The following is a 230,686-nucleotide window of genomic DNA, read 5'->3' as shown; positions in this document are numbered from 1 at the left end:
GAGCAGTAGCCCAGCTCCCGGATCATCTCCAGGTCAAACTCGGTGCGCTCCTTGATGCGTTTGGCTTCGTTGTCGCGGCCTTCTTTCAGGAAGTACTCGTGCTGGGCCACCATATCGAACTGAATTTCGTTGATGGCTTGGTTCAGCGTGTCTTTGCCCGTCACGAAGAGGTTAGCCGGAAACAGGGAAATTCCTTCCTCATCGGCGATCTTCTTTCCACTCTGCGGATCAATGCGCTGGATGGACTCAATCTCATCTCCCCAGAAATAGATGCGATAGGCAAAATCGGCGTACGCCGGGAAAATGTCCACGGTATCGCCTTTCACCCGAAAGGTTCCACGTGTGAACTCCACCTCGGTGCGGCTGTAGAGAATGGACACGAACTGGTACAGCAGGTTGTTGCGGCTCACCTTCATGCCCGGCGCCAGCGGAATCACGTTCTTCCCGAACTCCTCGGGGTTGCCTATACCGTAGATGCAACTCACGGAGGCTACCACAATCACATCGCGGCGGCCCGAAAGCAAGGCCGAGGTACAGTGCAGCCGTAGTTTTTCGATCTCCTCGTTGATGGCCAGGTCCTTTTCAATGAACACGTCAGACGAAGCGATGTAGGCTTCGGGCTGGTAGTAGTCATAGTACGAGATGAAATACTCTACCGCGTTGTTGGGGAAAAACTGCTTGAACTCGCCGTACAGCTGCGCGGCCAGGGTTTTGTTATGGCAAAGCACCAGCGTAGGTTTGTGCACCTCTTGTATCACGTTGGCGACTGTAAAGGTTTTACCGGTACCGGTGGCTCCCAGCAGCACCTGGGCGTGCTCACCCGTGCGGATGCCGCGCACCAACTCCTTGATGGCTTTGGGCTGGTCGCCGGTAGGCTGGAATTCTGATGTTAATTGAAAATCCATAGAGGAAGTAAATACGATCAAAGGTAACGTATTATAACACCAAGCCGCGCAAGAGAGTTTACCTTCTTGCTAAATATACTAGTGTTTTGCGGCTGCTTTACTAAAAAGACGCAAAAAACGCCGCTTCAGGCAAAGCGGCGTTTCTGTTTATAGGATTGAAGAAGTACCTTCTATAGTTAGTTGCAAGGCGACTCACTCACAGTGAGCACCTTTATGTGCGGATAGATGATAGGGATAAAGCCGGGGCAACTGGGCGCCTCGTTCTGCGGGACTGATTGGATGGTGATGTACAGCCTTTTGCCGGGTACCTGGTAAATGGGGTGCAGGTTAAAGGTGTTCACATACACAGAATCATTACTAGGCTTGGCATCCACTATCTGGGCCGCGGCTGTATCTAGGATGGCTAATACCGTACCACAGCCCTGGTCTAAGACCACCGCCTCAAAACAATCGCTGGTTACCTCTTCATCTTCGCAGCTAGCGAACGTTAACAAACCAGCAAGCCCTAAAAAAGCTACTCCTTTTAAACGCATTTATCTCAAAAACCTTAATTTTTCCTGAAGACCAAATTTAATTATAAAGATATTATTTTTGGTTATAAAATATTCAATATTTGATTGCTAATCAAGGCAGAACCAAGGTATTTTGTTTTACCTTCTTGTCTGCCACCGCCTTCTGTACCTGACGTTTCATGGCGGCAATAATGTTCTGTTCTTTTTCGGTTACAACATCCTTGATTTCTTCTTTGAGCCACAGAACGGAGGTCCCGATGTACAAGGGTACAGAAAACAACAATGCCCAGTTTCTTACTACTTTGGGGAGAGAGCAAGTCTTGTTCATAATGGTAAAGGAACTTGGTAAGCGTATGCCTGGATAGAGGAGACCACTAAAGGAAGGCATACCCCTACTGCTGTTGGTAAAAATAAAATAAAACTACTTGGCAAGGCGCCATCTGCCGCCAATGCTAACCCCAAGCTGGTACGTATTGGCCTGCTTCTGTGACTCCCGCAGCATGGGGCTGAGAGAGTAGGTGAACTCAGGCGCTAACAGTACACTCATTTTCTTGGTTACGTCGTAGCCCACTCCTATTGACGTGGTAGTTGCCCACTGCACCGTCCGGAAGGGAGAATCTTTGTCATTAAGCCCATATTTCACCCCAGTTATCTGGTTTGTCTCTGGCATGATGGTGTTCTGCACCAACAGGTTCATGTTAAGCCCGCCAGAGAAAAGCGCGTACAACTTCTTCATGTTCAGCCGGTACGCCAACCTAACCGGCAGACCTACCTGCTGATACCGGTACCTGGTGTTGTAGCGGTCAGTGCGGTCTACGGTGATCGCCCTTGCCGCCACATCATTGTTGAAAGCACTGGTCACCAAAGGCGTGCTCTTGCCCGCCGAATTCCCTAGGTCAAAGCCTGCCGGGCTAACCGCCAAGCCCCCCTGGTACACCAGGTAAGACTGGGTAGTGGTTGCCTCATTCTGCGTGTACAAAACCCCAGTTTCTAGTTGCCATTTGTCATTGATCTGATAACTGGCCCCCACCAGAGCGGCATAAGAGTAGGTAGGCGTATAGCTGTGGTTATACTCTTCCACCGCTTCGCGGTACTGCGCATATAATGATGAGTTCTGGCCTACGGCAGGGGCGTTCATAACAGAATTATCGCTCAATTTCACCGGTGCGTAAGCGTACTGCGGGCTATATGCCATGGTCACACTCCACTTGTAAACGTCACTTTCTTCCGCTTCATTGCCTTTTTTAGCCGCAGGGGTCTGGGCCAGCGTTGTTATCGGGGCTTCCTTCTGAACCAGAATACTTCTCTCAGGCGCTGCTTTAGCTGAATCTGAGCCGGCGGGCAGTCCTCTGGAAAAGGCCAGATTATTTGCCGCGGACCAAGGAAAAGGCTTGTCTTCTGCCCCCTTAGCTAGGATGGTTCTGTCTGTTACCGGTCTTTCGGCATCCATTATGGCAATCCTTTCCGATTCAGGTTTGGCTTCTGCCAGCGCCTCAGGAGCAGCAGGATTTTCTTTGGTGCTTTGCGGCGCTTTTCCTGTGCTTGGCGCCGTCCGGGGCTCATTTAGAGGATAGGTTCCCGTATTGGGAGCGCCCTTCACGACAGCTTCGTTTTGGGCTTGTTTTCCTGAAAATGCCCTTGAAACGGAGGCTAGCACCTCAGGTGTGATTTGGCTTTCTGAAGCTTCTGTTTCTGTACCTTCTGTAACGTCTTTCATCTCCGAAACCGAGCTTTCCTGGAGGTTTACATCGGCCGCCGGGCCGTGGGGAGCTGAGGCTGCAGGAGCTTTCTGGTTCTTTTGCCCCGCCGCGGAAGCAAGGGTACCCTCCTGTTGCCCAACCATAGGAGTGGATTCCTGCTGCTGCCAAACGATGATGCCTGCCGAGAGGAGGAGCAACAGGAGAGCTGCCGCCATGGAACGGTACCATTTCGCCTGCTGCCGGTAACGGTGCAGTTCCTTGTTTTCCATTTCTCGGTGCACGTTTTCCCAAATTCTAGGTGGTGGAGCACTTTCAGCTTCAGAAAAGCCATTCCGGAAGATGTCCTCCACAGACTGGCCTTTCTCTTTATCAGCCGGTGACTTTTTCATGGTATTGCTGTTTTAGCCGCAGCAACGCCTGCCGTAAGCTGGCGCGGGCGCGGGAATATTGTGACTTGGAGGTGCTCTCGGTGATGTCCAGCATCTCTCCTATTTCTTTGTGCGAGAAGCCTTCAATGGCGTACAGGTTGAAAACCGCTTGGTAGCGCGGCGGCAGGCCCCGCACCAGCTCCAGCAGCTCCTCGTAGGCAAACTGGCTGTCTATGTTATCGTGCTCAGAGACATCGTCCCATTCCTCTTCCTGGTCAGTGACCATGAGGTGCCGGTTCGTGCGCTGGTGTTTCAGGGCGGTATTGATCACGATGCGCTTTACCCAGAACTCCAGCGGGCAGTCGCCTTTGAAATCCTGCAGATACCGGAAGACCTTGATGAATGAATCCTGCAGGATATCCTCGGCCTCAAAATCCGTACGGGCATACCGCTTACTCACGGCCAGCATCTTACCCGCGTACCGCTGGTACAGCAGATGCTGGGCATCCCGTTTGCCGGCTACCGCCCGCTTGATGAGGTCTGCCTCTGAAGGATCTTTGGGTTTAAATATCTTCAACGGAGGGTCATTAAAATGATCTTCTACAGGTAAGAGCCCTTCGAGCCCACAATGGTTGCATGGCCTAAGCAGTCAAAGAAAATTATTTTAAATCTATAACCAAATTTCGCTGCCCACAGGTAAGATACCCAGAAATCGGAGCATATCACAGCCTCGAGCATAGCGTTGCTCTCCCTGTTTTAGGGCTGTTTTAAAGAAAAGAAGTTGCAAATGGGATTAGCTTTGCCAGATCTGCCACGCAACTTCGGCCTGGAGACAGAGCATTTCGTAGCCATTGATGGTCTTGGCGCCCATCTCCTTGCCGCGTTTCATGAACAGGGTCTCAGCGGGGTTGTACACCAGGTCATATAGGTAATGGTGCGAAGACAGCAGCTCATAGGGAATAGTCGGGGCCTCGTCTACTTTGGGGAAAGTGCCTACCGGTGTGGTATTGATGATAAGGGACACCGAGGCCATGACGCCGGGCGTGAGCTCCCCGTAGGTAAGCAGACCCGGTTTTTTCTCTCTGGAAACTACTTTGTAGGAAATGTTTAGATATTCCAACGCCGCCATCACTGCCTTGGCTGCTCCCCCGGTGCCCAGCACCAGCGCCTGCGACAGAGGAAAGCACGGATGAAAATTCTGTAGCGATTGCATGAAGCCCTGATAGTCTGAGTTGTGGCCAACCAGTCGGCCGTTCTCAAAATTGACGACGTTCACCGCCCCAATGCGAGCCGCGGCTGGGTCCAACCCATCAAGAAAAGGAATGACCGCTTCTTTGTACGGAATGGTCACGTTCAAGCCTTTCAGATTAGGATACTTCTGCAACAACCCGGGAAACTCAGCGATACTGTCCAACTCAAAAAGGTGGTAAACGCTATCGTTGATTCCCTCTGAGAGGAATTTCTCTGTGAAGTATTTTTGGGAGAAAGAGTGGCCAAGCCTGTAGCCCACCAGCCCGTAAACATTTTCCATATCCGGTAATCTGCGAGTTGGCTTAGTGTGAGGGCTACTGCTGCCGTGGGCTCATTTTCTGCTTCACAATTTCAATGATGGGCGGAATGATTGAGATAAGAATAATCCCGAAAATCACGAAGGAGAAATTCTTCTTCACCGCCGGAATGTTCCCGAATACGAAGCCAGCCACCGTGAAGCCCACTACCCACAGGAAACCACCTATGATGTTGTACGAAAGAAACTTGCTGTATTTCATGGTCCCTACGCCAGCCACAAAGGGGGCAAACGTACGGATGATGGGAATGAAACGGGCGAAAATGATGGTCTTGCCACCGTGTTTCTCATAGAAAGCTTGGGTTTTGAGCAGGTACTCCCGCTTCAGGAACCGGTAGTCTCGCTTGAACACCTTAGGCCCAAAGTAATCCCCGATGAGGTAGTTTAGGGTATCTCCTAGAAAAGCAGCCACAAAAAGCAAAACCAGTAACACCCAAATGTTCAGAACACCGGTGGCGGCAAACGCACCAGCGGCAAACAAGAGCGAATCGCCGGGCAGAAAAGGCATAACCACCACCCCGGTTTCCACGAAAATGATCAGGAAAAGGATAGCGTAGGTCCAGGTACCATAGTCAGAGATAATCTGGCTTAGGTGCTGGTCCAGGTGCAGAAACAAATCAATGAACTGACGGAGTAACTCCATAGGGCTGTAGTAGGGTGCTTAGACAAGTTTATCTAACATTCCTTTGTCAAGGAAATGCGTGAAAGTATCGCCTCTGAGGCCTAACCGGATGGTTTCCAGCGGCACGATCTCGTTTGGCGCAATGTTGCCCAGGTTCACGTTGGCCCCCAGCAATTTGATAAAGAATACCTGCTGCGCTTTTTGCGGTGCCTCCCAAATGATTTTCTCAAAAGGGATTTTAGTAAGGATCTCCTCCACCAAGCCGCTTCTCACCTCTCCGGTAGAGCGGAAAAGCCCCACGTTACCGCTTTCCCTGGCTTCACCAATTACCTTCCAGGCCCCGGCATCCAGTTCGGCCTGCATCAGGCTGATCCATTTATAGGGAGGGATGATCTTCTGGTCGTCTTTAGATCCAACCTCTGAAAGAACCGTGGTCTGCTCGGCCAATGTGCGGATGTATTTGCATTTGAGCTCATGGTCCATTTCAATGGAACCGTCTGAGATCTCGGCAAATTGAAGTTTATATTTATCCAGCAAACGACGGTAATCCTCAAACTGCCCCCGCACGATGAAGGCCTCAAACAAGGTACCGCCAAAGTACACGGGAATTCCGGCAGCCCGGTAGATATCCAGCTTCTGGTCCAGGTTAGGCGTCACGAAAGAGGTAGCCCAGCCCAACTTCACAATGTCTACGTACTCACTGGCTACTTCTACAAAATTCTCGGTTTCCCGTAAGCTAAGGCCTTTGTCCATGGCCATGGTAAAACCGCTGTCTCTTGGTTTAGAAGTGCGTTGAGGGAGGTGGGTAAGTTCGTAGTTCATGTAAGCGTTATTTGCGATACTGGTCTATCAAGCGGGCAAGGGCCCGCTGGGACTCCAGTTCAGGAAAGAAATCGAAGAGAAGCCTATGCTTATCGAAGTCCAAAATTAAGGCATTTTCTAAATAATTATATGCCTGTTTATACTTTCCTGCCGCCAGGCTATAGGCACAAAGACGATATTGAAGCTCGGCTTCATCGGGCTGCAACTCTAAGGCATTCAGGAGGAGGTCGATAGCCCCCTCATAGTTGCCTTGCTCGTACAGGATGATGGACCAGTTCAGCCAGATATCTTTATTCTCGGGGGCTAGGGTGCTGGCCTGCTCGTAGGCTTCTACGCTGGAGATGATGTTACCCAATTGGTACTCGGCCGCGGCCAAAGCCAGCCAATAATCTGAGTTCTCGGCGTAAAAGGAGATGGCTTTCTTATAGAAATGAACGGCTTCCATCCATTTGCCCTGCAGGTCAAGAATCACCCCAATCCCAAACCAAGCCTCGTCCATTTCTGGAGAGAGGTCAATGGCTTTCTGGTAGTATTTGTGCGAAAGGTCCCACTGCGAAAGTTTCTCATAGCACTCACCTATGTTGCACAGGATATCGGCGTTTGGCTCCGTATGCTCTAAAGCGCTCTGGAAAGCCTCAATGGCTTTGGTGAACTCGCCCATGTACACGTAGTTATTAGCCAGGTTCACGTACGCAGGAGCCAAATCCGGCTGAATAAGCGTCGCGTACTCATAAGCCCCTACGGCCTTTTCATGGTTTCCCAATCTGCTCTGCGCCAAACCTAAGTTAAACCAAGCCATGGCAGAATACGGGTCCTCATCCACGAACCCTTGGAAGAAGTTGATGACATCATCACCTTCGCCGGTAATCTCCAGGCAATACAGCAGTTCCTGCAACGCCAATTCATTCTCCATGTTCAGGAGCAGGCTCTTCTTGTAGTACTTCATGGCGGCCTTGAACTTGCCCCAACTCTGGTACGAAAGCCCTATATTGAAATAGATGTCATCCTTTACCTCAGATTGGTCCACCGCCTGCTTGAAACAGTCAATCGCCAGCGCGAAATCTCCTTTTTGGTTAAAAATAATGCCTTTGGTCAAAGGGATATCTTCATTGTCAGGCTCCATCTGCGCCACCTCCTCCACAAGGTTCAATGCCTCGTCAAACGCCCCCAGCATAGCCAGCACTTGCGCCTTGTCTATGAGCAATTCTGTGGAAAAAGGATATTGCGTGATACCCACATCACAAGCCTTTAAAGCTTGGCTGTAGTTAAAGCTATTGGCATAATAATCTATGATACTCTCATAATCTGAGAGATCAAAGAAAACAGTAGTATTAGACTCCAGCATGTTTTCGAACCTTCTTACAAGGTCCAGGTCTTCGCTGGAGAAATCTTCAAAATTATCGTTCATCTACAAGTAAATCTCAACATGGGCCATGGTCATGGCCCTTCTCAATACAACACCTCTACCCTATTTAAGTGCGCTGGATGGTTCCTGCTTTCGCAAGCTCTTCACAACTCCAACGCAGGGTATCTTGCAACGGACAGAAAGTAATCCCAGTTGCTGCCTTTACTTTTGAATTGGAATAAAAGTGCTCCTCTTTTGCCATCCGGGCAGTTTCCTTGGTAATCAGCGGTTTGGTTCCTGTCAATTTTCCCCGAACACTCTCTAAACGCCATACTATCTCTGCCACCCAAGAAGGCACTTTCACGTTAGGAGCCTTTTTATTCATCAAAGATGCCACGGCCTGGAAGAAATCATGGTAGGAGGCCTGGTGTCCGTTAATGATAAAACGTTCGCCCCAGTGGTTTCCGTTCATTAACCGCCACATGCACTCTACCACATCCCGCACATCTACGAAGTTAGCATACCCTTGGGTATAGAAGGCACGCTCATCGGAAATATATTTGAAAAGTTGGGTACTGCTTCGCTCTAAATCACCAGGCCCTAGGATGACTGACGGATTTACAATCACCGCCTGCAGACCTTCGGAGATCCCTCGCCATACCTCCATCTCCGCATAATGCTTGGAGAACGCATACACCGACCTCTCTACTGCCGGATCCCACTTAACGTCTTCCTGAATGAGTTTCTCGCCCTTTTTCCGGTTAATGGCCGCAATAGAACTGACATGGCAGAGCTTCACCCCCGGAGTTGCCAGACAGGCATCTACTACATTGGTCGTACCGTCTACATTTATTTGCTGCAGCAGCCCGGCATCTTGCGGGGCATAGGAGACAAAGCCTGCGCAATGGTAGACTTCCTCCACCCCCTGCACCAAAGACCGCAGCAATAAAGGGTCTAGTATATCTCCCGCAACCCACTTTAAGTTAGGATGCTTTATTTTCGACTCAGTTTTCCTAATAATAGCCGTAACCACATAGCCTTCCTCCAGCAGACGCTGTAAAAGAAAATGGCCTAAAAGGCCACTGCCACCGGTAACCAGGACATGTTTCAAAAGGAGATTGGAATTAAGTTACAGCGTGGTATTTAGGAGGGGTAATTTAATCGCTTCCTGAAACAAAGGTTCATGTACTACCCGTTCCAAGACCTTTATATGCTTCATCGAGTGTGTATCCGTCCCTAAAAACTCAACGGCTTTTCTTTTTATGAGCTGGCGGGCTACCTCTTTGGCCTGTTTAGAATAATAACCAGTCAAGGAGTTAGTGTTAATCTGAAACAGCACCCCCGTCTCCCTTAAAGATAATAGGTTCTCCATTCTTCCATAAAAGTAGGTGTATCTTTCTGGGTGTGCTAAAACAGGGGCATAACCCGCAGCCTGAGTCGCAAAAATCACCTGCCGCAGATGCGATGGCTCGTTCATATAGGAGGTCTCAATCAGCAGAAACTTACGGTCTCCCCCAAAAGTCAGGAGTTCCTCTCCTTTTTCCAGCTTGGCGGAAAACCATTCATCTAGGTAATACTCTGCCGCACAGGAAAGCGCTACCCCAAAGCCTCTTGCATTCGCCGCCTCTTGGAGTTCCTGTAGCTTAGCCTTGATAGATTCTGGGGTGTTTTTATAAAAATCGCCCATAATATGGGGCGTCATGCAAAGCTTCTTGAAGCCCAACGCGGATAGGCCTTCAAGAAGCTGCATAGAATCTTCCAAGGTTGCAGCTCCGTCATCTAACCCCGGGAGTAGATGCGAGTGCATATCGGCAAATAGATCAGCAAAAGAAGAGGCAGCAGTCTCACTCTTACCCCAGAGTTTACGAAGACTACCCCACATATATCTATTTGAAAATAGACTTCAATTTGCTTCCAAAAGTAGGTTTTACTTCCTCATCGTAGTACCCCTGCCCGTACCCATAACCATATCCGTACCCATAGCCATAACCATAACCGTACATATTGGCCCCGCTCACATCATTTAAGATGGCCGCCATGTTAGAAAGGTGGTTTGTCCGCACCACTTTATCAATACCTTTCAAGAAAGCTTTTTTAGAGTAATTAGCCCGTATAATGTAAAGTGGAATATCTGCTTTACGCATAATTAACACTCCGTCTGTTACCAAACCAACTGGAGGGCTATCAATTAAGATTATATCATAGAGCTGATACAATTCCTCTAAAACAGCATCAAAACGGCTGCTCATAATCAACTCAGACGGATTTGGGGGCATAGGTCCTGCAGATATAAAATCGAGGTCAATTATGGAAGTCTTTTGCACACTTTCAAAGACGGTATGTTTGTCTATGAGAATCGTGCTCATTCCTTTGCTATTATCTCCATCTAAGGCAATATGCACCTTAGGTTTGCGCATATCTAAGTCAAGGACAACTACTTTCAACCCAGACATTGAAATTATTCCTCCTAAATTAACTGCTACAAAAGTTTTTCCCTCTCCACTAATTGTGGAGGTAACAGAAATAATCCTTTTCTTCTTGGAAGCACTCATAAACTCTAGGTTCGTCCTTATAGAACGAATAGACTCACTTAATGCAGACTTAGGGTTATGGTTCACCACCAGCTTAGAAAATGGCATCTTCTGCTTGTCATAAGAGGGCACAACCCCAAGTACCGGAACAGATATATTGCGTTCCAATTCACGAACATTGGTGACAGTATCATGCATCAGATACCGGGTGGCAATCAAACCCACACCTAAGAATAACCCTCCAGCAATACCTATAGCATAGATGATAAGCCTGTTAGGAGAAATAGGGCTAGACTCATCAGGAAGGTTGGCAGGAGATAAGATCTGGAAATCTGGGGTAGTGCCTGCCATGGCGATTCCATACTCCACTCTTTTATTCAGGATTTGCGTAAAGAAGCTTTCATAAAGTCCAAATATACGCTCTAGCCTCGCCCGCTCCGTTTCCTGAGAAGGTGCCTGTAAGATTTTGCCAGTAAGCTCTGACTGGTTTCTGTCAATGTTCTGGATCTTTGTTTGGACCAGCGCTCTGCTACTATTTAGGATTCCAGCAATCCTATTTTGGGAAAACGCTAGTTTTTCTTCTAAAGCATTATCCGCAGTGGTATTTCCTCTGCTGGTCAACCTAACAGTTCTTAGGCGAGCCTGCAGATCGCTCAATTCTGTTAATTGTTCGGCTAGTTCAGGATCTTGATTTCCCTGTCCTTGGAGACCGGAAACTACCATCCCTAAATCTTCATTCCTCTGAACCTTTGCCTGAATGGTGTTCAGAAGCGATAATTGGAACCGGAGCTCCAGCTTTTCTTTTTCTAGTTCTTGAACTTGGCCAAGTGCTTCCTGCAAATTAGACTTGATATCATAAGACTTGGTCTGTCTTACAAACCTTTCAATATCGTTCTCAGCCTTTCGAAGACTGTCTTCTGTTTCCTTCAACTGATCATTTAAGAAACTAAGGGTTTGTCTACTAGCCTGGTTGCTTCGCTCAATCTTGTGCTGCAAATAAACAGCGTCAATATTGTTAACGATATCGTGTGCTTTGTACCGGTTAAAGTCTTTAAATGAAATCTGAATAGTTTTAGACTCCGGATTTAATATAGCTGTGGTTAGGTTATTGTCTATGTATCCTTTCAGGGCCTGATTACTATGAACTATAAAGTAATAGGTTTCTCCAACATTAGAAGTAGTGAAGGAAGAGGAAGGATTGACAGTAAGGGTACTACCGGAAAATTTAAACGGAACACCAACAATATGCGAAGTATGGCTTCCTTCTTCACCTACATAAACGTCGAATTTGCTAGGGGATTCAAACTTTACGTATATTTTTTGATCATATACATCAAAGTTTGTAGAGTCGTAACTTACTTCAAACGGACTGTCTTTATACAATTCAGCATCTAGCACCCGTGCCTCCACATGGTAACTCACCTGCAGAGGCATTGTTTTCTTCAGTCTTTCATATACAATATTAGACTTAATCAGGTCAACTTCTCCTTGGAGTTTTCCAACACCAGACTCTACTGTAAGACCATTATTCTCCAGTCCAAGCACACCCGCCTCAGACTGCTCATCTAACTTGATAGTGGAGGAAGACTCATATACTTTTTTGGTATATCTTAAATAAAGATAAGAGGCTGAGCCTCCTAACAAAACAAGCAGTAACACCCAAGGAATGCTGCGCCGTACTACATGCAGAAGGGTAACAAAATCTATGCTTGTCCCTCCGTCATCCTCTTCATCTTCCACACCTCCCAAACGATGATCCAGTTCATCCAGATCATTGACTGTTTTTACGCTCATGAAATTACTTTGACCTTAATTGATTATATTCCGGATAACGATATAAGAGGTAAGCACATTTGAAAGAGCCCCCACCACTGTTAAAACATCCCGCAAGGATTCATTAAATACCCGTCGCACTGGTTCCACGTAAATGACATCATTAGGCTGAACTTTGAGACTTGCCCGCTGCAAACCCGCTATAGTGGAAAGATCTATGACATGCACAATAGGTCTCCCTGAAGCAACATCCCGTATCAATCTTATATTTTGAGCTTTTCCGTTTTCTGGGATACCACCAGCCAGAGCCAAAACCTCCACCACGTTGATATTTTCATTTGAAAGGGGAACCACTCTTCCCCCTGTGGCACCAAGCACTACTACCCTTCTACTGATTACTTGTGAATAAACATAGGTGTCTCTGTAATAAGTTTCAAATCTGCTTTGGAATAGGCTATCGGCTTGAGAAACAGTTAGCCCCTGCACCGGCACAAAACCAATCATAGGAACCTTCACTTCACCATTGGGCAAAACCGTGTATTCCTGTTGCTCTTTTTGATTGTTCTGTTGGGATGAAACACTCCGTCCTCCGCTATTTCCCGTCTGAGTTAATTCCTGCCGCAAGAAGTTGTTAGGGTCTACCAAAATCTCACCTTTGTTCGTATAAATCCGAATATTCAGGACGTCGTTGGGCTGGATTTTATAATTTCTTCCAGCTTCAGCTGTAGAGGCACGGAGCAGGTCAGCGTTCACGTCTCCTTCCGTTCTGAACATTACGTTCTGACGATAGACATTACAGGAACTGAGTTGCGAAATCCCGATCAAAAGAAGGAGATAGAAAATTGGTTTGCGGAAAGCAAAAAGCATACCTATACAGGAAGGGTCTAAAATTTAAATTAAACATCTGCACCTTACTTAAGTTAGGCACAGACAAATCCAACTACAAAGTAAGGCAAAAGTAATGGCTACGCCAAAATCCTGGATAAAGGAATAGGTCTACTTCAAAAACACTTTATCAACTAAACAGCCTTTTTTCAGCAAAAAAGTTTATATAAAAATTGCAGGCACCCTAAACTTAAGATGGAAAACTGCTTATACAACCCCTTCAATCTTAAGGATTGACATTTCCCACAGTTAAAAACCAGAAACACTAACATACGTTAGGTAGGATAGAGTTTTTATGTTACTTTTATAAAAACAAGACTAAAAAGATAACATATACCCAAATGCAACTTATCTACAACGAGAACCAGCAAATGATTTCTGATATGATCCGTGATTTTGGCGTAAGGTCCATCAAACCTGACATGATGAAGTGGGATGAATCGCAGGAGTTCCCAATCCAGGTTTTCAAGCAGTTGGGCGAATTAGGACTCATGGGCGTGTTGGTACCACAGGAATACGGCGGATCTGGCTTCGGGTACCTGGAGTATGTGACTGCCATTGCAGAATTATCAAAGATTGACGGGTCCATTGGTCTTTCCATGGCTGCCCATAACTCTTTGTGCACTGGGCACATCCTTCAGTTTGGAAATGAGGAGCAGAAACGGAAATGGCTTCCCAAACTTGCTACCGCCGAGTGGATTGGCGCGTGGGGACTTACGGAACCCAATACCGGATCAGATGCTGGAAACATGCGCACAGTTGCGGTAAGAGACGGCGACCATTGGGTTTTAAATGGCGCGAAGAACTTTATCACCCACGGTAAATCCAGCAACATTGCCGTAGTTATTGCCAGAACTGGCGAAGTGGGTGATTCTCATGGGATGACTGCTTTCGTTATAGAAAAACCAACCGAAGGTTTCTCAGCGGGTCGCAAAGAGGATAAACTGGGCATGCGCGCCTCAGAAACCACGGAGTTAATCTTTGAAGACTGCCGCGTACCGCACGAAAATATCTTGGGCGAAGTAGGCGAAGGGTTTATCCAGTCCATGAAAGTACTGGACGGCGGCCGCATCTCCATTGCGGCTCTGAGCTTGGGAATTGCCCAAGGAGCTTATGAGGCGGCGTTAGCCTATGCAAAAGAACGCCAGCAATTCAACAAACCCATTGCGCAGTTCCAAGGTATCGCTTTTAAAATAGCCGATATGGCCACTGAGATAGAGGCAGCGTCCCTGCTGACCTATAGAGCGGCTGATATGAAAAACCGGGGCGAAAACGTGAACAAGGAATCTGCTATGGCGAAGCTTTATGCCTCAGAGGTAAGCGTAAGGGTGGCAAATGAAGCAGTGCAGATTTTCGGTGGGTATGGCTATACAAAGGATTATCCGGCGGAGAAATACTACCGTGATGCCAAACTTTGCACCATTGGGGAGGGTACCTCAGAAATCCAGAAACTTGTTATCTCAAGATCAGTATTAAAATAATTAGGGAATAGGTATTGACTGTCAATAGATTTGTCAATATCTTTGCACTCCTTAAAACAATTGACTTTAAAATCAATCTATTATATGATCATCATCAACGTAAAGGATAACGAGTCTGTAGACAAAGCCTTAAAGAGATTCAAAAAGAAATTTGAAAGAACTGGCGTACTGAAGCAACTGCGTGCCAGAACTTTCTTCCAGAAGCCTTCTGTTGCTAAAAGAAAGCAGAAAGAAAGAGCTATCTATAAGCAACAGTTGTTCGCTAACGACAACTACTAGGCTTTATCCTTAGAATTTACGTGGTAATTCCATAAATTAGTGCGTACCGCCTACCAGCGGCTACTTACTGATTTATGGAATTATTTTTTAAGTACCTCCAGTACGAGAAGCGCTTCAGCCCGCATACCATCACCTCGTACCAGACAGATCTTCAGCAGTTCAAAGAGTACCTGCAGGAGGTATATGACCTGGAGGACATTCAGGCGGCAGACCACGCTATCATCAGGTCCTGGGTGGTGACCTTGGTCCAGAAGGAACTGGACAGCCGCACCATTCACCGTAAAGTTGCCTCTCTGCGCTCCTTTTTCAGGTTCCTGGTACAACGCGGAGTACTTGAGGTGAATCCAACGGTTCGCATCAAAGCCCCTAAATTGGCCAAAAAGCTCCCGGCCTTCATTCCCGAGGATGCCTTTACCCAATTGCTGGACCACAGCGAATTCTCAACTGATTTTAAAGGCCAGCGGGAAAAACTCATCCTGGAATTGCTCTATGGCACGGGCATGCGCCTGGCCGAACTTACCAACCTGAAGCTAGAGGATATCAATCTCTCTTCCAGCACGTTGAAGGTATTAGGCAAAGGAAACAAGGAACGCATCTTGCCCCTGAACCCTTCTCTGGTCCAAGCCCTCACCGTTTATTTGCAGGAACGGAAGGCTACTTTTCCCAAAAACAATTCTCCTTTTCTCTTCGTTACGGATAAAGAGGCACCTCTCTACCCCAAGTATGTATACCGGGTGGTGAAAAAGTACATGAGTTCTGTGTCAACTGCCATTAAAAACAGTCCGCACGTACTCCGTCACTCTTTTGCTACCCATCTACTCAACCGAGGGGCAGATCTGGGCGCCATCAAAGACTTGCTGGGACACGCCAGCCTGGCGGCCACGCAGGTCTACACCCATAATTCAATTGAGAAGCTCAAAGCCGTCTTTGAGAAAGCTCACCCCAAAGCTTGATTCGTAACACCCTAAAGAAGTAAACTATGAAACTGCAAATCCGATCTGTACACTTCACCGCAGACCAAAGTCTGTTAGATTTCCTTCAGAGAAAACTTGACAAGTTAGATACCTTTTTTGACAGAATAGTAAGTGGCGAAGTTGCTCTGCGTGTGCAGAAGCCAGAGTCACATGACAATAAATTAGTGGAGGTGAAAATCTTCGTTCCGGGCGCTACGCTATACTGCTCAGAGGAAGCGGGTACTTTTGAGACTGCCACAGACAAAGCCGTAGAAGATCTCAAAAAGCAGCTCATCAGGTACAAAGACAAATTGGCCACTCATTAAGAAGAGACATCCTATAAATAAAAAGAGCCCCGTTTTGGGGCTCTTTTCGTTAAAACAGGTGCTAAACGCAATCTTATAGATTGAAGGCAGCTTTGATTTTATCAACGTAGTCTAATTTTTCCCAGGTAAAGGTCTCGAACTCTCTCGTCTCGGCTTTGCCGTTTACCTGGTAGGTAACGCTCTTCACGCCAGATTCACGGCCCATGTGTCCGTAAGCAGCAGTTTCTGAGAAGATTGGGTTCTGCAGCCCGAAACGCTGTACGATGTCATAAGGACGCATCTCAAACAACTCGTTCACCTTGTTGGCGATCTCCCCGTCGGTCATTACCTCGCCGTTGGCGCCTTTCACTTTGGTGGTTCCGTAAGTGGTCACGTATAAGCCAACTGGCTCGGCTACGCCGATAGCGTAGGCAACCTGCACCAATACTTGGTCTGCCACTCCGGCGGCTACCAGGTTCTTAGCAATGTGGCGGGCGGCATAGGCCGCGGAACGGTCTACTTTGGAAGAGTCTTTTCCTGAGAACGCTCCTCCGCCGTGAGCGCCTTTGCCTCCGTAGGTATCTACAATGATCTTACGGCCCGTTAAGCCGGTATCACCGTGCGGACCACCGATTACGAATTTACCGGTTGGATTGATGTGGTAGGTAATGTCATCGGTGAACAGGTCTGCCGTGCGCTGTGGCAAATGGCTTTTTACCCTTGGCAGCAGAATGTTCAGCACATCTTCTTTGATTTTAGCCACCATCTTCTCCTCGGCCTGTTTAGAGGCAGCTCGGTCATTGGCATCTGAGCTTTCAAACTCATCATGCTGGGTAGAGATCACCACGGTGTCAATCTTCTCCGGCACGTGGTTGTCTGAGTAACGGATGGTCACCTGAGACTTGGCATCGGGGCGCAGGTAGGTCATTTCTTTGCCTTCCTTCCGCACAGCAGCCAGTTCTTTCAAGAGCAGGTGAGAGATCTCAAGGGCCAACGGCATGTAGCTGTCGGTTTCGCTGGTAGCGTACCCGAACATCATGCCCTGATCACCAGCGCCCTGATCCTCTGGGTTCTCGCGCTCCACGCCCTGGTTGATATCGCCGGATTGCTCATGGATGGTAGAGATCACCCCGCAGGCCTCGGCATCAAACTTATACTCTGACTTGGTATACCCAATGCGACGGATCACCTCGCGGGCTACCTTCTGCACGTCAACGTATGCGTCTGATTTCACCTCGCCGCTAAGCACCACCAGACCGGTAGTTACCAAGGTTTCGCAGGCTACTTTGGACTGTGGATCTTGTTTCAGGAACTCGTCTAACAGAGCGTCAGAGATTTGATCGGCTACTTTATCCGGATGTCCTTCCGATACCGACTCAGATGTAAAAAGATAAGGCATTCTATAAGGTATAGTTTCTAAGATAAGACAGACCCGTACCAAATGTAATCAAAGTACATCCGGTACTTGGTCCGCAAGAGGCAAATTTAGCTTAATTGGCGAAGATGCAAAAACCTTGCTTCGTAAATGCGGCGTTCTACCTCCATTTTCTTTTTTCCTCTTCAAGTTTCTGCTTTTGCCCTGGTTTAAAGAAAACAGCCCGAAAACGGAGTTCCCCAACTTTAGATGTCTTGGTTTCCGCCACAGAAACCTTTTAAACCTCCTCTCGTTTCAGAAACATCTTATAATCCAAACCACTCCATCGTCCTCTACTATGAAAAGGAACCTGTTTACTCTTATCATAAGCATTTTCACGTTCACCCAGACCTTTGCCCAATCAGAATCACCTTACAAAACCTCTTTCAAGGTAGATGCCCCCGTTACTGTAGCAGGTATGGGTTTAAGCGGATTAGGCCTGTACCTGATGCAACAGAAAGAGCCGTTCACCCAGGCAGAAGCTGAAAATTTAAATAAGGCAGACGTTAACAGCTTTGACCGTTTCGCGGCGGGTAATCATAGCGCCAGCGCCAAGAAGGTAAGTGACGTGATGCTCTACGGTTCTCTGGCGGCCCCAGCCCTATTGCTTTTTGATCCCGAGATAAGTGGTAACGCGGGACAGTTGGCGGCATTGTACGTTGAAACCATGGCTGTTACCGGCACCATTTTCACCATGGCCTCCGCCGCTTTTCCAAGGGCACGGCCATTGACCTATAGTAAAAACAGGGTTGATGTACCGATAGGAGAATTAACCCGAGCCAACTCCCAGAATTCGTTCTTTGCCGGCCATACGGCGGCGGTTTCCACCATCTCTTTCTTCACCGCTAAGGTATTCCATGACTATAACCCAGACTCACCGGCTCGTCCGTTTGTGTGGGCCGGAGCGGCCATCGTGCCTGCCGCAGTGGGCTACCTGCGCCTAGAAGCCGGCAAGCACTTCCTCAGCGACAACCTGGTAGGCTACGGCGTGGGTGCCGCCGTAGGCATTCTGGTACCGCAACTGCATAAGAAGAACAGCGGGCTCTCCATCTCACCCAGCGTGATTCCGGTACTTGGGCAGAACCTGGACGGAGTAAGCCTTCAATATAAATTCTGATGAACCAGCTGCTTCTTCCATACCGGTACCTGTTGGTACTTGTGGCGCTGCTGCAGTTTGCTGCAGGCCCGGTGCAGGCCCAGAGCCAGGAACGCCTATACCACACAGACCTGCTCCGCGACGGGCTCATCACCGCCGGCGGCGTGACCATGTCGGTGACCGGCTCTCTCCTGCTCAGCAACAAAAGACAGCTCACCCAAGAAGACCTGAGGAACATCGACAAAAGCCAGGTGAACAAGTTTGACCGATGGGCCGCGGGAAATTTCAGCCAGAAAGCCAAAGACGCCAGTGATGTCTTCTTCTATACCTCCTACTTTGTGCCGTTGCTTTTCCTGGCAGATAAAGAAGCAGCCCCGCAGGCCAAAGACATCTTCTTTCTCTACGCCGAGACCGTTTCATTGGCCGGAGGAGTGTACGCGCTGACGGCCGGACTCACCAACCGGAAGAGGCCCAACGTCTACGCGACGGATGCCCCGCTGGAGGAACGTCTGCACAAGTACGCCGAGAACTCGTTTTTTGCGGGGCACACGGCAGCTACTGCCAGCGTGGCTTTTTTCACTGCCAAGGTCTTCCATGACCTGCACCCAGATTCTCCATGGAGGCCAGTAGTATGGGGAGTGGCAGCGGCTTATCCGGCTACGGTGGGCTATCTGCGGCTGAAAGCCGGCAAGCATTTCCTAAGCGACAATTTGGTGGGCTACGCCGTTGGGGCGGGCATTGGTATTCTGGTACCGGAACTCCATAAAAGAAGCCGCGAAACTAGTTGGCGATTAGTCCCAGCCACCGAGCGACTTCTAGGCGAGTCCATGCAAGGAGTAGCCTTTACTAAACGTTTTTAGGCTATTTTCTATAAAACGCCTGTAAAACAGGAAAGCCAGTCTCTAAGGAGGCTGGCTTTCCTGTTTTAAGAGCAGATACTATTTAGGGGCCGATGGGTTCAAATTGGTTTCAAACAGCTTCAGGATACGTTTGTATTCATCCGTCCAGCTGCTGGGTTCTACGAAACCGTGGTCTTCAATCGGGTAGACGGCTAATTCCCAGTTCTCTTTCTTCAGTTCAATCAGGCGCTGCGACAACCGCACGATGTCCTGAAAATGCACGTTGGTGTCTACCATGCCGTGACACATAAGCAGGGCACCTTTCAAGCCTTCGGCGAAGTAGATGGGTGAACTACGCACATAGGCCAGGCTGTCATTCTGCGGCTCGTTAAGAATGTTAGAAGTATAGCCGTGGTTGTAGTGCGCCCAGTCTGTCACGGACCGCAGGGCGGCGCCAGCGGCAAAAACATCGGGCTGGGTGAACATGGCCATGAGCGTGATGAAACCACCGTAAGAACCGCCGTAGATCCCAATGCGCTTAGGGTCCACTTTGTATTTCTCTACCAGCATTTTGGCACCATCGACGTGGTCGCTGAGGTCTTTCCCGCCCATGTGCCGGTAGATGCCGGTCCGCCAATCACGGCCGTAGCCTGCGCTGCCACGGTAGTCAATGTCCAGCACGGTATAGCCTTTGTCCACCAAAAGGTTGTGGAACATGTATTCTCTGAAGTAAGTGCTCCACCACTTGTGGGCATTCTGCAGGTATCCTGCGCCGTGCACAAAAATCACTGCCGGACCACTTGCCCTCGCGTTCTCTGGCTTATACACCCGGGCATGTACATCGGCTCCGTCCGCAGCTTTGAAGGTGATCACCTCCGGCTCGCGCCAAGGATAGGCGTTGAACTCCGCCGTAGTTGATTTGGTGATCTGCACCGGCTTGGCGCCGGGCTTGTTCTCCATGAGGTACAGTTCCCAGGGCTTGTTGGAATAGGAATAGCGGATGGCCAGGTTCTTCTCGTCCGGAGACATGGTCACCTCGTGCCCACCCGTCATGCGAGTGATCTGCTCCATCTTGCCACCTTTCAGAGGCATACGGTAGAAATGCTGCTCTCCCGGGTGTACCTGGTTTGTGGTGAGGTACCAATACTTCTTATCCTGGGACATCTGCAGGTTGAGCACCTCAAACTTACCGCTGGTCAAGGCCGTTTTCTTATTCGTGGTGGTGTTGACGGTGTACAGGTGGGCGTAACCGCTTTCTTCAGACACAAACCACACGTTCTCGCTGTCAGGCATCCAGCCAATCTCGCCGGAGCCGTAGCCGTTGATCCAAGCCTCGTCATGCAGTCGGTCCAGCACTTTTAGTGCGCGAGTAGTCGGGTCGAAGGCCATGATCCAGCGGTCTTTGTTGTCGTGGGATCTGGCCACCAGCACCGATTTCTTACCATCCGGGGAATAATATGGCCCGAACATCATGACTTTTCTAACCTCGGCAGCAGCCCGCGCAGAATCAGCTTTGGATTGCTTCTGGTCTTTGAGGTACCCGGGTTTGTCCTGGATGCCGGGCAAGGATTTGAAAGAGACCAGGTAGGTCGTATCCAGCCGAGTGTCATAGAGCCCCAGTTCATACGTGGCCTGGTCATCGCCTACCTTGGAACGGGTGGGAATCTCCTCGGTGTAGCCCGAGGATGTCACGTAGTTGGGCACCTGCGCAATCTTCCCGTTGGCCGGTCTGGTCACCAAGCGGTAAGAGATGAACCGCTCATCGGGGCTGAGGATGATATTGTCCACCGATTTATCCTCGATGTAGATTTCCTTAGGCCGATTCCTAGCCGTTTCCTTCTGCGCGAGGCGTTGTTGCCGGCGCTCTTCTTCCCGCTTCTGGATGATCTGCAATAACTCCACTTGCTGCGCCTGCAGAAAACGGTCCTGCTTGTCTTTCACCAGTTCGGGATCCACGGGCTTTCTGCCTTTCCTGAAGTCGGTGAGTTGCCGGGTCTGGCCGCTGGCCAGGTTCCAAGCGTAGAGATTGCCGTCCTTTACGTAGGTGATTTCCTGCTCATCAAAGGCAAACGCCGGTGATGATTCGCGCTCCACAGTCTTGGTGAGTTGCCGCAGCTTACCGTCCTTGACGTTCATCAAGAAGAGGTCGCCGCCGCGCTCGTACAACCGCATCGTGCGTTTCTGGTTAAAGACGCCTCCCGGAGTGAACAGCTTCTTCCGGTCCGTCGCCGACACTTTGCTCACTTTCTCGCTGCCCGCCTGCACCGTGTACAGCGAGTCGCGCCGGGCTTTCTCGGGGTTCCACTGGAAGTAGACCTGCTTTCCGTTGTCTGACCAGTAGATATTGCTGGGCGAGGTCCCGATCCATTGGGCCGGATCCTGCATGATTTTATCCACAGTGAGCATAGGCCTGGTCTGGGCCTGGCTCTGCAGAAAAGAGAATAAAGTTAGGGTCCCTACTACAAGGGATCTGGTGAATGTGTGCATTTTCAGCTTGTTTTCTGGAAAATGAATTACAATTGAAGTTTTTACTGGGGGCATAAAACCTCCCAAAATCAGAAACTATCCTCAGGCTGTTTCTGCTACCTTTTTCACAAAACAGAGCGAAAACAGCCGGAGGCATCTTAGTAAACTTGGTTCCGGATTTCTTTAAAGAGCGATGGAAGGATGCTTCTTGTGGAAATCTGTTTTATCCTGATATGCTTTCACAAAGGCCAGCAGCTCTGCCTCGCCAAAAAGTTTCCCGATGAACGTGATGGTGGTTGGCCGGTTTTGGTTTGTGAAACCGTTAGGGATCACCACGCAAGGATGGCCCGTGAGGTTGGTTACCACTAGGTTGCTTCCGCCGAGGGACGGAGACACGTACACGTCTACTTTCTGCATGAGCTTGTCCATCTCTTGGATTAGTTGGTAGCGTACCCGTTGCGCCTGCAGGTACTCCACCGCCGGGATAAACCGAGCACTCCGAAATGTGTTGGGCCAGGCGTTTCGGTCTTGGTTCACCATCTGGTCTACTTTCCCGTTAAGGGTAATCTGCTCAAAAGCGGCGGCGCCTTCCACCGAGATGGTCATGACCAAGTCATTCACCGGCAGTTTAGGCAGTTCCATAGGGATCAGTTCGTGACCGGCTTTCCTTAAAGCCTCTAACGTGGCCTGGTCCTGGGTTTTGAACCCGTAGTCTCTGTCGAAGTCGCTCTTGAGGTAGCCGATGCGCAATTTTTTCACATTGATGCTGGGAGAATAATTGAACGGCGTCTCATACACCGATTGGTCTTTGCCGTCTGGCCCGTAGATGGCATTGAACACGATGGCGCAATCCTCCACCGATCTGGCAATAGGCCCGATCTTATCCATGGACCAGCTCAACGCCATAGCGCCGTGGCGGCTCACCCGTCCGTAAGTGGGCCTCAGACCTGTGGTACCGCAAGCCGTAGACGGAGACACAATAGAACCCAACGTCTCGGTGCCGATGGCGAACGGAAGCAGACCCGCCGCTACCGCAGACGCCGATCCCGCGGAGGATCCGCTCGAGCCGCGGTTAAGGTCCCAGGGAGTTCTGGTCTTGCCGCCGTACCACACATCGCCCATGGCCAGTTCGCCTAAAGTAGTCTTGGCCACCAACACAGCCCCGGCTTCGCGTAGTTTCTGCACTACGGTAGCGTCTTCGTCTATGACTTGGTCTTTGTAGGGCACCGAACCCCACGTGGTTTTATAGCCTTTGGTGCTCAGCAGATCTTTCACGCCGTACGGAATGCCGTGCAGCAATCCTTTGTACTTGCCGGCCTTAATTTCGGCATCGGCTTGCTGAGCCTGCTGCAAGGCCAGTTCCTCGGTGAGTGAGGTGACGCAGTGCAGTTTGGTGTCATATTTCTTTAATCGGGCTAAAAAGAACCTGGTCAGTTCCACTGAGGAAATTTTCTTCGTGCGCACCAGCTCAGCCAACTCCCGCACCGTATAGAAAGCCAGCTCCTCTTGATTAGCCGGCAAACTCACTTTACCAGCATCCGAGGCCTTAAAAGTCTTTGACTCTTTCTCAAATTTGAACCCCACAGGCAAAGGGTTGAACATAAGGGCCGGTGGCACGCTGTTGTCCAATTTGGCTTCCCTCAACCGGCCGTAGCTTTTCCGGAGATCAGTTAACTCGGCCAGGGCAGTATCCAGTTGCGCGGGCTTGAAGTTGAGGCCGAGCAGTTGCTGGGCGCTCTGCACCATGGGAACCGTAATCTTCTCCATTTGGGCCTGTTTCCCAAAAAACGCCCCCGAAACGAAAAGGACTCCCCCAAAGGCAGACAGCGTTAAAATTCTATTCAGATTCCTGATCATGCTTATTTCTGGTTGTACTCTATTTTGCAATGACAATTTAGGTCAAAGATTATTACTTTCTAGGTTTTCAGAAGAGTATCAGGCTTCCCTGTAACAAAAAAACAGCGGCCTTAGTTGGGCAGCTAGGTCTATGAATTTTTGTCAGCTTACAAAGCCTTGGATGTAGTAACGGAACAATCGTTAGGGTTTAGAATAGTTTACCAATGCCGAACTACCATTGCGCGGTTATCTAAACTAACTAAGGCGAGAATAACCGCTATTATGCTCCACTCTGGTATAGGGTAAAAAAAGAAGGCTACCCAATTGGGTAGCCTTCTTTTTAAATTCTATTCACGAACCTTATTGCTGTTGCGCTACGGTTGGTTGATAAATAGAAACGTAGAATGTATCATAATTTGGTGAAGCTTTTAAAGCCTCGTTACCAGTTAAGTGCAGAATGATACGTCTTGTAGTTCCTGGTGCGCTTCCTCCTGCAATTGGTCTGATCAAGATATAACCTTGTGACTTGTTCGCAGGAATTACCACTCTCCCATTTGCATTGCTAGGGTCCAACGTATAGTCAGTTCCCTGAACTGCAGTACTGGTAGGCAGCACCTCAAAATTAAGAACTGTTTCGGTGCTGCTTTGAGGACCAACTAACTGAACCAGTACACTGTCAACTGCTCTGGCACTGAAAGTAGTTCTAGTTCCAGCCGCACTAGTAAAAGCGTAGGCTGTAGGAGTGATAAATCTGGAAGTGTCAGTCTGAACGTTTGCTGCCGGAACAGTTAACACTCCTTCTCCACGTAAAACAGAAGTCAGTTTTCCTAGGGTCTGGTTTTTAAACTCAACCACTGAAGGTCCTTGGTACTTCAAAGCCTCTTCACCCTCTTCTGGCAAGCAACCGGCCAGAAGAAAAGTCCCAGCTATAAGTAAGAATGCGTATCTAAATATTTTTCTCATTGTTAATGTCTGTTGAATTAATAACCTGGGTTTTGAGGAAGACTTGGGTTCAAAGTCACTTCGCCGGTTGGGATTGGTGCTAAGATTCTGTAATCTTCTGGTGCTATCAAGCCTACCGCAGTAGCTGCCGGTTTACTGATACCTTCACCCCAACGCTTCAGGTCAAACCATCTGTGCCCCTCAAAGAACAACTCTCTTCTTCTCTCGTCTTTGATATACTGAAACAAATCACCCTGAGTAGCAGGAATAAGGGCTTCTGAGTTTCTGCTGGTTTTCAAAGTTGTTAACAATGCAACTGCATCTGCCAATTTACCCTGCATCACATGAGCTTCTGCTAACATTAAAAGAACATCTGCATATCTGATGATCTTTATGTTATCTGTATAGGATCCATTGGCAGCACTATACTTGTTTGTCCAAGTATAGGTCACGTTACCAGATGTGGAAGAGGCACTTCTGAAGAACCAGTTCTTTCTTACATCAACAACAGTAGCCTGATTAGAAAGGGTAGGATCTAAACCAAATAGAGCCAGTAGTTCTGCAGCCGGAGTTTGACCACCATAAGTAGACACGTTAGCCGTTCCAGAAAGAGGTGTGTTTCTTCCGTTTGGTTGGGTGTAAGTAAAAGGGCTGTCATTCACCCCTAATACCCCTGCTACTTCTGTCGCCTGAACGAAATTCAATTCAAACAAAGACTCTGGGTTAGGAACGGTGTTAAAAGCAGCTACGATATTTGGAGCAAGGGTAGCGTTGGTATTAGCTAAAGCAAGTTTCAACTGCTCCTCTGCTTCTGCATATTTCTCCCAGTACAGATAGACCTTTCCTAGTAAGGCATGGGCAGCTCCTTTGTTCATGTTATACCTAGCACCAGATGTTTCAGCGGCATTCAAAACTGGAATGGCAGCTTTCAGGTCGGTTTCTATTTGGGTATAAACTTCTGTCACCGTAGACCGCGGAGTCATGGTTGCCTCTGCGGGTGTATTGGTAGGCACTAACCTTAAGACTACGCTTTTGTCAAAGCCTGCCCCAGTACCAGACGCTGGAATGTTGTTTGGTTCGTACCCATAGATACGCGCCAAGTCAAAGTACACCATAGCTCTTAATGCTAAAGCCTGTGCTTTTACTTGAGCCTTACCGGGTTCTTCAGAAGAACCAACGCTTAGGTTATCAATATTTGCAATGATGGTATTCAAATCATTGATGGTACCGTAAGCAGTTCCCCAGATTCCAAAATGAGAGCTTCTGGTGTTTCTGTTTACTCCGGTGTAGCGACCACTGGCTTGTGATGTTTCTGTAAAGATGTTATCTGACAGTGCATCACCTAATAAGGCCATGTCTCTACCCCAATAGGTAAAGGACTGGATTCTATCGTAGGCAGAGGTTAATACAGCTCTGTAGCTTCCCAGAGTAGACAGGGCGGTAGAAGTGGCCAAAGAGGTCTCTGGCTCCACCTCCACTATATCCTCACACGCTTGAAAAGATAAGCCTGCAAGTATAGAAAGTGCGATTATTTTCTTCTTCATGATGAATTAGCGATTAAAATTCTAAGGTGATACCGCCTGTGATTGTTCTTGGATTTGGATAGGCATTCAAGTTGTTTCCAGTGTTTTCTGGATCATCACCTCTGTAATTAGTGAAAGTTGCCAGGTTAAGTGCTTGAACAAATACACTTGCTCCACTGAATTTAGCTCTCTGGATAAGAACTGTAGGCAACTTGTAGTTTAAAGTAATTTGCTTTAAACGGATGTAGGCAGCATCTTCTACAAATCTTGAAGAAAGGTTTGTGAAATCATATCCACCTGGCTCTTCACCACCATCAAATGGACGAGGAACACTGGTTATCTGACCTGGTGTAGTCCATCTTTGCAATTGGCTTCTCACTTGGTTATCTGTTCCTGAACCGGCCCACTCTAACACCTGTGCAGCTTGCAAATAAGACTCATTTCCATACTGATATTGGAAAAGCACGTCCAAGGAAAGGCCTTTGTAAGAGAAGTTGTTAGAGAAACCACCAAAGAAAGCTGGGTTTTGATCACCAACTACTCTTCTGTCATCGGTCTTAGGTGAATAAGTGATGTTACCATTCTTATCATAATACATTGGTCTACCATCTGCTGGGTTTACGCCAGCCCACTGGTAGGTATAGATAAGGTTAAGTGCTCTACCAACTTCATATTGATTGGTGTTCAAGGTAGTTCTGCCTTCATTCAAGGCGAGCAACTCAGTTCTTAAGAAACTGATGTTAAAACCAGTTGACCAAGTGAAACCACCTTTGTCAACGTTGATGGTGTTCAATTGAAGTTCAACTCCTTCTGATTGGGCAGATCCTGCATTCTCAAGAATAGATCCATAACCAGAGTCAGTAGGAAGCTGTCTTGACAAGATCAAGTTGGTGTTCTTTTTACGGAACACATCTACGGCTCCTGTGAATCTGTTACGGAACATGGCAAAGTCTAAGCCCAAGTTGATTTGAGCAGACTCCTCCCATTTCAAGTTAGGATTCTCTAACTGGATAGGTCTTAAACCAGGATTGTTTGCGTATTGTCCACCGTTACCAAATAGGCCAAGTGCTCCAAAGTTGTCTTGTGGCTGCACCCCTACTACACCATAGCTAGCTCTCAGTTTAAGATCATCCAAGAAAGTAACACCTTGCATGAATTCCTCACCAGTTACTCTCCATCCTCCAGATACACCATAGAACAGACCATATTTGTTGCTGGCACCAAATCTAGATGAACCATCATAACGCACGGTAACGCTACCTAAATATTTGGTTTTGTAATCGTACTTGAAGTTCCCGAAGAAACCAGCTTGCTTATAGCCGGTAAAAGAAGACGCCGCAGTAGTTGGAGTTGCAGCACTACCTACTAGCTTAAGCAATGGGCTGGCAAAACCTTGGCCAGCGGCAGAGATAGTAGTGTTATCAACTGAACGGTATTCAAAACCTACCAAAGCGCCAATATTGTGGACTTCAGCAAATTTCTTATTGTAGTTTACAGTAGCTTGAGTTGTCCAGTTGATGTTTCTTCTGAAGATTTCAGAAGCCGAACCTCCAACACTTGCTCCTACAGGGATATCGCCCGGGCGATAGTTACGGTCTTTCACATCAGAAAAATCTATACCACCCAAAACTCTGGCCCGTAGACCAGGTAAGATGTCATAGTTGAACGCCATGTTACTTACAGACTGCACGATGTCTCCCTGACGGTCTTCACGAACAATATTTTGCACGATGTTCAAAGAAGTACCTACCAATGAGGTATTGAATGTTCCATCTTCATTATAGATAGGGTTCAAAGGAGCGGTAAATAAACCACCGGTGAAAGCACCGTTTGTAAAGAAGCCCGCGTTTGTAGACGGTCCCACAGCCTGTGAAGCAGTTAAGCCAATAGTAGACTCAAGAGAAAACTTGTTGTTCAACTTATGGTCTAAGTTTGCTCTTACCGTTCCTCTGGTGAATGAAGAGTTTAGAACAGTTCCTTCGGTCTTATTGAATGAGCCAGAAACGAAAAAGCGGGTTCTGTCATCTCCACCGTTTAAGGATAAGTTATACTCCTGGAGCTTACCTCTCTGCTGGATAGCTTCAACCCAGTTGTAAGAAGGAAATTGACCTGGAAGTGGAAGAGTTCCGGCATAGTACTCATCAATGGCTGCGGTAACACCATCAGCGTAGTTACCGCCAACACGTTGCTCATAGTTTCCAAATGCTTCTGCTCTAAGCATGAACCACTCTTCTGCATTTAAGATTTCATAAGGGTTATAAGCCTCTGAAACACCATACTGAGCAGATACCTTAACTCTTGTTGCGCCAGATTTACCACGTTTGGTGGTAACTATCACAACCCCGTTACCAGCTTGTGACCCGTAGATAGAAGCTGCAGCAGCATCTTTCAAGATCTCAATTGATTCAATGTCAGAAGGGTTTATGGATGACAGTACGTTTGCCGATGTCTGACCAGACAATCCGCCTGGACTAACCTGCACCCCGTCAATGATGTACAATGGCTGAGTACTTCCGTTAATAGTAGCCGTACCCCTGATATTAACAGTGATACCACCCCCTGGTTGACCACCACTAGATACTACCTGTACACCTGCTGCACGTCCTTGTAAGGCTTTATCAAAAGTTTGAGTTGGCAAACTTTCAATCTCAGAACCTTTTACCGTAGCAATAGCACCGGTGATCTCACGCTTGTCTTGCACCGCTCCATAACCAGTTACCACAACCTCTGATAGTTGCCGCGAGTCAAGTCCTAACCTTACATTGATAGTTGTTTGGGTTCCAATTACGCTTTCCTGGTTTGTGTAACCAATGAAAGAAAATACTAGAGTACCTCCTTCATCAGGCACATTCAGTACATAAGCCCCGTTCAGATCCGTTGGGGCAGCGGTAGTTGATCCTTTGAGTTGTACTGTCACGCCAGGCATTCCCTCACCTGTCTTTGCGTCAGTCACTCGTCCTTTTACAGTCCTGGTTTGAGCCCATGCTTGAGTCACAAGCATCAGCAACAAAGCAAAACTGAATAGTAAAGCTTTCTTCATGTGTTTTTTGGTTTGTTTGTAGAGATAAAATTTTGTTCGATAATCAAATATATGCTTAAAAGGTACTTTAACAAATTCTTAACATTCTATTTTTCATTAGTTTTCACTCAACTAACTGCCCCAATAATCTCTTTTAAAGCTTGTATCAAGATGATTATTTTTGATTTTATAAAATCTGTTTATCAACATAAAAAAATTTAAGATATTATTAAACAGAGCTAGTCTTTCTTTGAAAATATTTCAATTTTTATTTTCCTGAGTTGCTATAAATAATTTTCAATTTATTTTCTTGGAGCGTCATAAACAAAACTTCAAAAAACCACGCCATAATAAAATTCTTCAAACACACAAACAAATCTTATTTCTCTTGAAGTGGCTTATGACATACCCTATTTCATATATATAAAATATTACCTAAAAAGACTCTCAAGCAACTTTAAGGATAAACACTCAAACCATCCTTTTCTGAGCCACTTCCAACCACAGCACTACCAAAGCATCACCACTTATTACAATGACAGATAAGGTCCTACTAAAATAGCAGGACCTATAAACATGGAGTAAGCCTTTCTTAAATTTCACCTTTAGATTGGCTGTTTTCGGTCCATTTTGCATAAAAAAGGCGAAAAGATTAAATGTCTGGGAAAGGCGATTATAGAAGACTCCACTATCATGATTGGAGTAAGGGTTAGCTTTGAAACAATGAATCACCTCAGAATTCCTGGAAGCCTCTCTAATCGACACCTTGGGGCCTCTCCATTCATTGCTGTAACAATACTGCCGATTTAGAACAGTTCTGTCTCAGCGGAAGGCAGGTCATTATAGAAACTAAATGGTTGGCAAAAGTTAAAGGATAAGTATTATCCTATTCACCAACTCTCTATTCTAAACTGGTGATAAGGGGCAAAATGAGTATTATAATTGGATGTGTCCTTAAAAAAATAGAGCACCTTGGAGCATTCTGAAATCCAGAGACGATAATATTTTGTATTTGACCTGAATTGTAAAAAACACCAAAAAATATAATTAATTAGTTCTGAACAGAATATAGATTTTTTTTGGTTGGTTTAGTAACAGTAATACTTTAAAATTTTGTTTCTAGTTGATCTACTAAATAAACTCTTCAAGTGTAATATATGATTTAGGAAGCTTACTGATCGAAAAGCCGTTTGATATATATATATATATATATATATATATATAATCTTCAGCATTGTACCCTCTGAGCAATATTTGAATTTCTGGCAGATAAAAGCTTAGATCATTTAACAAAATACTTAAGGAGTAATGATTTTATCTTTTTAGAAAGTGAACGCAAATAAGAGCATAAGCAAGATTGCACCCAAATAAATTACTAATTGCTAATTCTAACAACTTTGCAATATTATATGCGAAGTATGTTAATCAATTTAGCATTTGCTCTACAAATTTTAGTACCAAGCAGTCTTACACTAGATTCCCTAATTTAGAATAAAAACCAATTATGAATTAACAAAAAGGGCCATTCTTTTACAGAATGACCCTTTTTGTTGAAATAAAAAGTAAGTTAAACTCTTATTGAATAGAATTCCAACTTATTGATCTATTGGTTAAGTACAGGATTATTAATCACTTCAGCTTGTGGTATAGGGAAAGTTAATTCATCCGAATCCCAAGCAAAAGACTTACCAGCATCATACACGTGATTAGAACCCCTGGTTATAGTTCTCTTGTTTCGCTTCATGGCTAAATAGGCTTTGCCTTCTCCCCACAACTCAATCCGGGTCTGTAAGTAAATTTCATCCTCTAAAGCTTTGCCAGTAAGAAGATCAACATATGCATAATCAGCAGCTGTAACCATTCTTTTAGCTAACAATGCCTTCAACTTATCTTTAGCAGGAGCTTCTTGATTTAATCTAGCATTTGCCTCAGCATTTAACAGATACATCTCTTCTATACGCATGTAGACATAATCTGTCTCAATCGTTCTTTGTCCACCAATTACTCTAGCAGGAGCATAGAATTTGTTGATTGGCATTAAATTATACGTGGCATTCGTAGTAAACTGTGCTTTCCTGGTATCTGTTACTGGAATAGCATCATAAAGGCCTTTATCAATTCTCTTCTTATCACCAGCCCATGCATAGCTATAAGTGAACAAATCAATCTGTCCCCACCAAGAAATAAGATCAAGTCCGTTAGCAATAGTAAGGTCTACTCCCCACATCCAACTATTGTTAGATACGTTATTGAAACCTGCAGCAGGATCACGCACCCCAGTTGCTGGATTGACTGTACCAGTAGCAGCTGATGCATTCATAATCGTATGACCAGAAGTTGATATAACCTCATCAGTAAGCGTAACAACTTTTTGAAGATCTTCTTGAGTTCCTCTAGCTGCATAAGCATACGCTAAGAGCCCTTTGGCTACATTCTTGTTAACTTGGTCTTTAGAAGATCTATTGAAGTCTTCTAACAACACAACAGCCTCAGTTAGGTCATCAATGATAAGCTTATAGACTTCTGCAGCCGTGCTTTTAGGCTGATTAGGCATAGTAGCATCAGTATAGATTGGCAAAATCTTTTCTGTGCCATCACCATAACCAGTGGAATAGAATTGAGCTAAGTAAAAGTAAGCATAAGCACGCATTGCCTTCGCTTGCCCCATTGTATGACGTCTTGATGGATCAGTTAACTCTGCATCTTGACCGCCTAAGGCATCCATTACCGTGTTAGCACCTAAAATAATGCGGTAGTAGTAACGCCAAGGCTGATATGCATTGTTCTGAGTGTTATTTGTTGTGGCCTGGTATCTTACAATTGGAGAATACCAACCATATGTCACACCACCTAAAACCATATCAGAAACGAGCATATCACTAAAGATATCAAATCCTTTCTGCCCGAAATCATCATGGCCAGTAGTACCACCTGATCCTGCGGTATACATAGTAGCATACAAGCCGTTGATACTACCAGTAAGCAAAGAGGGGTCCTTATCAGATGCGCGTGAAATTTGTTCAGGAGAAAACTGCTGGTTTGGCTCCTTCTCTAAAAAATCGTCCTTACAGCTACTAGCAAATACAGTAAAAAATGCAGCAGCTATTATATAAAAATTCTTTTTCATAACTAATAATTAAATCTTGATTCTTACGCCAGCTGTTACAGTTGATAAAGGAGAATATCTGTATGTATCCGACCCTCCTGCTTCAGCAGTTGAAGGGTTAAAACCTTCACGCGCAGTATTTAGCCAAAGGTTATCACCAGATACCCATATTGAAATTCCACCTACCCCAAATCTGCTAGTCATAGCTTTAGGAATAGTATATCCTAAGCGAATATTGTTTAAGGATAAATAGTTGGCCTTTGTAAGAAAACGAGTTGACTGGGAATTTACGTTCTGATCAAATCCATTAGATAGTCTTGGAACATCCGTAATATCGCCTTCTTTCTGCCATCTGTTTGTGATGTCTTCATGCCAGTTGTTACTTCCAACCACAGCACTATGCATTAAGCCAGCATATGCCCCATCGTATGCATAACCGCCAAAGCTGTAAAGCATTTGAACACTTAGTTCAATACCTTTGAATCCACCGGACAAATTAATACCACCTCTTACATCAGGAATAGCAGATTTACCAACATATTTCTGAGTTGCTTGAGAATACGTTTTAGTAGTAGTTGTTTTTAAACTACCCTCGCTTACTGTAGGATTATCAAAAAGGAACTTGTTAAGATCAGTAATACCTTCGCCAGCATCTACAACGTTATTATTATTAGCGTCATTGTAAACTCTGTTCCACATACCTCTACCATCTGTAGGATCTACACCAGCCCACTCTCTCATATAGAAATCATAAACAGAGCGTCCTACAGACCAACCAAATGGTGCTTGGATATCAATAGGTTTTTGCACGCCTAATACCGGATCTAAAGGCATTTGTGTGATTTCATTTCTAAATATTTCTCCATTCAAGCTAAGATCTAAGAAGTAGTTAGAGTTCTTTAAGATATGACCAGTAAGATCAAACTCAAAGCCTCTATTCCGTACTTTTCCATCATTTACTTGCAAAATGGCATAACCGGCAGAAGGTCCTACTCTTCTCTGGAAGAGCAAATCCTCAGTATTTTTGTTATAGTAATCTAATGATCCAGATAAGTAGTTTCCAATTCCAAACTCAACTCCAGTTTGGAACATTTTAGATGTCTCCCAAGTTAAATCTGGGTTACCTTTTGTAGAGAAAGCAAATGCTGGAGCATCATTCAGGTTATTTACATCAAATAAATCATACCCAGAATAGAAGCCAACACCACCTTGATCACCAATCAATCCATAGCTAGCCTTAAGTTTTAAAGAACTCAAGATTGATTGAGAAGACATGAAATCCTCATTTGAGATAAGCCATGCAGCACCAACCGATCCGAAAGTACCCCACTTATCTTTACGGAACCTTGAAGAGCCATCTCTTCTGATTGTACCAGACAAAAAGTATTTTTTATTGAAGTCGTAATTTACTTGGCCAAAAAAACTTTCTAATGAATACTCATTGGTATACCCGCCATTAGGGTTAGAAACTACAGCGTTTCCTAGAGTCAACTCATCTGGATCAACCAAACTATAGCCTGAAGCAGTAGTCACTGCTTGGCTCCAGTCTGTAGCTTCATGAGCTACCATAGCTTCAACTCCATGTTGTCCAAAAGCCTTGTTATATCTTACCAGATTCAACAAGTTAAAAGAGGTTAATTCAGTTCCTTGGTGAAAGATGCTTCCATTCTGTGAGGCAGAACCACCATAATACTTATTCCCTCTATTTATAAATTTGTTATTATAGTATTGAGCACCAATTCTGTTTTCTAAAGTTAAGCCTTCCAGAAGAGTAATGTTAATACTAGCATTACCGTTTAATTCATTACGATTGCTTCTATTTACATCATAAGTTGCATCAGCAATAGAGTTGGTTAATCCTCCAAATCCACGTGCGCTTTCAGTTCCATAGTCAAACTGGTTTCCACCGAAAATAGGATCCGTCACGAATTTGCCCTCTGCATCGCGCATGAACAAAGGATAAATAGAAGGTATATTATCTACAAACCAGAAAATGCTACCAGAATCAGACGACTGTCCATTATTGTTGGTCTCTGTTCTAGCGTAATTAAGATTTAATGTTGTATTTAACCATTTGGTTATTTCTTGACTCACATTTAATCGTGCTGACAAACGATCAAAATTAGAGTTAATCAAATATCCTTGATCATCTAAGTATCCAAACGAAGAGAAGTAATTAGTTCCTCCATTTGAGCCACCAAACTTCAAATTCACTTCTTTACGGGAAGAACTCTGGAAACCATAATCTTCCCAATTTTCAGGATCATATTTTCTAGTTACACCTGCTCTTACCATTCTAGTTGCTGGATCAATAAGGTCTGCAGCATCTGCATTCCACAAGTTATACCCAGGATCGATACCGTAATCGGAATCAAACAGATAGGTATTTGCCCACTCTACACCATCTTCACCATTTGCTACACCCTCATTGAATGCCGATTCCCAGGCCAAACCAATATATTGTTCAGGAGACTTAATGGTTTTGTAACGAGGCAAATAAGACAAGTTCGTCCCAAAGTTAGCATCGGCTTCAACATAAGACTTTTTGCCTCTTCCGGTTTTAGTAGTAATTACAATTACCCCGTTAGCACCTCTTGAACCGTAGATAGCCGTAGCTGCTGCATCCTTCAATACGGTAGTAGACTCAATGTCTGCAGGATTAATTGAATTAAGCCCTCCGTTGAATGGCACACCGTCTACTACATATAAAGGATCTCTATTTCCTGTTACAGAACCTAGACCACGGATACGAATAGTGGCAACTGATCCAGGTTGACCGCTGGTATTGATTACTCTTACACCAGCAACTTCTCCGGCAAGTGCTTGGGACACGTTTGAGACGTTCTTTCTGTCTAAAGCCTCACCACTTACTACCTTTGCCGTACCTGTAAATGATTGTTGGGTAGTTGTTCCATAACCAACAACAACAACCTCTTGCAAGGTCTCTGCATCTGTAACCAATCTTACATCAATTTGTGATTGGTTGCCAACAACAATCTCTTGGTTTGTAAATCCAATAAAGGAGAACACAAGTGTTCCTCCTGAATTAGGCAAAGCAATTGAATAGGCACCATTTACATCCGTTGGTGCTGCCGTTGTACTTCCTTTAAGTTGCACTGTCACTCCAGGCATTCCCTCCCCTGTTTTCGCGTCAGTCACTCGCCCTGTTACAGTCCTGGTCTGAGCCCATGCTTGGGTTACAAGCATTAGCATCAAAGCAAAACTGAGTAGTAAAGCTTTCTTCATGTGATTTTAATTTGTTTGTAAAATTTTATTGTTAGAAATCAAATTTAGGTTTAAAAGGTATATTAACAAACCCTTAGCATGATTTTTCCTTAAAACTTGAAACCTTACCAACGAAGAAACGTTTAACTGCACCTTTTAAAATTTATGTAGCATTAAATAGCTATACTATCCTTATAAAGAAGTTTTGCTTCCGCCCGCCTTTTGAAATTCACACGATTAAGCTTTTACATAGCTAAAAAAAACCGCTTCAGAATAGTCTTGATAGGGTTTACATGAATAAACAACTATCACCCATCCCCCACTTAAAAGTTGACTACCAGATAATTAAGAATATAAAGACACATTACTTACTATTGCTACAAGATTAAATTAAGAATATTTAGTTATATTTGTTTTAAAATAGTTAATACGACATTAAATTGTATTTTATCAACTTAATATAAAAGAGAAGCAAACATGGTATTTGTTTTCTCAATATATGAGACAAAATATCTAGCACTTAAAAATTCACAACAAACTGTCTTTCTAGTATTTGCGCTCTCTTTTACTGCGCTCGATTAATAAACCGCTGATTATGCCCTCTTTTGCTAAAATCGAGCTTAAAACAAATTCATAGTTTGACACCTTCTGCTTAAGGCAGTTTTACAAAGGTTTAATCCTCATCCGAGCTCAAATCCAGAATCTCTGATAAATAAGAAGGCCCTCGCCAGAAACTGACGAAGGCCTTTCAATGAGGGTATTAAATTAGCTACTTAATTAAACCCAATTCCTATACCAGCAGTAGCGGTGGGGTACTTTGCCAGGGTGTACTCTCCATAAAGCGAGAAGACCAGCAGTTTCAGGCGAAGTCCGCCGGTTAGGCCCCACTGGCTATCTTTCATATTCAGGAGTACTGGATCTGTAATGTCTTCCACGTACTTATTAAAAGGTGCGTTGGTGCGGTAACCTAATACGGGAAACTTGCCTTCCACATTCAAATCAGTCTCTACGTTGCTGTAACGAACGCCGGCGTATCCGGTGAGCACGCTGAAGGTTTTGGACGCCACCAAACTGGCGGTCCAGGCTTTGGTATTTAGGGTGAGGGCTTGGCCGGTATAATAATTTGCATCCCGCTGCTGGGCCGTGGCATACGGCCGGTCTTCTTCCGACAGGGGCACATCTATTCCCGAGTAAGAACTTTTCAGATTAGTGTATCCCCCGAAAACGGTGATGTCAAACCCAGGGATCATGCTGATGACCGGGATATACTGTTTAATGCCATGTTTTACCCCAAACCCCAAGAGTTGTCCCTCAAAATCATCGTACTTCACTTTAGGTGAGTATCTCACGGCTATCTCCGTGTCTTGGATCAAGCCCAGACTCACCTGCGCCATGGGTACGGGCAAGAATTTGTAACCAGATCCCTGTGGCGCGTTGATGGAGCCAATTCGTTCGTCTACGCCATTCGCTTTGGCATAAAGTGAAATCTCAGGACCTTCCTCATCTTCCCCGAAAATAGTAGGAGTGATAACTGGTTTATTGGGATCGAACCTATTCCCGTTGGCATCCCTGACCATGGTCAGGCCCAACTTGGCTATATCAAACGTTCTGTCTTCCTCGGGAGAAAAGGCGGCAGTGGCGAACACGCGCACATCAAAGCGGCCCAACTTCATGGCTTTGCCAGAATTGAACCATCCCCCGTTCAGGCCATGGCCGAACGCTTTGGAAGCAGGCTCGGCGTAAGCCCGCACCAGTTTGTTTGCATCCTCTTTCCCCGCTCTAATAAATTCACCTACTTCATCCTGGGCTTGAGCCGGACTAGCGGCCAAAAACAAGCCCAGCACGGGCATGGCCCAAAAAGAAAGTTTGAATAGGTTATTTCTCATTTCACTCTATTTTTTTGATGGCGTCAGTTACGGTTAGTACTATCCTCTTCAGTTTGCGAACTTCATTAATTAACAGCAACTTTCAAATAGGACAATCTTATAATACTTAGTTTTAAGTAAGCGTTTTAGAGCCGGTTTTAAGAAAACGAACTCCAAACGCATTTACTTGAACGTGTCATAGGCAAACTTCAGGATGATGCCAGACACCACCACCAGGAATAGCTTCCTGACAAAGCCGGAGCCCTTGACCAGCGCAATGCGGGTACCCACCATTGAGCCGATTACACTACTAATGGCCATGGGAATACCTATATGATACAGGATGTAGCCTTTGTACCCAAAATACAACAACGCCGAGAGATTGGTGGCCACGTTCACCACTTTGGCCGAAGCCGAGGACGTTAAGAAGTTGAAGCCAAAAACGCCCACGAAGATGAACATGAGAAAGGAACCGGTACCCGGCCCGAAGAACCCGTCATAGAACCCTATCACCATGCCTACGCCTATGCCGTACCACATCTCTTTGGAGGGAGCCAACCGAGGAGCATGGATCGCGCCGAAGTCCTTCTTAAAGAAAGTGTAGATGGCCACCGAGATCAGGAGCACCAAGATCAAGGGGCGCAGCAGATCGGCATTGAAGTGGCTGAGGGCGCGGGCACCCAGAAACGAGAACACAAAAGCAGTCATGGCTGCTGGCAGCAGCGCGTGCCAGTTGATCTCCACGTTCTTGGCGTAGCGCCACATCGAGACCGAGGTACCCGCAATACTAGACAACTTGCCGGTGCCAAACACGGTGGGGATGGCCACGTGGGGCAGAAACACAAACAGCGCCGGCAACTGGATAAGCCCCCCACCACCCACTACAGAATCAATCAAGCCTGCCAGAAAAGCAAACAGGCACAGGTAAACAATATCCAACGTTGCAGAATTAAGTCCGCCAGGCGGCAAATGAAACCACAAATATTCTGAAAATGTGCGGCTTAATCAAAAACAGATTCTTGGCCCAATGGCATTTAGGCCTATTTACTGGAAAACAAACTAAAAACGCCCGCCCACCACGGCTGTCTCTTTCAAAACCTCCTTCTGCCCCTGCAGGTTGAACAGCTCCACCAGCACCACATAATACCCGATGGCCGCTTTGGAACCGGCATCGGTGAGGCCGTCCCACTGCAGCACACTTTCCGCTCCCAGCAAAGTATTGGCCGAGAGTTTCCGGATGAAGCGGCCGTGGGCGTCAAAGATGGTTACCGAGGCCACAAACCCCGCCTGCGGCAACTTGAACTGCAACAACAAGGCGTCATCTATCCCGTCGCCGTCTGGCGTGATGGTTTTGGGCTGCAGGGTCAGCTTCCCGGCAGCCCCCATCTTTTCGCGGGATTGGGAATTCTCATAACCCGGCGTGGCTTTCACTTGGGTAGCCGCCGAGTGAAAGTTCTCCGGCAATGAAGGCCCAGCCAGGGAGATGCGCTCCAGGGAAATCCCTTCTGGGTCCCGAATAAGTTTGAAATGCTGGCTGCTTTGATACCGCACCTCGTCCATGATGGTCTCATCAGGTAAGAGCAAGACCACACTGCCTGCCTCATCGGGATACGAGGGCATAGCGGCCATCTCCTTGAACCGGTCTGCGTGGCCAGTCGGGTATTCCCGGAACAGGGTGGCAGAATCAGGAGTCAGGACCAGGTACCCGCCCGGTGCTAAAAGGAAGTTTTGCGGCGTGAGGACGCGAGCACCTGCGAGGGCACCATCAGAGGACCTGTTAGCTAGTTTCCAGTTCTGCAGGTTCAGGTACTTGGTAGACCGGTTCACGATCTCCACAAAGTCAACGCCGCCGGGCCTGGGGTTGAACAGAATCTCATTGATAACCACCTCCCCTTTCTGCGGCGTGGCCGGAAGCAACACCGTTTGCCCCTGCGGAGCCAATTTATTCCCGGCGCAATCAGTCAAATTCTGCACCGTGACGGTATAACGCATGTTTTCCTGCAAAGAGGCAGAAAGGACTAATTCCACCTCTCTGTAATCCGGAGCCAGGACCCGAACCTGCTGCACGGAAATACCAGAAGAAACCGTAAAATGGGTTACCTGCGCAGCCTGCATACTATCCAGCGGCTCATTGAAGGTTAGCAGAATCTTATCCGGGCTTATGGCCACTGTTTGCCGCAAAGTTGGAGGCATCTGGTCTACTTCCCGCACCGAGTTCACCTGACCGGGCGTACCACCTCTCCTATCCACGGAAGCTGTCCACTGCGAGGCCCCGGCACAACTGCTGTTCACATCTTTCAGCTCCAGACTCCAGCCGCCGTTTTTCTTTTCTGCCTCTCCGTACCAACTCGCGTTGTACCGCACAAAGTCTATCAATTGACCCGTGGCATTGAAAATCTCCACGTCATCGCCGCTGTCGTTGAGCGAAGGAAAAGTGGCCAATCCTATCACGGGGCCAATAGGCCGATAAAGTGCCGTGTCTGCAGCAGCGCACACAATTACATAGGCACCCGGTTTCAAAAGATAATCCGGGAAGGTGCCCGATGCAGCGGTTGCGTCTGAAGATCGCCAGCCTTTCAGGTTGAAGGTCTTGTCGCTGCGGTTGTAAAGCTCAATGAACTCGGCAGCCGGTAAATCTACCAAAGGGTTGAGGTCAGCGTATATTTCCGTGACCCGGACATCGCCCGGCTGGGCCGAGGGAGAATAGGAGAACGCTCCGGTCAGTTTCTCGGTGATAGTTCCTTGGGTGTTGGTGATTTTCAGGACCTCGATCTGGTTGGTGCCAGTCTCAAACTCCTGATCGAACTGAAGTTTTACCGATTGGGGCGTAGCGGCTTGCCAATCTGCTTTCATGGGCGCCTCCTTTCCGTTGAGCCGGTAGTTAGCCGCGTTTATAGCCTCCTTTTCCAAAATGGGCCCGGAAAAAGTCAGTTCAAGGACTCTTGGCCCGATGGCCACGGCGCTGACCAAGCTGATTCCTCCCAGGTCTTTGATGGTGAAATCATCGAAATAGAAGCGCTCGGCATTGGCCTGCGAATACTTGAAAAGCACTCCAGCGTAGGCCGAGGTGGTGTAACGCGCATCCTGCACTGTGCCTTGCACCTCGTAGCTTTGCCGGGTTCCGGTTCTGTCCAGTTCAAGGGTCCAGTCATGGGTGGTGGTGCGGGTGACTTTCACCCACACTTTATGGTCTGAGGTGGCAAGAGCCTTATCGGGGCCGTTGATGATCTTGGTGACGGTGCTGCCGTCTTTGCGGTAGAGGCTCACCTCGTCCTCGGTGTCCCCCAGGCGCACAAAGTACCCTTGCAGGTTGCCTTTGAGATCGGGCGTGTCAGAGACTAGGTACACCTCCGCCAGGTTACCTGAGGAGGTAGCGAAACCCAGTTGCACATAGAACTCCCATTGCGTGGCCACGGCCAATCCGTTACCCGTAGCCAAATGCAACACGGTGCCCGTTACCGCCAGCCCTTGGCTTTGCAACTGCCCAGCGGCATTCACCCGGAAAAATCCGGTGTCTCCCTGCCAAATCGGGTTCTGGATGTGGTCTCCGTCTGAGAAAGATTCCTGTATTTGCGCGTGCAGGGCAGGTAAAACTGCCCAGTATAAAAGAAAAGCAAGAAAGAATTGCCTCATAATAAGCCTGTACTTTATTATCCGTTAAAAGTTGGCTTACTTTGCAGCTGGCCTGTGCGCTTTCTGCCTGATTCTCAGAAAACAAGCTTAAAACACCCAGTCCGTTGTTTCCGGAGAAAGCTACCCCACCCGTTCTTCTCCGGTGATTGTTCAAATATTTTTTTACAAACCTTTACATGAAAGTAGCTGTAGTAGGCGCCACCGGCCTAGTGGGTGGCGAAATGCTGAAGGTCCTGGCGGAGCGTAACTTCCCGGTTGACGAATTGTTGTTGGTAGCCTCTGAGAAATCAGTGGGCCAGAAGATGAATTTCAAAGGCAAGGAATACACCGTGATCGGGATGGAGGAAGCCATTGCGCTGAAACCTGAGATCGCCATTTTCTCGGCAGGCGGAAGCGTGAGCAAGGAGATGGCCCCTAAGTTTGCCGCGGCCGGCACCACGGTGGTGGATAACTCCTCGGCCTGGCGCATGGACCCTACCAAGAAACTGGTGGTGCCTGAGATCAACGCCAATGAACTCACCCCCGAAGATAAGATTATTGCCAACCCTAACTGCTCTACCATCCAAATGGTGGTGGCGTTGAATCACTTGCACAAAAACCTCAAGGCCAAGCGCATTGTGGTGAGCACCTACCAATCTGTGACCGGAACCGGCAAGAAAGCGGTAGACCAGCTCATGAACGAGCGCGCCGGCAAAGAAGGCGAGAAAGCCTACGCCTACCCTATCGACCTGAACGTGATTCCGCACATTGACGTGTTTGAGGCCAATGGGTACACCAAAGAGGAAATGAAGATGGTGAACGAGACCAAAAAAATCATGGGCGATGACTCCATCAGGGTAACGGCTACCACCGTGCGCATCCCTGTAATGGGCGGCCACTCAGAATCAGTGAACGTGGAGTTTGAAAATGATTTCACCCTGGACGAGGTGTACCAATTGCTGCAGGAAACGCCGGGCGTAGTGGTGGTGGATGACGTAGCCAACCTAAAGTACCCCATGCCGATGGATGCCCACGGCAAAGACGAGGTACTGGTAGGCCGTATCCGCCGCGATGAGACCCAAGACAGAACCATCAATATGTGGATTGTGGCCGATAACCTGAGAAAAGGAGCCGCCACCAATGCCGTACAGATTGCCGAGTACCTGGTGGAGAACAAACTGGTGTAGCACCAACAGCACTAAATATAAAAAGAAAGGCCACCTCTGCAGGTGGCCTTTCTTTTTATATTTAGAGAGAATAAGAAGTCAGCCTTATTTCCCATTCTTCCAGACTATCTTCAGGTTTTTTACTTCTTTGGAGAAATCCGGGCAGGTTTCATCTCCGCCGTAGCATAGCAGGTTGCCGTCGCAGTCATACACCGAACTGATGGAGTTGATAAGCGGGTCACAATTGCCTAACACAAAAACGGTTCTGCCTTTCCAGTGGCCGCTCTGCACAAACTGGCAGTACTGAGACTTCTCCAGTTCCTGTACCTTCACCCGCAGCCATTCTAGTTCTTGGGTGGGGTTTGCCACCACACAGGTCTTATACATCGGCTCCTCCTCGCAGGAAGTAAGCGCAAACACACACAGCAAACAGAAAGCGTACAGAGTTCTCATAGAAAGGGCTTTACAAGGAAGATACCTGAATGCCTTGAAAGGTTGCATCACTCTCTTCCTTTTCTTTCCATCTCAACACCTCATTTTCACTTAGAATCAGAGCGAGCTGCCTAACGATCGCTATTTCAGAAACATACCTTTCAGGTTTTTGATGTAATTACATAAAATGTTGAAAAATATTTTAGTAACATTTTCTTAACATTTAGTCAATCAAACTACCCTGCACCTTATAAGTTTTGTTAAAATTCTATTTTCAATATATAAAACTTTCAAACTAGCCGGTTTTATTGTTTTTCAAGCACATAGCAGCATAGCGCCTTGCCAGTTCCGCATCTTGGTTGGTGATTCTTTACAATTATATTTAAGGATCAAACCTAATTCCAAACTAACTAACAACCACATGATGAAATCTTTACTATTTAGCTTCGTGCTGATGCTGACGCTTGCCGGGCAGGTGTGGGCACAAGAACGAACGGTGACAGGGCGGGTGACTGACGCTGCCACTGGCGAGACAATGCCTGGTGTGACAGTTCAGGTCAAAGGAACCACTATTGCCACGCCCACGGATGTGAATGGGGCCTATTCTATCAACGTGCCTTCAGGAGGCGCAACCCTTGTCTTTACTTTTGTTGGCTATGCCAACCAGGAGGTAGCAGTAAGCACTCAATCTTCTATTAACGTTCGCTTGGCTTTGGACTCACGGCAACTGAGCGAGGTTGTGGTAACGGCCATGGGAATCCAGCGGGAAAAGAAAGACCTGGGCTACTCAGTAGGAACGGTAGACGCAGCGGCATTAACCATTGGTAGACCAACCAACGTGGTAAATGCCCTATCCGGCAAAGTGGCTGGGGTAAGCGTAGCAAGTTCCAGCGGGATGGTGGGTGCCTCTTCGGGTATCTTCATCAGGGGGAACACCACCTTTACGGGCAGCAACCAGCCACTCTTTGTGATTGACGGTGTTCCAATTGACAACGGCGGTGGTGGAAATGCCCTCCAGAATGGGGTTGCCAACTCTAACCGTGCCATTGACTTGAACCAAGATGACATTGAGTCTATCAACATCCTAAAAGGACCAGCCGCAGCAGCCCTTTATGGGTCACGGGCAGCTTCCGGAGCGGTGATCATCACCACCAAAAAAGGGAAAGCCGGCCAGAAGACCAGTGTAGAGTTTAACTCTTCTTATAACATGGTAGAGGTTAACCGCTTCCCTGAATGGCAAAATGAGTACGCCCAAGGCACCGGTGGCAATTTCATTCCTACCAGTAACGTCTCTTGGGGTCCACGCATTACCGGCCAAACCGTTACTAACTTCAGAGGTGAACAAGAGACGTTGACGGCTTACCCAGATAACATCAAAGACATCTTCAAGAAGGGAAGCAACTTCCAGAACACCGTTGCCCTAAGCGGCGGAGGTGAAAGCGCCAGTTACCGCTTGTCTTATGGTAACACCAAAGAATCTGGTGTATTGGAGAACAACAAGCTGCAAAGACACAACTTCACTTTCAATGGCTCCGCCGATATTACCCCTAAACTTACTTCTGGGGTAAGTGTGCAGTACATCAACTCAGAATCAAAGCGTACCCAACAGGGAAACCAGTTATCCAACCCATTCTTCAGAGGTTGGTTTATTCCGCGTAACATCAACTTGTCAGGCATGCCGTACGAAGATGCTGCCGGAAACCAGATCTATTTTGATGCCGTGGACAACCCTTACTGGACTATTGCCAACAACACCTATGATGATGAGATTAACCGGGTAATTGGCAACGTGAATCTAAGCTACAAACTTACTCCTTGGCTAGACGCGAATTATAGATTGGGTGTGGATACCTACACTCAGGTAGAGCAGGGATATGACCAGATTGGCGCGCGTGGAGCGGCTAACACTTCTGCCGGGGGTACCGGTGGTATCTATGACAGAAGCTACACCAACACCAACATCAACTCTAACTTTATCTTATCAGGCCGCAAGGACATCACTCCTGATTTTGACCTGACTTTCAACGTTGGTAACGAAATCATTTCCAACAGCACCAATGACGTGAATACCATTGGTAAAACTTTGGGCATTAGAAACCTTAAAAACATCTCTAACGCATCTGTGCAGACGGGCTTAAACTCAAAATCACAGAGAAGACTGGTAGGTGTGTTCGCCGATGTCACCTTTGGCTACAGAGACTTCGTGACGTTGAACGTAACCGGCAGAAACGACTTCTCCTCTACGTTTGGTGAGGCAGAGAACTCTTATTTCTATCCATCAGCGGCGCTTAGCTTTGTCTTAACCGAAGCTTTCCCGGTGTTAAAGAACAATGTAATAGAGTTCGCCAAAGTAAAAGCCAACTATGCTAAGGTAGGAAAAGAGGCTCCGGCCTATTCTACCAACACCTACTTTGTGGCCGCCGGCGCGTCTGATGGGTTTGGTCCTTCTATTGTATTTCCTTACAACGGTTTGGGCGGCAGAACCTACAGCAACGCCTCTGGTGATCCTAACCTGAGACCAGAATTCACCACTTCTAAGGAAGTTGGCCTAGAAATGCAGTTCTTCAAAAACCGCTTAGGGTTTGAAGCCAACTACTACGTGACCAACTCTACTGACCTGATTTTCTCTGTACCAGTTTCCTCTTCTTCTGGGTTCACTTCACAAACCAGAAACGCTGGTTCTTTGAGAAACAAAGGGATTGAGTTCTTGTTGAACGTAACACCTTTAAAAACCAGCAACTTCACCTGGGACCTCAGCTTCAATTTCAACAGAAACAGATCTGAGGTAATTGAACTGGCACAGGGTGTTCCAAACATTATCCTGGCTGGTTTTACCACTCCTAACGTGCGTCTGGAAGCTGGTCAGCCATATGGCGTCATGTATGGTTCTGTGTTCCGCAGAAACGACCAGGGCCAATTGATAATTGGAGCCAACGGAGAGCCATCGCTTGATCCTTTGTCTAAGAAGATTGGTGACACCAACCCAGATTGGACCGGTGGTATCACCAACAACCTTAACTATAAAGGCATCAACCTGAGCTTCTTGATTGATATCAGAAAAGGTGGCGATGTTTACTCCCGTAACTTAGGTGACTTAAGAAGAAGTGGTGTTTTGGCAGAGGCCGCCGAGTTTGACCGTTTCACTTCAGATGGAAAACTTGCCACTCCTTACGTGTATGAAGGCGTGAAAGCCGATGGCTCTGTGAACACCACCCCTATTACCACCGAGCGTTATTTCACTTCTCTGTTCACCGCCGGTGAAAGCTACGTGTATGATGCCACTGCGGTACGTTTAAGAGAGGCTTCCCTTTCATACGCTATCCCTACTGGCCTCTTACAGAAAACGCCATTTGGCAGATTAGAAGTTGGCTTGAACGGCAGAAACCTGCTGTTATGGGCTCCTAACTTCCCGCACCTGGATCCAGAGAACAACACTCTTGGGGTGAGCAATGCGCAAGGTTTTGAATTCAACGGCTTGCCAAACACCAGATCTTACGGAGCATTTTTAAGACTTACGCTTTAATCGAAATCGAAATGAAGAAATTAAAATATATATCTGCCGGGGTACTGGCGGCATTTATGCTGTCCTTTAGCTCTTGTGATGAATTCCTGGACGTAAACGAAAACCCGAACAGCCCAACTGAGGCTCCCATTGCTCAGGTATTGACCAACGCCACGGTTAACACCGGGTTCAGAAACGGAAGTGACCTGCACCGTTTCACGTCCCTAATTATGCAGCAATTCTCTGGCCAGGCCGGTCCTACCATCCAGACCCGCGAATACCAGCGGTACCTGATCCAGCCCTCTGACCTGAATAACCTGTACAATGCATTCTATGCGACGGCTTTGCCAGACATTGAATATGTCATTAATAACAGTGAAGGCAGCCCGCGCTATACTGGCATTGGCCGAATCCTGAAGGCGTACACGTACTCTCAGGCCGTAGATGTATGGGGCGACGTTCCCTTTACAGAAGCCCTGCAGGGGGTTGCGAACCTCTCGCCAAAGGTTGACGATGATGCTGCCATTTACCCTGAACTCTTCAAATTAATAGACCAGGGAATCGCAGATATCAAAACCCCGGCTAAAGCGTCACTTTTGCTGCCTGGTGCCAATGAAACCATTTACCGCGGTGACAGTTTGAAATGGCTGAAGTTTGGCAACACGCTTAAGCTTCGTTTATTTCTGAAGTACAGCGAGAAAGATCCGGCATTTGCCAAATCGCAAATGGATGCTCTGATTGCCACGGGCGGACCATTCATGACGTCCAACGCCGATAATTTCGAGATGGCGTTTGTAGACGCGACCGCCTCCCAAAACCCAATCCATCAATTTGAGGTAAGCCGTTTAAACTACACTTTCCCGAACAAATATTTGGTGGATTTTATGAACGAGAAAGTGGACCCACGCAGAGCTTCTTACTTCACTGACTTCCCGTACGGGTCTGGCCAATACAAAGGAGCCGCTGCCGGTGACCCAGAGTCTACAAACTATTCGCGCCTGCACACCTACCTTAGAGGCGCTCTGAAAGGCACCATCACGCCAAGAGCCGATGGTGGTATCAACGCCAATGCCGCGTACAACAATGCCTATACTGGCAGTGCCCCTATCCGGATGCTGACGTTTGCGGAGTACAACTTCATCAGAGCTGAGCATGCCCTGCGTTTTGGCGGCGGATTAGCCGAAGCCACTCCTTTCTACCAGGCAGGTATAAGAGCTTCTATGACAGCTGCTGGTGTAGCTACGGCTGCCCAAGATGCCTATATTTTGGCCAACCCGTTGTTAGCAGTTAATCCATTGCAGCAGATCATCCAGGAGAAGTACATCGCCAACTATGGTGTTGCTTTGGAACCATGGAACGATTGGAGAAGAACTGGTTATCCAGCCATTACTCCGGTTTCTTCTACCATTGCCGCCACAGATTACATTCCAAGATCTCTCTATTACCCAGAGGCAGAAACCAACTCCAACACAAACTTCGTTCAGAAGCCAGACATGAATGTTCGCGTTTTCTGGGATACCAGACAATAAGCCGTCAGAAACCAAGCCAAACAGAAAAGCCTTCCCAAATGGGAAGGCTTTTCTGTTTGGCTTGGTACCTTAAATGCCATTGGCTTTAATAAATCTTTCACCAACTGCTGCAACTAAAAAGACGCAAGCCAAAGCAGAAGAATCTGTGGATTATAGCAAAATGAAAGGCTGTGACTTACTTCATAAACTTTCATTAATCTGAAATCACCTTTTAACCAAAATAAAAAGAGGTGCCGTTATGGCACCTCTTTTTATTTTGGCTCTGTTTCTTTGAAAACAGGTCTAAAACACTGGTTATCCAATTATTGATACTGAATATACATCGGTTTAGGAGTAAGCGCCAGTACTTCTTTAGGCGTATACAGCTTGGAGCCTTTCTTCTTGGTATCGTTGTAGTAGAAGATTTTGAAACCGGTATACTGAACGGGCTCCTTCTTGATGTACGCCAGGTAAGTGCTCTTCTTTAGGACGCGGTCGCCCCAACCGTCCATGTGCATGACAAACTGCACGTTGGGCCGCAGCTTGATGTTCTTGTAATTGGTCACCATGCGCTGGGTGAAACGATGCACCACCAGAATCTTTGGCGGCAAGTTATACTTCACAGCGATATCGTTCAGGAATTGGGTGGCATAGTTGATTTCACTTGCATCCAGGGCACCTATTTTACGGCCTGGGATGGCGCCGTTCTTCATCGCGAATTCCGGGTCAATGCCTAAATGCACCTGGGGCAATTTGAGCCATTGTTCCAGGCGCGGCAATTCAGCCTCCACGGTGCTGCGTCCGATCTGGATGTCAAGGAACACAATGGCGTTTCTTTTGGCAGCCCAGGCAATCACGGTATCAGCCAGGTGATCGCTCATGCGCATACGGTAGGTACCGCTTTTTCCGGGAGCGCCCTGGGCGGTCACAAACACCAGGTGAAGTGCCGGCTGTACCGGAATACTGGGGTCTGCCGCTTGCCAAGCTTTTACTTCGCCGTCAAGTCTGGCCAGCATTTGTTCCCGAGGAATCTCGCCCAAGATCCCCATCCGTTTAGAGAGCGGATTTCCATAATAAGCCACAATCCGTTTATGAGGCAGAATGGCACCGGGGTTGTCGGCCGCTTCGTCATTGACTACAAAAGCAGGGGCCGCCGGAGCGGCAGTAGAATCACCCACAGCGGTAGTGTCTTTCAAGGCAGTAGCCGTGGCTTTCGCTTTTTGGGTGGAGTCTGGGGTAGCGACCGCGTCTTGGTGGGTAGCGGCTTGGGCTCCGTTCGCTTCCTTTTGCCCGCCAGTATTACAAGCGGTAAGCAAACCTATGCCAAAGGCACACAGCAGTTGTAGACTGTTTCCTCTTTTTATCGGGTTAAAATTCATGTGAGACTAAGTGGATAAATCAAATTTGCGGTTTACGCCTTTATGGTCTTGAAGATAGGCTTTTTCAACAGCTTCTCCTCAGAAAAAAACAACGGGGTTAAATCCGCCTGTACAAAGCTTTGATTGCCAAACCCTTATCACAAATACCTCCTACCTTCTTCCTTCACCCAAAATCCTTTCCCTATCTTGGTTTCAATTCACTGGAAGGCATCATAGGCGGATGCTGGTTTGCCTAGGTTTATATTCTTTCTTACCCGGCTCCTTATTTTGCGTATACTGTACCTTTACCGGAAACAAAACGCTCCACCCATGGAAAGAATCAACCGGATCTTGTTAATTGACGACGACGATATCACCAACTATATGAACAAACGCGTTCTCAACAAAGCCGAGATCGCGCAGCACATTGACGTGGTTACCGATGGCCAGGCAGCCCTCACGTACCTAAGCAGCCCCGAACACCTGGAGTCTGATTTTCCCCTGGATTTGATTCTGGTGGATATAAAAATGTCGGTGATGGATGGGTTTGACTTCCTGGAGCGATACCAGCACCTGTCCCCGGAACGGAAAGCGAAGAAACTGTTCGCCTTGTCTTCCTCGGCCAGTTTCTATGACCTGCACCGCCTCAAAGAGTTTCCCGATGTGGATGGCCACTTGTCCAAGCCGCTCACCCAAGCCGATGCCCTCCACCTGATCAAAGAGCATTTCGGGTCTGAAAGCTCCAGCACTGACACTTTCGCCAGTAACTGATTCCCAGCATAGTGGCTCAAAGCACGTACGTGATCCGCCTAAAAAGAAGAACTTCCGTTTCTGCCCTGCTTTCTGTGAAACAGGACAAAAACGGAAGTTCTTCTTTTTAGACAGGTCCAGCCCTATTCTCTTCCCCGGCGCTCAGGCGCTTTCAACGTGAATTCCTGCGAGGTCTTGTTCCCGTTGGCTTCAACTTCCACCACGTATTTCCCCGGACGCAGGTACAGCTGCTCATTGGCAGATTTGGTTACCTTCACCGGATCACCACCTTTGCGGCCTTCGTTCAGCGCTTGCTCGTAGGCAGCCGTGTTCGCTGTTTCCAAGGTTAAGTCATACGCCACGTAGTTCAGGCCGCGCTCGCTTTGGTCTTTCAGTTCTTTCAGCACCTGTCCTTTGTCGGTTTTCACGCGCACGGTGGCGGTACCAGCTGCATTCACGAAGTAAGGGATGGTCAAAGAAGGCGTCATCGGCTCATTCCAGGCCCCGAACTTCTGGCCCCAACGCTCTGAGTACTGCGGCGGAGTAATCTGGAACACATGCACGCCTTTCTGCTGCACGGCTGGCGTGAGTTGCTGCAAATGCGCCACGTTACCGATGTAGATGGAGCGGCCATGCGTGCCCACTATCAAATCATTCTCGCGCGGATGGATGGCCAAATCATGTACCGCCACTGCTGGCAACACATCGCCGCCCATCGCCTGGAAGGTTTGGCCTTTGTCAAAGGACACGTACAAGCCGTTATCCGATCCCACGTATAGCACGTTGGTATTCTTAGGATCTTCCCGCACTACGTTTAGCGGCTCTTTTGGCAAATCTTTGCCTATTTGCTTCCAGGTCTTTCCGTAGTCTTGAGACACAAACAGGTAAGGGTTGAAATCATCCCAACGGTAGCCGTTCAGGGTGGCATAAACAGTGCCTTCGTTTTCCGCCGAAGCCACCAATCCGCTGATCCACATGTCCTGCGGAAGTTTGTCAGAGATCTTCGTCCAGGTGTAGCCTCCGTCTCGGCTCACATGAATCAATCCATCGTCGGAGCCGGTGTATAGCAAACCGAACTTCTTAGGCGATTCTTCAATAGTAGTCAGGGTGCCGTAGCCCACATCGCCTTTGCGGCCACCTTTGGTCAAATCACCAGAGAGAGCTTCCATGTTTTCGCCTTTGTTCAGGGAACGGTGGAATTTATTAGACCCGAAGTACAGCACATCCTGGTTGTGGCGTGAGAGAAGAATCGGGCTTTCCCAGTTGAAGCGCAATGGACGCTCACCCAATTGATGCTTAGGTTGGATGGACAAACGCTGTCCGGTGGCTTTGTTCAGGCGGTAGTACGCGCCGTACTGCGAGCCGGTGTACACGGTGTTGTTGTCGCGGTAGTCTACCTGCACCATCATGCCGTCACCGCCGCCGAGGCGCTGGTACGGATAACGGCCGTTGTCGGTCCAGGCGGAGCTGGCCGCGTACGTACTTGGGCCGCCCCACACGCCGTTGTCCTGCAAGCCGCCGTACACGTTGTAAGGCTGGGCCATGTCTACAGTCACAGAGTAGAACTGCCCTACCGCCGGCGAGTTGGCCTTGAACCAGGTTTTTCCATCGTCATAGGTGATGTTGATACCGCCGTCGTTGCCGTTAACCAAATGGCCCGGACGCGTAGGGCTTACCCATAAATCCTGGTGGTCTGAGTGCACGTTATCGCCGCCGATCTCTTTCCAAGTTTTGCCCGCATCCTCTGATTTCAGCAACGGCACGCCCAGAATGTACACGTGGTTCGCGTTCAACGGCGACACCCGGATTACCCCAAAATAATAGCCGTAGGTGTAGTACAGGTCATCTATGTAGCCCTCGTGCGTTTTCTTCCAGGTCTTGCCGGCATCGTCTGAGCGGTACACCTGCGCACCCGTCACCGGGGTTTCAATCATCATGGAGTTGGCATCTACCAAGAAATCTGACAGCGCCACCGGCCTGATTTTATCAGAACTCACCATCTCTTTCACGGTTTTGGCCGTGTACTGGCGCGGGAAGTTGTTTTCCTCCAGGAAGCTGTTGATGGAAGCATCGTCCATCTTTAGGAGATCCTCCTTGGTGAAGTCTTTGAATTGCTCTTTGCGCAGCTTGTTGCCGGTAGCCACGGCCGGTTTCACATCTTGGCGCAGGTCTTGGTTGTCTACGCTGGCGTAGATGATGTTGGGGTTCTGCGGGAAAATGCTCAAACCAATCCGCCCGATGCCTTCCGTAGCCGGAAAGCCGCTGTTGCCGCCCGTGATACGCTGCCAGGCGTTTCCGCCATCGGTGCTTTTGAACACGCCCGAGGTGCTGCCGCCTTCCACAAAGTTCCAAGCGCGGCGCTCGCGGTGCCACATGCTGGTGTATAGGACATTGGGATTGGAAGGGTCAATGACCAAGTCCACGGCTCCGGTGTTGTCGTCGCCGCCTTTCAGGACGTGCTTCCAGGTGTTGCCGCCATCAGTGGTTTTATAGACGCCGCGCTCGGTGTTAGGCGAATACAGGTGACCCAAAGCCGCTACCCAAGCCGTGTTGGGATCTGTAGGGTGCTGGATGATACGCCCAATGTGGTGACTCTCCGGCAGGCCTTTGTACTGCCAGGTTTTGCCGCCATCGGTGCTTTTATAAATACCCACGCCTGAGTAAGAAGAGCGACTGGAGTTGGCCTCGCCGGTTCCCAGGTAAATGGTATTGGTCTTCCAGTCAACGCTGATGTCCCCTATGGTGATGACCGTTTCGTTGCTGAAAAGTGGCTCAAAGGAGATACCGTTGTTGGTGGTGTGCCACAATCCGCCGGAGGCGTAGGCCACGTAAAAATTGGTGGGGTCTGCTGGGTTTACGTCTACGTCTACCACGCGCCCGCTCATCACAGTCGGTCCCACGTTACGGAACGGCAGGTTGCTTACCAGAGAGTTTTTCTGCAGTTGCAACCGTTGCTGATACCCTTCCATCCGGGATTTGGCGGAAGTGGCCGCAGGTTGCTTTTCTTTTTTCTGGGCCACCGCTGGAAGGCTCAGAAGCCCCATCAGCATGAGTGGGTACAAGGGTTTGCGTAGCATAAAAGGCAAGGGAAGTAGATTTGTTCGCGTTAGGAGTAGGTTTTAAAATCTGAAAATAGCGTAAAAACGGGAGTTACGGAAACGCCCTGTTGGTTTTGTCTCTCCCTTACCTTGAAAACTGTGTGCCACCGAAACAGAAGCGCCGTTTAGAGGCTGCTTTCTTAAAAACAACCTCTAAACGGCGCTGAAAAGCAGTTAGCTTCTTCTTGGAATTAAAAAGAATTAGCCGCTCTGTATTTTTGGGCATCAGCGGGGTACAGGGTCTCGGCGAACTTGAGCAAAGCCTGCCGCGTGAGGGCGGTATTCTCAAACATGCCCATGTGGCCCACGTGTCCCAAAAAGTAGGTCATGCTGTTCTCGGGCAAATGGCACTGCTGCAAAGTAGCTTCTACCGGAACCGCCGGGTCTTCTTTGCCTGCGATGAAGAACACCGGAATTGCGGTGGTTCTCAGCACCTCCGTTCTGTCTGGGCGGTCGCGCATGGCTTGCAGGCAGCCCAAAACAGTTTCTTGAGGAGTGGCTTTGCCGATGGCCTGCATCTTCTCGATGGCGTCTGTACAAGAAACCCGGTTGCTTTCGGCGAACAGAGGAGCTACAAACGTGTCCATGAACTTGTCAATGCCGTGTTTCTGCACAAAGTCGGCGGTTTTGTTGCGGGTTTCTTTCTTCTCCTCAGAATCAGGCAAGGCACTGGAGTGGAACAGGCAAAGGCCGTAGAGCAACTCAGGGAATAACTCAGCCATGGCCATGCCCACGTAACCGCCCATGGAGTGGCCCACCAGCAGGCATTTCTCTACCTGCAACGTCTGTAAGGTTTCCTGCACTTGTTGGGCTTGGTTTTCCATGGAGAAATCTTGGGTGGCAGGGCTTTCGCCGTGGCCAGGCAGGTCTACTGTGATAATCCGGAACTGGTGCTGCAGCGGCTTGGTGAAATCGGTCCAGAGTTCTTTGCTTTCGCAGAAGCCGTGCAGGAAGACAATGGCGGGGCCGGAGCCGATTTCAGTATAGGCAAGGGTGGTATTGGTCATGGCGCAAGAGGGATTTTGGCCTGTTTTACGGAAAGGATGGCAAAAGAAGTATCCTTTTAGTGAATACAGCCAATGTACATCTCTGTTTTTACTACGAAGGCTCCACCCGCAGCGCTTTTCAGCACCTGCAGGGCAGAATCTGCGCTGGTTTTCTTCTCATAGATCCCGGAGACCAAGGCAATGGTTTTCTTTCCGGCTTTCTTCTGATACAAATCCAGGTACTCCAAGCTTAGGTGCACGTCCGGACCTCGTCTAGGAAAGTAATCCCCGGCAAACAAATCATCCTCGTCATTCTCAGGCAAAACAATCAGGCTTTTCTTAGTGTCATAATACCGCCCCATGGTATCAATTGGTAATGGCAAGGCTTGGGACAGTGCCATCATCTTTTCCCGAAGCGGGTAATAAGACATTCCGGTATCTGCAATGGTGACGTAGTAGGTGGCATATTCTTCATAATCACCGTTTTCTCCTTCTACAAATTCACTTTCCGCCTCTGGTGCGCTCTTGTTGTCTTTAACGGCAGAAGTAGCTATCACTGGTGCACTTACCTCAGCAACCGAGGCTTCTGCGGTGTTCTCCTGAACCACTATCGGGGCGTCTTGCACGGCTTTAGGCTCACAAGAAAATAAGCAAAGACAAAAAGAGAGAAAGACCAAATTTTTCATAGACAGAGCGTTCTGCAGGGAAGATAGCAAATCTAGATAAATAACCTCCCTTTTGGTTTTCTCCAAAGAGGACATATTGGTTGAAGAGAGATTTGACGGTGGATTCCTCGCCATGTAAAAGCTTTCAATGTGCGGCTAGAGCCTTGGTCTTTTTCTCAATCCTGCTCATGGACATAAGCCAGGTGATCAGGACTATAAAAGGCGCTTTCTTGGGCAGCTGTAAATGAGCTATTAGTTCTGAAAAGGCAAAATCATGCCCAGCTATCATCTTTTTGATGGGCACATACAGGTCAATCACCATGTAGATTACCAGCACCAGCAGGAAGGAAGTAAGATAGATTTTGGTTTTCTCCTTTGGGGACAAAGCAGGTGCAGCCATGAGCAAAAAGATCTTTGGCTTAAAGGTAAGGATTTGTTTTTAACGGGTCAGAACGAGTTGACTAAGTCGGTTGGAGGCCGTTTTCATAAAATCAGCCCGGAAACAAAAAGACCTCACCGGTTCCGGAAACCGGTGAGGTCTAATCTTATAGTCTTAAGAGTTATTACACCCGAACGGTTACGTCCATCAGTTCTCTTACGGTGCGCTCAATGCCGTCTGGGTCGAAGCCGCAGAGGCGGTGCAGTTCCATCTGTGAGCCGTGCTCCACAATCGTATCCGGGATGCCGAGGCGTTTTACCTGGGCTTGGTAGCCATGATCGGCCATGAACTCTAGGACGGCACTCCCGAAACCGCCTTGCAGGCAGCCATCTTCTACGGTCACTACTTTGTCGTACTTCCGGAAAATCTGGTGCAGCATTTTCTCGTCCAATGGCTTGGCGAAACGCATATCGTAGTGGCCCGGACGCAGACCGTCCATTCTCAGGTTCTTGCAAACGTCCACCACGTAATTACCAATGTGTCCGATAGTCAGAATTGCTACTTCCTCACCTTCCTGAATGACGCGGCCTTTGCCCACTTCAATCAGTTCCAACGGGGTGCGCCACTCGGGCATCACACCTTCGCCGCGCGGGTACCGGATGGTGAAAGGTCCCATGCCGTCTTGGCTAGCGGTGTACATAAGGTTGCGCAGTTCCTGCTCGTTCATGGGCGATGACACCACCATGTTAGGGATGCAGCGCATGTAGGCAATGTCATAGGAACCGTGGTGGGTCTGACCATCGGCCCCGGCGAAACCGGCGCGGTCCAGACAGAATACCACGTGCAGGTTCTGAAGGCAGACATCATGCACCACTTGGTCATACGCCCGCTGCATGAAGCTGGAGTAAATATTACAGAACGGCACCAGGCCTTGCGTGGCCAAACCAGCGGAGAACGTCACGGCGTGCTGCTCAGCGATTCCCACGTCCAGTGCGCGGTCTGGCATGGCGGCCATCATGATGTTCATGGAAGAACCGCTCGGCATGGCCGGGGTCACGCCCATGATCCTCTCATTCTTTTGGGCCATTTCTAGCAACGTATGCCCGAAAACATCCTGGTATTTGGGCGGCTGCGGCGTGGTATGGTGTACTTTGTAGATCTCGCCGGTGACTTTGTCAAACAGACCGGGAGCGTGCCACTTGGTTTGTTCTTTCTCGGCTAAGGCAAAGCCCTTCCCTTTCACCGTCACGCAATGCAGGATTTTAGGTCCCGGAATTTTCTTGAGATCTTTCAGCACCGATGCCATGTGGTTCACATCATGGCCATCAATAGGACCGAAATAGCGGAAGTTCAGGCTCTCAAACAGGTTGCTCTGCTTCAGGAGCGTGGCTTTGATGCCGCTTTCCACTTTGGCCACGATCTGCTGGGCGTTGGGCCCGAACTTGCTAATCTTACCCAGGATGTTCCAGATCTCGTCGCGCACTTTGTTGTAGGTGCGGGAAGTGGTGATATCGGTGAGGTATTCTTTGAGCGCGCCCACGTTAGGGTCAATGCTCATGCAGTTGTCGTTGAGCACCACCAGCAGATCGGCGTCTGAGGCGCCGCCGTGGTTCAGGGCCTCAAAGGCCATGCCCGCGGTCATAGAGCCATCGCCAATCACGGCAATGTGGTGACGGTCAAATTCCTTTTTGTACTGCGAAGCCACCGCCATGCCCAAGGCCGCCGAGATAGACGTGCTGGAATGGCCCACCCCGAAGGCATCGTACTCGCTTTCTTTTCTTTTAGGGAAACCCGAGATACCGTTGAGTTTGCGGTTGGTGTGGAAGTTATCTCTGCGGCCGGTGAGAATTTTGTGTCCGTAGGCTTGGTGCCCTACGTCCCAGACTAGTTGGTCATACGGCGTGTTGAATACATAATGCAAGGCTACCGTCATCTCCACCACACCTAGACTCGCCCCGAAGTGCCCTCCGTAAATAGACACGTTGTCAATGATGAATTGCCTTAATTCCTGGCAGACCTGTTGCAGCTGATCTTCAGGAAGTTGGCGCAAATCTGCAGGCGAGTTAATATGGGCCAGCAGTTCTCCGGGTTCAATTATCATAGGGGTGCACTTGGGTGGATATTGATGCAACAGCGTAAGACTCTGAAAGTTTTCACATATACGTAGCCGCACCCAGTAGAAGGCAAAATTAAGAATTATTTCTCAGAGGACCTTTCCTGCGCCCGTCAAGGCAAGCGCATTTTTAGCCTTATTCCTGAAAAGTAGCCTTAAAACAGCATATCTCCAATTAAAGGCCTGAACTTTCCTTTGGGGCTTACGCTTGGGAAAACAGTCTGTTAAACGCTGTGTAGGCCTGCAAATTACCTGCCAATGCTTTGTTTAGGGCCTAAATTTCAGAAAACAGCTCAAAAACAGGTTCTTCTGGCGTAAACGCTGGCACATGGCAATACTTATACGTAATTTTGCAAGTACACCATTGCCGTATCGCCACACGTGAGTTTCGAAATAAAGCTGTCGCTCTTTGAGGGCCCGTTTGACCTGTTGCTCTTCTTCATTGAGCGCGATGAGTTGGACATCCATGATATTCCCATCTTCAAGATCACCAATGATTTTGTGGGCTACATCCGGCAGCTGGAAACCATGAACATGGAGGTAGCCAGCGAGTTTATTCTCACGGCCGCCACGCTCATGCGCATCAAGGCCAAGATGCTGCTGCCCCGCTTTGAGAAAGACGAGCAGGGCAACGAGATTGACCCGCGCCAAGAGTTGGTACAGCACCTGCTGGAGTACAAGCGGTTCAAAGAAGTTTTGGGTGACCTGAGTTTGCTGGAAGACGTGCGCCTGCAGCAGGAGGAACGCGGCAACACCGATGAGGAAAACAGCAAGATTGCCGCCAAGCACCAGCTGGAGTACGAGCTCAAAGACCTCAATCTCTACCACCTCATGCAGTCGTTCCACAAGGCCATGCAGCGGTACGAGGACGAGCAGAACCGGCCCAAGCACACCGTCTACACCTACCCTTACACCATTGAGCAGCAGCGCAACTACATCAAGCACCGGGTGAGCGCCCAGGGCACGGTGCAGTTCATGGACCTGGTAGAGGCTTTCCCAGATAAAATCGGTTTGATTTTCAACTTCCTGGCCATCCTGGATCTGCTCCAGCTCAACGAAATTGGCTTGGAGATTGCGGAAGGGTTTAATAATTTCCGTATAGTGCCTTATTCTGAACACCAGCACCTGACCCTCACTGACCATGGATCTGAATCGTAAGAAACTGCTCTCGTACTTCACGCCGCAACGCATTCTCATTCCAGTGGTGATTGGGCTGGGCGTCATCGGGTACATGTTCTATAGAGACAGCGCCCAGATGGACTTCTCGCCGCTCTACAATGCCAAGCCGTTCTGGCTCTTCATGACCTTTGCGGTGCTGGTGGTGCGCGACTTCGGGTACATTTACCGCATCAGGTACGTGACGGAGAAGTTCCTGAGCTGGAAAAAGAGCGTTGAGGTGATCATGCTGTGGGAGTTCGCCTCCTGCGTGATGCCCTCGGTGGTGGGCGGCTCCACGGTGGCGGCCTTTATTTTGAACAAAGAAGGCCTGAGCCTTGGAAAATCCCTGGCCTACGTGATGGTCACGGCCATGATGGACAACCTGTACTTCATCATTGCCGTGCCTTTGGTTTTCCTGATTACGGCTGGCGCTATCTTCCCTGAGGTTTCTGCCATGGAATTCTCGGTGACGCAGAGTCTGGAGATCGCTTTTGCGGTTAGTTACATTCTTATTGCTTTCTACGCTTTCTTGATGGCCTACGGCCTCCTGATTAACCCTACTGCGGTAAAACGAATCTTCTTGCGGGCCACTTCTTTCAAGTTAACACGCCGCTGGCGGGCTGCCGCGTACAAGAACGGAAACGAGCTGGTGTGGGCTTCGCAGCAACTGAAAGGCAGCACCTTCGGGTATTGGGCCAACGCCGCCCTGAGCACCGCCTTCGTCTGGACCGCCCGCTATTTTGTGATCAACTGCCTAATCGCCGCCTTCACAGACATCAGCTTTCATGACCACGTGCTCATTTTCTCCCGCAACATGGTCTACAAGATTGTGCTGCTGGTGGCGGTGACGCCCGGCGGGGCTGGTATCGCCGAGGTGGCTTTCCCCACGTTCTTCGGGCAGTTCCTGGGCCGTTTCACTACGGTGATCATTCTGCTGTACCGCGTGGTGACGTATTACCTGTACCTCATTCTGGGCTCTTTCTTCCTGCCCCGCTGGGTGCTGCGCGTCTTCGGTGAGCATCCCGAGGATGAGGAGGAAGAAGGGCAATTGCGTTTAAAGCCTGTTTCTGAGGAAAGAGAGCGAAAAACGGGAAGTCTCTAAAGGCGTGGAATTACCTACAGAACAGCTTTTCTCTCCCCTATTTATATTCCATCTTACTATTCCCAAATGAAATTCTCAAAGCTTACGGTAGGCCTTGCGATGGCTTTATTGCCATTTTCTAACCTGGCTGCTGCCCCCGGCGTTCCGGCACCTTTTCGCATAATGGAGGAAAAACCATGGGTGCTGAGTACTTTCCAAGGTCTTTCCGTTTCCACGCCAGCGGCTTTGGAGAAAATGGATTTTGCCCTACCCGCCGAGCAGAAAGCGCTTTTCCATGGGGTGGAGTCTTACATGGGCAAGACGGATCAGGTGATTATCTACGGCATGTTTATGCATATCAAAAATGGCGCGGGCAATGTTCAGGGCAGCTTACAGGGAGCTATTCAGAATGCGGTAGTGCAACTGCAAGGCACGGATTTCCAGATAGATTTCCTGGAGCAGAATAACCAGAAAAGCACTTACCTGGCTACCGGAACCTTCACCAGAGGCACCGAAAAGATGATGGTGAAAGGCTACGCCTATTCTGATCAAAAAGGAAAGATCTATGTCCTGTCCATCTTCGGGATGGATGATTTGAAAACCGATAACGCTATCAATCGAGTCCTGACTAGCGTGAAGGTCCAATAGCCTTTCAGTTTTTCTTCTTACTAGCCTTTTTACTGTCTCCAAAACTTAGGGCCGGTTTCTTTCTTATTTATGAAAAATCCAGTAGGGTAAAGAATATCTATAGGCTGTCGGCACACCATTTATTGTTCCGGGTTTCCAACGAGGCATCTTGTTTACTACTCTTATCATTTCAGCATCTAAACTAGGAGAAAGAGATTTTATGATCTTTATATCTCCTACTTCACCACTAGGTGAGATTACAAATGACACTTCTATTGTTCCTTTGAAACTTCCTTCTTTCCGCACGTCTCGTGGCATCTTATATTTCTTTGAAATAAATTTAAGCACACCGGCTATTCCCCCGGGAAACTCTGGCCCAACTGGAATCGCACTTTCTTTACCTCTCTCCTCAGCTTTCTCATAGTTCTTCACGCCTGCCTCAATGCGCACGGGCAATTTATTTTCTTTGGGCGGGATGGGACAGGAATAGCCATCGCCGTAGGCGCAGTACGGGTTGTAGGCTTTGTTGAAATCCAGCGCCACGCTGTCGGTGCCCATGGGGATGGTGAAGTCAAGGTAGCGGCCGGTGGCATAGGTTTCCTGGCCCGTGGTGGCATCGGTGAAGGGGATGAACAGGTAGGTCAGGTACTTGGGCTGCTTTTTTAGTTCCTGGTTCTGGTACACGCTCAGTTTGAGGTTCTGGCCCTGCAGCCTGAAATGCAACTCGCCATATTTCACGTACTCTGGGGTGCGGGTGCCGGTGGTAGGCATAACGAACACCGTTTCCTGTGTGTTTCTGATAAACTTTGCCCTAACGCGGTAGGCTTCGTTCACGGGGAAATACTCTAAGCCCTTGAAATCCGCCTTTGCCTCGGCTTTCAGCGGAGAGTGTTCATCGAACTTAAAAATGCTGTCTTCATGGGCACGGTGTCTGGCGATCTCTTCCCTGTAATCCGGCGGGGATACTTGCTGCCCAAGGCTTAGCATGGGAAGTAAGAGCAACAGCAAAAAACCGGGGGCAAATGACTTCAGGAACATATGGGTTTATTTTCAATTACTTTAATTGGTTTATCAGTTCCCAAATCTGATGCTGTAAGGAACAGTATAGGTGTAGGGCACTGGTTTACCGTTGAGCATGGCAGGTTTCCACCTGGGCATCAACCTAATGACTCTTACCGCTTCCGCATCAAGCCCAATTGATAGGGATTTGATTACTTTGGGATCAGACACTGATCCATCTACTTCCACCACAAATGAGACAACCACAGTACCAGACACTCTGCTTCTTGCATCAATAGGGGATATTCTAAAATTGGTACCCATAAATCTGAACATAGCTTCTTGCCCGCCTGGAAACTCAGGTCCTTTTTCAATCTTAATGCTGCCTGCTTGCTTAAGTGAATCTAAGGGCAACAGATGTTCTTTCCTTAAAATATACTGCAATGCCCTTTCTTTACCGTCAAATATATCTGGGTCAAATCTCAGCTGTTCCATGTCTTGCAGGGAGATCAGGAAAGGCCAGAGTTCATCTTCCTGAAGCAATTTGGCATCCGCTACTCCACCGTTACTGGGGTTATACAACTTCCTCTTCTTGACAATCCCGTTTTCATACTCTTTTACCAGAACTTTCTTTCCGTCTGGCTTCAGGAACTGCCATTGGCCGGTCCTCACCCCGTCTTTCCATTGCCCGTTCAGCAGCAAGTCAAAGTAGGTAAGCCCTACCCTGATTCGGCTGGTGGTTTCCCAAGCACCGGTCCCGTCTTTGATCATTTGCTGGCCTAGAAAGTTGTAGAACTCCAGCACTTTATAATCTCGGTTGGGCAGAAACTCCACGGTCTGCAGCGGCTTGCCATCGGGATAGTAGAACTTCCATTTGCCAACCGGTTGGTTCGCTTTAAAAAACCCGTCCCGGTCTAACTTCTTGTTCGGGTGAAGCAACTGGTAAATCCCTTCTTTGCCATCCTCACCATAGGTAAACTGCTGAAAAGCCTGCCCGTTGGCAAAATAGTCGGTGACCTTTCCTTTGAACTTGAGGGAAACTGTATCAAAAGACGCCACGCGTATGATAGCGGCATTCTGCTTGATAGTAACCACTCTGTTTAGATCGTAGAAAATAGTGACGGATACCACCTGCGCTGCAGCCTTCTCAAGCTGGATAACGAACAGGATAAAAGACAAGAGAACACTGTAGCGCATAGGAGCCATGCAGGATAGTTGATGGATAGATTATTGTATTTAATTTTTGATATATATTTTGAATACAAGGCTTAAAACTACTGTAAAAAGTACGAAAAACGGAGTCTACTTTCTTTAGAATTCTAAGTATATATAAGCTGAATGTATGAATTAAGGGTGTTTTCAGGAAAGTAGCCTGTAAACAGTTAGTGCTATTTCTTGGATAAGACAGGTTGGTTTCTCTAGGAATTGAAACTGAGAAGTGTTGCAGGAAAAAACTTCAGTAAACATTCGGCAAGGATGGTGGTTACAAAAACATACCTCCGCAGAAGATGGCTTTCCAACATGCCCTGTTGATGAAACACAACTCTTCCCGTATAAAATAATGCCCATCGTCCTTTTTCAATCCTCAGAAAAAGCGCCCGTTCAAATCCTCTGGTAATTGCAATCCCTACTTTAAGAATGGAATCAAATGGCAACAAATTCAGCCCAACGCATCGGTATTTATTATGGCACCTTCTCCGCCGTTGCGATGATCATCTATTACCTGTTTATTAACTTCGTTGGCTTACAAAACAGCGAAGTCATTCGTTTTGGCAGCAATATCTTCATTCTAATAGCCGTGATGCTGGCCATCAACACCTTCAGAAAAAACTATGACGCCCTGCATAGACATCCCCCTTACCTGCCCGGGTTGTCCATTGGTTTTCTGGTGGGCTTAGTGGGGGCCGGGCTCTACGCAGCCTTTATTCTCTTCCATGCGATCTTCCTTAATCCTGGGTACGCCGGGGTCCTGCAAAACCAGGATTACTTTGGTTTCCGGTTGCCGCTGTTAATGGTGCTGGGCTCGGTGGTGATTCTGGGAACTGCCGTGGGCGCCATGACAAGCTACATTCTCATGATGGCGTTTGACAATTCCGGAGGGCAAGCTGGTCAGGCAGAATACTAGTCTACTTGGCTTGGGATAGGCACTAAGCATCTAGGCCTGCTTTTAGCCCATTTCAAGTAAACAAGGCCTAAAACACCATACCAATAAAAAACGCCTGGCTGTAAAGTCAGGCGTTTTTTATGCAAAGCTCTTCTATTAAGAACTTGATTACAACGGCTTTATACAATATAAGTAACAATCAAGGACAGTAAAATTGACGTTAATCATTAACTAGCGAATTACAATTCTGTACGGCACAGTACATCTTACATTTACAGGTTTACCATTTAGAATACCGGGTATCCAAAGAGGCATATTGGCAACAACTCTCATGCCCTCCTCATCAATACTTGGAAACAAGGGCTTCACAATTTCTATATCTTTCGTCGTTCCATCTGGCCTGACCACAAACGAAATCACCACTTCGCCATCAACGCCAACTTTCTTGACGTCTTCAGGAATTCTAAATTTGTCACCTAAATATTTAAACATTGCACGGGTGCCTCCTGGAAACTCCGGCCGTTTATCTAAACTATCTTTTTCAGTATAGACAATTGTTGAGGTATCTGGAGTACCTAAATGCTCTTTACGTAGAATATACCGTAGAGCCCTTGCTTTTGTACCCAAGGTTTGGCTTACATCCATCTTCTCCCGGTATTCCCCTATTTCAAAAAAAGGAAACGATTCTGCTTTCTGAACGCTATACTCTCCAACTATTTTCTCCCCTTGATTATCATAAGATTCACCTCTCTTGAACTCACCTTTTTCAAAATGTTCTACTAAATACCTTCTGTTATTTCCTCTTGACACTTCCCAATGACCATCCTTTAACCCATTCTTCCATTGGCTTTTGACAATTACTGTGTTGAAATAGACGCCCCACTTGGCAAGCATCGTAGTATTCCACTCTCCAGTTCCATCTTTCAGTAATTGTTGGCCATTTTCGTCAAAATATTGTTTCACACTAAACTTCTTGTTTGGATGAAACTCTATGACCTGCTTTAATTTTCCGTCTGGATAATAATACCTCCATAACCCGTTTGGCTGATTAGCAACATATTGTCCTTGGATTTCTAATTGCTTTTTAGGGTAGAACTGCTGAAACACTCCATTCTTTCCATTCGCGTTGTAAGTGACTCGCATTGCTGGACTACCATCCTTGTAATCATCTTTCACTTCACCTACTAAAGTATTACTCACCGTATCTAAAGAGGCCTTCCTTATGATAAATGCCTTCTCTTTGGTTGTGACTTTTGAATCTGTATCATAGAATATCGTAACTGGCATCACATGACTTTGTAGCTCTGGGACTAGAAAAATGTTAGCACTACACACAAGTACGAAGAACAGGAGCGTGGAAAAGAGCAAGGGTAGGGTTAGCTTCATGGTTAAGGTATTTAGTTCAACATACTCTAAATTAAACCTTTATCATTATCAACTGACTAGTTTCAGGATAAAACTCCTCCAAAAGCTCACAAAAAAAAACGCCTGACTTTGCAGCCAGGCGTTTTGGGTATGTTTTCTCTAAAAGAGCTTAGAAACGCTCGTCAGCGCCAAAGAAGAAGTCACCTTCAATCTGGGCGTTCTCGTCAGAGTCAGAACCGTGAACGGCGTTAGCCTCCACAGACTTGGCGTAAATCTTCCGGATGGTTCCTTCCTCAGCCTGGGCTGGGTTGGTAGCACCAATAAGGGTACGGAAATCAAGCACGGCGTTGTCTTTCTCCAGAATCATGGCCACAATGGGTCCAGAGCTCATGTATTTCACCAGGTCGCCGTAGAAAGGACGCTCCTTGTGCACTTCGTAGAACTGACCGGCACGCTCCTCAGTAAGGCGGGTCTTTTTCAGGGCCACTACTCTAAAGCCAGCCTCTTCCATCATTTTGGTGATACCGCCGATGTGGTTATCCTTCACGGCATCTGGTTTAATCATGGTGAACGTTACGTTTCCAGCCATTTTTCTTCTTTCGTTATCGGTTTAAATAGAAATTGCCCGGCAAAATTAATACAGTTTGGGCCAAAACCCATTCTGTACGGCAAAAATACTGGGCCGTTGGGCAGTTGATTGATTTTATTTGGTTTGTACTTTAATTCTTTAGAATTTTGCAGCTTGTATCCGCTATTTTTTCAAAGCGGACTGTGAGTATACAATGCAGCAAATCAACGCGCTAAAGGAGCTATTAGAGTCTCCTAAGAAGATCATGATCACCACGCACCATAAACCGGATGCGGATGCTTTGGGGTCTTCACTGGGATTGGCTGGCTACCTTAAGAAAAAAGGGCACCAGGTACAAGTCATCACTCCGTCTGACTACCCTTCATTCCTGAACTGGATGAGCGGCAACGAAGACGTGTTGGTGTACAGCCCCAAGACCGATGCCCAGGCCCAAGCCATCATCAAAGAGGCCGAAGCCATCTTCTGTCTGGATTTCAGTGCCCTCAGCCGCATCAACGAGCTGGGCAACTACATTCAGCAGGCCACGGGCACCAAAGTGCTCATTGACCACCACCTTCAGCCCGAAGACTTTGCTGACATCATGTTCTCTGACACCAACGCCGCCGCTACCGCGGAGATCGTGTATGAGGTGATCAGGGAGATGGGCGATGAGGCGCTGGTGGATGTGGCCATTGGCGAGTGCCTCTACGCCGGCATCATGACCGACACGGGCTCTTTCCGGCACTCCAGCACCACCCGCAACGTGCACATGATCATTGCAGACCTGCTCCACAACGGCATTGACATCTGCAAGGTGCACCGCAACATCTATGACAGCTATTCAGAGTCGCGGCTGCGGTTCCTGGGCTACGTGCTCAAAGACAAGCTCACGGTGGTACGCGAATTCAACACCGCTTTCATTGCCGTGACCGCCGAGGAATTGAAGCAATACAACTCCCAGACCGGTGACACCGAGGGATTGGTGAACTTCGCCCTCTCTATTGAAGGCGTACGCTTTGCCGCCCTGTTCATTGAACGCCAAGAGGCCGTGAAAATCTCCTTCCGCTCGGTGGGCGACATCTCGGTGAATGAGTTTGCACGGGCGCACTTCAACGGCGGCGGACACAAGAACGCCGCGGGCGGCATCTCCCCGCTGCCCCTGAACGAAACTGTGCAAAAATTTGTGAGTCTATTACCGCAGTATGCGGAACAACTGGTAAACTAAACCCTTAAAAGACGCTTAATAACCTAAAACCGATGTTCAAAAAATCATTGTACCTGCTGCCCGCCGTGGCAGTGACCCTTTTCTCTTATTCTTGCAAAAACCTGGGCAAGGATGAGTTTGTGAAAGCTCCTTCCGGATTGGAATATAAACTCTATTCCCAGAACAAAGAAGGTGAATATGAGATCAAAGACGCCTCTAAAACTGACTCTGCCGCCTACAAAGCCAAGCTTGACAAAGTAATGAGCTTTGAGATGGAGTACCGCAACGCCAAAGATTCTTTGCTGTTCAGCACCAAAGACAACGCTATGCCTATCCAGATCAAAATGGTAGCGTCTCCAAACAAAGGCAGCATTGAAGAAGCGTTCCTGATGCTGGACAAAGGCGATAGCGCCGTGTTCAGAATCAACGCCGATACTTTGTTCGCCAAGACTTTCAGAAGCCCGCTTCCTCCCTTCATTGAGAAAGGCAGCTTCCTTACGTTCTTCGTGAAAGCCATCAACCTGCAAACCGAGCAAGAGGCCATGGCCGACTATCCGAAGATGATGGAGCGTCAGCAGAAAGAGATGGAAGCCCGCGCTGCCAAACAAGCTCCTATTGATGACAAACTCATCCAGGAGTACGTGAAGAAAAACAACCTGCAAGTGCAGAAAACCGCTTCCGGCGTGTACTACGTGATTACCCAACCAGGTGCTGGCCCTAACGCCACCGATGGTAAGGTAGTAGCCGTAAAATACAAAGGCACCCTGCTAAACGGGAAAGAGTTTGACTCTTCTGACAAATCTAACGGCGGTAACCCAATTGAATTCCCGCTGGGTCAGAACCAAGTGATCAAAGGCTGGGAAGAAGGCATCAAGCAATTCAACAAAGGCAGCAAAGGCACCTTGTTGATTCCTTCTCCTCAGGGATACGGCTCTATGGCACGCGGTGCCGAGTTACCAGCTAACTCTATCCTGCGTTTTGATGTGGAACTGGTAGACATTAAAGATGCTCCGGCAGCCCCTGCTGGCCCAACTGGTCCGGGTGGTCCTGCCGGTCCGGGCGCAGGTTTATAATCTAAACTCTTATGCAACAATTTCTGAGAAGAAACGCTTGGCAGTGGCTCCTAGCCATTGGGGTACTTTTCGTCTTCAACGGCTGCAATGACAAGGATCCGTATGATCCGTATGCAAACTTTGACCATGCGGCCCAGGCGGCACTGGAAGATGCGTTGATCCAGAAGTATCTCACGGATAACAACATCACCGATTTCACCAAGACGGCCTCGGGGCTGTATTACGTGAAAAAGGAAGCGGGCACCGGAGACAAACCTGCCGTTAACAGCACGGTAGAGGTAAACTACATCGGTCGTTTTCTTCAGAATGGACAGAAGTTTGACTCGTCTTATGACCGCGCGCAAACCTTCAAGTTTGTTTTGGGTCAAAGGAAAGTGATTTCCGGCTGGGACGAGGGCGTAGCCATGATGCAAAAAGGCGAGAAAGCCTTATTGCTCATTCCTTCCCGTCTGGCTTACGGTCTTTATGGACAGTCCAGCATTCCGCCTAACACCCCGCTCATGTTTGAGATTCACTTGATCAACTTCTAATTGTTGTCAGCACAAAAAAGAAGGGCCTCCTGAACAGGAGGCCCTTCTTTTTTGCCTTGTTTTCTGAAAAGAGCCGCTAAACCCGGCTGAGTTGTTTACTCACTCAGTACTTCAGACAACACCGGTAATGACTTGATCTCACCCAATTGGTCTACGTGCAGTTGAAAATAGCGCACCAACAGCTGCAGCAGTTCGCGGCGCACTTTCCCGTTGGGGAGTTTGGCGCCTTCGGCGTCTTTGATCACTTCCGTCAGGTAAGGCTCCAGTTGCTGCAATTGCATGAGGCTGTTGCCCAAACCAGAAGAACCGCCCATCTCAAAAGCTATCTGCGTGATCACCTCATCAGCAGAAGGCACCCCGAAGCCCAGGTAGTTGGCTAGTTGGATGAGGAAAGCCAAGTGGAAATTCTCAAAGCCAGTCTCCATCTGGTCGAAGAGCAGAATAGCGTTGTGCAGAAACCCAAACAGCGGCCGGTTCTCCTCTTCTTCCCGCACCGTTCTGGACACCATCTCAGACAAGAACAGCAGAATACTGCTCTTCCGGATGTCATAAGGCACGGTCATGAACGGGTGGCTGCATTTGTATTCAGAGATACGCGTGAGGCCTCCTTTGCCCGGGTACACCACCATGTCCAAGAGCGTGAAGGGCTGGAACAAGGCAATGCGCGAGGCACTCCCCTTCTTCCGGACGCTGTTCACAATGTAGCTCTGCAGACCCAGCTCCTCGGTGTAGATGCGTACAATAATGGACGACTCTTTGAATTTGATGAAGTTCAGGACAATGCCCCGGGTTTTTACCAGCATAAATGGATTCTGATTTCTGTTTACCCATACGTAGGCGCGTGGGTCATGGTAAGACAAGGGGGCAGTTCCCCGGAAATAGGACAGGACTAGCCTCTATTGAATAGCAATCTTGGTCATGCAGGTCTGCGAGCCATCTTGGGACGAGGCCATGACCACGTACACGCCAGGCTTGGCTTTGCGGCCGTTGTAATCTCTTCCGTGCCAGGCAAAGGTGCCACCGGCGGCCTTGCCCTCAAATACTAGGAAACCGGCCACATCGGTGATCTTCACCCAGCCGTTCTCGGGCACCCCAGAGATCCCGATGTTACCCGTGAAACCAGTCCTCACGGGATTAGGAAAGACCTGCAGGCAGTTCTTGTTCACGGCCTCCGTTCGGGTGGCGCTGCCTCTGAAAACCGCAATACCACCCTCGGTACCGATGAGCACCTCGCCGGTAGATGGGTCCACAGAAATATCTCTGATCTTATCTGAGGGCAAAGGACTGTTCTTGGTGGTGAAGTTATGGATCATCTTCTCCCCGGTTTCATTGAAGAGCCAAAGCCCCGTATCCGTGCCAATCCACTTGCGGTTACCACCATCCACAGCGATGCTCCTGATCACCTGTCCCTGCAACAGCGGCCGACGCTCATAAATGGGCAGATAAGCCCCGCTGTAAGCCGAGGTGAAAATATCGGGCGTACTGGAGAACACGGCCACTCCGTTGTTCGTGCCGGCCCAAACTTCGCCCTGTTGGTCTACCGCCAGCGCGAAAACCTGTTTACCTGGCAAACCACCCTGTCCGGCTCCGCCGATGTAGGCGTACTGCCCGGTAAGGTCATCATAAACAATCATGCCGGCATCGGTGCCGTTGGTACTGATGGTGACCCACTTGTAGCCGCTTTCATCTACCACCACCTTGTCAAGACCGCTGCCCAAGCCATAGCCGTTAAAAGGGTGCGATTTCCAGGTACCGTCCAGTTTCAGCTCAAAAAGCGCCGGCGAGTTAGCAAACTGGTTCCGGTTGGTGACCCACACGCTTCCGGCCGCATCAATGGCAATACCTGGTACCCTGATGTAGTTGCGGTCATTGGCGTCTATGGCGCTCAGCAGCGGGCTGTTGGTATTATTGTACAGTTTCACGTTGTCCAGGCCCTCCCACTCCAGCAAACCGGCACCGTAACTAGCAATGTAGAGCTTGCCGTTCACCGGGTTCCGGCGCGCCATCACCAAATCTCGGGCGTTCTGAGGAAACTGCCCCCCGCTAGCGAAATTGTAACTCGTCCATTGGCCGTTCTGTAACTGGTAAAACCCAGCCCCGGAAGAACGCTGGAGATAGCCTTGGCTGTAGCCGCCGCCCAGCACCGTGAACAAACCGGGCTCGGCGTACACGCCAAACACATCCACAAAGGCAGGTCCGTTGGGCACGAAGCTCTCGGCGCCGGAGATGGAAGCCCGTACCAGTCCTTTCTCATAGCTGGCTGCCCACACGCCCCCATCTCTGGCCGGAATAGCCATGCGGAGGTCCACCAACAGCGGATGGGTCAAACGTGTCATTTGTCCGGCCACGGTGACTTCCAGAACTTCTTGGCTTCCTGCTATCTCCAGCCTTCTGCCATTCGTTTCTATGGACTTATATTGATTGTCTGCCGTGGAGAAAGCCGCCTTGCTCCAGGAACTTCCGTCGAATCTATACAGCCCCGTGCCGTTGATCCCCGCGTAGACGCCACCCTCAAAAGCGGAGATGGTTCTGAAAGCATCGGAGGCACTGCCGAAGGGAATCCCCTCGGCAGTGCCGAAGCGGCGCCAACTCCGGAAATCAAGCAGGTTGGCGTTGTTGAGGTTGGCGGCCATGAGTCCGCCCGAAGAAGCGATGTAGAGGCTGTCTTTCCATACCGCCGAGGCGTAGACCTGCACCGCCTCCCCTTGTGCGCCCAGGTTACTGTAGGTGTCTTTGATCTCCAGCTTTACCAGGTCCACCACCACCAGCCCGAAGGAAGTAGAGACGTAAGCCTTCTTGTTGTGGGTAGCCAAGTGGTGAATGATCTTGGCGCCGGTCATGGACTTGCGCAGCAGCTCCGTGAGGTTCTGCACCTTTCCGTCCTTCAACAAGTCAAGGTTGGTGTTTTCATAGGCCACTACCAGCGTAGCCGAGGCCGAGTCATAACTAAGGGCGCCAAGGTTCACATCGCTGAAGCCATCGGTACGGGAGAGTCTCTGGAGGGTGTTCTCTTCTTTGATGTACCGGAAGAAGCCGTCTTCGGTGGCGCAGTAAACCGAGGAAGGAGTCTCGGCGATGGATTTGGCGCGGTGGTTAGGCACGTGTACCTGCCAACCGCCCAGCGGTAACTGGCTCGTTTGGGCATCTGTGGCCAGGCTCCAGACCAGAGCGCTCAGAAACGTAACCCACCTAAATAAACCTGAAGGCGTCATATCCAAAGTTACACAGAATCAAGGTTGTTTTAGGCCTGGTTTGCCAAAAACAGAGTTAAAACGCATCGGTCAGTTTTAAATTTCAACTATAGCGCCGGACCTACCGCAGCACCATCATGGAACAGATGCCGGCTAGCATGATCACTTTGCAGAGCCAGCTCAACTGGGCGTATTCCTTCTTCCGGTCAGCGTGGAAAATCTGCCTCAGGAGCAAGAAAGTAGGCAATATCACGCCTAAGAAAAGGTAGGCCACAAAAAGCGGTTCGTGCCACCGGTGCGCCATGATAAAGCCGGTATACAACAGGAAAAACCCCACCAGCAGGTACAAAATCCACTTGGTTTGAGGGAGTCCCAGCACAATGGGCAGGGTACGGCATCGAAAAGAGGCATCACCTTGCACGTCTTCCATATCTTTGATGATCTCCCGCACCAGGGAGATGAGAAAGGCAAACACGCCATAGGCCCAGGCGGCCAGGGAGGGCTGTCCGGCCTGCAGCGGCACCACCAGGACCATCACCGCCGAGAGCAGCGCGATGGTGAAATTCCCCACAAAAGGCCGCTTCTTGAACTGCGCCGAGTACCCCCACAACAGCAAGGCCACGCCCAGCAACACCCCGCCAATGCGCCAGCCCAACAGAAGCCCCAGCAGCACACCTGCCGCAGATAGATACAGGTGGATCATCATGGCCCGGCGGCGGGTGAAGAACTTGCCTACCACTACCCTCTCTGGCTTGTTGATGCGGTCTATCTTGATGTCATAGTAGTCATTGATGATGTAGCCCGCCGCGGCAATGCAGATGGTGGCCACCATGAGAATGGCGAAAGGCCAGGAAAGTGCATCCTGGAAGGAACGCTCCGGGAAAACCAGGAACTTCCGCACCATCAGCTGCGCCAGCAGCATAATAAGGAGGTTAGGAAACCGAATAAGGGCCAGAAATTGCTTCACAGGTGCTGGATAGGAAAACGGAAGTTACGGCATAAAATCCAGCTATGAAAAAAGCCCCTGGACCAGGGGCTTTTTGATGAGAATGCAAAATGAGTATGAAGCGTAGAAGTGTTAGATTTTCTTCACGTTAACCGCGTTGATGCCTTTCTTACCTTCTTTGGTGTCGAACTCTACTTTGTCGTGCTGTTGGATTTGGATACCGTTGAGGCCTGTAATGTGAACAAAGAAATCCTCGTTAGTAGCTTCCTCTGTAATGAAACCGTAGCCTTTGGATTCGTTGAAAAATTTAACAGTTCCTGTTTTCATAAAAATTTAAAAATTGAAATAATGAATGATTCTGTAAATATATGATTATTATACAAAAACCAAACTTTATTTATAAAAATTTGAAAACCAAGTAAAAACAGGTACGTATAGCTACCATTTTTTCTGCAGCTTCATCACCATCTCTATGAGTTCGCGCACCGCGCCCTTGCCTCCCTCGGCGGTAGCCACGTACTGCGAGATGTCACAGATGTCGATGGCGGCATCGGCCGGGCAGGCCGAGATGCCGCAGTGCTGCATCACTTCCAGGTCTGGCATGTCATCGCCCATAAACACCACGGTTTCAGGGTCAATGCCATAGTAGTAGACGTAGTTCTGAAAGGTGTCCAGTTTGTTCTCTGAGCCCAGGTAAATATCCTTCACATCCAGCGACTCCAGCCGCTTGCGCACCCCGGGTTCATTTCGGCCCGAGATGATGGCCACGCGGTAGCCTTTCTTCAGGGCGTGCCTGATGGCGTACCCGTCTTTGATGTTGAACGCCCGCGCCTGCTCTCCGGTGGAGAAACACAGCAGGGTGCCGTCTGTCAAAACGCCATCCACATCAAAAATGAAGGTGGTGATACTCTTGAAATCAGGGAGTGCTTGCATGGTTAGGACATCAGGGATAGGAACTGCAATTTACGTTTAGGGCCTGTTTCCACGAAAACAAGGCCGAAACGGAGAAAGGCTATTGGTTATCGCGCCACTCGTACACCCACTTGGCCTGGATCTGCTCCAGGTGGCCTTCGGTGGCCTGCTCGCGGGTGCCTTCAAAGTTAGGAAGACTCAGAACCCAATCCAGCAAATCGGTGAACCGGATGCGGTAGATCTTGTTCTCGGAGAAGTCATCGCCAAATTTCTCGTAGAGGGCCATGGCAATGTCTTCATGGTCGCTCCACTTCATAGGTGGCTCATACAGATTACTCATATCTTTATCTAGTTGATAGTGTTTAGTTGATGGTTGCTAGTTTTCTGGGATTTGCCGGGGATTGAAGCAGGGCATCAAACCTTGCATAAGGCTTGTTACGGTGGGTTTACACCTGCCCTAATCACTAAAGACAAATCACTGATAACTAATTAGTGCCCCAGGAAATCTTGCTTGGGTATGGTGATCACCAGGTCCTGACCGCCCTGTACCACGCACTGGCAGGCCAACCGCGAGTTGATGCGGGGATTCACCGCGCGGTCAATGTAATCCTCCTCTTTGTCGGTGATTTCGGGCAGGTCATCCATGCCGGTCTCTACGTAAACATGGCACGTGCTGCAACCACAAACACCACCGCAGTTGTGCTGCAGCTGAATCCCGTTGTTGAGGGCAACGTCCAGAACAGACTCTCCTTCGGCACCCAAATGGGTTTCGTCGGGCTTTCCGTCCATGAACTTATAGGTAATATTAACGACTTTCATTCCTATGGATTAATAAAGGTGCAAAGGTAGGCATACAGCCGCCCTAATCAAAACCAATGCCGCTTGGCGCGGTTACCGAGAAGACACCAGTGGGTTTTACGCCTGTTTTCCAAAAAACGGCTCATTTTCTGCCACCCTTTGGATACTTTCTGTCAGCACCTGGTACAAATGCTGGTAGGGAGGCTGGGTCTGCAGTAGCTGCAAGTGCGCTTGCAGGGTGTTGGTGTCACCGCGGCGGGCCGGGCCAGTCTGCACCGTGAACGGCGGAAATTGAAAGGCTTTCTGCACGGTTTCCAGCACCAGCGGCTCCAGAAGGTTCACCGGAAGCTCTGCTTTCTGCAACAGTTCCTGCGCCACGCCCCACAAATGATTGGTAAAGTTACAGGCAAACACCGCCGCCACGTGCAACTGCTTTCTTGCCCGGCCATTCATCAAAACCACTTGCTCGCTGAGCACCTTCCCCAGCGTCAAGAGGGCTTCTTCGGCCTTTGGAGAAGCACCTTCCACACAGATGGGAATCCTGCTCCAGTCCAGTTCCTTTTCCTTGCTGAACGTCTGCACCGGGTAGAAGACACCGGTCTCCACCACAGCCAAAGAAGCCAACAGTTCCATCGGCTGCGCCCCCGACGTATGGGCCACCACAGCACCGGCTGGAAAAACAGCGTTCTCCACCAACTTCGGCAACGCTCCGTCTGGAATGGCCAAAAGATACACTTGGGCTGTCGGCAATATCCGGAAGTCTGTGGTGTCTGTGGCTTGCGCACCCGGAACCTGCCCCGCTAAAATCTGCGCCGAGGCCGGTGTGCGGCTGTAAACCAGAGGGATGTCTATGCCCGCTTCCCGGAGGCCCTTCACCAGGTGTGTGGCTACGTTACCGGCCCCAATAATTGCTACCTTCATGTCTTTCACCTATTTGTGGAGGGCTAAGTTAGCAGCTTTCCGCTTTCCCTTTTCTGTAAGTCGGTTGCTCTTTGGCCGAAGCGTTTACAGGCTGATTTTCTCTAAACAGCCCTTAAACAAGAAAGCCGCGGAAGAAAATGAATCCTCCCGCGGCTTTCTAGATAGTTCTGGCGTTTAGGCCATCTGCTTTTTGCGTTTCACGGCTTCTTTACCGGCCGGGCCTTTCGGCGAAGTGGCATTACCGCCTTTGCCGTCATTGTAGTGGCGCACAATGGCCATCACAAAGCCCAAGCTCATGATCAAGGTACCTATCCAGAGAATGCTGATGAAAGGTTTCTCCATCGCTTTCAGGATGATGTAGTCTTTCTGGGTAGTGTTGATACCAATGGTGAACTCGCCTTTGTCTGGGTCAATGTTCATGAGCATAATCCGGAGGCCCAGGTCTTCAATCTCTTCCGGTACGCGGCCTACCATGCGGTCTCTGATGGCATAGATTGGGTGTGCGTGGTAGGTGCGGCGCTCGCCTAGAACCTGCATATCAGCTTGCACAGCTACATCGCCTGGTTTCAGGTTCAGCATCAGGGTGTCTTTGGCCGGCTCAATACCGTGCAGCACCGCCACGTAGTCATTGAGGTAGAGCGTATCCCCGATTTTCACCTGGTACTCCTTCAACTCGCCCCATTCTTTCTCTTCGTTCGGGTCTGGAATAGTGGAAACGTGCGTGTACAGGTCTTTGGTACCGAACATCTTGATATCTGGAGAGGCCAGCAATCCCATTTGTGGGTTCACCTGCGCTCTTGGGTACAAGGTGAAGACCTCGCCAGACTCGCGGTTCTTGAACTCTACCTCGTAGTAGGTATTCTCTGGGTAGATGTCTACGGTATCACCGGCTTTGTACTTAATCTGGTCACCGTCTTTCAGCGGTCCACGGGCAACGGCTCTGAACTCATCCTCCAAACGGAAAAGCTGCTGCTTGTTCACGTAATCCGGCAGGTCTTTCACTTCCAGGTACTGGCCTTTGTACGTCACCTTGTAAGGCCCCATGTCAGTACCGGCGTTGCGCCACAGCAGCACGTTGTCGCGGTTGATGTCATCCCCGAACTCACGGGCGTACACCATTCCAGACATGTTCTTGGAGATGATGTTAGAATACCCGGAGGAGAACAGAATCCCGATCAGCATCAAGGCCACCCCAATGTGGGCCACGGCGCCTCCGGCAATGGAGGCTTTCTTCCTGATGAGGCTAAACACAATGCCCAGGTTACTGAACACCGCGTACAGAGACGCCAACAGTAACAGAATGTACACCGGATTATCAATGCGCTCAATATAACCCATTTTGCTTACCAGCAGGATAAGGGCGGCAAACAAAGCCGTGAGCATGAGCGGCACCATGAACAACTCAGAGAACTTGTTGCCTTCACTGTTTTTGCGCCACCACAACAACTGACCGGTACCGGTGAGCAAAGCAATGGCAATCCCCATCCACATCTGGAACTTGGTGTAGTGCGCAATTTGGTCAGCAGGCAAGGCCACGTTGGTTTTCACGCCAATGAAGCCCATGAAGGCGTTATACACCGGAATAGAAGTGGTCACCAGCACCTGGAAAGCACCCAAGCACAACACAGCCGCACCAATGAAAACCCAGAACTCACCAGAGTAAGTGGCAATCTCCTTGGCCGTAGCCGGAATGTGTTTCCACCGATACACCAGCAAACCAATGGCCAACACCACAAATGCTGCCAGGTACGTGAACAACTGACCAGACAGGCCAAGGTCGGTGAAAGAGTGCACGGAAGCGTTACCCAGAATACCGCTTCGGGTTAAGAAGGTAGCGTACAGCACCAGCAGGAATGAGGTGATGAACAGGATGAACGTAGCGCGCAGAGCGGTCTTGCTTTTCCGGAAGGCAAGTAACGTATGGATAGCACCCACCAGCACCAGCCACGGAATGTACACGGCATTCTCTACCGGGTCCCAGTTCCAGTACCCCCCAAAGTTCAGGGTTTCATACGCCCAATAGGCACCCATCATGATTCCCACACCCAATACCACGGCAGCGAACAAGCCCCAAGGCAAAGCAGGCTTGGTCCAGGCAGAGAAGTCTTTTTTCCAGAGGCCGGCAATAGCAAAGGCAAACGGCACCAAGGTAGTGGCGAAGCCCAGGAACAGCACCGGCGGGTGTATCACCATCCAGTAGTTCTGCAAGAGCGGGTTCAAGCCGGTTCCGTCCTTCGGTACGAAGTTGGGGTCCATCTGGAACACCGGGGCATCGGTCATGAAATCACGCATCAGGATGAACGGCGAAGAACCGATCTTCAGGTCACCGATCACCACCCCTAAGATCATGGAGGTTAGGAACAGCTGCACGAAGGAGAAAACCGACATCACCGGGCTTTCCCACTTCTTACCCGCAAACTTGATCAGCACCAGACCCAGCAGCGCGTGCCAGAAAATCCAGAGCAGGAAAGACCCTTCCTGGCCTTCCCAGAAACAGGAAATCATGTAATGCACCGGCAGGTGGTTACTTGAGTGGCTCCAGGCGTAGTGGTACTCGTAGCGGTGCGCGTAGATGATGTTGAAGAGACAGAAGATAATGCCGAAAACCGCCGCTACGTGCACAAAGAAGGCACCTCGGGCCAGTTTTTTCCAATCCTGCTGCTCAGAAGAGAGCTCCTTGGCATTAGCAGAAAATGCAAAGGCGACTGATGACACCAGCGCCGTCACAAACGCGATAATGACACTGTAGTGACCTAAATCACCAATTAAAGTATTAACCATTTCAAATAGTTATGAGTCTTGGGTTCTGAGTTCTGGGTCAAAAGCCCAAAACAACACCTCTAAAACTCTTATAAATGATAAAGACTAAAGGAGAATTGGCTTTGCCTCAAATGATTTCACTTAAGACTCAGAACGCAAGACTCAGAACTAATTTATAGGCTTGCCGTTTCTACCTTCACCTCGTTTTCGGTGTACTTAGAAGGGCATTTGAGCAAAATCTTATCGGCCACGAAGACATTCTCTTTCATGTTGCCGGTAATCACCACCTGCTCAGAGCGGTCAAAATCCTGGGGTTTGGGGCTGTAGTACACTACCTGCTGCTCCACACGATTGGTATCCACCAGCACGAAGGAGAAGTAGTTAGGGTCCAGCGTGGGGTCATACTTCATGCCTACAATGTGGCCTTTGGCGTCTTTCTTCAGACGGCCCACCACGTGCACTTTGGTGTCATCACCGTCCTTGGCACGGGCCTGCGCCTCGGAGAACGGCACGTAAACACTGGCGTCTGAGGCCGTTGACATGATGATCATGATGGCCACCGCAATCACTAAAATCCCGATGATGTGTATTCTTTTCATGGTTATTCAAGAATAGGCGAGTTCTGCCCGCCTCTTTAACAACACTTATTTAAAATTAAATCCGTCTCAAGCGCTTTTCTGCATGGAACGAACACGTTGCGTTTAGGGCCTGCTTTAGGTAAAACACCCTCTAAACGGTTTTATTGCCGAAGCTCGCGCTCCAGTTTGGTGATCTTTTTGTCCAAACCAATGAGGTACAGCAGAATGCCCAGCAACACGCTCACCAGCACCGCCACCACAATGTAGATCTTGCCGTCACGGCGCATGACATCGGCCATCTCGGGGTCAGATGCCGTTTTGTCCTGGGACGTGTACTCTATGGTAGAACCTCCCTCATTTGCGTTTTGCGCCATAGCAGGCATTGAGAAACCAGCCGCCCACGTCAGGAGCAGCACCAGGAGCCATTTATGCATTTTCATAGAATCGTTGCTTTAAAACTTCTAAACGGGTGCGCAGGTGCACCACCCACACTCCCAGCAGGGTCCAGCCAATGACCGCCGGATAAAACACAGCCCTTAAGCGGCTGTCCAGGTCATAGGAGTTGAAACCAGGGTTTCCGCCGTTGCCCGGGTGCAGAGAATCTGTGAGGCGCGGCAGGATGAACAAAAGCGGAATAAGCGCCGCAAACGCGAAGATGTTGTACACGGCGCTGATGCGCGCGCGCTGCTGATGATCCTGAAAAGAACCCCGCAGAATAAGATAGGCGAAGTAAATTAGCAGCCCAATGGCCGAGGCGTTCTGCTTGGGATCGTTGCTCCAGAATTCGCCCCACGTGAAACGTGCCCACTCCATGCCTGTGACAATGCCCAGCACCCCGAACAGGATGCCCACCTTCGCCGATTCATAAGCAATGATATCATTCCGGGAAAGCGGATTTCTGAGGTACTTAATGGAATACACCACCGATACCAGCAGAATCAGGATCATCCCGAACCACATGGGCACGTGGAAGTACAGGTTCCGGATGGTTTCATTGAGAATAGCCAGACGGGGCACCTCGCTCAGCATACCCATTACCACTGTGTACAGCAGCAAGGCGATCGTCAGCCATTTCCACCAGGTTAGTTTCATTCGTTTTTGACTTTGTTTTTTATTTACGGGCCTTAACTGCGCCACAGGTACGGGAACAGGATGTAAGACACGGTTACCACAATCATATTAATCGCCAGCAATACCAGCGCCTCGTCCAGACTCACCGACGGGTCCAGCCCGTCAATGGCGTTTTTGGACATCTTCATGAGCATGAGCAGCATGGGCACCATCACCGGGAAACTCAGCACCGCCATCAGCGTTCCCGTGTTCGCCGCCTTGGCCGCGATGCCCGAGATCATGGTCAGCGACGAGGCAAACCCAATCGCTCCTAAGACAATCGTCACCAGGAACATCCCCACGTCCTGCACCGGATTCCCAATCACGATGGCGTAGAACCCGAAACACAGCAGCGACAGCACCAACATGAGCGCCGCGTTGTAGATCATCTTCGCCAGAATCACACCCTGCGGACTCACCACACTATAATAATAGAGTAGCCGTCCGCGGCTTTCCTGGGCAAAACCCTTGGCAATGGCATTCACCGCGGTGAACAGCAGAATAATCCAGTACAAGGCATTCCAGACCGGCACCTCCAGCCCTCCGAAGCGCAAGCTGAAACTGAGGTAGCAAATGAAAACCGTGCTTCCCACGTACAGCAGCATGCCGTTGAACGCATACTTTTGCCGCCATTCCAGCACAAAATCCTTTTGCATCAGGTAAATAACCTCTTTCAGCAGCACTTCTTCTTAACTTTTCCACAAAGGTACAACACAAATGAATGCTGACGGATGATTTCCGTCATTATTCACGTGCGCAGCGGGTGGTTTTGGAGTTACTTTCAGGAAATCAGACCTGAAACGCAAACGGTTACCTCCTTCCCCAGAACGAGGCCTACGCTCCGATCCGTTGCCTTCGCTTTGCCTCGCCTGATCCTTTTTCTGAACCGAGGAATCTGCACCGGTCCAGAACCTTTGGGCGCCGCCAATACCCAGCGCTTTTATAGCGGCAGGCTTTTGCGTTTCGCCTTTGTTTTTCAGAAAAGAGGCCTAAAACGGCTAATCTGCACTTGCAGAACTGTTCAGGAACCAGAAAAGCAGGTTCGTTAACCTCGGCTTAACATTCACTATTCCAACTTAACGATAGGGTAATATCGGGATAATCATGGGGTAAAGTGGTCGCTCTACTTTTGCAGTGAGACTAATACTAACCAAATGAGATCGTTTTTACTCACCCTCTCTTTTATCTGCACGGCCCTCGCAGGCTTTGCGCAAACAGGAACCCTCACCGGAAAAGTAAAAGACAAGAAAACCGGCGAAGCCATTATCGGCGCTACGGTTTCGGCTACTACTTCCAACGTAGCCGCCACTGACCTGGAGGGCAACTATTCCCTTTCGTTGGCCCCGGGCACCTATAAAGTCACCATTACCTATGTTTCTTATAAACCGCTGACGCTGGAGAGCGTGACCATAGAAGCGGGCAAGACCACCACCCTCAACTCCTCCCTGGAAGACGATGCCCACAGCCTGGGCGAAGTCACCGTGGTAGCCGAGCGCCAGGTGAACAATGACATCTCCCTCATCAAAGACATCAAGCAGAGCAACATTGTGGTGAGCGGCATGTCTAATGAGCAGATTGTGAAGGCTCAGGACCGTGATGCCGCTGAGGCCGTACGCAGAATCCCCGGTGTTACTATCCAGGATAACCGTTTCATTATTGTGCGGGGCTTGAGCGAGCGTTACAACTCTGTGATGCTGAACAACGTGCTCACCCCCAGCTCTGAGGTAGACGTGCGCGCCTTTTCTTTTGATGTCCTGCCCACCAGCGTTATAGACCGCATCTTGATCTATAAGTCACCGGCCCCCGAACTACCCGGAGATTTCGCTGGTGGGGCCATCAAAGTAACCACCAGAAACGCTGTGACTGAGAACAGCGCGTCGTTCAGCATTGGCACTGGCTACCGCACCGGCACCACTTTCAGCGACAGTTATTACACTTACAAAGGCAGCAAGACCGATTTCCTGGGTTTTGACAGCGGCACCCGCCAATTGCCTGGCAACTTTCCTTCCACGGCCAGGTTCCAGAGCCTAAGCTACGCCGAGCGTGCCCAGTACGGCCAGAACATGGACCTACCCAACACCTGGAGACCAGAGAAAGCCACGGCCGCCCCAGACATGCGCATGAATTTCGGGCTGAACCGCGTGTTTGACGTAGCCGGCAACCGGGTTTCCAGCATCACCGCTGTGACCTACAGCAACTCACGTCTGCGCCAAAACACCATCCGGAATGATTACCAGCAGCAACAGGGCAACGGCGACGTGGACACCAACTGGAGCTACACAGACCAACTGTCTGGCAACACGGTGCGGGTGGGTTTACTGCAGAACTTCTCGCTTCGCCTAAATGAGAACAACAAGATAGAATTCCGGAACCTCTTCAACCAGATCGGGATTTCCCAAACCACCGTACGCCAAGGTTTCAATTATGAGAGCGGCACCGTGAAAGAAGAGCAGAACTACGCCCTGCGCTACGAGAGCCGCAGCATCTACACCGGCCAGTTGCAAGGCACCCACTCCACCCCAGACCAGAAGAACACCTTCACCTGGTCCGCGGGCTACAACTTCATCAACCGCCAGGAACCAGATTTAAGAAGAGTACGCACCCAACGCGATGCCGGGTCTGAGGGTCCCTTCCAGGTACAGGTTTCCACCTTGTCTACGCCTTACGATGCCGCTCGCTTCTTCTCTGACCTGAATGAGACCACCTACATCGCCGAAGGCCAGTGGCAGCACCTCTTCAACGCCGCTGATTCCGCTGATGCGGAGAATGCCCCAAAACTGAACATCGGGTTCTACGCCGAGCGGAAAGACCGTGACTTCAAAGCCCGTACCCTCAACTATAAGCGGAACGCCGGCATTGGCGGAGGCAGAACCGATGAATCTATCCTGAACCAGCCGTTGGAGCAGATCTTCGCCCCGGGCAACATCTCCTTCCCTAACGGATTGATCTTTGACGAAGGAACCACCATTGCTGACAGATACGATGCTTCCAACACGCTGGGCGCTGGTTATGTTGGCATCTCCAAGCAGTTCTTCAACAAGGTTAACTTCTACGGTGGGGTTCGTGCCGAGTACAACTGGCGCCAGGTAACCACCGCTGACCAGTCTGGCACTTACGAGGTTGACGACAAAAAGCTTTACCTGCTGCCATCGGTGAACGTGGCCTACAACTTCAGCACCCGTTCCCTGTTGCGCCTAGCCTACGGCATGACCGTGAACCGCCCAGAGTTCAGAGAGCAAGCCCGTTTCAGCTTCTATGACTTCAACGAGAACGCATCGGTACGCGGTAACAATGAACTGAAGACCGCCACCATCCACAACGTGGACATGCGCTATGAATTCTACCCATCCTCCGCAGAACTGCTCTCACTGGGAGTTTTCTACAAACGGTTCATCAACCCCATTGAAACCAAACTGGAGGCTGGCAGCGGCACCAACTACACCTTCGTGAATGGGAAATATGCCAACAGCGTAGGCATTGAGGCCGAGGCCCGTAAATCGTTCAGAGAACTGGCTGGAAGTAAGTTCCTCCAGAACCACTCGCTGGTCCTGAATGCCTCCCTCATCCACAGCCGGGTTACCCTGGGAGACCAAGCCTCTGGAGAGGCAACTGACAGACCTATGATGGGACAGTCACCCTTCATCGTGAACACGGGCCTTTACTACCAAGACGAAGAAACCGGTTGGCAATACTCTGTCATGTACAATGTACTGGGCACCAGAATCTACCGCGTAGGTGATGAACTGAACCCTACTATCTATGAACTGCCCCGCCACGTGGTGGATGTGACCCTCACCAAGAACTTTAAGAACAGAATGCAGGTGAAAGCAGGTGTGACCGACTTGTTCAACCAGAAATTCCGCTTCAAGGAAGACACCAACCAAGATGGCGAGATTGGCTCTGCAGACCTTCCTATCTATCTCTTCAACAGAGGCATGTACAGCACTGTGACCTTAGGGTACACCTTCTAATCAACAACTTACCTTTCAATAACTCCAATCAAACACTTTTCAGAAAACAAGTATGAAAGACTTAGGTAAATTATCATTAATGCTTTTGGCCGGTTTGGCATTGGGTTTCACCTCTTGCTCTGACAGCGAGGACGATGACACTCCCACCCCTACCGTGAAAGGCAACGCAAACTTGCAAGGCACCATCTCCGCGAACAGAACCCTGGATGCCGATACCGTTTACACCTTGAAAGGCTTTGTGTATGTAGACAACAACGCTACCTTAACCATAGAACCAGGTACCATCATCAAAGGCGAGAAAGCCACCCAAGGAACGCTCTTGATCCAGCGGGGCGCCAAGATCATGGCCCAGGGTACCGTTGAGAAACCAATTGTGTTTACTTCAAACCAAGCCAAAGGAAGCCGCGGAGCTGGTGACTGGGGCGGAGTGGTAATCTTGGGGAAAGCCAAGCACAACCAAGCGCAGGATCCAGTGGTAGAAGGCGGTCCGGTGGCTTACTACGGTGGCACTGAAGATGCTGACAACTCAGGGGTTTTCAGTTACGTGCGCATTGAGTTCGCCGGTTATCCGCTGCAGCCTAACAGAGAATTGAACGGCCTCACCATGGGCTCGGTAGGTTCAGGCACCAAGATTGACCACGTACAAGTTTCTTTTGGCGGTGACGATGCTTTTGAGTGGTTCGGCGGCACGGTGAATGCTACACACCTGGTGGCTTACAGAAACACCGATGACATGTTTGACACTGACTTTGGGTACAGCGGCAGAGTGCAGTATGCCTTAGGCATCAGTGACCCCAACATGTGGGACGTTGCCACCGGTGGTGCTTCTAATGGTTTTGAGTCTGACAATGACGGTAACGGTTCAACCAGAACTCCATTGACCACCGCCACTTTCTCTAACGTGACCATTGCAGGCCCAGGCAGCAACATCGCAGCCAACGCTCAGTTTGGCCAAGGCGCACACCTGAAAAAAGGAACCAGCCTTTCTATCCGTAACTCTATCATCAGCAACTATGCCAAAGGCATCACCTTAGATGGCTCTGTGGTAGAAGGCTACGCCCAGAACGGCGGCCTCAAGATCATGAACACCGTAGTAGCGGGTGCCGGCGAGAACACCGCCATCAACAAGGCCTCTTCTTCTACGTCAGAATTCAACGCCACCACCTGGTTTAACACCACCACCAACGGCAACAGCATCAAAGCCCTGAACCAACTTGGTTTAGCTACTACTGCTCCTTACCTGCCACAGACTGGTTCTATGGTGCTGACTGGCGCATCTTTTGCCGGAATCAACGGCTTTGAGACCACGAACTACATCGGAGCCTTCGGTACCACTGACTGGACTGCCGGCTGGACCAACTGGGACCCACAAAACACAGATTATTAATCAAGATTTTTAAGACAAGATTGGCCATCAATATGGGTGAGAAATAGAGGTGGTACAATCACTTTGCGCGTGGCTTAGTCTCCCAGGCGCAGGGGGCCCGCCAGAGATGGCGGGCTTTATCTTTCATGAGAGAAAGAACAGAAACAGAACGGGCCTCCACTGGAGGCCCGTTCTGTTTCTGTTTGTTAATGAAGCGCGGGGCAATAATTAATAAAGGGTTAGGTAAAGGTTTAGTTTCTTTTGGCAGCGCCTTTGTATTTGTAAACGAGGTATCTCTTCTGCTGTACCGGCGTAAGGTGCTGCAGTACGGCCTCTTCATAGCGGCTATTGATCTCGGCATTCAACGTCTCCAACCGGGTACCCGACGTGATGTGCTGCACTTCTATCATTTCCCGTAGCCTCTCCTTCTCCAGGCTCTTGAGTTTTACAAACTGTGTCTCGCTTAATTTGAGCTTGGTGTGCAGCGCACGCATTCCTGTTTTAAGCCCGTTTTTCTTTTTAGTAAAGGAATCTGCCGAGGAGATGGCCGAGAATGATAAAATAAGGGCGAAGATGAGGACTAAGGTTTTCACTGGTAAAAGACTGCTGTTCGTTTTTCTGACGCAAAAGTAGCAGTCATCCCTAGATGGATTTTCCAAATTAGGCCAACCTCCTAAAACCAAAGTTTAAGCTACTCATTCTGCCGACCAGCCGGCCCCCTCATTTCTAAAAATCAGCAAAACACAGGTTGAACACCCTCTTTACCCCGATAAATAGATTCAGGGCTGTTTTATAGCCGGTTTCATGAAAACAGGCCCGAAACAGAAAAGGCAATCTTCTCAGACTGCCTTCCTTTATTCATGAATAACTTAGTTCTTAACTGATGGGCACCTTGCGCAGAATAGCCTCCACAAAATCCTTCGTCTGCACATTATCGGCCTCGGCCTCATAATTCAGGATCACGCGGTGACTCAGCACGTCTGAAGCGATTTCTTTGATGTCTTCAGGGAGTACATAGTCGCGCTCGTCAAAGAAAGCCACGGCTTTTGCGGCCAAGTTCAGTGCGATGCTGGCCCGCGGCGAAACCCCGAACTGCAGGTACTGGGCAAAATCGGTAAGATCATAATCGCCCGGACGGCGGGTGGCGAAGACCAGCTCGATGATGTAGCGCTCCAGGGTCTCGGAGATCTGCACCTGGTTGATCTCGTTCCGGATGTCGAAGATGTCCTGCTTTGTGAGGATGGTGTTGACCGTGCTGCTGTAGGACAAATTAGACATGCGGCGCATCACCTCCAGTTCATCGGCTTTGGAGAGGTAGTCCACGTAGACTTTCATCATGAAACGGTCTACCTGGGCCTCGGGCAGCGGATAGGTTCCCTCCTGCTCTACCGGGTTTTGAGTGGCCAGCACCAGGAAGGGCAAATCCAGCCGATACGTCTTCTCGCCGATGGTCACCTGCTTTTCCTGCATGGCCTCCAGCAACGCTGACTGCACCTTGGCAGGCGAGCGGTTCACCTCATCTGCCAGGATCAGGTTAGCGAAGATAGGTCCTTTCTTTACCTCAAACGCCGAAGAGCTTTGGTTATAGATCATGGTGCCCACCAAATCTGAGGGCAGTAAGTCTGGGGTAAACTGAATGCGCTGAAAATTGAGGTGCAGCACCTTGGCCAGCGTATTGATAGTCAACGTCTTGGCCAGACCCGGCACGCCTTCCAGCAAGATGTGCCCGTTCGTGAACAGGCCAATGAGTAGTCGGTTCACCATGTATTGCTGGCCCACCACCACCTTGCTCATCTCCCTGAACACCTGCTTTATCTTCAGCTGGTGTTCGCGAATCTTTTCCTGATATGAGAGTTCTTCGGTCTGCATCTACACTTTTAATTACTAATCGGCTAAGGTAACCATTCTGTGGGACACTCTTGGTCTACCATTTCTTAAAGACAAAGAAAACCGCCAGTACCAACAGGGCAAATCCCACCAAATGGTTCCACGCCAGCTTCTCTGATTTAAACACATACACCGTCACCAGCGTGAAAACAGACAGGGAAATAACCTCTTGCAGGGTCTTGAGCTCAAAGAGGGAGAAAGGCCCGCCGTTCTCACGGTACCCCAGCTTGTTGGCCGGTACCTGAAATATGTACTCAAAGAACGCCAATCCCCAACTGATGAGTATAACGCTCACCAAACCCAGTTTCTGCAGCGCCGTGAATCTTTTAAAGTATAAGTGCCCATACCAGGCAAAGGTCATAAAGAGATTAGACAAACACAGCAGGAAGATGGTATAGAAGGCTTTCATATGGTTTTACTTAAAACGGCTTTAAAACGGCAGGATTAAAAGAAGTAACTCCAGGAATAACCAGTAGACGGCTGCCTAAAGCTTTTCCAGCCGCCATGCTCACAATAAACGGTTTAATGCCTGTTTTCTAAAAACGCCCCCGAAACAAAAATTTCAACTATCCCTTCTGAAGTACTACACATCTGCCTGGAGGTTCTTATTAACTATTTGCTTAAACACGCCTTAGTTTAATAAAAAACAATATCTAATTAAAACAATTTACTTTACTAAATATACAATTAAATAAATTATAGCACAACCTTATTTATTTATCATTATTCCAATTATAATAAAATACTACAAGCAAACTATTTCTTAAATTAGAAATTATTTGGCAGCAAAGACCAACAAAATAGGCAAATTTAACTACCCAAAAACAGCCTTTAAACTACGTTTAAGCCATTCATAACTAGTTACAGGTCAGTTCATCGACAAAAAAAGGTATTTTATCGAATACAGAAACAGGCTGGATAAAATTGCATAATTTTGAAGCGTGATTATAAAAGAGAAAAACATAGCCTTAAGACAATATTGGTTTTATTAAGTTTTAAATAGTCCTTCAGACAAAAAAAGCCCTTAGATTATCCAAATTAAGTCCCCCTTTATGGCACAAACTTTACGCCTCCTGGTTTTTGCTTTTATCATCCTTCCTTTTACCCTGTTTGCCGAAGGATCAAAGCAGCTTACCCCCAACAAATCATCTTCCGCCCTTACCAGTCCCCTTAATGACAAGGTCGGCTACTTAGCGCATGATGCCAACTTACCCAGCGCCTCAGGCGTGGCCATCACCTCGCTCAGCTTCCTGAAACCGGCTGGGTTCAGCCGCAACGGCGCTACTTACTCCAAAGACCACCGGCTGTACATAAGAGTGAAAGCCGGCGAAACGCTTTATTATGGGGTGCACCGCGCCATACATGACCAAACCTCGGCCAACCAGACAGACTTAACTATTACTTTGCGCCGCACCAACGCGATCACTGGCGTTGATGACGCAAGTTATTCTTCGTCTTCTGTTTTAAGGGCAAATACCAGTTCTACCAGAGATATGCTCTTGGTGGCAAACCAGAGCGGGGTCATAGACAATGCCACTGAAGCGGAGAATGGCCCTAACAGACCCGCCCTTGGGGGAAAACCGGCTGTCACCAATGGTTACTCGCCTTTGTCTATCACTAACAGCACCACAGAAGATTATGACTACTATGTAGAATTCACCCAGGCAGGGGAAACTTCCTGGACCGATGACGGACGGCGTTTTTCGGTGTATGACCTTTGGGATTTCACAGTGATAGACGCTACCGGTACCGAAAGACAAGGCCGGATGCGTAGCAAACTGTGGTCTTTCTCGGCGGGCGGCACCGCCAACGTTTTCTCTAAGGATTTTAACTTATTTCCCCTAATCCCGAGCGAAGACCAAAGCGGAAAATTCTTCGTGAAAAAGATTGAACTGGCTGGCATTGCGCCTCAGAACTTCTTCCGTTTCGTAACCAACAGCTTCGGGTCCAACACCACGGCTGGAGCCTCCGCCAGCGAGAGACGGAAAAGCCAGACGAGCCAAACCGATTACCCAGAGTACTTCAACTTTGTAAACGACCCAGACCCTACCATCTGGCCCAGCGCCACCGCTCCTACCTTCTCTGTGAGCCTGGCCTCTAGCTGTAATACCACCACTGGCGGCGGCAAGACCTTGTTCAACCTCAACACCACAGAGCGCAGTACTTTCCTCGTCCTCATCAACCTGGACGGCACCCCCGGTTACCAAACCAACGGCACCGACGTGCTACTGGAATCTTCCGGCGCCAGGGGAGCTCGGTCTGTGGAATGGAATGGCTTAAATGGCCAGGGGCAGCCTGTGGCCAAAAACACCACCCTTAACTATTTCTTCAGGAACGGTAGCATGCCGGTGAACTTCCCGGTATGGGACGCGGAATGGAATGATGGCTTCAGGGTGATGGATGTACGGCCGCTCGCTCCCGGCACCACTGCCGGTGATTATTCACTGCTTTTCTGGGATGACAGCAACCTCCCGACAACCTCCTTCCCTTCCCGCTCAGAGCTCTTCGGGGCTGTTTCCAGCACCGGCGTACACACCTGGGGTTCTGCCACCACCACGGCCGGAGACTTGAAAACCGTGAACACCTGGACTTACGGCTACACGTCTTCCAGCCAGCAGTCCACCACCTTTACCTATGACTGCAGCGCAGATGTAGCGGTTACCAACACGACTTCTCCTGCACCCTTTGGTGTGGGAAAAGAATTCACCTACACCGTTACAGCAACTAACAATGGTCCGCTGCCAGCTACCAACGTGATCGTGACAGATAAACTGGACGCTTCGCTCCTTCAGTTCATCAGCGCGTCAGATGCGGCTTACAACAGCAGCACCGGCGCCTGGAACGTAGGAACTTTGGCGGTTGGCGCCTCCAAGACTCTTACCATTACGGTTAAACCCTTGGCGGCAGGCACCATTTCTACCACTGCTTCCCAAACCCATACCGAAGCCGACAACGTCTCTTCTAACAACAGCGCCACGGCCACTATTCAGGTACAGCCTTCTGCGGACATCCAAGTGCTGAATTCCTCAGACAAATCAACCTATAGCAATGGCGAGATTGTCACCTATACCATGACCGCCAAGAACCTGGGTCCTAATGCAGCCACCGGGGTAGCGGTCTCCACGAACCTGCCCGAGGGCTTTGTACCGCTGAATACCGCAGCATCTGCTGGTTTTGATGCCTCTACCGGTATCTGGACGGTGGGGAATTTAGCCTTGAATGAAACCAAAACCATCACGCTTCAGGCGCAGGTTACCAAAATCGGCACCTATACTAGTACTGCCACCCTGGGTAGCCGCACCGGTTACGAACTTGACACCAACGGCAGCAATAACACCTCTTCCAATACCATCACGGTAGCGCCGGCGGCAGATATTGCGGTAACCAGCGTGGTATCCAATCTTACTCCTGCCCAGGGCGAAACGGTTACGTACACCATCCAGGCGGTGAACAAAGGTCCAAACAACGCCACTAACGTTTCGGTAGCGAACCAATTACCAGCCGGATTGACCATCATTGGATCTTCTGCAAGTTCCGGCACTTTTAATGCGGCTTCTGGCACCTGGTCGGTGGGAACCATCGTTACGAACGGCTCTCAGACGCTGACACTCACGGCAAAACCTGCAGCCATAGGTGCCTTAACCGTTACCTCCACCCAGTCGCACACAGAATATGACGGGCAGAGCAGCAACAACACGGCCAGCAGCACCATCACTGTTAGGGCAACCGCAGATGTGGCGGTGACCAACGTGATTACCTCGCCCACCAAGCAAACCTACACCAACGGCGATGAAGTATCCTACACCGTTACGGTGAGCAACAACGGACCAAGCGCCGCCACCAATGTAGTAGTGACAGACAAGCTTCCCGCTACCCTGACGTTTGTGAGCGCCACCAACTCCAGCGGCACCGGAACCTATGATGCCTCAGCAGGCACCTGGTCGGTGGGTACTTTAGCCAACGGAGCCTCTGCCACGCTTACGTTAGTAGCCAAGGTAAACCAAAGCGCGATCATCACGACCACCGCTACTCAAACCCATACCGAGTACGACAACACCAACGGCAACAACAGCGCCTCTAACTCCATCACCTCGGGTACTGGAACCATTACAGCCGACATCAAAGTAACCACCGGCATGTCTGCAGGGCCCTATTACACAGGTAAACAACTTACATTAGGCGTACGGGTAGACAACACCGGTCCTGATGCTGCTACAGGAGTTTCCATCGACGCATTAGTGCCCGCTGGTTTCACCTTATTAAGCGCCGCTCCTAAGGCCGGCACCTATGACGCAGCTACCGGCATCTGGAATTTGGACAACCTCGCCGCGGGCAGTTTCACCGGCATGAACCTGGTGGTAGTGCCCAACGTGGACAATTCCACAACTGCCAGCAAAGCCTACACCTTCACCGCTGTCAAACGGACCGAGAACGAATACGACGGTAACCCAGACAACAACTCTGCCTCTAGCACCTTTACGGTACAAAAGGCAGCCGATGCCTCCGTAAGCATAACTGTTACAGGAGATGTGAATGGCGTTTACTACAAAGGCGTGACGGAGGCTACCTTCACCTTAACAGTGACAAACAACGGCCCAGACAGAATCACCAACCTAAAAGGCCTTGACACCCGTTCAGGCACCATCAATATCACCTATGCCGAGCCAGGCAAAGGCTACAACCCGGCCACTGGCGATTGGATCATTGATGCCTTGGAGCCTGGCCAATCTATGACACTAGTTGTGAAAGGCATTCCTAACACCACAGGCCGTCTGAACCTGGGCGGGGAAATTGTTTCTGCAGACCAGAAAGACCTGAACCTAGAAAACAACAAAGCAGTAGCTCTGATCAACGTAGTACCCGTAGCTGACTTACAGGTAACCAATACCGCTGCTGCAGGCCCTTACTACAATGGGCAAAACACCACCTTTACGGTAGCAGTGAAGAACAACAGCACAGATGCCGCTACCGGCGTAAAGATTGAAGATGTGCTTCCTTCAGGCCTAACTTTTGTAAGCGCAACCCCATCTGTAGGTATTTATGATGCCACTTCAGGTATCTGGACATTGGGCACAGACCTCTTGGCGGGCTCTACCCAGACCTTAGAATTAACCGTGAAACTAACCTCTGGCAGCACCTATACCACTACAGCCTCGGTGAAAGCAGTGAATGAGTATGAAAGCAATTCATCTAACAATACCGCTACCGCCCAAATAACGGTTGAAAAGACTGCCGATGTTGTTCTGGGAAGTTCCATTGCAGCTGGCCCATACTATGTGGGAGGACAATACCAAGTCACCATTACTGCTACCAACGCAGGACCTGACCCTGCTACAGGCGTAGCGGTTTCCGCAAGTGGGGGAGCCGGCTTAAGACCGGTAGCAGGCAGCGGGAAAGCAGACATTGGCACAATGTACGCCCAAGGTGTTTGGACCGTGGGAGAACTGAGAGCTGGTGAAACAAAGACGTTTACCTTCCTGGTGGAGCCTCTTACCACGGGTACCCTCAATAGTTTGGGTTACAAATCAGCCCAAAATGAATTTGACCCTATTGGTGGCACAACTCCTAACGGCAACAACAGTACCGTGGTAAGCTTTACCGTAGAAGACCGGCCAGCGACTGCAAAGGTGGTTAACACAGACAAGCACATGTTCCTGTTTCAAACCGGTGACCATATCATTGAGCTCACAGACCCAGATGGCCTGATTGAAAACGCCAGGATCGTGAACGGCACCTTACCGGCCGGAACACGCCTGGAGCATGACGGAACCCTGGAAGTAGACTATAGATTTCATCTGGTACCAGGCTCCTATACCCTCACCATTGAGACCTCCGACGCACAAGGTAATATCTCATTGAACACTGTTACCTACAAGATTTCCGGTGACTGGGATAAAGACGGGATAGACGATATCTACGACCTGGACGATAACAATGATGGGGTGATCATGGAACCAGGCGCGGTGAACCCCACCGGGGATGCCGATAACGACGGAAACTACAATTACCTAGACAGGGACTTTGCGCACCCAGTGTATGGCGCCTTCCAGGACAAAAACCATGACGATATCAATGATGCCTTTGACCTGGATCTGGATGGTTTAATCAGAGGATTCGACATTGACATTGATGGAGACGGTATCACCAATGCCATTGAGGCAAACGGCGGCACAGCACCAGCTGGCTACAATTCATTGACCGGGACCTTTACTGGTGTGGTAAATGCACAGGGTATTCCGCTGGCTATCTTAGACGCCAATGGCAAGAACATCCTGCCCAACCCAGATACTGACAAAGACGGCTTCGCCGACTTCCAGGATATAGATTCTGATGATGACGGCATTCTGGATGTGTACGAAGCTCAGGCGACGCTTACTTTTGTGAACGGCCTAGGCACCGACAGTGATTTTGACGGCATGAAAGATGGCTATGATGCTACCACTGGCGGAAAAGCCATTGCCCCGGTAGACACTGACAAAGACAGCAAGCCCGATTACCTTGATAGAGACAGCGACGGTGATTTCACCCCAGACTATGTAGAGGCCTTTGATGACAATAATGACGGTGTAGCGATGGATGATTTACTGGAGCGAGCCCGGATCTTTGAAGAAGTGAACCAGAAAGGTTGGTACGTGAATTCAGACAAAGATTCTTCAGGCACTCCAAAATGGATGGCCTCTACCAACGGCTCTCCGGCTTACCTCACCAAGGGTAGCGCGTATCACCATGATACAGACCAGGACGGCTTGGTGGACCTATTTGACACAGAGACCGGCGGACGCGCTGCTTCCTTGCAAACCACCAACGGGGAATACTCTTACCGCTCAGCCTCTGTGATAACGCCACTGCCTGTAACTTTGACCAGCTTCACGGCCAAGGCGCAGAAAGAGGGCGTGCTGCTGAACTGGACGACGGCGGCCGAGAAAGACAATGACTTCTTCCAGGTGGAGCGCAGCATGGATGGCAGAAACTTCAGCGCCATCGGGCAGGTGAAAGGGAACGGCAACAGCAACGTGCGCGTGGACTACAGCTTCCTGGACGGCAAGTTCCTAAATGGCACCGCCTACTACCGCCTCAAGCAGGTAGATTATGACGGCAAGTTCGAGTACAGCAAAACCGTAGCGGTGCAGACCAAAGCAGTAGCCGCCACCCAGGTGATGGTGAAGGCCTACCCGAACCCAACCACGGATATGGCCCATCTGGACCTGACCTCGTTGTCAAGTTCTACAGTAATCATTCGTGTATATGCCTTAGATAGTCGCCTGCTGAAAACCCAGGAAGTGCAAGGTGGCTCGGTACAAACACTTGACCTGACAAAGTTTGCAGCGGGCACTTACCTCCTCAAAATAAAGGGAGCAGAGATAGACACTGTCACTAGAGTAGTGAAACAATAAGCAGATTTCTTTAACCATAGATTTAAAGAAGCGGCTCCTTAGGGGCCGCTTCTTTTATTTGATAGACTCTCTATCTGATTGTCTATTGCCTTTTAAGGCCATTTCCCAAAAACGAGGCAAAAAAGGGAACTGTGAAGGATGCTTCCCATTCTTAGGTTTCTATCAGTTCTTATTCTTCCAATTTACAGTCTCTTACTCATCCTTCCCGGGTCCCTGGGAATCTACAAGGCGTCCAGGTAGCACTTGTTTTAGTAGCTACTCCGATTTACTTTTTCAGCCGCCAGAGATTCAACATACATAGACGCAGTTGATTGGGGTTGCCCCTATCCTTCTAAGAGACACCCACCTACTAAGTATTTTACTGAAGACATCTTAGAAGAAATTACAGCTTAGCACCTCTCTTAAGCTTGACTAACTCCACCTTCAACATCCTCATTTTAAGCATTTTATACTAACTATAATCATCTAAAAAGCAATTATTTACAATAAAACACATTCATTGCACTTTGTTAAGTATATTTTGATTTATTTATATATATTATCTTAAAAAATATTAGGATAAGTAAAAACAACGTTTTATGTTTGCTTATAATTACTTAAAAGTCATAAATATTAGCAATATCATTCAATATTAAACAACCTCTGATCCCCCAAGGAGGCGACCTCAATAACTTTATATCAAATTCTTATTAACAAATTCATATTATCAGGAAAAGGTATGGGACGAACTCTACACTTTAGCAAAAGCCTTTTGCTAACCACTCTCTTGTTTTTGGTAGCTTTTTATGCTGAAGCACAAACTATTAATGAAGTCATAGTTGGATCTCAAACTGGCGTTGCAACCTATGGCACTACCAGTAATGTTACTTATGTGGTATCAGTATCATTGAGTGGAAACAAAAACAACAACTATCCAGTCTCGTTAAGCGTTACAAATTTACCGCCTAATGTAAGTGCTACTTTCAATCCTTCCCCATTGATGATTCAACCTGACAACAATGGTAATGCTAAAATCCAAAGCACCACTCTTACTCTAACTATACCTGATAATGCCAACCTTGTTCTAAGTCCTCACACCTTTACTGTTACAGCAACGGCAAATACCAGCTCAAAATTTAACACTGGCAGTTTGAGCATCAACAAAAAGACCATAACTGGATCATTTACAGTCAACGATAAGGTTTATGACGGAGGGGTGAATGCTGCAATAGCATCTAGAACTCTTACTGGTGTAATTGGAACTGATGACGTGAGTCTGTCCGGGGGAACGGCAACATTTGCAACATCAGCAACAGGTTCTAACAAAATTGTTACAGCCACAGGCTTGACACTCACAGGTTCTACAGCAGGGAAATACACTCTTTCTAGTACTTCCGCCACTACTACTGCAAGTATTACTCCAAAACCAATAAGCTCAACCATAACAGTAAGCAACAAGGTTTATGATGGGGGTTTTACGGCCACAATCTTAACAAGATCGTTGACAGGAGTAATACAGGCAGATATTTTAAACGTGAGCCTAACAGGCGGTACAGCCTCTTTTAATGACAAAAATGTAGGCGTTGGAAAGACAGTTACAGCCACAGGTCTTGGCTTGACAGGAACTGCTAGTGGCAACTATAGCTTATCCTCCACTACAGCTTCCACAACAGCCAACATTACTCACCAAACAATTACTATAACAGGGGTTTCTGCAGTAAGTAGGCCTTACAATGGCACATTAACTACTATATTAACCGGTACTCCAATTTTGAATGGAAAAATAACAGGTGATGCAGTAACAGCTAATGGGTCTGCTGCAATTGCAACTTTCGCTTCTAAAACGGCAGGGCCTAATAAACCTGTTACTGTAACTGGATATACGCTCATTGGAGGAGACGCTAATAACTATAGCCTAAGCCAACCGGCCAACCTTACCGCCGCCATTTCAGCTTTACCAATTGAAGGGTATATCACAGTCGAAGACAAACAGTATGATGGTAATACCTCGGCAACCATTACCAGCCGTAATCTCACAGGAATTCTCAGCCCAGATGACGTGTCATACGTTGGAGGTACAGCCACCTTCAACGACAAAAATGTGGGTACGGGCAAGACGGTAACCGCCACCGGGCTCAGCCTTACCGGAGGTGACGCTGTCAACTACATCGTCAATACTACTGCCACTGCTACTGCCAGCATCACTGCCCGAGCGCTCACTGTAACAGCCACGGCTCAGAGCAAGGAATACGATGGAAACACTTCTGCCACTGTAGCCTTGGCTTCCAACAAACTAAGCGGTGATCAGTTGACGCTTTCATCTGCATCAGCAGTGTTTGCTGATAAGAATGTAGGCACAGGGAAAACGGTAACTGTAGATGGCATCACCTTCGGCGGAACGGATGCGGCAAATTACTCATTATCAAATACCACTACCACCACTACCGCCAATATTACCGCCAAGGCACTTACTTTAACTGGAGTTTCAGTGGGAGACAAGGTGTATGATGCTACTACTATTGCTACTCTCTCAGGCACACCTTCCTTAGAGGGTATAGTTGGCAATGATGAAGTAAGCGTTGACCCAGCCTCCACTGCAAATGCTTCTTTCATTACGAAAGCAGTAGGCAACAACAAACCTGTGGCACCTGGCTATACCCTTACCGGAGCAGATGCTGGCAATTACACCATTACATCAAACCTGACTGCCAATATCACACCTCTAGCGATTACAGGCTCTATCAAAGCCGCAGATAAGGTATATGATGGCAATGCCACTGCTTCTATTACTGAGCGTAACTTAGCTGGCGTTTTGAGTGAGGACAAGGTAACATACACGGGCGGCACAGGCACCTTCAGTGACAAAAACGTAGGCACTGACAAAACCGTAACTTCCACTGGGCTTAGCCTTACAGGAGTTGATGCGGGCAACTACACCGTCAACAGCACCGCTACCACGCTAGCCAGTATCACAGGTCGGTCACTAACTGTAACAGCTAGTGCTCAGAACAAGGAATATGATGGAAACACAACCGCCACTGTTACTTTGTCATCTAATAAGCTAGGTAGTGACATTGTAACAACGGCATTCACCTCTGCTACTTTCGCAGACAAAAACATCGGCACAAAAGCTGTAACTGTAGCCGGCATCACCATTGAGGGGCTGGATGCCGGTAACTATACCTTGGTAAATACCACAGCTACCACCACCGCCACGATCACTGCTAAAGCTCTTACCATTGCCAATGCTGTAGCAGGTAACAAAGTCTATGACAAAACCACTACCGCTTCTATTTCTGGAACATTGAATGGAGTAGTAGGAACAGAAGATGTTTCACTAAACCTAAGCGGAACCTTTGCAACCTCAGATGTGGGGACTGGAATAGCCGTTACCTCCACCAGCACCATTGGAGGTAATGACAGAGGCAACTACACCCTTACCCAACCCTCAGGACTGAAGGCAAATATTACAGCCATAGAACTGACGGTAGCGGATGCCAGAGCAAACAATAAAGTATATGATGGATCAAGCGACGCAACCATTACCGGCACTCTAGTTGGTGTTCTCCTTGGTGACAATGTTACCTTAACTAGAAGTGGCACCTTTGCATCTCGTGACGTAGGCACCCACGAAGTCACCTCCACTAGTGTTCTAGCTGGAACTGACAAAGGCAACTACACGCTGACCAATCCAACTGGTTTGACCGCCACCATTACTGCTAAAGCACTAACCATCGCAAATGCCATTGCTAGCAACAAAGAATACGATGGAACTGATGTTGCCACTATCACAGGCACATTGACCGGGGTAGTCTCTTCAGACATAAACAAGGTTACACTTACAAGAACCGGCACGTTTGCTACTAAAGATGTTGGAATTAATATCGCCGTGACCTCTACCGGTACGTTAAGCGGTACAGAAGCCCATAATTATTCCCTGACTCAACCCACAGGACTCAAGGCAAACATCACAGCAAGAGCATTGACGCTTAACAACATTGTCGCAAACGATAAAGTATACGACGGAACAACTGCTGCTACTATCAGCGGCACATTGACTGGTATCCTTCCTGGAGAAACAGTTACTTGGTTAGGCACTGGTACTTTTGCGTCAGCATTGGTAAATCGGCAAAATAGGAATTCTCCAGTTCAAGCAACTATTGTAACTTACAATACCGGTACCTTAGCAGGAGCAAATGCGAACAACTACTCCCTTGCCTCATTCACACCAGGTACCCTTTCCGCTAAAATCACTCCTAAAGTATTGGAACCTGTTGTTACTACTGCAGAGAAAGTATACGACGGAACCACTCTATTCACATCTACAGCGGAGAATCTAATAGGAGTGATTCCTCCTGATCACGTATCGCTTTACATTAATTCACAGACTAGTGTAGTTACTGACGGAACGCAAACTCTTAATTTGTCAATAGGATCTAGCGATCAAAACAACTATGATCTTTTCCCAACCTCAATTACAATTGTTGTAAAAATTACCCCTAGACCGTTAACCATTACAGCATCAGGCTCAACCAAGGTGTACGATGGTAATGACAATGCCTCTGTGACCTTGTTGGATAATAGAATAACCGGTGACGTATTAACCATAGCACATACCTCAGCCAAATTCGACAACAAAAATGTAGGAACTGGCAAACAGATTACAATAAATGGTCTTTCTATCACTGGTACAAAAGCCGCAAACTATACTTTATCTAACACTGCAGCACAAACTACTGGCAGCATCACCCCTAGACCTTTAACCATCAACGGAATTACGGCAAATTCGAAAGAGTATGATGGCACAACAGATGTATTTGGTTTCTCTGGAACCGCTACACTAAGCAACCAAATCCAAGGAGATGACATTACGTTCACCGGTGCGCCAGTTGGAACCTTCGCTAGCAAGAATGCTGGTGTGAGAGCCGTAAATGTGACAGGATTTACCAAAGGCGGAAACGATGCAGGCAATTACAACTTCTCTCAACCGACTGGCTTGTCTGCTGAAATCACAAGAAGAGTTGTAACCGGTACTTTTAGAGCAGACAACAAAGTATATGACGGTACAAACAGTGCAACCGTAACTACTAATAGCCGAGGATTAGACAGAAAAATTGCCGGAGACTTGGTTTCTTTAGATGGAGGAACAGCCACTTTTAATGATGCAACACCAGATGTGGACAAGGTTGTAACCTTAACTGGTGCGACTTTGGTAGGCGATGACCGAGGCAACTACAACTTAACTTCTGTGGCTACCGCGTTAGCAACCATTGAGCCTACTCCACTCCCAGTAACCCTGATTAGCTTCACGGCCAAGGCCCAGAAAGAGGGCGTGCTGCTGAACTGGACCACAGCCACCGAGAAGGACAACGATTTCTTCCAAGTGGAGCGCAGCGCTGATGGCAAGAACTTCAGCGCCATCGGGCAGGTGAAGGGGAACGGTACCAGCAACGTGCGGGTGGACTACAACTTCCTGGACGGCAAGGCACTCAGCGGCACCGCCTACTACCGCCTCAAGCAGGTGGACTATGACGGCAAGTTCGAGTACAGCAAGACTCTAGCGGTGCAGACCAAAGCAGTAGCCGCCACTCAGGTGATGGTGAAGGCCTATCCGAACCCAACTCCTGACGCGGTGAACCTGGACCTGACCCAAGCAGCCTCCTCTGAAGTGAAAGTGGGTGTATTTGCCCTGGACGGCCGATTGGTGAAAACCTTGACCCTCACAGGCGGCAAAGTGCAGCGCCTTGATCTGACCGACGTAGCCGTAGGCACGTACCTGGTGAAACTTGCCGGGGATGACGTTGAGACTGTCATCAGAGTGGTGAGACAATAATCTAAAGAACTCAGCAAGCTAAAGAAAGGGCGCCCATGTGGCGCCTTTCCTTTTTAGGGCCGTTTTCTGCAAACTAGCCCAAAACAAAATCCACCGCTTCAGCAAAACATCTTACTTATGTTCAGAGTGCTGTGCACCTTTCTCGTCTAACACAAAAGCGGAGGCTCCTACTTATAGGAGCCTCCGCTTTTCATAAGGCAGCAATCGTGTGGCGATGGGGTTTACTCCTCGTCATCCAGGTAGTAATCGCCTGCGTGGCCCTCCGCTGATTCATCGCTGAAGCGGGTGATGTCTTTCATGAAGTTGTCGTGGATCTGCTTGATCTTGGGTGACTCGCCCACGTGCTTCTTCAGGATCTTGGCAATGTTGCTGGCCTCCTCCAGGTAGAACATATCATCCGTGGCAGTGCCTAGTTTGTCAGCATCCACCTGCAGCAACTCGGTCTGGAGGTCCATCAGCTTAGGGTCGTCCTCGCCGTACATGATGAGTGTCCCGTGCAGTTTGCTCAGCATCTCGTTGAAAAGCTCCCCCTCGTACGGAAGGTTCACCTCCTCATCATCATCTGCGCCAAAGCCGCCCCTGCCCCCTAAAACGTCATCTTCATCGTCGTCAAAGGAGAACTCATCATCAAAATGGCTGTTGTTTAAATCATCGTCATCGTAGCCATACTCGTCATCGTAACTGCCGCGTGGTGCCATATTAGTCTATTTTAAAGCTGTCAAAAATTGTTGTTTGCTAATTTCAGGTTGGTCTCCTTTTTACGAGTGCGTTTTAAAAAGTGTCCGCCAATTAGGTAAAACTTTCTTTATAATTTATGCTTTGGAGCCGTTTCCGCAAAAATAGTCTGAAAACGTATTTATACCATTCTTTACGCCCAGCCCAAGGCTGCCACCGGAAAATTATTTTCAATTCACGCACCGCTTTCAGCCATTTTAGAGGGAGGCGAGTATATGCAGGAGAATTCTCAAGGACTTAAGACTATGACTTCGCCACAGGAACTGGAGACACTGGTGCAACGCCAGAAGGAATTTTTCAACACCGGGCAAACCCGTCCGATCGCCTTCCGGTTGAAGATGCTCCGCCGGCTGCAGAAAGTCATTCAGCAAGAAGAAGAAGCCATCATCGCGTCGCTTTCCGCCGATTTCAAAAAGCCACCCTTTGAGACGTTCGCCACGGAGATCGCCATTCTGGAGGCCGAGATCAAGTTCCTGCTCAAGCACCTGCGCCGCTGGATCGAGCCGTATCGGGTGAAGTCCAGCTTCCTGAATTTTCCGTCCAAAGACTACATTTACCCCGAGCCCTACGGCGTTTCGCTGGTCATTGGCGCCTGGAACTATCCGTTCCAACTCACGCTGTCGCCGGTGCTGGGCGCCATTGCGGCGGGCTGCTGCGCCATCCTGAAGCCCTCTGAACTCACCTCTGCCACGAGCCAGCTCACGGCCCGCCTGATCCAAGACCATTTCCCGCCCGAGTACCTGACCGTAGTGCAAGGCGGCCCCGAGGTAAGCCAAGTGCTGCTGGAACAGCCTTTTGACAAGATCTTTTTCACCGGCAGTGTACCGGTGGGCAAGGTTGTGGCGCAGGCTGCCGCCAAACAGCTGATTCCGGTCACCTTGGAATTGGGCGGAAAGAGCCCCTGCCTTATTGACGAGACCGCCGACCTGGCCGTGGCGGCCAAGCGCATTGTCTGGGGCAAATTCATCAACGCGGGCCAAACCTGCGTGGCGCCAGACTACCTTTTGGTACATGAGAAAGTAAAAGAACCGCTGCTGAAAGAACTGACTTCTACCATCCAGGAATTTTACGGCACCAACCCAGCCCAAAGCCCAGACTTCGCCCGCATCATCAACGAACGCCATTTTCAGCGGCTGAAAAATCTGCTGGACAGCTCTCCCGTTTACGCCGGCGGCCAAACCGATGCTAGTTCCCTGTACATCGCTCCTACCCTGCTCGCTGATGTTTCCTGGGACCAACCCGTCATGCAGGAAGAGATTTTCGGGCCGCTGCTGCCGGTGTTGACTTATAAGACAATGCCCGAAGCCATCCGGGAGGTGAACGCGCGCCCTAAGCCGCTGGCGCTCTACTTATTTTCCAGGGACAAGAAAGCCAAGGAGATGGTCTTGACGCAGACTTCCTCGGGTGGGGCTTGCATCAATGACACCGTCTCGCATCTGGCCAATCCGTTCCTGCCCTTCGGCGGGGTGGGTACCAGCGGTCAAGGCAATTACCACGGCAAAGCCAGCTTTGAGGCGTTCTCGCACCAGAAAAGCGTTCTTATGAAACCCTCCAAACCCGATCTGCCCCTCAGATATCCGCCGTACCAAAACAAGTTCAGTTGGATGCGGAAAGCGTTCAAATGGCTCTAGCGGTTTGCGTTGGTGGCAAGCTTTACCAGCCGACGCCTACTGTTTTAAGACGATTTTCCGGAAAACAGGGCCAAAACAAGAAAGGCAAGCAGAAACAGACTAGAGTTTACCTGACGGACCTAAAAAACCGAAAGCCGTTTCGGGGCTACTTTCATGAAAGTAGCCCCGAAACGGCTTTCTCTTGAAACACGCTGAACTGCTTAGGTTACAGCAGGCTTTATCATTTTGATGTGGTCAATGCCGTCTTCGTCATAGACCTCGCTGGACTGCTCAAACCCGAATCGCTCATAGAATTTCTTCGCGTACAGCTGCGCCCCAATCTTAATGGGTCCCTTGCCGAAGAGCCGGTACGTTTCTTCAATGGCTTTCTGCACCAACTGTTGACCCACCCCTGAACCGCGTACGGAGGCGCTGGTGATGATCCGGCCAATAGAAAGCTCTGGGTAAGAGACGCCGGCCGGCAGCAAGCGGGCGTACGCTTCCAGCGTGGTGCCGCGGTAGAAAAGCAGGTGGTGGCATTGGTCATCCAACCCGTCGGGGTCCAGGAAAACGCAGTTCTGCTCTACCACAAACACGGCACTCCGCAGTTGCAGCAAATCGTACAGTTCTTTAGGCGACAGGTCTTCAAAGGCCTTGGTGACAGTAGTAAACTCCATAATGCTGCGAAACTACCCTTTCCTGCCAAAACCGCCAATTATTCTTCGCTTTCACCAAAATTCAACGTGAGCCCAAGACAAAACCTCTTTTTTATGCCAACGTTTGCATAAAAGTCTATATATTTAATTTGCGAACAAGAATCTTAATCGATAATTTAAATGTTAATTTTACACTTATTATCCTTCAAGACCTTGTTGGCCTCTTGAACGCTCATTCAAGAACCAATCATTTACGTGCAACAGACTATTATTTGATATGCAAACAGAAGAAAAAGAGACATTACAGCTAGAGGAGCTGGAGCAGGTTGCCAAGCAGGTGCGCCGCGATATTGTGAGAATGGTACACGGTTGTCAATCGGGGCACCCGGGCGGATCTTTGGGCTGCACCGATTTCCTGGTGGCCCTCTATTTCAAGGTCATGACCCACTCCCCTGAGTTCAACATGAACGGCGAAGGCGAAGACCTGTTCTTCCTCTCCAACGGCCACATCTCGCCGGTTTGGTACAGCGTGCTGGCCAGAGCCGGTTACTTTGACGTGAGCGAGCTGAAGACTTTCCGCAAGCTGGATTCGCGTCTGCAGGGGCACCCTACCACCCATGAGGAACTGCCGGGCGTGCGCATCGCCTCTGGTTCTTTGGGCCAGGGCTTGTCAGTAGCCATCGGGGCGGCCTTGACAAAGAAATTGAACAACGATCCCGGCCTGGTGTTCACGCTGCACGGCGACGGCGAGCTGCAGGAAGGACAGATCTGGGAAGCGGCCCTGTTCGCGCCGCACAACAAAGTAGATAACCTCATCTCCACCATTGACGTGAATGGCCAGCAAATTGACGGCCCCACCAATAAAGTCCTGGATTTAGGAAATCTGCGCGCCAAATGGGAAGCCTTCGGCTGGGATGTCATGGAAATGAATGGCAATGACCTGGGCAACGTGATCCAGACCCTGGAATTGGCCAAAGCCAAAGCCTACAAAGGCAAGCCGATTATGATTTTGATGCAGACCAACATGGGCCACGGCGTGGATTTCATGATGGGCTCGCACAAATGGCACGGCGTGGCACCCAATGATGAGCAGCTTTCCCTTGCCCTGGGTCAGTTGACCAGCAACATGCAGGATTACTAGAGAGCGGCCGCAAGTCTCCGGGCTTGCCACTTCTAGTTTAATCCATTTGAACGCTTGTTTGTTTAGGAGCTGATTTTGAGAAAACAGGCTTCAAACGCAGGCAGAAATCCATAACCGTTGAGAATCATTCAAATGAAAAAATATACTTATACAGAATCAAAAGACACCCGCTCTGGTTTCGGGGCGGGGCTGGTAGAGGCTGGCAGAAAAAACAAAGACGTAGTGGCGCTGTGCGCTGACCTGGTGGGCTCATTGAAGATGGGCGATTTCATCAAGGAATTTCCTGAGCGCTTTGTGCAGGTGGGCATTGCCGAGGCCAACATGATGGGCATTGCGGCGGGGATGACCATTGGCGGCAAGATTCCGTTCACCGGCACGTTCGCTAACTTCTCCACCGGCCGCGTGTATGACCAGATCCGTCAGTCCATCGCTTACTCAGACAAAAACGTGAAGATCTGCGCTTCGCACGCGGGTCTGACGTTGGGTGAGGACGGGGCCACACACCAGATTCTGGAAGACATCGGCATGATGAAAATGCTGCCCGGCATGACCGTCATCAACCCGTGCGACTACAACCAGACCAAAGCCGCCACCATGGCTATTGCTGAGTACGAAGGTCCGGTGTACCTGCGCTTCGGACGCCCAGTGATTCCGGTGTTCACGCCGGCAGATCAGGAATTCGTGATCGGAAAAGCCTGGATGGTGAACGAAGGCACTGACGTGAGCATCTTCGCGACGGGTCATTTGGTGTGGGAAGCCATCAAAGCCGGCGAGAAACTAGCTGAAATGGGCATCTCCGCTGAGATCATCAACATCCACACCATCAAACCACTGGACGCAGAAGCCGTGCTGAAATCAGTAGCCAAAACCGGCTGCGTGGTGAGCGCTGAGGAGCACAACCGCCTGGGCGGCCTGGGCGACAGCATCGCTCAGTTGCTGGCGCAGAACACGCCGCTGCCTATGGAGTACGTGGCCGTAAACGACTCCTTCGGGGAGAGCGGTACGCCGGAGCAGCTCATGAAGAAATACGGTCTGGACGATGCCCACATTGTGGCTGCCGTGCAGAAAGTACTGGAGCGCAAAAAGGCCCTGGCCAAATAAATGATGTAGATCGGCTTTGCCGACAGAAGAAAATAAATAGGATATAGGGAAAGGCGGGCTCTTCTGGAGCCCGTTTTTTTGTTTTCCCCGTATGCCCTTACGTATCTCTTAACCTTACGCGTACATGAATACCCCCAAATACAAAGCCTTCCTGTTTGACATGAACGGCACCATGATTGACGACATGGATTACCACACTACCGCGTGGCAGAAGGTTCTGAAGGAAGAGCTGCAGACGTCGCTTTCCTGGGACGAGGTGAAGGCCCAGATGTACGGCAAGAACAGCGAGGTGCTGGCCCGGTTCTTCGGGGAAGACCGCTTCACCCAGGAAGAAGCCGACCGGCTCTCCGTTGAAAAAGAGAAAATCTACCAGAAGGAATACATCTCGCACCTGCGGCTCATCAACGGTTTAGACGGTTTTCTGCAAAAAGCCGCCGAAAACGACATTAAGATGGCCATCGCCACCGCCGCCATCATGTTCAACATTGATTTTGTGGTGGACAACCTGGACCTGAGGCACTATTTCCAGGCCCTGATCTCCGCGGATGAAGTATCCAAAAGCAAACCCCACCCCGAGACTTTCCTGAAATCTGCCGAAGAACTGGGCGTAAACCCCAAAGATTGCCTGGTGCTGGAAGACGCACCCAAAGGCGTGGAGGCCGCCCAGAACGCCGGCATGGATTGCCTGGTCATCACCACCATGCACGGCCACGAAGAGTTCTCCCAGTACAAAAACGTCATCGGGTTTGTGAAGGACTACACAGATCCCATGCTACAGCAGCTTTTCACCGGACAGAAGTAAAACCAGTTTTGGGCCTAGTTTTAGCAAATTAGGCTGGAAGCGGCGTCTCCTCCTTTCTGTCATCTTGGAAAGATCTTGTGGGCAAATGGTAGTATCGGTTACTAAAGGCCACTACCGTTCGCTCCCAAGATCCTTTCAGGATGACAAAAAGAGGATGAAGTTCTCCATCAGGAATGCGTGCGGACACGAGCGGGACGCTCGCGCCAGCGAAAAGACTGCCAAACAACCATCCCCTATTTCAAGCCTGCTTTTATAAAATCAGGTCCAAAACAGGGGATGTCTTTTTACCCGAACAGGTTATTGGTGAACTGCACTTTGATGCCTAGTTGGAAGTCGCTGATGGTTTTGAAAATTTCCTTGAGGGTGACCTGCTCTATTTTGGTGAGGCTTTGGATATCCAGGTAATTGTCTGGCTCGCTTTTGTCATGCATGATCTGGCTGGCCTGTTTGCGTAGCCTGAGGCCCATGAGGTAATAGTAAGACTGCAACAACTCCTGGGTCTGGGTTTCGGAGAACACCCCGGCCTCACGCAAGGCCTCTATCCGCTCGCCGGTATTGGTTTTGAAGATGCGGTTCTTGAGGGCGTACACTCGCACTAGGTCTACAATGGGTGTCATGGCTTTCTTGATGTCAAACACCTGCTGCGACCCCACGGTGAACGTTCTGATGTTCTTGAAAAATGTGAGCGGCGGCTCGTACTGCAGGGCATTGTTGGCCATGTGGTAAAACAACCGAGGCATGGGTTTCTGTAGCTCCTCGTCCAGGAAAGAAACCAGCTCTTTCATGATGGCACCATCGCCGTAGATGTAGCGGCAGTCAAAGAAGGTGGAGAACTGAATGGCGGTCTCGGGCACAATCTCCTGCATCCACTCGTGGTAATTGCGTTTCCAGTGCGAGAGCGAGTGCGTCCATTTGGGGTTCTTGGCCATGTAGCCGCCGGTGCAGTAACTGAACCCAATGTAGTCCAGTTTCTCCGAAACCATGTCGGCGAACTTGAGGAAATACGCGCGCACCAGTTCGCGCTGCTCGTTGGCTTTGTCTTCGTAGACAATGGCGTTGTCCTGGTCGGTCTTCAGGGTCTGTTCTTTGCGGCCCTCGCTGCCCAATACCATGAACACGAACTTGGCCGGCGCCGGACCGCAGATGGCAATTACCTCCTCTATCACTTTCTGGGCAATGGTGTCGGCCACAGTGGTAATCACCTGGTTGATGATCTCAGACTTGGCGCCGCGCAAGAGCAACTGCATCACAATCTCGGGTACCCGCTGCCATTTGTCCCGCAACTCATTCCCGGAGCGGGCCAGTTTCACCGATTGGATGAACACGAACGGCGACTGGGCCTGGTCGCTGAGCAGCTTGCTCCGGCTGATCATGCCAATATACTCGCCGTCGTCCTCGATGAGCAGGTAACGCGTCTTGGTCCGGAACATGAGCAGGATGGCCTCATACACGTACGCGTCCTTCCGGATGGAGACAATGGGGTTATCCATGATTTCCTTCGCCTGCCCGCGCACGTCTTCCTGGGCCGCTACCACGTTGTCACGCAGGGTAATATCGGTGATGTAGCCGGCAATCTGCCCCACTTCGTTCTTCACGAAAAGACAGCTGGTCTTATGCTCGGCCATGATGCGGGCCGCCGTGTAGATGGGCGTACTGCTGCTGCAGGTGACAATATCCCGGTACTCCACGCTCTCAATGCGGCGCGAATAAAGCTGGTCGGTGGCGATGTAGTTTTCCTCAAACGAGGTGGGCCGCTTCACAAAATGGGCGAACTCCTCGTTGAGCATCCGCATGCCAAACTCCTGCGAGAAGTAGTGCAGAAGCCCCTCGTTGGCTTTGGCCAGCGCTCTAAAGTGCCTGCGGTGCAGAAAGTACACCACCGTCCCTTTCTTGGCGATGACCGTGCGCAGTGATTTCTTGCGGTTGAGCAGCATGGAAATACCGCCGTAGCAATAGCCGGGCTGATGGCGTTCCAGCACCCGTTTGTTTTGGGCCGAATCATAGAAAAACGACTCATATTCGCCAGCGGCGATGAGGTCCACGCCCCGAAGTTTGGTGGCTTCCTGGTGGTAGATGAGCGTGTCTTTGGAATAAGAAACTTTCTCCAGCAGGTCAATCACCTCTAACAGCACATCATCTCCTAACAGATGGAACGGCTTTACGCTTTTCAAGAATTGCAGACGGTCGTTCATAGCCAAAAGATAAGTAAGAAGATTAAAAATAAAGCGCCCAGCGCCAGCAAAAGCCAGGCAGGCAAAGGCAGGCGCGTAGACTTTTGTTGCGGTCGCTTTTGCGTGTTATACCTGGTTTCCTGCTGCCGGGATATGGAGCCGTCTGTGATTATCCGGCGCTTGCGCAATTCAAAGTAGCTCTGGGCCGCGGCCCGGGCATCTACCACGGCATTGTGCTGGTTCTCCAAAGATTGGTGGAACAGGTGGCTGTAGAGTTCGCCCAGGCGCAGGTATTTCTTCCGCGGCAGGTGCGTGAGCCCTGAGGAAGCGATCATGGTGCAGAAAACCGGCAGGTTGTCAAACGGACTGGGCAGCCCCTCGCGGTAGAAATCCGCACTGAGCACATGGAAATCGAACTGCATGAAATGCCCGATGACCATGGGCTCGTAGCGCTGGAGATCTTCCTGCAAGTGCAGCAGCACCTCGCGGCGGCCTTCGCCGTTGGCGTGCAGAAACTCGGGGGTGAGCCGGTGGACTTCTATGGAAGAGGGACTCACCTCAAACCCCTCGGGGCGGATGTAGTGGTTCGCGGCTTTGACCTCCTGCCCCGCTTTGGTATAGACAAACCAAGCCACCTGCACGGTATGCGGCCAATTGGCATCCTCAGAATACGGCACGTCCCATTGCAGGGGCAACCCCGAGGCTTCTATGTCTATGAACAGCAGGTGGTCTTTCACTGGGTTACGTATACTTTGGTAAAGGCGGGTCTGTTACGCCTGGCGTTTAAGGGCTGTTTTCAGAGAATCGGCCTTGAAACGAGAAACGGGTAACTACCAGAACTCCAGGCAGACAGCATTCTGAATCAAGAGCAAAGCAAAAGAGGACAGAAAACCCCTGCCTTAACGCTTCTGCTTCAGCCTTGAAAAGGTACTGCAATGCGCGGTAAAAACATAAAAGCGGACGTTTTAGGCCCGCTTTTATGTTTCATGAGGTTTTATTTTGTACTACCAGAACCGCACGTACAGGGCTGTTACCAGTAACATCGTCAATACAATCAGGGCCAAAGTGGAGTTTGACACTTTGAACATGGTGGTGTCCAGCTCAAACGCTTTGGGGTTCACTTTTGGTCCGGCCAAGCTCAACAGGATCATCACAATCATGGTGAACATGAAGGCCAATCCCATACAGATCAGGAACGGAATCTCAAAGCCGCCTTTGCCGTTAGGGTACGCGGTGTACAGGAAAGTCTCGTTCCCAAACCAGGTTGGCGCGTAGTTGTTGAACACTACAGACAAGATGAAACCGGTGAAAAGACCTGCAATAGCAGCGGTACCAGTGGTGCGCTTCCAGAACATGCCCAGGAAGAACATGGCAAACACACCCGGGCTAATGAAACCGGTGTATTTCTGGATGAAGGTAAATCCACCTTCGCCGCCAATGCCTAATAAGTCATCCCAGGTAAGGAAGATAGAGAACAACATGGCCGCCACAATGGTGATTTTACCCACCCAGATAAGCTTCTTCTCATCGGCACCTTTGTTGATGTATTTCTGATAGATGTCCAGGGTGAAGATGGTGGAGATACTGTTGGCTTTACCGGCCAAAGAAGCCACAATAGCCGCGGTCAAAGCCGCCAAAGACAAACCTTTCATCCCGGTAGGCAAGAAGCCCAGAATTGCGGAGTACGCGTTATCCGCGTTGAAGTGTCCGCCCGGAGCCATTTCTTCCTGTAACGCACCGTTCTTGTACAGCACGTAGGCGGCAATACCCGGCAGCATTACAATGATAGGCATCATCAACTTAAGGATACCCGCAAACAAGATACCCGTACGGGCTGTGTGCAAATCGGCACCCAAGGCACGCTGGGTAATGTACTGGTTACAGCCCCAGTAGTTCAGGTTCACAATCCACATACCGCCAAAATACATGGCAATGCCTGGCACCATGAGGTATTTGTTTATTTCCTGCTGGGTTGCGCCCGGACCCGGCTTGTCAAAGATCAAGTGGAAGTGGTCTGGTGAATCTTGCAGCAGTTTGTTGAAACCGGCAATCATGTCATTGCCCAGACCAAAGTGGTTACTCACCAAGGTTAAAGCAGTATACGTCGTAGCCAAACCACCCAGAATCAACACCGTTACCTGAATCACATCGGTAAACCCGATTACCTTCATCCCGCCCAGGGTAATGATAACCGCGAAGATCGCCAGCAGCACCATAATCAGGTGGAAGTTCTCGCCCCCGGCCAGGTTACTGATGGCCAAGGCTCCCAGAAATAAGATAGACGTCAGGTTCACGAACACGTACAGGAACAGCCAGAAAATAGCCATGATTAAGGCGGTGGTCTCGTTGTACCTGTTCTGCAGGAACTGTGGCATGGTGAAAATCTTGTTCTTCAGGTATACCGGAATAAACCAAACGGCCACAATGATCAAGGCAACGGCGGCAATCCACTCATACGCGGCTACGGCCACCCCTACCACAAAGCCGTTCCCGCTCATGCCTATGAACTGCTCGGCGGAGATGTTGGAGGCGATAAGCGAGGCCCCGATAGCCCACCAGGTAAGGGACCCTTCGGCGAGGAAGTAATCTTTACTGTCTGACTCTACGGTTTTCTTTTTGCGGTAAATCCAGTATCCGTATCCAGATACAATGATGAAGTAGACTATAAAGATGGTATAGTCAATGGTGGTAAATTTGTTCATGGAAAGGGGTTAACCTGAAGTGAAAAGTTTGGTGGTTTGGTAAAGAAAAAGCCTCTATGCCAACGATAGCATAGAGGCCCTTAAATTTAGCAATTCTTCTGATAATACATCTCACTCCAGCGAAGTTCGTTTTTCAGCTGTCTCAGTTTGGTGTCACGGCCAATCACCACGCACTCAATGCCGGCCATCTCGGCAAAGTCCTGCAGTTGCTCTGCGCTAATGTTCTGGCTGTAGCAGGTATGGTGGGCGCCACCGGCTAGAATCCAGGCGGCACAGCCTGTTTTCATGTCTGGAAGCGGTTTCCATAGCACGCGGGCTACAGGCAGGTTAGGCAGTTCGTTCTGCGGCTCCACGGCTTCCACTTCGTTCACGATAAGTCTGAAGCGATTGCCCATGTCCACCACCGAGGCGTTCAGGGCCGGACCAGACCCAGCGTTGAATACCAAACGTACCGGATCGGCTTTGCCGCCAATGCCCAACGGATGGATCTCGCAAGAAGGTTTGTCAATGGCCAGGGCCTCGTCTACCTCCAGCATGTGCGAACCCAACACCAACGCGTTGTTCGGGTCAAAGTGGTAGGTGTAGTCTTCCATGAAGGCATTGGCGCCCGGCAGACCGCTGCCCATCACTTTCATAGCGCGCACCAAAGCGGCGGTTTTCCAGTCACCTTCGCCAGCGAAGCCGTACCCGTCTGCCATGAGGCGCTGCACCGCAATACCAGGCAGCTGCACCATGCCGTGCAGGTCTTCAAATGTATCTGAGAAGCCTTTATAGCCTCCTTTTTCTAAAAACGTGCGTAAACCGATCTCAATTTTAGCGGCCTCTCTGAGGGAAGCACGTTGCGCCCCGCCTTCGCGCAGGCCTTCGGCTACGTTGTACTTGGTTTCGTACTCCTGTACTAGTTCGTCAATAGCCTGCTCAGATACTTCGTTGATCACCGCTACCAGGTCCCCGATGCCGTGGGTATTCACCGCGAAACCGAATTTCAGCTCGGCCTCTACTTTGTCACCTTCGGTTACGGCTACGTAGCGCATGTTGTCCCCGAAGCGCACGAACTTGGCGCCTTGCCAATCATACCAACCGGCGGCCACGCGGCACCAGTTGTTGATCTCCTGGATTACCTCTGGGTCTTGCCAGTGGCCTACCACCACCTTGCGCTCAATGCGCATGCGAGACACCATAAACCCGAACTCACGGTCACCGTGGGCACTCTGGTTCAGGTTCATGAAATCCATGTCAATGGAGTTCCACGGAATGTCGCGGTTGAACTGGGTGTGCAGGTGCAGCAACGGTTTCTGCAATACCTTCAGTCCTCTGATCCACATTTTAGCGGGCGAGAACGTGTGCATCCAGGTAATCACGCCAATACAGTTCTCGGCAACGTTGGCTTCCTGGCAAACCTTGAAGATCTCTTCGGTGGTTTTCACGGTAGGCTTGAACACAATGCGCACCGGAATCTGGTCGGCACCGTCTAAGCCTTTTACAATTTCCTGGGAGTGGGCGGCCACTTGGTTCAGGGTCTCTTCGCCGTATAGGTGCTGGCTACCAGTGAGGAACCAAACTTCAAATTGTTTTAAATCAATCATGGGTGTGAGGGTTATAGACGAACCGGCTGGTGCCCCAGCCAAGTCCTTTGCGGTTTGCTACTAGTTATCTGCTATTGGCCGTAATAAGAATCCGGTCCGTGCTTTCTTTCAAAGTGTTTCTTGATAAGCGAATCCTGGAGACGCGGAACCTGCGGCCTGATCTGCTCCGTAAGGAACGCCATGCGCGCAATCTCTTCCACCACGGCGCTGTTGTACACCGCTTTCTTGGCGTCTTTGCCCCAAGTGAACGGCGCGTGGTTGCCTACCAGCACCATTTCCACTTCCTGGTAGCTCATGCCTTTCTCCTGCAGGTAATTCATGATCTGGAAACCGGTCTCGTACTCGTAGTTCCCCTGGATCATGGCATCGTCCATGGGCGGGGCGCAGGGTACATCGGTGGTGAGGTGGTCGGCGTGGGTGGTACCGTAGATGGGAATATCGCGCTGGGCCTGGGCCCAGGCAGTGGCGTAGGTAGAGTGCGTGTGCACAATGCCCCCGATGTTCTCCCAATGCTTGTACAGCACCGCATGGGTTTTGGTATCTGACGATGGCCGCAGAGAACCCTCCACGGTGTTGCCGTCAAAGTCCACGATCACCATCTTCTCCGGCGAGAGGTCCTCGTAAGGCACGCCGCTGGGTTTGATGGCGAAAACGCCTTGTGACCGATCCACGGCGCTCACGTTCCCGAAGGTGAATAATACCAGCCCTAATTTGGGCAATTGCATATTGGCCTGGTAGGCCTCTTCTTTGATGTGTTGAAAAGAACTCATGGATGCTTATCTGGTAAGGCCTTGCAGCTCCGTCTGCGCTGAAGTGATGGGTCTGGTTTGGCCTTCCTGGGCTGGGCTACCGGTTTCAGGTAAGTCAGACAAAACCGTAAGTTTAGCCGGGGCGCTGTGGATTTCCAGGAAACCGCCCAGCTCGGTGTATTTCTGGTAGCGCTTGGCGTACAGACCTACCCGCTCCTGGTTAGGGAAATACTCCAGGTCAAACCCTTGACCCATGGCTTCCATGGCATCTTCTACCCTATTGTAAAGACCAGCCGCAGTGGCCGCGAACATAGCGGCTCCAATGGCGCAGGTCTGCTCTGATTTATGAATCCTGATGGGCATATTCATGACATCGGCCATCATCTGCATGATGAACGGTGATTTTCTAGCTACGCCGCCCAAACCAATCAGGCCTTTCACCGGCACGCCCTGCTCATTGAAACGGTCCACAATTTTCTTCGCCCCGAAGCAGGTGGCTTCTACCAAGGCCCGGAACACGCGCGGGGCATCGCTGCCCAAGCCTAATCCGGAGATGGCGCCTTTCAATACCTGGTTCGCATCTGGCGTGCGGCGACCGTTGAACCAGTCAATGGCGAACTCGTTATTTTCTGATAATAGAATTTGGTCTGCGGCAATGCTCAGTTCCGGGATGATTCTGTTGGACACCTCCTCTACCAGCGCCTCGGCGGTAGCGGCATCAATGACTTGTGAGTTGGCCAGCAGGTTCTGCAACGGCCACAGCAAGATTCTCTTGAACCAGGCATACGTATCGCCGAAGGCGGATTGACCAGCCTCTAGGCCCATCATGCCCGGGATGATGGAACCAGGCACCTGGCCGCAGATTCCGTTTACCAGCGTGTCACCAATTTCATCAATAGGGGCCACCAGCATATCGCAGGTAGAGGTACCCATAACTTTGCTCAAATGATACGGCTCAATCTGACCACCCACGGCGCCCATGTGGCAGTCAAAAGCACCTACGCCCACCACTACATCGGTTGACAAGCCCAGACGCTCCGCCCACTCGGCACTTAACTGGCCAGCGGCTTGGTCTGAGGTGTAGGTATCTTGGAACAGGCGGGAAGTGAAGCCGTCCAGCACTGGGTCCAGGGAAGCAAAGAAGTCATTGGGAGGCAGTCCGCCGAACTCAGCGGCCCACAGCGATTTATGGCCTGCCGAGCAGACGCTGCGTTTCATTTGGTCTACGTTGTTACCGCCGGTGAGCAGGAACGGAATCCAGTCGCAGTGCTCTACCCAGGAGTAGGTGGCTTCGCGCACTTGGGCGTCTTCGCGCAGCACGTGAAGCAACTTGGCCCAGAACCACTCAGAAGAGTAGATCCCGCCCACAAACTGCAGGTAATTTGTCTCGAATTTGGTGGCATGCTCGTTGATCTCGGCGGCTTCCTGCACGCCGGTGTGGTCTTTCCAGAGCACGAACATGGCATTAGGGTTTTCCGCGAACTCAGGCAACAAGGCCAAAGGTGTGCCCTGCTGGTTCACCGCCACCGGCGTAGAACCGGTCGTGTCTACGGAGATACCTTTCACCGCGCCCGCAATGGCCGCGCCGCCCGCTTTCTCCAGACAGTCTTTGATGGTTTTCTCCAAACCCTCCACGTAATCCAGAGGGTGCTGGCGGAACTGGTTTTCCGCTGGCACGCAGAAAGCGCCTTTGTTCCAGCGGGGATAGTTGAAAACAGAAGAAGCTACTTCCTCACCGTTTAAGGCATTTACCAGGACAGACCGCACAGAGTCAGAGCCATAGTCTACGCCAATCACATATACATCTTGTGCCATAGTCGACTTATTGTTGTCAAATTAACGTTTATTCCCACTATCACCAAAATTTGGCCTTCAACTTTTACGGATTTAAAAATTAAAGCTTCGTCTTAGCGTATTCTATTACAAGTATAGCAATAAGTTTCTTTAAATTGTTGTTTTGACACTTAATTTAATTTTCGAGCATCATCTTCCTTCCTCGCACCACTGGAGCAGCGTCTGCTCAGCCAAACCTACAGCATACTTGAAAGAAAAATGAGCTTCCGTTTCAAGGCTAGTTTTGTTAAAACAGCCTTGAAACGGAAGCTCATTTTATTGCTCCTCAAAAGCGCAGTAGCCGAATCACTTAGGACCAACTACTCAATGCACGCTGGGGTTTACACTAGGAACTTCTCGGGCTTAGGGATGAACTTGAGGAAAGCCTCAAAGTTGTCATAGTACTTCTCTTTGTCCAGCTTGAAGTAGAAGGCACCTTTGCGGGAACTCTCTTTATCTTTCTCCTCCTGGCGCACTAATAGGCCCGTAGAAAGAACCTTGCGGCTGAAGTTCCGCTTGTCAAAGGTGGTGTCGTAGAGTTTCTCGTAGAGGGTCTGGAGTTTGGGCAGGGTGAATTTCTCAGGCAGCAGCTCAAACAAGATGGGGTGCAGCGCGGCCTTGTAGCGCAGGCGCATCTTGGCCATCTCCACCATCTCCTCGTGGTCAAAGATCAGGCTGGGCATCTCGCTCAGCAGAAACCACTCAGCGTGGTACTCAGAGCTCAGTTGGGCCTCGTATTTCTGGATATCGATGAGAGCGAAGTACGGCACCGCGATGGTGCGTTCCACTGGGTCACGGGTAGGTTCACTAAACGCCGGAATCTGCTCCAGGTACACGCCCTCCAAGCCGGTGAGCTGTTTCAGAACCCGCTGGGCGCCCGCTTCCAGGCTCTCCTGAGGCTGCACGAAACCACCCATGAGGCTCCACTTCTGCTTCTGGGGCGCAAAACCCCGCTGAATCAACAGCAGCTTGAAGTTCTCTCCGTCAAAACCAAATATGATACAATCCACCGCAACAAGAATCCTTGTCTGGCCCGAATACTTCATCATTCCGCTGATATATTTAATAGCCCTGCTGCCAACGATGGCCTGACAGAACCAAAATTAGTTTGAGTGCACAAGCGCTTTCTTGTCTTTTGCTTTGACCCACCTTTAAGCAAATGGATTAAACAGGTCCTGAGAAAAATTTTAGACTTGTCTAAAGACAAAGCAAATAAAGGAATACAAATTGATTTTAGAGCAATTGGCCCGCAGGGCGTCAGGAAAATATTTGAAGGCAAAGCAATGCCTTCTCCATGTTTAGAACCTGATTTAGCCAAAACAGCCCTTAAACGCCTCTCGCGGGAAAAAAGAATCCCCGGAAACCGATCTTGTCAAACGTTTCCGAGGATACTATAATCCGAAGCAGCATATGCCTACTTCGCTGAGAATTTATGCACGGTGGTGGTGTTGTAGGTCTGGCCGGGCTTTAACACCGTAGACGGGAAAGCCGATTGGTTAGGAGAGTCAGGGAAGTGCTGCGTCTCTAAACAGAAAGCCGTTCTGAACTCATCTTTGCCTACTTTAAGTCCGTGGGCTCCTTCCATGAAGTTGCCGCTGTAAAACTGGATGCCGGGCTCCTGGGTCCGGATTTCCATGGTGATGCCGCTCTTATCTCCGGTGACCGTGGCCGCCAGTTTCATTTCCTTGCCAGCGTTCCCGCCAGTCAGCACGTAGTTGTGGTCATAACCGTTGCCGTACTGTAACTGTTGGTTCTGGTCTTTGATTCTGGCTCCGATGGCGGTTGCCTGCTGAAAATCGAACGGAGTACCTTTCACCGGCTCAATGCCCGTCGGGATCAGGGTGGAATCTACCGGGTTGTAACGATCCGCGTTGATTTGCAAGGTGTGCCCCAGGATGTCACCGCTGCCTTCCCCGTTCAGGTTGAAGAAGGTGTGGTTGGTGAGGTTCACGATGGTGGTTTTATCCGTGGTGGCCTGGTAATTCACCGTCAATTCATTCTCATCGGTGAGGGTATAGGTCACCTTGGTGGTCAGGGTACCGGGGTAGCCTTCTTCCATGTCTTTGGCCACGTAGGTCAGCTCCAGGGTTTTGTCGTCTACCTGTTTGGCATCCCACACCACGCGCGAGAAGCCTTTGTTTCCACCGTGCAGGTGGTTGGCGCCGTTGTTCGTAGCCAGGGTATATTCCTTGCCTTCCAACTTGAACTTCCCTTTGGCGATGCGGTTTCCGTACCGGCCGATGGTGGCTCCGAAGAACGTATCAGCGCCCTCGGTGTAGTCTTCCACATTGTCAAACCCGATGGAAATATCGGTCAGTTTCCCGGTTTTGTCCGGCACCAACAGACTCACCACACGGCCACCGTAATTGGTGATGGCGGCCTGAACATTGTTCTTGTTTTTGAGCACGAACAGATCGGTCTGTTTGCCGTCTATGTTTTTCTGGAAATTAGCGCGGGCGGGTAGTTTCACTTCGTTGGCCGTGGTTGTGGTTTGGGTTTCTGTCTCAGTTGTTTCCTGCTTGCCGGCGTTCTGATTACAGGCGCTCACCAGGAGCATAGAACCTACCAGTAACGTGGAAACAGGTCTTAGTACGTATTTCATAGACGAGTTATAGGGTTATACAGATTATTTTTTGAATGTAAGACTTTTCAGACAATTTCTGCTGCTGCCGCCTTTTGGTTTTACAACTGCGCCACCGCTACCACCGGCCACTGGTCTTTGTCCCAGGTAAGTTTCTCCACCCTGAGCTTAGGCCGGCCGTTTTGGGCGGCGTCGTACCCATGGAAGATAATGTAATCCGTTTTGTCAAAGGTATAGACTGAGTTGTGCCCTACCCCATTCCACTTCTCGTTTCCTTCCAGCAAGACAGTACCTCCACCGGCATCCATGGCTACGCCGTTTTTATCCAGATATGGTCCCTGCACATTCTTGGACCGGCCCACAATCATCTTGTAGTCACTCTTGGCCCCTTTACAGCAATAGTCAATGGAAGCGAACAGGTAATAATAGCCGTTTTTCTTGAAAACAAAAGGCGCTTCAATGGCATTTCCGCCGGCCTCGGCGGGGTTGCCCGGCAAAGGAGCCGGATTCGTCTGTAGCGTCAACCCTTTTCTGCGACTGGCAATGGTCGGTATTTTGGAAACGTCCTCGGCCACGCTCAGGCGGTCTTTGTTCATTTTCACCAGCTTGAGACCGCCCCAAAAAGACCCGAAGGTCATCCACGGGGTTCCTTTTTTATCGGTCACGATGTTGGGGTCGATGGCGTTCCAGTTGGTTTGGCCCGGGATTGACTCAATGATTTTGCCGTGGTCCACCCACTTGAAGTTCTTGTCCTGCGGGTCTAAGGTGGTGTTGGTGGCCAAGCCAATGGCCGAGGTGTTTTTGCCGAAGGCTGAGATAGAGTAGTACAGGTAATACTTGCCGTTGTAAAAGCTGATGTCCGGGGCCCAGATGTGGTTGTCTTTGAAACCAGCCACCGCCTTGGTGGCCCACTCCGGCGCCGTAGCGAAAATGGGGGCTTCCTTTTTCCAGTTCTGCATATCCGTGGAAGACCACACCGAGATGCCATGCCCCGTGCTGAACAGGTAGTACGTATCGCCCTGCTTGGTCATGACCGGATCATGCACGGTCATGTTATCCGTAGGGCGCACCTCCCCTACCTGTTGCCCCTGCGGTTGCTGCGCCTGCGCAGAACCAATGCCCGTGAGCAAGAGTATACCTAAGATGAAGCTTCTTACCATCATATCAATCTTTGTTGTCTTTCGTTTTGTAGCCGTTTTGGCCAAAATGAACCAGAAACAGGCCGGGTTGCCCAACGCCTAGAACCTGGCTTAATGGGGTTTAGAACACCATCACAAACCCGCCGTTGGGTTTCAGCTCCACCGTGGTCGTGCCGCCTTTGACCGGGTCAATGGTCTGTTGCTGCATTCCGGCGGCATCGGTGCCATCGGTGATGAGGGAGCCTTTTTTGCCGTCCAGGAAGGAAAGGTCCAGCTGCAGGGTTTTGGCGGTTTTCTCGCCGTTGATGCCGGCCACGTACCATTTGCCGTTCGCCTTACGGGCCATCACCACTTCTTTGCCCGGGTAGCCGTGAACGAACTTAGCGTCTTCCCACACGCTGGGCACCCCGCGCAAAAACTCCTGCACGTACGCCGGCATCTTGGCCATGCCCGAAGGAATCTCCACGTAATGTTGCACGCCCGAAGTAAACAGCACCGACAACGCCAATTCAAAACCCGGGGTGGTTCTGCGGGTGATTCTGGGGATTGTGGTCAGGTTCACGGGCGTGAAATCCATGGGGTCAAAGACATTGCGGGTAAACGGAATCACCGTGGCGTGGGCTGGCTCCTCATCGGCGTTCTGCTGCTCAAAGGTGATGAACTCAAACCCCTTGATAGACTCCATGGTCATGAGATTAGGATAGGTCCGTTGCCAGCCGCGCGGCAAAGTACAGCCATGGAAGTTCACCAGCAGTTGGTGCTCGGCGGCGTCTTTCAGGATGTCATTGTAGTACTGCATCACGCTCTGGCCATCGCCCCCGAAAAAGTCGATCTTCACGCCTTTGATGCCCATGTCCTGCAGGCGCTTGAACTCCTGCGTGCGGCTCTCGTGCGTGAGCATTTTGTCTCTGGGCGTGTACGGCGCGGTATTCCAAGGACCGGCCGAGTTGTACCACAGCAGCAGCCCAACGTTCTTGGTTTTGGCGTAGTCTGCCAGTTCCTTCACTTTCTCGTACCCGATCTTTTTGTCCCAGTCGGCGTCAATGAGGGTGTAGCTCCATTTCATGCGAGAAGCGTAGTCAATGAAACGCTTCTGCACATCGTACACCGTGGAATCGTCTTTGAGAATGGCCCAGCTCCACGCCGATTTACCCGGCTTGATGAAATCCTTGTTCATGCTCATGGCAGGCTTGGCCAGGTCAATACCCAGCGTTGACTCCGCGATGGTCTTGAGAGAACCCACGGCCACCAGGCGCCAAGGCGAATAAAAGGGTAATTCGGAGGTTGGGTTCACCCCACCGCCGGCCATTTTCTCCACGGCCTCCGGAAACGCGAGGCTGTATTCTCCGCCCGGCGAGTTCTGGCCCAGACGCGAACCGCAGTACTCTCCGTAAGAAGCGGTTTCCGAGAGCAAAACCCAGTTGTCACCAGCCGTCTGGAACAAAGCCGGGAAAACCCAGCCCGCTTTGATGGGCGAAGGCGTACCCACCGGGATGCCTTTCTGGTAATATTCTTCATACGAAGGGTTGGTGCTCTCCCATCCGGTTTTGGCATCAGACATGGGCTGCAGCCAACCTTTGGTACCCTCGGGCAATTTAAACGAAGTCACTTCCCTAGTAACGGTTTTCCTGCCGGATGCCTGTCCCGGGAAATAGTACCGGAAAGCCACCCCGTCATTAGACACCTGGAAAATAACGTCCAGCTGCCGACCCTCGGCATTCTTCAGGTGGAAGGTGCGCTTGTTCGCGCGATAGGAGTTCTCCTTGCGCTTGGCCGTCAGGATCTCGTAGTTGTCTTTCACAGACTCCACGCCGGAGACAGACGCCAATGTCAAACCTTGGGAAAGGTCCGCATCTTCCATGACTACGCCCAGGCGGGAATCCTGCAGTACGGTGGCACCGCCGCGGGAAACCGTGTACGTGGCGCTTTGCCCCGGCGTGAGGCTGAACCGCACCTTAATGCTTTGATCAGGGCTTTCTATGGTGTACTCCTTTTCCATAGCAGAACTGCTGACGTTGGTTTTCTGAGCACAGGCGCCCAAACTCAAGACTCCTACCAGAAGGATGAGGGACCGGTAAATTCCAGTCCGCAAGTTGTTTTGTTTTGATTGTAAAGGCATGTTGGTTAGTTAGCGAATTTCTGCGGCTTGCGCTTATGGGCTGTTTTCAGGAAAACGGCTTTTAAACGCGGGTCGCAGAAGTTGTATGACATTGATTGAGACCGAGAATCAGCTTGGGATGGCCAGACCAGGCAATTTTTCAGAAAGGCAAACCAGGAAAAGAACTACCGCACCAACCAACGCTTTCTTCCTGGAAGAGCTAATTCCCGGAGGAAAAAGCTAGATCGTTTCGGGACTGATTCTGTAAAAACAGCCCCGAAACGATCTAACCCTTACTATCCTCTCTTATTTTCCAGTGTTGGCAGCGTACTTGGCCACCACCGACCCCAGAGAGGAAGCCTTCACCTTGATGATGTTCACCGAGTAAGGCTCCAGGGACAATTTCACCCGGTTGTTTTTCACCGAGATTGACTGCTGCACCGGGGTAAGGGCCATCGGCTCTTTGAAGGAGTTCATCTGCTCCAGGTTGCTGCTTCTCATTTTCTGCAGGGTGCCTTTGCCTTGCACGCTTTTCACGCCTTCCAGCACAAACTCGCCGTCCTGCGCCTTGCCTGAGGTATTCACTACTTTCAGGATCAGTTCGTTTGTTTTCTGGTTGATGCTGGCCGAGGCGAACAGGTTGTCCTGCCCGGTCACGTTGGCGTTGTTGCGCTGGATGGGCACCAGGTGCGTTCCTACGTTCGTGGAGAACAGTTTCTGCACGTAGTAGTTAGGTGTCCCGAAAGACTGCAGGTTGTTTACCCAGATCATGTCTGGGGTCCACTGCCAGCCTTCCTCGTGGGCGAACAGCGGTGCGTAAGAAGCCATGGCCACTACATCGGCGTTGCGCTCCAGACCGGTCATGAAAGCGGCCTCGGCAAGCGCGCCTTTCCAGTTGTTCTTGTTGTCTGGGCTGGCGATGGCTACCGTCTGGGAGGCATACTCACCGGCGAAGATCTTAGGTCCTTTGCGGTCATAGTTATCGTAACGAGTGGCGTTCTCCTGGAACCACTCCGGCGCGCGGTAGTAGTGCTCGTCAATAATATCGGCATTGAGGCTGCGCATGGTTTTGTTCAGGTAATCGAACTCAGGGCCATCGGGGAATGGACCGGTGGTGGTGATCAGTTTCAGGTCTGGGTATTTGCTGCGCAGCGCTTTCTCAAAGATCTTGTAGCGCTCCACGTACTGCTCGCCCCACTGCTCGTTGCCCACGCCCAAATATTTGAGGTTGAACGGTGCCGGGTGGCCCATCTCTGCCCTGATTTTTCCCCACTCAGAAGTAACCGGACCGTTGGCGAACTCCACCAGGTCCAAGGCATCCTGGATGTAGGGGTCCAGCTGATCCAAAGGCACCACCTCGCCGGTGTTGAACTGGCAGGCCATGCCGCAGTTTAAGATAGGAAGCGGCGCAGCCCCAATGTCCTCGGCCAATTGGAAGTACTCAAAGAAGCCCAACCCGAACGTCTGGAAATAATCTGGTGTATGGCGATGCTTGAACTCGGTGTTCCAACGGTTCACCAAAGTAGCCCGGTTCTCCACCGCCCCAATGGTTTTCTTCCACTGGAAACGCTCATCCAGGGTACGCCCCTCCACAATACAGCCGCCCGGAAAACGCAGGAAACCCGGCTTCATATCGGCGAGCAACTGTACCATATCGGCACGTAGTCCGTTGGGACGCTGCTTCCAGGTGTTTTTCGGGAACAGCGATACCATGTCCAGGTCTACGGCGCCTTTGCCTTGGGCTAACACCCGCAGGCGCGCTTTGGGATCAGTATCAGTGGCGGTGAGGCTTACCTCGTACTTTTTCCATTCCTGACCAGCCGGGGTAAACGTAGCTGAACCCAGTTTCTCGCCTTTGGCAGTTACCAGTTCCACTACCAGCGGCATGGAACTGCCTGCTCCCTGACGGGCCAATACGGAGAAGTTGTACTGCTCTCCTTTCTTGATGCCCATGCCCCGGAAGCCCTCGTTGAGCAAACCATAGCCCGCGTCTGCTTTGGAGGTGAGGCGCAGGTACCGGCGGTTGGGGCTGCTTACCACGCTAGATTGGTTTATCACCAGCAGGCTGCCTTGGTCATTGTTCTGCTTTTGCTCTACCCAGCCCATCATGGGCGTGTCAAACTCAAAAGAGCGGTTTTTCACCAATTCGGCGTAAATACCGCCATCGGCGCCCAGGTTGATGTCTTCAAAGAAGACCCCGTACATGGTGGGGGCAATCTCGCCGTAAATTTTATCGGCTTTTACCGTAAAGGTGTTGCCCGAGGCGGCTGTCTGCCCAGATACGTTCCAGGACAGGAGGCATCCGGCAACCAACGCAGCAAAGGAAAAGGGTTTGTGTGTCATGGGTCTACAAAAAATCTGGTACTACGAATAATTATCTCAAAGCCGGATTGGTGCGCCGGCCTATTGTTCTTCTACTTCAGGAGCCGCACGTGATAGATGCCCGCCGTGGAGGAGTTCTCCAACGCGGTGAAGGTAAGTTTCAGGGTGTCGCCTTTGGCTTTCTCCAGCACCGCGGCCGGGATTTCATAATCTACCTCCACGAATTGATCTCCCAGGCTGCCGTCCAGTCGCACGGTCTGCAGCACGGTGCCGTTCACGGAGATGGTGAAGTTCCGGTCCCGGTCGGCGCCGAAATAGGTGAGGCGCAGTTTACGCGGGCCTTGCCCTTTGTTTTTGAGGGTATAGCTGAACCAGCCGCGGGCTAGTCGCCAGTGCCGGTCTCTGTGCACGCCGGACTCGGTCTTCTCGCCCGCAAAACCGTGGTCAGATTCTGGTTGCTGTTCGCCGGGCGCTACCTGGTCTACCGTCTGGGCTTCTAAGGCCAGTTTTGCTCTTTCCTTTTCCTTGAGGGCCGCATTTCTCGCCTCCAGTCCTTCAGGCGTAGTGACAGGCCAATAAACCATGTAGCGCGCATCGTGGATCTGGTAAAAAGGCACGAGCTTTACTCCCTTGTATTTCTGTGGCTGGATCAAACCCGAGGCCGTAAAGGTGAAAGGTTTGCCGGGCACCGGTTGAAGGCCGCTCACCACGTCTTTGCTGTTTGACACCAACACCGGCGCTTCTTCCAAAGAATACAAAGACCCATTGGCGACATGACCCATCCGGCTGCCATCGGCCTGGAGGCCGGTGAGGTCCGTGGAGTCTGTTACGGCGGCCAGCACAATCGGTCCCCGCACAAAAGAAACCCAGGGTGAGCCATCGGGCAGGGCCTCGGCTTTGGTGGTCATGGGCAGCGACACAGTCACGACATCCCCTGATTTCCATTTCCGGTCAATGCCCGCGTAGCCATTGGCCACAGTGGTTTCCACCTCTTTGCCGTTCACTTGCACGGTAAACTTGCCTTGCTGCACCCACGCTGGCTGCCGGATGTAGAGGGTGAATTTTTGCGCTTTTTTCAATTTCAGGCTTAAAGCGGAGGCTTCCTCAGAAGGGAATCTGGTATTCTGCGTTACCGTTAGGCCTTTCTCCTGCCAGTCCAGGCTGGAGGGCAGAAACAAGTTCACATACAGGTCTTTGTCTGAATGGGCGTACACCAGTTCGCCGTACTTGCCGTGGTTTTCCAAGCCTGAGCCTACGCAGCACCAGAAATCTTCCTGGGGCTGAGAGTACACGCGGTAGTGCCGCGGCCGCATGGAGGTGAAATATACAAAACCGCCTTTTTCGGGGTGCTGCGACGAGAGGATGTGGTTGTACATGGCCCGCTCATAGTAGTCCAGGTAACTTGCCGAGGCGCTGGACAGATACAGCTGCTTCGTGAGTTTGAGCATGTTGTAGGTGTTGCAGGTTTCGGGCCCTTCCTTGCTTTCCAGCATGGACGTGAAATTATTGGCCGGGTGGAAGTGCTCGCTCACGCTGTTACCGCCAATGGACACCGTGCGGTTATTCACCACCGTTTTCCAGAAGAAAGCCGCTGCGTTGGTCCAGGTCTGGTCATGGGTCAGTTCCGCTACACGCTGGTAACCGATCACCTTCGGGATTTGGGTATTGGCGTGCATGCCGTTCAAGACATCTTTGCCCTGCAGCAAAGGCGTGAGCACCGAGGTCTGGGAGAACCGTTTAGCCAGCGTCAGGTATTTGGCATCACCGGTGATTTCGGCTACATCGGCAAAGACCTCGTTCATGCCGCCGTGCTCGCTACGTAGCATGTCCTGGATTTGGGCATCGGAGAGGTTGGCGGTCAGGTCCAGGCACCAATCGGTGAGTTTCACCAGCATGGTCTTCGCCTTCTGGTTTCCCGCAAACTGATAGGCGTCGCGCAGGCCGGCGTAGGTTTTATGGATGTTGTACCACGGTACCCATTTCTGGTTCAGAGAGAAACTGCCGGCGTCTATCTTGCCGGCTTTGATGTCCTGCCACATCTGCTTGCCGCCGGGCGTGCCGCCCAGGTACCCGTCCCCGCTTTTCTGTTGACAGGCCTCCAGTGCATCAACCATGTAGTGGAGACGCTGCAAGACTTCCTGGTTTTGAGTAGCGGCGTACATGAGCGCTAACGCCGAGAGGTAGTGCCCGCCAATGTGCCCGTCCAGACCAGTGTTTTCCCAGTTGCCGTAGTTCTGCGCCTTGGGCTGGATTCCAGCCTCTTTCTGATAAGGAGCCAATAAACGGTCTGGGTTCAGGGACAGCATATACGCCATGTCAGTCTGTTGCGCTTGCCGGAAAGGACTTTCCAGCAAGCGCACAGAAGACAATGGGAAGCTTTGCAGTTTCCCGGACTGGGCAAACGCCACCGCCGGCACAAGGGCCAGCACCAAAACCTTGAACGCCTTTGAAATCATCGGAACTCGTTTTTAACCTTAGGCACCACACCGGAGCGTGGCCTACTTAAACTTACCAGGTGTTTTAACCCTCTTTTTGCAAATAAGGGCTAAAAAGGGGTTTGCCCAGAGGCACAAGCTGAAGGTTTCTTCTTTGTGTCTCCGGGCAATTCCCTCTTCTAAGCTATTATTTCTTTTTCATCCAGATTGCCAGACCTCCGCCGTTGAGGCCGGTCATGACAATGGTGGATGGTTTCTTGTTTTCCCAGTCCCTTTCCCTTGACACGTGCATCTTATCAAGGAACATTCCGCCGGCCCATCTTAACGTCAGCCAGGGAGCGTCATACACCCAGGTATTGTTAGGATCGCCGTTGATGGTTCCATTCGCCATCAAATTGGTTTCAAAGGAGGTAGAGAAGTTAGGATCTGTCTGCTCGTTCCCGAAGCCCGGTACTACGGTCTGGGTAAGCACGATCTGGTCATATACACCTGCCAGTTCTTCGGTGGTCACCGGGGTTTGCTCTACGTTGGCAAAGCGCTCCGGCGAAACCATGGGCCAGCCTTCCGGCGTCCAGAAAATCTCGCGTACGTGCATTACCATAAAGCCGGGGTTCACGCCCGGTCTGCCCTGGTGCGCCATGAAGAACTTGCCGTTGCTCTGGAACACCGATGGGTGCGCCACGCCTTGCCAGCCTCCGTGGTTGCTGAATTTATAAGGAGACAAGATCATGGGGCCATTGTCTGCGAGGTTATCCACGTTCACGCCGTTCCAGTCCAGGAAAGGACCGTTGGGGCTGGAAGAGCGGAACACTCTTACGTTGTACTTTGTAGAAAGCCAGTCATAAGAGGCAAACAGGTAGTACATGTTGGTTTGCGGGTTGTAGATGATCTCGGCGCCTTCCAGGTTACCATTCACCTGGCCATTGGTGCTTCCTCTTCTCGCTATGCGGACACCTTTGTCACCGGAGTTCAGGGGAAGACCAGTGGCAGGGTTCAGCTGCAGTTCAAACAGGCCATCCCAAGAAGAGCCGTACACCATCCAGTGCTGCCCCGCCGGAGTTACCACCACCGATGGGTCAATGGCATTGGTCCCAGGACCACCCTCCACGGAGGTTACCACCAAACCTTTCTCGGTCCAGGGGCCCTCAGGAGAGCTGGAAGTCAGCAAGCCAATAGCACTGACCCGGCCTTGGGTAGCCGCCAGGGAATAGTATAGCCTGAACTCACCGCCCACTTTCATGATATATGGTGCCCACAGTCCCTGTACCGGGGTGCCTCCGTTGGAGGTAATGTGTTGCACGCCCAAGGCAGGCAGGCTATTCAAGGCCCAGCCCACGTATTGCCAATCTACGAGGTCTTTTGACCGGCGCACCATAATTCCCACCCGGGCAGTTGTCCCGTAGGCCACATCTGTGCTGTAGCAGTAGTACCATTCGCCATCCTTCACAATGGAAGGATCATGGAGGTTGTAAGGTCCCCACTGCAGGGCAAAGGCATTGGAAGCCAACTGCGGGTAAGTGTCACTTAGTGCGTCAAGGCTGAACGGCTTGGGCGCGAAAATCTCTGGGTCTACTTCTGTCAATGGCTCATCATCCTCCTGGCAGGAGGTAAGCAGGGTCGCTGACAGCAGCGTATAGGTTAAAACTCTTCTGAAGATATTCATCATAATGCCAGTGTTATTGTAGTTTATTTCAACTAGGCTTCAATCTGCCGCCGCAAAGGCTTCTTTTGCAAAAGCCCTGCGGCAGCGGAGTTGATTTATTTATTTGCAGAATTTGGCAGCAGGTTGGCGTTGTTGTCTAACTCAGACTGCGGAATTGGCAGGTACTCGTTGCCCGGGGTCCAGGTGTTGAAGTCATCATCGTGCTCTTTCAGCATAGCCAGTTTGGCCGGATCGTACAACCAACCCCAACGGATGATATCCTGAATCCTTTGCCCTTCAATGGCAAACTCCAGGGCACGCTCGTGGGCAATCTGGTCGCGCATCTGCTCTTTGCTCAGGTTAGGCTTCACAGTGGCCAGATCAGGCAGCTTGGCTCTTGATCTCACCTGCTGGATGTAAGGGTAAGCCTCAGCCGTGCGGTTCAGTTCGTTCAGCGTCTCGGCGTACATCAACAGGATATCAGCGAAACGCAGAACCCGGTAATTATTCCCACCAGTTTCAGGGGTCTCAAACGGCACACCCTGGCCTTCCATGGTGTATTTTCTGATGTAAATTTGTTCACGGATGTTATCTGGCCACGCCACGCCGTAGGCGGTGGTATTGCCTTCGGCCTGATTGTAATACAGAATAGTGGCGGGCAGTCTTGGGTCTACCTGGTTATCAACGGTTCTTTCCTGTCTGTACTCGTTGAAAATCCACTGGGTAGGCTGGAAATCTGACCAGGCTTTTCCTTGCATGCCGTAAGCTACCGGCAACGCGTTGAATTGTCTCCAGTTAGCGGTTGGCTCTCCGGTCCAGTTTCCTACCGAGCCTCCAGTGGCGCTGAACTGCACCTCAAACAGAGACTCCGCGTTGTTCTCGTTCGTAGAGGTGAAGTTGTCTCTGTAGTTAGGCACCAAAGAGTAAACTCCTTGCAATGGACCAGTGAAGAACTTGGCGAACTGCGCCTCGGCCTCGGTGTACATTTTGCGGTAGAGATAGGCTTTGCCCAGCAGACCGGCAGCGGCGCCTTTGGTGGCACGGCCTTTCTGTCCTCGGTCCGGACCTACTACTGCGTCATAGTTGATGGGCAATCTCTGTTCAGCATCTCTTAAATCAGAGAACACTTGGTTCCACAGCACTTCTTCCGTAGCTGTGGCTGGGTAGTAATCATTCTGGTCTGCCGGCGGGGTAGTGATTACCGGAACCTGCTTATAAGTAATCGCCAGGTTGTAGTAAGCCAATCCGCGCAGGAAGTAGGCCTGGCCAATGATCCGTTGTTTGGCTTCTTCGCTGAGGACGTCGGTGCCCAAGTTGCCTACATTCTGAATTACCTGGTTGGCCCGGAAGATCACCATGTAATGGTCTCTCCAGATCCATTGGGTTTCCCCGGCGTTAGTTGGCAGGGTAAACTGTCCGCCCAGTTCCAGGTACACCGCGGGGCTGTCGCCGTACATATCGTCTCCCCGACTGTCAGTGAAACTTGGAAAGGTTCTCTGGTAGGTTCCGTCGGTGGTTAAGGCGTTGTAAACAGCGGTGACCCCGGCAAAGGCCTGCGCCTCGGTGGTCCAGTAAGTGGCTGTGGTTTCCTGGTTAGGGTTGGTGATATCTAATTCATCATCGCAGCTACTCAAAAACAGCATGGCGACTACGTAATATGCGATCTTTTTCATTTTAAACATCTTTTATGTTTGTCTAATTCTCTACCAACAGATTAGAAGCCAACCTGCACTCCAAACATCACGGTTCTAGGTCTTGGGAAAGAACCATTGTCAAAACCAGGCTCAAACACGCCAGCGGTAAAATCAGGATTGTATCCTTTGTATTTCTGGAAAGTGTACAGGTTCTGGGCCGTTACATACACCCGCGCCTTGTTGATTCCTTTGATGAGACCTTCTTTGAAGTTGTACCCCAATGAAACCGTGTTGATGCGCAAGTGGGTTCCGTTCTGCAACCATCCTTCTCTGTTAGAATCTCTACCGTTCTCGTTAGGATCGGTCCAGATCAGGCGGGGAATGTCAGTATCTGTGTTGGTAGAAGTCCAACGGTCCAGGATATCCTCGTGCCAGTTGTCATCACCACCGGTGTGCATGAGGGTTCTGTACAGACGGCCATTGATAAGGTAACCACCTTTTCCAGAGGCGAAGACAGTGAAGTCAAAGCCCTTGTAAGAAGCGTTGAAGTTCAACCCGTAGGTGTATTTAGGAATACCGCTTCCCAGGTAAGTACGGTCATACGTATCAATTACACCGTCTGGAGTGCCTTCCGGCCCGCTGATGTCTCTGAAGATAAGGTCACCTGGAGCGGTGCCTGGCTTTTGGAAAGCGTGGTCATCAATCTCTTCCTGTGACTGGAAGATACCATCTACCATCCAACCGTAATGACGGCCAACCTCACCGCCTAGCTCGGTGATGGAGCCAACACCCAGCCTAGACTTCACGTTGGTTCCCAGATCCAATACTTCGTTTTTAAGGGTAGTGAAGTTCCCTGAAACCCCGAACGTAAAGTCACCGATGGTTTTGTTGTAACCGGCCGTTACTTCAAACCCGGTGTTTTTTAAGGTACCGCCGTTTACCACCGGGCTGGAGTTCACAGAACCTACCGAAGCCGGGATTGGAATGTTCACCAGTACGTCTTCGCTCTTGCTGTAATAATATTCAGCAGACAGGTCTATCATGCCATCAAAGAGAACTGCGTCAAAACCTACGTTGGAAGTGGTTTTTTCTTCCCACTTGATGGTCTCAGACACTACGTTCGTCTGCAAGCCACCCAATACCCTCTCGCCGTTGTTGAAAGTATACACCACGTTGGAGTTAATGGCAGGCGCATAGAGGTAGTTTCCAATGTTCTCGTTCCCTAGCTTACCCCAGCTGGCTCTGAATTTCAGGTCAGACACAATGGATTTTGGCACGTTGAAGAATTCTTCGTTGGAGATTTTCCAGCCAAGGGCCAAAGAAGGGAAGTAACCATACCTGTTCACCGGAGAGAAGCGGGAAGATCCGTCTCTTCTTATCGTGGCGGTTAAAAGATATCTGTCATCAAAGCTGTAGTTCACCCTTCCCAGATAAGAGGCCAGCACGTGGGCATCTTGGGTTCCGGCAGAAGTGCTGGTGGCACCATTGGCTAGGACAGGGAAATACGGCTTGGTAAACCCTTCAGCGTATCCTTGCGTGAAAAGACCTTTTTCTCTCTGGAACATCTGCCCTACTAATACTGCCAGGGAGCTTTTGCCAAAGGTAGCCTCGTAGTTCAGAGTGTTTTCAATGAGAGAACTTTCGTATCTTCTTGAGTTGTCATTTAAACGGGCAATGGCGTTAGGGAAGAAATATCCCAGGTTGAAAGTTGGGATGAAGGTCTTGTCACGGGCCGTTACCACGTCATAACTCAAGTTCAGTTTGTATTTAAGGTTATGGTTAGCTCTTTTCAACAAATGCAACTCACCATAACCGCTGGCAAAGATCCGGTCTACGTCTGTGGTGCTGTTAATCAGGCTGTTGTACCCAATCCCGTTCAAAGAGATGGCATCTTCCCTTTCCTGCAGGGTTCCGCCAAAGCCTCCTTCCACGGTAGGGTCATACACGGCCATGGTAGGGATGGCAATCACCAGGTCATTGATCAAAGGTGGTCGGCCACCGGCCAGCACACCGTCTCCTGTTACGAGGCCGTTTTCGTTAGAACGGGCATAAAACAGAGACTGACCGAATTTGAAGATCCCTTTTTCTACCGATGAATTCACACGGGCCGTGTACCGCTCATAAGAAGGACCATTGCCTTTGTAAGTACCCTCGTTCCCGAAGTAGTCAAGGGAGATGTTGTAGGTGCTGCTGGTACCACCCCCAGAAAGGTTGATGTTATGATTCTGGCGGTTACCCAACTTCAAACCTTCTTCCTGCCAGTCGGTGTCAATGTTGTTCACGAATCTGGCATTTTCAGGGTCGTTGGCCGGAGCAAGCGGCTTAGTGCCTGATCTCAGGCGGGACTCGTTGTTCAGCGTCTGGTAGTTGGCCCGGTTGGTGACCGGCATTTTCTGCCAAACCTCATCTATGCCGTAGTAGCCGTTGTATTCTATTTGCAGAGGCGTCTCTTTTCTACCTTGTCTGGTGGTGATGATTACCACCCCATTGGCGGCCCGAGAACCGTAGATAGCCCCTGCTGAAGCATCTTTCAACACCTGCATAGACTCAATGTCATTGGGGTTGAAGTCGCGGGGAACCCCGCTGATAGGCACTCCGTCAATCACGTACAAGGGATCTGAGTTCCCGAAAGTACCTATCCCTCTGATTCTCACCTGCGGAAACGCGCCCGGCTGACCATCGGTGTTGACACTCACCCCAGAAACGCGGCCCTGAAGCATTGACCCTACATCGTTGGTAGAGACTTTCTTCATATCGGCTACGTCTACCACAGCTACCGATCCGGTAATATCAGATCTGCGTTGGGTACCGTACCCCACCACCACTACTTCATCAATGGCTTTGGCATCTGTCTCCAGAACAATATTGATGGACGTCTGGTTGTTGAAGTCTACTTCTTTAGACAAATAACCAATGTAAGAAACTACTAGGGTTCCGCTTGCGCTGGACACCGTTAAGGTAAAGTTACCGTCCACGTCTGACGACGAGGCTACGGTGGTTCCTTTCAGAACAATGGAAGCACCCGGCAACCCTGCCCCACTGGCATCCGTCACTTTTCCTTTAACGGCAATGCCTTGCGCCACTGCACTCACTATTGAACCATATATTAGAAAGAGGACCAGCATCCAACCTTTCTTACTTAGTAATCTTTGCTGCATAGGATTATGATAATGGATAAGGATTGTGAAACAAATCAGACTCGCAGGACTCTAACAGAGGTAAGTTTCAGGTGTTAAATGTTGTTTTGACATTTATTAAATTTCCATAAAAGTAGCCTTGGTTTACATTTTTAACAACAAAAAGAGATTAATTATTTTTTAAAGTGCCATTTTGACAATTAAAGCACTTTTCTGCCGGAAAGGCATGGTGAAAACTCCTTCTCTAAGGACTAACTTTCGTCATTTATTTCCCACTGCACAGGTGAACTTCCCTCCTTTCTATCTTTCTCTGTTTGCAGCGTGTATTCAGTAAAGCTTGCTCTAAGGCTATACACCCCTCTCATGTTAGAATTCTGCGGGACTTAGTATATAATGTCTCCATATAGCAGGAGCATTCTACACTGATGGTTACTTAAGAAGGCTTTCTGTTAATCTACAGTGCCTTACTTTATGACTGAAGGCGTCCAACGAGACGATTTCTGGCCATGATTTAAGTTTGTGGATTCAAACTTAAAAAAATCGTTGTATAAATGTAATAAATACACTTATATTTATTGCAAATTTTACGAATAAAAATCTGCCAGTTTCAAAATTTAACAGAGAATCCCCACCAAAACAGCCCTAAAGTATGAAGTATGCAATCCTGAGTTTTCTTCTCCTGCTGAGCTCCTTAGGCTCCTACGGACAAAACACGGCTACCCTAACCGTTCCAGCCAAGCCAGAAAGGACCATCAGCCGCCACATCTACGGCCATTTTGCCGAGCACCTAGGCCGATGCATCTACGGCGGATTCTATGTGGGGGAAAACAATACTAAAATCCCCCACACCGCTGGTGTGCGGAACGACGTGGTAGACGCCCTTAAGAAACTGAAAGTGCCGAACCTGCGCTGGCCAGGCGGCTGCTTTGCGGATACCTATCACTGGAAAGATGGCATAGGCCCCAAAAACCAACGTCCTACCATCGTGAACACCTGGTGGGGCGGCGTGACCGAGAACAACAGCTTCGGGACGCACGACTTCCTGAACATGTGCGAACTGCTGGGCACCGAGCCTTACCTGGCCGGGAACATGGCCACAGGTCAGGTGCAGGAACTGGCAGACTGGGTGCAATACACCAACTTTGCAGGAGTAAGCCCTATGTCTAAGCTCCGGAGAGAAAACGGCCGCGACAAACCATGGAACGTGAAGTACTGGGGAATTGGCAACGAGGCTTGGGGCTGCGGTGGTAACATGACTGCTGAGTACTATGCCAACGAATACCGTAAGTACGCCACCTTCGTGTCTGACTGGACCAATACAGGCGGTTTGTTCCGGATCGCTTCCGGCGCTAATTCCGGTGACTTCAACTGGACCGAGACCCTGATGAAAGTAATCCCTAAGAACCTGATTGAGGGCGTGGCCCTGCACCATTACGCGGTGATTGACTGGAACAAGAAAGGCCCATCTACCAACTTCACAGAGCAGCATTACTTTGCCACTATGAAGAGCGCGCTCTACATGGAAGAACTGGTGCAGAAACACAGCGCCATCATGGACAAGTATGACCCAGAGAAGAAAATAGCCTTGGTGGTGGACGAGTGGGGCGGCTGGTATGAAGTAGAGCCGAACACCAACCCCGGCTTCCTGTACCAGCAGAACACCATGCGCGACGCCATGATCGCTGGTTCCACCCTAAACACCTTCAACAACCACTCAGACCGCGTGCGCATGGCCAACCTGGCGCAAGCCATCAACGTGCTGCAGGCGGTGATCCTCACCGAGGAAGAAAAGATGCTCCTGACGCCTACTTACCACGTGATGGAGATGTACAACGTGCACCAGGATGCCACGTACCTGCCCCTGACCGTTAAAAGCGCAGACTACACCTTGGGCAACGAGAAACTGACCGCCGTAAACGGATCCGCTTCCCGTGACAAGAACGGCCTCACCCACGTTTCTTTGGTGAACATTGACCCCAAGAACAAGCAGGAGGTTTCCATCAACATTGAGGGAGCCAACTACAAAACCGTGTCTGGCCGTATCCTTACCTCTAAATCACTGCAGGACCACAACACCTTTGACAAACCGAATGTGATTACCCCTGCCGCCTTCAAAGGCGCGAAACTGAAAGGCAACTCACTGAAAGTAGAGCTTCCGCCGTTCTCGGTGGTGGTTCTGGAGATGAAGTAATCCACAGAAAGCGTGGTCAGAGCAATTTCCTTTCTGGCCACGCTTTTCCTTTGCCGCTTATCTGATTTCAAGCCATTTTCCATTTGTCTTTTTAAAGAAGGCTGCTCTCTGTTTTAGGCCTAATTTCACAAAACAAAGCCCAAAGGAATGATCAGGGTCTCCGCTTTTGACCTGTTTTTGAGAAATCAGGCTTAAAAGGCGCGGGGCACCTGTCTATCTTTTCACCTATTCTATACAAGAATGAAAAACATACGCACAACACTTGGCAAAGCCACTGCCCTGGTGGCGGCTTTCATGGGCTGCGTTGCAAGTACGGCTTCGGCTTCTACCCTTGCAGACCCAGATACCACCTTGAAGGCCACTGCCAACCCTATATTCACCCACAAGTACACCGCAGATCCGGCGGCTTTGGTGTACAAAGACAAGGTGTACCTGTACGCGGGCTTTGATGAGGCCCAGCGCGAAGGGTATTTCATGAACGATTGGCTTGTTTTCTCCTCCCCTGACATGGTGACCTGGACCGAGCACAAGGTACCGTTGCGCGCTAAAGACTTTACTTGGGCCAAAGGTGAAGCCTGGGCCTCGCAAGTGATAGAGCGGGACGGCAAGTTCTACTGGTTCTCCACCGTGGAGCACGCCACCATCCCGGGGAAAGCTATCGGCGTAGCCGTCTCAGACAGCCCTATCGGGCCTTTCAAGGATGCCCGCGGCTCTGCCCTCATCACCAATGACATGACCACTGATACCAAGATCAGCTGGGATGACATTGACCCGGCCGTGTTTATCGATGACAACGGGCAGGCTTACATTTTCTGGGGCAATACTACCCTGCACTATGCCAAGCTGAAGAAAAACATGACCGAACTAGACGGCCCCATCAAAACTATCAAGCTCCCCCACTTCACTGAGGCTCCCTGGGTACACAAGCGCAACGGTTGGTATTACCTGTCCTACGCGTACCAGTTCCCCGAGAAAACCGCCTACGCCATGAGCAAGAGCATTGAAGGCCCCTGGGAATACAAAGGCATCTTGAATGAACTGGCCGGCAACTCCAACACCAACCACCAGGCCATTATTGATTTCAAAGGCAAAACTTACTTCATTTACCACAACGGCGGTATCCAACCGGGAGGTGGCAGTTTCCGGCGCTCGGTCTGCATTGATTACCTTAACTACAACAAAGACGGCTCCATCAAACGGATAGTGATGACCTCTGAAGGGGTAAAACCCGCTAAATAGGAATCTGGCCACCACCCTAAAAAGCAGCATCTGTTTTTAGGGTGATTTTAGAAAAAGGCATGAAAAAGCGCCTCGCAAGCCAGACTTGCGAGGCGCTTTTCTTTTGGGCGATGCAGAAAACCACGCCATCGTCCAGCGTTAGGGCCGGAACTATTGCGGCTTGCCTGAGCTCACCAGCCTGGACAGGGTCTCTTTGTATTTTGCGTGGGTGGTTCCCAGCCACTCGTCCCAGAACCGGAAGTAGAGTCCGTAGTTGCCTTTGAAGAACTTGTGGTGCATGTTGTGGTTGGTGGAGGTGTTCAGCCATTTGCCCACGGCACTGTCCACGAGCCACTGTGGGTAAATCTCGTAGCCCAGGTGGCCATACACGTTGTACACGGTCATCAGGAGCAGGAACAGGGCAATGGCTAGCGGATGGATGGGAATCAGGAAGGCCACCACAAAGATGATCCCGCCCTCCACCATCGCTTCCAGCGGACTAAACGAAAACGCCGCCCACGGCGAGGGGTTCACCGATTTATGGTGGGTTAAATGGAACAACTTGAACAGGCGTGGATGGTGCATGAGCCGGTGGGTCCAATAAAAATAGGCATCATGGATCACCAGCGCCAAGAGCACACTCAAGCCAAAATAAGTGTACCCGTAGGCAGAGATATCGGTGTAGATCTGCGTGTGCGGCAAGACGTAAGGGGAAGAAAGCAGCACCCCGTACAGCGCAAACACCAGGAAAGTGAAGAACGAATACCCCACTTCCCGTACGTAGTCTTTCCGGCGCGGAAACAAGGCCTGTATCTTGCGGCCCGCAAACTTCCGGGGAAGGAAAATGTAGAACAACAGAAAAGCCAGGCCCGCCAACACCAAGTACCGCGCGGCCAGCACTGCATAGAAAAACAAGAATTTTGCATCCATTTCAGAGGACAAATAAATTCGATTAGTTAGCCTAAGTAATCCTTTTGCTGTGGAACAATTAGGCAGCTTTGATTAGTTTACCTCGCATCAGGGAATTTGGATCAGGCAGTTCACAGTTGCAACTTTTCTCCACCTGAGCTACTATTTTATACAATAAATGTAGATTTTACGTTTACTCTGGTACTATTTTACCAAAACTAAGCCGTAAATTCGCAGAATCATACACCAACTCCTCCCTATCTGCCAAATTTGGTTTTGCTGCGCCCTCCTCAGAAACCAGATTTATAGACCTACCTACAAACGATGCAGTTATCATATTCAATAGTAAATCTCATTACGCTTTCTGGTCATGCATATTCAACGTACCCTGTTTGGTGTTTTCCTGGTGGCTTTCCTAAGCTTACTATTCTTCACCGTACTTGCTTATTTCAACCTGAAGGAAAATGATGCCATAGACCGCCAGGAAAAAATCTCCCTGCGGGTTCTAAAATCAATTGAGAACCTCTACAATAACCTTCAGGACATAGAAGAAGGCACCACCACCTTCTTGGCGTCTGGGCAGCAGACCTCTCTGGTGCAGTACAAGGCCGGGATTTTGCGTTATCCAAGGCACCTACAGGCGCTACAACAGGCCGGCGTCACAGACAACCAGGAAATAGCCCAGATCAAAAGCATAGCGGCACGCACGACAACCTTCACGCAAGCGGCAGCCACCCTGGTCTCCCAGGCCAACAACGCTCCAAGTAAACCCAATCTGTCTTCCCTGCACCTTAAAAACCAGTTAGCGGAGATAAAAACGCTGGTGCACAAAGTAGAGGAAAAAGAGCGGAGCGTGCTCCATTTCGCCGATGCAGATTCCGCGGAGAGAACGCAACGCATGTTTGCCACCTTCGCCACGTTCTCGGCGATCATGTTCATCTTCTTCATTGCCACTTACTGGCTCATCAACAAGCACCTGGCTAACCGCAGCCGCACTGCCAAGGCACTCAAGGAGAAGGAGCAGATCTTCTCTAGCCTTTTTTACAAAAGCCCCACCATGCTTTCTTTGGTAGATGCTGCCACGGGGAAAATCCTTGACACCAACGACAATGCCCTAGGTTTCTTCAGCCATACGCGGGAGCAGGTTATTGGCAAATCGGCGGAGAGCGCCGGGATCTTCATTGACAACTCGGCCAGGCAAGCCTTAGTGGAGCAGTTAACCCAAAACCAGAAAGTAAAAGGCTTTGAGATGCAGGTGAAAGCCAATGGCCGCATCAGAGACGTTCTCTACAACATTGAAAAAGTATTGCTGAACAACCAGGAGTGCCTGCTCCTGGCCTTTGAGGACATCACAGACCGTAAGATCGCTGACAGGAAACTGAAGGAAAGCGAGGCGCTTTTCTCGCAGATTTTCTTCAAGAGCCCGATCATGAAATGCATCTCTGAGGCGGAGACGGGGGTCTACTTGGAGGTAAACGATAATTACGCGGAGTTCTTCGGCTACGAGAAAGACGAATTCATAGGCAAAACCAGCGCTGAGCTGAACATCTGGAAACGGGTTGAAGACCGGCCCTTGCTCATCAGGACACTTCGTGATAAAGGCACGTTCCGGTCCCTGGAACTGGAGGCCAGAACCAAGAGCGGAGAGATCCGCTATATCTCGGCCCACGCCGACCTGGTGAACCTGGATGGCCGCGAATGCCTGGTGACGGCGTTTGTAGACATCAATGAGAAGAAAGAGGCCGATGAACTCCTGAAAGGCCTGAATGTTTCCCTGGAGAAAAACCTGGCCGCGAGAATCAAAGAAATCTCTGACTACAAGTACGCCCTTGACCAATCTGCGATTGTGGCCATAGCAGACAGGAACAAAAATCTTATTTACGCCAATGACAACTTCTGCGCGCTGTCTGGCTTCAGCAAAGAGGAGCTCTTGGGCCAGAGCCACCGCATCAATGATGCCGTGTACCACTCAGAGGAGTTTTACGAAAAGATGTGGGAAACGCTTTACAGCGGAAACATCTGGAAGGGCGAAATCAAGAACATGGCCAAAAGCGGCGCCACTTACTGGACAGCCAACACCATTGTTCCCATCAAGGACGAAACAGGCGCGCCGCACCAGTTCCTGGTCATCAGGTGGGACATCACCGCGGAAAAAGAAGCCGAGTCTGCGTTGCTCCAGGCTTTCAAGGAACTGGAGAAAAGCGAATCTCGCCTGAAAGAAGCCCAGGCTCTCTCTCATTTAGGCAGTTGGGAATATAACCTTGCCACCGGGGAGACCATCTGGTCAGAGGAGATTTACCGGATTCTGGACACCACGCCGGCCCAAACCGCGCCTACCTTTCTATCTTTCATGCAGTTTATTCACCCAGAGGATGTAGACAGGGTGAAGGAAATGGTGAAAGATACGCTGGCTTCTTCTACTGCCACATCCTGCCACTTTGATTGCCGCATCGTGCGCAGGAACGGCGACACCAGGTACCTCTACCATGAGTTTGAGAAGGAACCCAACCAGTTGGGCCTGCGTGAGAAACTGGTGGGTATTGTGCAGGACGTGACCCAGGAAAGACTGGACCAGATGGAGAAAGAACGCATCACGGCAGATTTGCTGCAGCGGAACAAAGACCTGGAGCAGTTTGCCTACATCGTGTCGCATAACCTGAGGGCCCCGGTAGCCAATATTATCGGACTTTCAAACCTCACCAAAACTCTTTCTCCGGAGAATCCGCTTTTCCATAAATCCATGGAAGGGCTGCGGACATCGGTAGACAAACTGGACGAGGTGATCATTGACCTGAACAACGTGCTGCAAGTGCGCCAGGAAGTGAACGAGCGGAAAGAGCAAGTGGACCTGAACCAGTTGGTAGAAGATATCCGGTCTATGACCTCCAGCGTCATGGCCAAGGAAAAAGTCTCTATTAAAACAGATTTCTCTGATCTGGAGAAGATTTACACCATTAAAAGCTATCTGCACAGCATCTTCTCTAACCTTATTTCCAACAGCATCAAGTACCGGCAGTCTAACCAAAAACCGGCCATAGAGATCATGGGCTCCAGGAAAGACGGCAAGAACATCATCACCTTCCGCGACAACGGCCTGGGCATTGACCTGAAAAGCCACCAGCACAAGATCTTTGGCCTCTACAAGCGGTTCCACTTCCATACCGACGGCAAAGGAATGGGCTTGTTTATGGTAAAAACGCAGGTAGAGGCGCTGGGCGGCCGAATTCATGTACAAAGCGAGCTTAACCAAGGCACCGAGTTTTCCATTGAGTTTGAAGAGACCCATCCGTAAAAAGGCTTTCTGGAAGGAGACTTGAATCACCTTCCAGAAAGCCTTTTTGCCCCGATTTCCTTAAAACAGCCCTAAAGCGAAATTTCGTTGCCTCAACACCAGAACTTTTCAGGCAACTCACCTGATTCGCTTCTTTGCCTTGCCGTCGAGTAGCTAATCTTTATGTTCAGGCATTCGTTACTTCCTGTTTTATCCGCTATGCATTCCCTACAAATTCTGAGCAAAACAAAGTAATTAGTAGGCTTATTCCATTCTGATATTGGATTTCGCCTTTTCTCTTCTAACTTACCTCTCTATTGCTTCTTTTAAGAATCAGGTGCCTTGCTTGTTAGCAAATGGCATAGCTCTCGGCTGCTAATGGGCTGCAAACACACGTGCCCTGCGAATTCTCCCCCTCTTAGCGTACGCTTTCCACTACTATGCTTTAAAGGTTTCCTATGAAGACATCTCTCGGTCTTAATTTTTTCTTTTCCCTTTTGCTGGGGCTTTCTGGTTGCAGTAAAGAGGACACTACAACGCCTGTCATACCCCAACCCGAGGAACCCACGAAGACGTTAGTGGTTCCCATCATCAATGAGGCCTCCGGAATTGTTGATAGCAAGACTGCCCCGGGGCATCTGTGGGTGCAGGAAGACAGCGGAAACCCTGCCCAGTTGTACTTGCTAAGCCACAATGGGGCGGTTTTGAAGAAAATACCCCTAAAAGGAGCCAAAAACAGAGACTGGGAAGACATGGCCCTTTTCGGGGACCAAGTTTACCTGGCAGACATTGGCGACAACAACAAAACTGCTAAGGAGTATGCCTTCTACATATTCAAAGAACCTTCGCCCACAACGGACACGATCAGAAACGTCTCAGTCATCAAGTACAAGTATTCCGATGGTTCTCATGACTCGGAGGCTTTTCTTATTGATCCAAAGACCAGGGACATCCTGATCATCACCAAAACAGACACGCTTTCTCGAGTCTATAAACTAACCTACCCTTTCTCCTCCACGGCGCTTAACACGGCCAAGTTGGTGGGCAATCTGCCGTACTCCTACGTGGTAAGTGCCGCCGTCTCTCCTAATGGGAAAGAGGCGATTGTGAAAACCTACGCTGCCATCTACCATTATGAACAAAAGGGCACTAAACCCATGGAAGAATACCTCCTCAAGGAGTACAACCCTCTGCCTTATACTATTGAGCCGCAAGGAGAAGCCGTTGCGTTTTCCGCGGCAGAAACTGGCTACTTCACTTTAAGCGAAAAGGGGTTAGCGTCTGCGGTAAATCTCTACTTTTACAAGAAAAAGTAAAGGCTCCCTAAGCTGTAATCAAGCCAAAGACACTCCTCCTTTTTTCCTAAAGTAGTCTCCAACGTAAACCAATATTCTCTTGATTGGATAATATGCATCAACTACTCCAACCTGATTTTTAGTTCTTTTTCATGAAAACAGGGCAAAAACATTCTCAACCACCTCATAAAGTCTTTTAACCGACTCATTTACCCCAAGTTTTAACGACAATTTTTAGGACTATCCAATAGCCTGATTCATTTAACCAGAATCAATAGTTACCTATAGGCTGAAAATAGAAGAGGCACAGAAATACATGACAAAGAAATAATTATATTCCAATCCAATCTCTTTCTTTGAATTTGTTAACGTGCAGTTAACATAAGCATCTATGAAATAGACATTTATAAAACATATAATTGCATTTTATAACTATAAAATTTAACTTTACTTCCTAAGTCATCGTAGATATTATCCTAAGCACACCTAAAACATATCCTTATGCGCCTCCTCTTAAGCAGTTGAGATGCCTATGAACTTAGGTTATGGCACAAGAAACTTACAACCTGATCTAAAGCACTGTTCTCCATATTAGCCTCTCGTGCTCACCCTTTGAACAGGATAAGGCACATGAATGGAGATTCTTTAAATACAAACACCACCGCGCATGGCCTCTGCAGAGCAAATTAGCTCATCAAAAGCGTCATTCTTCCTTAGCAAGGATGGCAGCCGGCCCTTGTAGATTTTGACATCGGTTTACTGACTACTGGTATTAGTCTTTAGAAGGAAAAAGATTTTCTGGTATGTTCTCCTTAAGATTTACCCTGGCGCTTCTGGCACTTCTGCTTATACCTTATTTCTTGAGGTCTAAGTACGGGATTGCCTTAGAGCCTTACCCCGCAGTGATGCTCCCGTCTGGATCGGGCAAAGTGGATGTTGCCCCAGGCAGAACGAAGGTAAAGTTTACCTCTTTGTATGCGCTCAATGCCCAAGGCACCTGGAGCAAGGTAGATAACACGCACCTGCTGTACCCTATCCCTATCCAATACCTTAATCCCATCTTAGCCAAGGAGTTTGGCCTCAAAGAAAATGCCGGTGCCATAAGACCCGGCATACAGTCAGAACTGGCTGAAAACCTAAGTATGTCATGGGCCAGGAAAGTCACGGAGCAGGACAAAAATGAGGTAAAAGTATGGTTACGGAGAAAACTGGAGCACCAGAACTTACACGGGCCCAGCCTGAAGGTTGTCCAGACCGTGGAAACCATCTCTATCCCAGACGGCCGAATACTAAATAGCAGAGTAGCTTATGAAAACACTTTACGCCTGGACCAATAAAGCCAACACGCTCTTTTGGGAAAGAGTCTGCTTGTCAACATCACCTGAAAATGTAAAAGCCCTGAGCGCTTTCCGGATTGTGGTAGGAATTTTCATGTTAGCCATCTACGTTCCCAGTTTCAGCTGGATAGCAGGAGTTCCCCAAGCCCTCTTCACTCCCCCGCTGCTGAGCTTGGCCAATCTCTTTCCCGGATTTCCGGGTTCCACCTTTTTCTACCTGCTAGACGGCGTTGTCTTACTCAGTTTGGTTTGCTTCACCATAGGAGTCAAGGCAAGAATCTCTACGCTGGTATTTCTCCTCTCTTGCCTTGTTGGGCTAAACTTCAACTTCTCCTTCGGAAAAATAGACCACTCTATTCTGATTTATTCACTACTGCTTTGCATGTCTTTCTCTGGCTGGGGAAAGCACCTGGCAGTACTGCCAGACAAAAAATCAAGATTTGACTCTCCCTCCAAAAGCCTTTCCCTGTTAAGCATCTTGCTTTGCTTCGCGATGTTCTCCGCAGGCTTTGAGAAAGCGCTAAGTTGGGTAGACTTTGATCCCTCACAAAACGGTTTTCTGGGGTGGTTCAATGACGGATACTATACCCTAGACCGGCACTACTTCCTAGCCAATTACGTCAACTATTTTCCGCCGCTTCTGTTAGAGATCTTTGACTACACAGCCGTGGTCTTTGAGTTATCCCCGCTGTTCTTTCTACTCCATTCCCGGAAAGCCTGGCGTCTGTGGCTCCTGATTGCCTGCACCTTCCATGTGACCAATACTTTCCTGCTCAACATTCCCTTCATCGCCAACAGCATGGTGTACCTCGCCTTCACTGACTTTACCTGGCTTTACGAGAAAATCAGCAATTTACTCAACCGGTTCTATATAAAAGCCCTTGCAACTGGCTCTATCCTGTTACTACTCTTCATGCGAGGCAAAGAAGCTTTCTACCCTAGCACTTCCTCTGTTCTTTTATCACCCTCAGACAAGACAGAGCTGAAGCTTTACCTCGGTATCCTGCTTTGGGGCGTTGCCATTATCTTAATCGCCAAGAGCCTGTTCCGCCCGCGTCCTGTAGCCACCATAAGCGAACCAGACAACGAGATAGCACCCATTTTTGAGCCACAATTTTGAAATGATGGAAAATGCATCGGGCTTCTACACACCGCACCTTACCTGCATTATAGAAGTTGATTCAACTAAGCCATACATTAACTAAAAGGCTCACTGACTATGGAAAACAAAGAGGCCCCGTAAGTTTAAACTTACGGGGCCTCTTTGTTTTATTCTTCGTACCAGGAGCGGGAATCGAACCCGCACGACCTAATGGTCACAAGATTTTAAGTCTTGCGTGTCTACCAGTTCCACCATCCCGGCGACCTCATCTCCCAAGGGAGATGAAATAGGCAGATAAAGAAAAGACGTTACCGAGGTAACGTCTTTTATCTTTGAGCGAAAGACGGGGTTCGAACCCGCGACCTCGACCTTGGCAAGGTCGCGCTCTACCAACTGAGCTACTTTCGCGTTTTGTTTTCTAATCCGCTGTTTGAATTAGTGATACAAAGGTAAGCACAAAAATCACGAAGTCAAGTCCTGATCCAAAAAAAATCTTCACAAATAGGTAATCCTACTGAAAATCAAGGAGAAAAATTTTACGCTTTTTATTGCCCTACAGGTGTTTTGAGGCTGTTTTCCGGAAAACGGGTCTGAAACAGGCCGACATTTTCCGGGAGAGCAGCAGTAGAACCCGTGAAAAACTGCTTCAACGCAAAAAATTATTGCTTCGATCTTGCTAAAGGCCTGCCTTTAGCTCCTACGTTGGCCACAGCACTAGATTAACCTGCTTCTAACTTGATTTAACCACCGCAAATAACCTTCAGACATCTACAAACCAGAGTCACTCAGCCACAAACAGAAAAAGACAAAGCTATGAAGCACAAAAGCCGTTTTAGGGCTTGTTTTGACAAAACAGCTCTAAAACGGCTTCCAACTTGGATCTTTACTCAGGACTCAGAATTATAGACTCAGAACTCCTCTTATACCTTCTCCTTCTTACCATCCACCAGCATCTTCAGCTCATTAAGCTTCAGGAGCGCTTCTACCGGGGTAATGGTGTTGATGTCCAGCTTCTCGAATACCTCTTTGATGCGCACCAACTGCGGATCGTTGAGTTCAAACATGCTGAGTTGATACGGCTGCTTGGGCAGGCTTTTGAGGGTTTCCTGCGGATCTTGGTGCGGATGCGCGATCTTTTCCTGCTCCAGGTGGTGCATAATCTCATTGGCCCTGATCACGACACTGTTGGGCATGCCAGCCATTTGGGCCACCTGTATCCCGAAACTATGGGCACTGCCTCCTTCCACCAGCTTGCGCATGAACAGGATCTTGCCGTTGCTCTCTTTCACGCTCACGTTGTAATTACGCACGCGCGGAAAATCCTCCGTAAGTTGGTTCAGTTCATGGTAATGGGTCGCGAAAAGTGTCTTGGCCCGACCTTTGGGCGCGTTGTGCAGGTGCTCTACAATGGCCCAGGCAATAGAAATACCGTCGTAGGTGCTGGTCCCCCGCCCAATTTCGTCCATAAGCACCAGACTGCGGTCCGAGAGGTTGTTCAGGATGCTGGCGGTCTCGGTCATTTCCACCATGAACGTACTCTCGCCCCGGCTCAGGTTGTCGGAGGCGCCCACGCGGGTGAAGATCTTGTCAATGACCCCAATCTGGGCGGCCTCGGCGGGCACAAAGGACCCGATCTGCGCCATGAGCACAATCAAAGCCGTTTGCCGGAGCAATGCGCTTTTACCGGCCATATTAGGCCCCGTGATGATAATCACCTGCTGGTCCTCGTTGTCCAGCCGGATGTCATTGGGCACGTAGCGTTCTCCCAGTGGCAGCTGCTTCTCAATCACCGGATGACGGCCTTGCGTGATGTTGAGCACGGTGCTGTCGTTGACCTCGGGCTTCACGTAGTTGTTCTGGGTAGCCAGTTGCGCGAAGTTGGCCAAGCAATCCAGCATTCCCAGGGCCTTGGCGTTCTGCTGGATCTGGGGCACAAACTCGGCGGCGCTCAACACCAGTTCGTTGAAGATGCGCTGCTCAATGACGTACAGACGGTCCTCGGCGTGCAGGATTTTCTCCTCGTAGGTTTTCAGTTCCTCAGTGATGTAGCGCTCGGCGTTCACCAGGGTCTGTTTCCGCATCCAGGAACTGGGCACTTTGTCTTTGTGCGCGTGCGTCACCTCCAGATAATACCCGAATACTTTATTAAAGGCGATCTTCAATGAAGAAATACCTGTGTTCTGGATCTCGCGCTGCTGAATCTGCAACAGGTAATCTTTGCCCGAAAAAGCAATAGCCCGCAGCTCATCCAATTCTGCGTCGATGCCGGTCTGCACCATGTTGCCCTGATTCGTGAGCATGGGCGCATCAGATTTCAGAGTTTTTTGGATCTCATCCCGGATAGACTCGCAGGGCAAGAGTTGGTCTGATAACTTCTGCAAGGCAGGTACGCCGCTCACGGCCAGCAGTTCCTTTATGGGCAACGTAGCTTCCAGGGCGCGGGCCAGTTGCAGCAGCTCCCGGGGGTTTACCCGGCGCACCGCCACCTTGGAGATGAGACGCTCCAGGTCATTGATCTGCTTCAGGTAATGGTGGATGTCCTGCAGCAGATCGGGGCGGGCTTGCAGCGCTTCTACCGTGTCTAACCGGCGCCGAATCTGGGCAGCGTCTTTCAAGGGCAACACCAGCCACTTGCGTAGCAGACGTCCGCCCATGGGCGTAATGGTATGATCCAGCACGTCAATCAGGGGCACACCCTCGGGGTGCTGTGGATAGATCAGTTCCAGGTTACGCACCGTGAAGCGGTCCAGCCACACGTATTTGTCTTCCTCTAATCGGCCTAGGGCCGTGATGTGGCGCAGGTCATGGTGCTGGGTTTCGGCGAGGTAATGCAGGATGGCGCCGGCGGCCGTGATGCCCTCGGTGAGTGCCTCTACGCCAAAACCTTTGAGCGAAGCGGTGTTGAACTGTTTGGTAAGGGCTTCCAGCGCGAAATCATAGCTATACACCCACTCATCCAACGCGTAATGGCACAGATCAGACCCGAAGTTCTGGAAAAACGTCTCCTTTTTGCCTTTGCAGAACAGCACCTCAGCAGGGCTGAAATTCTGGAGCAACTTGGCGGCGTATCCGGCATCGCCTTGGGCCAGCAGGAACTCGCCGGTAGAGGCATCCAGCAGGGCGATGCCCACCACTGCCTCTTTCCCGAAATGCAGCGAGGCCAGGTAGTTGTTGCGTTTTTGTTCCAGCACCTGATCGTTGAAAGACACGCCGGGGGTCACCAGCTCGGTCACGCCGCGCTTCACAATGCCTTTCACGGTTTTGGGGTCTTCCAACTGGTCACAGATGGCCACGCGCTCCCCGGCCCGCACCAACTTAGGCAGGTAGGTATCCAACGAGTGGTGCGGAAATCCGGCCAACGCCGTCTCGGCCGCCGATCCATTACCTCGCTTGGTAAGCATGATCCCCAGGATCTTACTGGCCTTGATGGCGTCTTCGCCGAAGGTCTCATAAAAGTCCCCTACCCTGAAGAGCAGCAGCGCGCCCGGGTATTTCGCCTTGATGGCGTTGTATTGTTTCATCAGCGGCGTGGCGCTGAACTCTGCGGTTGTCTTAGCCAAAGCGGTAAAATGTGCTAATTGTGTCTTGTGCAGATAGGCTAATGTGAAATCAGTATCCGCATCCTCCCTTTGTATGATGCCTTGTTTTTTGGCCAGTTTCTAAAAAACGGCTCTAAAACAGCGGCTCCCTTTTCCACGTTTTCGCCTAGGATTCAGGTTTTTGGCCTGAATTTCCTGAAACAGGGCAAAAACGCACCTATTCCCGCAATATGTTACCTTTGCAGGACATGGCATTCTCTTTTCAACTATGCGAAAACTAAGCATGGAAGATCTCCAGCGCGATTCAGTGGAGGACTTCAAAAATAAGCAAAAAAATCCGTTGGTGTTGGTTCTTGACAACGTGCGCAGCCTCCATAATGTGGGCTCCGCCTTCCGGACCGCCGATGCCTTTGCCGTGGAGAAGATCTACCTTTGCGGCATTACGGGCACGCCGCCCAATAAAGAGATTCACAAAACCGCGTTGGGCGCCACGGAATCGGTGGAATGGATACATGTACCCGATACGCTGGAGGCGGTGGAAGGCCTTAAAAAAAGCGGTTACCAGGTGTGGGCCGTGGAACAGGCCGAAGGAAGCACCTCATTGGCCGATTTCAGGCCGGCTTCTGAGGGCAAATATGCATTCGTGTTCGGAAACGAGGTTTTCGGGGTAGAGGACGAGGTCATCAAGGCCGCCGATGGCGTGCTGGAGATTCCGCAGTTCGGCACGAAGCACTCCTTGAACATCTCCGTGACCGTAGGCGTGGTGGTGTGGGATGTCCTGAGCAAGACCTTGGCCGGGAAAGCCCTCTCCTAACGGGTAACTCTATTCATTGACTCAATTCTTACAAAAAAAGAGAGGCCTGCTCCAGGGAACAGGCCTCTCTTTTGGAATCTGGCTGACGGCTTAGTTCTTGCCGGCTTTGCTTACTTCTTTCACCATAGACAGAAAGTTTCCTTCTGGCTTGGCTTTGAATTCTGAGTAAGCCTCTACCTGGCGGCTGTTGAGCAGTTTGAACAGTTCCGTTTCAAAGGTAGTCTCAATCTCTTTCAGGCGGGTGTCGCGCATCTCCGCGTCATTGCTGTACATTTTGGCAACCTCAGCGGCTTTCACCAGGCGTTGCTGGTTCAGGGTTTTTACCTGCAGGTATTCGCTCTCGTTCAGACCAATGGATTGCACCATCAGGCGGGTAACCGAGTTGCAGGTTTTCTCTACGGCTGGGTTAGCAGGGCCAGTCTGGGCCACAGCGTTCATCACCAACACGAATAAAAAGCAGAATGTGAGTAAGGCGTTTTTCATGATTGTTGTGTGTTTGTTTAATTGTTGTTTTTATTTCGATACGATATATAACTGCGCTCCTAAAAGCGCCAGACAAGGATTTGAGTAAGCAAAGTTGCTATTAGGGCAGTCGGCTAAACTCAGCGCTTGGCAATACGCCGCTGCAGTTTATTCGTTGCCACCTGCAGCGCATACGCGGCCTCCTGGTGGTCTGGATAAAGCGTCAGAAAAAGGGTCAGGTCTGTGACAGATTCCTCTAACTGGTTGAGCTCCAATTTCACAATACCGCGGTTGCACAGCGCTTTGGAGTGTTGGGGAGAGACCGCCACTACCTCATCCAAATCCCTGATTGCTCCAAAGAAATCATCCAGGTAATATTTTCCTACGGCCCGGCCGTACAGAGCATCCGTTGAGTTTCCATTCATCAGAATGGCGTCAAAATCTTTCAAAGCCTCCTTATAGGCACCTATCTCCAGAAAAGCGTTTCCCCGGCCCAGCAGATACGCTTGGTCATTCCCTTCAGACAGCGTCAGGGCGAAAGTGTAGTCTTTGATGGCACCGTATACATCCTTCGCCTCCATGCGGGCAGCAGCCCGTTCGCCGTACGCCTGGGCATTGCCCGGCTGCTGCTTGATAAGCTGCGATAGTTCCTTTATTCTGTCACCACTCCCGGGAGAAAGCCGAAGATGAAATGCCGAAGCCTGTAAGGTAGCTACCACCAAAACCATCATGCTCACCACAACCTTAATCCGTTGCATCTTTCCCCCTTTAAACCTTTATTGAAACCGTGATTTTTACCTTGATTCTACAGTAAGAATTGCAGTTGTTTTAGTAGATTAAAATACTACAATTACTTAGTAGAATGAGACAAATATAGAAGATTGATAATACGCAAAGCAAACATTTATATAAAAAAATATATAAAAAAAGGAACTTTTTCGTAAAAACGGCTTAAAAACTGTTTAAACGGTGTTTTTAACCTCTACCTTTTTTCAAAAAATTTGCGATATCATAGCACATTCGGCTAAACCAGCAGTAAAATAGACTAAAGCATCCTTAGTAAAATCATATGATTTTCTGCCGACTATAAGGAAAGCCTTAATTCTTATGTTTTTCCTATTAAGTAATCCCTTAGACGGTCAGAAAACTATTCCATCTTACTTTAGACAATACCAATAAAATATAGCAATATGTTAAATAACAGCAACTTACAGAACGTTTGTTAGTCTTTAGAGCTAGACCCTACTCCCTAGAAAAGTTAGATAGATTTATAAAAACTTCCGGATTTACCTCCCTTCCATCTTCTACCACCGAAAACAAAGTAAAACCCCCTAAATCCGAACCGAACCAGCACTAACTTCTGCCCCTTTCAAGGCAGAAAATTTCATGGCGCTAAACAAGTATTCTACTGTGCTAATAGAATTCTGATTTGCTCTCACTTGACGTGAACCTCCACTTCCCGATTAGCGCCTTAAAAACAAAAAGGCCCAGCTAACTAGCCGGGCCTTTCACAATCGTCCTATACTTAATGACCTACGATTTCACAGTCACCTCTTTGGTGTTGTCATTGGGGTTACGGTCAATGAGCTTGTTCAGGGGGTCAACGCCTGCACGCTGTGGTTTCTCCTTCACCGTGACCTCAATCTTGTTCTGACCAGCCTTGATGCGCTGCTTCTGCAGGTACAGCGGCACATCCTGCCAGGTACCGGCAATCTTTTTACGGGTGATCACGCCCACATCCACAAAATCGTTCAGCAGAGCGGGGCTTTCGTTGCCTAAGCTATCGGCGCGGAATTTCTTGGCATCAATGGTGAGCGAGACTTTATACGTGCCATCCTTCTGCTTCACCGCCGAGGCCTCGGTGGCTTTGTTCTCGTAGAGCGTGATGTTCTCAAACATATCCTCTACCAGGTACTGCAGCGAATCCGGCGTCGCTTTCCGGATGTAGCTCATAAACTCCACCGAGTTGGTGTACGGCGCCTGCTGGAACGCCACTTTCTGCACGTACTCTTTCAATGCCGCGTTCAGCTTGTCCTCGCCGATGTAATCCGCTAAGGCGTACATCACCACTGATCCTTTGCGGTAATGAATGTACTGCTGGTTTTCCACCAGCGCCAGCGGCAACTCTTTTTTACGCTCCCCGGCGCGTCCAAGCAGGTAGTTGTTCATCTCGTACTTCAGGAACTTCTTCATCCGCTCGGCACCGTATTCCTTTTTCATAACCATCAGGGCCGAGTACTGGCTCATGGTTTCGGACATGAGCGTGGATCCCTGCACATCGCCGCCGATGACCTGGTGTGCCCACCACTGGTGCGCTACCTCATGGGCCGTCACGTAGAACGGATAATCGATGTCCTCAGGGTCTTTGTCATCCACATCGGCGATGAACCCGATGGACTCTGAGAACGGAATGGTGTTGGGGAACGCCTGCGCAAACGCGCTGTAGCCCGGGAACTCCAGGATGCGCACCTGCCGGTGCTGGTACGGGCTGAAATTGGCGGTATAATATTCCAGCGATTTCTTCACGCCTTTGATCATGCGGTCCAGGTTGTACTCGTGACCTTTCTGGTAGTAGACCTCAATGGCCACATCATTCCACTTATCTTTCTTGACCTCATAATCGGCGGACAGGAAGGAGTAGAAGTTCAGGATGGGCGAATCCATCTTGTAGTGGAAGTAGCGGCGACCGTTTTTGGTCCACTCCTTCTGCAGATAACCGGGCGCCAGCGCAATTTGATCGGGCACGGTGCTCACCACGGTTTCAAAGGTGATCCAATCGGCGTCGTTGCTGATGTAGGTGTTCTGGCGGGCTTTCAGGTCGTTGACTTTGGCCATGCGCTCCTTCGGCTTCAGGCCGTTTTCCTTCCGGGTATCGTCATCGCCTAGCTCATAAGCTTCCTGGTACCCGACGTGCGGCAGCAACTGGCTGTTGATGAACGTGCCGTTGTACACAATGCCGGTGTTGTAGCTGCGCTGCTTGAAGCCTTTGGTCTGGTACAACAGATCCATGTTCAGCTTGACAGAATCGCCGGGCACCAGCGGCTGGGCCAGTTGGAAGATGTGGTAGCCACTGGTTTTATCGAACAACACCGTTTTGGCCGGACGGGCGAACTCCAGTTGTTTGATCAGGGCGTTGTCATCCAGCATCAAATGCACCGAGTCAATGGCCACGCTGGTTTTGTTTTTGAGCCAGTAATGGCCTTTGAAGCGGAACTCGCGCTCTTTGGGGTACAGGTCGGTCTCCAGGTACACATCCACCACGCGGGGCTGCGCCAGGTGCTGGTATTTTTTGTACGTTTTCTCAAAAGCGGCCTGTAAACGCTCGTTGTCGTCTGAGTCGCGGTACTCGTTCAGGATGTTGGTGTTGTAGAAGATGAAGCCGCCGCACACGATGAACACCGTCGCCGCCGAGGCCAAGACCAACAGAGTGGATTTGCTCAGTTGCAGCGCCGCCAGCTTGAACCGGCCTTTAATGTTTGCCTCGGTACCGCGCACCCACAGCAGGTTAGACAGTAAGGCCAGGATAATGGCAAACGCTCCCCAGTACACCTTGAACAGGATTATCGGCCCTACAAAGTGCCCGTAGCCGTTCATGGCCGAGTACGGCGCGCCCGGATCTGAGCTATAGGAGTACAGCAGGTGCTCAAAACCCAATTGCCCCTTGAAGATGTTGGCCAGGTAATACACCACCATGATAAAGTGACCCAAGTACTTATTGTTCACCAGCACCTGCACCAGCATCGCCAGTGCGCACATCAAGAGGTAATCCACCAACTGCAGCCCGAACAGGCTTTTCACGTACAGACCCAGCTCAAAGTTGAAATAGCCCTTCGCGGCCTGAATGACAATGCCGCACACCAACACGACCGCCATCAACACCACCTGAATGCCCATGAGTGCCACCAGCTTGGAGGTGAACGGCACCCAGTTGGGAATAGGCAAGGCATCATACAACTGGTTCATGCGGGCATCGCGCTCGCGCCACACCAGTTCTCCGGAGTAAAACGTGATGATGATGAGCATGAACAGCGCAAACGTGCCGCCCAGAATAGAGACCACCTCCGACGTCACCGGATACGTGTTGGTGTCATAGAGTTTCCCGATCTGGGAGGCCGTAGACAGCAGAAACACGATACCCGCCACCACAATGGCAATGAAATACACGCTTCGCACGATGCCCTTGAACTCCAGCTTGGCCAATTTCCAGAACTGTCCGAAACTGCGCCCAAACGAAAACTCCTGGCTAACCTTGGGAAGGGTGAGCCGGTGCGAAGTGGCGACGATGCCCGGCGCTTCCTCCCGGCGGAGCTTGCGTGCCTTGCCCTCAGACGCAAAAAACGAGAAGCTGAACCGCCAGAAGCAGAAAATTAGCAGCAGAAGGGCAATACCACCCCACAGCAAACGGTTCCAGAGGACAGGCTGGCTCAGCGGCAGCACTAGCGTATTCTGCTCGGCGGCCGTCCAGTAGCGGGTGGTCTGGTACACCCCCGTTGCCCCGAAAGGATCCACCAAGTTCGCGAGCAAGTCATTGTCCAGGTCGGCGGTGAGGGCGCTGGCCACGCCGTACAGCACCAGCACCAGCACACTGCCAATGTACACGGCCAGCATGTTGCGGGTGAGCGTGCCCAGCGTAAAGAAGATAGCGCCCGTGAGCAATAAATTCGGGATCACGATAAGCAGGTAAGGCTGCACGTAGAACATGAGGTTAAACGGTCCGAACTTGGACGCCTCTACCGACGGGAACAGCGGCGCCACCGCCGAGGCGAAGATGTAGCCGAACGCAATCCCCGAGAACACCAGCAGCGTCACCAGGAATGATCCCCAGAAACGTCCGCCCAAGTAACTCCACTTAGAGATAGGCGTGGTAAAGAACAGCGAGTGCGTTTTATGCTCAAAATCCCGAAAAACAGGGTTTCCCATCATGGCCGAGGTCACCAGCACGCCAAACCAACTCAGAATGGTAATGACCCAGTTGATCTGGTAGGGCGAGTTGGCTTTGAGCGAAGCACTGCTGCCGCCGCCAATGATCACCGTGCCGCCAAAGACCCCGCTCACGCCAAATACGCACAGCAGCGCCATCAGGAAGAAAAGGAAAAAGTAGATATAGGTAGCTGGCCGCTTCAGGCGGTACTTCAGCTCAAACAAGAAAATATTCAGGAACATAGCCGTGTCGTTTTAAGTCTAATTTAGAAAAATGGGCCTCAAAACGGCTTAGGCGATTACCTCCTGCTGGGGCGTGGAAGTCTTCCGAGTCACCCCGCTGATGGTCGCGAAGTACACATCCTCCAGGTCTGGCTGCACGGGTTCAAACTCCTGGCCTGGGCGGGCATCGGCGTACACGTGGATGATGGTTTTGCCCGCGAATAGCCGCGAGGAGATCACGGCATGCTCCGTCTGGTGCTGCGCCAGTTCTTCTTTTTTGATGAATTTCCGCCAGATCTGGCCCTGCATCTGCTCAATTGCCTGCAGCGGCTCGCCGGTGGCCAGCACTTCTCCTTTATTGATGATGGCCATGTTCCGGCACAGATCGCTCACGTCATCCACAATGTGGGTGGAGAGAATCACAATGATGTTCTCCCCGATCTCGCTTAACAGATTATGGAAACGGTTCCGTTCGGCGGGATCCAGGCCGGCAGTAGGCTCATCCACGATGATGATCTTCGGGTTCCCCAGCAAGGCCTGTGCAATCCCGAACCGTTGCTTCATCCCGCCGGAATAGCCGCCCAGGTTCTTTTTGCGCACATCGTAAAGGTTCGTCTGCTGTAACAGCGAAGCCACCGTTTCTTTCCGCTCTTTGCCATTATGGATACCCTTGAGCACCGCGAAATGGTCCAGCAACTCCTCGGCGCTCACCTTCGGGTACACCCCGAACTCCTGCGGCAGGTAACCCAGCACCTTCCGCATCTCGTCCTTCTCCCGGAACACATCCAAATCGCCCAGCCTGATGCCGCCGCTGTCTGCCTCCTGCAGCGTGGCGATGGTGCGCATGAGCGATGATTTCCCCGCCCCGTTAGGTCCCAGCAACCCGAACATGCCGGTGGGAATAGAGAGGTTCACGTTCTTCAGCGCCTGCACGCCGTTAGGATAGGTTTTGGAAAGGTTCTGAATGATGAGTTCCATGGAAAGGTTGGGTTTAGGTGTAAGACAGAGCGATTGGTTTCTAAGTGATTAGTAGAGATAAGTTAGGAAAAGTTACAGACACATATCAGCAAAGCCCTATTTCTTTTGCCACCCATTTTAAGCCCGATTTTAGTAAACCACCCTGAAAACAACCCACCACCAAACACACCTTATAGCCGTATCTAAATAAAAACGCCGATGCCCTTTCACCTACAGGTGAAAGGGCATCGGCCATGATGCGGTATGTGTTTCTAGCAGTTGCTACACATACCGAACCTGTTCTTGGAAAACGCCTTTCCATAGCAGTCCCCGGCTCTTCTCCATAGTCTGCACCTTCCGGACCATGGGCAACACTTGCGGGTCTCCGGTGGCGTAGGTGAACGTCAGGTCAAACGCGTAGTGCATCTCAATGCGGTTCTGGGCGGCATCGCAAATCGGGAACATGTTTTCCAATTCAAACGTCTCCTGCGCCTCAGGCAGTACGCTATACTTCTCCAGCACGGCTTTAATGATGGCATGGCACCTGGCTGGCTTAGGGGTTTTCACGATGCTCTGGCACAAAATGAATTTACCGTGCAGGAAATGAAGACACTGGGTTACCTTGGCTGAGCCAATGGAAGAGAAGTAGAACAGCACCTCGTGGCCCACCACGTCCAGGTCCTGGTTCACGTGGAATTCTGGTTTACCGAACAGGCGTTTCGCCTCACGCAATGAGGCCCCAAAAGCCAAACCTCTGAAAGTCACCTCGCGGTTGGTGTTGGTTTGCACCTGTTTAGGCGCAGACAAGGCGTTTCGCAGCCCCGCTACCGTGCGCACGTAATTCACCCTATCAAAATAATCCTTTTTGGACAATCCTCCCACATCTAATCTGTTCTTAGATTTTCTCAACGCCAGTGTTTTCCAGACAGAATTAAACATCTTCAATAATTTTTAACAATATAGCCTTAGATGAACCAAATCAGAGTTTAGCATTGAATAAGTTCAATTCAGCGTTTCATCTACTTTATTTTACTTATTCTTAAGCTAGTTAAGATGCTTTTCTCAAGCCTCAAAGCACTTCTTTAAAATTTACAACAAATTCCTTTTTAATACTAAAACTTTGTTTGCTGTTTTAAGTAGCTTTCAATATTAAAAAGGATATATCCAATTAGGGCAATCCTGCTGCTAAAGGCTTTCCTAAAGCTATTTCACAGCGTTCTCGGCTTCTCCCATTCTCTACTCTGTTTAGCGCCTTTAAACAAAAAAACAGCCCTAAAACGCAGGTGCTTTAGGGCTGTTTTGAAGATGTATTGATTGGCAAAGCAACTATCCGGCGCGGCGTTTCTCATCCTCGGCACCACCGGTGCGGCGGCGGGCTGGGGCCACCTGGGTACCGCCAAATCTGTAGGTGAAACTAAGGGTGGCTACCCGGGTATCGCGGCGTTGGTAGAACCTCTCATAGTATCCGGTCAAAGCGGTAGTGGCTCTTACTTTGTTTGAGTAGAAGACATCGGTGACGTTCAGCTTCACGTTGGCCTTTTTGTCTAAGAACTGTTTCTGCACGCCCAGGGTCAGGAACCGCACGGGCTGGATGTCCAAGAAAGCGTAGATCTCACGGCCCCGGTACACCCCGATCAACTCCGCTGACCAGTTCTTGGGCAGTTGGAAAGAGTTGGTGGAGTTGATGGAGAAAGTAGGTCTGCCGTTTCTGAGTGCGGTATTGGCCAGGTTGCCCTGGTAGAGACCATAGTACGCCTCAATGTTGTTGGTGCTGGTGAACCAACGCGCCACGGAAACCGGCACCGAGAAACTGGCCCCGTAGTAGTGGAACTTCGCCAGGTTCCGGTCCTGCTGGATGACCACCGGAATCTGGTTTGGATTTGGGTCTGGTACCGGACGCGGCTCCGGAGACAGCACCGAGATGATGTTGTCGGTGGTGCGGCTGTAGCTGAGCTTGGTCACGTATTTCTCTTTCAAGGTGTGGGTGAATTCAAAGGCGTAGGTGGTTTGCGGCAACAGGAACGGGTTCCCCGCCGATTTGGTGCTGGGGTCAATGAAGTACACAAAGGGGTTCAGCTGGTTATAGGTAGGCCGGTCAATGCGGCGGCTTACCGAGAGCCCCAGGTCATGCGTTTTGTTCAGCGTGTACCCTAAGAAAGCACTGGGAAAAAGCTGGGTGTAGTTCCGGTCAAACGACCGCTCTCCTTCCACCTCGGCGTACTCCGCCACTTGCTCGCCTTTGGCACTGGTGTTCTCTACCCGCAACCCCAACTGCAGGCTGGTTTTAGACCATTTCTTGTTCAGGTTCAGGTAAGCCGCATTGATGTTCTCGCGGTAGATGAAGTGATTGCTCCGGTTCGTGTCAAGGGTATTGCGGCCTCTGGTGCGGTCATAGAAACGCAGGTCATTGTCGGCGTCTACCAGACTGCTTTTGAGCCCGGCTTCCAGGTTCGCACCCATGGATTTCAGGGATTGGGAGTAATCTACCTTCACCGATTTGATGGTGAGTTTTCCGTCCAGATCGCCATACAGGAGAGAGTCTGGCATGGGCTTTTCCGTGTCAAAATACCGGGTGGTGAAGTCCTGGATATCCCCGGACTGGAAGGCGGCGTAGTCCACATCGGCACTGATCTCTTTGCCGGTGGTGTCTATGGTATGCTTCAGGTTAAAGTTAAGGGCTTGGGAATTCCGGTTGGTCCCGCTGATGGCGTTGGTAGTGGTGTATTTGTCATACTGCCGATTGCGGTCAAAGAACTGGGAGGTATTGGCGGTGGCTCGGTTTACATCCACGAAAACCCCGTTGGCTACCACACCCACAATCGTTTTGGGGGTCACATTCCAGTCAAACCCCAGACGCCCGTTGTGCGAGTTGATCTGGTGCGAGAAATGGTTCTTTTGGTCATTGATCCCCTGCAGACTACGGGCTTCGTTCAGGGAAAAGAACTCCCGGTAGATATCCAGCTTGCTGAAATCCTTGCGGTGCACGTAGTTGTAAGAGCCAAACACGTTTACTTTCCCGGTGCGGTGGTTCAGTTGCAGGCCCTGGTTAGACTTGAAGCGCTGCCCCTGTCCGAAGGACGAAGTGATGCTGCCGTTGGTGCCTACGCGGTCATCTTTCTTCAGTTTGATGTCAATGATCCCGGCGTTTCCGGCCGCATCATATTTCGCCGAGGGGTTGGTGATGAGGTCAATTTTGGCCACCTCGTTGGCGTTCAGGCCCCGTAGCATGGTAGCCAGCTCCGTTCCGGACATAGGCACCCGCTTGCCGTTGATCATCACCATCACCCCAGAGCGGCCCCGCATGCTGATGTTATCGTTCTGGTCTACCCGTACGCCGGGCGCTTTTTCCAGTACCTCCAGAACGTTACTTCCCGCCGAGGAAATGCTGTTTTCCACGTTGAGCACGGTTTTGTCAAAGTGCTGCTCCACAAAAGGTTTCTGCGCCTCAATTTTCACTTCTTTCAAGGCAACCGCCCGCTCGGCTAAGGAAATTACCCCCAGATCAGTGTTCTTCTGCAGGTGAATAGCCCCCGAGGTGTACAGGGCGTAGTCATAATGCAGCACCATAAGTTTGTATTTACCCGCCGGAATGCCGCTGAACAGGAAAGAACCGTCCTGACCGCTCACCTCCACCTTCACCAGCACCTGGCTGGAGTCTTTCACCAACTGCAGGTTAGCGGTCAGCAAAGGCTCGCCTTTGGCGCCTTTCACCACACCTTTCAAGTCAAAGGAAGTGTTTTCCTGCGCCCAGACCTTGGGCGCGAGGCAGAGAAGCCAAAGGGTTAAGAGCAGAGATAGTCTTTTTGTGTACATAGTTTTCAGTAGCGTTTTTGCAAATGCGATTCAGAGGTTGACAGCGGAAGCTCATTCATTAGAGCAGCCTTCCCATCACCATCTTAATCAAGGGCAGTGCCAATAATCAAAAACCCTCATCATAAGCCGCTAAGGCCCTTTTACCCTTAATCTGATGTTCGCTTCCGAACAATATTTTATTCGAAAATGGACACTTTTGCCCAACATCGGACACTCAAGAAGTGAAGTTTCACCCTATCTGAGTTCTCCATTTCCTTTTGGTTTCGGTGCCTTTGACTAAAACCAGGCTGAAAACACCTGACCTAGGAGTTGAGATGAGATAAGCAAGAGAAACTGTTTCAGGCCTGATTTCTTTAAAACTGGCCTGAAACGGGTCTGGGCAGATCACGGAACAATCGTTACCTTTGGGGCTTAGTTTCTAAAGAACAATACAATGCTTCGTTCACACACCTGCGGCGAATTGCGCCTCGAGAATGTTGGTCAGGAAGTGACCCTGACCGGTTGGGTACAGAAATCACGCGACAAAGGCGGCATGCTTTGGGTTGACCTGCGCGACCGTTACGGCATCACGCAGCTGAGCCTGGAGGAAGGTGTTTCTGATGCGCAGGTTCTCACCACTGCCCGTACGCTGGGTCGTGAGTTCGTGGTGAAAGCCACCGGCACCGTGATTGAGCGCGTGTCTAAAAACGACAAAATCGCCACCGGCGACATTGAGATAAAAGTAACCGCGCTGGAGGTTCTGAACCCCGCCAAATTGCCGCCCTTCCTGATTGAGGACGAGACCGACGGCGGTGATGACCTCCGCATGAAATACCGCTACCTGGACTTACGCCGCTCACCAGTCCGCAAGAGCCTGGAACTGCGTCACCGCATGGCCCAGCAGGTTCGCTCCTACCTGGATGGCCAAGGCTTTATTGAGGTAGAAACGCCAGTGCTAATCAAATCTACGCCTGAAGGTGCCCGCGACTTTGTGGTGCCTAGCCGCATGAACCCCGGTGAATTCTATGCCCTGCCGCAGAGCCCGCAGACATTCAAGCAACTGTTGATGGTGTCTGGCTTTGACAAGTATTTTCAGATTGTGAAATGCTTTAGAGACGAGGACCTGCGCGCTGACCGTCAGCCGGAATTCACCCAGATTGACTGTGAACTTTCTTTCGTGACCCAGGAAGACATCCTGAACACATTTGAAGGCTTGGTGAAGCACCTGTTCCGCACGGTAAAAGGAATAGAACTGCCCGATTTCCCGCGCATGACCTACGCCGATGCCATGCGTCTGTACGGTTCAGACAAACCAGACACCCGTTTCGGGATGCAGTTTGTGGAGCTGAACGACGTGGTGAAAAACAAAGGCTTCAAAGTGTTTGACGATGCCGAGTTGGTGGTAGGCATCAACGCCAGCGGCAGTGCTTTCTACACCCGCAAACAGATAGATGAACTCACCGATTTTGTGAAGCGTCCGCAGGTAGGCGCTACTGGTCTGGTGTACGCCCGCGTGCAGGAAGACGGTAGCGTGAAATCAAGCGTGGACAAATTCTACTCGCCAGAGGATTTACAGCAATGGGCCCAAGCCTTCAACGCCCAACCCGGCGACTTGCTCTTAATCTTAGCCGGAGGTGCTGATAAAACCCGCAAGGCCCTGAACGAGCTTCGTCTGGAGATGGGTACCCGCCTAGGCATGCGCGACAAAGACACGTTCTCTACCCTATGGGTGCTGGATTTCCCGCTGCTGGAGTGGGACGAGGAAAGCAACCGCTTTCACGCCATGCACCATCCGTTCACCTCACCCAAGCCAGAGGACATGGACCTGATTGACACTAACCCCGGTGCCGTTCGCGCCAATGCCTATGACATGGTCATCAACGGTGTGGAAGTAGGTGGCGGTTCTATCCGTATCCATGACCGGGCCGTGCAGTCCCGCATGTTTGACTTACTTGGCTTCACCAGTGAAGAAGCCCAAGCTCAGTTCGGGTTCCTGTTGGATGCTTTTGAATACGGTGCACCTCCGCACGGTGGTATCGCCTTCGGGTTTGACCGTCTGTGCTCCCTGTTCGGTGGCGCGGATTCTATCCGGGACTTCATCGCGTTCCCTAAAAATAACTCGGGCCGTGATGTAATGATTGATGCGCCCTCTCCTATCGCGCAAGCGCAGTTAGATGAATTGCAGATTGACACCCGTTTGAAGGGATAGTTGCTCGTTTTCAGTTATTTGTTGGTAGTATTTGAAACCTGTGAGGTCTCCAAGACCTCACAGGTTTCTTCGTTTTAGGGCTGTTTAGGAAATTAAGGCCAAAAACCAAAATGTAGCGTCGTTACCCTGTAACGACGTGATTCTACGCAGCAACAACATCACAATCCGTTAAGAACTTTTCTCAGCAAGTTGCATTGAACAAAGGTCTTATGTGGGTCATGGGCTTTTGTTTCATGGAGACACGTCGTTACAGGGTAACGACGCTACGGTTCTTTTTGGCCAGTTCTCGGTAAATTGTGCATAAAACGAACGTTCTAAAAATAATCAGCAACTCATCCGCCGTTCACCCCTGCCTTATACCGTTCATCACATTTCACTTCGCACACCGGCGTTCATACTGCACTTTTGTTTCAATCAATCACGGAAATAACTAAACCTCATAAAGCCATGAAAGCGAAAATCACTTCTATCCTCCTTTTATTCTTGTTCATCGCCATTCAGGTACAGGCTAAAACGCCATCGTTTAAAGTAGTGAAATCGGGCAAAGGGCCCGCTATGATTTTGATTCCGGGCTTGAACTCGGCGGGGGAAGTGTGGGACGAGACGGTGGCGCATTACCAGAAAAACTACACTTGTTATGTCTTGACCTTACCTGGTTTCGCGGGGCAGCCAGCGGTGAAGACGGACCACTTCCTGAACAGCGTGCGCGACGAGATTATCGCCTATGTACAGGAAAACAAACTTAAAAAGCCGGTACTGGTGGGGCATAGCCTGGGCGGTTACATGGCATTGGCTTTGAACGTGAAAGCTCCTGAGCTATTCGGGAAGACGGTGGTGGTAGACGGCTTACCTTTTATTGGGGCCGTTCAGAATCCTACCGCCACGGTAGAAACCATCAAACCAATGGCCGACCAGTTCCGCAAGGCGATGGTGACGCCAAACCCCGCTGCGCAACAACAGCAGGAAGCCAGCTTCGGCATCTCCATGGCCACCGACTCAGCGCACATTAAGAAGATTATTGAATGGGGCAGAAAATCTGATTACAACACCACTGGTCAGGCTATGTACGAGATGTACCTCTCTGATTTGCGCCAAGACGTTGCCACTATTAAAACACCGGTGTTGGTGTTAGGCGCCTGGGCCGGATACAAAAATTACGGCGTCACCAAAGACATTACCACCCAAATGTATAAGGCACAATTTGCTAAATTGCCTAGCGCCGAAGTGAAAGTAGCCGATACCGCCAAGCACTTCATCATGTATGATGAGCCCACCTGGATGTTCGCGCAGATGGACGCTTTCCTGAAGAACTAAAGTACACCTGGTTAATGACCGCCTCACGTCAGCAAAAATGGTATTGGGTCTGCCAAGCAATTGGTTGGACCTGCTACCTGTTTATAGGGCTCCTGATGAGCTTCCTGTTCTTCAAAAAGCAAGCGGGTATGTACGCCGTGCAGTTTGTAGGCACCGCTATTTTCTTCGGCACCACGCACTTGCAACGGCACTTGAACTGCAAACATCGCTGGCTGGAGCTTCCTCTGGGCAAAATGGTCTTGCTGGTGTTGGCCTACAATGCGGTGGCGTCTCTTACCTGTCAGTTGCTGGTCTGCCTTTTCATGCTGAGCATTGGCATGTTCTCGCTAAAGGAATTCAGCTTTGGGTATCTGGTCATGTACTCGGCGAACGGTCTGGTGATTCTTAGTTTCTGGTCTACCATTTACTTTGCGTTCCAGGCCATACAGCGCTGGAAGGAGAAGGAAGTAGAAGCCTGGAAACTGCAACTATCGTTGAAAGAGGCCGAACTGCAGGCCATCCGGTCACAACTGAACCCGCACTTCCTGTTTAACAGCCTCAACAACATCCGGTCACTGGTGCTGGTGGACCAGACCAAGGCGCGGGAGATGATTACGCGCCTTTCGGCGATGATGCGCTACGTGATTGGCTACAACCGGAATAATCTGGTGAGCGTGGCCGAGGAGCTGGATTTCCTGGACCATTACGTGGCACTGGAGAAGATTCACTTTGAAGATAAGCTTGATTTCTCCTCGCAAGTGGAAGCATCGGTCAAGAACGCGGCTATTCCACCGTTAGGCATTCAATTGTTGGTGGAGAACGCCATCAAACACGGCATCGGGACCCAGGCTAAGGGCGGACGAATTCAGCTTTCCTTGAATCGGCAAAACGGGCATTTACGGGTACAGGTAGAGAATACCGGCATTCTAGACGCGTCCTCGGCTTCTAAAGGAATTGGCCTGCAACGGCTGCTGGAGCGCGTGGCGCATTCCTTAGACCAACCCGGCAACTTTGCCCTCACTCAAACAAGCGACAACAGCGTGACCGCCACGCTCACCCTTCCCTGGAAAGACTATGAAAATCTGCATCGTTGAAGACTCCCGGCTGGCGCGCCTGGAACTGAAGCACCTCTTAGCCAAATTTCCTGCCTTGGAGCTAGTGGGTGAAGCCGAAAACGCCGAAGAAGGCATTGAATTGATTGAGTCCCTTCGGCCCGATTTACTATTCCTGGACATTCATTTGCCCCAGAAAAGCGGCTTTGAACTGCTGGAAGCATTGGAGTACACGCCACAGGTTATCTTCACCACCGCTTACGACCAATACGCCCTCAAAGCCTTCGAGCGGAATGCGCTGGATTACCTCATGAAACCCATTGAGGAAAACCGCCTGCGCCAGGCCGTGGAGAAAGCGATATCCAAGCAGGAAACGATTAAACCCGCCGCTCCTACCTCGCTGCTAAGCGAAGAAGACCGGGTGTTTGTCAAGGACGGTGAACGCTGCTGGTTTGTGGCCCTAAAACAGGTACGCATGATGGAGTCAAACGGCAACTACGCTTTCCTGTACTTTGACAACGAGCGCCCCTGCATTCTCAAGACCCTGAACTACCTGGAAAGCCGGTTAGACCCTAAAGTGTTTTTTCGGGCGAACCGCCAGCAGATTATCAACGTCAATTTCATTGAGCAGATTAATCCCTGGTTCAGCGGCAGCATTAAGATTCAGTTGAAGGGCGGCGAGGAAGTAGAAGTTTCACGCAGGCAGACACAGGTTTTTAAGGAGTTGATGAGTTTGTAAGTGTGTTTTGGGTCTGGTTTCAGATAAACAGGTTAGAAACGGAAATTGAATCAGCAATTTCACCTTGTCTCTACATGAGATGACGTTTATAGCTTATTTTCCAGAAACAACCCCGAAAGCGCATAAAGCAGAAGAGGCACCCACTGGGTGCCTCTTCTGCTTTATGGAAAGTAAGGTTAACCTTACAGCAAGTTATTGAACAAGCCTGGCACAACGCCCATTAGCACGGTCAACACCACCAAAGAAATCAAGGTAAAGGTAGCCAACGGATCAACCGCGATGCGCTCGCCTTCTGCATCACGCATGTACATGGCGATGATAACCCGGAAGTAATAGTAGATACCCACGGCTGACATGAGCACAGCTACGATAATTAGCCAGACCATGTCTTGCTCCAGGGCAGCCGAGAACAGGAACACCTTTCCGAAGAAACCTCCGGTTAACGGAATACCTGCCAAAGACAACATAGCAACAGTCATCACGAAGGCCAGCAGCGGATTGGTCTTGCCCAAGCCATTGAAGGCAGAATACTCATCTGAGCCACGCTCATCAGACACATACTTCAACACACCAAAGGCAGCAATGGTGGCTACGGCATACGCCAGAGAGTAGAACAGAATAGCATTTTCTGAGCGGTCGTTGAAGGAAGTCAAGGCAATCATCAGGTAACCGGCGTGGGAGATACTGGAGTAAGCCAGCATACGTTTCATGCTGTTTTGTGCTACTGCTCCAATGTTACCAATGAGCAAAGTCAGAACGGTGATGGCTACTAAGGTCGGGAACCACTGGTCGTACACACCTCCGAAGGCCGCCGACATCAGTTTGTAGAACGCTGCAATACCCGCCGTCTTTACCACGGTAGACATGTAGCTGGTGAAAACGGTTGGCGTCCCTTCGTACACGTCTGGGGTCCAGAAGTGGAAAGGCGCGGCCCCAATCTTAAAGGTGATACCCACTAATACCAGCAATAAGCCCATCAGCAGCAACGGAGCCGTGGCAGGGTCTATATTGGTGGCAGCAGCGGCAATGTCAGTTAGGTAGAAAGCGCCGGTAGCCCCGTACAACAAAGCAATCCCGAACAAGATAATACCGGTGAAGAACGAGCCCATCAGGAAGTACTTCATAGAGGCCTCATTCGACAGGATGTTGCGCTTGTCAGAACCGGCGATGATGTACATGCTGATGGACATAATCTCGATGCCCACAAACAGAATCAGCAGGTTTTCATAGGAGACCATCATGATACCGCCCACCAACGAGAACAGCAACAGCGAGTAATATTCTGCCAGGTTAGAATTCTCGGCAACTACGTAGCTGCGCGAAAACGGCAGAATGAACAATGTGGAAAGCACCATGACGGCGGTGAAGCCCACGGAGAAGTTGTCGGTGGAAAGCATGTTGCTGAAATAGCTTTGCGGCTGGTTCCAGTCAAACATGGTCGCACCCAAAGACACTGCCAGAAACAGCAGCACCACGGGCATGAGCGCCTTTTTGGATTTCATGAAGCCTACAAAGAGGTTCAGGATACCGAATATGGAGAGTAGAATGATTGAGGTCATGAGCAGGTAATTTCTCCTGGTTTTTAAAAAAGCGTCAGGGTTAGCGTTTAATCACGTCCAGAAGTTTCAGAACGGCAGGCTCAGAAATAGTCAGGAACGTGTTCGGGTGTAAGCCAATCCAGAACACCATCACTACCAACGGCACCAATACGGCTTTCTCGTTGAAGGTCAAATCAGTGAAGCCCTGGGTGATTTCGTTCTTTTCGCCGAACATCACGCGCTGGAACATCCGCAGCATGTACACGGCTCCCAGAATGATGGTCAAGCCGGCAACGGCGCCCATCCAGGCATTGTATTGGTACACACCCATCAACAACAGGAACTCGCCCACGAACCCGTTGGTCAACGGCAAGGCCACTGTTCCTAATAAAAGCACCAGGAACGTCACTGATAAGAACGGCGTATTTTGCGTGATACCACCTAGGGCCGCAATCTCGCGGGTACCTGTACGGCTCTGGATGATGTCAATGATGAAGAACATCCCTACCACGTTCACACCGTGGCTCAGCATCTGAATCATGGCTCCCTGTAGACCGTGGTGGTTCAAAGTGAACAAACCAGCGGCAATCAAACCCACGTGCGAAATGGAAGAGAACGCCACCAGACGCTTCATGTCCTGCTGACGGATGGCAATGATGGCGCCGTAGATAATCCCGATGATGGCCAGCACCAGCACCACGTTTCCCCATTGGCTTACGCCCAAAGGCACCACCGGCAATAACCAGCGCAAAGCCCCGTAGATACCCATTTTCAGCATGATACCGGAAAGGAGCATGGTACCGGCGGCCGGAGCCGTGGTATAAGTATCGGGCTGCCAGGTATGGAACGGGAACACCGGCATCTTAATGGCAAAGGCAATAAACAGGAACCAGAACAACCAGCTTTGGGTACCGGCATCCAGCACCAACTGGTAGAAAGCAACTTCCTCAGAACTGTGCGTGCCCGGCGTCTGGAAATACAGATACACAAACGCAGCCAGCATGAACAAAGACCCGAAAACGGTGTAGATAAAGAACTTGAACGTCACGCGCACCCGGTTCTCACCGCCCCACATACCGGCAATGAAGTAGATGGGAATAAGCGCTACCTCCCAGAAGAAGTAGAACACAAACGCATCCAAAGCGGTAAAAACACCCAATAAACCCGTTTGCATGAACAGGATGAGCGCGTAGAAAGATGAAGGCTTCTCGTAGGTGTGCTTGGCCGTAGACAGAATGATTAACGGAATCAGGAACACGGTTAAAAGCACCATAAGTAAACTGATGCCGTCAATGCCTACTTTGAACATGATGCCGGCATTGGCAATCCAGGGTTCATTGAGCAGGAATTGGGTACTTCCGTTCGGGACGAAGTTAATCCAGGCCCATACGCCCAGTACCAGTTCTACCAAGGCAGCCCCGAAAGCGATTTTCCGGGCGCCGTCTCCTTTTACCAACAGTACCAGCAGTGCGGCCAACGCGGGCCATAAGATTATTAAAGCGGTTAACATGTTTGGCAGTATCAGATAATAAAGTTCAGCAATAAGATTAAGGTGATGCCCAGCACCATCAGAAGCAGGTAAGACCCGGTGGCACCGCTCTGCACAAAGCGCAGCGAACGACCTCCACCCAAGGTGGCTTTCCCGAATCCGTTTACAATCGGGTCAATGATGCCTTTCTCCACGAAGCGGTACAGCCCCGTAGACAAGCCCATCACCGGTTTCACAAACAGGCCGTTGTAGAGTTCATCCACGTAGTATTTGTTGTACACCAGTTTGTGCAGCGGCGACAAAGCAGCACCTTCCTCGGCGGGAACGGTTCTTTTCTTGCCGTAGATGAGGTACGCCAGGATGATGGCTACTACCGCCACACCCACCGATACCGCCATCAGAATGTATTCTGTGGTATGGGATAAGTGTTGCGCTTCAAAAGCACTTGGAACGGCTCTTCTGGCCAATTCATACACTGGCGACAAGAAGTTAGCCAGCATGTGGTTTTCGCTGAAAACGGCTGGTAAGCCCATGAACCCACCAATGGTGGAAAGAATGGCCAGGATAATCAACGGAATGGTCATCACCGCCGGAGACTCGTGCAAGTGATGGCGCTGCTCCTCGGTGCCCCGGAAGTTTCCGTAGAAGGCCAGGTACAACAACCGGAACATGTAGAACGCGGTCATGAACGAAGTCAACAGACCGAAGCCCCACATTACTTTGCTATGCACAAACACGTGCGCCAGCAGTTCGTCTTTAGAGAAGAAACCAGCAAACGGCGGAATACCAGAAATAGCCAGCGTTCCGATTAAGAAGGTGATAAACGTAACTGGTAATGCTTTCTTCAGACCGCCCATTTTGCGCAAGTCCTGCTCGCCGCTCATGGCGTGAATCACGCTACCGGCTCCCAAGAACAGAAGGGCTTTGAAGAACGCGTGCGTCAATACGTGGAAGAGCGAAGAAGAATACGCCATCACACCCAGCGCCAGGAACATATACCCTAACTGACTCACCGTAGAGTAAGCCAATACTTTTTTGATGTCGTTTTGGAAAAGACCAATGGTTGCGGCAAACAAGGCCGTCGCTAAACCAATAATGGCTACAATCTCAAGGGTGTCTGGTGCCAGCGTGTACAACACGTTAGACCGGATGACCATGTAAATACCAGCGGTCACCATGGTAGCGGCGTGAATCAGGGCAGAAACCGGAGTTGGGCCGGCCATCGCGTCTGGTAACCAGGTGTAGAGCGGCAACTGCGCCGATTTACCCATCGCACCGATGAACAGCAGCAAGGTAATCGCAATCACGACACCGTCGTTTACTTTGCTCAGCTGAGACGCTTGGTTGAATACTTCGCCATACACCACGCTTCCGTAGGTCTGGAAAATAAGGAAAATCCCCAACAGGAAACCTAAGTCCCCAATGCGGTTGATGATGAATGCTTTCTTGGCGGCGTTGTTGTATGGTGTCACTTTGTTCCAGAACCCGATGAGCAAGTACGAGCAAAGCCCCACGCCTTCCCAACCCACGAACATCATCACGTAGTTAGACCCCATCACCAACAGGAGCATGGAGAACACGAACAGGTTCAGGAAAGAAAAGAATTTACCGAAGTTCTCGTCATGACTCATATAACCCGCCGAGTAAATATGAATCACCGATCCTACACCCGTCACCAACAGCAGCATGATAAGCGACAATTGGTCAATCTGGAATGAGAACGGAATGCGCAGGGCACCCACGTGAATCCAGTTGAAGATATCGGTGGTGTACGGGCGGTTGCCGTAGCCTTCAAACCCGAAGAACAGGTACAGTGACAGCAGGAATGAACCGATAACGGTGGCACAACCCACCAGTCCCGCCAGCCCTTTCGGCAATTTCCGGTTACCCAAACCGTTAATCAGAAACCCGATTAGCGGCAGGAGCGGAATCAGCAAACACACCCAGGTCATCTCAGCGTTGTTTGCCGGCAAAATAAATTCTTGCATTTGTTAAAACGTAAATGGAACGGTATTCTTTAGAGATTCAGCAGAGCGGAAAACCGCTTTACCATTTCAGCTTGTTCAGGATATTGATGTCGGTGGAGCGCACGTTCCGGTAAATCATCACAATAATGGCCAAACCTACGGCCACCTCGGCGGCAGCCACCGCCATAATGAAAAACACGAAAATCTGCCCGTTGGGGTCTGAGCGATAAGACGAGAAGGCCGTCAGCAACAGGTTCACCGAGTTGAGCATCAGCTCAATGCACATAAAGATGATGATGGCGTTGCGGCGAGTGAGAACCCCAATAATCCCGATACAGAAAAGAGCGGTGCTGAAATACAGGTAATAGTTCAGCGGGATGGTCCTTATGACCTCAGGAATATCATTCATGATAAATACGTTGGTGAAATAAGCGTTGGACGCGCTTGACAACAGTGCCCAAAGTTATTCCCATTTTTTGGTAAAACCATATGAAAAGCCCCCCTCTACCGGGCAGCTTGTATTCTTCTTTTAGCGTTTTAGGGCTATTTTAGAGAAAATGCTTCCAAAACGATTAACTTCTAGCCAGCAGGGCAATCCTATTTTAGGCCGGTTTTCAGGAAATCAGCCCTGAAATAGCTTACAGCCGTGGCAATAAAAAAGGACAACGTGGATAGCTGTCCATTTTTCAGCCTCTTAATAGAGACTTAGAATCTATTTTGCTCGCCCGGCTCGCGCTTGCCCAGCATCACCGCACCGGCCATCGCCGCCAGGAACAGAACTGAGGCCAACTCAAACGGCAACAGGTAGTCTCTGAAAAGCACTTTCCCCAGGTTCTCCACCATGCCAATCTGGGAGTCAAACACGGCGGTAGTGGTCATCTGGGTGTTCACATCTTTCAAAGCGGCAATCATCACCACAAACAAGATACCACCGGCAATGGCCGCGGCAATCTTGCTCAGGACAGGTTTGTGCTGCTCAGTGTCTTCGCGCATGTTCAGGAACATAATCACGAAGAGGAACAGCACCATGATAGCGCCCATGTACACAATGAAGTTTACCGCCGCCAGAAACTGGGCATTCAACAGAATGTAGTGTCCGGTTAAAGCGAAGAACGTCAGAATCATGAACAGAACGCTGTACACCGGGTTTTTGGAGACAACTACCCCAATGGCCGCGAACAAGGTTAAGAAAGTGAGAAAGTAAAAGAAATTACCCGTCATAGTGGTTTAGGATGATATGCGCTTGCTGCTGCGGATTATAGGTTTTGAATAGGCATGGGCTCTACCAGACGGTCTTTGCCGTAGATGAACTCATCGCGCTCGTAGCGGGCCGGAGCCACTTTGTCGTTCTGCAGGAAGATGGCCGCTTTAGGGCAAGCTTCTTCGCACAGGCCGCAGAAAATGCAACGCAGCATGTTAATCTCGTAGCTGATGGCATATTTCTCCTCGCGGTACAGATTCTCCTCGCCCCGCTTGCGCTCACCGGCTACCATGGTAATGGCCTCGGCCGGACACGCCACGGCGCACAGACCACAGGCCGTGCAACGCTCTCTGCCTTTCTCGTCACGCTTTAACACGTGCAAACCACGCCACACCGCACTCATCGGGCGGGTTTCCTCGGGGTATTTAATCGTAGCTTTCTTCTTGAAGAAGTGGCGCATGGTGATAGACAAGCCCTGGAAAATTGCCGGGAGATACATTCTCTCGGAAAAATTCATGGGTTTCTTCTCCAGCTTTTTCGCTCTATTACTAAGTGATTGCATGTCTCTTATACTCTTTAAATGATTGGGCAGAGGAACAAAGTTTTGCACCTGCTTCTCTCCTACTCATACTGTCTTAGAACAACTCCGCTTTCAACAGAATGGCTCCGCCGGTTATAATCACGTTCAGGATAGACAACGGAATCAGGATTTTCCAGCCCAGGTTCATCAACTGGTCATAGCGGAAACGCGGCAAGGTCCAGCGTACCCACATGAAGAAGAAGATGAAGAAGAAGATTTTAGCGAACAATACTACCGTTCCCAGGATGGTCACCACATTGTGCGGCAAACCTAACTGGTGCATGAACGGGAAGTTATAACCGCCAAAATACAAAGTTGCCATTACCGCCGATGCCACGAAGATGTTCACGTACTCTGCGAACAGGTACAAGCCCATGCCCATGGAGCTATACTCGGTGTGGTAACCACCAACCAACTCGGTCTCGCACTCAGGTAAGTCAAAAGGAACCCGGTTGGTCTCTGCGAAGGCACAGATGATGAAAATCAGGAAGCCTACCGGCTGATAGATGATGTTCCAGTTCATACCAGATACGCCAAAAATCTCCTGCCCCTGCTGCGCGGCGATGTCCCGCATAGAAAGCGTACCCGTTACCAGCAACAGGGCAATGATGGACATACCCATGGCCAGTTCGTAGCTAATGTTCTGCGAAGCCGCCCGAATGGCGCCTAAAAGCGAGAACTTGTTGTTGGAAGCCCAGCCTCCAATCATGATACCGTACACACCCAAAGCCACAACACCGAAGATGTACAGAATCCCGATGTTCACCTCAATGGCTTGCAAATGGATGTACTCGCCGCCAATCAGTAGCGTGCCGCCGAACGGAATCACCGCACTGGACATACACGCCGTTAACATCGCCAGCGAAGGACCAGCAACGAACAGGAACTTGTTTGCGTTAGCGGGCACAAACTCTTCTTTGAAGAAAAGCTTCACCGCATCAGCCAACGGTTGCGCCAGACCAAACGGACCGGCACGGTTAGGGCCTACACGGTCCTGGATAAAGGCTGCCACTTTCCGCTCAGCGTAGGTGGAGTAAGTGGCAATCAACAACGTAATACCGAAAACGGCAAAGATGATGAGCCCTTTGATTAATAATAAGGATAGCTCCATTATACTTGTCTTCCTAGGTTAAAAGGAGTGGATTGTAAGTCTTCTTCGGTTGAGCCTGGCAAGTTTGGAATCACGTTCACGTTGAGCACCGGCAACTCATAATGGTTCGCCGAAATCACCGACGTACGGGCAATCTTGCGTGGTCCTTCAATGGTCCAGTTGTTTGCGTCCTTTTTGTCGAAGCGGCACGTGTTACAGATAAACTCCTGCACCTCGTTGTACTCATCTTTGCGGGCCGTCACGCGCAACACATCGTTCCCACGCATCCACAACACTACTTTACCAGAGCAAGTAGGGCAATCGCGGTGCGCATCTACCGGTTTGGTGAACCACACACGGTTTTTGAACCGGAACGTCTTATCGGTCAAGGCTCCTACCGGGCACACGTCAATCACGTTTCCGGAGAACTCGTTATCGATGATGTTTTCAACGTAGGTTCCAATCTCCGCAGCATCCCCACGGCCTAGTACCCCGTGCACACGCTTCTCGGTCAACTGATCGGCGGTGTACACGCAACGGTAGCACAAGATGCAACGCGTCATGTGCAGCTGCACCAACGGCCCGATGTCGATTTTATCAAAGGTGCGGCGCTCTTCTTCGTAACGGGTACCGGACGTACCGTGCTCGTACGCGAAGTTCTGCAAATCACACTCTCCGGCCTGGTCGCAGATAGGGCAATCCAGTGGGTGATTGATTAACAGCATCTCCACTACGCCTTTGCGGGCAGCCAATACATCTGGGTTAGTTGTGTTTTCCACCACCATGCCGTCTTGTACCGGGGTAATGCAGCTCGCCACCAGTTTAGGCATCGGGCGCGGGTCTTTCGCTGAACCGGCTGCCACTCTCACCATACAGGCGCGACATTTTCCACCGGTTCCTTTTAAAGGGGTATAGTAGCACATGGCTGGGGGCACCACCTCGCCGCCGATTTTACGGGCTGCGTTGAGGATGGTAGTTCCTTCCTCTACCTCCACCTCTATGCCATCAAAAGTAATTTTTACCATTTCAAATTATTGTTGATTGCTGCTTGTCTAGGATTGTTGACGCCCAGCAAATGGCTATTTAGTTGTATTTCTGTTTAGAGCCTCTTTTCAGGAAAACAGCCTCTAAACGGCAATTTTAATCTATAAAAAAACTGACGCATTCCGTCCCCCTTTGAAGGGGGTTGGGGGATTATGTCTCAAGCCGATAACTGCATTCCCGAGCCTCATTTCCCATTTGCCTTTAGCGCTTGCTTTCGGTTCTTTTAACCTCTTTGTCATCCCCCTACCCCCTTCAAAGGGGGACTGACCGGGAATGCTTACTTTGGATTGCGTTTCAGGCCTGCTTTCTGTAAAACAGCCCTGAAACGAAAATGCTTAGGCTAATACAGATTCAGCTTTGTTGAACACAGCGCCGGGAGCCGTAGCGGCCTGCGGATGTTTCACGTGCCACTCAAATTCCTCACGGAAGTGACGAACAGCCGCGGCAACTGGCCAGGCAGCCGCATCACCCAACGGACAGATGGTGTTCCCTTCTATCTGTTTGGCAACGCTTACTAACAGGTCAATGTCGTGCATGTGGCCGTGGCCGTGCTCAATGCGGTGCAATACTTTCTCCATCCAACCGGTTCCTTCACGGCACGGGCTGCACTGTCCGCAAGACTCGTGGTGGTAGAAACGGGCGAGGGTCCAGGTATGGCGCACGATACAGGTTTGGTCATCCATCACGAAGAACCCGCCGGAACCTAACATGGTCCCCGTGGCAAAACCTCCGTCAGACAATGACTCATATGTCATCAAGCGGTCTTCGCCGGCTGCGGTTTTCAGGATTAACTCTTTCGGCAGAATCGGAACGGAAGAACCTCCGGCAATGACTGCTTTCATGTCACGGCCTTTCCAAATACCACCGCAGTACTCGTCTGAGTAGATGAATTCCTCTACAGGAACACCCAATTCAATCTCGTACACGCCTGGTTTGTTGATGTTACCTCCGGCAGAAATCAGTTTGGTACCAGCGCTACGGCCAATCCCGAACTTCGCGTATTCAGCAGCAGTGTTGGTGATAATCCACGGAACAGTAGCGATGGACTCCACGTTGTTCACCACGGTTGGGCAGCCGTAAAGGCCCCAAACCGCCGGAAACGGAGGCTTGTTACGTGGGTTACCGCGCTTGCCTTCCAGAGATTCCAGCAACGCTGTTTCCTCGCCGCAGATGTACGCGCCGCCACCTGGGTGCACGTGCAAATCAAGTGAGTAACCACTTCCTAAGATGTTCTCACCTAGGAAACCGTTCGCATAGGCTTCAGCAATGGCTTTCTCCAGAATGCGCAACACATACAATAACTCACCCCGGATGTAGATGTAAGAAGTGCGTGCACCCAGCGCGTAGCTAGAGGTAATCATCCCCTCAATCAACAAATGCGGCAGCTTCTCCATCAAATACCGGTCTTTGAAAGTACCCGGTTCTGATTCATCGGCGTTGCAAACTAGGTAGCGCGGCTTGCCTTCTGGCTTGGCCAAAAAGCTCCACTTCATCCCGGTAGGGAATCCGGCACCACCCCGGCCTCTTAAGCCCGATGCTTTCACTTCTTCCACCACTTCCTCGGGGGACATGGTTTTTAAAGCTTTCTCTACGGAAGCGTACCCGCCGTGCTTGCGATAGACGTCAAAGGTGTGAATGCCTTCAACGTTGATATGTTCAGTTAATAATTTTCTTCCCATGGTTTCCTTACGGTTAAGGCTTTCAGGTCTTCCAGCATCTGGTCAGCGCTGGCGGGGTCCAGGTTTTCGTAGAATTGCTCACGCACTTGCAGCATCGGACCGGTGCCGCAGGAGGCTAAACATTCTACCGTTTTAAGAGTGAAGTTACCGTCAGCAGAGGTCTCGCCTACTTTGCAGCCCAGACGGTTTTCCAGGTGCTCAATCAGTTGGTCAGAGCCACGCAGCATGCAAGGACCCGTGCGGCAAACTTCCAACACGTGCTTGCCTACCGGCTTCAGGTTAAACATGGTGTAAAAGGTGGCAACCTCGTACACTTCAATTGGCTGTATGTTCAGGATTTCGGCTACCAGGTCCATCACCTCGGGGCTCACCCAACCCCCAAACTCCGCTTGCGCGATGTGCAGGATAGGCAAAATAGCGGACTTCTGACGGTCTGCGGGATAATGAGATAAGTAGCGCCGGATTTCGGCCATGGCCCCTTCCGAAAACTGTACTTGTGGTTTCTCTACTGTTTGGTCCATTTGGTCAATGGCATGTATAAAAGCTGCGTTTTAGGCAGGCTTAGGAAAAATCGTTTCTAAAATAGGAACCGCTTACGCGTCTAGCTCACCGGCAATCACGTTCATGCTGGACAGGATCACGATGGCATCTGACAACTGCGTGCCCACCACCATTTCCGGATAGGCCTGGTAATAGATAAAGCAAGGTCTTCTGAAGTGCAGACGGTACGGCGTGCGGCCTCCGTCAGACACCAGGTAGAAACCAAGCTCGCCGTTCCCGCCTTCCACGGAGTGGTATACTTCGCCAACCGGCGCGTCAATCTCGCCCATCACAATCTTGAAGTGGTAGATCAAGGCTTCCATGTTGCGGTACACCTCCTGCTTTGGCGGGAGGTAGAACTCCGGTGCATCAGCGTGGAACGGACCTTCTGGCAGGTTGTCCATGGCCTGTTGGATGATGCGTAAACTCTGCCAGATTTCCTCGTTTCTCACCATGAAGCGGTCGTAGGTGTCGCCCTTGGTGCCTACCGGGATCTCGAAATCGAAGTCCTGGTAAGAAGAATAAGGGTTCATCACGCGCACGTCATAATCCACACCGGCGGCACGCAGGTTAGGACCGGTGAAGCCGTAGTTCAGGGCGCGCTCTGCGGTGATTGGTCCCACATTCTCCACGCGGTCAATGAAGATCCGGTTGCGGTTGAACATGGTCTCAAACTCCGTCATCACCTTGGGGAAGTTCTTCAGGAAGTCTCTGATTTTCTGGATGGCTACCGGAGACAAATCACGCTCCATGCCGCCTACTCTACCCATGTTGGTGGTTAAGCGGGCACCGCAGATCTCCTCGTAGATTTCGTAGATTTTCTCTCTTTCCTGGAAAACGTACAAGAAACCGGTGAAGGCTCCGGTATCCACCCCCAGAATAGAGTTACAAATCAAGTGGTCCGCAATACGGGCCAGCTCCATCACGATCACCCGGATGTACTCGGCACGCTTGGGAACAGTCACGCCCAACAGTTTCTCCACCGTCATCCACCAGCCCATGTTGTTGATGGGCGAGGAGCAGTAGTTCATGCGGTCGGTGAGCGGGGTGATCTGGTAAAAGTTACGGCGCTCCGCGATTTTCTCGAAGGCGCGGTGAATGTACCCAATCGTTGGCACGCCGGACACAATCTTCTCGCCATCCATTTGCAGGATGTTCTGGAAGATACCGTGCGTGGCGGGGTGCGTAGGTCCTAAATTCAGGGTGGTGAGTTCCTGCATGTAGGAATCTGGGGTAACTATTTGTGAATTCTGTTTGGCTAACTCCATGTGGGAACTTAGTAGTAAGCAGAAACGCCGGCGGCCTTGCCTGTAAAGCAAAGCCGTGGGTGTTTATAAAGTTTATCTTCCGAAGAAGGTATTGATCTTGTCTTCGCGGGTCTGGTCTTCCAGCGGAAACTCTTTGCGCATAGGAAACGCCTCCATCTCCTCCACATTAAGAATGCGGATAAGGTTAGGGTGACCTTCAAAGCGAATGCCGTAGAAGTCAAAGGTTTCGCGCTCCATCCAGTTGGCGGTGGCGTACAGGTTGGTAGCGGTAGGCACCACGGCATCATCCTCAGAGAAGAAGATTTTGATGCGCAGCCGCACGTTGTGCACCAGGCTGTGCAGATGGTAAACAACGCCTAATTCCTGGCCCTTGCTATCTGGGTAATGAATACCGCACATAGTAGTCAGGAACTGGAATTGCAGGAAGGCATCATCATACAAAGTTTGCAGAATTTGGATGATGTTTTCCCGAGTAGTAGTCACGGTCACAAGCCCGTAAGGCTCATGCATATCAAACAACTGGTCGCCAAATTTCTCTTGCAGCGTTTGTACCAGCAGTTCGTTGGTTAGTTCGGCCATGCCTTATTTAATGTTGTAAGAAGCCAGTAATGCTTGATATTCCGGGGAGTTCCGGCGGCGGAGCGACTCGTTCTCAGCTAAATCCTGAATGCGCATGAGGCCATCCAGAATCTGCTCAGGGCGTGGCGGGCAACCAGGCACGTACACGTCTACCGGTACAATGCGGTCAATGCCTTGCAACACGCTGTAAGAGTCAAAGATACCACCGCTGGTAGCGCAGGCGCCTACGGCGATCACCCAACGGGGCTCGGCCATCTGCTCGTACACCTGTTTCACCACCGGACCCATTTTCTTAGCAATGGTACCCATCACCATCAGCAAATCTGCCTGGCGGGGAGAGAAACTTGGGCGCTCAGACCCGAAACGGGAAATATCGTAGTGCGAGCCCATGGTAGCCATGTACTCAATACCGCAGCAGGAGGTAGCAAACGGCAACGGCCACAAAGAGTGCTTCCGGGCCAGACCTACTACTTTCTCCAGGGAAGTGGCGAAAAAGCCGGTTCCTTCTACCCCTTCTGGGGCGTCTACCATGGTTAAATTGCTATTGTTATCGCTCATGAGTCGTTTTCGCTTAGTTTTCAGAGAATCAGGCCAAGAACCGGCCTCTCTCTGAACACTTTTTCGCTTGTAAAAGTTTGCCGCCTACGCGACGATTATTGACGCTATTCCCACTTGAGAACGCCTTTCCGGATCACGTAGTAGAAACCGGTCAAGAGCAGTCCCATGAACATGAGCATCCAGACAAAGCCGTCCAGACCCAAAGCTCTGAAGTTCACGGCCCAAGGATACAGGAAGATTACTTCCACGTCAAAAAGTACAAACAGGATGGCAATCAGAAAATACTTGATAGAAATAGGGGCACGGGCATCGCCTTTGGACTCAATACCACACTCCCAGGAGGCGTTTTTGACCTGGCTTTTGCGCTTCGGCCCAATCAGGTGCGTCACCACCATGGAGAAGACCACAAAACCCAAAGCCGCCACAAATTGAATCACGATGGGCAGATAATCGGCCGGTAAATATTGTGCAGGGGCAGTTGTTTCCATATTATAGAAATATTTGGTGCAAAAGTAGATACTTAAACCTAAGATTCAAACTAAAAAGAAGTTTGCCTTTTGGTTTGAATTTCCATTTAGACAAACGAACAATTGTTCTACATATTTTACAAAATCAACCATACTACATCGATGTATTTTAAAAAAAACAGAAATAATTAGGGATTCTTGTAATATTTCTTAAAATTCATCTACCAATAAGAATGAGTGTTAAGTAGACACTCCCGCCAGCGGAGAAATGTCCCTCCATTTCCCCACTTGCTAATTTTAAGTAAGTTTTCTTCAACCGATAAATGCCCAACTACTTTAGTTGGGCTTTTTCCGTTTGGGGTTCACCTTCAAAATCACTTTCTGCCTACCTTTGCCCCACCGGAACTTAACGGCTTGATATTTGCATTCGGCTGTTAAGCCAAACCATAGATGCCTTTACCCAGAATATGAATAAAAAATACCTGCTCACGCTAGCCTTGCCTTTATTACTGCTGCTGGCGTTTGCCCCCAAACTCAAAAAAGTGACAGTGGCCAAGAACGTGACCCTGTCTATTCCGCAGAACTTTGACGTGATGCCAGACGACGGGATCGCGCGCGAATACCCGGCGGCCCGCAAACCTTTGGGGGTGTACACCAGCCCAGACGGCAACGTGGACATCAGCGTAAACCAGCGCCCCAGCACGTTCCCCGCCGAGGACATCAACATCCTGCTGCCTTTCTATAAGGCCTCCATTCAGCGCATGTTCACCGAGGTGCAGTTCCTGCGCCAAGAGAAGCAAACCATCAATGGCCGCGATTTTCTGGTGTATGAGTTTGTCTCTACCATGCGCGATGAGCGCCGGAGCCGCAACATGGCGCCGGTTCGCAAGTACACGCTCATCCAGTACACGTTCCAGAAAGACCAAATGCTCATCTTCAGCTTCAACGCGCCGGTGCAACTGCAGAAAGAATGGCAGCAAACCGCCCAAGCCGTCATGGCCAGCGCCTCTGTGAAGTAATACTTTTCATTTCCTTTACCGGAAAAACTGCTTCTGTTTCGGGCCTGTTTTAGAGAAAACAGGCCCGAAATGCGTTCTATACAACCAAAGAAAGCTTGCCAAAGTAGAAAAAGGCTAGTTTTCTATTAACTTCATCTTGTGTTAAGCATCCATTCAGACGAACATTTCATGCGCGAGGCCTACAAGCAAGCGCAATACGCCCTGGAAGAGGGCGAGATTCCCATTGGTGCCGTGGTGGTGTGCCAGAACAAGATCATCGCGCGCGCCTACAACCAAACCGAGAAACTCAACGACGTCACCGCCCACGCCGAGATGCTGGCCTTCACCGCCGCCGCCAATCATTTGGGCAACAAATACCTGCACGACTGCACCCTCTACGTGACTGTGGAACCCTGCGTCATGTGCGCCGGCGCCAGCTATTGGAGCCAGCTCAAACGCATTGTGTACGCCACCTCTGACGAGAAACGCGGCTACCGGAGAACCGGCGTAAACCTGCTGCACCCCAAGACCGAACTGGTGACGGGCATCATGGCCCACGAGTGCGCCCAATTGATGACCGACTTCTTTAGAGCGAAAAGAATTTAGTTTATCTTTGGCCCGTTCCGTATTAACAGCAGAACCATTGTATTTCTAACCTAAACCACATAAAACTATGGCATTTGAACTTCCGCAACTTCCGTATGCGTACGATGCGCTAGAGCCGCACATCGACCGCCAGACCATGGAAATCCACCATACCAAGCACCACCAGGCCTACACTACCAACCTGAACAACGCGATCCAGGGCACTGAGAAAGAGAATCAGTCTATTGAGGAGATCCTGCGCGATGCAGCCAAGACGCCGGCGGTGCGCAACAACGGCGGTGGTTTCTACAACCACAACCTGTTCTGGACCATCCTGGCCCCGAACGGCGGCGGCAACCCAACTGGCCCGGTAGCCGAAGCCATTGACAGAGCCTTCGGTTCTTTTGATGCGTTCAAAGAAGAGTTCACCAAAGCCGCTACTACCCGTTTTGGATCTGGCTGGGCCTGGCTTTGCGCAGTGGAAGGTGGCTCTGTGGCCATCTGCTCTACCGCCAACCAAGACAATCCACTTATGGAAGGCGTTGACTCTTGCGGTGGCGTTCCAATCCTGGGCTTAGACGTTTGGGAGCACGCCTACTACCTCAAATACCAGAACCGCAGACCTGAGTACATCACGGCATTCTTCAACCTCATCAACTGGGACGAAGTAAACCGCCGTTACGCCCAAGCCAACGGCTAAGCAAATTAGATTTTAAATCTTCTGAAAGGCCTCTCCTTCACTGGTGAGGCCTTTTTGTTTCCAGTTGATTTAGGTTTGTTTTTAAGCCATTTCTCAGAAAACAAGCTAAAAGCAGCAATGGCTTCCGCCAGCGCGAGTTTGTAGTTCAGCGATTCTGGACAGTAGGGGCAATCCCTTGTGGTTGCCCTTTTACATTTTCCACTGCATAAGGGCAACCACAAGGGATTGCCCCTACTTCTTATCACGCACTGCAATTGGCGCAATAGCCAGAAACCCAGCAATTCACATTGGCGGCGGAATAGCCCAGGGGCAAACTCACTTTCACTTTTTCCTCCAGACACTCTACTTTCTGGCAAGACAGGCACCGGAAGTGGAAATGGTCATGGGTATGGTGTTGCTGCTGGCAGTTCTTGCAGAGCGCGAAGTAGAACTTCCCCTCGTCTGAGGTAATCCGGTGGGCTAGGCCGTCTTCGCAAAAACGGTTCAAGACCCGGTAAATGGTGACCCGGTCGGTTTCTCCTTTTAACTGCTGCTCAATCATGTCCTGGCTCAGCGCCGAGTCGGCGGCTTTGAGCATGTTTAGAATGGCTTGCTGGGCGGGGGTGCTTCGTCTTTTCATCTCTTATTGCAACAATGTTGCAATAATAAAAAACTTTTCTACATTTGCCAAACACAATTCACCCAGGCATCTCCTAAAAGCCACGTCCCGAATCCGGATCGTGCTTTTCAGGGTGGCCTTTAAACTTATATTGTCATGGCAGAAACAAAGGAATTTGACGTCATCATCATCGGGGGAAGTTACGCAGGTCTCTCTGCAGCGATGGCCTTGGGGCGGTCACTGCGGAGCGTTTTGGTGCTAGACAGTGGGCAGCCCTGTAACCAGCAAACCCCGCACTCGCACAACTTTCTTACCCAAGACGGTGAGACTCCGGCCGCTATTGCGCAGAAAGCGAGGGAACAGGTGTTGGCTTATCCCACGGTCATTCTAGAAGTGGGTAAAGCCGTGCGGGTAGCCGGGCAGAACCAGGCATTTGAGGTAAGCACTGAGGCAGGAATTACTTTCAAGGGCAGCAAACTCTTATTCACGACGGGCGTGAAAGACCATATGCCTGAGATGGAAGGCTTCGCGGCGTGTTGGGGCATCTCGGTGCTGCACTGCCCCTATTGCCATGGCTACGAGGTTCGTCAGCAGGAGCTTGGCATTTGGGCCAACGGCGACATGGCCTTTGAACTGGCTAAACTGATTTCTAACTGGTCATCCAACATCACGGTGCTTACGAACGGGAACCACACGCTTACAGACGAACAGGTACTGGTTTTGCAACAGCACCAGGTTCCTGTTGAGGAACGGGAAATCGCCAAGTTGCGCCATGCCCAGGGTTATCTGCAAAACGTACTTTTCACCGATGGCTCTACCCTGCCCTTGAAGGCCATCTACGCCAGACCCGCTTTTTCGCAGCACTGCCCTTTGCCGCAGGAACTGGGATGTGAACTCACCCAGGCGGGCCACCTGAAAGTAGACATGCTTCAGAAAACAACGGTGCCCGGGATTTACGCGGCCGGCGATGCCACCATGATGATGCGGTCGGTTTCCATGGCTACCGCTGCCGGAACCATGGCCGGAGCCGCCATTAACAAAGAACTGATTGAGGAGCGTTTTTAAGGTGATTTCAGAAAATTAAGCCTAAACCAAGTCCCTAAGACCGATTTCACCAGCCACCGCTCACCACGCTGCTCTTTGTTTCTCAGGATTAAATTGTAATATAGAGCCTAGACTATAACAGGCTTCTATGGAAATCTTTCTGCTTTTGGTGTTGGTGGTATTGGCGCTCTGGTTCGGGACCAGGGTCTCCAGACATTTGCTGCAGCACCACCAAGACATGCAGGAAGTGCGGGAAGAATTGGCCCGGCTGCGGGAACAGGTCAGCCGCTCCACCATGCGCCCGCCTATAGATGCGGCGGCAGCGGCAGCCCGCCGGGATGCCTCCACTCAAACTGCTTTCGCCTCAGAAGAAACCCATGCTCCAACTGGGCCACTTTCGGCTCCTGTGCCGCCTCCGGTGGTAGAACCTATTTTGCCAGAGGTGCTTTCATCGGCAGGGATGCTCTCTCCTACTCCGGAACCAGAATCGGTTACTGTGGCAGCTTTCATGACAACCCGGGAGGCTACTGTCTTCCAGGATTCGGAACCTGCCCCAAGCAAACCGTCTATTTTTTCGCGCAAGCTGGACTGGGAGAAATTCATCGGGGAGAACCTTATCAACAAGCTGGGGATTGCCATTCTGGTGCTGGGCATTGGGTTCTTCGTGAAGTATGCCATTGACCAGGACTGGATAAACGAGATTGGCCGCGTGGCCATTGGGTTGCTGGCGGGCGGTGCCTTGCTGGGCGTGGCGCATCGGTTACGGAAAGAATACAAGGCTTTCAGCTCGGTGCTGATTGGCGGCGGTATGGCGGTGCTGTACTTTACCATCGCCATCGCGTTCCATGAGTACCAGATTTTCAGCCAGCCGGTGGCCTTTGTGCTCATGGTGGCCATCACAGGTTTTACCATCTTCCTGTCCATCGCCTATGACCGCATGGAATTGGCCGTGCTGGCTTTAATTGGTGGGTTTGGCAGTCCGTTCATGGTGAGTACCGGCGAGGGTAATTACGTGGTGCTCTTCGTCTTTATCCTATTGTTGAACGTGGGCATTCTGGTGCTGGCATACTTTAAAAAGTGGAACCTGCTCAACCTTATTGCCTACGGGTTCACCATTGTGCTGTACGGTAGTTGGTTTGCCACCCGTGTGCAGGGCATGCCCAATCCGCCTTACGTGGGCGCGCTGGTCTTCGCGACGCTCTTTTACCTGGTGTTCTTTTTAATGACCATCATCTACAACGTAAAGGAGCGCCGCCGCTTCACCGGGCCCGAGATCATGATGCTGTTGAGCAACACGTTTCTGTATTACGGCGTGGGGATGTACGTGATGTCTCAGCTGGCGGGCGGCAGTTATCGGGGCTTGTTCACCATTCTGCTGGGCGTCTTTAACTTCGCCTTCGCCTACGGATTGTACCGCAGCAAACGCGTGGACCGCAACCTGGTGTACCTGCTCATCGGGCTGGTATTGACGTTCCTGAGTTTGTCGGCGCCCATTCAGTTGGAGGGAAATTACATCACGCTGTTCTGGGCACTGGAGGCGGTGCTGTTGCTCTGGCTCTCGCAACGGTCCGGGATTCAGCTCATGAAATACGCCTCGGTGCTGGTGCTGGTGCTCATGCTGGGCAGCTTGGTCATGGACTGGCTGGACTACTCCATTTCCCGCGAAGGTTTGCCTCTGCTCCTCAACAAACTGTTCATCACCGGGACGGTATCTGTGGCGTCATTGGCGGGCACCTGGTGGCTTCTAGGGAGGGAGAACCTAAATACAAACCAGGGTAGATTCATGGGCGTTTACCGGAAAACCGTGGGTAGTGTGCTGGTGCTTTTCCTATACCTGGTGCTTCTGCTGGAGTTGCAGCACCAACTGGCGCATTCCACTTTCAGCGGCGATGTGCAGGTGCTGGCCTTGGGCTTTTTCCATTACCTGTTCCTGCTGGGGCTGCTGTGGTGGAGCCAACGGCTGGCCAACCCTGTGTACGGTTGGCTTGTGATGGGAGCATCGGTGGTGGCTTCGCTGGCCTATATGACCAACCTGCAGCCTTCTACCACTTATATCCGGAACGGCTACCTTTTCAACCAAAGTGAAACGTTCACGGCCTTTCTGTTTCACTACCTGCCTTTGCTTTCTTTGGTGCTGCTCCTGGTGGCGGTTCTCCGGAAAGTGCAGCAACAGTTCGGGTTTACCAGCCGGCTGGGGCAGGGAAGTCTTTGGCTAGCCAGTGCGGCCGGGGTTTTTCTGCTCAGCGCGGAGTTGGAGCACGTCTGGCTCCTGACCTCCCACCCAACTTCCGAAGAACTCTATGAATCTTTGCGCCACATTCGCAAGATTGGGTTCCCCATTCTGTGGGGTGTGATCTCGTTCGGACTCATGCTGGTGGGCATGTCCCGGAAAGTCAAAACCCTCCGGATAATCTCCCTTACCCTGTTCTTTCTCACGTTGCTGAAACTCTTCCTGTTTGACGTGCGCGACATGTCTGAAGGCGGAAAAATCGCGGCTTTTATCTGCTTAGGCCTACTCCTGCTGGTGATTTCTTTTATGTACCAAAAACTGAAGAACCTGATCTTAGCCGGCGATACCGCGCCCCAAGATGTCCCCTCCCATGAAGCGTAACCTGATTTTCATCGTAAGCGCATTGGTTCTGCTGTGCTTTGGCGCGCAGGCGCAGGATTTTGCTTGGCAGGCCCAACTCGCCCCCGTGACGCAAAGAGGATACCACCGGGTGCTGTTGTCTCCGCAAGTAACTGGCCACGCCCAACCCAACCTGGAGGATGTAAGATTATTCAATGCCAAAGGTCAGGCTGTGCCGTATCTGCTGCGCTCCGAGGTTCCGGTGCAGTACCGCACCCTGTTTAAGCCCTACCAAATTCTGCGCTACACCCGCAAACCCGGTGGCACGTCTGAACTGCTGGTGCACAATCCGGAGAAACGCAGCATCAACAACATCAGCCTGCTCATCGGCAATGCCGAGGTCCGGAAACAGGTTTCTCTGAGCGGCAGTGATGACCAGCAAGATTGGTACGTGCTCAAGGAACAGGACCTGCTGTACGCCATCCGGAACACACAGAAAACCGCCGAGGTGAAGCTCCTGGATTTCCCGTTGACCGACTACCGCTACTTCCGCCTCCAACTGAACGACTCAGCCAGCGCCCCGCTCAACATTCTGCAGGCCGGCTACTATGACACCTACTCCGAGGCCGGTAAATATACCCGCATCCCGGTGCACTCCTTCACCCGCGTAGACAGCGCTCAGAACCACACCACCTACCTGCGCCTGAGATTCGGGCAGCCGGTGTACCCAGAGCAGGTGACTTTCCACATCTCGGCGCCGCAACTGTACCACCGGCCGGGCAAAGTAGTCCTAGGGAAGGAAAAAGTGTATCAGCGCCGAAGAAAGAAAAGACGCCGAGCCCGTATGGAGGAGATTTCCGTGCCGCTGCTGCTCAGTTCCAATGCGCCCGCCGTCCTTGATTTGCCCCGCCAGAAGGTAGAGGAACTGGTCATCCAGATTGAGAACGCCGATAATCCGCCCCTCACCCTTGACTCGGTGCAGGTGCTGCAACTCAACCGTTACCTGGTGGCTGCGCTGGAACCCAACCAAGCCTACACCCTCCGCTTCGGGAACGAGAAACTGGCCGCCCCAGAGTATGACCTGGAGTTCTTCCAAGACAGTATTCCCAGGAACCTTCCCGTCGTCCAGGTGCAGGCTGTAAAAGCATTGGCTGCGGCTAAAAAGAAAACCAGAAGCAACGGCTCCAAAATCCTGATCTGGGCGGCAATTGCCTTGCTGGCGGCAGGCCTAGGCTACATGACCGTGCGTTTATTGCGCGATATGGAGAAAAAAGGCTGAAAACAGATGGGCAAGGCAATTCCTTTCCTTCTCATTTTTTGCCTGCACTCCATTTTTGCATTGGGGCAGGAAGAGCCTATATCGCTCAGGCAAGATGATGCCTATCCGCTACGAAAGCCCTTCCGCTACTTACTCGCGAAGCAGCAAAACGGAGTAATCCTGAAAGCAGGCCTCCGGTTGATAGATGTTGTGATCTGGAATGGCAGGTTTGATTCACTGCAGGTGAATCCAGGGGAAGCGTACAGCTACTACGTTACTCCTAATGCAGCGGGCGAGGTAGCAATTGCAACGGCTTACGTGTATATGGAAAACGGGCAAAGGTTTATCGCCACCAAAACAAGCGTGTTTCAAGCAATTGAACCGCCACCTGTGGAAGTCAAACTGTTGCAGAACAATCTAGCCCAACACCAAACACTCTCCTTTGTTTTGTTGAACAAGAGAACAGGCAAGCCTTTGCCAAACCGGTACCGTATTGGCCGTTTCTTTGAGGTAATGATCTATGATGCACAAGGCAATCTGGTTCACACATCTCCTATCCAATCAAGTACCGTCATCTCCCTTGTGCCTTTCCCATAACCCGTAAATGTCAAGGCCGGCTACACCCTTAGATTCACCTTCCCGATCAGAGACTTTAAAACGGGGATTCTCTTTTCCTCAGAGGAAGTGACGGTTACCCTCTGATTCTGTTTCTGCCCTGTTTTCCGGAAATCGGGTTAAAAACTAATGGCTTCTGTTCCGGGCCTTCCCTATTTTCAGTAGCTTACAGGTTCTATTCCAATTCATACCACGCAAACCGAACGAACATGCACAACCCTTTACCCCCACGGATTTTCCGGCAGTGTCTTCCGCTGCTGCTGGGTGGCCTCACCCTTCTGGCGCCGCTCTCCTCAGAGGCCCAGAAAGCACCCAAAGCCAGCACTTCCAAAAGCAAGAAATCGGCTCAGGACCCTTTCCCTGAGAAACTGTACAGCGGCCTTACCTGGCGCTCTATTGGGCCTTACCGGGGCGGGCGTTCCGCTACCGTCACTGGTGTACCGGGCAAGCCCAAACTCTATTACTTCGGGGCTACGGGCGGGGGCGTGTGGCGCACCAAAGACGGCGGTTCCAGCTGGGAAAATATCTCTGACAAGTACTTCGGGGGATCTATTGGCGCGGTGGCCGTGAGCGAGGCAGATCCGAACGTGATCTACGTGGGCGAAGGCGAGAAAACCGTGCGCGGCAACGTGTCCAGCGGCTTTGGGATGTGGAAGTCTGAGGATGCGGGCCTTACCTGGAAGCACATCGGGCTGAAGGACTCTAAGCATATCTCGCGCGTGCGCATCCACCCCAAGAACCCCGATTTGGTGTATGCGGCGGCGATGGGCAACATCTATGCGCCCAATGACATGCGGGGCGTTTACCGCTCCAAAGATGGCGGCAAGAATTGGGAACGCGTGCTGTTCGTGAACAACGAGGTGGGCGCCGTGGACCTGACCATTGACCCGGTGAACCCCAGAAACCTGTACGCTACCACCTGGCGGGTACAGCGCACGCCCTATAGCCTTTCTTCGGGCGGACCCGGCTCCGGCATCTGGAAAAGCACCGACGGCGGCGACACCTGGAAAGAGATCTCCCGCGCTGGCGGCTTGCCCAAAGGCACGCTGGGCATCATAGGCGTGGCAGTGTCGCCGGTAAACAACCAGCGCGTGTGGGCCCTGGTGGAAGCCGAGGACGGCGGCCTGTTCCGGTCTGAGAACGGCGGCGAAAGCTGGACCAAGATCAACGACGACCGCAACCTGCGCCAGCGCGCCTGGTACTACACCCGCCTCACCGCCGATCCGCAGAGCGAAGACGGCATCTACGTGCTCAACGTGGGCCACAACTACTCCACAGACGGCGGCAAAACCTTCAAATCCATCCGGACACCCCACAGCGACCACCACGATCTCTGGATTGCCCCCGAAGACCCCAAACGCATGATTCTGGCCGATGACGGCGGTGCGCAGGTAAGCTTTGACGGCGGGGAGAACTGGAGCACGCCAGACAACCAACCCACCGGCCAGTTCTACCGCGTGGTCACCGATAACGCTTTCCCATACCGCATTTACGGCGCCCAGCAGGATAACAGTGCCGTAAGAATCGCGAGTCGTACTTCAGGCCGCAGCATCGGGCTGCATGATTGGGAAGAAACCGCCGGTTCAGAAAGTGCGCACATTGCCGTGAACCCCAAAGATCCCGAGGTGGTGTACGGCGGAAACTACGGCGGCTTTATCGGAAGACTGGACCACAAGACCGGCTTTGAGCGCACCATCAACGTGTGGCCCGATAACCCCATGGGCCACGGTGCCGAGGGCATGAAGTACCGCTTCCAGTGGAACTTCCCTATCTTCTTCTCGCCGCACAACGCCAACCGGCTGTACACCACGTCTAACCACGTGCACGTCACCACCAATGAAGGCCAGAGCTGGGAAATCATCAGCCCAGACCTCACGCGGAATGATAAATCCAAACTAGGACCATCCGGCGGACCCATCACGAAAGACAACACCAGCGTGGAGTACTACGGCACCATCTTCGCGGCCATGGAATCACCGGCGGAGGAAGGCGTGATCTGGACGGGCTCTGATGACGGCCTGGTGCACGTGACCCGCGATGCCGGCAAAACCTGGAAAAACGTCACACCTAAGGCGCTGCCCGAGTGGAGCATGATCAACAGTGTGGAGCCACACCCTACACAGAAAGGCGTCATGTATTTAGCGGCTACTTTATACAAAACCGGCGATTTCCAGCCGCTGCTCTTCAAGACCTCGGATTACGGCAAAACCTGGACCAAGATCACGTCTGGCATTCCGGCTACCCATTTCACCCGCGTGGTGCGCGTAGACCCTAAACGCGCGGGCCTGCTTTACGCCGGTACCGAATACGGCATGTACATCTCCTTCAACGACGGCGCCTCCTGGAAGCCTTTCCGGTTGAACCTGCCGCTGGTGCCCATCACGGACCTCACCATCAAGGAAGACAACCTCATTGCCGCTACCCAGGGCCGCGGTTTCTGGATCATTGACGACCTCACGCTGCTGCACCAACTCACGCCACAAATTGCCCAGGAGAAATTCCACCTCTACAAACCCATGCCTACCTACCGGACCTTGGGCAGCAACGGTGCCAATACCAAGTTTGAGGGCCAGAACCATCCGGGTGGTGTGATGATGCATTTCTACCTGCCCACGGCGCCAGATTCCACCTCCAAGATTTCGCTGGAGATTTTGGAGAAAGACGGCAAACTGATCCGGAAGTATGATACGAAGGCCAAGGAACCCGCTAACAAACTGGACGCGAAAACCGGCCTGAATCGTTTCGTGTGGAACATGGTGTACCCCGAGGCCTCCAGGTTTGAGGGCATGATTCTGTGGGGAGGCGGCACCCAGGGACCTAAGGCGACGCCAGGCACCTACAAAGCGCGTCTTACCGTGAACGGCCAGCCGCAGGAAACCGAGTTCGTGATCTTGCAGGACCCGCGCAGCCAGACCCCGCTCACCGATCTGCAGGCCCAGCATGCGTTCCTGCTCTCGGTACGCGACAAACTCACCGAGACGAACGACGCCATCAGTAAAATACGCGAGGCCCGCACCCAGATCAACGGCGTGACTTCCCGCTTTGCCGGCAGCCAAGACATGAAAGACGTGCTGGATGCCGCCAAGGCGATGAACCAGAAGATGACCGAGGTGGAGGAAACGCTGTACCAGACCAAAAACCGCAGCGGCCAGGATCCCCTGAACTTCCCCATCCGGTTGAACAACAAACTGGCTAACCTGGCCTCGCAAGCCTCCGTGGGTGATTTTCGGCCCACCGACCAGATGTATGCGTTCCAGAAGGAAGTGACCGCCCAGATAGACGAGCAGCTGAAGAAGCTGAACCAGGTCTTCGCTACGGATCTGCCGGCTTTGAACCAACTCATCCGGAGCAAGAACGTGGACGCCATTATGCTTAAGGAGAAAAAAGAGACCCTGTAAGCGCTCACCAGTTCAACTAAAAAGTCCCGCTGCCTTCTGTAGGAGCGGGACTTTTTGTTTTTACCGTTTCAAGGCTGTTTCCATGAAAACCCGCCTAAAGCAACCTGACGGCCTACCAAGGCAAGAGCGCTACCTGGCTCGGGAAAAACATAAGGGTCAGGATGTTGCCTAATGTAGAATTAATCCTATATTTAGAAAAACTAACCTTAAGCCTCCCTTTTACTTATGGAAAACACCACTACCCAAGACTCTTTTTTCTCTGACATCTACGAAACCTCGCAGCCGGTGGTGTACGCCGGCTTCTGGATCAGGTTTGTGGCCTGGATTATTGATGCTGTTGCGCTCGCTATTCCCAATTGGATTATAACTACTGTTTTCTTAGCCGGCACTGCAGTGGTAACCGATGAACTGGAAAGCAACCCCTTTGCTATCTTCGCCGCCATGAGTTCTTCTTTTATGATCACCTTTGTTTTGAGCCTCCTCTACAAGTCTATTCTGGAAAGTTCTTCCTGGCAGGCTACTTTGGGCAAAAGGGCACTGAACCTGAAAGTAACCGATGAACAGGGGAAACGCATCTCATTTAGCAGATCTCTGGGCCGAAGCGTGGCGACTTACCTGTCCGGTGCCATCATGGCCATTGGCTACATCATGGCGGCTTTCACCTCCCGCAAACAAGCGCTTCACGATAAGCTGGCTGGAACCTTGGTGGTGAAAACCCGTTAATCACGGCGTCCCCTTTTTTCCTTTTCTAACCTAAAATTAAGTTTCTATGTCAATGTCATCTGAGTTCAAAGAGTTTGCCATGCGTGGCAACGTAGTTGATTTGGCGGTTGGGGTTGTGATTGGCGCCGCATTTGGGAGAGTGGTCACCTCCTTGGTAGACGACATCCTGATGCCGCCTCTGGGAATACTGATAGGTGGTGTTGATTTCAAAGACCTTAAACTGATCTTGCGCCAAGGCGTTCTGGACGCCGAAGGAAAGGTCACCGACGTGACCCTGAACTACGGAAACTTCATCCAAAGCATCATTGACTTCCTCATCATTGCCCTGGCCATTTTCATGGTGGTAAAACTGATGAACCGACTCAAGCGCCGGAAAGCAGCTTCGCCGGATGTTCCGCCTGCACCTACCAAGGAAGAAGTGCTGCTCACCGAGATCAGGGATGCCCTGAGAGGCCCCGGAAGAGTGTAAAAACAACAAGCCGTTTCACAGTTCATTTCTTCAAAACAGCCATAAAATAGAAAGGGCACCGTTCACCGGTGCCCTTTCTATTTTATGTGCCTGGGAAGATTACTCCGCTACTTTCTTGTCTTTAATGGCCAACTGCCCGCAGGCAGCGTCAATGTCCTTGCCCCGGCTGCGGCGCACGTTCACCTGCACGCCTCTGTCTGCCAGGTAGCGCATGAACGGCTCCAAACGGTCATCCTCTGACTTCTGGAACTGTCCGCCCTCAATAGGGTTGTACTCAATGATGTTCACCTTGCAAGGGATGATTTTGGAGAACTGCAGCAGTTCCTGGGCATCTTCTATGTTGTCATTGAAGTTGCTCAGCAAGATATACTCATAGGTTACCTTACGGCCGGTTTTCTGATGGTAGTACACCAGCGCCTCCTTCAAGGCCGCCAACGAGTTGGTCTCGTTGATGGGCATGATCTCGTTCCGTTTGGTGTCATTGGCGGCGTGCAAGCTCAGGGCCAGGTTGGCTTTGATACCGTCATCGGCCATTTTCTTGATCATCTTGGCAATACCGGCGGTACTTACCGTGATCCGGCGGGCCGCCATGTTCAGGCCGTCTGGTGCGGTGATGCGCTCAATAGACTTCATCACGTTGGCGTAATTGAGCAAAGGCTCGCCCATGCCCATGTACACAATGTTGGTGAGGGCACGATCATAGTGCTGCTCGGCCTGCTCCTTGATGCGCACTACCTGGTCATAGATCTCATCGGCGTTGAGGTTTCTAATGCGGTCCATTTTGCCGGTGGCGCAGAAAGAACACGTCAACGAGCACCCCACCTGGCTGGAAACGCAGGCCGTCATGCGCTTAGGGTGCGGAATAAGCACGCCTTCCACAATGTTGCCGTCAAACAGCCGGAACGTTGATTTTATGGTATAGTCATCGCTGCGTTGGCTGGTGTTCACCTCTACGCTGTTGATGGTAAAGGAACGCTCCAGCTTCTCACGCAGCGGCAGACTGATGTTGTTCATCTCTGAAAATGAGGTAGCCGTCAGTTTCCAGATCCACTCGTAGACCTGTTTGGCGCGGAACGGTTTTTCACCGTTTTCCGTCATCCAGGCCTTTAGCTGGTCCAAAGACAGTTTCCGGATGTCCTGCCGGTTCAGAATCTCTATATCTGGGATCAATGTGGTACTCATACTACAAAGGTACAAAATATCTCACGCTTTAGTTTCCAGCCGGTCAAGGGCTTCCTGCGGAATTGTCCGGAGCTTGCGGGCGGTGTAGTCAAAGCAGAGCATACCGGTTTTAGCGTGCGCTATTTCCTTGCCGTTTTGGTTGGAAACGCGGTAAACCAAGTCAAACCCGTACTTGCTGAACTCGGTGGGCTGCACCTGCACGGTGAGCACATCGCCATAGAAGCCCTCGCCTTTGTAGACAATGCCCACGTCACTCATGATCAGTCCGGCTCCGGCAAAATCCATTTCAGTATAACCGTGCGCCTTCAGGAACCGTACCCGCGCCTCATGCAGGAGACTCAGCAGCGCATCGTTGCCCAGGTGGTTGCCATAGTTAAGATCAGTGATGCGGATAGGTAACTCGGTCTGGAAGGAGAAACCGGTAGAAAGGTCTATTTTGATGCGGGCCACGGGGTGATTGATTTAGAATGGAGAATGAAGTTCTTTTTAGTGATTTACCTTTTTAGCGTATCTTCTTTTAAAGAACACCACAAGCGCTAACAAGGCCATCAAGATTGCGAAAGTCAGAAAATAATCAGTGATAGTTGATGCCGGGATTTTATGTCCAGAGCCTATAGCCATCATACAAAATAGAACAGTAAATATGGCAAGGAGAGCAAGGATAACCAGTAAAATATTGAATAGGATTTTCATCTGATTTCTTCATATAACAGAATCTCTAAAGATAAGTCTCCTTGAAAGACAAAGAAGGTTTTGAACCTGTTTTCTTTAAATGAGGATAGAAACGGGTTGGGTAAACGGGACAGGAATGGGGAAAAATGCCTACTTTGGATGCCTGTATTTTAACCAGCGTTTACCCGTGATCCTACCTGCCCTACAGAAAGGCGATGCCGTTGGCATTGTCTGTTTAGCCCGAAAAGTAAGTTTAGAAGACATCCAAGACGGCATCAGGCTATTGGAGACCTGGGGACTGCGCGTCGTTTTGGGCCAGAGCGTAGGCGCAGAGGACGGTTACCTAGGTGGCCCCGATGAGCTGCGGAGAACCGATTTCCAGAGGATGCTGGACAACCCTGAGATCAAGGCCATCTTCTCGGCGAGGGGTGGCTACGGCACCACCCGCATCCTGGACCAGCTTGATTTCTCCGGACTAATCCAAAACCCGAAATGGATTATTGGCTTCAGTGACGTGACGGCGCTGCTCTGCCATTTGCAAACGCTGGGCCTGGAAAGCATCCACGGGACCATGCCATTGCTCATGGGTAAACCTGACAGCGAAGAAGCCGATGAATCTTTGCGCCGCCTTCTGTTCCAGGAGCCGCTTTCCTACTCCGTTCCGGCCAATGCTCACAACAGACTGGGCACCGCTACCGGTCAACTGATAGGCGGAAATCTAATTCTGCTGAACAACATCATCGGGACTGCCTCTGACGTGGACTATACCGGCAAGATTCTCTTTCTGGAGGATGTGGGCGAATACTACTACAACGTAGACCGGGTGTTGGTGCATCTACGCCGGCTGGGCCGCTTGAAGCAATTGGCTGGCTTGGTAGTAGGTCAGTTCTCAGACATGAATGACACGGCTGTGCCCTTCGGGAAAGATATGCCGCAGATTATCCTGGAACATTGCGCCGGCTATGGGTACCCCATCTGCTTCGACTTCCCGGTGGGTCACGTGTCCCGCAATCTGGCGCTGGTGGTGGGCCGCGAAGCTACGCTGCAGGTGACGCAGGAAGGCGCTACGCTGGCCTATACACAAACCTCTTTTTAAGAATCGGCCTTAAAACAGGCTGATTCTACAGCGAATTACAACAGGCCGAAGAACCCACCTCTGTCCCTCCCAGGATGGGAATTTCTTTGCGGTTTGCTCTACCCAGATCCTGCCCCCAGCATCCGTTTGTGTCCTTAGCCAATCTGATCTGCAATCCTCAAAAACAAAAAGCCGTTTCCCGGGTCTTTTCCGGAAAACGACTCTAAAACAGCTGATGTGTGATTGTTATTGTTCCGTCATGACTACGTGCAACACGGTCTGGCCTACGGCTTTGAGGGTTTTGCGGTCAATGATGTCCATGTTGTCGGTGTGGCGGTGGTGGTACGGCCCGAAGAACCCATCGGGGCTGCTGGGGTCGTAGGCGATGATGTCGGCCATCCGGATGTTGGCGTGCTGGATGATGTAGGTGTGGTCATCCGTAATGCCCGGACTGTCTTGGAACGGGAAGTAATCTGAGTAGCCGATCTGGTTGGCCGTGCGCCATACTTTCTCCACCACATCGCCGGCGTAAGCGCGGCTGGTTTCTTCCCGCGCGAAACGGGAGCCCTTCGCCCCTACCATGTCCAGCAGGATGCCGTAGTTAGCCGTATAGCCTTTGGGCAGAAGGTTTTTGGCCCAGTATTGCGAGCCCAGGCACCAGGTATCCTCTTTGTAAGGACCGGTATTGTCTGGTTGTCCGTAGTCCTCGCCGTCAAACAGCATGAGGTCTACGCCCACGTTGCCGGTAAGCGGATTGGCCTGCAACTGACGAGCTATCTCCAAGAGAATACCCACGCCGCTGGCGCCGTCATTGGCGCCGTCCATCGGTTTCTTGGGGTTCAACGAGTCTTTATCGGCGACGTGACGAGTATCCCAGTGGGCGGCAAGTAAGATGCGGTTACTGGCCTTAGGGTTGAACTGCCCCATGATGTTGCGCAAATCCAGCGATGTTCCGTCATAGGCCTTGCCCGTAAAAGGCTGCACCAATACGTTAGCGCCATACCCTTTCAGTTGATTGATGAGGTAATCGCCGCAGGCGCGGTGCGCAGGCGTGTTGGGCACCCGCGGCCCAAAGGAAACCTGCTTGGCCACAAACTGGTACGCCGAGTCGGCGTTGAAAGCGGGTACGTTCTCCTTTGCCGCCGTGGCAGGTGCCTCGGCCGTAGCTGTTTCAGCGTTTCCCTTTTTGTCACAGGCCGGTAGACCAGCGGCAAGCAGCAGGCCCAGAGCCAGAACTTTCATGTTATTCTTCATATGCCCAGTCAATCCCGGTTTTCATGTCTTTGACCACAATGCCCTGCCCTTTGAGTTGCGCCCTAATGGCATCTACCTTGGCGTAGTCTTTGGTTTCCTTCGCCTCTTTGTAAAAGCCCAACACCACTTCCAGCAGAGACTGCGCATCGGCGGTTTGCTCTACTTTCAGTCCCAACACATCCAGCACCAAAGCACGGTATTGGGTCCGCATCTCCTCAAAAGTTTCCTCAGAGATGGTATCCAGTTTAAAGCCGCCAGTGTGCATGCTGTTCACTTTCTTGAGCAGGTTGAACAGGGCCGCAATGGATTTGGCGGTGTTCAGGTCATCGTTCAAAGGCGCAAACAGCTCCTCGGTCAGCTTTTTGATTTCCTCCTCGTCTTTGGCGTCCACGGCATCGGTACCGGCTGGGTACTGCAACTGGTCCAGGATACGCAGGCCGTTCATCACTTTGAGGTAGCCTTTGCGGGCCGCTTGCAGGCCTTCGTTGCTGAAATCAAGGGTGCTGCGGTAGTGCGCCTGCAGAATGAAGAAACGGATGGTCATAGGCGAGTACGCCTGCTGCAACACCTCGTGCGTGCCTGTAAATAACTCACCCAAGGTGATAAAATTGCCCAGCGATTTGCCCATCTTCTTGCCGTTGATGGTGATGAGGTTGTTATGCACCCAGAAGCGGGCCGAGTCTGAATGGCTGTGGCTGGCCTGGCTCTGCGCGATCTCGCACTCGTGGTGCGGGAACATGAGGTCCAGTCCGCCGCCGTGGATGTCAAACTGCGTGCCCAGGTACTTCCGGCTCATGGCCGAGCACTCCAGGTGCCAGCCCGGGAACCCTTCTGACCACGGCGAGGTCCAACGCATGATGTGGCTAGGGGATGCTTTTTTCCACAGCGCGAAATCCAGCGGAGAGCGCTTCTCCTGCTGCCCTTCTAGGTTATCGCGGGTGTTGGCCAGCAGGTCTTCCACCACGCGGCCGGAGAGTTTTCCGTAGTTATGCTCCTTGTTGTACGCCGGCACATCAAAGTACACCGATCCGTTGGATTCGTACGCCAGGCCGTTGTCCAGAATCTCCTGGATCATCTCAATCTGTTCTATGATGTGGCCCGAGGCGCGGGGTTCAATGTCTGGGGGCAACACGTTCAGGCTGCCCATGTCGCGGTGGAAGCTGTTGGTGTACTGCTGCACCACCTCCATTGGCTCCAACTGCGCGGCTTTCGCCAGTTTCTGGATCTTGTCCTCGCCAAAATCGGCATCGTTCTGCAGGTGGCCCACATCGGTGATGTTGCGCACGTAGCGCACCTTATACCCCAGGTACTGCATGTAGCGGCGCATCACATCAAAAGTGATGTATGGCCGGGCATGGCCCAGGTGCGCATCGCCGTAGACGGTAGGTCCGCAGACATATAAACCCACGAACGGGCTTTGCAAGGGTACAAACGCTTCTTTGGTGCGGGTGAGGGTATTATATAAAGATAACGGGTGGTTCATGCGGCAAAATTATAAAACTTACTGGTACTTGTGGTAACGGTACGGTGTTCAGGCGTATTCGTCTCTTTTTTCTTTGCTGTTTAGCAAGGGGGTCTCTGCGTTTAGAGCTTGTTTTAGGGGAAATGGGTTTGAAGGTGGTTTCTTTTAGGGGATGGTTTTGTGCGGGTCTAATGGCTTTTGGTTCGGTGATTTTTGACTGTTTTTAGATATGCTTGTGCACTCGTAGTCCGCTTTTGCTGCCGTAGCACCGCAATTTTCGTGGGTGCATAAGCTGTGTTGTTCCATAGCTGGGCTCCGTGCGCTCACGGCCGCGAGGCCCTGCCTTCCGGCCTCGCGCTGCGCCAGCTTCCTTTGCTCCTTTCGGTCGCAATGCCTTCGGCACCGGAAACAGGCAATGCGTAATAGCTGCATTGCATCATCCCCCTTCCACATGGTTCAAGTCTATGACTTGGACCCAAAATGATCGGCAGTTTGCAACTGCCGTGAGCAATGACCTTACTGAAAGCAGATTCTCCCCTTGAGTATTGCCCAAACGAGAGTTTGAGGCAGCGAGCGTAGCTCTGAAGAGGGGTGTTTACATCTGCCGATTACGGCAACCCAGTTGATTATTCGGAAACATTGTGTTTGAGACCATCATCGGTTTAGAGCCTCTTTTTCACAAAAGAGGCTCTAAACGAAAAGGCACATACCAACCTTAGTCTACAGATGCTTCAGAGGAGGAAGCCAGCACGTAGGTAGACTCCAAAGGGAAATGGTCGGTGAAGCGGATCTGGTCCAGGACATCGAAGCGGAGGAGTTCTAGGGGTCTGCTGAAGAACTGGTTGTCAATGCGGATGGGGAGTTTGCCGTTGTAGGTGAATCCGAAGCCGCTACCGCCTTCCTCAAAGCCGTTGCTCAGGTGTTTGCGCAGTTTCTGGTAGGTGTAGGAACTGGGCAGATCGTTCAGGTCACCGCAGAGGAGCACCGGGTGTTGGCTTGAGAGGATGTGGTTCATGAGTCGCTCTACCTGGTGGCTGCGGGCAATGAAGCCGCCTTTGAGACGTCGGGCAATGCTGCGACCTTTGGTCTTGAGACCAATCTTGCTTTGCACGGCAGCCTCTACGTCTTTTTCCTCAATGGCCATAGACTCTAGGTGCATGTTGTAGACCCGCAGGGTGTCTTTTGAAGGCAACTGCACGTCAATGTAAATCACTTGGTTCTTGGTAGGCCGGTCAAAAGAAACGCTTCCTTTGTCAACAATGGGGAATTTGGAAAAAATGGCCAACCCGAACTCGGCGCCGATTTTGTTGGTGAGGGCTTTGCCTATGTAGCTTTCGCGCTTCTGCTCTTTCCCAATCCGCTTGCGGCTGTCATAGGTGGCGTCTCCTTTCTCATTATAATACTCCTGGAGGCAGAGGATATCAGCGGTGTGTTCTGCCACCCATTGAATTTCCTGCTCAGGCAGCTGAGGGTTGTTCGCGTGAAGGTGTTTGTAAGAATTGAACACGCGCACGTTGTAGCTCAGAACGGTGATGCGCTGCTCCTGGGGCTCGGGCTGGGCATCGGGGGTGTTGAGGGTGAAGTAACGGGTGTGCTGGCCGTAGAACAAAAAGATGAGCAGGGCCGGCCACAGGGCCCAAAGTGGGCGTTGCCATAGCCACAGGAGCAGCAGAACCCCGTTCAGGACCAAGGCACCGGGCAAAGACATGGCCACGAAACCAGCCGGCCAGAAAAGATGCGGCGGCACGTATTGGCACGCCACCCCTACCAAAAGCCACAGCGTAGACAAAGAGGTCAGAAAAGAAAGAATCTTCCGGAGCACAGGGAAAAATTTAAACGCAGAAGTAAACCTACGCAAAAATCCGGAAGCAGATGGAAAAACGTAGGTTCTGGCTCCTTTGCGGGTGTTTTCTGGAAAACAGGCTAAAAATGGATTATAAATATAAAGGGCCTTTTAAAATACGCTATAGGCCCCTCCGTTTTAAACTTGACCTGAATTACTTAGTAATTGGAAATTATACCCTAATTTTACATCCTTAACACCTTATTAGTACAGCTATGTTGTTATCCTCTTTATTATTTATCGGAAATCTGGGCACCGGCGAGATGATTGTTCTCGTTTTGATCGTCCTGTTGCTGTTTGGGGCAAAACGTATTCCAGACCTGGCCCGCGGCTTAGGAAAAGGAATCCGGGAGTTCAAAGATGCCACTAAGGAAATCAAGAACGACATTGAGAATGCGTCTACCAATGATGACCGGTATTCCAATAACCAGAACAGAAACAATTACAACAACGGCCCGGGCTACACCAACCCAAATCCAGGTTACACCAACCCAGGTCCCGGTTATAACACCAATGCCCCTTACAACAACGGCAACGCACCCTATGACAATGCGCCCGTGAACCCTAACCCAACACCCAACAACCCCAACGTTTAATACATGCGTTATACATCCCTTGACGCTATCCGCGAGGAGATAGGCCGAGGCTCGCTCTCCTGCCGTCTGCTGGTGGAGCGTTACCTACAGAACATCAATGCCAAACGCCATCTGAACGCGTTTTTGGAAGTGTTTGAAGAGGAAGCCCTTCGGCAAGCCGAAGAAGTGGATGCCAAAATACAAGCCGGCACCGCCGGCAAACTGGCCGGAATGGTGATTGGCATCAAAGACGTACTGGCCTACGAAGGTCACGCGCTCCAGGCCTCCAGCCAGATTTTAAATGGTTTCAAATCCCTTTACACCGCCACCGCGGTGCAGCGCCTTCTGGCCGAGGACGCGATCATCATTGGCCGCCAGAATTGCGACGAGTTCGCGATGGGCGGTTCCAACGAAAACTCCTCTTTTGGTCCGGCCCTCAATGAAGTGGACAATTCCCGCGTGCCGGGTGGTTCTAGCGGCGGTTCTGCCGTGGCCGTGCAAGCAGATCTTTGCCTTGCCTCTATTGGATCTGATACCGGTGGCTCTGTTCGTCAGCCGGCGGCGTATTGCGGCGTGGTGGGCATGAAACCTACCTATTCCCGCATCTCGCGCTACGGCCTTATCGCCTACGCTTCTTCCTTTGACCAGATTGGCGTAATCACCCAGAGCGTGGATGATGCTGCCCTTCTCCTGGAAGTGATGGCTGGCCCCGATGAGTTTGATGCCACCGTGAGCCAGCGCCCGGTTCCTGCCTACAGCCAAAACCTGACCTTTGACCGTCCCGCCCGCATCGGGTTCATCCGGGATTCTTTCGAGAGCCCTGGTTTGAATTCTGAGGTAAAAACCGCAGTGCAAGGTGTACTGGATCAGTTACAGGCTGATGGTCATACGGTTGAGCCGGTAGAATTCCATTTTTTAGACTATATTGTACCCACCTACTACATTCTGACCACTGCCGAAGCCAGTTCCAACCTGGGTCGGTACGATGGGGTGAAGTACGGTTTCCGGAGCCAGAACGCGACGGACTTGGCCTCTATGTACAAGAAAACCCGTTCCGAAGGCTTCGGAAAGGAAGTACAGCGCCGCATTATCCTGGGTACCTTCGTGCTTTCCGCTGACTATTACGACGCTTACTATACCAAGGCGCAGCAGGTGCGCCGCCTCATCAAAGAGAAAACCGATGAGCTTCTGAGCCAATACGATTTTCTGATTTTACCCACCACCCCCACCACCGCTTTCAAGATAGGGGAAAACACCAAGGACCCGCTGGCCATGTACCTGGAGGATATCTACACGGTACAGGCAAACCTGGCAGGCATTCCGGCTATTTCGTTACCAATTGGGCAAGACGCCGCAGGGCTTCCAATTGGGGTACAGCTGATGACCAAAGCTTTTGGCGAAGAACAGTTACTGGCCTTCTCTAAACAACTGATGAACCATCAACCACACCTAACCGCCTAATGCGCAAAACTACCCTTCTTACAGGCCTTGTACTTACACTAGGCCTGGGCTCTGCCCTACAGGCCCAGGAAATGCCGACACTGGACGTTCCAGCGGTGCAAGTAAAAGACACTACCAAGGTACTCACTGATTCCGTAGAGTTCATTCCGGTGGAAACCGATGAGCTCATCCAGGACCGCCTCAGCTGTCTGGAACAGGAAATCCCCCTGGAGTTCAACAAGCAGGTAAGAGGGTTGATTGACTACTTCACCATCCGGAACCGGAAATACACCCGGCGCGTGTTGGAGCGGAAGCCTATGTACTTCCCCATGTTTGAGAAGGCCCTGGCCAAGCACAACATGCCCGATGAGTTGAAGTACCTGGCCGTGGTGGAATCAGCGCTGTTGCCGAAAGCGGTTTCCTCGGCGAAAGCCGTTGGTTTGTGGCAGTTCATGGACTTCACCGGCCGCGACTTCCGGTTGGTGCAGAACCATTACCTGGATGAGCGCATGGACCCGGAGAAATCCACCGAGGCCGCCTGCAAATTCCTGAAGCAACTGTACCGCATGTTCGGGAGCTGGGAGATGGCGTTGGCGGCGTATAACTGCGGTCCGGGGAACGTGAGGAAAGCCATTGCGCGCTCGGGCGGCAAGAACACGTTTTGGGGCATTTATCCGTATTTGCCTAAAGAAACGCGGGCCTACGTACCCTCTTTCACGGCCCTGGTATACGCCTTGAACCACGCCGAGGACCACAACCTGCACCCGGCCAATTTGCAGACACCCATCGCCGTGGATACCCTGTTGATTAGCCAACCGCTTGATTTGAAACTGCTGGCCAAGCAACTGAACCTTCCCGAAAACCAGATTGTGGACCTGAACCCGGCGCTCAAGCTGAAGCACATCCCGGAGAACGTGTACAATTTCCCGCTGCGCATCCCGGCCGATGTTCGTCCTTTCTTGGCGGAGAACCGGCTGGCTATCCTGGACTCGGCTCGTTACCGCGCACCATACAAAGCCCCGGCCAAGCTCAAACTACCAGCCTTGACGGAGGAACCAACCCTCATTCTGGCCAAAGCGGAGCCTGTTACTTCTGACAGCGCCACCAAGACCTTCTACACCGTGCGCCGCAATGACAATCTTTCCAAAATAGCGAAAGACCAGAATGTGACGGTAGAGCAACTCAAAGCCTGGAACAAGATCTCGGGCAATGTCCTCATGGCCAACCAAAAGCTCGTGGTCTACAAACCCGAAAGCAAAACCGGTCAGGATGTGAAGGAGACTCCGGCGGCGGAGAAAACACTCCTGGCCTCGGCCGAGGAAATGCCGGTTTCCACGGGTAAGAACGCCGGGCCAAGCGCCAATGACGTGCCTAAGGAGAACGCCGCCATTGTGATGGTTTCTGCCAAACAGGCATCGGCTAAGAAAAAGGCCGAGGTGGAGAAACCGCAGACGGTGCACCATGTGCAACCCGGTGATACCCTCTGGAACATTTCAAGACGTTACAACAACGTGAGCGTGGAGAAACTGCGCAAAGCAAACAAACTGAAAGGCGACGAGTTAAAACCCGGCATGAAGCTCATTGTAGGCTGATTCCGTTAGAATCATATAATTAGCATCTCTGGCTTAGGCTTGGGATGCTTTTTGTTTTTTGAGCTTGTTTGGCCAAAACAGCCCTAAAAGGGAGGAACGGAAACGCGGCTGCGCTTTGGTGAATTAGAAAAAAGATAGCAATTTGAACTTATTACCCGCACAACAAACGTTGGTTTTGCGGCAAGTACCCATAGCATACAACACTACTTACGAAGGACATGATTAAAATCAACAAGGAAGACGCGCTGAATTATCACAGTCAGGGGCAGCCCGGCAAGATAGAGGTGGTGCCTACCAAAATGGTGAGCACGCAGATGGACTTGGCCCTGGCGTATTCGCCAGGCGTAGCGGAGCCTTGTAAAGCCATTGCCGCCAACCAGGAAGATGTGTACAAATACACCGCCAAGGGAAACCTGGTGGGCGTGATCTCCAACGGAACCGCCGTGCTGGGTCTGGGCAACATCGGCCCGGATGCCTCTAAACCGGTAATGGAAGGAAAAGGCGTACTCTTCAAGAAATTCGCGGGCATAGACGTCTTTGACATTGAGATAAACGAAACCGATCCAGACAAATTCATCCAGATTGTGAAGTCGCTGGAGCCAACTTTCGGCGGCATCAACCTGGAGGACATTAAAGCCCCTGAGAGCTTCAAGATTGAGAATGCCCTGCGCGAGCAGATGAACATTCCGCTCATGCACGATGACCAGCACGGCACGGCCATCATCTCCAGTGCCGCTCTTTTAAACGGACTGGAGATTGTGGGCAAAGACATTGACAAGGTCAAAATGGTGATCAACGGCGCCGGCGCTGCTGCCATTGCCTGCGCCAAGCTGTACCTGGAACTGGGCGTGAACATTGACAACATCGTCATGTTTGACAAAGACGGCATCATCAACCCGCACCGCAATGACCTGGACATCTACCGTGCCCAGTTTGTGACCACCCGCAACATCAGCACCCTGGCCGAGGCCATGGAAGGCGCCGATGTGTTTGTGGGCCTGAGCGCCGGCAACGTTTTAGCGCCCGAATTTGTGAAACTGATGGCAAAAGACCCCATCATCTTCGCGCTGGCCAACCCAGACCCGGAGATTGCCTACGAGACCGCCATGGCCACCCGCGATGATTTGATCATGGCCACCGGCCGCTCAGACCATCCTAACCAAGTAAACAACGTATTGGGCTTCCCTTACATTTTCAGGGGGGCTTTGGACGTGCGTGCCACCGAGATCAACGAGGCCATGAAACTGGCTGCCGTGTACGCGCTGGCAGAACTGGCCAAAGAAGGCGTTCCGGACATCGTGCATAAGGCCTACGGTGACAACACCATCGCTTTCGGTCGCACGTACCTCATCCCTAAACCGCTGGACCCGCGCCTGATCACCACTGTGAGTCCGGCCGTGGCCAAAGCCGCCATAGAATCCGGGGTGGCGCGGAAGCCGATCACCAACTGGGAGCGTTACCACCAGGAACTGCAGGCCCGCATTGGTATTGACCAGAAACTGATGAACCGCGTGCTCACGCAGGCCCGTCAGAACCCTAAAACCGTGGTCTTCGCCGAGGCGGACAATTACAAGATCCTGAAAGCGGCCCAGACGGTACTTGAGCAGAAACTGGCCTTCCCGGTACTATTAGGCGAGCGCGTGCGCATCCAGGAGATGATTGAGGAGTTCAACATGGAACTGGACGGCGCCGTGATCATTGACCCACGCGAAGAAGACGCCAAATGCGAGCAATTTGCGCACCTGCTCTACGAGAAGCGCAAGCGCAAAGGGTTGACGCTTTTCGATTGCCGCAAACTGGTGCGGGACCGCAACTACTTCGGCTGTATGATGGTGGAGACCGGCGAGGCCGATGCTCTGATCTCGGGTCTTACCCGCGAGTACTCTTCTACCATTAAGCCGGCTCTGCACGTGATTGGCGTGGAAGAAGGCGTGAACAAGGTGGCGGGCATGTACATCATCCAGAACAAAAAGGAACCGTACTTCTTCGCCGATACCACCGTTAACCTGCAGCCTAGCGCCGAGGAGCTGGTGGACATCATCGGGTTGACGGCGCGTTACGTGCGGTTCTTTGACCGTGAGCCCAGAATGGCGGTGCTTTCGTACTCCAACTTCGGGTCCAGCGCCGGGCAGGTGCCTACCAAAACCCGCGAGGCTACCCGCCTAGCCAAACTGCGCTACCCAGACCTGATCATTGACGGCGAGATGCAGGCCAATACCGCCCTAAACCCAGACCTGCTGCGCGAGCACTATCCGTTCAGCGAGCTGGCCAACGAAGGCGCCAACACGCTCATCTTCCCGGGGCTGGCGGCGGGTAACATTGCCTACAAACTTTTGCAGGAAATTGGGGGTGCCGAGGCCATCGGGCCAATCCTTATGGGAATGCGCAAACCAGTGCATATCTTGCAGTTAGGTTCTTCGGTGCGGGAGATCATCAACATGGTGGCTATTGCCGTGGTAGATGCCCAAACGTGCAAGGCAAAACTCTAAATAGTACCACTGCGTAGGGGTGTTATCGCCATCTATGTAGTGTTTTTTACAACCGTATTTATCCGACTTCTGTTTTCAGGCTGTTTTATTGAAAAGGGCCCGAAAACAGAAGTTGTTTTTATTGATCATCTGCTTTAACTTCATACTACGCTGGTCACATGATCGCATATTTAGATGGCCGTCTGGCACAGAAAGATCCCACCTTCGTCATCATTGATGTAGGAGGCGTGGGGTATGAACTCCGTATTTCCCTCAATACCTATGGGCAGTTGCCCGAAGGGGAACGCTGCCGGCTCTACACACACCAGCACATCAAGGAAGACGCCCATACGTTGTATGGCTTTGCCACCCCCGCAGAGAAAAGCGCCTTTCTGCATTTGATTTCTATTTCGGGCGTAGGCCCCAACACCGGCCTGATGATTCTTTCCTCGCTTACGGTGCAGGAAGTGCAGCAGGCCATCGTGCGGGAAGACGTCCGCACCATTCAGCAGGTGAAAGGAATTGGTGCCAAAACAGCCCAGCGAATTATCCTGGAATTGCGCGATAAATTCAGGAAAGGATTAGGGCCCGATGCCGTCAGTGTCACTTTTGGCGCAGCGCACAATACCTCCCGGGAGGAGGCGTTATCAGCATTGGTGACATTAGGCTTCGCGAAGAACATAGCCGAGAAAACCCTGGATGCAATCATTAAGCGCGAGGGTGCAAACCTGACCGTGGAAGAAATGATCAAGTTCGCTTTGAAGTCATCATAAGAAACTTCCCCATTATTTGTGTTTTATAACAGAAAGCCTCACATTCTTGCAGCCGCGGTAGGGTTGGTGTCGTTGATGGCTTGGCTTACCCAAGCCGAGCCAAGCAGAGTATCTATGGCAGGTGTAAGTGCAGCGCTCATGGCGCTGTCAGATGTAGAAGAAGAACCTCAAGACACAACCAAAAACCAAGGATACATTCCCTCCCGGCGCCCCAAAATCATCTTTGAGGACCGCCGCGGAGACCCGTTCTCCAACAGAACCACTTTGTCGCCGCTGATTCTGCCGCTGCCCAAGAACGTAGAGTTGCAGGTGGAGCCAGATGACAGCCTCAAACGCTACGAGATCACGGAGCAGATTGGCGGGTATGACTACCGCAATCCCAGCACCATGACCTTTGAGGAATACTCGCGCTACCAGCAGCAGAAGGCCATCAAAGATTACTGGCGCACCAAATCTGCCAGCCTGGACGAGCAGAACCCTGCGGCCCCCAGTCGTCGGCTGGTGCCTACCCTTAACCTGGGAGGCCGCACGTTTGACCGGCTGTTTGGCGGCAACACCGTAGACATCCGGCCCAACGGTCTGGCCACGCTTAAATTCGGGGCGCTTTTCAACAAGAACGAGAACCCCGCCATTCCACTGCGCCAGCAGCGCATAGGCGACTTTGAGTTTGACCAGAGCATCGCCCTCAACATTGACGGCCGCATTGGCGAGAAGATGCGCATCACCGCCAACTGGGATACCAAAGCCAACTTCGATTTCGAGAACAACCTCAAGCTGGAATACACCGGCTACCCAGAGGAGATCATTCAGAAAATTGAGGCCGGAAACGTAAGCCTGCCGCTCAACAACTCGCTTATCTCGGGTGGGCAGAACCTTTTCGGTCTGAAAGCCCAGCTGCAGTTAGGGAAACTGTCGGTAACGGCCATTGCCGCCAACCAACGCGGGAGTATTGATGCGGTAGATATTCAAAACGGGGCCCAAAACAGACGCTTTGAGTTGCGTGCCGATGACTATGACCGCGACCGCCACTTCTTCCTGGCCCAATTCTTCCGTAACCGCTATGACCAGGCCCTGCGCAGCTTGCCGCTGGTGAACTCCGGTATTGTGGTTCGCCGTCTGGAAGTGTACATCACTAATGACAACCGCGCCACCCAAAACCTGCGCAACGTGGTGGCTTTGATGGATTTGGGCGAGCCGCAGCCGTTTCAGAGCCGTTTTAGCACAAACCAGCCCGCGGGTGCCGGGGCTGGGAATAACCAGAACAGTCTGTACGGAAGTCTCTCTAATCGTAACAATACCCAGGTAGACAATTTTCTGGAAGGCTTCGGACTGCGCAAGACCACCGATTTTGAGCACGTCCGCGCCCGCCGCCTGGACCAGACGGAGTACAAATTCAACCCGCAGTTGGGGTACATCTCCTTGAATGCCGCGCTGCTGCCCGAGCAGGTACTAGGGGTGGCGTTTGAGTACACGTTGAACGGCCGTACCTACAAAGTAGGGGAACTGCAGGAAGACTACCAGAACGTACCAGAGGACCAGGTGATTTTCCTGAAGTTGCTGCGCGGCACCAACCCGGGGCTGAACACGCCTACCTGGGACCTGATGATGAAGAACGTCTATGCCCTCAACGCGAATCAGATTGAGCGGAACAACTTCCAATTGAACATCGCTTATAAAGACGATGCTACCGGCGGAGACCTCACCAGCTTGCAGGATGAGTCGCGCCTGAAAGGCATTCCGTTGATTCAGGTGTTCAACCTGGACAACGTGAACACGAACAATGACCCTCCGCGCGATGGGAACTTTGACTTTTTGTCCGGCATCACCATTGACCCGGAATCTGGCCGTATTTTCTTCCCGCAGGTAGAGCCGTTTGGGTCTTACCTCCGCTCCCGCTTCACGCCGGGCCAGGAAGACCAGTACATCAACAAATACGTTTTCCAGGAACTCTATGACTCCATCCAGACCGATGCGCAGCAGTTCGCCCAGAAAAACAAGTTCTTTATCCAGGGCCGTTACCAGGCTTCCAGCACCGATGAGATCACCCTGCCCGGCATCCGGATTGCCGAAGGCTCCGTGGCGGTGTACTCGGGCGGTACGCGTCTGGTAGAGGGCCAGGATTACCAGGTATTCTATGACCTGGGCCGCGTAAAAATCTTGAATCCGAGCTATCTCAACAGCGCCAGCAACCTGCGCGTGACCTATGAGAAAGCTGACATTCTAAGTGTGCAGCCCAGAACGTTGTTAGGCGCCCGCTTTGACTACAAAGTAGACAATGATCTCATCTTAGGCGCCACCGTGCTGCACCAGGGAGAAAGGCCCTTCATCCAGCGCGTGAACATCGGCGATGAGCCCAGCAACAACACCATTTACGGCTTTGACGTCAATTACCGCCGTGAATCGCGCCTGCTCACCCGCCTCACCGATAAACTGCCGTTCCTGGAGACAAAAGAGCCTTCATCGGTTACCCTGGGTGCCGAAGTTGCGCAGTTGGTACCCCAGAAAACAGCTTTCAGAGGCGAAGACGGGGTTTCTTACATTGATGACTTTGAGAACGCCAAGACGCCTTACTCCCTGGGTGGTTTCAACACCAATGCCTGGCGTTTATCAGCTACCCCAGCTCCATTAATCAACGGGACTTCTGGTCTGGCTTACGCGTACAATCGGGCCAAGCTGGCTTGGTATACCATTGACCAGATCTACTACACCTCCAATGGCCTGCGGCCGAACAACATCACCCGCGAGGAGCTTGAAAACCACTACGTGCGCGGCGTGCAGCGGAGAGAGATTTTCCCTAACCGTGACCCAGAGACGAACAACACGTTTGAGTACACCTTTGACCTGGCTTACTACCCAAGAGAGCGCGGGCAGTACAACTACAACCCTTTGGTGAGCAATGACGGCCGGTTCCTGCAAAATGATGCCCGCAGCAACTGGGCCGGTATCAGCCGCGAGATCTCTTTTGACAACAACTTTGACAACGCCAACATTGAGTACCTGGAGTTCTGGATGCTGGACCCGTTCATCAAGGGAGACAAAGGCCGGAGAATCATCACCGGTTTGGATGACGCGCAGAACAGCCTGGATGAGAACGGTAAGCTGGTTTTCAACCTGGGTAACATCTCAGAAGACCTGCTCAAAGACCAGCGCTACCAGTTTGAGAACGGTCTGCCTACGGATGGAAACCCCCAGGCCACCGAACCCACTGCCTGGGGCCGCGTGACCCGTAACCAGTTCCTCACCGATGCCTTTGACAATGAGCCCGGCTCCCGCCCTTTCCAAGATATTGGTCTGGATGGTTTGAATGACACTGACGAACGCGCCTTCTTCCAAGGCATCTACAGCACCATAGATGACCCCTCGGCAGATAACTTCCGCCACCACCTGGATGGCGCTTATGACGGCTCCAGTACCGGGGTGCTGGGACGGTACAAGAACTGGAACGGCATGGAAGGCAACTCACCGGTGAACAGCGAACTCTCCTCCAATGCTTTCCCAGACAAAGAAGACCTGAACAAAGACAACGTCATCAGTGACGTGGAGCAGTACTACGAGTACAACATTGACCTGAGACCCACCCGTCTGGCCGTGGGCAGCAACTACATCGTGGACAAAGTAGATTCCACTGACTCCAACGGTAACCGGATCAGTTGGTACCAGTTCCGGATTCCGGTAAGGAAACCTACCGGCAACGTGAACAACATGCAGGGCTTCAAGTCCATCAGGTTCATGCGGATGTACACCACGCAGTTCGCCCAGCCGGTAGTGTTGCGCTTTGCCCAGATGCAATTTGTCTCTAACCAGTGGCGTACCTACAATTCCATTCTGTCTAACGGCGCACCTTGCGTGGGCGACTGTGACTCTGATGCTTCTGCGTTTGAGGTGTCCTCAGTGAGCATTGAGGAAAACGGTGAGGTAGATGCCGGTACCATTCCGTACGTGGTGCCGCCGGGCGTAGAGCGCCAGCGCGACTACTCCTCGGCCAACAACCGCCGCCAGAATGAGCAGTCTTTGCAGTTGACCGTAGAGAACCTGCGTGATTCTTTCAGCAAAGCGGTGTACAAGAACGTGACCCAGGACATGCTTATCTACAAGCGCCTGAAAATGTACGTGCATGCCCAGAGCCCAAACGGTACCCAGGACAACGAGGTGAACGCCTTCATCAGAATCGGTACCGACTTTACCCAGAACTACTACGAGTTCTCCATCCCGCTCAAGATTACGCCGCAAGGCAGCCGTGATCCGTACCAGATCTGGAACGAGCAGAACTTCATTGACGTGGCGTTTGACGAGTTTGTGAAGCTGAAATCAAGACGAAACCAAGCCAGCTTCCCGCTGAACCAGGTCTTTGCGGAGACAAGGGAAGACGGCAAGGTATTCAGAGTAGTGGGTAACCCCGATTTCAGTGATGTGCAGAGTTTGATGATTGGTCTGGAAAATCCGGCCACGCCAGACAAAGCAGCCCACTCAGTAACCCTTTGGGTGAACGAACTGCGGGTGTCTGACTTTGACCGCACCGCCGGTTGGGCCGCTACCGCCCGCGCCAACGTGAAGCTGGCTGATTTTGCCAACATCTCCGCTACTGGTTCCTATACCACCGTGGGCTTTGGCGGCATCCAGCAACGGGCGGCCCAGAGAGCACGCGAGACCACGGGCCAGTTTGACATCACCGCCAACGTAGCCGCCGAGAAACTTCTGCCAAAGGGCCTTGGCCTGGTAGTACCGCTATCTGTGCAGTACGGAACCACCATCAGTGAGCCCCGCTACGACCCACTGGACCGCGACACCGAACTAGACCTTTCCCTGGAGAAGTTTGAGAACAGCAACGACCGGGAAAACTACCGAAAGGAAGTCGTGAGCCAGACCACCACCAAAAGCGTGAACCTGCTCAACGTCCGGAAAGAGAAGACCGACCCAGAGGCCAAAACACACCTCTATGACATAGAGAACCTGTCGTTCTCCTATGCTTACACCGAAGTCCTGCACACGGATATCTCCACGGACCGGAACTACTCTAAAACTTACACGGGCGGGATTGCCTATAACTACAACAACACGCCTAAGAGCTACACGCCGTTCGCCAACATCAAGGCCTTCCAGTCGCCGTACCTGCGGTGGTTGAAAGAGTTTAATTTCTCTTTGGCGCCTAGCAGAATCTCTATTAGGGGTGACCTAGACCGTCGGTACAATGAAACGTTCATGCAGGGCCGTACCTCAGCGTACAGCTTGCCAGACACGGCGGGTTTCCTGCCTACTTTCCAGAAATCGTTCTTCTTCAACCGCATCTATGACGTGAAGTGGGACATCACCAAGAGCCTCAGCCTAGACTATACCGCCACCAACCGGGCGGTGGTAGACGAGCCAAACGGACGCATCAACGACGAGATTGATACCTTGCGCTGGAAGAACGAGGAAATCTGGCACAACCTGAGACGCTTCGGGCGGAACACCAACTTTAACCAGGTAGTGGCCCTGACCTATCGCTTGCCGCTGGACAAATTCCCGCTTACTGACTGGATCTCGGGGGATGCACGTTACCAGGCAGGCTTCACCTGGACTTCGGCCTCCACGGCCCTCAGCCGGAATGATACCTTACAACTGGGGAACACCATTGAGAACAGCACCGAAACCAGCGTAAGCGGTAAACTAGACCTGGTGCGCCTGTACAACAAAGTGAAATTCCTGAAGGCCGCCAACGAGGCCTCTGCCAAGCCAAGCGTTCGCCAGCAACCGAATACGGTGAATGGACAGACCGCTGCGGCAGACACGACCCAACAGGGAGGAGGCATGCGAGTGGTGAATGGCATTCTGCGGGCATTGATGTCGGCCAGGTCGGTTAACTTTACTTATGCGCGCACCCAGGGTACCTTACTGCCAGGCTTCCTGCCAACGGCCAAGAACTTCGGGTTAGCCGATGGCTTCGGGGCACCGGGACTGGACTTCGTGCTGGGCAAGCAGTTTGAGCTGGATGATCTCTTCCAGCGGGCCAACCGCGAGGGCTGGTACACAGACAGCAGCCAGTACCTGAACACGCCGCTCAGCTCGCTCAACTCCGTGAACCTGACCGCCCGCGCCACCATTGAGCCGTTCAAGAACTTCCTTATCACTGTTGATGGGGTGATGAACAAGTCTGAAATTGATGAAGTGTACTACCGCCGAGATTCAGCTTTGGTGGTGCAGCGCCAGACACCGTTCACCACTGGGTCTTACCGCGTTTCTTTCATCTCTCTGCAGACCATGTTTGAGGGAGGATCTGGCAACAGTTCAGCGGCGTTTGAGAACTTTATCCGGTACCGGGCCGAAGTGGCCAGCCGATTGAATGCCGCTAAATCTGGGCCAGGTTTGTATCAGCCTAATTCTCAGGATGTGTTGATCCCGGCGTTCCTGAACGCGTACCAGGGCAAAGACATCAACGGCTTCAAGGCGAAACCCACCGGTCCGTTCGATGCGATTCCGCTGCCTAACTGGAACGTAGTCTACAACGGTCTGTCCACATTGCCGTTCTTCCAGCAGTACTTCAGTTCCTTCACCCTGAACCACGCCTACCAGTCTACGTACACGGTGGCCAACTTCAGCACGGCGTTGGATTACAGCTTCAAACCGACAGGCTTCCCAGACAGGGCCAATGAGAAGGGCGAAGTGATTCCGTACTACATTGTGAGCCAAGTAGCCATCACCGAGAGCATGAACCCACTCATCGGGATCAACTTCCGGACCAAAGGCGCCTTGACCGGCCGTGTGGAATACAAGACCCAACGGAACCTGCTCCTGAACATGACCAATGCGCAGGTGACGGAGAACGGCATCAAAGACATTGTGGTGGGTTTTGGCTATAGCGCTACTAACTTCCGGTTGCCGTTCAAGATTGGCGGCAAGCGCACCCTGGAGAATGAATTGACCATGCGCCTGGACTTCACCATCAGAGACAATGAAACCATTCAGCGCACCATTGCCGTAGACGCCAACGGAGCCGAGTACCAGAACAACCTGACCACCGCCGGGGCCAAGCAGGTACAGATACGGCCTACCATTGACTATGTGGTAAGCCAGCGCCTGAACCTGCAGTTCTACTTCACGCAGAACATCAATGAACCCAAAGTGGCCAACGCGTTCCGCAACACCGTTACCGAGGGCGGCATCCAGCTCCGGTTCAGTTTATCTGACTAAGCGATGGTTTAAGGCTCGTTTTTGGAAAACGAGCCTTAAACATGCCATGGGCTTGCGGCAGGTGCCAAAAAGAATGTATTTTTGAATCAAACTTAACTTAATTACTTATGAACTTCCCTGAGGAGCTGAAATACACCAAAGACCACGAGTGGATCCGGATTGAAGGCGACGTAGCGTACGTAGGCATCACTGATTTCGCGCAGCGCGAACTGGGTGACATTGTATATGTAGACATTGACACCTTAGACAAAGACGTAGCCAAAGAAGAAGTATTTGGTACCGTTGAGGCCGTTAAAACCGTTTCTGATTTGTTTAGCCCGCTTTCTGGCCACGTTTTGGAAATCAACGACAAACTGGACGGCAGCCCTGAACTGGTGAATTCTGATCCTTATGGCGATGGCTGGATGATCAAGATGTCTGTGACCGATCAAGCCGAAGTAGCCGAGCTTCTTTCTGCCGGAGCGTACCGCGAGCTGGTAGGCGCCTAATACAATCATGGCAGTGCGTTCCATCTATTATGCACTGGCGCTGGGGTGGGCAGTGGTCATTCTTGTACTGACCTTACTGCCCTCCCAAGCGTTACCTCCCGATCCCCACTGGGACTTTATCTCCGTTGATTCCCTGGCGCACGCTGTTCTCTTCGGGGTGCAATTGCTGCTCCTTCTTTACGGGTTCCTCCGCGACCCTTCCGTGCTGCTCAGCAGACGACTTATCACCATTGCCTTCTTCTCGGTTGTTTTCTTCGGCATCTTTGTAGAGATTCTGCAAGGTTCTATGGGCCTGGGTCGCCAAGCCGATCCTTTTGATGCCCTTTGCAATACCATCGGCTGTTTCTTTGGGTTGGGCATCTGGGCTTTGGTTCCCCGCCGTTTATAGGCTATTTTCAGGAAATCAGACCTAAAATGCATTCTATGTTGCGGCACCGCTGGCTCTTCCTTTCTCTTGCGCTCCTCTTATTTTGTATCCAGGCCCAAGCCCAGGACATGGCGCGGGTACGGCAGACCATCCAGGATCTCTCCTCCCCGGCCCTGCACGGCCGCGGATACGCCTTCAAAGGAGACAGCCTGGCCGCCGATTACCTGCAGAAGCAGTTTGCCGCCATCGGGCTGCGCCCTTTTGCATCGGGTTACCAACAACCGTTTACCCTTCCCGTCAACATTCTGGATAACCGCCTTCGCCTGGAAGTAGATGGCAAAGCCCTGGTGCCGGGTGTGGACTTTATCGCGCACGCTGCCACAGGCAGCGGATCCGGCGAAGGCAGAGTCTACGACATTGACACCTTGGTGCTGCAGGACGTAGACGTGGCCCAGCAGTTTTTGACGAACAACCTCCGCAACAAAGTACTGGTGGTGCAGCAGCGGCATCTGCAAGGCTTATTGGAGTTGCCCGAGCCCTTCCAGCCCCAGCTGAAGAGTGTGGCCGCCGTGATCGTGCGCCAACCCGGGCCGAAGCTTATGGGCACCGTACGCGGCGAGCAACTGCCCTTCCCGGTGCTGGAAGTGCTGGAGAAAGCCTGGCCCAAGAAAAGTAAGAAAGTAACGTTTGCCGTAGATGCTCGGCTGGAGCCGAATTACCGCAGCCAGAACGTAATTGGGTTTGTGCCGGGTAAGATAAAGCCCGACTCCTTTGTGGTAGTGACCGCGCATTATGACCATCTGGGCCACCAAGGCAGAGACCTGTATTTCCCCGGTGCCCATGACAACGCCAGCGGCACCGCCATGCTCCTGGAACTGGCCCGCTACTACGCCCAGCCGCAGAATACCCCAGACTATTCCATCGCGTTCATGGCCTTTGCCGGCGAAGAGGCTGGATTGGTAGGCTCCCGCTTTTACACCGAGCACCCGCTTTTTCCGCTCAGCCAAATCAAATTCCTGCTGAACCTGGATCTCATGAGCACCGGCGAGGAGGGCCTGATGGTGGTCAATGGCAGCGTTTTCCCCAAACAGTTTGCGCTCCTGCAGAAACTTAACCAGCAGAACGGCTACTTGTCCCAGATCAAGAGCCGGGGCAAAGCCGCCAACTCAGACCACTACTTTTTCTCGGAGAAAGGCGTACCGGCCTTCTTCTTCTACACGCTAGGCGGCACCACCACCGAGTACCATCACCCCAACGATAAAGCTGAAACCTTGCCGCTCACTAAATTCAAAGAGGTCATGCTGCTGATAGAAGACTTCATCAAAGCGTTGTAAGCATCTTCTTCTCTATTTTAGGGCCCTTTTTCAAAAATCGGCTTGGAAACGGGTTTGATTAAGTTAATAAGTGGAGATGAGAGCTTTTGGTGAGATGGGCCTAAATCTGGAACTTGGACTTGACTGCAGGAACCCACCCCTACCCCTCCCAGGAGGGGAATTCTTGTTCTTGGTATTTCTAAAAGGTAATGCATCTAACCTGCGTCCCATAGTCGAGTATCGAAACAAAACGAGCGAAATATAAAACAGGCACTGTTAAGAAATTCCCCTCCTGGGAGGGGTAGGGGTGGGTTCACGTTGACCGCAGTCCTGTCATAAACCCTTGCTCTGCCAATACCTAACTTCATAAACACAGAGCCCCGGCAACTTCCTGTAATCAGGAAACCACCGGGGCTCTGTGTGTATCATGTTTTCTGACTGGTTTACTGCAGGAGCATCACCCTACGTACTACCAGGCCTTTGTCGGTGTGGAGTTTGAGGAAGTAGATGCCGTTGGCCTGATGTTGCAGAGAAAGCTGCACCGGTTGGCTGCGCACGTGCCTGGGCGAGGTGAGGTCCTTGATCACTTTCCCGACCGCATCGCACACCTGAATGCGCGAAATGGTAGCTTCCGGCGAGGTGATGGACACGGCTCCGGCGGTGGGGTTTGGCGCTACCTGGATCGCGGCCTGGGCCCGCTCTTCTTCGGCACCTAAAGGCACCCCATCTACTTTGACATCGTCCAGGTAGAGGTTGTTCTCAAAATCGGTGATGTGCCGGAACTTGAGGAGCACCGTTTTGGAGGTGGCAAAAGCGGCCAAGTCCAGCGTCTCTAAGCGCCACTGAGAGGCGGTGGGGATGAACTCTTTTTCAACGAAGTAGGGCACAGCAGTGGTTAATTCCTGGCCAAACTTCTGGTAGATGCGCTGGTAAGTGCTTCCGCAGTCAGTGGAGGCCCAGACTTCCAGCGTATCGGAGAAGCCGGTTTCAGACAAAAGAGAGTATGCCACCTGAAAGGTCATTTTAGGAGAGCTGCGCGAAGTCAGGTCCAGCGGCGGTAATACCAATTCATCTACCAGGCCATTAGCGGTGTATTCAATGTTGTGCATGTACGCCGAGGCGGTGCCGGTCTTGGCAGCCTTGGTAGTCCGTTCCCAGGTAAGGTCGGCGTTGGGGTTGTGGATGGCCCAACCAGTGGGGGCAAAGTTGGTGTTCTCAAAACTTTCCTGCAGCGGCAGGGCATTGCCCAGCGTCTGGAAAGACGCGGTGATGGTATTGTTGGCGGCATCAGCATCGGTGGCCGCGTTGTTTCTGGACGTGATGGTGTAGGTGATGGTGTGCGTTCCTTTGGCTACCGTGATGGTCGGAATATTCACTGTGGCGTTCTGGAGCGAAGTCAAAGAACCGGTCCAGGTATAAGTTTGCGTTGGACCATTGTCTACGGCGTATTGGATCTGGGCCGAGGTGAGCGGTTGGTTGCCTTTGTTGCGCAGCACCACCGTGGGCGAGAACGAAGTAGCGCACACCACTTTCCCCGGTGAGGTCACTTCTATCAAGGCTGCGTCCAGGTCAGGTACCTGCACCGCGGTACAGCCCGCTGAACTAAGAATACCCGGCCGGTAGGCAGACAACGCCTGCTGCATCACGCTTTTCTGACCGGCGGTGAACAGGTTCATGCAGGCATCGTTGGTGTAGTCCATGTAATTCATGAACATGTCGCTGGTATTGCTGCAGGAGGCGTGCGGATAGGTAGGGCAACCGGTGTTTTCTTCCTCCTGGGTAGGCGTGTCGGCAATCTGGTCATCGCCGCATTCTTCGTCGCCCCAGATGTGGAACAGGTTAAGCCAGTGACCCACCTCATGGGTTGTGGTCCGGCCCAGGTTGAAAGGCTTTGACACGGTGCCCGTGGTCCCGAAGTACCGGTAGTCAATGACCACGCCATCGGTGGTGGGTGAGCCCGAGTTAGGGAACTGGCCGTAGCCCAGCACCGATTGGTCAGCGGCAAACCGCACAATCCAGATATTTAGGTATTGGCTCGTGTTCCAGGCGTCTTTCCCGCCCGAGGCGGTGAACTTCATGGCATCGTTTACCTTGAAAGTGGTGGTGCTAGTTTTGGTGCGGGTAATGCCGGTGGTGGGTTCGCCGTCTGGGGTACGCTGGGCCAGGCAGAACTCAATCTCGGCATCGGCGGCCACGGCTTTGAACGCGGTGGGCGTATTGTCTGCATCAGAGTTCAGCCGCCGGAAATCTTTGTTCAGCACCGCTAGCTGGGTCTTGATCTGGGTATCTGAGATGTTCTGGGCATCGGTATTATAAACCACGTGTACCACCACCGGAATAGTAATCACGCCGCCCCTGACATTCTTCTCGTAAGCGTTCCGCACCCCGGTGCCCGCGGCTTTGGCCTGTTGTTGCAGCTGCGCCCGCAGGTTGGGTTTGTTCCGCTCCAGCAGTTTCACATGCTCCATGGTACCGCAGTTGCGTACCTGACCTATAGCGTTGCCTACGCCCAAAATGAGCAGGACAAGGACAGCTAGTACTCTTTGGGGCATGGGATTCTGCGTTTAGGGTTGGTTTTGCGGAAAACGGCTGTAAAACAGAACCCTTACAGGATGTTGTTCAGCTGCTCTTTGATCTTCTCCAGTTCCTCCTTCATCTCCACCACCAAGTGCTGGATGGTAGCGTCATTGGCTTTGGACCCGATGGTGTTGATTTCCCGGCCTATCTCCTGAGAGATGAACGCCAGCTTCTTGCCGGTTGGTTCAGGCAGGTAGACGGTTTCAGTGAAATAATGCAGGTGGTTTACCAGGCGCACTTTCTCCTCGGCAATGTCCAGTTTCTCAATGTAGTAGATCATCTCCTGCTCAAAGCGGTTCTGGTTGAAAGACTCTGACGAACTAATTTCTGTGAGGTGCCCCTGGATGCGCTGCCTGATGTTCTCTACTCGTGAAGGGTCATGCTTGTCAACCTCGGCCAGCAGAATTCTGATACGGTCAATGTAAGAGATAATCTCGGCGGTGAGCGCCTTGCCTTCATCGGCCCGGAAGGTGTTGAACTTGTCAATAGCCTCCTGCAACAGCGGCAGCACCTGCTCCCAGGCAATCTCATCGGTTCTGGAATCATCGGCGGCCTCGGTCTGCAACACGTCGGGCATGTGCAGGGCCAACCGGAACAAGTCTGGCGACTGCGCGCCCAGAGATTGGGCGGCCTGCTCTATCTCGGTGTAGTATTGTTTGAGAAGATCGGTGTTGATTCTGCTGCGCGTAGCGTTGGATTTGTTTCTGCTCACCTCAATGCTGAGGTTAATTTTGCCGCGCACCAGGCTCTTGCCAATCAGGTTTCTGATTTCCAGTTCTTTGTCTGACAGGCTCCGCGGGATGCGCAGACTCAGGTCCAGGGATTTTGAGTTAAGTGATTTCAGCTCAATGCTGACCATAGAACCCTCTGTCTCTAGGTGGGCAGCCCCAAACCCGGTCATGGATAAAAGCATAATACGTAGGTAAATGTTGAAAAGTAAATTTATGAAAAAAGGACCATTCTCTCTCTATCTGGCAATCTGCGGTTTCTGAGGCTATGAAACTTATGAAGCTCACGTATTTTCTTTATCTTTACGCCATGAAATTTGGAGTTGTCGTTTTCCCGGGGTCCAACTGCGACCAGGATGTCATTGATGCCTTGCAACACACTACCCAAAAGGAAGTTGTACGGCTGTGGCACAAAGACCATGATTTGCAGAACTGTGATTTCATAGTGCTGCCAGGAGGTTTCTCCTATGGTGATTATCTGCGTTCCGGCGCTATTGCCCGTTTCTCCCCTATCATGCAGGAAGTGGTGAAGTTCGCCAACTCCGGCGGGTACGTGTGGGGCATCTGCAATGGTTTCCAGATCCTGACCGAGGCGGGTCTGCTGCCCGGTGCCCTGTTGCGCAATACCAGCCAGCAGTTCATCTGCCAGAACGTGTACATCACGCCAGAGAACAACGAGGCCCTGCCTACCGCTCTGTTAGAACCAGGTAAAGCCTACAAAATTCCGATTGCCCACGGCGAAGGCCGGTTCCACGCCGATGCCGATACCCTGAAGGAGTTGGAAGACAACGGCCAGATCATGTTCCGCTACTGCGATGCCAACGGCGAGGTGAATGAGTACTGCAACTGCAACGGCAGTCTGCTCAACATTGCCGGCGTGAGCAACAAGAACAAGAACGTGTTCGGGATGATGCCACACCCAGAGCGCGCCATTGACCCAGAACTGAACAACACCGACGGCCGTCTCTTATTTGAATCTCTCCTGCAAGCGGTACAAGCCTAAGGATATTGCCTCACCCATATAAATCAATGCCTCTCTGCTTGCAGGGAGGCATTGCTGTTTTAGCCCTGTTTTGCAGAAAATGGCCGTTAAACTTATTTGCCATTTGACTAGTTTCTGGCGGTAAACCAGCTTGGGCAGTTCACTTCTTCCCCAAAAACAGAGCGCCTCCTTAGCTAAAAGGAGGCGCTCTGTTTTATAGGTGTTTTCAGGAAATCAGCTTAAAAACAAGGCTGGCTTCGCCGATTTTTAGAAATCATAGCCCATGGAGAAGTAGAACTTAGGCCCTTCGCGGCGCAGGTTTCGCTCACCCCAGGCCATGTCAAACCGGCCGTAGACGCCCAGCAAGGTAGTACGCGCCCCGAAACCGTAACCGTACATAAACGGATTCCGGAAGTTGCGCACAATCACTTCAAACGGCGGCCTTGGCACTGGTTGGGTATTCACTGAGTTATCCTCGCTGAACGGGTTGCCGCGGCTATAGGCGGTTCCGGCGTCAAAGAAACCAACCATCTGCAGGTTCCGGAAGAAGCCCGAGTTGATGGGCCCTTCAAACAGATACTGGAAGATGGGCAACCGCAGTTCTGAATTCCAGAGTACGTAGCGGGTTCCATTGCGGGCATAGTAGTTGAACCCACGCATCGGCATGGCAAAATCAAGGTAGAAGTAATCGGCCGGCGTAAAGGTATTGTCAAAAACATTCGCGATGGCGCTGTCTTCAGAGGCGTTGATCCAGTTGTCAACCCCGCCCATCACGTATTTCTTAGGCGCAGGCCCGAAAGAGTGACCGTAGCTTAACCGGTTGGCCCAGATAAACTCCTTGTGCAGTTTCTGGTAGTGCCGGAAATCAACATAGAACTTCCCGAAGCCGTTCTGGCTTTCGCCAATGCCGTACATGCGGGTGATGCCCACTTTCATGCGGGTTCCCTCGCGCATATTCATGCCGGTCACCACGGAATTATCAAAGACCAGTTCCCCGCCTATCCCCACAAAATCCATCACTACGTCTGGCTCAGAGAAGTTCTCAATGATGGTGTACCGGATATTGGAGTAGCGCGGCAGCACTTTCACGCTGAGGGCGTTGGTCAACGGGTAACTCAGGGCCGGAAGGATCTCGTGTTTGCCCAGGCGGCGGACAAAGGCCCCGGAGGCTTGGTACACGCTCTGTTTCTGGTAACCGATCCGGTAGTCATAGCGGTTCTTCAGGTTGGAATACTCGGCGTAGAAGTTGGTCGTCTGCAGGTCTGTGAGGGCGAAGACCCCACCCCTGATGCGGTAGTCCTCAAACAGATCGGCCATGCCCACCTCCATCACAAACCCGAAGCCCAGCAAAGGATCGGCGTGGATGGATGTAATGAGGTTGTTCACCCCGAAGCGCAGGTCATAGGGCCTTGGGTAATTCAACACCAGAGAATCTGGCGTATTCATGGCCATGATGGTTCTGGGCTTGGATTTTACCGGAGGCTTGGCCTGGATAGCAGCAGAATCCACCACGGTGGTGTCAATCACCCCAGCCGCGATTTGGGCAGCCCGTTGTGCCGCGAGTGAATCAGCGGCGGCTTTGGCAGCTAAGGCAGCGGCCACACGGGCATTTTCCTGCTGAATACGGCGCTGCAAATGGCCTTCCAGGGTTTCCTGGCGCTTGGTTTTAAAACTCTGCTGCGCTACCGCCGTCAGGGCTGAATTAGGATAATGATACAGGAATTCCCGGGCTCGGTCATTGGCCACAAACGTGAGGTTACCGGTCCTCACATTATAGTCATAGGTTTTGATGTTCTGCCGGAAATTGGAAACCCGCTCAATCACCCCGGTCTTGATGTTGTGCCGATAAAGCGACCGGATACCGGTTTCTTCGCCCAGGTACATGATCTCCTCCTCGGAAAGCCCGATGGGCATCACTTCGTTAGACGGCGTGTAGGTCAGTTGCCAGAAGCGGCTTTGCGTGTTGTTGGGGTCGAAGAGGTAAATGTCATAGTTATTGGCCACTGACGCGAACTTGCCTCTGCTGGACTGCAGCGAGTCTGCGTAGCGGTTAGAGGTGAACACAATGCGGTTGCTGGTACCGGGCAGGAACGTCGGGTCCAGGTCATCATAGATATCATCGGTGAGTTGGCGCACAATGCGGCCGTTGCGGTACAGGAAGAGATCACTCTGCCCGTTTTTCACGGCGCTGAGCACCATGAACTGTCCGTCTTCAGAGAAATCCACCCCGGCTACCTGGCTGTAGGCATTGAGTGGCAGCACATTGTTGTTTTTGCCCAGCAGGTTTTTTACCGTTGCTACGCCCGGAATGTAGAGCTTCTCGGCATCCTGCAACTTCAGCTGTAATTTGCCACGGCGCACATCTGAAATACCCAACTGCGACTCTGACCGCCAAGACAACAACGGCACCGTACGGTCAACGGCCTGGTTGGGCATTTTGTAGCCACCCCGGTACACCATGCGGTGGCCTTTGCTCCCCAGCCTACGCACGTACACTTTGTATGCTCCCCGGTCATAGATCACGTAGGCCAGTTTCTGCCCACTAGGGCTGATGGCAGGTTCTGAATACAGGAATTGACGGGCGTTGGATTTCTTGAGCTTGTTCTCTTTGCTGGGAGACGGCAGTTCTGTCTCTGCCATGCTGTTCATTTGGGTGTAGTAAGCGAACCAGTCGCGGGTGAACCGCTTGTAAGGCATGTTCAGGCTGCTGGCCACCCCAACCTCAATGTCGCGGGTGATGCGGGTAAGGTTAAGGATGTTCTGGATGGCCGCGGTGCCGTGGCGCTCGGTGATGTAGTTCCAGATGGCCTGGCCGGTTACGCGCTGGTTTTTGGCGAACAAAGGATCTGGCCGTTTTCCGCCCGTTTTCTGAATCATGTCGCGCATGTAGTCATCCATCTCCACGCTCCAGCCTTCGGCCAGGTAAGACGCAGCCCCGGAGACAAACCACTCCGGCAGGCGCAACAGGTAATTGCTCTGGATGACTTCTTTCAGGCTACCGCCGTACATCATGTCTGAGAGCAGCAGTTCTGAGATGCGGTAGGTCATCTGGCGCTTCAGCTCGGTCTGGGAGCCTTCAAAGGCCACCTCAATCTTGCTTTTCACAAACAGGGCATCGTTGCCGCCTTTGTAGGGATCGTCAATCAAACCGATGTTGCTCTGCTTCATGTCTGAGACAGAGTTGTACATGATGATGGTGATCTTGGAGTAAGGATAGTACCCAATGAGCGAGGTAATCCTTTTCAGCTCTTTCTCGGCGTGCTCGGCGGCGTGGCGGGCCAGTTCGCGGCCGTCCTGCGAGAAGTAGATGTTGAAGTTCTGGGTGCTGTAGTACTGCCAGTTGAAACGTTTGTACTGAATGCGGTTCTGCCCGAAGTCATCTGGGGCGGTGGCCTGACCATACGTGAACGCGGGGGCTCCCATGCCTAGGAGCAGCACTAGTAACCGGCAAACATGTAAGAAGCGGGTAGAGGTTTGACTCATGTGTTTGGCGTAGATGCTAAATATAACGATAAATACCGGGCAATATTCACCTCTGGCCACAAGGGCGTTTCGTGCTCCAGCGCGGAGATAAACTGCTGAGCCAGCAAAGGCGCCATCAAAACACCCTTAGACCCCATGCCGTTGAAAATGCCTACCTGCGGGTGGTTTGGGTGCTGCCCCACCAAGGGCTTCCGGTCCCGTACCGCCGGCCTGATCCCAACATACTGCTTTTCCACGGCAAATGGTTTTTTGAGGATATCACCGGCCTTGGCGGAAAGTTCTTCCCTTGCCTCGGGGGTAAGCTGCTCCTCCAGGTTGCGCCAATTGTAGGTGGCTCCTACCCGGTAATGATATTGTCCTAAAGGCACAACGTAAACGGCTTTATTATAGATATATGATGCTTCAAAATCTGGCACATTTATGTCTAAAATTTCGCCTTTGTTCAGGGAAAACGGCAGCCAGCTGAAAAACGGGTTTTGGGCGCCTTGGGCACCCTCGCAGAAGATGATCTTCCGGGCCTGCACATCGGCGTAGCGCACTCCTTCTGGCAACAGTTCCAGCCGGGAAAAATCAAAGGTCTCTGCCCGGTACAAACCCCGGCTCTGCAGGTCTGCCTGGTGCGCGTCCAGGAAGGTGCGCAGGGCCACGTAGCCGCCTTGGTGGATGAGCAGACCGCCCAATTCCTGGTGAACGGAATCAGAGGGCGGGAGTTGCAGGTGCGTGGTTTCAATGTAGCCGTCCCAGGCGGCATCGGTGCTTTTGCCCATCCAGTTGTTCTGCTCCTCGGGGTTGGAGAAAAGTTTCAGGATGGGTTTTCGGAAGAAAAGATTTGTCTGGTAGCGTTCTTCCATCTCCTGGTAAAACGCGGCGGCGGCGGGCAGAAAAGCGTCCACCTGCCAGCTTTTGGCGAAGCGTTTCCCGGCCACGGGGTTGATCAGACCCGCCGCCACGCGGGAGGCGGAGTTCTCTTTGGGGGCATCTATCACCAGAACCGTTTTCCCGCTTTTTTCCAGAAAACAGGTCAAAATCGCGCCGGCCAGACCGTGGCCTATTACCAGATAATCATAATTCATGCCCCAAGGTACGGCTTGTGCCGCTGAAATCTGTAACTTAGAGCCTGCAATTAAGATGTAATCCATGGCTGCCACTGGTCTGCAAGTAAAATTCTTCACGTTCAACCCGTTCCAGGAAAACACCTACGTACTCTATGACAACACCAAGGAGTGCGTGATCATTGACCCCGGCTGCGCCGACAAACAGGAACAGCAGGAATTGCAGCAGTTCATCCAAGCCGAAGGATTAAAAGTAGTGCGTTTGCTCAACACCCATTGCCACATTGACCACGTGCTGGGAAACAAATTCATAGCCGATACCTACGGCGTGCCGCTGGAAATCCATGAAGAAGATTTAGCGGTTTTAAGGGCGGTGCCCACGTATTCAGCGGCGTACGGCTTTCCGCAGTACCAGGAGGTTTTACCCGAGAAATTCCTGAAAGAGGGCGAAAACGTGCGCTTCGGGGAGACTGAGTTGGAGGTCTTGTTCACGCCCGGCCACGCGCCCGGCCACGTGGTGTTCTACCACCCGGAAAGCAAAAACCTTATTGGGGGCGATGTCCTTTTCAACCGCAGCATCGGTCGCACTGATTTGCCCGGCGGCGATTACAACACGCTTATCCAGAGCATCCGCACCAAATTATTCTCCCTGCCAGACGAGGTTACCGTATACCCTGGCCATGGCCCCTCTACCACCATTGGAGAGGAAAAAGCCGGCAATCCGTTTTTGAGCTAATTCCAGAAAACAAGGCTCAGAACAGACTCTTTCAAAAACATGAAGAAACACATTCCCAATTTTATCACCTGCCTCAACCTCTTCTGCGGTTGCCTGGCATTGGTATCTGTTTTTCAGCAGGAACTGACCACGGCCGCAGGCTGGGTAGTAGTGGCCGCCGCCCTTGATTTCATGGACGGCATGGTGGCCCGCGTCCTCAACACCTACTCCGAGATTGGCAAGCAGTTAGACTCCCTGGCCGACATGGTTTCCTTTGGCGTGGTTCCTGGTGCGGCCATGGTGCAGATGATCGCGATAGCTATTGAAAAAGGCGGGTATGACTTGCCTACTTTTTTGCCTTTGGCCGGCTTCCTGATCACCGTTTTCTCCTGCATCAGGTTGGCCAAGTTCAACATTGATACCCGCCAGATTTCTTCTTTTATTGGCGTGCCTACCCCGGCCTGCACGTTGTTTATCATGTCTTTGCCGCTGATCCTGGCCAATGATGACTTCGGGCTGTCGTTCCTGATCATGAACCCCTTTGTGCTGCTGGGCATTACGGTGCTGTTTTCTTACCTGCTCATTGCCGAGCTGCCCTTGTTTGCGCTTAAATTCAAGAATATGGCCTGGAAAGGAAACCAAATCAGGTTTATTTTCATGGGGCTTTCTATTCTTTTCCTGGCAATCCTTAACTTTACCGCGGTTCCCCTGAACCTTGCGATGTATATTATCTTATCATTTTTCCATAAATCTTCTTCCTTATGAAATTCACCGCCGAAATAGATATCATGCCCCACACTGAACTGTTAGACCCCCAGGGAAAAGCCGTGATGTTGGGTTTGGAACATTTAGGCCTGGAGCAGGTTTCTGATGTAAGAATTGGCAAACATATACGTTTACAGTTAGAGGCGGAAAACGAAACCGCCGCTGCCCAGAAAGTAGAGGAGGCTTGTAAGAAATTACTGGCCAACATGATTATGGAATCATTCTCTTACCGTCTCACAGCCAACTAAAGAGCACCCCCCAGTAGGTTCTTCTCTGCCTTTTCCTGAGCTGAACCTATGCGCGAAGGACTGTGTTGCGGAGTAATCATTTTACCCGCGTACATGCATCTTGTAAGAAAGCTTCTTTTTGCTGCAGGCTTCTGGATGGCTGCCGTTTCTGCCTGGGCCCAAACCCAGGACACGCGCACCATCTCCTGGCGCACGGCATCGGCTGGTCCTCCGCCCGTGGGGACTACGGCTTCTGCTGCCCTGCCTGTTTTTGAAGAGGCCGCATTCCTCAACCGCGAGGAGATTCCTTTCTATCTGCTGTCTCTCCCCAATGCGCGGGTCACCTCCTTTGAGTTCACTTCTCTGGAGTTTGGGCCCTTGACCGAGGCAGAATCGCGGGCTTTTTCCAAAAAGAGCCTTAAAACCGAAATCCAGACATCCATTAGTGCGGGCACGGCCAACCGGGTGCCGCACTCAGTGGTTTCCTTCCAGCCCTTCCGGCTGAATCCGCAGACCGGCGCGGTAGAAAAACTCCTCAAATTCAGTTACCGCTACACCTCCTCCGGCAACAACCTCAGAAAAGTCCCTGGACAGGCTTCCGTCCGTCGTACCTATGCCTCGCGCTCTGTTTTAGCCTCCGGCGATTGGTTTAAGATTGGTGTGCCCGCCACCGGCATGTACAAGCTGGACCGAGCGGCGCTGCAGGCCATGGGCGTGAATCTCCAGAACCTGAACCCGCGCAACCTGCGGCTGTATGGCAACGGCGGCGGCATGCTGCCCCAGGCCAACGCCGCTCCCCGCCCCGATGACCTGGTGGAGAACGCCATTCATGTGGAAGGCGAACAAGACGGTTCCTTTGATAACAATGACTTTCTTCTTTTCTACGGACAGGGCCCGCACACGTGGTCAGAGAACCTGGTTAACGGACAGACGCCGTTTGTACACAACCTTAACCTGTACACCGATACCACCTACTACTACTTAACCGTTGGTTCTTCCGCCGGCCTCCGGATAAGTCAGCAGGCATCGGTACCCGGCTCTTTCCCTGAGGTCAATTCCTATGACGAGCACTGGTTCCATGAAGTAGACCTTCGGAACATGGTGAACTCGGGCCGTGAATGGTACGGTGAGGAGTTCAACTCCTTCTCTGCCCAGCAGAACTTCGCCATCTCCGCCTCAGACCTGGTGCCCAACAGTACCGTTTGGCTTACCTCGGCGGTGATGGCTAACTCCCCGGAAAGCAGTTCTTTCTCGGTGAGATTGAATAATACGGGTTTGGGCACCCATGCCATCTTCGGCCGCGGCTCTTTCAACTACCACCCTGAGGGGGTGAACCATGTGCTGTATTTCTCGCCTCCGCTCAGTTCGCTCTCTTATAATAACGAGTTGAACGTGGCTTATACCTATCAGCCGGGCAGCAGCTCCTCGGCGGCCGGTTACCTCAACTATTTCACCTTGTCGGCACTGCGGCAGCTGAAGCTTTACGGAAACCAGACCAATTTCCGGTCATTGGCCAGTAAACAGAACCCCGTCACTACTTTCCTGGTTGGCGGCATGACCGCTGCCGATGCCCAAGTGTGGGATGTGACGGATCCGCTGAAACCGGTAAAGCAAGCTCTTTCCATGGGCAACGGAACGGCCCGTTTCTCAGCCAACAGCCCGCAACTCCGCGAGTACGTTGCTTTCCAAGGTTCTGCCTTCCCAACTCCGAACTTCCTGGGGAAAGTGGCCAACCAGAACCTGCACAGCCTTAACTTAGATGGTAAGGTAGATTTGGTTATCATTACGCCTCCGGGATTCACAGCTCAGGCGCAACGGCTGGCGAACCACCGGCGCACCCAATCAGGCCTGCAGGTAGACGTAATTGAACTGCCCAAAATTTACGAGGAGTTCTCCTCAGGCAAACAGGACATCACCGCCCTCCGCGATTTCCTGAAGATGCTGTATGAGCGCAGTACCAAGCAGGGAGATGATCTTCTCCAGGTGGCCTTGCTAGGCGATGCCTCTTTTGACCCTAAGAGAAGAATCCAGCAGAACACCAACTTTATTCCCATCTACGAATCGCGCCAGTCACTGGACCCCATCACTTCTTACTCCTCAGATGACTACATCGGGTTTCTGGATGACGAGGAAGGCGAATGGTCTGAGATCGATTATTCATTTGCGCACCTGCTGGATGTAGGCATTGGCCGCTTGCCGGTGAAAACCTCTGCTGAAGCCGATCTGATGATTGACAAGATTATCCGATACGAAAGCGACCAAACTTTAGGCAACTGGCGGAAGCGTCTGATTTTCCTGGCCGATGACGGGGACTCCAACGAGCACTTGAATGACGCTGATTACCTGGCCGAGTTCGTGGAGCGCAATCATCCCGGTTACCTGCCCCAGAAAATCTACCTTGACTTGTATCCGCAAATCTCAGTGCCTAACGGACAGCGCTCCCCGGAGACTAACCAAGCCTTGCGCGAAAGCATAGAAAAAGGCGCCTTGGTCACTAACTACACGGGACACGGCAACGCCATAAGTCTTGCGGATGAGCAAATCCTAACTATCAACGAGATCCAGACCTGGAAGAACGCCAACAAACTCACGTTCTTCTTGACTGCTACCTGCGAGATTGGCCGCTATGATGACCCCAGACGTAACTCGGGCGCAGAAACGGCGCTATTCCACCCAGACGGAGGTGCCATCGGTTTGTTGACTACTACACGGCCGGTGTACTCAGACGGAAACCGAGCCTTGAACACCAACTTCTTCAATTTCCTTTTTACGCCGCTTTCCAATGGTTCTTTGCCTACGCTGGGGGTGCTTACCAACAAGACCAAGAATGCGAGTCTTTTCGGGGTAAACAATCGGAATTTTGCCTTGTTAGGAGATCCTGCCATGCGGTTGGCTTACCCGCAACTAGAGGTGGTGCTTTCTAAACTGAATGGCAAACCCTTCAACGCGGCTGCCTCAGACACGCTTCAAGCTTTGTCCAAAGTAGTGCTGGAGGGTTTTATCCGAAACGGCCAGCAACAGGTAGCCACTGACTTCCAGGGTCAGGTTCATATCACAGTCTATGACAAACGGGCCACGCTTACCACGTTAGGCGACCAGAACGCCAAACGTCAGGTAATGAACCGCAGCAACGTTTTGTATGATGGTTTGGCCACGGTAAAAAACGGAACCTTTGAGGTCTCGCTGGTCATCCCGAAAGACATTAATTACCAATTTGGCGAGGGCAGCATTCACCTGTATGCCTCCTCCTCTTCTCTGGATGGATTAGGTGCCACCATCGTGCCCGTGGGAGGTGCTAATTCGAATGTTTCTGCAGACAACACTCCACCTCAGCTGGAGCTGTTCATGAACGATGAATCTTTTGTTTCTGGTGGTATCACCGGTAAGGATGCCACTTTGCTGGCCCATTTATTTGATGAAAACGGGATTAACACTGCGGGCGCCGGCATTGGACACGAGATTACCGCCATTGTGGATGAGAAATCCTCAGAGCCCATCATCTTAAATGAGTTCTATACCGCCGATGTGGATTCTTACCAGTCAGGGAAAGTGCGTTATTCCTTGAAGGACGTTTCCGTTGGGCCACATACGCTTTCCCTTAAAGCCTGGGACACACATAATAACTCCAGCACTACCAAAATAGAGTTTATTGTTGCCTCTTCTGAGAAACTGGCTTTAGACCATGTGTACAATATCCCTAATCCTTTCCTGAGTAAGACCACTTTCCACTTTGACCATAATCGGCCCGGTGAGGAGTTGGATATACTTATTCAGGTTTTTACCGTATCAGGAAAACTGGTTAAATCTCTGCATGGTTTTGGGGATGGGAATGCCCATTTCTCGGATCTTACCTGGGATGGCCGCGATGACAGCAATGATGTTTTAGCCAAGGGCGTATACATATACAAGGTAAATGTACGTTCTCGTCAGGATGGAGCTAGTACATCTCGCTTTGAAAAGCTAGTTTTACTTAAATAATACCACACCAGATACCACAAACTCTACCGCATGAACTGCACCCTACTCAGATCCACCATCTTTGGTTTATTTCTAGTCACTTTGTCTGGGCTTTCTGCCTCGGCCCAAACCACTATTGGCCAAAGCACCGAGTATAGACCCATCACCACAGCGGTGCCTTTCCTGTCTGTAACTCCAGATGCCCGTTCGGCTGGTATGGGTGATGCCGGGGTAGCTATTTCACCGGATGCTAACTCTATTTACTGGAACTCCGCTAAATTGGGCTTCATTGAAGATGATTTAGGTGTATCGCTTTCTTATACCCCGTGGCTTTCCAACATTGTCAATGACATGTCTTTGAGTAACCTATCGGTTCACAAAAAGGTAACGGCCAACTCTTCCCTGGCAGCTTCGCTCCTGTATTTTGATTTAGGCGAGTTGAACTTCACCGATGCTTCTGGTAATGCCATCCAGAACTTCAACCCTAAGGAATATGCCATCAGTTTGGCCTATGGTCAGAAGTTAAGTGAGAACCTGAGTTTAGGCGTTGGTGCCCGGTACATCCACTCTAACCTTTCTGGCAACGTGAATGTGGGTGGCGGCGGAAATGTGGTTGGGGAATCCCAGCCAGGCAACTCTGTGGCTGTAGATTTGGGTATGTATTACACCAAGGACCTGGCTCTGGGTGGGAAAAACTATAACCTTGCCTTAGGCGCTAATGTCTCCAATATAGGGGCGAAGATTTCTTACACCACAGCAGGTAGAAGAGACTTCTTACCTACCAACCTGAGACTGGGTACGGCTTTCACCATGGAGCTTGACCCTTACAACAAAATTACGTTGGCCATAGATGGCAATAAGCTTCTGGTGCCATATACACAATCTGATAATCCGGCGGCCAATGATCAAACAAACGTCTTCTCTGGTATCTTCAAATCTTTCACGGATGCCCCCGGTGGCGGTAGCGAGGAATTGAAGGAAATAACTCTCTCTTCTGGTCTTGAATATTGGTACGACAACATGTTTGCGGCCCGTGCAGGGTATTTCTTTGAGAATGAGCTCAAAGGTGGCCGGCAGTATCTAACCATGGGCTTGGGTATCCGTTACCAGAAATTCGGGTTTGACGGGGCTTATATGATCCCTAATGATCAGAACAATCCACTGGCTCAAACCTTTCGTTTCTCGTTACATTTCAGATTAGACGAGCCTGAACAATAATATATGCTTATAAACCGTACAGTAGCGCCAGCCATTGCTGAGCTTACTTCAGATCTTTACATTGCTCCGGAAGTACAAACAACCCCTTCAGGAGCCCGAATTCATATCTTTGAAAACAACATTCAACCTGTAGTACGGGTTGAATTTGTTTTTAAAGCGGGTAAGTGGTTTCAATCCAAGCCTGGGGTGGCATCGCTCACCGCTAAGATGCTGAAGGAAGGTACCCATTACCACACAGCAAAGGAGATCGCCGATATGGCGGATTACTATGGTGCCTCTTTAGAAGTTAACCATGGTTTTGACCGGTCTACCGTGACCTTATACTGCCTGTCCAAATTCCTTCCTTTTCTGCTGCCGCTTACCTTTGAAATCATCCTGCAGCCGTCTTTCCCTGAGAATGAATTCGCGCTCATGAAGCAAAGAATCATTCAGACACTTTCAGTGGATAAGCAGAAGAACAGTTACCTGGCAACGGAGGCGTTCACGGTTGCTATCTATGGTCAGGACCATCCTTATGTTTCCTCCATCTCAGAAGAAGAGATCACAGCATTAACGGTCCAAGACTTAGTAGATTTTCATCGCGCTGCTTATGCTTTCTCTAATGCAGAGATTTTTATAACCGGAGACATCAACAAAGCCGGTCTTGAAGCCATCTCTTCTAACTTAAAGGGAATAGCAGACGCAGAAAACATCAACCCAACATCAAAGACCAATTCGCCACAAACTGGTTTACTGTTAAACAAGACTGCCAACCAGATGCAAGCCTCTATTAGAGTAGGAAAATCTACTATTAGGCCTACCCACTCTGATTATCCAGCCTTATACTTGGCCAACCACATTCTAGGCGGCTACTTCGGATCCAGGCTAATGAAGAATATTAGAGAGGATAAGGGCTTTACTTATGGCATCTATTCCTCTCTTTCCCACAAAGAACACGATTCTTTATTCTTTATAGGAACCGACATTAAAGGAGACAAAATCAAAGAAACCTTGGAGGAAGTAGCAAAAGAAATTAACCTATTAAAACAGGAGGAAGTCTCCGAAGATGAATTCCTAACAGCCAAGAAACATCTCAACGGGAAATTTCTTAATGACCATGCCACCCTATTTGACAAAATGGATAAGTATAGATCAAACGTCTTACTTGGCCTAACTCCTGACTTCTATTCACAACTCCTTCAATCCATCCAAATTCTAACCCCGAAGGACATAACAGAAGTAGCTAAAAAACACCTCCAAGATGACACCTTATTAAAGATAGTTACAGGCGGAAGCCCAGAATAATAAAGAGGTACTTAAAAGCAAAGAGGCGCACCAATTGATTGGTGCGCCTCTTTGCTTTTACCCTTGATAAAGATAAACTTATTGGAGTTTATGAAATTAGCCAGATTTATAAATATAGGTATTACTTAAGTATAATGGGGAATAATTGCTTTGGACTTGATTTGGCTAAAATGGACCAAAAACAGGGCACCGCACATTTAGAAGATGAGCTACGTGTAAGAATTATTTAAATGCTTTTAGCTAAATAGTAAATTGTAAGATGACTTATAGCCAAGCGGCCTGCCCTCCGGATCCGGGAGGCAGGCCGCTTGGCTATACCATAATATATAGTGTGATAGAGTAAGCTTCCCTCCCCCCCTGCCCGCTTATAA

Annotated in this window: 163 protein-coding genes and 2 tRNA genes (1 of these 165 cut by a window edge); 63 read left to right on the top strand and 102 right to left on the bottom strand. The window is 50.8% G+C overall.

Annotation, left to right across the window (positions count from 1 at the left end):
- The 13 genes from uvrB to FOA19_RS17290 form a co-directional block, all read right to left on the bottom strand.
- A protein-coding gene (gene uvrB, locus FOA19_RS17350; RefSeq protein ID WP_149092128.1) for an excinuclease ABC subunit UvrB crosses the window boundary here: on the bottom strand, positions 1 to 905 show its start. It extends 1,129 nt beyond the left edge of the window; 905 of the gene's 2,034 nt are visible here — the first part of the coding sequence; it begins with the start codon at positions 903 to 905; its stop codon lies off the left edge, out of view.
- Between the two features lie 176 nt (positions 906 to 1,081).
- On the bottom strand, positions 1,082 to 1,399 hold the full coding sequence (locus FOA19_RS17345; RefSeq protein WP_149092127.1) for a hypothetical protein: 318 nt from the start codon (positions 1,397 to 1,399) through the stop codon (positions 1,082 to 1,084).
- A 130-nt stretch (positions 1,400 to 1,529) separates the two neighbouring features.
- Positions 1,530 to 1,745 (bottom strand): hypothetical protein, encoded by a 216-nt coding sequence (locus FOA19_RS17340; protein ID WP_149092126.1) that lies wholly within the window; start codon positions 1,743 to 1,745, stop codon positions 1,530 to 1,532.
- Between the two features lie 93 nt (positions 1,746 to 1,838).
- Positions 1,839 to 3,506, bottom strand: a complete 1,668-nt coding sequence (locus tag FOA19_RS17335) for an outer membrane beta-barrel protein (protein ID WP_149092125.1) — start codon at positions 3,504 to 3,506, stop codon at positions 1,839 to 1,841.
- Positions 3,487 to 4,062 (bottom strand): RNA polymerase sigma factor, encoded by a 576-nt coding sequence (locus tag FOA19_RS17330; protein WP_223808966.1) that lies wholly within the window; start codon positions 4,060 to 4,062, stop codon positions 3,487 to 3,489. The genes FOA19_RS17335 and FOA19_RS17330 overlap by 20 nt, the downstream gene beginning before the upstream one ends.
- 216 nt (positions 4,063 to 4,278) lie before the next feature.
- A complete protein-coding gene (locus FOA19_RS17325) occupies positions 4,279 to 5,016 on the bottom strand; it encodes a shikimate dehydrogenase family protein (protein ID WP_149092124.1) in 738 nt (245 codons plus the stop codon).
- A gap of 34 nt (positions 5,017 to 5,050) precedes the next feature.
- Positions 5,051 to 5,695 (bottom strand): DedA family protein, encoded by a 645-nt coding sequence (locus FOA19_RS17320; protein ID WP_149092123.1) that lies wholly within the window; start codon positions 5,693 to 5,695, stop codon positions 5,051 to 5,053.
- Between the two features lie 18 nt (positions 5,696 to 5,713).
- The gene (locus FOA19_RS17315) at positions 5,714 to 6,496 is read right to left on the bottom strand and encodes a phosphosulfolactate synthase (protein ID WP_149092122.1); all 783 of its coding nucleotides are present in this window, start codon (positions 6,494 to 6,496) and stop codon (positions 5,714 to 5,716) included.
- A gap of 7 nt (positions 6,497 to 6,503) precedes the next feature.
- The gene (locus tag FOA19_RS17310) at positions 6,504 to 7,904 is read right to left on the bottom strand and encodes a tetratricopeptide repeat protein (protein ID WP_149092121.1); all 1,401 of its coding nucleotides are present in this window, start codon (positions 7,902 to 7,904) and stop codon (positions 6,504 to 6,506) included.
- 64 nt (positions 7,905 to 7,968) lie between these two features.
- Positions 7,969 to 8,952 carry an NAD-dependent epimerase/dehydratase family protein gene (locus FOA19_RS17305; protein WP_149092120.1) on the bottom strand — a complete coding sequence of 328 codons (984 nt, stop codon included), beginning with the start codon at positions 8,950 to 8,952 and terminating at the stop codon, positions 7,969 to 7,971.
- Positions 8,953 to 8,970: 18 nt separating this feature from the next.
- Complete coding sequence (locus FOA19_RS17300; RefSeq protein ID WP_149092119.1) at positions 8,971 to 9,723, bottom strand: tyrosine-protein phosphatase; 753 nt, start codon at positions 9,721 to 9,723, stop codon at positions 8,971 to 8,973.
- Between the two features lie 4 nt (positions 9,724 to 9,727).
- Positions 9,728 to 12,166: a GumC family protein gene (locus FOA19_RS17295; RefSeq protein WP_149092118.1), complete on the bottom strand. Its 2,439-nt coding sequence runs from the start codon at positions 12,164 to 12,166 to the stop codon at positions 9,728 to 9,730.
- A 15-nt stretch (positions 12,167 to 12,181) separates the two neighbouring features.
- Positions 12,182 to 13,012, bottom strand: a complete 831-nt coding sequence (locus FOA19_RS17290) for a polysaccharide biosynthesis/export family protein (RefSeq protein ID WP_149092117.1) — start codon at positions 13,010 to 13,012, stop codon at positions 12,182 to 12,184.
- Positions 13,013 to 13,371: 359 nt separating this feature from the next.
- On the opposite strand from FOA19_RS17290, the gene FOA19_RS17285 reads away from it, so the two are divergent.
- From FOA19_RS17285 to hpf, 4 genes are all read left to right on the top strand, one after another.
- Entirely contained in the window at positions 13,372 to 14,511 is a 1,140-nt protein-coding gene (locus FOA19_RS17285; protein WP_149092116.1) for an acyl-CoA dehydrogenase, read from the top strand.
- An 84-nt stretch (positions 14,512 to 14,595) separates the two neighbouring features.
- Complete coding sequence (rpsU, locus tag FOA19_RS17280) at positions 14,596 to 14,790, top strand: 30S ribosomal protein S21 (protein WP_149092115.1); 195 nt, start codon at positions 14,596 to 14,598, stop codon at positions 14,788 to 14,790.
- Between the two features lie 74 nt (positions 14,791 to 14,864).
- Positions 14,865 to 15,743, top strand: a complete 879-nt coding sequence (locus FOA19_RS17275) for a tyrosine-type recombinase/integrase (protein ID WP_149092114.1) — start codon at positions 14,865 to 14,867, stop codon at positions 15,741 to 15,743.
- 26 nt (positions 15,744 to 15,769) lie between these two features.
- Complete coding sequence (gene hpf / locus FOA19_RS17270; protein WP_149092113.1) at positions 15,770 to 16,069, top strand: ribosome hibernation-promoting factor, HPF/YfiA family; 300 nt, start codon at positions 15,770 to 15,772, stop codon at positions 16,067 to 16,069.
- Positions 16,070 to 16,142: 73 nt separating this feature from the next.
- Here hpf and metK read toward each other — a convergent pair whose 3' ends face one another.
- Complete coding sequence (gene metK / locus FOA19_RS17265; RefSeq protein WP_149092112.1) at positions 16,143 to 17,447, bottom strand: methionine adenosyltransferase; 1,305 nt, start codon at positions 17,445 to 17,447, stop codon at positions 16,143 to 16,145.
- Positions 17,448 to 17,760: 313 nt separating this feature from the next.
- Here metK and FOA19_RS17260 point away from each other — a divergent pair, with 313 nt between their 5' ends.
- Together FOA19_RS17260 and FOA19_RS17255 are read left to right on the top strand one after the other, a co-directional pair.
- The gene (locus FOA19_RS17260; RefSeq protein ID WP_149092111.1) at positions 17,761 to 18,579 is read left to right on the top strand and encodes a phosphatase PAP2 family protein; all 819 of its coding nucleotides are present in this window, start codon (positions 17,761 to 17,763) and stop codon (positions 18,577 to 18,579) included.
- Positions 18,579 to 19,418, top strand: a complete 840-nt coding sequence (locus tag FOA19_RS17255) for a phosphatase PAP2 family protein (RefSeq protein WP_149092110.1) — start codon at positions 18,579 to 18,581, stop codon at positions 19,416 to 19,418. The genes FOA19_RS17260 and FOA19_RS17255 overlap by 1 nt, the downstream gene beginning before the upstream one ends.
- Before the next feature lie 78 nt (positions 19,419 to 19,496).
- Here the strand turns inward: FOA19_RS17255 and FOA19_RS17250 are convergent, their stop codons facing one another.
- The 10 genes from FOA19_RS17250 to FOA19_RS17205 form a co-directional block, all read right to left on the bottom strand.
- A complete protein-coding gene (locus FOA19_RS17250) occupies positions 19,497 to 21,884 on the bottom strand; it encodes a prolyl oligopeptidase family serine peptidase (protein ID WP_149092109.1) in 2,388 nt (795 codons plus the stop codon).
- 162 nt (positions 21,885 to 22,046) lie between these two features.
- On the bottom strand, positions 22,047 to 23,630 hold the full coding sequence (locus FOA19_RS17245) for an amidase (RefSeq protein ID WP_223808964.1): 1,584 nt from the start codon (positions 23,628 to 23,630) through the stop codon (positions 22,047 to 22,049).
- 429 nt (positions 23,631 to 24,059) lie between these two features.
- Positions 24,060 to 24,662 (bottom strand): hypothetical protein, encoded by a 603-nt coding sequence (locus tag FOA19_RS17240; protein ID WP_149092107.1) that lies wholly within the window; start codon positions 24,660 to 24,662, stop codon positions 24,060 to 24,062.
- Between the two features lie 17 nt (positions 24,663 to 24,679).
- Entirely contained in the window at positions 24,680 to 26,185 is a 1,506-nt protein-coding gene (locus FOA19_RS17235) for a RagB/SusD family nutrient uptake outer membrane protein (protein WP_149092106.1), read from the bottom strand.
- Between the two features lie 13 nt (positions 26,186 to 26,198).
- Positions 26,199 to 29,204 (bottom strand): SusC/RagA family TonB-linked outer membrane protein, encoded by a 3,006-nt coding sequence (locus FOA19_RS17230; protein ID WP_149092105.1) that lies wholly within the window; start codon positions 29,202 to 29,204, stop codon positions 26,199 to 26,201.
- 1,582 nt (positions 29,205 to 30,786) lie between these two features.
- Positions 30,787 to 32,310: a RagB/SusD family nutrient uptake outer membrane protein gene (locus FOA19_RS17225; RefSeq protein ID WP_149092104.1), complete on the bottom strand. Its 1,524-nt coding sequence runs from the start codon at positions 32,308 to 32,310 to the stop codon at positions 30,787 to 30,789.
- 9 nt (positions 32,311 to 32,319) lie between these two features.
- Positions 32,320 to 35,535, bottom strand: coding sequence for a SusC/RagA family TonB-linked outer membrane protein (locus FOA19_RS17220; RefSeq protein ID WP_149092103.1), 3,216 nt, complete (start codon positions 35,533 to 35,535; stop codon positions 32,320 to 32,322).
- 752 nt (positions 35,536 to 36,287) lie between these two features.
- Entirely contained in the window at positions 36,288 to 37,400 is a 1,113-nt protein-coding gene (locus FOA19_RS17215; RefSeq protein ID WP_149092102.1) for a DUF6588 family protein, read from the bottom strand.
- Positions 37,401 to 37,562: 162 nt separating this feature from the next.
- A complete protein-coding gene (locus FOA19_RS17210; RefSeq protein ID WP_149092101.1) occupies positions 37,563 to 38,318 on the bottom strand; it encodes a sulfite exporter TauE/SafE family protein in 756 nt (251 codons plus the stop codon).
- Between the two features lie 120 nt (positions 38,319 to 38,438).
- Positions 38,439 to 41,012, bottom strand: coding sequence for a lamin tail domain-containing protein (locus FOA19_RS17205; protein ID WP_149092100.1), 2,574 nt, complete (start codon positions 41,010 to 41,012; stop codon positions 38,439 to 38,441).
- A gap of 176 nt (positions 41,013 to 41,188) precedes the next feature.
- On the opposite strand from FOA19_RS17205, the gene FOA19_RS17200 reads away from it, so the two are divergent.
- Positions 41,189 to 42,178: an aspartate-semialdehyde dehydrogenase gene (locus tag FOA19_RS17200; protein ID WP_149092099.1), complete on the top strand. Its 990-nt coding sequence runs from the start codon at positions 41,189 to 41,191 to the stop codon at positions 42,176 to 42,178.
- Positions 42,179 to 42,262: 84 nt separating this feature from the next.
- Here FOA19_RS17200 and FOA19_RS17195 read toward each other — a convergent pair whose 3' ends face one another.
- Entirely contained in the window at positions 42,263 to 42,610 is a 348-nt protein-coding gene (locus FOA19_RS17195; RefSeq protein WP_149092098.1) for a DUF6970 domain-containing protein, read from the bottom strand.
- Positions 42,611 to 43,010: 400 nt separating this feature from the next.
- Here FOA19_RS17195 and FOA19_RS17190 point away from each other — a divergent pair, with 400 nt between their 5' ends.
- Both FOA19_RS17190 and FOA19_RS17185 read left to right on the top strand, forming a co-directional pair.
- Positions 43,011 to 46,112, top strand: a complete 3,102-nt coding sequence (locus tag FOA19_RS17190; RefSeq protein WP_149092097.1) for a SusC/RagA family TonB-linked outer membrane protein — start codon at positions 43,011 to 43,013, stop codon at positions 46,110 to 46,112.
- 11 nt (positions 46,113 to 46,123) lie between these two features.
- The gene (locus FOA19_RS17185; protein WP_149092096.1) at positions 46,124 to 47,620 is read left to right on the top strand and encodes a SusD/RagB family nutrient-binding outer membrane lipoprotein; all 1,497 of its coding nucleotides are present in this window, start codon (positions 46,124 to 46,126) and stop codon (positions 47,618 to 47,620) included.
- Positions 47,621 to 47,922: 302 nt separating this feature from the next.
- Here FOA19_RS17185 and FOA19_RS17180 read toward each other — a convergent pair whose 3' ends face one another.
- Positions 47,923 to 48,978, bottom strand: coding sequence for a hypothetical protein (locus tag FOA19_RS17180; RefSeq protein ID WP_149092095.1), 1,056 nt, complete (start codon positions 48,976 to 48,978; stop codon positions 47,923 to 47,925).
- Positions 48,979 to 49,287: 309 nt separating this feature from the next.
- On the opposite strand from FOA19_RS17180, the gene FOA19_RS17175 reads away from it, so the two are divergent.
- A complete protein-coding gene (locus tag FOA19_RS17175; protein WP_149092094.1) occupies positions 49,288 to 49,728 on the top strand; it encodes a response regulator in 441 nt (146 codons plus the stop codon).
- Positions 49,729 to 49,850: 122 nt separating this feature from the next.
- Here the strand turns inward: FOA19_RS17175 and FOA19_RS17170 are convergent, their stop codons facing one another.
- From FOA19_RS17170 to dxs, 5 genes are all read right to left on the bottom strand, one after another.
- A complete protein-coding gene (locus FOA19_RS17170) occupies positions 49,851 to 52,784 on the bottom strand; it encodes a WD40/YVTN/BNR-like repeat-containing protein (protein WP_149092093.1) in 2,934 nt (977 codons plus the stop codon).
- Between the two features lie 212 nt (positions 52,785 to 52,996).
- Positions 52,997 to 53,812: an alpha/beta fold hydrolase gene (locus FOA19_RS17165; RefSeq protein ID WP_149092092.1), complete on the bottom strand. Its 816-nt coding sequence runs from the start codon at positions 53,810 to 53,812 to the stop codon at positions 52,997 to 52,999.
- Between the two features lie 56 nt (positions 53,813 to 53,868).
- Positions 53,869 to 54,417 carry a hypothetical protein gene (locus FOA19_RS17160; protein ID WP_149092091.1) on the bottom strand — a complete coding sequence of 183 codons (549 nt, stop codon included), beginning with the start codon at positions 54,415 to 54,417 and terminating at the stop codon, positions 53,869 to 53,871.
- Positions 54,418 to 54,601: 184 nt separating this feature from the next.
- Entirely contained in the window at positions 54,602 to 54,856 is a 255-nt protein-coding gene (locus FOA19_RS17155) for a hypothetical protein (RefSeq protein ID WP_149092090.1), read from the bottom strand.
- Positions 54,857 to 55,019: 163 nt separating this feature from the next.
- Positions 55,020 to 56,936, bottom strand: a complete 1,917-nt coding sequence (gene dxs / locus FOA19_RS17150) for a 1-deoxy-D-xylulose-5-phosphate synthase (RefSeq protein ID WP_149092089.1) — start codon at positions 56,934 to 56,936, stop codon at positions 55,020 to 55,022.
- Positions 56,937 to 57,329: 393 nt separating this feature from the next.
- Here dxs and FOA19_RS17145 point away from each other — a divergent pair, with 393 nt between their 5' ends.
- The 3 genes from FOA19_RS17145 to FOA19_RS17135 all read left to right on the top strand — a co-directional run bounded on the left by FOA19_RS17145 (position 57,330) and on the right by FOA19_RS17135 (position 59,835).
- Positions 57,330 to 58,106 carry a segregation and condensation protein A gene (locus tag FOA19_RS17145; protein ID WP_149092088.1) on the top strand — a complete coding sequence of 259 codons (777 nt, stop codon included), beginning with the start codon at positions 57,330 to 57,332 and terminating at the stop codon, positions 58,104 to 58,106.
- On the top strand, positions 58,090 to 59,208 hold the full coding sequence (locus tag FOA19_RS17140; protein ID WP_149092087.1) for a lysylphosphatidylglycerol synthase transmembrane domain-containing protein: 1,119 nt from the start codon (positions 58,090 to 58,092) through the stop codon (positions 59,206 to 59,208). Before FOA19_RS17145 ends, FOA19_RS17140 begins: the two co-directional genes overlap by 17 nt.
- Positions 59,209 to 59,274: 66 nt before the next feature.
- Positions 59,275 to 59,835 (top strand): hypothetical protein, encoded by a 561-nt coding sequence (locus FOA19_RS17135; protein WP_149092086.1) that lies wholly within the window; start codon positions 59,275 to 59,277, stop codon positions 59,833 to 59,835.
- A 63-nt stretch (positions 59,836 to 59,898) separates the two neighbouring features.
- Here FOA19_RS17135 and FOA19_RS17130 read toward each other — a convergent pair whose 3' ends face one another.
- Positions 59,899 to 60,852: a DUF1684 domain-containing protein gene (locus tag FOA19_RS17130; RefSeq protein ID WP_149092085.1), complete on the bottom strand. Its 954-nt coding sequence runs from the start codon at positions 60,850 to 60,852 to the stop codon at positions 59,899 to 59,901.
- 33 nt (positions 60,853 to 60,885) lie between these two features.
- Positions 60,886 to 62,010 carry a TonB family protein gene (locus FOA19_RS17125; protein ID WP_190300449.1) on the bottom strand — a complete coding sequence of 375 codons (1,125 nt, stop codon included), beginning with the start codon at positions 62,008 to 62,010 and terminating at the stop codon, positions 60,886 to 60,888.
- A 451-nt stretch (positions 62,011 to 62,461) separates the two neighbouring features.
- Here FOA19_RS17125 and FOA19_RS17120 point away from each other — a divergent pair, with 451 nt between their 5' ends.
- On the top strand, positions 62,462 to 62,938 hold the full coding sequence (locus FOA19_RS17120) for a hypothetical protein (RefSeq protein ID WP_149092083.1): 477 nt from the start codon (positions 62,462 to 62,464) through the stop codon (positions 62,936 to 62,938).
- Between the two features lie 210 nt (positions 62,939 to 63,148).
- Here the strand turns inward: FOA19_RS17120 and FOA19_RS17115 are convergent, their stop codons facing one another.
- The gene (locus tag FOA19_RS17115) at positions 63,149 to 64,303 is read right to left on the bottom strand and encodes an energy transducer TonB (protein ID WP_149092082.1); all 1,155 of its coding nucleotides are present in this window, start codon (positions 64,301 to 64,303) and stop codon (positions 63,149 to 63,151) included.
- 148 nt (positions 64,304 to 64,451) lie between these two features.
- A complete protein-coding gene (locus FOA19_RS17110) occupies positions 64,452 to 64,871 on the bottom strand; it encodes a nucleoside-diphosphate kinase (RefSeq protein ID WP_149092081.1) in 420 nt (139 codons plus the stop codon).
- A 193-nt stretch (positions 64,872 to 65,064) separates the two neighbouring features.
- Here FOA19_RS17110 and FOA19_RS17105 point away from each other — a divergent pair, with 193 nt between their 5' ends.
- From FOA19_RS17105 to FOA19_RS17095, 3 genes are read left to right on the top strand one after another with little or no spacing between them, the layout of a single operon-like run.
- Positions 65,065 to 66,075 (top strand): DHH family phosphoesterase, encoded by a 1,011-nt coding sequence (locus tag FOA19_RS17105; RefSeq protein WP_149092080.1) that lies wholly within the window; start codon positions 65,065 to 65,067, stop codon positions 66,073 to 66,075.
- 32 nt (positions 66,076 to 66,107) lie between these two features.
- On the top strand, positions 66,108 to 67,127 hold the full coding sequence (locus FOA19_RS17100) for an FKBP-type peptidyl-prolyl cis-trans isomerase (RefSeq protein WP_149092079.1): 1,020 nt from the start codon (positions 66,108 to 66,110) through the stop codon (positions 67,125 to 67,127).
- Between the two features lie 11 nt (positions 67,128 to 67,138).
- The gene (locus FOA19_RS17095; RefSeq protein ID WP_149092078.1) at positions 67,139 to 67,657 is read left to right on the top strand and encodes an FKBP-type peptidyl-prolyl cis-trans isomerase; all 519 of its coding nucleotides are present in this window, start codon (positions 67,139 to 67,141) and stop codon (positions 67,655 to 67,657) included.
- 95 nt (positions 67,658 to 67,752) lie between these two features.
- Here the strand turns inward: FOA19_RS17095 and recO are convergent, their stop codons facing one another.
- The 13 genes from recO to FOA19_RS17030 all read right to left on the bottom strand — a co-directional run bounded on the left by recO (position 67,753) and on the right by FOA19_RS17030 (position 79,529).
- A complete protein-coding gene (recO, locus tag FOA19_RS17090) occupies positions 67,753 to 68,460 on the bottom strand; it encodes a DNA repair protein RecO (protein WP_149092077.1) in 708 nt (235 codons plus the stop codon).
- A 93-nt stretch (positions 68,461 to 68,553) separates the two neighbouring features.
- Positions 68,554 to 70,869 (bottom strand): type IX secretion system anionic LPS delivery protein PorZ, encoded by a 2,316-nt coding sequence (gene porZ, locus FOA19_RS17085; protein WP_149092076.1) that lies wholly within the window; start codon positions 70,867 to 70,869, stop codon positions 68,554 to 68,556.
- 100 nt (positions 70,870 to 70,969) lie between these two features.
- On the bottom strand, positions 70,970 to 71,815 hold the full coding sequence (locus FOA19_RS17080) for a geranylgeranylglycerol-phosphate geranylgeranyltransferase (protein ID WP_149092075.1): 846 nt from the start codon (positions 71,813 to 71,815) through the stop codon (positions 70,970 to 70,972).
- Between the two features lie 111 nt (positions 71,816 to 71,926).
- Positions 71,927 to 72,121, bottom strand: a complete 195-nt coding sequence (locus FOA19_RS17075) for a cold-shock protein (protein ID WP_062543874.1) — start codon at positions 72,119 to 72,121, stop codon at positions 71,927 to 71,929.
- Between the two features lie 111 nt (positions 72,122 to 72,232).
- Positions 72,233 to 72,727 carry a KdsC family phosphatase gene (locus tag FOA19_RS17070; RefSeq protein WP_149092074.1) on the bottom strand — a complete coding sequence of 165 codons (495 nt, stop codon included), beginning with the start codon at positions 72,725 to 72,727 and terminating at the stop codon, positions 72,233 to 72,235.
- 79 nt (positions 72,728 to 72,806) lie between these two features.
- Positions 72,807 to 73,046, bottom strand: a complete 240-nt coding sequence (gene iscX / locus FOA19_RS17065) for a Fe-S cluster assembly protein IscX (RefSeq protein WP_149092073.1) — start codon at positions 73,044 to 73,046, stop codon at positions 72,807 to 72,809.
- A gap of 149 nt (positions 73,047 to 73,195) precedes the next feature.
- Positions 73,196 to 73,525, bottom strand: coding sequence for a 2Fe-2S iron-sulfur cluster-binding protein (locus FOA19_RS17060; protein WP_123127833.1), 330 nt, complete (start codon positions 73,523 to 73,525; stop codon positions 73,196 to 73,198).
- Between the two features lie 96 nt (positions 73,526 to 73,621).
- Positions 73,622 to 74,425: a Rossmann-like and DUF2520 domain-containing protein gene (locus tag FOA19_RS17055; RefSeq protein ID WP_149092072.1), complete on the bottom strand. Its 804-nt coding sequence runs from the start codon at positions 74,423 to 74,425 to the stop codon at positions 73,622 to 73,624.
- Positions 74,426 to 74,599: 174 nt separating this feature from the next.
- Complete coding sequence (ccsA, locus tag FOA19_RS17050; protein ID WP_149092071.1) at positions 74,600 to 77,206, bottom strand: cytochrome c biogenesis protein CcsA; 2,607 nt, start codon at positions 77,204 to 77,206, stop codon at positions 74,600 to 74,602.
- Positions 77,207 to 77,358: 152 nt separating this feature from the next.
- On the bottom strand, positions 77,359 to 77,784 hold the full coding sequence (locus tag FOA19_RS17045) for a cytochrome c maturation protein CcmE domain-containing protein (protein WP_062543869.1): 426 nt from the start codon (positions 77,782 to 77,784) through the stop codon (positions 77,359 to 77,361).
- Between the two features lie 140 nt (positions 77,785 to 77,924).
- Entirely contained in the window at positions 77,925 to 78,203 is a 279-nt protein-coding gene (locus FOA19_RS17040; protein WP_149092070.1) for a CcmD family protein, read from the bottom strand.
- Positions 78,190 to 78,855, bottom strand: a complete 666-nt coding sequence (gene ccsA, locus FOA19_RS17035; RefSeq protein ID WP_149092069.1) for a cytochrome c biogenesis protein CcsA — start codon at positions 78,853 to 78,855, stop codon at positions 78,190 to 78,192. Before ccsA (FOA19_RS17035) ends, FOA19_RS17040 begins: the two co-directional genes overlap by 14 nt.
- Before the next feature lie 32 nt (positions 78,856 to 78,887).
- Entirely contained in the window at positions 78,888 to 79,529 is a 642-nt protein-coding gene (locus FOA19_RS17030; protein ID WP_149092068.1) for a heme exporter protein CcmB, read from the bottom strand.
- A 498-nt stretch (positions 79,530 to 80,027) separates the two neighbouring features.
- On the opposite strand from FOA19_RS17030, the gene FOA19_RS17025 reads away from it, so the two are divergent.
- Together FOA19_RS17025 and FOA19_RS17020 are read left to right on the top strand one after the other, a co-directional pair.
- Positions 80,028 to 82,844, top strand: a complete 2,817-nt coding sequence (locus tag FOA19_RS17025; protein ID WP_149092067.1) for a TonB-dependent receptor — start codon at positions 80,028 to 80,030, stop codon at positions 82,842 to 82,844.
- 52 nt (positions 82,845 to 82,896) lie between these two features.
- On the top strand, positions 82,897 to 84,231 hold the full coding sequence (locus tag FOA19_RS17020; protein WP_149092066.1) for a T9SS C-terminal target domain-containing protein: 1,335 nt from the start codon (positions 82,897 to 82,899) through the stop codon (positions 84,229 to 84,231).
- A gap of 230 nt (positions 84,232 to 84,461) precedes the next feature.
- Here FOA19_RS17020 and FOA19_RS17015 read toward each other — a convergent pair whose 3' ends face one another.
- The 3 genes from FOA19_RS17015 to FOA19_RS17005 form a co-directional block, all read right to left on the bottom strand.
- Positions 84,462 to 84,803, bottom strand: a complete 342-nt coding sequence (locus FOA19_RS17015; RefSeq protein WP_149092065.1) for a hypothetical protein — start codon at positions 84,801 to 84,803, stop codon at positions 84,462 to 84,464.
- Between the two features lie 283 nt (positions 84,804 to 85,086).
- Positions 85,087 to 86,079 carry an AAA family ATPase gene (locus FOA19_RS17010; protein ID WP_149092064.1) on the bottom strand — a complete coding sequence of 331 codons (993 nt, stop codon included), beginning with the start codon at positions 86,077 to 86,079 and terminating at the stop codon, positions 85,087 to 85,089.
- A 55-nt stretch (positions 86,080 to 86,134) separates the two neighbouring features.
- The gene (locus FOA19_RS17005; protein ID WP_149092063.1) at positions 86,135 to 86,506 is read right to left on the bottom strand and encodes a DMT family protein; all 372 of its coding nucleotides are present in this window, start codon (positions 86,504 to 86,506) and stop codon (positions 86,135 to 86,137) included.
- Between the two features lie 643 nt (positions 86,507 to 87,149).
- Between FOA19_RS17005 and FOA19_RS17000 the strand changes: the two genes are divergently transcribed.
- Both FOA19_RS17000 and FOA19_RS16995 read left to right on the top strand, forming a co-directional pair.
- Positions 87,150 to 93,491 carry a T9SS type A sorting domain-containing protein gene (locus FOA19_RS17000; protein WP_149092062.1) on the top strand — a complete coding sequence of 2,114 codons (6,342 nt, stop codon included), beginning with the start codon at positions 87,150 to 87,152 and terminating at the stop codon, positions 93,489 to 93,491.
- 718 nt (positions 93,492 to 94,209) lie between these two features.
- Entirely contained in the window at positions 94,210 to 99,303 is a 5,094-nt protein-coding gene (locus FOA19_RS16995; RefSeq protein WP_149092061.1) for a YDG domain-containing protein, read from the top strand.
- Positions 99,304 to 99,524: 221 nt separating this feature from the next.
- On the opposite strand, the gene FOA19_RS16990 is transcribed toward FOA19_RS16995, so the two are convergent.
- On the bottom strand, positions 99,525 to 100,001 hold the full coding sequence (locus FOA19_RS16990; protein WP_149092060.1) for a hypothetical protein: 477 nt from the start codon (positions 99,999 to 100,001) through the stop codon (positions 99,525 to 99,527).
- 282 nt (positions 100,002 to 100,283) lie between these two features.
- On the opposite strand from FOA19_RS16990, the gene FOA19_RS16985 reads away from it, so the two are divergent.
- The gene (locus FOA19_RS16985) at positions 100,284 to 101,669 is read left to right on the top strand and encodes an aldehyde dehydrogenase (protein ID WP_149092059.1); all 1,386 of its coding nucleotides are present in this window, start codon (positions 100,284 to 100,286) and stop codon (positions 101,667 to 101,669) included.
- Positions 101,670 to 101,869: 200 nt separating this feature from the next.
- Here FOA19_RS16985 and FOA19_RS16980 read toward each other — a convergent pair whose 3' ends face one another.
- Positions 101,870 to 102,325, bottom strand: a complete 456-nt coding sequence (locus FOA19_RS16980; protein WP_149092058.1) for a GNAT family N-acetyltransferase — start codon at positions 102,323 to 102,325, stop codon at positions 101,870 to 101,872.
- A gap of 256 nt (positions 102,326 to 102,581) precedes the next feature.
- On the opposite strand from FOA19_RS16980, the gene FOA19_RS16975 reads away from it, so the two are divergent.
- The 3 genes from FOA19_RS16975 (at position 102,582) to FOA19_RS16965 (ending at position 105,348) form a co-directional block, all read left to right on the top strand.
- The gene (locus tag FOA19_RS16975) at positions 102,582 to 103,445 is read left to right on the top strand and encodes a transketolase (protein WP_149092057.1); all 864 of its coding nucleotides are present in this window, start codon (positions 102,582 to 102,584) and stop codon (positions 103,443 to 103,445) included.
- A gap of 132 nt (positions 103,446 to 103,577) precedes the next feature.
- On the top strand, positions 103,578 to 104,546 hold the full coding sequence (locus FOA19_RS16970) for a transketolase family protein (protein WP_149092056.1): 969 nt from the start codon (positions 103,578 to 103,580) through the stop codon (positions 104,544 to 104,546).
- 124 nt (positions 104,547 to 104,670) lie between these two features.
- Positions 104,671 to 105,348, top strand: coding sequence for an HAD family hydrolase (locus tag FOA19_RS16965; protein WP_149092055.1), 678 nt, complete (start codon positions 104,671 to 104,673; stop codon positions 105,346 to 105,348).
- 284 nt (positions 105,349 to 105,632) lie between these two features.
- Here FOA19_RS16965 and FOA19_RS16960 read toward each other — a convergent pair whose 3' ends face one another.
- The 15 genes from FOA19_RS16960 to FOA19_RS16890 form a co-directional block, all read right to left on the bottom strand.
- Entirely contained in the window at positions 105,633 to 107,540 is a 1,908-nt protein-coding gene (locus FOA19_RS16960; protein ID WP_149092054.1) for a DUF294 nucleotidyltransferase-like domain-containing protein, read from the bottom strand.
- The gene (locus tag FOA19_RS16955) at positions 107,537 to 108,256 is read right to left on the bottom strand and encodes a 3'-5' exonuclease (RefSeq protein WP_190300448.1); all 720 of its coding nucleotides are present in this window, start codon (positions 108,254 to 108,256) and stop codon (positions 107,537 to 107,539) included. The genes FOA19_RS16960 and FOA19_RS16955 overlap by 4 nt, the downstream gene beginning before the upstream one ends.
- A 267-nt stretch (positions 108,257 to 108,523) precedes the next feature.
- Positions 108,524 to 110,221, bottom strand: a complete 1,698-nt coding sequence (locus FOA19_RS16950; protein WP_149092052.1) for a sodium:solute symporter family transporter — start codon at positions 110,219 to 110,221, stop codon at positions 108,524 to 108,526.
- 86 nt (positions 110,222 to 110,307) lie between these two features.
- The gene (gene araA, locus FOA19_RS16945) at positions 110,308 to 111,807 is read right to left on the bottom strand and encodes an L-arabinose isomerase (protein ID WP_149092051.1); all 1,500 of its coding nucleotides are present in this window, start codon (positions 111,805 to 111,807) and stop codon (positions 110,308 to 110,310) included.
- A gap of 71 nt (positions 111,808 to 111,878) precedes the next feature.
- Positions 111,879 to 112,577, bottom strand: coding sequence for an L-ribulose-5-phosphate 4-epimerase (locus tag FOA19_RS16940; protein WP_149092050.1), 699 nt, complete (start codon positions 112,575 to 112,577; stop codon positions 111,879 to 111,881).
- A gap of 6 nt (positions 112,578 to 112,583) precedes the next feature.
- Positions 112,584 to 114,371: a ribulokinase gene (locus tag FOA19_RS16935; protein ID WP_149092049.1), complete on the bottom strand. Its 1,788-nt coding sequence runs from the start codon at positions 114,369 to 114,371 to the stop codon at positions 112,584 to 112,586.
- A 359-nt stretch (positions 114,372 to 114,730) separates the two neighbouring features.
- Positions 114,731 to 115,438, bottom strand: a complete 708-nt coding sequence (locus FOA19_RS16930; RefSeq protein WP_149092048.1) for an NUDIX hydrolase — start codon at positions 115,436 to 115,438, stop codon at positions 114,731 to 114,733.
- A 365-nt stretch (positions 115,439 to 115,803) separates the two neighbouring features.
- Positions 115,804 to 116,991, bottom strand: a complete 1,188-nt coding sequence (locus FOA19_RS16925; RefSeq protein WP_149092047.1) for an aldose epimerase family protein — start codon at positions 116,989 to 116,991, stop codon at positions 115,804 to 115,806.
- 80 nt (positions 116,992 to 117,071) lie between these two features.
- On the bottom strand, positions 117,072 to 118,133 hold the full coding sequence (locus FOA19_RS16920; RefSeq protein ID WP_223808963.1) for an arabinan endo-1,5-alpha-L-arabinosidase: 1,062 nt from the start codon (positions 118,131 to 118,133) through the stop codon (positions 117,072 to 117,074).
- A 97-nt stretch (positions 118,134 to 118,230) separates the two neighbouring features.
- Positions 118,231 to 120,201, bottom strand: a complete 1,971-nt coding sequence (locus FOA19_RS16915) for a glycoside hydrolase family 97 protein (protein WP_223808962.1) — start codon at positions 120,199 to 120,201, stop codon at positions 118,231 to 118,233.
- A 312-nt stretch (positions 120,202 to 120,513) separates the two neighbouring features.
- The gene (locus FOA19_RS16910; protein WP_149092046.1) at positions 120,514 to 122,550 is read right to left on the bottom strand and encodes an alpha-L-arabinofuranosidase C-terminal domain-containing protein; all 2,037 of its coding nucleotides are present in this window, start codon (positions 122,548 to 122,550) and stop codon (positions 120,514 to 120,516) included.
- 71 nt (positions 122,551 to 122,621) lie between these two features.
- On the bottom strand, positions 122,622 to 124,985 hold the full coding sequence (locus tag FOA19_RS16905; RefSeq protein WP_149092045.1) for a glycoside hydrolase family 127 protein: 2,364 nt from the start codon (positions 124,983 to 124,985) through the stop codon (positions 122,622 to 122,624).
- Positions 124,986 to 125,151: 166 nt separating this feature from the next.
- Positions 125,152 to 126,630, bottom strand: coding sequence for an arabinan endo-1,5-alpha-L-arabinosidase (locus tag FOA19_RS16900; protein WP_149092044.1), 1,479 nt, complete (start codon positions 126,628 to 126,630; stop codon positions 125,152 to 125,154).
- A gap of 92 nt (positions 126,631 to 126,722) precedes the next feature.
- Positions 126,723 to 128,279: a RagB/SusD family nutrient uptake outer membrane protein gene (locus tag FOA19_RS16895; RefSeq protein ID WP_223808961.1), complete on the bottom strand. Its 1,557-nt coding sequence runs from the start codon at positions 128,277 to 128,279 to the stop codon at positions 126,723 to 126,725.
- 41 nt (positions 128,280 to 128,320) lie between these two features.
- On the bottom strand, positions 128,321 to 131,398 hold the full coding sequence (locus FOA19_RS16890) for a SusC/RagA family TonB-linked outer membrane protein (protein ID WP_149092042.1): 3,078 nt from the start codon (positions 131,396 to 131,398) through the stop codon (positions 128,321 to 128,323).
- A gap of 628 nt (positions 131,399 to 132,026) precedes the next feature.
- Here FOA19_RS16890 and FOA19_RS16885 point away from each other — a divergent pair.
- Entirely contained in the window at positions 132,027 to 133,568 is a 1,542-nt protein-coding gene (locus tag FOA19_RS16885) for an alpha-N-arabinofuranosidase (RefSeq protein WP_149092041.1), read from the top strand.
- A gap of 240 nt (positions 133,569 to 133,808) precedes the next feature.
- The gene (locus FOA19_RS16880; RefSeq protein ID WP_149092040.1) at positions 133,809 to 134,807 is read left to right on the top strand and encodes a glycoside hydrolase family 43 protein; all 999 of its coding nucleotides are present in this window, start codon (positions 133,809 to 133,811) and stop codon (positions 134,805 to 134,807) included.
- A gap of 150 nt (positions 134,808 to 134,957) precedes the next feature.
- Here FOA19_RS16880 and FOA19_RS16875 read toward each other — a convergent pair whose 3' ends face one another.
- Positions 134,958 to 135,716 carry a sterol desaturase family protein gene (locus FOA19_RS16875; protein ID WP_149092039.1) on the bottom strand — a complete coding sequence of 253 codons (759 nt, stop codon included), beginning with the start codon at positions 135,714 to 135,716 and terminating at the stop codon, positions 134,958 to 134,960.
- 349 nt (positions 135,717 to 136,065) lie between these two features.
- On the opposite strand from FOA19_RS16875, the gene FOA19_RS16870 reads away from it, so the two are divergent.
- From FOA19_RS16870 to FOA19_RS16855, 4 genes are all read left to right on the top strand, one after another.
- The gene (locus FOA19_RS16870) at positions 136,066 to 138,987 is read left to right on the top strand and encodes a PAS domain S-box protein (protein WP_149092038.1); all 2,922 of its coding nucleotides are present in this window, start codon (positions 136,066 to 136,068) and stop codon (positions 138,985 to 138,987) included.
- Between the two features lie 437 nt (positions 138,988 to 139,424).
- Positions 139,425 to 140,282, top strand: coding sequence for an SdiA-regulated/phytase-like domain-containing protein (locus FOA19_RS16865; RefSeq protein WP_149092037.1), 858 nt, complete (start codon positions 139,425 to 139,427; stop codon positions 140,280 to 140,282).
- A 782-nt stretch (positions 140,283 to 141,064) separates the two neighbouring features.
- Positions 141,065 to 141,598 carry a hypothetical protein gene (locus FOA19_RS16860; RefSeq protein ID WP_149092036.1) on the top strand — a complete coding sequence of 178 codons (534 nt, stop codon included), beginning with the start codon at positions 141,065 to 141,067 and terminating at the stop codon, positions 141,596 to 141,598.
- Positions 141,570 to 142,718 (top strand): hypothetical protein, encoded by a 1,149-nt coding sequence (locus FOA19_RS16855; protein ID WP_149092035.1) that lies wholly within the window; start codon positions 141,570 to 141,572, stop codon positions 142,716 to 142,718. Before FOA19_RS16860 ends, FOA19_RS16855 begins: the two co-directional genes overlap by 29 nt.
- Before the next feature lie 159 nt (positions 142,719 to 142,877).
- On the opposite strand, the gene FOA19_RS16850 is transcribed toward FOA19_RS16855, so the two are convergent.
- The 3 genes from FOA19_RS16850 to mutS all read right to left on the bottom strand — a co-directional run bounded on the left by FOA19_RS16850 (position 142,878) and on the right by mutS (position 146,260).
- Positions 142,878 to 142,961, bottom strand: a tRNA-Leu gene (locus FOA19_RS16850).
- A gap of 74 nt (positions 142,962 to 143,035) precedes the next feature.
- Positions 143,036 to 143,108: transfer RNA gene (locus tag FOA19_RS16845), tRNA-Gly, on the bottom strand.
- A gap of 512 nt (positions 143,109 to 143,620) precedes the next feature.
- Positions 143,621 to 146,260 (bottom strand): DNA mismatch repair protein MutS, encoded by a 2,640-nt coding sequence (mutS, locus tag FOA19_RS16840; RefSeq protein WP_394344104.1) that lies wholly within the window; start codon positions 146,258 to 146,260, stop codon positions 143,621 to 143,623.
- Between the two features lie 247 nt (positions 146,261 to 146,507).
- On the opposite strand from mutS, the gene FOA19_RS16835 reads away from it, so the two are divergent.
- Positions 146,508 to 147,053 (top strand): RNA methyltransferase, encoded by a 546-nt coding sequence (locus tag FOA19_RS16835; protein WP_149092034.1) that lies wholly within the window; start codon positions 146,508 to 146,510, stop codon positions 147,051 to 147,053.
- 90 nt (positions 147,054 to 147,143) lie between these two features.
- Here FOA19_RS16835 and FOA19_RS16830 read toward each other — a convergent pair whose 3' ends face one another.
- From FOA19_RS16830 to FOA19_RS16805, 6 genes are all read right to left on the bottom strand, one after another.
- Complete coding sequence (locus tag FOA19_RS16830; RefSeq protein ID WP_149092033.1) at positions 147,144 to 147,536, bottom strand: hypothetical protein; 393 nt, start codon at positions 147,534 to 147,536, stop codon at positions 147,144 to 147,146.
- A gap of 119 nt (positions 147,537 to 147,655) precedes the next feature.
- Positions 147,656 to 148,273: a tetratricopeptide repeat protein gene (locus tag FOA19_RS16825; RefSeq protein ID WP_149092032.1), complete on the bottom strand. Its 618-nt coding sequence runs from the start codon at positions 148,271 to 148,273 to the stop codon at positions 147,656 to 147,658.
- 775 nt (positions 148,274 to 149,048) lie between these two features.
- Positions 149,049 to 152,678 (bottom strand): M1 family aminopeptidase, encoded by a 3,630-nt coding sequence (locus tag FOA19_RS16820; protein WP_149092031.1) that lies wholly within the window; start codon positions 152,676 to 152,678, stop codon positions 149,049 to 149,051.
- 48 nt (positions 152,679 to 152,726) lie between these two features.
- The gene (locus FOA19_RS16815; RefSeq protein ID WP_149092030.1) at positions 152,727 to 153,635 is read right to left on the bottom strand and encodes an ABC transporter ATP-binding protein; all 909 of its coding nucleotides are present in this window, start codon (positions 153,633 to 153,635) and stop codon (positions 152,727 to 152,729) included.
- A 261-nt stretch (positions 153,636 to 153,896) separates the two neighbouring features.
- Positions 153,897 to 154,553 (bottom strand): hypothetical protein, encoded by a 657-nt coding sequence (locus FOA19_RS16810; protein WP_149092029.1) that lies wholly within the window; start codon positions 154,551 to 154,553, stop codon positions 153,897 to 153,899.
- A 387-nt stretch (positions 154,554 to 154,940) separates the two neighbouring features.
- A complete protein-coding gene (locus FOA19_RS16805) occupies positions 154,941 to 157,427 on the bottom strand; it encodes a TonB-dependent receptor (protein WP_149092028.1) in 2,487 nt (828 codons plus the stop codon).
- Positions 157,428 to 157,860: 433 nt separating this feature from the next.
- On the opposite strand from FOA19_RS16805, the gene aspS reads away from it, so the two are divergent.
- The 4 genes from aspS to FOA19_RS16785 all read left to right on the top strand — a co-directional run bounded on the left by aspS (position 157,861) and on the right by FOA19_RS16785 (position 162,699).
- Positions 157,861 to 159,615, top strand: coding sequence for an aspartate--tRNA ligase (aspS, locus tag FOA19_RS16800; RefSeq protein WP_149092027.1), 1,755 nt, complete (start codon positions 157,861 to 157,863; stop codon positions 159,613 to 159,615).
- A 447-nt stretch (positions 159,616 to 160,062) separates the two neighbouring features.
- The gene (locus FOA19_RS16795) at positions 160,063 to 160,929 is read left to right on the top strand and encodes an alpha/beta fold hydrolase (RefSeq protein ID WP_149092026.1); all 867 of its coding nucleotides are present in this window, start codon (positions 160,063 to 160,065) and stop codon (positions 160,927 to 160,929) included.
- 14 nt (positions 160,930 to 160,943) lie between these two features.
- The gene (locus FOA19_RS16790; protein ID WP_149092025.1) at positions 160,944 to 162,002 is read left to right on the top strand and encodes a sensor histidine kinase; all 1,059 of its coding nucleotides are present in this window, start codon (positions 160,944 to 160,946) and stop codon (positions 162,000 to 162,002) included.
- Complete coding sequence (locus FOA19_RS16785; protein ID WP_149092024.1) at positions 161,983 to 162,699, top strand: LytR/AlgR family response regulator transcription factor; 717 nt, start codon at positions 161,983 to 161,985, stop codon at positions 162,697 to 162,699. Before FOA19_RS16790 ends, FOA19_RS16785 begins: the two co-directional genes overlap by 20 nt.
- A 182-nt stretch (positions 162,700 to 162,881) precedes the next feature.
- Here FOA19_RS16785 and FOA19_RS16780 read toward each other — a convergent pair whose 3' ends face one another.
- The 14 genes from FOA19_RS16780 to FOA19_RS16715 form a co-directional block, all read right to left on the bottom strand.
- Positions 162,882 to 164,258 carry an NADH-quinone oxidoreductase subunit N gene (locus tag FOA19_RS16780; RefSeq protein ID WP_149092023.1) on the bottom strand — a complete coding sequence of 459 codons (1,377 nt, stop codon included), beginning with the start codon at positions 164,256 to 164,258 and terminating at the stop codon, positions 162,882 to 162,884.
- A 40-nt stretch (positions 164,259 to 164,298) separates the two neighbouring features.
- The gene (locus FOA19_RS16775; protein WP_149092022.1) at positions 164,299 to 165,747 is read right to left on the bottom strand and encodes a complex I subunit 4 family protein; all 1,449 of its coding nucleotides are present in this window, start codon (positions 165,745 to 165,747) and stop codon (positions 164,299 to 164,301) included.
- A gap of 11 nt (positions 165,748 to 165,758) precedes the next feature.
- A complete protein-coding gene (nuoL, locus tag FOA19_RS16770) occupies positions 165,759 to 167,714 on the bottom strand; it encodes an NADH-quinone oxidoreductase subunit L (protein WP_149092021.1) in 1,956 nt (651 codons plus the stop codon).
- Between the two features lie 58 nt (positions 167,715 to 167,772).
- Entirely contained in the window at positions 167,773 to 168,102 is a 330-nt protein-coding gene (gene nuoK / locus FOA19_RS16765) for an NADH-quinone oxidoreductase subunit NuoK (RefSeq protein WP_062543829.1), read from the bottom strand.
- 296 nt (positions 168,103 to 168,398) lie between these two features.
- Positions 168,399 to 168,914 (bottom strand): NADH-quinone oxidoreductase subunit J family protein, encoded by a 516-nt coding sequence (locus FOA19_RS16760; RefSeq protein ID WP_149092020.1) that lies wholly within the window; start codon positions 168,912 to 168,914, stop codon positions 168,399 to 168,401.
- 35 nt (positions 168,915 to 168,949) lie between these two features.
- Positions 168,950 to 169,411, bottom strand: coding sequence for a NuoI/complex I 23 kDa subunit family protein (locus FOA19_RS16755; RefSeq protein ID WP_206683954.1), 462 nt, complete (start codon positions 169,409 to 169,411; stop codon positions 168,950 to 168,952).
- Between the two features lie 118 nt (positions 169,412 to 169,529).
- Positions 169,530 to 170,585: an NADH-quinone oxidoreductase subunit NuoH gene (nuoH, locus tag FOA19_RS16750; RefSeq protein WP_149092018.1), complete on the bottom strand. Its 1,056-nt coding sequence runs from the start codon at positions 170,583 to 170,585 to the stop codon at positions 169,530 to 169,532.
- The gene (locus tag FOA19_RS16745) at positions 170,585 to 171,589 is read right to left on the bottom strand and encodes a 2Fe-2S iron-sulfur cluster-binding protein (RefSeq protein WP_149092017.1); all 1,005 of its coding nucleotides are present in this window, start codon (positions 171,587 to 171,589) and stop codon (positions 170,585 to 170,587) included. The genes nuoH and FOA19_RS16745 overlap by 1 nt, the downstream gene beginning before the upstream one ends.
- 354 nt (positions 171,590 to 171,943) lie before the next feature.
- A complete protein-coding gene (gene nuoF / locus FOA19_RS16740; RefSeq protein ID WP_149092016.1) occupies positions 171,944 to 173,287 on the bottom strand; it encodes an NADH-quinone oxidoreductase subunit NuoF in 1,344 nt (447 codons plus the stop codon).
- Positions 173,269 to 173,808, bottom strand: coding sequence for an NADH-quinone oxidoreductase subunit NuoE family protein (locus tag FOA19_RS16735; protein WP_149092015.1), 540 nt, complete (start codon positions 173,806 to 173,808; stop codon positions 173,269 to 173,271). The genes nuoF and FOA19_RS16735 overlap by 19 nt, the downstream gene beginning before the upstream one ends.
- A gap of 72 nt (positions 173,809 to 173,880) precedes the next feature.
- Complete coding sequence (gene nuoD / locus FOA19_RS16730) at positions 173,881 to 175,095, bottom strand: NADH dehydrogenase (quinone) subunit D (RefSeq protein ID WP_149092014.1); 1,215 nt, start codon at positions 175,093 to 175,095, stop codon at positions 173,881 to 173,883.
- 72 nt (positions 175,096 to 175,167) lie between these two features.
- On the bottom strand, positions 175,168 to 175,674 hold the full coding sequence (locus FOA19_RS16725) for an NADH-quinone oxidoreductase subunit C (RefSeq protein ID WP_149092013.1): 507 nt from the start codon (positions 175,672 to 175,674) through the stop codon (positions 175,168 to 175,170).
- Positions 175,675 to 175,677: 3 nt separating this feature from the next.
- Positions 175,678 to 176,232: an NADH-quinone oxidoreductase subunit B gene (locus tag FOA19_RS16720; RefSeq protein ID WP_062543819.1), complete on the bottom strand. Its 555-nt coding sequence runs from the start codon at positions 176,230 to 176,232 to the stop codon at positions 175,678 to 175,680.
- Positions 176,233 to 176,336: 104 nt separating this feature from the next.
- Positions 176,337 to 176,720: an NADH-quinone oxidoreductase subunit A gene (locus FOA19_RS16715; protein WP_149092012.1), complete on the bottom strand. Its 384-nt coding sequence runs from the start codon at positions 176,718 to 176,720 to the stop codon at positions 176,337 to 176,339.
- 446 nt (positions 176,721 to 177,166) lie between these two features.
- Here FOA19_RS16715 and FOA19_RS16710 point away from each other — a divergent pair, with 446 nt between their 5' ends.
- The 3 genes from FOA19_RS16710 (at position 177,167) to FOA19_RS16700 (ending at position 178,982) form a co-directional block, all read left to right on the top strand.
- Positions 177,167 to 177,718: a hypothetical protein gene (locus FOA19_RS16710; protein WP_149092011.1), complete on the top strand. Its 552-nt coding sequence runs from the start codon at positions 177,167 to 177,169 to the stop codon at positions 177,716 to 177,718.
- Positions 177,719 to 177,856: 138 nt separating this feature from the next.
- Positions 177,857 to 178,303: a nucleoside deaminase gene (locus tag FOA19_RS16705; RefSeq protein ID WP_223808960.1), complete on the top strand. Its 447-nt coding sequence runs from the start codon at positions 177,857 to 177,859 to the stop codon at positions 178,301 to 178,303.
- Positions 178,304 to 178,370: 67 nt separating this feature from the next.
- Entirely contained in the window at positions 178,371 to 178,982 is a 612-nt protein-coding gene (locus FOA19_RS16700) for a superoxide dismutase (protein ID WP_149092010.1), read from the top strand.
- Between the two features lie 241 nt (positions 178,983 to 179,223).
- On the opposite strand, the gene FOA19_RS16695 is transcribed toward FOA19_RS16700, so the two are convergent.
- Positions 179,224 to 179,601, bottom strand: a complete 378-nt coding sequence (locus FOA19_RS16695; RefSeq protein ID WP_149092009.1) for a Fur family transcriptional regulator — start codon at positions 179,599 to 179,601, stop codon at positions 179,224 to 179,226.
- Positions 179,602 to 179,736: 135 nt separating this feature from the next.
- Here FOA19_RS16695 and FOA19_RS16690 point away from each other — a divergent pair, with 135 nt between their 5' ends.
- From FOA19_RS16690 to mscL, 7 genes are all read left to right on the top strand, one after another.
- Entirely contained in the window at positions 179,737 to 180,645 is a 909-nt protein-coding gene (locus FOA19_RS16690; protein ID WP_149092008.1) for an NAD(P)/FAD-dependent oxidoreductase, read from the top strand.
- Between the two features lie 127 nt (positions 180,646 to 180,772).
- Entirely contained in the window at positions 180,773 to 183,235 is a 2,463-nt protein-coding gene (locus FOA19_RS16685) for a DUF2339 domain-containing protein (RefSeq protein ID WP_149092007.1), read from the top strand.
- Positions 183,225 to 184,472 (top strand): DUF3999 family protein, encoded by a 1,248-nt coding sequence (locus FOA19_RS16680; protein WP_190300446.1) that lies wholly within the window; start codon positions 183,225 to 183,227, stop codon positions 184,470 to 184,472. Before FOA19_RS16685 ends, FOA19_RS16680 begins: the two co-directional genes overlap by 11 nt.
- Positions 184,473 to 184,478: 6 nt before the next feature.
- The gene (locus FOA19_RS16675) at positions 184,479 to 185,048 is read left to right on the top strand and encodes a hypothetical protein (protein WP_149092005.1); all 570 of its coding nucleotides are present in this window, start codon (positions 184,479 to 184,481) and stop codon (positions 185,046 to 185,048) included.
- A 227-nt stretch (positions 185,049 to 185,275) separates the two neighbouring features.
- Positions 185,276 to 188,464 (top strand): WD40/YVTN/BNR-like repeat-containing protein, encoded by a 3,189-nt coding sequence (locus FOA19_RS16670; protein ID WP_190300445.1) that lies wholly within the window; start codon positions 185,276 to 185,278, stop codon positions 188,462 to 188,464.
- Positions 188,465 to 188,689: 225 nt separating this feature from the next.
- Complete coding sequence (locus FOA19_RS16665; protein ID WP_149092004.1) at positions 188,690 to 189,187, top strand: RDD family protein; 498 nt, start codon at positions 188,690 to 188,692, stop codon at positions 189,185 to 189,187.
- Positions 189,188 to 189,233: 46 nt separating this feature from the next.
- Positions 189,234 to 189,656 (top strand): large-conductance mechanosensitive channel protein MscL, encoded by a 423-nt coding sequence (mscL, locus tag FOA19_RS16660; RefSeq protein WP_223808959.1) that lies wholly within the window; start codon positions 189,234 to 189,236, stop codon positions 189,654 to 189,656.
- Between the two features lie 99 nt (positions 189,657 to 189,755).
- On the opposite strand, the gene rlmN is transcribed toward mscL, so the two are convergent.
- Both rlmN and FOA19_RS16650 read right to left on the bottom strand, forming a co-directional pair.
- Positions 189,756 to 190,838, bottom strand: coding sequence for a 23S rRNA (adenine(2503)-C(2))-methyltransferase RlmN (rlmN, locus tag FOA19_RS16655; protein ID WP_149092003.1), 1,083 nt, complete (start codon positions 190,836 to 190,838; stop codon positions 189,756 to 189,758).
- Positions 190,839 to 190,859: 21 nt separating this feature from the next.
- Positions 190,860 to 191,288 (bottom strand): acyl-CoA thioesterase, encoded by a 429-nt coding sequence (locus FOA19_RS16650; RefSeq protein WP_149092002.1) that lies wholly within the window; start codon positions 191,286 to 191,288, stop codon positions 190,860 to 190,862.
- 358 nt (positions 191,289 to 191,646) lie between these two features.
- Here FOA19_RS16650 and FOA19_RS16645 point away from each other — a divergent pair, with 358 nt between their 5' ends.
- The gene (locus tag FOA19_RS16645) at positions 191,647 to 192,606 is read left to right on the top strand and encodes a S66 peptidase family protein (protein WP_223808958.1); all 960 of its coding nucleotides are present in this window, start codon (positions 191,647 to 191,649) and stop codon (positions 192,604 to 192,606) included.
- Between the two features lie 225 nt (positions 192,607 to 192,831).
- Here FOA19_RS16645 and FOA19_RS16640 read toward each other — a convergent pair whose 3' ends face one another.
- The 3 genes from FOA19_RS16640 to FOA19_RS16630 form a co-directional block, all read right to left on the bottom strand.
- Positions 192,832 to 193,827 (bottom strand): M28 family peptidase, encoded by a 996-nt coding sequence (locus tag FOA19_RS16640; RefSeq protein ID WP_223808957.1) that lies wholly within the window; start codon positions 193,825 to 193,827, stop codon positions 192,832 to 192,834.
- A gap of 1 nt (position 193,828) precedes the next feature.
- The gene (gene cysS / locus FOA19_RS16635) at positions 193,829 to 195,322 is read right to left on the bottom strand and encodes a cysteine--tRNA ligase (protein ID WP_149091999.1); all 1,494 of its coding nucleotides are present in this window, start codon (positions 195,320 to 195,322) and stop codon (positions 193,829 to 193,831) included.
- 694 nt (positions 195,323 to 196,016) lie between these two features.
- Complete coding sequence (locus tag FOA19_RS16630) at positions 196,017 to 197,123, bottom strand: endonuclease/exonuclease/phosphatase family protein (protein ID WP_149091998.1); 1,107 nt, start codon at positions 197,121 to 197,123, stop codon at positions 196,017 to 196,019.
- 236 nt (positions 197,124 to 197,359) lie between these two features.
- Between FOA19_RS16630 and tatA the strand changes: the two genes are divergently transcribed.
- The 9 genes from tatA to FOA19_RS16585 all read left to right on the top strand — a co-directional run bounded on the left by tatA (position 197,360) and on the right by FOA19_RS16585 (position 213,348).
- Positions 197,360 to 197,740, top strand: coding sequence for a Sec-independent protein translocase subunit TatA/TatB (gene tatA / locus FOA19_RS23730; protein ID WP_149091997.1), 381 nt, complete (start codon positions 197,360 to 197,362; stop codon positions 197,738 to 197,740).
- Positions 197,741 to 197,743: 3 nt separating this feature from the next.
- Entirely contained in the window at positions 197,744 to 199,180 is a 1,437-nt protein-coding gene (gene gatA / locus FOA19_RS16620) for an Asp-tRNA(Asn)/Glu-tRNA(Gln) amidotransferase subunit GatA (protein ID WP_149091996.1), read from the top strand.
- On the top strand, positions 199,180 to 200,751 hold the full coding sequence (locus FOA19_RS16615) for a lytic transglycosylase domain-containing protein (protein ID WP_149091995.1): 1,572 nt from the start codon (positions 199,180 to 199,182) through the stop codon (positions 200,749 to 200,751). The genes gatA and FOA19_RS16615 overlap by 1 nt, the downstream gene beginning before the upstream one ends.
- 218 nt (positions 200,752 to 200,969) lie before the next feature.
- Positions 200,970 to 203,240 (top strand): NADP-dependent malic enzyme, encoded by a 2,271-nt coding sequence (locus tag FOA19_RS16610; protein ID WP_190300444.1) that lies wholly within the window; start codon positions 200,970 to 200,972, stop codon positions 203,238 to 203,240.
- Between the two features lie 158 nt (positions 203,241 to 203,398).
- Positions 203,399 to 203,992 carry a Holliday junction branch migration protein RuvA gene (ruvA, locus tag FOA19_RS16605; RefSeq protein ID WP_149091994.1) on the top strand — a complete coding sequence of 198 codons (594 nt, stop codon included), beginning with the start codon at positions 203,399 to 203,401 and terminating at the stop codon, positions 203,990 to 203,992.
- A 114-nt stretch (positions 203,993 to 204,106) separates the two neighbouring features.
- Positions 204,107 to 211,159 carry a T9SS outer membrane translocon Sov/SprA gene (gene sov, locus FOA19_RS16600; RefSeq protein WP_223808956.1) on the top strand — a complete coding sequence of 2,351 codons (7,053 nt, stop codon included), beginning with the start codon at positions 204,107 to 204,109 and terminating at the stop codon, positions 211,157 to 211,159.
- Between the two features lie 107 nt (positions 211,160 to 211,266).
- Positions 211,267 to 211,647, top strand: a complete 381-nt coding sequence (gcvH, locus tag FOA19_RS16595) for a glycine cleavage system protein GcvH (RefSeq protein ID WP_149091993.1) — start codon at positions 211,267 to 211,269, stop codon at positions 211,645 to 211,647.
- Between the two features lie 7 nt (positions 211,648 to 211,654).
- Complete coding sequence (locus FOA19_RS16590) at positions 211,655 to 212,035, top strand: VanZ family protein (RefSeq protein WP_149091992.1); 381 nt, start codon at positions 211,655 to 211,657, stop codon at positions 212,033 to 212,035.
- A 26-nt stretch (positions 212,036 to 212,061) separates the two neighbouring features.
- A complete protein-coding gene (locus tag FOA19_RS16585; protein ID WP_149091991.1) occupies positions 212,062 to 213,348 on the top strand; it encodes a M28 family metallopeptidase in 1,287 nt (428 codons plus the stop codon).
- A 422-nt stretch (positions 213,349 to 213,770) separates the two neighbouring features.
- Here the strand turns inward: FOA19_RS16585 and FOA19_RS16580 are convergent, their stop codons facing one another.
- On the bottom strand, positions 213,771 to 215,879 hold the full coding sequence (locus tag FOA19_RS16580) for a M43 family zinc metalloprotease (RefSeq protein WP_149091990.1): 2,109 nt from the start codon (positions 215,877 to 215,879) through the stop codon (positions 213,771 to 213,773).
- A 53-nt stretch (positions 215,880 to 215,932) separates the two neighbouring features.
- Positions 215,933 to 216,817: a YicC/YloC family endoribonuclease gene (locus FOA19_RS16575; protein WP_149091989.1), complete on the bottom strand. Its 885-nt coding sequence runs from the start codon at positions 216,815 to 216,817 to the stop codon at positions 215,933 to 215,935.
- A 125-nt stretch (positions 216,818 to 216,942) separates the two neighbouring features.
- Here FOA19_RS16575 and purQ point away from each other — a divergent pair, with 125 nt between their 5' ends.
- Entirely contained in the window at positions 216,943 to 217,635 is a 693-nt protein-coding gene (gene purQ, locus FOA19_RS16570; protein ID WP_149091988.1) for a phosphoribosylformylglycinamidine synthase subunit PurQ, read from the top strand.
- Between the two features lie 246 nt (positions 217,636 to 217,881).
- Here purQ and FOA19_RS16565 read toward each other — a convergent pair whose 3' ends face one another.
- Complete coding sequence (locus FOA19_RS16565) at positions 217,882 to 221,097, bottom strand: hypothetical protein (RefSeq protein WP_223808955.1); 3,216 nt, start codon at positions 221,095 to 221,097, stop codon at positions 217,882 to 217,884.
- Positions 221,094 to 222,236 (bottom strand): NAD(P)/FAD-dependent oxidoreductase, encoded by a 1,143-nt coding sequence (locus tag FOA19_RS23580; RefSeq protein ID WP_223808954.1) that lies wholly within the window; start codon positions 222,234 to 222,236, stop codon positions 221,094 to 221,096. The genes FOA19_RS16565 and FOA19_RS23580 overlap by 4 nt, the downstream gene beginning before the upstream one ends.
- Here FOA19_RS23580 and FOA19_RS16560 point away from each other — a divergent pair.
- The 6 genes from FOA19_RS16560 to FOA19_RS16535 all read left to right on the top strand — a co-directional run bounded on the left by FOA19_RS16560 (position 222,235) and on the right by FOA19_RS16535 (position 230,315).
- Positions 222,235 to 222,885: an MBL fold metallo-hydrolase gene (locus FOA19_RS16560; protein ID WP_149091987.1), complete on the top strand. Its 651-nt coding sequence runs from the start codon at positions 222,235 to 222,237 to the stop codon at positions 222,883 to 222,885. The genes FOA19_RS23580 and FOA19_RS16560 overlap by 2 nt on opposite strands.
- Before the next feature lie 39 nt (positions 222,886 to 222,924).
- Positions 222,925 to 223,629 (top strand): CDP-diacylglycerol--serine O-phosphatidyltransferase, encoded by a 705-nt coding sequence (gene pssA, locus FOA19_RS16555; RefSeq protein WP_149091986.1) that lies wholly within the window; start codon positions 222,925 to 222,927, stop codon positions 223,627 to 223,629.
- Positions 223,626 to 223,877: a phosphoribosylformylglycinamidine synthase subunit PurS gene (purS, locus tag FOA19_RS16550; protein ID WP_062543786.1), complete on the top strand. Its 252-nt coding sequence runs from the start codon at positions 223,626 to 223,628 to the stop codon at positions 223,875 to 223,877. Before pssA ends, purS begins: the two co-directional genes overlap by 4 nt.
- Positions 223,878 to 223,970: 93 nt before the next feature.
- Positions 223,971 to 227,834, top strand: a complete 3,864-nt coding sequence (gene porU, locus FOA19_RS16545; RefSeq protein ID WP_190300443.1) for a type IX secretion system sortase PorU — start codon at positions 223,971 to 223,973, stop codon at positions 227,832 to 227,834.
- A 30-nt stretch (positions 227,835 to 227,864) separates the two neighbouring features.
- Positions 227,865 to 229,031, top strand: coding sequence for a type IX secretion system outer membrane channel protein PorV (gene porV / locus FOA19_RS16540; RefSeq protein WP_149091984.1), 1,167 nt, complete (start codon positions 227,865 to 227,867; stop codon positions 229,029 to 229,031).
- Between the two features lie 3 nt (positions 229,032 to 229,034).
- Positions 229,035 to 230,315, top strand: coding sequence for a M16 family metallopeptidase (locus FOA19_RS16535; protein ID WP_149091983.1), 1,281 nt, complete (start codon positions 229,035 to 229,037; stop codon positions 230,313 to 230,315).
- Positions 230,316 to 230,686 lie beyond the last annotated feature (371 nt).

The sequence above is a fragment of the Rufibacter hautae genome (assembly GCF_008271695.1).
Classification (GTDB): domain Bacteria; phylum Bacteroidota; class Bacteroidia; order Cytophagales; family Hymenobacteraceae; genus Nibribacter; species Nibribacter hautae.
The sequence above is the reverse complement of the archived record's forward strand: the minus strand, read 5'-3'. Positions and strand labels throughout refer to the sequence as shown.

Bases quoted from the DNA above. Each gene is read 5' to 3' on its own strand.
- FOA19_RS17170 (WP_149092093.1), bottom strand. From the start codon at position 52,784: ATGCTACGCAAACCCTTGTACCCACTCATGCTGATGGGGCTTCTGAGC.
- sov (WP_223808956.1), top strand. From the start codon at position 204,107: ATGGCAGGTGTAAGTGCAGCGCTCATGGCGCTGTCAGATGTAGAAGAA.
- nuoK (WP_062543829.1), bottom strand. From the start codon at position 168,102: ATGAATGATATTCCTGAGGTCATAAGGACCATCCCGCTGAACTATTAC.
- pssA (WP_149091986.1), top strand. From the start codon at position 222,925: ATGAAGAAACACATTCCCAATTTTATCACCTGCCTCAACCTCTTCTGC.
- FOA19_RS16690 (WP_149092008.1), top strand. From the start codon at position 179,737: ATGGCAGAAACAAAGGAATTTGACGTCATCATCATCGGGGGAAGTTAC.
- recO (WP_149092077.1), bottom strand. From the start codon at position 68,460: ATGCTGGTAAAAACCCGGGGCATTGTCCTGAACTTCATCAAATTCAAA.
- FOA19_RS16920 (WP_223808963.1), bottom strand. From the start codon at position 118,133: ATGATGGTAAGAAGCTTCATCTTAGGTATACTCTTGCTCACGGGCATT.
- FOA19_RS16785 (WP_149092024.1), top strand. From the start codon at position 161,983: ATGAAAATCTGCATCGTTGAAGACTCCCGGCTGGCGCGCCTGGAACTG.
- FOA19_RS16975 (WP_149092057.1), top strand. From the start codon at position 102,582: ATGCAAACAGAAGAAAAAGAGACATTACAGCTAGAGGAGCTGGAGCAG.
- iscX (WP_149092073.1), bottom strand. From the start codon at position 73,046: ATGAGTAATCTGTATGAGCCACCTATGAAGTGGAGCGACCATGAAGAC.
- FOA19_RS16670 (WP_190300445.1), top strand. From the start codon at position 185,276: ATGCACAACCCTTTACCCCCACGGATTTTCCGGCAGTGTCTTCCGCTG.
- rlmN (WP_149092003.1), bottom strand. From the start codon at position 190,838: ATGAGTACCACATTGATCCCAGATATAGAGATTCTGAACCGGCAGGAC.
- FOA19_RS16905 (WP_149092045.1), bottom strand. From the start codon at position 124,985: ATGATTTCAAAGGCGTTCAAGGTTTTGGTGCTGGCCCTTGTGCCGGCG.
- FOA19_RS16890 (WP_149092042.1), bottom strand. From the start codon at position 131,398: ATGCAGCAAAGATTACTAAGTAAGAAAGGTTGGATGCTGGTCCTCTTT.
- FOA19_RS16980 (WP_149092058.1), bottom strand. From the start codon at position 102,325: ATGGAGTTTACTACTGTCACCAAGGCCTTTGAAGACCTGTCGCCTAAA.
- FOA19_RS16990 (WP_149092060.1), bottom strand. From the start codon at position 100,001: ATGGCACCACGCGGCAGTTACGATGACGAGTATGGCTACGATGACGAT.
- FOA19_RS16710 (WP_149092011.1), top strand. From the start codon at position 177,167: ATGAATAAAAAATACCTGCTCACGCTAGCCTTGCCTTTATTACTGCTG.
- nuoL (WP_149092021.1), bottom strand. From the start codon at position 167,714: ATGCAAGAATTTATTTTGCCGGCAAACAACGCTGAGATGACCTGGGTG.
- FOA19_RS16535 (WP_149091983.1), top strand. From the start codon at position 229,035: ATGCTTATAAACCGTACAGTAGCGCCAGCCATTGCTGAGCTTACTTCA.
- FOA19_RS16860 (WP_149092036.1), top strand. From the start codon at position 141,065: ATGTTCTCCTTAAGATTTACCCTGGCGCTTCTGGCACTTCTGCTTATA.
- FOA19_RS16820 (WP_149092031.1), bottom strand. From the start codon at position 152,678: ATGTTCCTGAATATTTTCTTGTTTGAGCTGAAGTACCGCCTGAAGCGG.
- FOA19_RS17195 (WP_149092098.1), bottom strand. From the start codon at position 42,610: ATGAGAACTCTGTACGCTTTCTGTTTGCTGTGTGTGTTTGCGCTTACT.
- FOA19_RS17060 (WP_123127833.1), bottom strand. From the start codon at position 73,525: ATGAAAGTCGTTAATATTACCTATAAGTTCATGGACGGAAAGCCCGAC.
- FOA19_RS17115 (WP_149092082.1), bottom strand. From the start codon at position 64,303: ATGAAGCTAACCCTACCCTTGCTCTTTTCCACGCTCCTGTTCTTCGTA.
- FOA19_RS17315 (WP_149092122.1), bottom strand. From the start codon at position 6,496: ATGAACTACGAACTTACCCACCTCCCTCAACGCACTTCTAAACCAAGA.
- FOA19_RS17125 (WP_190300449.1), bottom strand. From the start codon at position 62,010: ATGCGCTACAGTGTTCTCTTGTCTTTTATCCTGTTCGTTATCCAGCTT.
- FOA19_RS17135 (WP_149092086.1), top strand. From the start codon at position 59,275: ATGAAATTCTCAAAGCTTACGGTAGGCCTTGCGATGGCTTTATTGCCA.
- cysS (WP_149091999.1), bottom strand. From the start codon at position 195,322: ATGAACCACCCGTTATCTTTATATAATACCCTCACCCGCACCAAAGAA.
- FOA19_RS16725 (WP_149092013.1), bottom strand. From the start codon at position 175,674: ATGGCCGAACTAACCAACGAACTGCTGGTACAAACGCTGCAAGAGAAA.
- purQ (WP_149091988.1), top strand. From the start codon at position 216,943: ATGAAATTTGGAGTTGTCGTTTTCCCGGGGTCCAACTGCGACCAGGAT.
- FOA19_RS17110 (WP_149092081.1), bottom strand. From the start codon at position 64,871: ATGGCTGGAAACGTAACGTTCACCATGATTAAACCAGATGCCGTGAAG.
- FOA19_RS17260 (WP_149092111.1), top strand. From the start codon at position 17,761: ATGAAAAGGAACCTGTTTACTCTTATCATAAGCATTTTCACGTTCACC.
- araA (WP_149092051.1), bottom strand. From the start codon at position 111,807: ATGATTGATTTAAAACAATTTGAAGTTTGGTTCCTCACTGGTAGCCAG.
- FOA19_RS16810 (WP_149092029.1), bottom strand. From the start codon at position 154,553: ATGTTTAATTCTGTCTGGAAAACACTGGCGTTGAGAAAATCTAAGAAC.
- FOA19_RS17205 (WP_149092100.1), bottom strand. From the start codon at position 41,012: ATGAGGCAATTCTTTCTTGCTTTTCTTTTATACTGGGCAGTTTTACCT.
- FOA19_RS17155 (WP_149092090.1), bottom strand. From the start codon at position 54,856: ATGGCTGCACCTGCTTTGTCCCCAAAGGAGAAAACCAAAATCTATCTT.
- ccsA (WP_149092071.1), bottom strand. From the start codon at position 77,206: ATGGTTAATACTTTAATTGGTGATTTAGGTCACTACAGTGTCATTATC.
- FOA19_RS16825 (WP_149092032.1), bottom strand. From the start codon at position 148,273: ATGCAACGGATTAAGGTTGTGGTGAGCATGATGGTTTTGGTGGTAGCT.
- FOA19_RS17185 (WP_149092096.1), top strand. From the start codon at position 46,124: ATGAAGAAATTAAAATATATATCTGCCGGGGTACTGGCGGCATTTATG.
- FOA19_RS17100 (WP_149092079.1), top strand. From the start codon at position 66,108: ATGTTCAAAAAATCATTGTACCTGCTGCCCGCCGTGGCAGTGACCCTT.
- FOA19_RS17045 (WP_062543869.1), bottom strand. From the start codon at position 77,784: ATGAAAAGAATACACATCATCGGGATTTTAGTGATTGCGGTGGCCATC.
- FOA19_RS17005 (WP_149092063.1), bottom strand. From the start codon at position 86,506: ATGAAAGCCTTCTATACCATCTTCCTGCTGTGTTTGTCTAATCTCTTT.
- FOA19_RS16930 (WP_149092048.1), bottom strand. From the start codon at position 115,438: ATGATGAAGTATTCGGGCCAGACAAGGATTCTTGTTGCGGTGGATTGT.
- FOA19_RS17075 (WP_062543874.1), bottom strand. From the start codon at position 72,121: ATGAAAACAGGAACTGTTAAATTTTTCAACGAATCCAAAGGCTACGGT.
- FOA19_RS17290 (WP_149092117.1), bottom strand. From the start codon at position 13,012: ATGCTTTTTGCTTTCCGCAAACCAATTTTCTATCTCCTTCTTTTGATC.
- FOA19_RS17010 (WP_149092064.1), bottom strand. From the start codon at position 86,079: ATGCAGACCGAAGAACTCTCATATCAGGAAAAGATTCGCGAACACCAG.
- gcvH (WP_149091993.1), top strand. From the start codon at position 211,267: ATGAACTTCCCTGAGGAGCTGAAATACACCAAAGACCACGAGTGGATC.
- ccsA (WP_149092069.1), bottom strand. From the start codon at position 78,855: ATGAAACTAACCTGGTGGAAATGGCTGACGATCGCCTTGCTGCTGTAC.
- FOA19_RS16970 (WP_149092056.1), top strand. From the start codon at position 103,578: ATGAAAAAATATACTTATACAGAATCAAAAGACACCCGCTCTGGTTTC.
- dxs (WP_149092089.1), bottom strand. From the start codon at position 56,936: ATGATAATTGAACCCGGAGAACTGCTGGCCCATATTAACTCGCCTGCA.
- FOA19_RS16695 (WP_149092009.1), bottom strand. From the start codon at position 179,601: ATGAAAAGACGAAGCACCCCCGCCCAGCAAGCCATTCTAAACATGCTC.
- FOA19_RS17200 (WP_149092099.1), top strand. From the start codon at position 41,189: ATGAAAGTAGCTGTAGTAGGCGCCACCGGCCTAGTGGGTGGCGAAATG.
- FOA19_RS16610 (WP_190300444.1), top strand. From the start codon at position 200,970: ATGATTAAAATCAACAAGGAAGACGCGCTGAATTATCACAGTCAGGGG.
- FOA19_RS17120 (WP_149092083.1), top strand. From the start codon at position 62,462: ATGGCAACAAATTCAGCCCAACGCATCGGTATTTATTATGGCACCTTC.
- FOA19_RS17165 (WP_149092092.1), bottom strand. From the start codon at position 53,812: ATGACCAATACCACCCTTGCCTATACTGAAATCGGCTCCGGCCCCGCC.
- FOA19_RS16965 (WP_149092055.1), top strand. From the start codon at position 104,671: ATGAATACCCCCAAATACAAAGCCTTCCTGTTTGACATGAACGGCACC.
- FOA19_RS17275 (WP_149092114.1), top strand. From the start codon at position 14,865: ATGGAATTATTTTTTAAGTACCTCCAGTACGAGAAGCGCTTCAGCCCG.
- FOA19_RS17245 (WP_223808964.1), bottom strand. From the start codon at position 23,630: ATGGAGAAGATTACGGTTCCCATGGTGCAGAGCGCCCAGCAACTGCTC.
- FOA19_RS16870 (WP_149092038.1), top strand. From the start codon at position 136,066: ATGCATATTCAACGTACCCTGTTTGGTGTTTTCCTGGTGGCTTTCCTA.
- FOA19_RS17320 (WP_149092123.1), bottom strand. From the start codon at position 5,695: ATGGAGTTACTCCGTCAGTTCATTGATTTGTTTCTGCACCTGGACCAG.
- nuoH (WP_149092018.1), bottom strand. From the start codon at position 170,585: ATGGAGCTATCCTTATTATTAATCAAAGGGCTCATCATCTTTGCCGTT.
- FOA19_RS16760 (WP_149092020.1), bottom strand. From the start codon at position 168,914: ATGACGGGTAATTTCTTTTACTTTCTCACTTTCTTAACCTTGTTCGCG.
- hpf (WP_149092113.1), top strand. From the start codon at position 15,770: ATGAAACTGCAAATCCGATCTGTACACTTCACCGCAGACCAAAGTCTG.
- FOA19_RS16745 (WP_149092017.1), bottom strand. From the start codon at position 171,589: ATGGTAAAAATTACTTTTGATGGCATAGAGGTGGAGGTAGAGGAAGGA.
- FOA19_RS17250 (WP_149092109.1), bottom strand. From the start codon at position 21,884: ATGCACACATTCACCAGATCCCTTGTAGTAGGGACCCTAACTTTATTC.
- gatA (WP_149091996.1), top strand. From the start codon at position 197,744: ATGCGTTATACATCCCTTGACGCTATCCGCGAGGAGATAGGCCGAGGC.
- FOA19_RS17295 (WP_149092118.1), bottom strand. From the start codon at position 12,166: ATGAGCGTAAAAACAGTCAATGATCTGGATGAACTGGATCATCGTTTG.
- FOA19_RS16940 (WP_149092050.1), bottom strand. From the start codon at position 112,577: ATGAGTTCTTTTCAACACATCAAAGAAGAGGCCTACCAGGCCAATATG.
- nuoF (WP_149092016.1), bottom strand. From the start codon at position 173,287: ATGGGAAGAAAATTATTAACTGAACATATCAACGTTGAAGGCATTCAC.
- FOA19_RS17325 (WP_149092124.1), bottom strand. From the start codon at position 5,016: ATGGAAAATGTTTACGGGCTGGTGGGCTACAGGCTTGGCCACTCTTTC.
- FOA19_RS16895 (WP_223808961.1), bottom strand. From the start codon at position 128,279: ATGAAAAAGATCGCATATTACGTAGTCGCCATGCTGTTTTTGAGTAGC.
- FOA19_RS17140 (WP_149092087.1), top strand. From the start codon at position 58,090: ATGGATCTGAATCGTAAGAAACTGCTCTCGTACTTCACGCCGCAACGC.
- ruvA (WP_149091994.1), top strand. From the start codon at position 203,399: ATGATCGCATATTTAGATGGCCGTCTGGCACAGAAAGATCCCACCTTC.
- FOA19_RS17130 (WP_149092085.1), bottom strand. From the start codon at position 60,852: ATGTTCCTGAAGTCATTTGCCCCCGGTTTTTTGCTGTTGCTCTTACTT.
- FOA19_RS16875 (WP_149092039.1), bottom strand. From the start codon at position 135,716: ATGGATGCAAAATTCTTGTTTTTCTATGCAGTGCTGGCCGCGCGGTAC.
- FOA19_RS17070 (WP_149092074.1), bottom strand. From the start codon at position 72,727: ATGCAAGCACTCCCTGATTTCAAGAGTATCACCACCTTCATTTTTGAT.
- FOA19_RS16675 (WP_149092005.1), top strand. From the start codon at position 184,479: ATGGGCAAGGCAATTCCTTTCCTTCTCATTTTTTGCCTGCACTCCATT.
- FOA19_RS17025 (WP_149092067.1), top strand. From the start codon at position 80,028: ATGAGATCGTTTTTACTCACCCTCTCTTTTATCTGCACGGCCCTCGCA.
- FOA19_RS16685 (WP_149092007.1), top strand. From the start codon at position 180,773: ATGGAAATCTTTCTGCTTTTGGTGTTGGTGGTATTGGCGCTCTGGTTC.
- FOA19_RS17175 (WP_149092094.1), top strand. From the start codon at position 49,288: ATGGAAAGAATCAACCGGATCTTGTTAATTGACGACGACGATATCACC.
- FOA19_RS16805 (WP_149092028.1), bottom strand. From the start codon at position 157,427: ATGTACACAAAAAGACTATCTCTGCTCTTAACCCTTTGGCTTCTCTGC.
- FOA19_RS17225 (WP_149092104.1), bottom strand. From the start codon at position 32,310: ATGAAAAAGAATTTTTATATAATAGCTGCTGCATTTTTTACTGTATTT.
- FOA19_RS16585 (WP_149091991.1), top strand. From the start codon at position 212,062: ATGCATTCTATGTTGCGGCACCGCTGGCTCTTCCTTTCTCTTGCGCTC.
- FOA19_RS17300 (WP_149092119.1), bottom strand. From the start codon at position 9,723: ATGTGGGGTAGTCTTCGTAAACTCTGGGGTAAGAGTGAGACTGCTGCC.
- FOA19_RS16780 (WP_149092023.1), bottom strand. From the start codon at position 164,258: ATGACCTCAATCATTCTACTCTCCATATTCGGTATCCTGAACCTCTTT.
- FOA19_RS17335 (WP_149092125.1), bottom strand. From the start codon at position 3,506: ATGAAAAAGTCACCGGCTGATAAAGAGAAAGGCCAGTCTGTGGAGGAC.
- FOA19_RS17255 (WP_149092110.1), top strand. From the start codon at position 18,579: ATGAACCAGCTGCTTCTTCCATACCGGTACCTGTTGGTACTTGTGGCG.
- FOA19_RS16835 (WP_149092034.1), top strand. From the start codon at position 146,508: ATGCGAAAACTAAGCATGGAAGATCTCCAGCGCGATTCAGTGGAGGAC.
- FOA19_RS16815 (WP_149092030.1), bottom strand. From the start codon at position 153,635: ATGGAACTCATCATTCAGAACCTTTCCAAAACCTATCCTAACGGCGTG.
- FOA19_RS16885 (WP_149092041.1), top strand. From the start codon at position 132,027: ATGAAGTATGCAATCCTGAGTTTTCTTCTCCTGCTGAGCTCCTTAGGC.
- FOA19_RS16755 (WP_206683954.1), bottom strand. From the start codon at position 169,411: ATGAATTTTTCCGAGAGAATGTATCTCCCGGCAATTTTCCAGGGCTTG.
- tatA (WP_149091997.1), top strand. From the start codon at position 197,360: ATGTTGTTATCCTCTTTATTATTTATCGGAAATCTGGGCACCGGCGAG.
- FOA19_RS17190 (WP_149092097.1), top strand. From the start codon at position 43,011: ATGATGAAATCTTTACTATTTAGCTTCGTGCTGATGCTGACGCTTGCC.
- FOA19_RS16680 (WP_190300446.1), top strand. From the start codon at position 183,225: ATGAAGCGTAACCTGATTTTCATCGTAAGCGCATTGGTTCTGCTGTGC.
- rpsU (WP_149092115.1), top strand. From the start codon at position 14,596: ATGATCATCATCAACGTAAAGGATAACGAGTCTGTAGACAAAGCCTTA.
- FOA19_RS17215 (WP_149092102.1), bottom strand. From the start codon at position 37,400: ATGAGAAATAACCTATTCAAACTTTCTTTTTGGGCCATGCCCGTGCTG.
- FOA19_RS17000 (WP_149092062.1), top strand. From the start codon at position 87,150: ATGGCACAAACTTTACGCCTCCTGGTTTTTGCTTTTATCATCCTTCCT.
- FOA19_RS16830 (WP_149092033.1), bottom strand. From the start codon at position 147,536: ATGAAAAACGCCTTACTCACATTCTGCTTTTTATTCGTGTTGGTGATG.
- FOA19_RS16910 (WP_149092046.1), bottom strand. From the start codon at position 122,550: ATGACACACAAACCCTTTTCCTTTGCTGCGTTGGTTGCCGGATGCCTC.
- FOA19_RS17040 (WP_149092070.1), bottom strand. From the start codon at position 78,203: ATGAAAATGCATAAATGGCTCCTGGTGCTGCTCCTGACGTGGGCGGCT.
- FOA19_RS16985 (WP_149092059.1), top strand. From the start codon at position 100,284: ATGACTTCGCCACAGGAACTGGAGACACTGGTGCAACGCCAGAAGGAA.
- FOA19_RS16950 (WP_149092052.1), bottom strand. From the start codon at position 110,221: ATGAACAAATTTACCACCATTGACTATACCATCTTTATAGTCTACTTC.
- metK (WP_149092112.1), bottom strand. From the start codon at position 17,447: ATGCCTTATCTTTTTACATCTGAGTCGGTATCGGAAGGACATCCGGAT.
- FOA19_RS16715 (WP_149092012.1), bottom strand. From the start codon at position 176,720: ATGGAAACAACTGCCCCTGCACAATATTTACCGGCCGATTATCTGCCC.
- nuoD (WP_149092014.1), bottom strand. From the start codon at position 175,095: ATGGAGTTAGCCAAACAGAATTCACAAATAGTTACCCCAGATTCCTAC.
- porU (WP_190300443.1), top strand. From the start codon at position 223,971: ATGCATCTTGTAAGAAAGCTTCTTTTTGCTGCAGGCTTCTGGATGGCT.
- FOA19_RS16665 (WP_149092004.1), top strand. From the start codon at position 188,690: ATGGAAAACACCACTACCCAAGACTCTTTTTTCTCTGACATCTACGAA.
- FOA19_RS16565 (WP_223808955.1), bottom strand. From the start codon at position 221,097: ATGAGTCAAACCTCTACCCGCTTCTTACATGTTTGCCGGTTACTAGTG.
- FOA19_RS16795 (WP_149092026.1), top strand. From the start codon at position 160,063: ATGAAAGCGAAAATCACTTCTATCCTCCTTTTATTCTTGTTCATCGCC.
- FOA19_RS17020 (WP_149092066.1), top strand. From the start codon at position 82,897: ATGAAAGACTTAGGTAAATTATCATTAATGCTTTTGGCCGGTTTGGCA.
- FOA19_RS16775 (WP_149092022.1), bottom strand. From the start codon at position 165,747: ATGTTAACCGCTTTAATAATCTTATGGCCCGCGTTGGCCGCACTGCTG.
- FOA19_RS17285 (WP_149092116.1), top strand. From the start codon at position 13,372: ATGCAACTTATCTACAACGAGAACCAGCAAATGATTTCTGATATGATC.
- purS (WP_062543786.1), top strand. From the start codon at position 223,626: ATGAAATTCACCGCCGAAATAGATATCATGCCCCACACTGAACTGTTA.
- FOA19_RS17105 (WP_149092080.1), top strand. From the start codon at position 65,065: ATGCAGCAAATCAACGCGCTAAAGGAGCTATTAGAGTCTCCTAAGAAG.
- FOA19_RS17240 (WP_149092107.1), bottom strand. From the start codon at position 24,662: ATGAGAAAAATATTTAGATACGCATTCTTACTTATAGCTGGGACTTTT.
- FOA19_RS17340 (WP_149092126.1), bottom strand. From the start codon at position 1,745: ATGAACAAGACTTGCTCTCTCCCCAAAGTAGTAAGAAACTGGGCATTG.
- FOA19_RS16865 (WP_149092037.1), top strand. From the start codon at position 139,425: ATGAAGACATCTCTCGGTCTTAATTTTTTCTTTTCCCTTTTGCTGGGG.
- mscL (WP_223808959.1), top strand. From the start codon at position 189,234: ATGTCAATGTCATCTGAGTTCAAAGAGTTTGCCATGCGTGGCAACGTA.
- FOA19_RS16995 (WP_149092061.1), top strand. From the start codon at position 94,210: ATGGGACGAACTCTACACTTTAGCAAAAGCCTTTTGCTAACCACTCTC.
- FOA19_RS16960 (WP_149092054.1), bottom strand. From the start codon at position 107,540: ATGAACGACCGTCTGCAATTCTTGAAAAGCGTAAAGCCGTTCCATCTG.
- porV (WP_149091984.1), top strand. From the start codon at position 227,865: ATGAACTGCACCCTACTCAGATCCACCATCTTTGGTTTATTTCTAGTC.
- FOA19_RS17030 (WP_149092068.1), bottom strand. From the start codon at position 79,529: ATGCAAAAGGATTTTGTGCTGGAATGGCGGCAAAAGTATGCGTTCAAC.
- FOA19_RS16580 (WP_149091990.1), bottom strand. From the start codon at position 215,879: ATGCCCCAAAGAGTACTAGCTGTCCTTGTCCTGCTCATTTTGGGCGTA.
- FOA19_RS23580 (WP_223808954.1), bottom strand. From the start codon at position 222,236: ATGGATTACATCTTAATTGCAGGCTCTAAGTTACAGATTTCAGCGGCA.
- porZ (WP_149092076.1), bottom strand. From the start codon at position 70,869: ATGACGCCTTCAGGTTTATTTAGGTGGGTTACGTTTCTGAGCGCTCTG.
- FOA19_RS16700 (WP_149092010.1), top strand. From the start codon at position 178,371: ATGGCATTTGAACTTCCGCAACTTCCGTATGCGTACGATGCGCTAGAG.
- FOA19_RS16735 (WP_149092015.1), bottom strand. From the start codon at position 173,808: ATGGACCAAACAGTAGAGAAACCACAAGTACAGTTTTCGGAAGGGGCC.
- FOA19_RS17220 (WP_149092103.1), bottom strand. From the start codon at position 35,535: ATGAAGAAAGCTTTACTACTCAGTTTTGCTTTGATGCTAATGCTTGTA.
- FOA19_RS16790 (WP_149092025.1), top strand. From the start codon at position 160,944: ATGACCGCCTCACGTCAGCAAAAATGGTATTGGGTCTGCCAAGCAATT.
- FOA19_RS17235 (WP_149092106.1), bottom strand. From the start codon at position 26,185: ATGAAGAAGAAAATAATCGCACTTTCTATACTTGCAGGCTTATCTTTT.
- FOA19_RS16640 (WP_223808957.1), bottom strand. From the start codon at position 193,827: ATGAAAGTTCTGGCTCTGGGCCTGCTGCTTGCCGCTGGTCTACCGGCC.
- FOA19_RS16575 (WP_149091989.1), bottom strand. From the start codon at position 216,817: ATGCTTTTATCCATGACCGGGTTTGGGGCTGCCCACCTAGAGACAGAG.
- FOA19_RS16615 (WP_149091995.1), top strand. From the start codon at position 199,180: ATGCGCAAAACTACCCTTCTTACAGGCCTTGTACTTACACTAGGCCTG.
- FOA19_RS16645 (WP_223808958.1), top strand. From the start codon at position 191,647: ATGGGGAAAAATGCCTACTTTGGATGCCTGTATTTTAACCAGCGTTTA.
- FOA19_RS16560 (WP_149091987.1), top strand. From the start codon at position 222,235: ATGGCTGCCACTGGTCTGCAAGTAAAATTCTTCACGTTCAACCCGTTC.
- FOA19_RS17055 (WP_149092072.1), bottom strand. From the start codon at position 74,425: ATGAAGGTAGCAATTATTGGGGCCGGTAACGTAGCCACACACCTGGTG.
- FOA19_RS17310 (WP_149092121.1), bottom strand. From the start codon at position 7,904: ATGAACGATAATTTTGAAGATTTCTCCAGCGAAGACCTGGACCTTGTA.
- aspS (WP_149092027.1), top strand. From the start codon at position 157,861: ATGCTTCGTTCACACACCTGCGGCGAATTGCGCCTCGAGAATGTTGGT.
- FOA19_RS17180 (WP_149092095.1), bottom strand. From the start codon at position 48,978: ATGAATTTTAACCCGATAAAAAGAGGAAACAGTCTACAACTGCTGTGT.
- FOA19_RS16925 (WP_149092047.1), bottom strand. From the start codon at position 116,991: ATGAAATACGTACTAAGACCTGTTTCCACGTTACTGGTAGGTTCTATG.
- FOA19_RS16900 (WP_149092044.1), bottom strand. From the start codon at position 126,630: ATGATGAATATCTTCAGAAGAGTTTTAACCTATACGCTGCTGTCAGCG.
- FOA19_RS16590 (WP_149091992.1), top strand. From the start codon at position 211,655: ATGGCAGTGCGTTCCATCTATTATGCACTGGCGCTGGGGTGGGCAGTG.
- FOA19_RS16935 (WP_149092049.1), bottom strand. From the start codon at position 114,371: ATGGCACAAGATGTATATGTGATTGGCGTAGACTATGGCTCTGACTCT.
- FOA19_RS17095 (WP_149092078.1), top strand. From the start codon at position 67,139: ATGCAACAATTTCTGAGAAGAAACGCTTGGCAGTGGCTCCTAGCCATT.
- FOA19_RS16720 (WP_062543819.1), bottom strand. From the start codon at position 176,232: ATGAGCGATAACAATAGCAATTTAACCATGGTAGACGCCCCAGAAGGG.
- FOA19_RS16880 (WP_149092040.1), top strand. From the start codon at position 133,809: ATGAAAAACATACGCACAACACTTGGCAAAGCCACTGCCCTGGTGGCG.
- FOA19_RS17230 (WP_149092105.1), bottom strand. From the start codon at position 29,204: ATGAAGAAAGCTTTACTATTCAGTTTTGCTTTGTTGCTGATGCTTGTG.
- FOA19_RS16855 (WP_149092035.1), top strand. From the start codon at position 141,570: ATGAAAACACTTTACGCCTGGACCAATAAAGCCAACACGCTCTTTTGG.